General features: G+C 51.9%; 211 protein-coding genes and 3 pseudogenes (1 of these 214 cut by a window edge). 131 read left to right on the top strand and 83 right to left on the bottom strand.

What is annotated here, in order from left to right; genetic code table 11:
* From GN241_01070 to GN241_01060, 3 genes are all read left to right on the top strand, one after another.
* Positions 1 to 138, top strand: partial view of an EamA family transporter gene (locus GN241_01070; protein XAT56077.1) — the 3' portion only. 756 nt of this gene lie to the left of the window's left edge; 138 of the gene's 894 nt are visible here — the last part of the coding sequence; its start codon lies beyond the left edge, outside the window; its stop codon occupies positions 136 to 138.
* Positions 139 to 250: 112 nt separating this feature from the next.
* Positions 251 to 733, top strand: coding sequence for a hypothetical protein (locus GN241_01065; protein XAT56076.1), 483 nt, complete (start codon positions 251 to 253; stop codon positions 731 to 733).
* A gap of 28 nt (positions 734 to 761) precedes the next feature.
* The gene (locus GN241_01060; protein ID XAT56075.1) at positions 762 to 1,460 is read left to right on the top strand and encodes a DUF1194 domain-containing protein; all 699 of its coding nucleotides are present in this window, start codon (positions 762 to 764) and stop codon (positions 1,458 to 1,460) included.
* Between the two features lie 71 nt (positions 1,461 to 1,531).
* Here the strand turns inward: GN241_01060 and GN241_01055 are convergent, their stop codons facing one another.
* The gene (locus tag GN241_01055; GenBank protein XAT56074.1) at positions 1,532 to 2,926 is read right to left on the bottom strand and encodes an aminotransferase class III-fold pyridoxal phosphate-dependent enzyme; all 1,395 of its coding nucleotides are present in this window, start codon (positions 2,924 to 2,926) and stop codon (positions 1,532 to 1,534) included.
* Between the two features lie 104 nt (positions 2,927 to 3,030).
* Positions 3,031 to 3,693: an FCD domain-containing protein gene (locus GN241_01050; GenBank protein XAT56073.1), complete on the bottom strand. Its 663-nt coding sequence runs from the start codon at positions 3,691 to 3,693 to the stop codon at positions 3,031 to 3,033.
* Positions 3,694 to 3,862: 169 nt separating this feature from the next.
* Here GN241_01050 and GN241_01045 point away from each other — a divergent pair, with 169 nt between their 5' ends.
* From GN241_01045 to GN241_01025, 5 genes are all read left to right on the top strand, one after another.
* On the top strand, positions 3,863 to 4,948 hold the full coding sequence (locus GN241_01045) for an extracellular solute-binding protein (protein ID XAT56072.1): 1,086 nt from the start codon (positions 3,863 to 3,865) through the stop codon (positions 4,946 to 4,948).
* Positions 4,949 to 5,012: 64 nt separating this feature from the next.
* On the top strand, positions 5,013 to 6,149 hold the full coding sequence (potA, locus tag GN241_01040; GenBank protein ID XAT56071.1) for a polyamine ABC transporter ATP-binding protein: 1,137 nt from the start codon (positions 5,013 to 5,015) through the stop codon (positions 6,147 to 6,149).
* A gap of 4 nt (positions 6,150 to 6,153) precedes the next feature.
* Positions 6,154 to 7,044, top strand: a complete 891-nt coding sequence (locus GN241_01035) for an ABC transporter permease subunit (GenBank protein XAT56070.1) — start codon at positions 6,154 to 6,156, stop codon at positions 7,042 to 7,044.
* Positions 7,041 to 7,862: an ABC transporter permease subunit gene (locus GN241_01030; GenBank protein ID XAT56069.1), complete on the top strand. Its 822-nt coding sequence runs from the start codon at positions 7,041 to 7,043 to the stop codon at positions 7,860 to 7,862. The genes GN241_01035 and GN241_01030 overlap by 4 nt, the downstream gene beginning before the upstream one ends.
* Positions 7,859 to 9,187, top strand: coding sequence for an FAD-dependent oxidoreductase (locus GN241_01025; protein ID XAT56068.1), 1,329 nt, complete (start codon positions 7,859 to 7,861; stop codon positions 9,185 to 9,187). The genes GN241_01030 and GN241_01025 overlap by 4 nt, the downstream gene beginning before the upstream one ends.
* Here GN241_01025 and GN241_01020 read toward each other — a convergent pair.
* The 4 genes from GN241_01020 to serB all read right to left on the bottom strand — a co-directional run bounded on the left by GN241_01020 (position 9,184) and on the right by serB (position 12,037).
* Positions 9,184 to 10,062, bottom strand: a complete 879-nt coding sequence (locus GN241_01020; GenBank protein ID XAT59131.1) for an EamA family transporter — start codon at positions 10,060 to 10,062, stop codon at positions 9,184 to 9,186. The genes GN241_01025 and GN241_01020 overlap by 4 nt on opposite strands.
* Positions 10,063 to 10,154: 92 nt before the next feature.
* Positions 10,155 to 10,652 (bottom strand): peptide-methionine (S)-S-oxide reductase MsrA, encoded by a 498-nt coding sequence (msrA, locus tag GN241_01015; GenBank protein XAT56067.1) that lies wholly within the window; start codon positions 10,650 to 10,652, stop codon positions 10,155 to 10,157.
* Positions 10,649 to 11,098 (bottom strand): peptide-methionine (R)-S-oxide reductase MsrB, encoded by a 450-nt coding sequence (gene msrB / locus GN241_01010; protein XAT56066.1) that lies wholly within the window; start codon positions 11,096 to 11,098, stop codon positions 10,649 to 10,651. Before msrB ends, msrA begins: the two co-directional genes overlap by 4 nt.
* Before the next feature lie 63 nt (positions 11,099 to 11,161).
* Positions 11,162 to 12,037 (bottom strand): phosphoserine phosphatase SerB, encoded by an 876-nt coding sequence (gene serB / locus GN241_01005; GenBank protein ID XAT56065.1) that lies wholly within the window; start codon positions 12,035 to 12,037, stop codon positions 11,162 to 11,164.
* Between the two features lie 285 nt (positions 12,038 to 12,322).
* On the opposite strand from serB, the gene GN241_01000 reads away from it, so the two are divergent.
* The 5 genes and pseudogenes from GN241_01000 to glpK all read left to right on the top strand — a co-directional run bounded on the left by GN241_01000 (position 12,323) and on the right by glpK (position 18,577).
* Entirely contained in the window at positions 12,323 to 13,477 is a 1,155-nt protein-coding gene (locus tag GN241_01000) for a phosphoserine transaminase (GenBank protein ID XAT56064.1), read from the top strand.
* A gap of 77 nt (positions 13,478 to 13,554) precedes the next feature.
* Positions 13,555 to 15,156: a phosphoglycerate dehydrogenase gene (locus GN241_00995; GenBank protein XAT56063.1), complete on the top strand. Its 1,602-nt coding sequence runs from the start codon at positions 13,555 to 13,557 to the stop codon at positions 15,154 to 15,156.
* A 96-nt stretch (positions 15,157 to 15,252) separates the two neighbouring features.
* Positions 15,253 to 15,954 (top strand): serine/threonine protein phosphatase, encoded by a 702-nt coding sequence (locus tag GN241_00990; GenBank protein XAT56062.1) that lies wholly within the window; start codon positions 15,253 to 15,255, stop codon positions 15,952 to 15,954.
* A gap of 56 nt (positions 15,955 to 16,010) precedes the next feature.
* Positions 16,011 to 16,925 (top strand): rhodanese-related sulfurtransferase, encoded by a 915-nt coding sequence (locus GN241_00985; protein ID XAT56061.1) that lies wholly within the window; start codon positions 16,011 to 16,013, stop codon positions 16,923 to 16,925.
* 165 nt (positions 16,926 to 17,090) lie between these two features.
* Positions 17,091 to 18,577, top strand: a pseudogene (gene glpK / locus GN241_00980) (glycerol kinase GlpK).
* Between the two features lie 9 nt (positions 18,578 to 18,586).
* On the opposite strand, the gene GN241_00975 reads toward glpK, so the two are convergent.
* From GN241_00975 to smpB, 3 genes are all read right to left on the bottom strand, one after another.
* A complete protein-coding gene (locus tag GN241_00975) occupies positions 18,587 to 19,771 on the bottom strand; it encodes an aminotransferase class I/II-fold pyridoxal phosphate-dependent enzyme (protein ID XAT56060.1) in 1,185 nt (394 codons plus the stop codon).
* Entirely contained in the window at positions 19,771 to 20,628 is an 858-nt protein-coding gene (sseA, locus tag GN241_00970) for a 3-mercaptopyruvate sulfurtransferase (GenBank protein XAT56059.1), read from the bottom strand. The genes GN241_00975 and sseA overlap by 1 nt, the downstream gene beginning before the upstream one ends.
* A gap of 108 nt (positions 20,629 to 20,736) precedes the next feature.
* The gene (gene smpB / locus GN241_00965; protein XAT56058.1) at positions 20,737 to 21,213 is read right to left on the bottom strand and encodes an SsrA-binding protein SmpB; all 477 of its coding nucleotides are present in this window, start codon (positions 21,211 to 21,213) and stop codon (positions 20,737 to 20,739) included.
* Positions 21,214 to 21,406: 193 nt separating this feature from the next.
* Here smpB and GN241_00960 point away from each other — a divergent pair, with 193 nt between their 5' ends.
* Complete coding sequence (locus GN241_00960) at positions 21,407 to 22,759, top strand: aminotransferase class III-fold pyridoxal phosphate-dependent enzyme (GenBank protein XAT56057.1); 1,353 nt, start codon at positions 21,407 to 21,409, stop codon at positions 22,757 to 22,759.
* Between the two features lies 1 nt (position 22,760).
* On the opposite strand, the gene GN241_00955 is transcribed toward GN241_00960, so the two are convergent.
* Together GN241_00955 and GN241_00950 are read right to left on the bottom strand one after the other, a co-directional pair.
* The gene (locus GN241_00955; GenBank protein XAT56056.1) at positions 22,761 to 23,471 is read right to left on the bottom strand and encodes a pseudouridine synthase; all 711 of its coding nucleotides are present in this window, start codon (positions 23,469 to 23,471) and stop codon (positions 22,761 to 22,763) included.
* Positions 23,327 to 24,325: an asparaginase gene (locus GN241_00950; protein XAT56055.1), complete on the bottom strand. Its 999-nt coding sequence runs from the start codon at positions 24,323 to 24,325 to the stop codon at positions 23,327 to 23,329. The genes GN241_00955 and GN241_00950 overlap by 145 nt, the downstream gene beginning before the upstream one ends.
* A gap of 175 nt (positions 24,326 to 24,500) precedes the next feature.
* Between GN241_00950 and GN241_00945 the strand changes: the two genes are divergently transcribed.
* Together GN241_00945 and rlmN are read left to right on the top strand one after the other, a co-directional pair.
* On the top strand, positions 24,501 to 25,034 hold the full coding sequence (locus GN241_00945; GenBank protein ID XAT56054.1) for a hypothetical protein: 534 nt from the start codon (positions 24,501 to 24,503) through the stop codon (positions 25,032 to 25,034).
* A 76-nt stretch (positions 25,035 to 25,110) separates the two neighbouring features.
* Entirely contained in the window at positions 25,111 to 26,286 is a 1,176-nt protein-coding gene (gene rlmN / locus GN241_00940) for a 23S rRNA (adenine(2503)-C(2))-methyltransferase RlmN (protein XAT56053.1), read from the top strand.
* 90 nt (positions 26,287 to 26,376) lie between these two features.
* Here rlmN and GN241_00935 read toward each other — a convergent pair whose 3' ends face one another.
* Positions 26,377 to 26,766: a hypothetical protein gene (locus GN241_00935; GenBank protein XAT56052.1), complete on the bottom strand. Its 390-nt coding sequence runs from the start codon at positions 26,764 to 26,766 to the stop codon at positions 26,377 to 26,379.
* Positions 26,767 to 27,197: 431 nt separating this feature from the next.
* The gene (locus tag GN241_00930; GenBank protein XAT56051.1) at positions 27,198 to 28,421 is read right to left on the bottom strand and encodes an argininosuccinate synthase; all 1,224 of its coding nucleotides are present in this window, start codon (positions 28,419 to 28,421) and stop codon (positions 27,198 to 27,200) included.
* 105 nt (positions 28,422 to 28,526) lie between these two features.
* Between GN241_00930 and ilvA the strand changes: the two genes are divergently transcribed.
* A complete protein-coding gene (ilvA, locus tag GN241_00925) occupies positions 28,527 to 29,753 on the top strand; it encodes a threonine ammonia-lyase IlvA (protein XAT56050.1) in 1,227 nt (408 codons plus the stop codon).
* An 8-nt stretch (positions 29,754 to 29,761) separates the two neighbouring features.
* On the opposite strand, the gene GN241_00920 is transcribed toward ilvA, so the two are convergent.
* Positions 29,762 to 30,091, bottom strand: a complete 330-nt coding sequence (locus tag GN241_00920) for a hypothetical protein (protein ID XAT56049.1) — start codon at positions 30,089 to 30,091, stop codon at positions 29,762 to 29,764.
* 145 nt (positions 30,092 to 30,236) lie between these two features.
* Here GN241_00920 and GN241_00915 point away from each other — a divergent pair, with 145 nt between their 5' ends.
* On the top strand, positions 30,237 to 31,535 hold the full coding sequence (locus GN241_00915; GenBank protein XAT56048.1) for a SpoIIE family protein phosphatase: 1,299 nt from the start codon (positions 30,237 to 30,239) through the stop codon (positions 31,533 to 31,535).
* Here the strand turns inward: GN241_00915 and GN241_00910 are convergent.
* The gene (locus GN241_00910; protein XAT56047.1) at positions 31,489 to 31,950 is read right to left on the bottom strand and encodes an NUDIX domain-containing protein; all 462 of its coding nucleotides are present in this window, start codon (positions 31,948 to 31,950) and stop codon (positions 31,489 to 31,491) included. The two genes, GN241_00915 and GN241_00910, sit on opposite strands and share 47 nt — an antisense overlap.
* An 87-nt stretch (positions 31,951 to 32,037) precedes the next feature.
* On the opposite strand from GN241_00910, the gene GN241_00905 reads away from it, so the two are divergent.
* The 7 genes from GN241_00905 (at position 32,038) to GN241_00875 (ending at position 40,476) form a co-directional block, all read left to right on the top strand.
* Entirely contained in the window at positions 32,038 to 33,039 is a 1,002-nt protein-coding gene (locus GN241_00905; GenBank protein XAT56046.1) for an Hsp33 family molecular chaperone HslO, read from the top strand.
* Positions 33,020 to 33,628 (top strand): CoA pyrophosphatase, encoded by a 609-nt coding sequence (locus GN241_00900; GenBank protein ID XAT56045.1) that lies wholly within the window; start codon positions 33,020 to 33,022, stop codon positions 33,626 to 33,628. Before GN241_00905 ends, GN241_00900 begins: the two co-directional genes overlap by 20 nt.
* Complete coding sequence (locus GN241_00895) at positions 33,625 to 34,791, top strand: CCA tRNA nucleotidyltransferase (protein XAT56044.1); 1,167 nt, start codon at positions 33,625 to 33,627, stop codon at positions 34,789 to 34,791. The genes GN241_00900 and GN241_00895 overlap by 4 nt, the downstream gene beginning before the upstream one ends.
* A 164-nt stretch (positions 34,792 to 34,955) precedes the next feature.
* Positions 34,956 to 36,794, top strand: coding sequence for an ATP-binding cassette domain-containing protein (locus tag GN241_00890; GenBank protein XAT56043.1), 1,839 nt, complete (start codon positions 34,956 to 34,958; stop codon positions 36,792 to 36,794).
* On the top strand, positions 36,791 to 38,626 hold the full coding sequence (locus tag GN241_00885) for an ATP-binding cassette domain-containing protein (protein XAT56042.1): 1,836 nt from the start codon (positions 36,791 to 36,793) through the stop codon (positions 38,624 to 38,626). Before GN241_00890 ends, GN241_00885 begins: the two co-directional genes overlap by 4 nt.
* Positions 38,627 to 38,677: 51 nt before the next feature.
* Positions 38,678 to 39,901 carry a class I SAM-dependent RNA methyltransferase gene (locus GN241_00880; protein ID XAT56041.1) on the top strand — a complete coding sequence of 408 codons (1,224 nt, stop codon included), beginning with the start codon at positions 38,678 to 38,680 and terminating at the stop codon, positions 39,899 to 39,901.
* Positions 39,902 to 40,035: 134 nt separating this feature from the next.
* Positions 40,036 to 40,476 carry a L,D-transpeptidase family protein gene (locus tag GN241_00875; GenBank protein XAT56040.1) on the top strand — a complete coding sequence of 147 codons (441 nt, stop codon included), beginning with the start codon at positions 40,036 to 40,038 and terminating at the stop codon, positions 40,474 to 40,476.
* Here the strand turns inward: GN241_00875 and GN241_00870 are convergent.
* A complete protein-coding gene (locus GN241_00870) occupies positions 40,466 to 41,005 on the bottom strand; it encodes a CAP domain-containing protein (protein ID XAT56039.1) in 540 nt (179 codons plus the stop codon). The two genes, GN241_00875 and GN241_00870, sit on opposite strands and share 11 nt — an antisense overlap.
* A gap of 173 nt (positions 41,006 to 41,178) precedes the next feature.
* Here GN241_00870 and GN241_00865 point away from each other — a divergent pair, with 173 nt between their 5' ends.
* The 4 genes from GN241_00865 (at position 41,179) to GN241_00850 (ending at position 43,889) form a co-directional block, all read left to right on the top strand.
* The gene (locus tag GN241_00865; GenBank protein ID XAT56038.1) at positions 41,179 to 41,763 is read left to right on the top strand and encodes a L,D-transpeptidase family protein; all 585 of its coding nucleotides are present in this window, start codon (positions 41,179 to 41,181) and stop codon (positions 41,761 to 41,763) included.
* Positions 41,764 to 41,953: 190 nt separating this feature from the next.
* A complete protein-coding gene (locus GN241_00860; GenBank protein ID XAT56037.1) occupies positions 41,954 to 42,655 on the top strand; it encodes an ATP-binding cassette domain-containing protein in 702 nt (233 codons plus the stop codon).
* Positions 42,655 to 43,260: an energy-coupling factor transporter transmembrane protein EcfT gene (locus GN241_00855; protein XAT56036.1), complete on the top strand. Its 606-nt coding sequence runs from the start codon at positions 42,655 to 42,657 to the stop codon at positions 43,258 to 43,260. The genes GN241_00860 and GN241_00855 overlap by 1 nt, the downstream gene beginning before the upstream one ends.
* Positions 43,261 to 43,271: 11 nt before the next feature.
* Entirely contained in the window at positions 43,272 to 43,889 is a 618-nt protein-coding gene (locus GN241_00850; protein ID XAT56035.1) for a BioY family transporter, read from the top strand.
* Here the strand turns inward: GN241_00850 and GN241_00845 are convergent.
* Genes GN241_00845 through GN241_00835 form a run of 3 tightly spaced genes read right to left on the bottom strand, consistent with a single transcriptional unit; the run spans position 43,886 to position 46,928 of the window.
* Positions 43,886 to 45,010 carry an acetyl-CoA C-acyltransferase gene (locus GN241_00845; GenBank protein XAT56034.1) on the bottom strand — a complete coding sequence of 375 codons (1,125 nt, stop codon included), beginning with the start codon at positions 45,008 to 45,010 and terminating at the stop codon, positions 43,886 to 43,888. The two genes, GN241_00850 and GN241_00845, sit on opposite strands and share 4 nt — an antisense overlap.
* Positions 45,010 to 46,272 (bottom strand): AMP-binding protein, encoded by a 1,263-nt coding sequence (locus tag GN241_00840; GenBank protein XAT56033.1) that lies wholly within the window; start codon positions 46,270 to 46,272, stop codon positions 45,010 to 45,012. The genes GN241_00845 and GN241_00840 overlap by 1 nt, the downstream gene beginning before the upstream one ends.
* 38 nt (positions 46,273 to 46,310) lie before the next feature.
* A complete protein-coding gene (locus GN241_00835) occupies positions 46,311 to 46,928 on the bottom strand; it encodes a response regulator (GenBank protein ID XAT56032.1) in 618 nt (205 codons plus the stop codon).
* Between the two features lie 711 nt (positions 46,929 to 47,639).
* Between GN241_00835 and GN241_00830 the strand changes: the two genes are divergently transcribed.
* The 4 genes from GN241_00830 to GN241_00815 all read left to right on the top strand — a co-directional run bounded on the left by GN241_00830 (position 47,640) and on the right by GN241_00815 (position 53,878).
* Positions 47,640 to 50,240 carry a response regulator gene (locus GN241_00830; GenBank protein XAT56031.1) on the top strand — a complete coding sequence of 867 codons (2,601 nt, stop codon included), beginning with the start codon at positions 47,640 to 47,642 and terminating at the stop codon, positions 50,238 to 50,240.
* Between the two features lie 99 nt (positions 50,241 to 50,339).
* Positions 50,340 to 52,040 carry a hypothetical protein gene (locus GN241_00825; GenBank protein XAT56030.1) on the top strand — a complete coding sequence of 567 codons (1,701 nt, stop codon included), beginning with the start codon at positions 50,340 to 50,342 and terminating at the stop codon, positions 52,038 to 52,040.
* The gene (locus GN241_00820; GenBank protein ID XAT56029.1) at positions 52,037 to 52,615 is read left to right on the top strand and encodes a DUF3726 domain-containing protein; all 579 of its coding nucleotides are present in this window, start codon (positions 52,037 to 52,039) and stop codon (positions 52,613 to 52,615) included. Before GN241_00825 ends, GN241_00820 begins: the two co-directional genes overlap by 4 nt.
* A 45-nt stretch (positions 52,616 to 52,660) precedes the next feature.
* Entirely contained in the window at positions 52,661 to 53,878 is a 1,218-nt protein-coding gene (locus GN241_00815) for an MFS transporter (GenBank protein XAT56028.1), read from the top strand.
* A gap of 127 nt (positions 53,879 to 54,005) precedes the next feature.
* Here the strand turns inward: GN241_00815 and GN241_00810 are convergent, their stop codons facing one another.
* The 4 genes from GN241_00810 to GN241_00795 all read right to left on the bottom strand — a co-directional run bounded on the left by GN241_00810 (position 54,006) and on the right by GN241_00795 (position 58,011).
* A complete protein-coding gene (locus GN241_00810; GenBank protein XAT56027.1) occupies positions 54,006 to 54,794 on the bottom strand; it encodes a cytochrome c1 in 789 nt (262 codons plus the stop codon).
* Positions 54,795 to 54,812: 18 nt separating this feature from the next.
* Positions 54,813 to 56,138: a cytochrome b gene (locus tag GN241_00805; GenBank protein XAT56026.1), complete on the bottom strand. Its 1,326-nt coding sequence runs from the start codon at positions 56,136 to 56,138 to the stop codon at positions 54,813 to 54,815.
* 12 nt (positions 56,139 to 56,150) lie between these two features.
* On the bottom strand, positions 56,151 to 56,711 hold the full coding sequence (gene petA / locus GN241_00800; protein ID XAT56025.1) for a ubiquinol-cytochrome c reductase iron-sulfur subunit: 561 nt from the start codon (positions 56,709 to 56,711) through the stop codon (positions 56,151 to 56,153).
* A gap of 430 nt (positions 56,712 to 57,141) precedes the next feature.
* Entirely contained in the window at positions 57,142 to 58,011 is an 870-nt protein-coding gene (locus tag GN241_00795; GenBank protein ID XAT56024.1) for a branched-chain amino acid aminotransferase, read from the bottom strand.
* 208 nt (positions 58,012 to 58,219) lie between these two features.
* On the opposite strand from GN241_00795, the gene GN241_00790 reads away from it, so the two are divergent.
* Positions 58,220 to 58,702, top strand: a complete 483-nt coding sequence (locus GN241_00790; GenBank protein XAT59130.1) for a MarR family transcriptional regulator — start codon at positions 58,220 to 58,222, stop codon at positions 58,700 to 58,702.
* Positions 58,703 to 59,398: a response regulator gene (locus GN241_00785; GenBank protein XAT56023.1), complete on the top strand. Its 696-nt coding sequence runs from the start codon at positions 58,703 to 58,705 to the stop codon at positions 59,396 to 59,398.
* Here the strand turns inward: GN241_00785 and ubiG are convergent.
* The gene (gene ubiG, locus GN241_00780) at positions 59,395 to 60,138 is read right to left on the bottom strand and encodes a bifunctional 2-polyprenyl-6-hydroxyphenol methylase/3-demethylubiquinol 3-O-methyltransferase UbiG (protein ID XAT56022.1); all 744 of its coding nucleotides are present in this window, start codon (positions 60,136 to 60,138) and stop codon (positions 59,395 to 59,397) included. The two genes, GN241_00785 and ubiG, sit on opposite strands and share 4 nt — an antisense overlap.
* 49 nt (positions 60,139 to 60,187) lie before the next feature.
* On the opposite strand from ubiG, the gene pip reads away from it, so the two are divergent.
* Entirely contained in the window at positions 60,188 to 61,165 is a 978-nt protein-coding gene (gene pip, locus GN241_00775; protein XAT56021.1) for a prolyl aminopeptidase, read from the top strand.
* Between the two features lie 75 nt (positions 61,166 to 61,240).
* Complete coding sequence (locus GN241_00770) at positions 61,241 to 61,813, top strand: nitroreductase (GenBank protein ID XAT56020.1); 573 nt, start codon at positions 61,241 to 61,243, stop codon at positions 61,811 to 61,813.
* Positions 61,814 to 61,817: 4 nt separating this feature from the next.
* Here GN241_00770 and GN241_00765 read toward each other — a convergent pair whose 3' ends face one another.
* The 3 genes from GN241_00765 to GN241_00755 are packed head-to-tail and all read right to left on the bottom strand — an operon-like array spanning position 61,818 to position 65,987.
* Positions 61,818 to 62,861 carry a response regulator gene (locus GN241_00765; GenBank protein XAT56019.1) on the bottom strand — a complete coding sequence of 348 codons (1,044 nt, stop codon included), beginning with the start codon at positions 62,859 to 62,861 and terminating at the stop codon, positions 61,818 to 61,820.
* A gap of 1 nt (position 62,862) precedes the next feature.
* Complete coding sequence (locus GN241_00760; protein ID XAT56018.1) at positions 62,863 to 63,228, bottom strand: response regulator; 366 nt, start codon at positions 63,226 to 63,228, stop codon at positions 62,863 to 62,865.
* Complete coding sequence (locus GN241_00755) at positions 63,228 to 65,987, bottom strand: response regulator (GenBank protein ID XAT56017.1); 2,760 nt, start codon at positions 65,985 to 65,987, stop codon at positions 63,228 to 63,230. Before GN241_00755 ends, GN241_00760 begins: the two co-directional genes overlap by 1 nt.
* A gap of 626 nt (positions 65,988 to 66,613) precedes the next feature.
* Here GN241_00755 and GN241_00750 point away from each other — a divergent pair.
* From GN241_00750 to GN241_00730, 5 genes are all read left to right on the top strand, one after another.
* Positions 66,614 to 67,423, top strand: a complete 810-nt coding sequence (locus tag GN241_00750; protein XAT59129.1) for an adenylate/guanylate cyclase domain-containing protein — start codon at positions 66,614 to 66,616, stop codon at positions 67,421 to 67,423.
* Positions 67,424 to 67,515: 92 nt separating this feature from the next.
* The gene (locus tag GN241_00745) at positions 67,516 to 68,907 is read left to right on the top strand and encodes an alpha/beta fold hydrolase (GenBank protein ID XAT56016.1); all 1,392 of its coding nucleotides are present in this window, start codon (positions 67,516 to 67,518) and stop codon (positions 68,905 to 68,907) included.
* Positions 68,908 to 69,086: 179 nt separating this feature from the next.
* Complete coding sequence (locus GN241_00740) at positions 69,087 to 70,022, top strand: carbohydrate kinase (GenBank protein ID XAT56015.1); 936 nt, start codon at positions 69,087 to 69,089, stop codon at positions 70,020 to 70,022.
* A 158-nt stretch (positions 70,023 to 70,180) separates the two neighbouring features.
* Positions 70,181 to 71,233 carry a methyltransferase domain-containing protein gene (locus tag GN241_00735; GenBank protein XAT56014.1) on the top strand — a complete coding sequence of 351 codons (1,053 nt, stop codon included), beginning with the start codon at positions 70,181 to 70,183 and terminating at the stop codon, positions 71,231 to 71,233.
* A 507-nt stretch (positions 71,234 to 71,740) separates the two neighbouring features.
* Positions 71,741 to 72,637: an NAD-binding protein gene (locus GN241_00730; GenBank protein ID XAT56013.1), complete on the top strand. Its 897-nt coding sequence runs from the start codon at positions 71,741 to 71,743 to the stop codon at positions 72,635 to 72,637.
* Positions 72,638 to 72,671: 34 nt separating this feature from the next.
* On the opposite strand, the gene GN241_00725 is transcribed toward GN241_00730, so the two are convergent.
* From GN241_00725 to GN241_00705, 5 genes are all read right to left on the bottom strand, one after another.
* A complete protein-coding gene (locus GN241_00725; GenBank protein XAT56012.1) occupies positions 72,672 to 73,640 on the bottom strand; it encodes an EamA family transporter in 969 nt (322 codons plus the stop codon).
* Between the two features lie 108 nt (positions 73,641 to 73,748).
* A complete protein-coding gene (locus tag GN241_00720) occupies positions 73,749 to 74,906 on the bottom strand; it encodes an MFS transporter (GenBank protein XAT56011.1) in 1,158 nt (385 codons plus the stop codon).
* A 177-nt stretch (positions 74,907 to 75,083) separates the two neighbouring features.
* On the bottom strand, positions 75,084 to 75,428 hold the full coding sequence (locus GN241_00715) for a hypothetical protein (GenBank protein ID XAT56010.1): 345 nt from the start codon (positions 75,426 to 75,428) through the stop codon (positions 75,084 to 75,086).
* Positions 75,429 to 75,593: 165 nt separating this feature from the next.
* Positions 75,594 to 77,357, bottom strand: coding sequence for an ATP-binding cassette domain-containing protein (locus GN241_00710; protein XAT56009.1), 1,764 nt, complete (start codon positions 77,355 to 77,357; stop codon positions 75,594 to 75,596).
* Between the two features lie 185 nt (positions 77,358 to 77,542).
* A complete protein-coding gene (locus tag GN241_00705) occupies positions 77,543 to 78,325 on the bottom strand; it encodes a 2OG-Fe(II) oxygenase (GenBank protein XAT56008.1) in 783 nt (260 codons plus the stop codon).
* A gap of 256 nt (positions 78,326 to 78,581) precedes the next feature.
* On the opposite strand from GN241_00705, the gene GN241_00700 reads away from it, so the two are divergent.
* The 8 genes from GN241_00700 to GN241_00665 all read left to right on the top strand — a co-directional run bounded on the left by GN241_00700 (position 78,582) and on the right by GN241_00665 (position 87,212).
* Positions 78,582 to 79,751 carry a carbon monoxide dehydrogenase gene (locus GN241_00700; protein XAT56007.1) on the top strand — a complete coding sequence of 390 codons (1,170 nt, stop codon included), beginning with the start codon at positions 78,582 to 78,584 and terminating at the stop codon, positions 79,749 to 79,751.
* A gap of 132 nt (positions 79,752 to 79,883) precedes the next feature.
* Positions 79,884 to 80,738, top strand: coding sequence for a xanthine dehydrogenase family protein subunit M (locus tag GN241_00695; GenBank protein XAT56006.1), 855 nt, complete (start codon positions 79,884 to 79,886; stop codon positions 80,736 to 80,738).
* A gap of 12 nt (positions 80,739 to 80,750) precedes the next feature.
* On the top strand, positions 80,751 to 81,245 hold the full coding sequence (locus tag GN241_00690; protein XAT56005.1) for a 2Fe-2S iron-sulfur cluster binding domain-containing protein: 495 nt from the start codon (positions 80,751 to 80,753) through the stop codon (positions 81,243 to 81,245).
* A complete protein-coding gene (locus GN241_00685; GenBank protein ID XAT56004.1) occupies positions 81,242 to 83,659 on the top strand; it encodes a carbon-monoxide dehydrogenase large subunit in 2,418 nt (805 codons plus the stop codon). Before GN241_00690 ends, GN241_00685 begins: the two co-directional genes overlap by 4 nt.
* Before the next feature lie 47 nt (positions 83,660 to 83,706).
* Positions 83,707 to 84,582 (top strand): AAA domain-containing protein, encoded by an 876-nt coding sequence (locus GN241_00680; protein ID XAT56003.1) that lies wholly within the window; start codon positions 83,707 to 83,709, stop codon positions 84,580 to 84,582.
* Positions 84,579 to 85,760 (top strand): VWA domain-containing protein, encoded by a 1,182-nt coding sequence (locus GN241_00675; protein ID XAT56002.1) that lies wholly within the window; start codon positions 84,579 to 84,581, stop codon positions 85,758 to 85,760. The genes GN241_00680 and GN241_00675 overlap by 4 nt, the downstream gene beginning before the upstream one ends.
* Positions 85,757 to 86,557, top strand: a complete 801-nt coding sequence (locus tag GN241_00670; protein ID XAT56001.1) for an XdhC /CoxI family-like protein — start codon at positions 85,757 to 85,759, stop codon at positions 86,555 to 86,557. Before GN241_00675 ends, GN241_00670 begins: the two co-directional genes overlap by 4 nt.
* A gap of 202 nt (positions 86,558 to 86,759) precedes the next feature.
* The gene (locus GN241_00665; protein XAT56000.1) at positions 86,760 to 87,212 is read left to right on the top strand and encodes a carbon monoxide dehydrogenase; all 453 of its coding nucleotides are present in this window, start codon (positions 86,760 to 86,762) and stop codon (positions 87,210 to 87,212) included.
* A gap of 216 nt (positions 87,213 to 87,428) precedes the next feature.
* Here the strand turns inward: GN241_00665 and GN241_00660 are convergent, their stop codons facing one another.
* A complete protein-coding gene (locus GN241_00660) occupies positions 87,429 to 88,928 on the bottom strand; it encodes a trimethylamine methyltransferase (protein ID XAT55999.1) in 1,500 nt (499 codons plus the stop codon).
* Between the two features lie 876 nt (positions 88,929 to 89,804).
* On the opposite strand from GN241_00660, the pseudogene GN241_00655 reads away from it, so the two are divergent.
* The 6 genes and pseudogenes from GN241_00655 to GN241_00630 all read left to right on the top strand — a co-directional run bounded on the left by GN241_00655 (position 89,805) and on the right by GN241_00630 (position 96,685).
* Positions 89,805 to 90,755 (top strand): annotated as a pseudogene (locus GN241_00655) (tripartite tricarboxylate transporter substrate binding protein).
* A gap of 72 nt (positions 90,756 to 90,827) precedes the next feature.
* Complete coding sequence (locus GN241_00650) at positions 90,828 to 91,385, top strand: tripartite tricarboxylate transporter TctB family protein (protein XAT55998.1); 558 nt, start codon at positions 90,828 to 90,830, stop codon at positions 91,383 to 91,385.
* 9 nt (positions 91,386 to 91,394) lie between these two features.
* Positions 91,395 to 92,891 carry a hypothetical protein gene (locus tag GN241_00645; protein XAT55997.1) on the top strand — a complete coding sequence of 499 codons (1,497 nt, stop codon included), beginning with the start codon at positions 91,395 to 91,397 and terminating at the stop codon, positions 92,889 to 92,891.
* An 11-nt stretch (positions 92,892 to 92,902) separates the two neighbouring features.
* Entirely contained in the window at positions 92,903 to 94,312 is a 1,410-nt protein-coding gene (locus tag GN241_00640) for an aldehyde dehydrogenase family protein (GenBank protein XAT59128.1), read from the top strand.
* Entirely contained in the window at positions 94,309 to 95,850 is a 1,542-nt protein-coding gene (locus tag GN241_00635) for an AMP-binding protein (protein ID XAT55996.1), read from the top strand. The genes GN241_00640 and GN241_00635 overlap by 4 nt, the downstream gene beginning before the upstream one ends.
* Positions 95,851 to 95,914: 64 nt before the next feature.
* Positions 95,915 to 96,685 carry a TSUP family transporter gene (locus GN241_00630; protein ID XAT55995.1) on the top strand — a complete coding sequence of 257 codons (771 nt, stop codon included), beginning with the start codon at positions 95,915 to 95,917 and terminating at the stop codon, positions 96,683 to 96,685.
* Here the strand turns inward: GN241_00630 and GN241_00625 are convergent.
* Positions 96,682 to 99,621 carry an FAD-binding protein gene (locus GN241_00625; protein ID XAT55994.1) on the bottom strand — a complete coding sequence of 980 codons (2,940 nt, stop codon included), beginning with the start codon at positions 99,619 to 99,621 and terminating at the stop codon, positions 96,682 to 96,684. The two genes, GN241_00630 and GN241_00625, sit on opposite strands and share 4 nt — an antisense overlap.
* 129 nt (positions 99,622 to 99,750) lie before the next feature.
* On the opposite strand from GN241_00625, the gene GN241_00620 reads away from it, so the two are divergent.
* On the top strand, positions 99,751 to 100,938 hold the full coding sequence (locus GN241_00620) for an aminotransferase class V-fold PLP-dependent enzyme (protein ID XAT55993.1): 1,188 nt from the start codon (positions 99,751 to 99,753) through the stop codon (positions 100,936 to 100,938).
* 299 nt (positions 100,939 to 101,237) lie between these two features.
* Here GN241_00620 and iolD read toward each other — a convergent pair whose 3' ends face one another.
* Positions 101,238 to 103,133, bottom strand: a complete 1,896-nt coding sequence (gene iolD, locus GN241_00615; GenBank protein XAT55992.1) for a 3D-(3,5/4)-trihydroxycyclohexane-1,2-dione acylhydrolase (decyclizing) — start codon at positions 103,131 to 103,133, stop codon at positions 101,238 to 101,240.
* 99 nt (positions 103,134 to 103,232) lie between these two features.
* Complete coding sequence (locus GN241_00610) at positions 103,233 to 104,372, bottom strand: gfo/Idh/MocA family oxidoreductase (protein XAT55991.1); 1,140 nt, start codon at positions 104,370 to 104,372, stop codon at positions 103,233 to 103,235.
* Positions 104,373 to 104,526: 154 nt separating this feature from the next.
* On the opposite strand from GN241_00610, the gene GN241_00605 reads away from it, so the two are divergent.
* The 6 genes from GN241_00605 (at position 104,527) to aroC (ending at position 110,889) form a co-directional block, all read left to right on the top strand.
* Positions 104,527 to 105,120, top strand: a complete 594-nt coding sequence (locus GN241_00605; GenBank protein XAT55990.1) for a 5'-methylthioadenosine nucleosidase — start codon at positions 104,527 to 104,529, stop codon at positions 105,118 to 105,120.
* A 204-nt stretch (positions 105,121 to 105,324) separates the two neighbouring features.
* Entirely contained in the window at positions 105,325 to 107,406 is a 2,082-nt protein-coding gene (locus tag GN241_00600; protein ID XAT55989.1) for a hypothetical protein, read from the top strand.
* Positions 107,397 to 108,083 (top strand): hypothetical protein, encoded by a 687-nt coding sequence (locus GN241_00595; GenBank protein XAT55988.1) that lies wholly within the window; start codon positions 107,397 to 107,399, stop codon positions 108,081 to 108,083. Before GN241_00600 ends, GN241_00595 begins: the two co-directional genes overlap by 10 nt.
* 41 nt (positions 108,084 to 108,124) lie before the next feature.
* Positions 108,125 to 108,505 carry a hypothetical protein gene (locus GN241_00590; GenBank protein ID XAT55987.1) on the top strand — a complete coding sequence of 127 codons (381 nt, stop codon included), beginning with the start codon at positions 108,125 to 108,127 and terminating at the stop codon, positions 108,503 to 108,505.
* A gap of 837 nt (positions 108,506 to 109,342) precedes the next feature.
* Complete coding sequence (locus tag GN241_00585; GenBank protein XAT55986.1) at positions 109,343 to 109,570, top strand: hypothetical protein; 228 nt, start codon at positions 109,343 to 109,345, stop codon at positions 109,568 to 109,570.
* 206 nt (positions 109,571 to 109,776) lie between these two features.
* Positions 109,777 to 110,889: a chorismate synthase gene (aroC, locus tag GN241_00580; protein XAT55985.1), complete on the top strand. Its 1,113-nt coding sequence runs from the start codon at positions 109,777 to 109,779 to the stop codon at positions 110,887 to 110,889.
* 18 nt (positions 110,890 to 110,907) lie between these two features.
* Here aroC and GN241_00575 read toward each other — a convergent pair whose 3' ends face one another.
* The 3 genes from GN241_00575 to GN241_00565 form a co-directional block, all read right to left on the bottom strand.
* Positions 110,908 to 111,780, bottom strand: coding sequence for an EamA family transporter (locus tag GN241_00575; GenBank protein ID XAT55984.1), 873 nt, complete (start codon positions 111,778 to 111,780; stop codon positions 110,908 to 110,910).
* Between the two features lie 98 nt (positions 111,781 to 111,878).
* Entirely contained in the window at positions 111,879 to 112,166 is a 288-nt protein-coding gene (locus GN241_00570) for an HU family DNA-binding protein (protein XAT55983.1), read from the bottom strand.
* A gap of 125 nt (positions 112,167 to 112,291) precedes the next feature.
* Positions 112,292 to 113,767 (bottom strand): AMP nucleosidase, encoded by a 1,476-nt coding sequence (locus GN241_00565; protein XAT55982.1) that lies wholly within the window; start codon positions 113,765 to 113,767, stop codon positions 112,292 to 112,294.
* Between the two features lie 151 nt (positions 113,768 to 113,918).
* Here GN241_00565 and GN241_00560 point away from each other — a divergent pair, with 151 nt between their 5' ends.
* The 4 genes from GN241_00560 (at position 113,919) to GN241_00545 (ending at position 118,789) form a co-directional block, all read left to right on the top strand.
* On the top strand, positions 113,919 to 114,341 hold the full coding sequence (locus tag GN241_00560) for a glyoxalase (GenBank protein XAT55981.1): 423 nt from the start codon (positions 113,919 to 113,921) through the stop codon (positions 114,339 to 114,341).
* Positions 114,342 to 114,443: 102 nt separating this feature from the next.
* Positions 114,444 to 115,199: a hypothetical protein gene (locus tag GN241_00555; GenBank protein ID XAT55980.1), complete on the top strand. Its 756-nt coding sequence runs from the start codon at positions 114,444 to 114,446 to the stop codon at positions 115,197 to 115,199.
* Between the two features lie 224 nt (positions 115,200 to 115,423).
* Entirely contained in the window at positions 115,424 to 116,413 is a 990-nt protein-coding gene (deoC, locus tag GN241_00550; protein ID XAT55979.1) for a deoxyribose-phosphate aldolase, read from the top strand.
* A gap of 21 nt (positions 116,414 to 116,434) precedes the next feature.
* Positions 116,435 to 118,789 carry an aldehyde dehydrogenase family protein gene (locus GN241_00545; GenBank protein ID XAT55978.1) on the top strand — a complete coding sequence of 785 codons (2,355 nt, stop codon included), beginning with the start codon at positions 116,435 to 116,437 and terminating at the stop codon, positions 118,787 to 118,789.
* 19 nt (positions 118,790 to 118,808) lie between these two features.
* On the opposite strand, the gene GN241_00540 is transcribed toward GN241_00545, so the two are convergent.
* From GN241_00540 to GN241_00485, 12 genes are all read right to left on the bottom strand, one after another.
* The gene (locus tag GN241_00540) at positions 118,809 to 119,924 is read right to left on the bottom strand and encodes a lytic murein transglycosylase (protein ID XAT55977.1); all 1,116 of its coding nucleotides are present in this window, start codon (positions 119,922 to 119,924) and stop codon (positions 118,809 to 118,811) included.
* Between the two features lie 6 nt (positions 119,925 to 119,930).
* Positions 119,931 to 122,180, bottom strand: a complete 2,250-nt coding sequence (gene rnr, locus GN241_00535) for a ribonuclease R (protein ID XAT55976.1) — start codon at positions 122,178 to 122,180, stop codon at positions 119,931 to 119,933.
* Between the two features lie 80 nt (positions 122,181 to 122,260).
* Entirely contained in the window at positions 122,261 to 122,683 is a 423-nt protein-coding gene (locus tag GN241_00530; protein XAT55975.1) for a GNAT family N-acetyltransferase, read from the bottom strand.
* Positions 122,680 to 123,825 (bottom strand): succinyl-diaminopimelate desuccinylase, encoded by a 1,146-nt coding sequence (dapE, locus tag GN241_00525; GenBank protein XAT55974.1) that lies wholly within the window; start codon positions 123,823 to 123,825, stop codon positions 122,680 to 122,682. Before dapE ends, GN241_00530 begins: the two co-directional genes overlap by 4 nt.
* A 9-nt stretch (positions 123,826 to 123,834) precedes the next feature.
* On the bottom strand, positions 123,835 to 124,482 hold the full coding sequence (locus GN241_00520) for an HAD hydrolase-like protein (GenBank protein XAT55973.1): 648 nt from the start codon (positions 124,480 to 124,482) through the stop codon (positions 123,835 to 123,837).
* On the bottom strand, positions 124,482 to 124,829 hold the full coding sequence (locus GN241_00515) for a hypothetical protein (protein ID XAT55972.1): 348 nt from the start codon (positions 124,827 to 124,829) through the stop codon (positions 124,482 to 124,484). Before GN241_00515 ends, GN241_00520 begins: the two co-directional genes overlap by 1 nt.
* Positions 124,830 to 125,072: 243 nt before the next feature.
* Positions 125,073 to 125,900, bottom strand: coding sequence for a 2,3,4,5-tetrahydropyridine-2,6-dicarboxylate N-succinyltransferase (dapD, locus tag GN241_00510; GenBank protein ID XAT55971.1), 828 nt, complete (start codon positions 125,898 to 125,900; stop codon positions 125,073 to 125,075).
* 189 nt (positions 125,901 to 126,089) lie between these two features.
* On the bottom strand, positions 126,090 to 126,875 hold the full coding sequence (locus GN241_00505) for a carbon monoxide dehydrogenase (protein XAT55970.1): 786 nt from the start codon (positions 126,873 to 126,875) through the stop codon (positions 126,090 to 126,092).
* Positions 126,876 to 126,886: 11 nt separating this feature from the next.
* Positions 126,887 to 129,259 carry a molybdopterin-dependent oxidoreductase gene (locus GN241_00500; protein ID XAT55969.1) on the bottom strand — a complete coding sequence of 791 codons (2,373 nt, stop codon included), beginning with the start codon at positions 129,257 to 129,259 and terminating at the stop codon, positions 126,887 to 126,889.
* Between the two features lie 51 nt (positions 129,260 to 129,310).
* The gene (locus GN241_00495) at positions 129,311 to 129,793 is read right to left on the bottom strand and encodes a 2Fe-2S iron-sulfur cluster binding domain-containing protein (GenBank protein ID XAT55968.1); all 483 of its coding nucleotides are present in this window, start codon (positions 129,791 to 129,793) and stop codon (positions 129,311 to 129,313) included.
* A gap of 349 nt (positions 129,794 to 130,142) precedes the next feature.
* Positions 130,143 to 130,754 carry a DNA mismatch repair protein MutS gene (locus tag GN241_00490; GenBank protein XAT55967.1) on the bottom strand — a complete coding sequence of 204 codons (612 nt, stop codon included), beginning with the start codon at positions 130,752 to 130,754 and terminating at the stop codon, positions 130,143 to 130,145.
* 58 nt (positions 130,755 to 130,812) lie between these two features.
* On the bottom strand, positions 130,813 to 131,466 hold the full coding sequence (locus GN241_00485; protein XAT55966.1) for a Tim44/TimA family putative adaptor protein: 654 nt from the start codon (positions 131,464 to 131,466) through the stop codon (positions 130,813 to 130,815).
* Between the two features lie 103 nt (positions 131,467 to 131,569).
* On the opposite strand from GN241_00485, the gene GN241_00480 reads away from it, so the two are divergent.
* Positions 131,570 to 132,052 carry an FxsA family protein gene (locus GN241_00480; protein XAT55965.1) on the top strand — a complete coding sequence of 161 codons (483 nt, stop codon included), beginning with the start codon at positions 131,570 to 131,572 and terminating at the stop codon, positions 132,050 to 132,052.
* Between the two features lie 82 nt (positions 132,053 to 132,134).
* Positions 132,135 to 132,617: a protein-export chaperone SecB gene (secB, locus tag GN241_00475; protein XAT55964.1), complete on the top strand. Its 483-nt coding sequence runs from the start codon at positions 132,135 to 132,137 to the stop codon at positions 132,615 to 132,617.
* 88 nt (positions 132,618 to 132,705) lie between these two features.
* Here secB and dnaQ read toward each other — a convergent pair whose 3' ends face one another.
* Genes dnaQ through maf form a run of 4 tightly spaced genes read right to left on the bottom strand, consistent with a single transcriptional unit; the run spans position 132,706 to position 135,335 of the window.
* Positions 132,706 to 133,326, bottom strand: a complete 621-nt coding sequence (dnaQ, locus tag GN241_00470) for a DNA polymerase III subunit epsilon (protein XAT55963.1) — start codon at positions 133,324 to 133,326, stop codon at positions 132,706 to 132,708.
* Entirely contained in the window at positions 133,319 to 133,909 is a 591-nt protein-coding gene (gene coaE / locus GN241_00465; GenBank protein XAT55962.1) for a dephospho-CoA kinase, read from the bottom strand. The genes dnaQ and coaE overlap by 8 nt, the downstream gene beginning before the upstream one ends.
* Positions 133,906 to 134,739, bottom strand: coding sequence for a shikimate dehydrogenase (locus GN241_00460; protein ID XAT55961.1), 834 nt, complete (start codon positions 134,737 to 134,739; stop codon positions 133,906 to 133,908). Before GN241_00460 ends, coaE begins: the two co-directional genes overlap by 4 nt.
* A complete protein-coding gene (gene maf, locus GN241_00455) occupies positions 134,736 to 135,335 on the bottom strand; it encodes a septum formation protein Maf (GenBank protein ID XAT55960.1) in 600 nt (199 codons plus the stop codon). The genes GN241_00460 and maf overlap by 4 nt, the downstream gene beginning before the upstream one ends.
* Before the next feature lie 368 nt (positions 135,336 to 135,703).
* Here maf and hemJ point away from each other — a divergent pair, with 368 nt between their 5' ends.
* The 7 genes from hemJ (at position 135,704) to GN241_00420 (ending at position 143,085) form a co-directional block, all read left to right on the top strand.
* Complete coding sequence (gene hemJ / locus GN241_00450) at positions 135,704 to 136,153, top strand: protoporphyrinogen oxidase HemJ (protein XAT55959.1); 450 nt, start codon at positions 135,704 to 135,706, stop codon at positions 136,151 to 136,153.
* A 105-nt stretch (positions 136,154 to 136,258) separates the two neighbouring features.
* Positions 136,259 to 137,530: a transcription termination factor Rho gene (gene rho, locus GN241_00445; protein ID XAT55958.1), complete on the top strand. Its 1,272-nt coding sequence runs from the start codon at positions 136,259 to 136,261 to the stop codon at positions 137,528 to 137,530.
* 22 nt (positions 137,531 to 137,552) lie between these two features.
* Positions 137,553 to 138,839 (top strand): tRNA uridine-5-carboxymethylaminomethyl(34) synthesis GTPase MnmE, encoded by a 1,287-nt coding sequence (gene mnmE / locus GN241_00440; GenBank protein ID XAT55957.1) that lies wholly within the window; start codon positions 137,553 to 137,555, stop codon positions 138,837 to 138,839.
* A 13-nt stretch (positions 138,840 to 138,852) separates the two neighbouring features.
* The gene (gene mnmG, locus GN241_00435) at positions 138,853 to 140,715 is read left to right on the top strand and encodes a tRNA uridine-5-carboxymethylaminomethyl(34) synthesis enzyme MnmG (protein XAT55956.1); all 1,863 of its coding nucleotides are present in this window, start codon (positions 138,853 to 138,855) and stop codon (positions 140,713 to 140,715) included.
* Positions 140,712 to 141,347: a 16S rRNA (guanine(527)-N(7))-methyltransferase RsmG gene (gene rsmG, locus GN241_00430; protein XAT55955.1), complete on the top strand. Its 636-nt coding sequence runs from the start codon at positions 140,712 to 140,714 to the stop codon at positions 141,345 to 141,347. The genes mnmG and rsmG overlap by 4 nt, the downstream gene beginning before the upstream one ends.
* Positions 141,348 to 141,351: 4 nt before the next feature.
* Positions 141,352 to 142,149 (top strand): AAA family ATPase, encoded by a 798-nt coding sequence (locus GN241_00425; GenBank protein XAT55954.1) that lies wholly within the window; start codon positions 141,352 to 141,354, stop codon positions 142,147 to 142,149.
* A complete protein-coding gene (locus GN241_00420; protein ID XAT55953.1) occupies positions 142,150 to 143,085 on the top strand; it encodes a ParB/RepB/Spo0J family partition protein in 936 nt (311 codons plus the stop codon).
* On the opposite strand, the gene GN241_00415 is transcribed toward GN241_00420, so the two are convergent.
* The 4 genes from GN241_00415 to GN241_00400 are packed head-to-tail and all read right to left on the bottom strand — an operon-like array spanning position 143,060 to position 145,886.
* Positions 143,060 to 143,413, bottom strand: a complete 354-nt coding sequence (locus GN241_00415; protein XAT55952.1) for a DUF454 family protein — start codon at positions 143,411 to 143,413, stop codon at positions 143,060 to 143,062. The genes GN241_00420 and GN241_00415 overlap by 26 nt on opposite strands.
* Before the next feature lies 1 nt (position 143,414).
* A complete protein-coding gene (locus tag GN241_00410) occupies positions 143,415 to 144,572 on the bottom strand; it encodes a coproporphyrinogen III oxidase (protein XAT55951.1) in 1,158 nt (385 codons plus the stop codon).
* Complete coding sequence (gene rdgB / locus GN241_00405; protein ID XAT55950.1) at positions 144,562 to 145,176, bottom strand: RdgB/HAM1 family non-canonical purine NTP pyrophosphatase; 615 nt, start codon at positions 145,174 to 145,176, stop codon at positions 144,562 to 144,564. The genes GN241_00410 and rdgB overlap by 11 nt, the downstream gene beginning before the upstream one ends.
* Positions 145,173 to 145,886, bottom strand: a complete 714-nt coding sequence (locus tag GN241_00400) for a ribonuclease PH (protein ID XAT55949.1) — start codon at positions 145,884 to 145,886, stop codon at positions 145,173 to 145,175. Before GN241_00400 ends, rdgB begins: the two co-directional genes overlap by 4 nt.
* Positions 145,887 to 146,025: 139 nt before the next feature.
* Here GN241_00400 and hrcA point away from each other — a divergent pair, with 139 nt between their 5' ends.
* Entirely contained in the window at positions 146,026 to 147,066 is a 1,041-nt protein-coding gene (hrcA, locus tag GN241_00395; GenBank protein ID XAT59127.1) for a heat-inducible transcriptional repressor HrcA, read from the top strand.
* Positions 147,067 to 147,069: 3 nt separating this feature from the next.
* A complete protein-coding gene (gene grpE / locus GN241_00390; GenBank protein ID XAT55948.1) occupies positions 147,070 to 147,657 on the top strand; it encodes a nucleotide exchange factor GrpE in 588 nt (195 codons plus the stop codon).
* Positions 147,658 to 147,681: 24 nt separating this feature from the next.
* Here grpE and mutS read toward each other — a convergent pair whose 3' ends face one another.
* Entirely contained in the window at positions 147,682 to 150,300 is a 2,619-nt protein-coding gene (mutS, locus tag GN241_00385) for a DNA mismatch repair protein MutS (protein ID XAT59126.1), read from the bottom strand.
* A gap of 141 nt (positions 150,301 to 150,441) precedes the next feature.
* On the opposite strand from mutS, the gene GN241_00380 reads away from it, so the two are divergent.
* From GN241_00380 to GN241_00370, 3 genes are read left to right on the top strand one after another with little or no spacing between them, the layout of a single operon-like run.
* The gene (locus GN241_00380; protein ID XAT55947.1) at positions 150,442 to 152,718 is read left to right on the top strand and encodes an NADP-dependent malic enzyme; all 2,277 of its coding nucleotides are present in this window, start codon (positions 150,442 to 150,444) and stop codon (positions 152,716 to 152,718) included.
* A complete protein-coding gene (locus GN241_00375) occupies positions 152,711 to 153,619 on the top strand; it encodes an aminotransferase class IV (protein XAT55946.1) in 909 nt (302 codons plus the stop codon). Before GN241_00380 ends, GN241_00375 begins: the two co-directional genes overlap by 8 nt.
* Entirely contained in the window at positions 153,619 to 154,341 is a 723-nt protein-coding gene (locus tag GN241_00370; protein ID XAT55945.1) for an HAD family hydrolase, read from the top strand. Before GN241_00375 ends, GN241_00370 begins: the two co-directional genes overlap by 1 nt.
* Here the strand turns inward: GN241_00370 and GN241_00365 are convergent.
* From GN241_00365 to GN241_00340, 6 genes are all read right to left on the bottom strand, one after another.
* A complete protein-coding gene (locus GN241_00365) occupies positions 154,331 to 154,870 on the bottom strand; it encodes an isopentenyl-diphosphate Delta-isomerase (protein XAT55944.1) in 540 nt (179 codons plus the stop codon). The two genes, GN241_00370 and GN241_00365, sit on opposite strands and share 11 nt — an antisense overlap.
* Positions 154,867 to 156,048, bottom strand: coding sequence for a geranylgeranyl diphosphate reductase (locus GN241_00360; protein ID XAT55943.1), 1,182 nt, complete (start codon positions 156,046 to 156,048; stop codon positions 154,867 to 154,869). Before GN241_00360 ends, GN241_00365 begins: the two co-directional genes overlap by 4 nt.
* On the bottom strand, positions 156,048 to 157,328 hold the full coding sequence (locus tag GN241_00355; GenBank protein XAT55942.1) for an MFS transporter: 1,281 nt from the start codon (positions 157,326 to 157,328) through the stop codon (positions 156,048 to 156,050). The genes GN241_00360 and GN241_00355 overlap by 1 nt, the downstream gene beginning before the upstream one ends.
* Positions 157,328 to 158,239 (bottom strand): chlorophyll synthase ChlG, encoded by a 912-nt coding sequence (chlG, locus tag GN241_00350; GenBank protein XAT55941.1) that lies wholly within the window; start codon positions 158,237 to 158,239, stop codon positions 157,328 to 157,330. Before chlG ends, GN241_00355 begins: the two co-directional genes overlap by 1 nt.
* A gap of 88 nt (positions 158,240 to 158,327) precedes the next feature.
* Positions 158,328 to 159,746, bottom strand: coding sequence for a transcriptional regulator PpsR (ppsR, locus tag GN241_00345; GenBank protein ID XAT55940.1), 1,419 nt, complete (start codon positions 159,744 to 159,746; stop codon positions 158,328 to 158,330).
* A complete protein-coding gene (locus tag GN241_00340) occupies positions 159,743 to 160,531 on the bottom strand; it encodes a hypothetical protein (protein ID XAT55939.1) in 789 nt (262 codons plus the stop codon). Before GN241_00340 ends, ppsR begins: the two co-directional genes overlap by 4 nt.
* A 333-nt stretch (positions 160,532 to 160,864) precedes the next feature.
* Between GN241_00340 and bchF the strand changes: the two genes are divergently transcribed.
* The 15 genes from bchF to GN241_00265 all read left to right on the top strand — a co-directional run bounded on the left by bchF (position 160,865) and on the right by GN241_00265 (position 176,646).
* Positions 160,865 to 161,359 carry a 2-vinyl bacteriochlorophyllide hydratase gene (gene bchF / locus GN241_00335; GenBank protein ID XAT55938.1) on the top strand — a complete coding sequence of 165 codons (495 nt, stop codon included), beginning with the start codon at positions 160,865 to 160,867 and terminating at the stop codon, positions 161,357 to 161,359.
* Positions 161,352 to 162,626 carry a ferredoxin:protochlorophyllide reductase (ATP-dependent) subunit N gene (locus tag GN241_00330; GenBank protein ID XAT55937.1) on the top strand — a complete coding sequence of 425 codons (1,275 nt, stop codon included), beginning with the start codon at positions 161,352 to 161,354 and terminating at the stop codon, positions 162,624 to 162,626. The genes bchF and GN241_00330 overlap by 8 nt, the downstream gene beginning before the upstream one ends.
* Positions 162,623 to 164,185 (top strand): ferredoxin:protochlorophyllide reductase (ATP-dependent) subunit B, encoded by a 1,563-nt coding sequence (locus GN241_00325; protein ID XAT55936.1) that lies wholly within the window; start codon positions 162,623 to 162,625, stop codon positions 164,183 to 164,185. The genes GN241_00330 and GN241_00325 overlap by 4 nt, the downstream gene beginning before the upstream one ends.
* Positions 164,175 to 167,744 (top strand): magnesium chelatase subunit H, encoded by a 3,570-nt coding sequence (locus GN241_00320; GenBank protein XAT55935.1) that lies wholly within the window; start codon positions 164,175 to 164,177, stop codon positions 167,742 to 167,744. Before GN241_00325 ends, GN241_00320 begins: the two co-directional genes overlap by 11 nt.
* Before the next feature lie 34 nt (positions 167,745 to 167,778).
* Positions 167,779 to 168,678, top strand: a complete 900-nt coding sequence (locus GN241_00315; protein XAT55934.1) for a ferredoxin:protochlorophyllide reductase (ATP-dependent) iron-sulfur ATP-binding protein — start codon at positions 167,779 to 167,781, stop codon at positions 168,676 to 168,678.
* Complete coding sequence (locus GN241_00310) at positions 168,678 to 169,349, top strand: magnesium protoporphyrin IX methyltransferase (GenBank protein XAT55933.1); 672 nt, start codon at positions 168,678 to 168,680, stop codon at positions 169,347 to 169,349. The genes GN241_00315 and GN241_00310 overlap by 1 nt, the downstream gene beginning before the upstream one ends.
* Entirely contained in the window at positions 169,346 to 170,788 is a 1,443-nt protein-coding gene (locus tag GN241_00305; GenBank protein ID XAT55932.1) for an MFS transporter, read from the top strand. Before GN241_00310 ends, GN241_00305 begins: the two co-directional genes overlap by 4 nt.
* Before the next feature lie 28 nt (positions 170,789 to 170,816).
* Positions 170,817 to 171,584 (top strand): photosynthetic reaction center subunit H, encoded by a 768-nt coding sequence (puhA, locus tag GN241_00300; protein ID XAT55931.1) that lies wholly within the window; start codon positions 170,817 to 170,819, stop codon positions 171,582 to 171,584.
* 20 nt (positions 171,585 to 171,604) lie between these two features.
* Positions 171,605 to 172,240 carry a PH domain-containing protein gene (locus tag GN241_00295; GenBank protein XAT55930.1) on the top strand — a complete coding sequence of 212 codons (636 nt, stop codon included), beginning with the start codon at positions 171,605 to 171,607 and terminating at the stop codon, positions 172,238 to 172,240.
* A 17-nt stretch (positions 172,241 to 172,257) separates the two neighbouring features.
* A complete protein-coding gene (locus GN241_00290; GenBank protein ID XAT55929.1) occupies positions 172,258 to 172,734 on the top strand; it encodes a pullulanase in 477 nt (158 codons plus the stop codon).
* A gap of 2 nt (positions 172,735 to 172,736) precedes the next feature.
* Positions 172,737 to 173,033 (top strand): hypothetical protein, encoded by a 297-nt coding sequence (locus GN241_00285; protein XAT55928.1) that lies wholly within the window; start codon positions 172,737 to 172,739, stop codon positions 173,031 to 173,033.
* A complete protein-coding gene (acsF, locus tag GN241_00280; GenBank protein XAT55927.1) occupies positions 173,030 to 174,136 on the top strand; it encodes a magnesium-protoporphyrin IX monomethyl ester (oxidative) cyclase in 1,107 nt (368 codons plus the stop codon). Before GN241_00285 ends, acsF begins: the two co-directional genes overlap by 4 nt.
* The gene (locus GN241_00275; GenBank protein ID XAT55926.1) at positions 174,133 to 174,948 is read left to right on the top strand and encodes a DUF3623 family protein; all 816 of its coding nucleotides are present in this window, start codon (positions 174,133 to 174,135) and stop codon (positions 174,946 to 174,948) included. The genes acsF and GN241_00275 overlap by 4 nt, the downstream gene beginning before the upstream one ends.
* Positions 174,938 to 176,152, top strand: a complete 1,215-nt coding sequence (hemA, locus tag GN241_00270) for a 5-aminolevulinate synthase (protein XAT55925.1) — start codon at positions 174,938 to 174,940, stop codon at positions 176,150 to 176,152. The genes GN241_00275 and hemA overlap by 11 nt, the downstream gene beginning before the upstream one ends.
* Positions 176,153 to 176,220: 68 nt before the next feature.
* Positions 176,221 to 176,646 carry a c-type cytochrome gene (locus tag GN241_00265; protein XAT55924.1) on the top strand — a complete coding sequence of 142 codons (426 nt, stop codon included), beginning with the start codon at positions 176,221 to 176,223 and terminating at the stop codon, positions 176,644 to 176,646.
* A 42-nt stretch (positions 176,647 to 176,688) separates the two neighbouring features.
* On the opposite strand, the gene GN241_00260 is transcribed toward GN241_00265, so the two are convergent.
* From GN241_00260 to GN241_00245, 4 genes are read right to left on the bottom strand one after another with little or no spacing between them, the layout of a single operon-like run.
* Positions 176,689 to 177,561: an alpha/beta fold hydrolase gene (locus tag GN241_00260; GenBank protein ID XAT55923.1), complete on the bottom strand. Its 873-nt coding sequence runs from the start codon at positions 177,559 to 177,561 to the stop codon at positions 176,689 to 176,691.
* On the bottom strand, positions 177,558 to 179,228 hold the full coding sequence (locus tag GN241_00255; GenBank protein XAT55922.1) for a magnesium chelatase subunit D: 1,671 nt from the start codon (positions 179,226 to 179,228) through the stop codon (positions 177,558 to 177,560). The genes GN241_00260 and GN241_00255 overlap by 4 nt, the downstream gene beginning before the upstream one ends.
* Positions 179,225 to 180,229 (bottom strand): magnesium chelatase ATPase subunit I, encoded by a 1,005-nt coding sequence (gene bchI, locus GN241_00250; protein ID XAT55921.1) that lies wholly within the window; start codon positions 180,227 to 180,229, stop codon positions 179,225 to 179,227. Before bchI ends, GN241_00255 begins: the two co-directional genes overlap by 4 nt.
* A complete protein-coding gene (locus tag GN241_00245) occupies positions 180,226 to 180,930 on the bottom strand; it encodes a spheroidene monooxygenase (GenBank protein ID XAT55920.1) in 705 nt (234 codons plus the stop codon). The genes bchI and GN241_00245 overlap by 4 nt, the downstream gene beginning before the upstream one ends.
* A gap of 99 nt (positions 180,931 to 181,029) precedes the next feature.
* Between GN241_00245 and crtI (GN241_00240) the strand changes: the two genes are divergently transcribed.
* From crtI (GN241_00240) to GN241_00230, 3 genes are read left to right on the top strand one after another with little or no spacing between them, the layout of a single operon-like run.
* Positions 181,030 to 182,589, top strand: coding sequence for a phytoene desaturase (crtI, locus tag GN241_00240; protein XAT55919.1), 1,560 nt, complete (start codon positions 181,030 to 181,032; stop codon positions 182,587 to 182,589).
* A complete protein-coding gene (locus tag GN241_00235; protein XAT55918.1) occupies positions 182,582 to 183,604 on the top strand; it encodes a phytoene synthase in 1,023 nt (340 codons plus the stop codon). The genes crtI (GN241_00240) and GN241_00235 overlap by 8 nt, the downstream gene beginning before the upstream one ends.
* A 24-nt stretch (positions 183,605 to 183,628) precedes the next feature.
* The gene (locus GN241_00230) at positions 183,629 to 184,114 is read left to right on the top strand and encodes a sensory protein TspO (GenBank protein XAT55917.1); all 486 of its coding nucleotides are present in this window, start codon (positions 183,629 to 183,631) and stop codon (positions 184,112 to 184,114) included.
* On the opposite strand, the pseudogene GN241_00225 reads toward GN241_00230, so the two are convergent.
* Positions 184,095 to 184,975 (bottom strand): annotated as a pseudogene (locus GN241_00225) (carotenoid 1,2-hydratase). The gene GN241_00230 and the pseudogene GN241_00225 sit on opposite strands and share 20 nt — an antisense overlap.
* Positions 184,921 to 186,513 carry a phytoene desaturase gene (crtI, locus tag GN241_00220; GenBank protein ID XAT55916.1) on the bottom strand — a complete coding sequence of 531 codons (1,593 nt, stop codon included), beginning with the start codon at positions 186,511 to 186,513 and terminating at the stop codon, positions 184,921 to 184,923. The pseudogene GN241_00225 and the gene crtI (GN241_00220) overlap by 55 nt, the downstream one beginning before the upstream one ends.
* A gap of 92 nt (positions 186,514 to 186,605) precedes the next feature.
* Between crtI (GN241_00220) and GN241_00215 the strand changes: the two genes are divergently transcribed.
* From GN241_00215 to dxs, 13 genes are all read left to right on the top strand, one after another.
* On the top strand, positions 186,606 to 187,475 hold the full coding sequence (locus GN241_00215; GenBank protein ID XAT55915.1) for a geranylgeranyl pyrophosphate synthase: 870 nt from the start codon (positions 186,606 to 186,608) through the stop codon (positions 187,473 to 187,475).
* A gap of 3 nt (positions 187,476 to 187,478) precedes the next feature.
* Complete coding sequence (locus tag GN241_00210; protein XAT55914.1) at positions 187,479 to 188,618, top strand: methyltransferase domain-containing protein; 1,140 nt, start codon at positions 187,479 to 187,481, stop codon at positions 188,616 to 188,618.
* 125 nt (positions 188,619 to 188,743) lie between these two features.
* The gene (gene bchC, locus GN241_00205) at positions 188,744 to 189,685 is read left to right on the top strand and encodes a chlorophyll synthesis pathway protein BchC (GenBank protein ID XAT55913.1); all 942 of its coding nucleotides are present in this window, start codon (positions 188,744 to 188,746) and stop codon (positions 189,683 to 189,685) included.
* Positions 189,682 to 190,695, top strand: a complete 1,014-nt coding sequence (locus GN241_00200; GenBank protein ID XAT55912.1) for a chlorophyllide a reductase iron protein subunit X — start codon at positions 189,682 to 189,684, stop codon at positions 190,693 to 190,695. Before bchC ends, GN241_00200 begins: the two co-directional genes overlap by 4 nt.
* Positions 190,696 to 190,698: 3 nt before the next feature.
* Entirely contained in the window at positions 190,699 to 192,267 is a 1,569-nt protein-coding gene (gene bchY, locus GN241_00195) for a chlorophyllide a reductase subunit Y (GenBank protein XAT55911.1), read from the top strand.
* Positions 192,267 to 193,730, top strand: coding sequence for a chlorophyllide a reductase subunit Z (gene bchZ, locus GN241_00190; GenBank protein ID XAT55910.1), 1,464 nt, complete (start codon positions 192,267 to 192,269; stop codon positions 193,728 to 193,730). The genes bchY and bchZ overlap by 1 nt, the downstream gene beginning before the upstream one ends.
* A gap of 13 nt (positions 193,731 to 193,743) precedes the next feature.
* Positions 193,744 to 193,965, top strand: coding sequence for a protein pufQ (locus GN241_00185; GenBank protein ID XAT55909.1), 222 nt, complete (start codon positions 193,744 to 193,746; stop codon positions 193,963 to 193,965).
* 122 nt (positions 193,966 to 194,087) lie between these two features.
* Positions 194,088 to 194,237: a light-harvesting protein gene (locus GN241_00180; GenBank protein XAT55908.1), complete on the top strand. Its 150-nt coding sequence runs from the start codon at positions 194,088 to 194,090 to the stop codon at positions 194,235 to 194,237.
* Between the two features lie 13 nt (positions 194,238 to 194,250).
* Entirely contained in the window at positions 194,251 to 194,406 is a 156-nt protein-coding gene (locus GN241_00175; GenBank protein XAT55907.1) for a light-harvesting protein, read from the top strand.
* A 150-nt stretch (positions 194,407 to 194,556) separates the two neighbouring features.
* Positions 194,557 to 195,396 carry a photosynthetic reaction center subunit L gene (locus GN241_00170; protein ID XAT55906.1) on the top strand — a complete coding sequence of 280 codons (840 nt, stop codon included), beginning with the start codon at positions 194,557 to 194,559 and terminating at the stop codon, positions 195,394 to 195,396.
* Positions 195,397 to 195,398: 2 nt separating this feature from the next.
* Positions 195,399 to 196,385 carry a photosynthetic reaction center subunit M gene (locus GN241_00165; GenBank protein XAT55905.1) on the top strand — a complete coding sequence of 329 codons (987 nt, stop codon included), beginning with the start codon at positions 195,399 to 195,401 and terminating at the stop codon, positions 196,383 to 196,385.
* 4 nt (positions 196,386 to 196,389) lie between these two features.
* Positions 196,390 to 197,505 carry a photosynthetic reaction center cytochrome c subunit gene (locus GN241_00160; protein XAT55904.1) on the top strand — a complete coding sequence of 372 codons (1,116 nt, stop codon included), beginning with the start codon at positions 196,390 to 196,392 and terminating at the stop codon, positions 197,503 to 197,505.
* Positions 197,506 to 197,679: 174 nt separating this feature from the next.
* Positions 197,680 to 199,599: a 1-deoxy-D-xylulose-5-phosphate synthase gene (dxs, locus tag GN241_00155; protein XAT55903.1), complete on the top strand. Its 1,920-nt coding sequence runs from the start codon at positions 197,680 to 197,682 to the stop codon at positions 199,597 to 199,599.
* 180 nt (positions 199,600 to 199,779) lie between these two features.
* On the opposite strand, the gene GN241_00150 is transcribed toward dxs, so the two are convergent.
* From GN241_00150 to rsfS, 6 genes are all read right to left on the bottom strand, one after another.
* On the bottom strand, positions 199,780 to 200,268 hold the full coding sequence (locus GN241_00150) for an RNA pyrophosphohydrolase (GenBank protein XAT55902.1): 489 nt from the start codon (positions 200,266 to 200,268) through the stop codon (positions 199,780 to 199,782).
* A gap of 4 nt (positions 200,269 to 200,272) precedes the next feature.
* Positions 200,273 to 201,610 carry a PDZ domain-containing protein gene (locus tag GN241_00145; protein ID XAT55901.1) on the bottom strand — a complete coding sequence of 446 codons (1,338 nt, stop codon included), beginning with the start codon at positions 201,608 to 201,610 and terminating at the stop codon, positions 200,273 to 200,275.
* Complete coding sequence (locus GN241_00140) at positions 201,607 to 202,767, bottom strand: peptidoglycan DD-metalloendopeptidase family protein (GenBank protein XAT55900.1); 1,161 nt, start codon at positions 202,765 to 202,767, stop codon at positions 201,607 to 201,609. Before GN241_00140 ends, GN241_00145 begins: the two co-directional genes overlap by 4 nt.
* Positions 202,764 to 204,287, bottom strand: coding sequence for a 2,3-bisphosphoglycerate-independent phosphoglycerate mutase (locus tag GN241_00135; protein ID XAT55899.1), 1,524 nt, complete (start codon positions 204,285 to 204,287; stop codon positions 202,764 to 202,766). Before GN241_00135 ends, GN241_00140 begins: the two co-directional genes overlap by 4 nt.
* A 129-nt stretch (positions 204,288 to 204,416) precedes the next feature.
* The gene (gene rlmH / locus GN241_00130; protein XAT55898.1) at positions 204,417 to 204,887 is read right to left on the bottom strand and encodes a 23S rRNA (pseudouridine(1915)-N(3))-methyltransferase RlmH; all 471 of its coding nucleotides are present in this window, start codon (positions 204,885 to 204,887) and stop codon (positions 204,417 to 204,419) included.
* A gap of 12 nt (positions 204,888 to 204,899) precedes the next feature.
* Positions 204,900 to 205,325 carry a ribosome silencing factor gene (rsfS, locus tag GN241_00125; protein XAT55897.1) on the bottom strand — a complete coding sequence of 142 codons (426 nt, stop codon included), beginning with the start codon at positions 205,323 to 205,325 and terminating at the stop codon, positions 204,900 to 204,902.
* Between the two features lie 295 nt (positions 205,326 to 205,620).
* On the opposite strand from rsfS, the gene GN241_00120 reads away from it, so the two are divergent.
* From GN241_00120 to GN241_00030, 19 genes are all read left to right on the top strand, one after another.
* The gene (locus GN241_00120) at positions 205,621 to 205,707 is read left to right on the top strand and encodes a hypothetical protein (GenBank protein ID XAT59125.1); all 87 of its coding nucleotides are present in this window, start codon (positions 205,621 to 205,623) and stop codon (positions 205,705 to 205,707) included.
* Positions 205,708 to 205,762: 55 nt separating this feature from the next.
* Positions 205,763 to 207,169, top strand: a complete 1,407-nt coding sequence (gene leuC / locus GN241_00115) for a 3-isopropylmalate dehydratase large subunit (protein XAT55896.1) — start codon at positions 205,763 to 205,765, stop codon at positions 207,167 to 207,169.
* Positions 207,169 to 207,774: a 3-isopropylmalate dehydratase small subunit gene (gene leuD / locus GN241_00110; protein ID XAT55895.1), complete on the top strand. Its 606-nt coding sequence runs from the start codon at positions 207,169 to 207,171 to the stop codon at positions 207,772 to 207,774. The genes leuC and leuD overlap by 1 nt, the downstream gene beginning before the upstream one ends.
* 108 nt (positions 207,775 to 207,882) lie before the next feature.
* Complete coding sequence (gene leuB / locus GN241_00105; GenBank protein XAT55894.1) at positions 207,883 to 208,989, top strand: 3-isopropylmalate dehydrogenase; 1,107 nt, start codon at positions 207,883 to 207,885, stop codon at positions 208,987 to 208,989.
* An 82-nt stretch (positions 208,990 to 209,071) separates the two neighbouring features.
* Positions 209,072 to 210,025, top strand: coding sequence for an EamA family transporter (locus GN241_00100; protein ID XAT55893.1), 954 nt, complete (start codon positions 209,072 to 209,074; stop codon positions 210,023 to 210,025).
* A gap of 118 nt (positions 210,026 to 210,143) precedes the next feature.
* Entirely contained in the window at positions 210,144 to 210,752 is a 609-nt protein-coding gene (pncA, locus tag GN241_00095) for a bifunctional nicotinamidase/pyrazinamidase (GenBank protein ID XAT55892.1), read from the top strand.
* Positions 210,745 to 212,037, top strand: coding sequence for a nicotinate phosphoribosyltransferase (gene pncB / locus GN241_00090; protein ID XAT55891.1), 1,293 nt, complete (start codon positions 210,745 to 210,747; stop codon positions 212,035 to 212,037). Before pncA ends, pncB begins: the two co-directional genes overlap by 8 nt.
* 117 nt (positions 212,038 to 212,154) lie before the next feature.
* Positions 212,155 to 213,531: an MFS transporter gene (locus tag GN241_00085; GenBank protein XAT55890.1), complete on the top strand. Its 1,377-nt coding sequence runs from the start codon at positions 212,155 to 212,157 to the stop codon at positions 213,529 to 213,531.
* 12 nt (positions 213,532 to 213,543) lie between these two features.
* Positions 213,544 to 214,464: a penicillin-insensitive murein endopeptidase gene (mepA, locus tag GN241_00080; protein XAT55889.1), complete on the top strand. Its 921-nt coding sequence runs from the start codon at positions 213,544 to 213,546 to the stop codon at positions 214,462 to 214,464.
* 338 nt (positions 214,465 to 214,802) lie between these two features.
* The gene (locus GN241_00075; protein ID XAT55888.1) at positions 214,803 to 215,237 is read left to right on the top strand and encodes an aminoacyl-tRNA hydrolase; all 435 of its coding nucleotides are present in this window, start codon (positions 214,803 to 214,805) and stop codon (positions 215,235 to 215,237) included.
* An 83-nt stretch (positions 215,238 to 215,320) separates the two neighbouring features.
* Positions 215,321 to 215,605 (top strand): YggT family protein, encoded by a 285-nt coding sequence (locus GN241_00070; GenBank protein XAT55887.1) that lies wholly within the window; start codon positions 215,321 to 215,323, stop codon positions 215,603 to 215,605.
* Positions 215,606 to 215,676: 71 nt separating this feature from the next.
* On the top strand, positions 215,677 to 217,716 hold the full coding sequence (recQ, locus tag GN241_00065; protein ID XAT55886.1) for a DNA helicase RecQ: 2,040 nt from the start codon (positions 215,677 to 215,679) through the stop codon (positions 217,714 to 217,716).
* A 30-nt stretch (positions 217,717 to 217,746) separates the two neighbouring features.
* Entirely contained in the window at positions 217,747 to 218,499 is a 753-nt protein-coding gene (gene yaaA / locus GN241_00060; GenBank protein ID XAT55885.1) for a peroxide stress protein YaaA, read from the top strand.
* An 83-nt stretch (positions 218,500 to 218,582) separates the two neighbouring features.
* Positions 218,583 to 219,503: a manganese-dependent inorganic pyrophosphatase gene (locus GN241_00055; protein XAT55884.1), complete on the top strand. Its 921-nt coding sequence runs from the start codon at positions 218,583 to 218,585 to the stop codon at positions 219,501 to 219,503.
* 49 nt (positions 219,504 to 219,552) lie between these two features.
* Entirely contained in the window at positions 219,553 to 220,425 is an 873-nt protein-coding gene (locus GN241_00050) for a TIGR01459 family HAD-type hydrolase (GenBank protein ID XAT55883.1), read from the top strand.
* Positions 220,426 to 220,519: 94 nt separating this feature from the next.
* A complete protein-coding gene (locus GN241_00045) occupies positions 220,520 to 220,963 on the top strand; it encodes a (R)-hydratase (protein XAT55882.1) in 444 nt (147 codons plus the stop codon).
* Positions 220,964 to 221,011: 48 nt separating this feature from the next.
* A complete protein-coding gene (locus GN241_00040) occupies positions 221,012 to 221,950 on the top strand; it encodes a bifunctional riboflavin kinase/FAD synthetase (GenBank protein ID XAT55881.1) in 939 nt (312 codons plus the stop codon).
* A complete protein-coding gene (locus GN241_00035) occupies positions 221,947 to 222,423 on the top strand; it encodes a YcgN family cysteine cluster protein (protein XAT55880.1) in 477 nt (158 codons plus the stop codon). The genes GN241_00040 and GN241_00035 overlap by 4 nt, the downstream gene beginning before the upstream one ends.
* A complete protein-coding gene (locus tag GN241_00030; GenBank protein ID XAT55879.1) occupies positions 222,424 to 223,473 on the top strand; it encodes a low specificity L-threonine aldolase in 1,050 nt (349 codons plus the stop codon).
* 31 nt (positions 223,474 to 223,504) lie between these two features.
* Here GN241_00030 and gyrB read toward each other — a convergent pair whose 3' ends face one another.
* From gyrB to dnaA, 5 genes are all read right to left on the bottom strand, one after another.
* Positions 223,505 to 225,922, bottom strand: a complete 2,418-nt coding sequence (gene gyrB, locus GN241_00025) for a DNA topoisomerase (ATP-hydrolyzing) subunit B (protein XAT55878.1) — start codon at positions 225,920 to 225,922, stop codon at positions 223,505 to 223,507.
* Positions 225,923 to 226,001: 79 nt separating this feature from the next.
* Positions 226,002 to 226,622 (bottom strand): LysE family transporter, encoded by a 621-nt coding sequence (locus GN241_00020; GenBank protein XAT55877.1) that lies wholly within the window; start codon positions 226,620 to 226,622, stop codon positions 226,002 to 226,004.
* Positions 226,623 to 226,652: 30 nt separating this feature from the next.
* A complete protein-coding gene (gene recF, locus GN241_00015; GenBank protein ID XAT55876.1) occupies positions 226,653 to 227,753 on the bottom strand; it encodes a DNA replication/repair protein RecF in 1,101 nt (366 codons plus the stop codon).
* A gap of 72 nt (positions 227,754 to 227,825) precedes the next feature.
* Complete coding sequence (locus GN241_00010; protein ID XAT55875.1) at positions 227,826 to 228,944, bottom strand: DNA polymerase III subunit beta; 1,119 nt, start codon at positions 228,942 to 228,944, stop codon at positions 227,826 to 227,828.
* 157 nt (positions 228,945 to 229,101) lie between these two features.
* Positions 229,102 to 230,475, bottom strand: coding sequence for a chromosomal replication initiator protein DnaA (gene dnaA / locus GN241_00005; protein XAT55874.1), 1,374 nt, complete (start codon positions 230,473 to 230,475; stop codon positions 229,102 to 229,104).
* Positions 230,476 to 230,686 lie beyond the last annotated feature (211 nt).

Genomic DNA, 230,686 nt, shown 5'->3' with positions numbered 1-230,686 from the left:
CCGTGGATTTTCTTGGGCGAAGCGATGAGCCCTACCGAACTGGCTGGAGGTCTTACAATTTTGGCATCGGTCGCCCTATTTGCCCGAGTCAGCGCCAAACCCGAAACAAAGAGAAACGCGCAAAACAGCGCGCTTTAACGCCTAAACCCGCCCTTTGGCACCCAAACTTGACAAAGACGAGCGAGGTTTATTTATGTCATGACAGAAGGGAAAGCGGCGTGATGCGCATCGAATGGAAACAGAGAACACGATGAGGGTGCGGTCTATTTTCAAACGGGCCGTGATGAGCGCCGTACTGATTGCGGGGCAGATCGCAGCGCAGGGCGCGCAAGCCGGATCATCGATCAAGATCGTTCCACAGGCCAAGGGTTCTGCTTTGAAAACCGATGATGCGGCGGGCGGTACGGATGATTATTCCACAGATGCGCGGCTGGTAAGCTATGTTGTGGATCGGGTGATCTTGCGCAATGGCTTGATTGTGCGCAGATGGCGCTGGACGCCAGAGGCCAAAGCCCTTGGCATGGCCGATCTGCCTAGTTTCGGGATTATCGCGCAGGATGTTAAAGCCCTTCATCCTGAAATGGTGTTTACCAATGAACAGGGGCATCTGGTGATAAAGCGCCAAAAACTGATGCAAAAGGATGCCTCCGTTGCGGAATTGGTAGAGGTGTGCGGCGCGATCTATGGATGTTCGCAATATCGCCAACATATGCTGCAAACAGGGTTAAAATAACCGCCCTCTTGCGTTAGATTAGGCCAGAATGAAGATGCGTTTCACACCATTAAAAAGCTTCATCTGCAGCCTGTTTCTTGGGTTTCACCCAGCCCTTGCCTGCGAGATCGAATTGGTGATCGCGATGGATGTATCGCGCTCGGTGGATCAATATGAATTTGACCTGATGCGCAGCGGCACGGCCAATGCGTTCCGGCATCCCGAAATTATCGACATGATCAATTGGATGGACGGGGGCATTGCGGTCAGCCTCACCCAATGGAGCGGTCTAGACAAACAACGCGTCATGCTACCTTGGCGGCATTTACAAGATAAATCTTCAATCGCGCGCTTTGCAACTGAGATCGATCAGATGAAACGCGCCTTTCGCTTTGAATTTACTGCCCCCGCGCAGGGCCTGAGCCACGCGTTTTCAATGTTTGCCCAAAACCCCACGCCATGTGAGCGCAAAGTGATCGATCTTTCCGGCGATGGCAGGGCCAATCAAGGCGAAAGCACGGGTCAAATGGCCAGTCTGATTGCTGGCTTGGGCGTCACGATTAACGGGCTGGTCATCCGCGGAGATCACCCAGACCCGCTTGAGTTTTATGTAAATGATATCCAACGCGGGCCGCTATCCTTCGTGGAAATAGCCGATGGCTATGATGATTTCCCGCGCGCAATTTTCCAAAAAATCCAGCGTGAAATTGCACCGCTTTACTCGGAAAATTCGCCTAGGATGCGTTAAGAAACCCGATCCGAAAGCTCGCAGGCAAACCTGCGTTTTAAAAATCAAATGCGCAGCATAGAAACGCGCAGCTAAGCCGCTTTCCAAAGGCCTTTTTCAATCAGCGCCGCGTGGGTTTCATCCAAGGCTTTGCGCGCCCGGCTGATCAATATATCAATCTCATCGGTGGAAATAATCAAGGGCGGCGAAATAATCATCCGATCGCCGACATGACGCATCACCAAATTATTGGCAAAGCAGAGCTCGCGGCAGATATAGCCCGCAGTTCCCGCATCGGCTTCAAATTTTGCCCGGCTCTGTTTATCCGGCGTCAAAGCGATTGAACCCATCATTCCCACAATCTTGGCTTCCCCCACCATTGGATGATCGCTCAGGCTTTCCCATTGGGTTTTTAAATAGGGGGCCGTATGCATGCGCACATTCGTAACGATATTTTCTTCATCAAGAATCCGGATATTTTCCAAAGCCACCGCCGCGGCCACCGGATGGCTGGAATAAGTATAGCCATGAGTGAACTCCGCGGTTGCCATAACAGCGGCAATTTCGTCGCTGACGATTGAGCCCCCAATCGGCTGATAGCCCGAACTAAGGCCTTTTGCGATGGTCATGATATCGGGCTGAATATCCAAGGTTTGGCTACCAAACCAATTACCCGTGCGCCCAAAGCCGCAGATCACCTCGTCAGCGATCAGCAAGATACCATATTTACGGCAAATGCGTTGAATTTCGGGCCAATAACTCTGCGGCGGCACGATCACACCACCAGCGCCTTGCACGGGTTCACCGATAAAGGCCGCAACGTGCTCTTGACCAATATCTAAAATCGCTTGTTCAAGCTCGCGGGCGCGGGCCAACCCAAATTCTTCAGGGTCCAAATCGCCCCCTTCTGACCACCAATTGGGCTGGTTGATATGATGAATATCGGGAATTGGCATGCCACCTTGGGCGTGCATCGCGCTCATTCCACCCAGCGAGGCGCTGCCCAGACTTGACCCGTGATAGGCGTTGTTCCGGCTGATGATAACCTTGCGCTCAGGATGGCCTTTGAGCGCCCAATATTGCCTCACCATCCGAATATTGGTGTCATTGGCCTCGGATCCTGAGCCGGCATAAAATACGTGGTTCAAATTGTCTGGGGCCAATTGGGCCAAGCGCTCTGACAATTCGATCACTGGCACATGTGTGGTTTGAAAAAATGTGTTATAATAGGGCAATTCGCGCATCTGACGCGCCGCCACATCGGCCAATTCGCTGCGCCCATAACCGATATTCACGCACCATAACCCCGCCATTGCATCCAGATACTGGTTGCCGTCTGAATCAGTGATATAGACACCTTTGGCGCTGGTTATCACCCGCGCGCCTTGAGCCGACAGCTCATCTTGCGCAGAAAATGGTTGCATATGATGGGCCGCGTTGCGCCTCTGCAATTCATCTGTAGGCAAATAATTGGTCAATTGATTCATCGTGGTACCTTTGACTTTGCGGGGGCAGAATGTGCGCAATATCGCGCGCCTTTGCAGAATATGATCAAATTATTTATTGTCAATCGAATCACCACCCACGGCCTTTACGCAATGCCGAGGCGAATTTGCTCCATCCCCTGCAAAACATCTTGTAAAATCGCATCCGAGGCCGCCTGCGGATCACCCGCTTTCAGCGCAAGCAATGTTTCTTTATGTTGATCCACGAGATGAAGCGTTCCAAGCCGCCCACAGACGATGCGCAATGACGGCCCGAAGCGCAGCCATAAACCATCGGTTAAGGCGCTCAAAATTGGAGCCCGCGCCAATTGGTAAAGCTGGTGATGAAATTGATAATTTAACCGCAGATACATCGGCGCATCGCCGCGGAAAATGGCCTGATCAAGCGCGCTATCTAGCGTGATAAGCGCAGTGATATCCTGCGCCGTAACCTGCTGCGCCGCCATAAAAATAAGCTTTGGCTCAAGAAATTGACGCGCAAAAGATACATCTTCTAGATCTTTGAGGCTTAAGGTTGGCACGCAGACCCGCCGATTGTCATTAAAGTTCAACGCCCCTTCAGCGGTCAGCCTTCTGATCGCTTCGCGCACGGGCGTGCGACCCGCGGAAAGCCGCGTGGCCAACCCTTGTATGGTCACCGCTTCACCGGGAATAAATTCACCGAATAAAATCAGCGCGCGCAAATCCTGATAGACAATTTCATGAACCGGCAAAACGGCAGCAGAAAGGTTTTTATCTAGGTTCGTCATCGATATAGTCCAAAACGATCGCCAAAAAAATACAAATGAAACGACAGAGCTTGTCAGTTCATTGCACGCGTGAAATCATAAACATATTGCCAAGTCTGGCAATATTTGATCAGATTAGCTATGCAGAGCGATCGCTCTTATCCCATTCCTTATACAGGAGAAACACAGAATGAAACTCAACCTTATCGCGGCCGCTGCCGGCCTGACGCTAACAGCCAGCGCAGCTTTTGCAGACGAAGTGCGCGTCTATAACTGGTCGGATTATATCGACGAGAACCTGCTTAGTAAATTTGAGGCCGAAACAGGCTTGAAACTGGTTTACGATGTGTTTGACAGCAATGAAGTGCTCGAAACCAAAATGCTGGCCGGCGGCTCGGGATATGATGTGGTTGTGCCCTCTGGAACATTTTTGCAGCGCCAGATCGTGGCCGGTGCCTTCCAGAAGCTGGATATGTCAAAACTGTCAAACCACAGCAATATGTGGAATGTGGTCTCTTCGCGCACCGAACAGTATGATCCCGATAACGCCTATTCAATCAACTACATGTGGGGCACCACGGGGCTTGGCGTGAATGTGGGCAAAGTGCAGGAAATTTTAGGCGCGGATGCACCACTTGATTCTTTAGAACTGGTGTTCAACGCCGATAATATGGCCAAATTGGCGGCCTGCGGGGTATATTTCTTGGATGCTCCCTCCGAAATGATCCCAGCGGCGCTGCAATATTTGGGCGAAAACCCTGACAGCCATGATCCGGATGTCATCGCGCAGGCCGAAGCGGTGTTTATGGCCGTGCGCCCGCATATCAAAAAATTCCACAGCTCTGAATATATCAACGCGCTGGCAAATGGTGATATCTGCGTGGCCGTCGGCTGGTCTGGCGATATTTTGCAGGCCCGAGATCGTGCAGATGAGGCCGAAAATGGCGTAGAGATCGCGTATAATGCGGCCAAAGAAGGCGCGCAAATGTGGTTCGATCAAATGGCCATTCCAGTCGATGCCCCCAATGTAGAGGGCGCGCATTTATTCCTAAACTTTATCATGGATGCGCAGAATATGGCGGATGCGTCTAACTATGTATATTACGCGAATGGCAATCTCGCCTCACAGCCCATGTTGGAAGAAGATGTGATCGGTGATCCCGCGATTTACCCTGATGCAGCCACTTTGGAAAACCTCTTCACAACGCGGCCCTATCCGCCAAAAATACAGCGCCAAGTGACGCGGATGTGGACCAAAATTAAATCAGGCACCTAAGACCACGCCGATTTGGCCCGCGCTGATCTGCGCGCGGGCCAAACCAAACCAAAAGGGTTTTTAAATGGCGCCAAATGGCCAAACGCAAATATTTGCACCCTGGGCAGATCCAACTGCAAAGCCGCTGATCGAGTTTCGAAACGTCAGCAAGCGCTTTGGCAATTTTACCGCCATCGACAATTTGAACCTCAGCATTTATGAGCGAGAGTTTTTTGCGCTTTTGGGCCCGTCAGGATGCGGAAAAACAACATTGATGCGGCTGCTTGCGGGCTTTGAACCGCTCAGCGCCGGCACCATTCTTCTGGATGGTCAAGATATCTCACCGATTCCGCCAAATTTACGCGCTGTAAATATGATGTTCCAATCCTATGCGCTGTTTCCGCATCTGTCGGTTTGGGAGAATATTGCGTTTGGCTTGCGGCGCGAGACGCGCGATAAAGAGGTGATATCGCAGCGGGTTGCGGAAATGCTGAGGCTGACGCGCCTGGCCAAATTTGCCAATCGGAAACCGCATCAAATTTCGGGTGGCCAGCGCCAGAGGGTGGCCTTGGCTCGCGCTTTGGCAAAAGCGCCAAAATTGCTTTTGCTCGATGAACCGCTCGGCGCGCTGGATAAAAAGCTGCGCAGCGAAACGCAATTTGAATTGATGGATATTCAAGAGCGCACCGGTACGACCTTTGTGATCGTCACCCATGATCAAGAAGAAGCCATGACCGTCTCGTCGCGCGTGGCGCTGATGGATGAAGGCAAAATGGTTCAAGTGGCCACGCCTTCGCAAATATACGAAGCGCCAAATTCGATTTATACCGCTGATTTTATTGGCGATGTGAATATCATTAGCGGCACAGCCAAGCCTGAAAACCGCCAGATTTCAATTGTTTGGGATGCCGAGCACGCACCGATCATCGCCCCCTCAGATGCCAGCTTCGGCACAGATGATACCATTCATTTTGCAATCCGGCCCGAAAAAGTGGGAATTTCAGCAGAAAAACCCGCCGCTTCTGAAAACAGCTACCAGGGTAAAATTCTGGATATTGCCTATTTGGGTAATATTTCCACCTATCATGTCGAGCTGCCCTCTGGCCATATTATCAAGGCCCAAACCGCGAATACCCAGCGCCTGTCTGAGCGCGGGCTGACCTGGGAGGATAGGGTCTGGGTGTATTTTCAAGGCAGTGCTGGCGTGCTGCTGAAAAGGTAGAGAGATGCGCCGCTTCGCGATGATTTGCCTGCCGTATTTATGGCTGGTGGCGCTGTTCTTGGTGCCATTTTTGATCGTTTTCAAAATATCACTATCAGATATAGATCTGGCCATCCCCCCCTATACACCGCGCCTAGATTTCAACGCCGGCTGGCAGGGTTTTCTACGCTTTTGGGCGGCGCTAGATTTTGAAAACTATGTGTTTTTAACCTCGGATGATCTCTATTGGAAAGCCTATCTGTCAAGCCTGCGCATCGCTTTCATATCAACCACGCTGACGCTGTTGATCGGATATCCAATCGCCTATGGAATCGCCCGCGCCAACACCGAATGGCGCGCCACTTTACTAATGCTGGTTATCCTGCCTTTCTGGACCAGCTTTTTGATCCGCGTTTATGCGTGGATGGGCATTTTGGGCACCGAAGGCCTGCTCAACCAGCTGTTATTGGCGCTCGGATTTATCGAAACCCCGCTGACCATTCTGAATACCAATTGGGCGGTATATATCGGGATTGTCTATACCTACTTGCCCTTCATGATCCTGCCCATTTACGCCAGTTTGGAAAAATTAGACAATTCTTTGCTCGAGGCGGCGATTGATTTGGGATGTTCACGCCTGCGCGCCTTCTGGCTGATCACGCTGCCGCTATCTAAAAACGGCGTTGTTGCGGGGTGTTTTTTGGTGTTTATCCCCGCGCTTGGTGAATTTGTTATCCCCTCATTACTTGGCGGCTCGCGCACTTTGATGATTGGCAAGGTCTTATGGGAAGAATTTTTCTCAAATCGGGATTGGCCCGTGGCCTCGGCTGTGGCGATCATCCTGCTGCTGATCTTAATCATCCCGATTATTCTGTTTCAACGCAATGAGCAGAAACAACGCGAGGGTGAACAATGAAAAGGTTCACTTGGTTCAACGCCACAGCTTTAACCTTCGGCTTTGCATTTTTATATTTGCCGATGGTGATTTTGGTGATTTATTCCTTCAACGCCTCAAAGCTGGTCACGGTTTGGGCGGGGTTTTCCACCAAATGGTATGGGCGGTTGCTTAAAAATGAAGCGTTTTTAGACGCGGCCTGGGTCACGCTGAAAGTGGGTTTAATTTCTTCAACTTTGGCGACTATTCTTGGCACTTTGGCCGCCTATGTGTTGATCCGCGCCGGCCGGTTTTTGGGCCGCACGTTATTTTCCGGGATGATTTACGCACCTTTGGTGATGCCAGAAGTGATCACCGGCCTCTCGCTTTTATTGCTGTTTATCGGGATCGGGCTGGATCGCGGCGTGTTCACAATTATCTTGGCGCATACCACGTTTTCCATGTGCTATGTCTCGGTGGTGGTCTCCTCGCGCCTTGCCAGTTTTGATCGCGCGCTCGAGGAAGCCGCGCTTGATCTGGGGTGCAGCCCGCTTCAAGCCTTCCGTTTGGTCACTTTGCCAATCATTGCACCTGCGGTGATTTCGGGGTGGTTATTGGCCTTCACCCTGTCATTGGATGATCTGGTGATTGCCTCCTTCACTGCCGGCCCTTCGGCCACCACATTGCCGATTAAAATATTTTCTGCAGTCAGGCTTGGCGTGAGCCCAGAGATCAACGCCTTATCCACGATTATGATCACAATCGTCACCATTGGCGTGATCAGCGCCTCGTTGATTTCAAAGCGCGCCGCCCGCAAGCTCCAAGATGATAGCGCGATTGCCAAACGCAATCAGGGATGAAGCGCCTATGTGAATCCCGCGCCTATGGCAAAAAACCCATTGCCGCCTGCTATTGGGCCAGTACAACCGATACGCCAGAGCTGGCGAACCTGACGCAAGATATCAACACAGAGATTGCCATTATAGGCGCCGGCTTTACCGGCCTATCGGCTGCCCACCATCTGGCAAAGCGCGGCGCCGATGTAACGGTGGTCGAAGCAGAATTTCCCGCTTTTGGGGCAACCGGGCGCAATGGCGGGTTTTGCTGCCTGGGCGGCGCGCGGGCTGAAAACGTCCAGCTGGATAAGAGCTATGGCAAGGCGCAACGCCTCGCCTATCGGCGCAGCGAAGCTGCCGCGGTGGGCTTGGTCAAAACCTTACTGGACGAGTTTGACCTTCAGGCCGATACGCATTCAAGCGGGGAAACCCTATTGGCCCATCGCGCCTCAGACTGCGACAGATTAAAAAACAGCCGCGCTCAGATCAAAGAAGATTATGGCGTTGAGGCGCTGTTTCACAGCAAAAGCGAGCTGCGTCAATTGGGGATGCAAGGGCCGTTTCACGGCGCCTTAACGATCCCCATCGGCTTTGGTTTAAACCCGCGTAAATATGCCTATGGTTTGCTGAGCTCTGCCGTGAAAAACGGCGGCAAGGTGTTTGCAAACAGCCCGGTGATTAACCTCAAAAAAATAGGCGGGACATTTCGATTGACCACGCCGCAAGGCTCGATAACGGCCGATCGGGTTATTATTGCAACCAACGCATATGCCGCTGAAGACCTGCCAGATTGGATGGCAGGGCGCTTTATGCCGCTGAATTCTTCCGTGATTGTCACCGATCCGCTAACGCCCAAGCAGATAGAGGTGCAAGGCTGGAGCAGCGCGCAAATGGCCTATGACACCCGCCAGCTTTTGCATTATTTCCGCCTGATGCCAAACCGGCAATTTTTATTCGGAATGCGCGGCGGTCTGTTCTCAACCGACCGTTCAGAGGCTGCGATACAAAAGCTGATTATGCGCGATTTTCACGCGATGTTTCCAGCCTGGAAAAGCGTCAAAATTCAACATTTTTGGACGGGGATGGTCTGCATGACTCGGCATCAAATTCCCTTTATCGGGGCCATTCCCAACCTCAGTGGAGCCTATGCAGGGTTTGGCTATCATGGCAATGGCGTGGCGATGGCCAGCTATGCAGGAGCGGTGCTCAGCGATTTGGTGATTGGCGGCGCACCGAATTTTGAGCGTCCAAAACTGCTGGAAACGCAGCCGCCAAAATTCCCCTTGGGGCGGTATCGGCGCCACCTTTTGGCCCCGGCCTATGCTTTGAAATATTTACAAGACCTTTAAGCGGGCGGTTTGACAGCTTTGGCCGCTCCGCGCTTTAATCCCAATTGCGCCTCGCGCAAAATGATCACCAAACCAGCCATTATGATGATCCCAGCGCCAATCAGCATTTGCAATGTCGGCAATTCATTGAAAAACACATATCCGATCAGCAGCGAAAACAACATGGCGGTATATTCGAACGGTGCCACCACCGAGGCAGGCGCAAAGCGATAAGACAGGGTTAAAAATATTTGTGCAACGCCGCCAATCAGCCCGATCAAAACCAACAAAACCGTTTGCATCATACTGGGCAGCACCCAGCCAAAGGGCAGCGTACACAGTGCCACGCTGGTCGAGGTTAAACTGAAATAAAATACAATCGCGGCGGGGTGTTCGCTCAGGGTCAGCTTGCGAATATGTACATGTGCAAGCGCGATGAACCCCGCGCCCAAAAGCACCAAACCCACCCCAAAAGCGGCGCGTGGTTCAAATGGACCACTGGAAAAGACGGTCAAACGCGGCTCGATCACAACCAACACGCCGATCAACCCCAGCGCCACCGCGCAAAGGCGAAACATGCGCACTGTCTCGCCCAGCAACAGCGCCGCCAGCAGGACGGTGAGCAGCGGAGCTGTAAAGCTAATCGCGGTCACTTCGGGCAGGGGCAAAAACCCAACCGCCGCAAAGTTCAACCCCATTGCTATGGTGCCAATAACGCCGCGCCAAAAATGCCCCATCCGCGAGCGCACGCGCAAGCCGATAGATAATTCCCCCCGCAAGAGCAACCAAACCACGATCACCGGAATCGCAAAGAACGAGCGGAAAAACACCGATTGACCGGCAGGAACATCCGCCGATACCGCTTTCACCAGCGAGAGCATAATAATGAAAAGCATCACCGCGCAAAGTTTAAGGGCAATACCTCGCAGAGGTTGCACGGCACGCCTCCTTCTTTAGCAATGATGCATAGCCAAGCCTCTCTGCGGCTTTATGCTGAGTTTGGCAAGACCCAATCGGCGCGCGGAAAATGGCAGGTATAGCCATTGGGAACGCGCATTAAATAATCCTGATGTTCTGGTTCTGCCTCCCAAAACGGGCCAACCGGTTCCAGCTCGGTCACCACCGGGGCCGGCCAAATACCGCTGGTGTTGATTGCAGCTATCATGCGCTCTGATTCCAGTTTTTGAGCCTCATCCACATAATAAATGGCAGACCGATAAGATAATCCGCGATCATTTCCCTGTCGATTAAGGGTTGTGGGATCATGAATTTGAAAAAACACTTCCAGAAGCCGCTTAAAACTAAGCGCTTGCGGGTCATAAATGACTTCGAGCGCCTCGGCATGGGTGCCATGATTGCGATAGGTGGCATTGGGCACATCGCCCCCGGAATATCCGCAACGCGTCGAGATTACGCCCGGCAGGCGGCGGATTAAATCCTGCATGCCCCAAAAACATCCCCCCGCTAGAACCGCCCGGGCGCTCATACCACATCCTCCACTCGATCGCGATAGGCGCCATAGCCCTCAGCCTCCAAATCATCACGATGAATAAACCGTAACGAAGCCGAGTTGATGCAATAGCGCAGCCCCCCACGTGCTTGCGGCCCGTCCGGAAACACATGGCCCAAATGGCTATCGCCGTGCAAGCTGCGCACTTCTACACGCACCATGCCAAGGCTGTTATCACGCAATTCTTTCACATTCTGGGTTTCCACCGGCTTGGTGAAACTGGGCCAACCGCAACCGCTGTCAAATTTTGCACCCGAGGTGAAAAGCGGCTCACCCGAGACGATATCAACATAAAGCCCGGGCTGTTTGTTGTTCAATAAAGCGCCCGTGCCCGGACGCTCGGTGCCATTTTCCTGCGTGACCCAATATTGCTCTTCACTTAAAGCGGCGATCACATCCGGATTTCGCTGATACTCTGCCATCTCATCCCCATTTTTTCTAAATCATAATATGGGATCAAATTTCCAAAAATAAAGGCTTGCGGGTTAAACCGCTGTGCGAAATGCGCTGCGCGGGTACCCCTGAAGAAACAACAGCGCCGTCAGATCGCCGTGATTGATCCTTATATCGCATTGCGCGGCAACGCTGGGCTTAGCATGCAGCGCCACACCGCTGCCAGCGCGTTGCAACATGCCAAGATCATTGGCGCCATCGCCAACCGCCAAAACATCCTGCGCGGTGATTGAAAGCTGCGCGATTAAACGCTCTAATGCCTCAACTTTGGCTTGCTGGCCCAAAATCGGATCGCTGACCTGCCCTGTTACCACGCCCTGATCCACCAAAAGCTGGTTGGCATGATGCTCATGAAAGCCCAAATGCTGCGAAACTGGCTGCGTAAAAGCGGTAAAGCCACCCGATACCAGCGCTGTGTAAGCGCCGTTGGATTTCATCGTGGCCAGCAACTCAGCCCCACCTGCTGTAAAGAAAATGCGGGTTTTGAGCGCCTGATCAATGATAGATGCTGGCTGTCCCTCGAGCAACGCAACGCGCGCGCGCAAAGCCTGTTCAAAATCCAGCTCACCATTCATCGCTTTTGCCGTTATGCCTTTAACCTGCGTGCCTACACCCGCCAAATCGGCCAGCTCATCAATACATTCCTGCTGGATCATCGTGCTGTCCATATCGGCCAAAAGCAGCTTTTTGCGCCGGCCCGCCTTTGGTTGCACAACCAGATCAACGCGCATCTCCTGAAGATCTTGCCAAACCTGCCACCGGTTTTCAGGCATGGCAGCAATTTCAAATTCCGCCGCTTCACGCGGGTGCAGCCATGTGAGCTCTCGCCCGCCCCAAGCGCTGAATAAATTTCCAGCCATATCAACGCTTAAGCCAGCGGGGGGGGCGATCAAACTACAGATCAACATTTGCTCTCCTTTTTTAAGCGCCGGGCCACCAGCCTTGACGCTGCCGTTTCGTCTTTGCGCCCCTCATGCCCGAATGGCGCCGGCTTGTCACCCCGCGGCCACACTGTCACGCGCCCCAAAGGATGCAGTTTCAGGGATGCTGTTGCGGCCAGCATGCACGCCCCGCATGTGACACGCAGCAGCAAAAATACCTTTTCGCCCTTGTGAGCGCTTAGCCAGCGTTATAGAGACGTCGGTGGGACACCCCTCCCCAACGAGGGGCGATTATCTGAAAGGGTAGCATTAATGGCTATTAAACAACCGGCATCGCGGCCGGCCAATCCGCGTTTTTCATCTGGCCCTTGCGCCAAAATCCCCACATTTGACTTAAAAAACCTAGCTGATGCGCCTTTGGGGCGCAGCCATCGCGCCGCAATTGGCAAGGCAAAGTTAAAAGCCGCGATTGACGGCACACGCGAAATTCTTGGCATTCCGGATGAGTATCGCATTGGCATCGTACCAGCCTCGGATACGGGCGCTTACGAAATGGCAATGTGGTCTTTACTGGGCGAACGCGCGGTTGAAATGCTGGCTTGGGAAAGCTTTGGGGCCGGTTGGGTCACCGATGCGGTGAAACAGCTGAAGCTGGACGCTCGCGTGTGCATCGCCGATTACGGCGATATCGTTGATTTCAGCGCAGTCGATTTTGACAAAGACGTTTGCTTTACTTGGAATGGCACCACATCCGGCGTTTGCTTGCCCAATGGAGATATGATCCCGGCAAGGCGCGAAGGTCTAACCCTATGCGATGCCACTTCAGCCGCTTTTGCCATGGATCTGCCTTGGGATAAACTGGATGTCACAACCTTTAGCTGGCAAAAAGTAATGGGCGGGGAAGCCGCGCATGGCATGCTGATCCTAAGCCCGCGCGCGGTGGCGCGCCTGGAAAGCTATACGCCCCCTTGGCCGCTGCCAAAGATTTTTCGCCTGACCAAAGCCGGCAAGCTGAATGAAGGAATTTTCAACGGCGCAACCATCAATACGCCGTCCATGTTGGCGGTTGAAGATTATCTGGTGGCCTTGGATTGGGCACGCTCGGTTGGAGGATTGACCGGGTTGATCGCCCGTTCGAATAACAATGCAAATGCCATTTCTGAATTTGTTGCGCAGCACGATTGGATCGATTTTCTAGCGCAGGATCCATCCACCCGCTCAACCACTTCTGTCTGTTTGAAATTCACCGATGCGCGCATTCAAGATGGCAGCGCTTTCGCCAAAGCAATTGCCAAACGCTTGACGGATGAGGCGGTCGCTTTTGACATTGGCGCCTATCGCGATGCCCCTGCTGGGCTGCGCATATGGTGCGGGGCAACGGTGGAAACCGATGATATTAAGGCGATGCTGCCTTGGTTAAACTGGGCCTTCCAGATGGAAATCACCGCTCTCATGCAAGCCGCATAAACCGGTTTAAACCCTCTTTTTTTAGCGCAGGTTCTGATCTGCCGCTGCTCCAATTTTATATATAAAGGACTGCCACAATGGCCCCTAAAGTACTTGTTTCTGACAAACTCTCCGAAACCGCCGTTCAAATTTTCCGTGACCGCGGCATTGATGTGGATTTTCAACCCGATTTGGGCAAGGATAAAGATCGCCTGCTTGCGGTGATCGATCAATATGATGGGCTTGCCATCCGCTCGGCCACCAAAGTCACCGAAAAAATCATCAAGGCAGCCAAAAACCTAAAAGTGGTTGGCCGTGCCGGGATTGGCGTTGACAATGTGGATAAAGAAGCGGCCAGCAAAAAAGGCATAATCGTGATGAATACGCCCTTTGGCAATATGATCACCACCGCCGAACACGCTATGGCGATGATGTTCGCTGTCGCCCGACAAATCCCCGAAGCCAATGCTTCGACGCAGGTTGGCAAATGGGAAAAGTCGAAATTTATGGGGGTCGAATTAACCGGCAAAACGCTTGGCGTGATTGGTGCCGGCAATATTGGGGGCATCGTCTGCGATCGTGCGCTGGGCCTGAAGATGAAAGTGATCGCCTATGATCCGTATTTGGGCCAAGAAAAAGCCGATAAAATGGGCGTTGAAAAAGTTGATCTAGAGGCGCTGTTAACCCGGTCCGACTTTATCACATTGCACGTGCCCCTCACGGATCAAACCCGCAATATTCTCAGCCGGGAAAATCTGTTGAAAACCAAGAAAGGCGTGCGCATTATCAATTGTGCGCGGGGCGGTTTGGTGGATGAAACCGCGCTCTCTGAGCTGTTGCAATCGGGCCATATCGGGGGCGCCGCCTTTGATGTTTTTGCGGTAGAGCCGGCGATTGAAAACCCGCTCTTTAATCTGCCAAATGTGGTTTGTACGCCGCATCTGGGCGCCGCCACCACCGAAGCGCAAGAAAACGTGGCGCTGCAAGTGGCCGAGCAAATGTCAGATTACCTTTTAACGGGCGCGGTCAGCAACGCGCTCAACATGCCATCGGTGACCGCAGAAGAGGCCAAAGTGATGGGGCCTTGGCTGCTTTTGGCGGGGCATCTTGGCAATTTCATCGGCCAATTGACGGATGAGCCGATCAAAGCGGTGAATATTCTTTATGACGGCTCTGTGTCAAAAATGAACCTAGACGCGTTAAATTGCGCAGCGATTTCGGGAATCATGAAAAAGGTCAATCCTGATGTGAATATGGTCAGCGCGCCAGTGATTGCCAAAGAGCGGGGCATACAAATCAGCACGACCAATCAGGATAAATCGGGCGCTTTTGAGGGATATATCAAAGTCACCGCGGTGACGGATACGCGCGAGCGCTCGATTGCGGGCACCGTTTTCAGCGATAAGAAACCACGGTTTATCCAAATCAAAGGCATCAATATTGATGCCGAGATTGCGTCTAATATGCTCTACACCACCAATAAGGACGTGCCCGGCATTATCGGGGCTTTGGGCCTGACCTTGGGGACCAATGGCGTGAATATTGCCAACTTTACGCTGGGGCGTGCTGCATCGGGCGGTGAAGCCATCGCGCTTTTATCGGTGGATAGCGGCGTGCCCGCACCCGTGGTCAAGCAGCTGAAGGAAACAGGTTTGTTCCAACAGGTCAGACCTCTGAGCTTTGAGGTTATTAAAAGCTGATCCACTATATGACAGGCGCGGCAAATCTGCGCCTGTCATGGCGCGGCAAACCTCTCGCTTTAGGCTGTGAAATGCTGAAATCAAAAGGAGCAAATGATGAGTGATATGCTTTATGCCATCGGCGATGTGCACGGCCAATTGGCGCAGCTTGAAACGGCCTTGTCGCTTATTGAAAAAGACGGCGGCGCTAAGGCAAAAACGGTGTTTGTCGGGGATCTTGTGGATCGCGGCCAAGACAGCCGCCGCGTGATCGAGTTGATCATGGACGGGGTGGCAGCGGGCCGCAATTGGACAGTTCTAAAAGGCAATCATGACCGCATGTTCGACTGGTTTATGCAAACGCCTTTGCGACAGGATCCGCATTTGCAAATTGGCCATTCTTGGCTTCACCCCAGATTGGGCGGCGATAAAACACTCGCCTCTTATGGCATAGATGCAAGCGAGGGGCGGCGGTTATACGAAGTGCAGCGCGAAGCGTTTGACGCAATTCCCCCAGCGCAAATCGCGTTTTTGCGCGCTTTACCCCTTACCTACCAGCATGCCAATTGGTTTTTTGTGCATGCAGGTATACGCCCCAATATTCCCTTATTCGAACAGCTCGAAGATGATCTTTTATGGATCCGTGAACCCTTTTTAAGCTATCAAGATCGCCATCCTTTGATGGTGGTGCATGGGCATACGGCCCTGGATGCCCCGGCGCATTTCGGCAATCGCATCAATCTTGATGGCGGCGCCGGATACGGGCGGCCGCTGGTGCCGGTGGCCCTCAACGAGAAGACGATGCGCCCGCTCTGTTAGGCCCGCCATGTCAAAATGCTTGCACTGCCTCGGTCTTTTATCGTAGGGCAACGGCCATGTTTACTATTGCGGCCCTTTATCATTTTACCCGTTTTGACGATCCGGCCAGCTTACGCGCGCCGCTGCAATCGACCTGCGAATCCCTGCAGATCACCGGCTCGCTTTTGCTAGCTGCAGAGGGGATTAATGGCACGGTTGCCGGAAGCGCGTCCAACATAGCAGCGCTCTTAAAAACCTTGCGCGCACTGCCCGGTTGCGCAGCCTTAGAGCATAAGGAAAGCACCGCAACTCTGCCACCCTTTCCCCGTATGAAGGTAAAGCTTAAAAAAGAGATCGTCACCATGGGCCAACCAAATGTGAACCCTCGGGCGCTGGTTGGCCATTACGTAGATCCGGCGCAGTGGAATGAAATAATCAGCGCCCCCGATGTAGCGGTGATTGATACGCGCAATGATTATGAAGTTGCGATCGGTAGCTTTGAAGGGGCTATTGATCCGCAAACACACTCGTTTCGCGACTTCCCCGACTGGTGGGAGGCCAATAAAGAGCGGTTTCACAACAAACGCATCGCGATGTTTTGTACCGGCGGTATCCGCTGCGAAAAGTCAACCAATTACCTGCTCGGGCAAGGCGTTGAGAATGTCTATCACCTCAAAGGTGGCATCCTGAAATATCTTGAAGACGTGCCAGAAGAAAATAGCAAATGGCAGGGCGATTGCTTTGTGTTTGATGCCCGCGTATCGGTGCAGCACGGGCTGGCCGAGGGTCCCCATCAGCTGTGCTATGCCTGCCGGCGGCCGATCTTGCCCGATGATAAAAAGCGCCCAGAATATGAGCATGGGGTTGCGTGCCACCACTGCTCAGTTCAAACCAGCGAGAGCGATAAAGACCGTTTTCGCGAGCGTCAAAAGCAAATTCACCTCGCCCGCGCGCGCGGTGAAACGCATATGCTGGGATATGATGGCAGCTAAAGCTGCAACGCCGATTTCGCTCTAACTCGCATACTATTGGCAGCCGCGCGCGGCTCAGGCGAAGACCCCCGACCAATAAGGTAGAAAAAACCGCCGTAAAAGCCGTTGCCTTTCTGTGCAAATCAGCCGAAATTAGTGGCTAAATTAGGCAAAGGAACCGTTTTCATGGGTAATATATTGGCAATTGATCAAGGCACCACCTCCAGCAGGGCGATCGTGTTTGATCAGGCAATGACGCCCATTTCTGACGCACAAGAAGAATTTAAGCAGCATTTTCCGCAAAGTGGCTGGGTAGAGCACGCGCCGCAAGATCTCTGGGATACGACAATGCGCACCTGCCGCGCCGCGCTGTCAAATGCCGATCTTAATGCGCGCGATATCGCGGCTATTGGGATTACAAACCAACGTGAAACCACCGTGGTGTGGGACCGCCATACTGGCGAGGCCATTCACAAAGCCATCGTCTGGCAGGATCGGCGCACTGCAGCGCTCTGCGCAACGTTGCGCGCTGAGGGTCATGAAGCCATGGTCACCGCACAAACCGGCTTGCTGCTGGATCCTTATTTTTCGGGCACCAAGCTGAAATGGATTTTAGAAAATGTTGAGGGTGCAAAAGCAAAAGCCAAGGCCGGTGATTTGCTGTTTGGCACGGTAGACAGCTATTTGATCTGGCGCTTAACGGGCGGCGCAGCGCATGTGACTGATGCCACAAATGCGGCGCGTACGATGCTCTATGATATCCATAAAGGGGCCTGGAGCACAGAGATTTGCGCCCTCTTAGATATTCCGTGCAGATGTTGCCAGAGGTGCTAAACAGCGCCGATCATTTTGGCGAGACTACGCCGGATTTGTTTGGCAGCGCGATTCCCATTTTAGGCGTGGCGGGCGATCAGCAAGCGGCCACGGTTGGGCAGGCATGCTTTCAGCCCGGGATGCTGAAGTCAACCTATGGAACAGGGTGTTTTGCGCTTTTGAACACGGGCGATACGCCTGTAACATCCAGCAACCGTTTGCTAACAACGATTGCCTATCAGTTAAACGGCAAACCCACTTATGCACTTGAAGGATCTATTTTTATCGCCGGCGCCGTGGTGCAATGGCTGCGCGATGGGCTGAAAATAATAACCGATGCTCCGCAAACGCAAACGCTGGCAGAGGCGGCTGATCCTGGCCAAGATTTGGTTTTGGTCCCTGCTTTTACAGGGCTTGGCGCGCCTTATTGGAATGCCGAATGCCGCGGCGCAATCTATGGGTTAAGCCGCAATTCCGGCTCCGCAGAATTCGCCAAAGCCGCCCTAGAAAGCGTTGGGTTTCAAACCCGGGATTTGCTAGAGGCGATGCAGGCGGATTGGCCCGGCGATGCTGCAACGGCCGTGTTGCGCGTGGATGGAGGAATGTCTGCCAGCAATTGGACCATGCAGTTTTTAGCCGATATTATCGGCGCTGCAGTGGATCGGCCAGAGGTTTTGGAGACGACCGCGCTGGGCGCCGCTTGGCTTGCCGGCATGCAGGCCGGAACTTATCCATCCCAAGAGGCGTTTTCAAAAACATGGGCCCTGCAACGCCGCTTTGAACCGGCTATGGACGCAGAAGCGCAAAGCGCCAAATATAACCGTTGGAAAACCGCGGTTCAAGCGACGCTCAGCGTTTAAGCCTGCCGCTTAAATACCACAATCAACGATCGCCTTGGCCAAGATGGGTACGGTTTTTTGATTGAGGCCGGCGATATTCAAACGGCTGTCACCCACCATGTAAATCGCATGTTCCTCGCGCAGCCGGGCCACTTTATCCGGGGTGGTTCCCAAACGCGAAAACATCCCACGATGCTGGGCTAAAAACCCAAACCGATCAGAACCAGACAGGCGCTGAAGCTCTTCGGATAACTGTTCGCGCAGCCCCAACATCGACAAGCGCACCTCTTCCAATTCGGCGGCCCAATCTGCGCGCAGATCAGGATCGCTCAGAACCATGGTCACCAACCTTGCGCCATGATCCGGCGGGAATGAAAAATTTTGCCGGTTTAAATAGGCGAGCGTGCCCTGATTGAGCCCCCGCGCCGCTTGATCATGTGAAACCACCATCAACAGGCCCGTGCGCTCGCGATAAATCCCGAAGTTTTTTGAGCAGCTGGCCGCAATGATCGTTTCGGGCACCGATTGCGCCAAAAGGCGCGTGCCAGCGGCATCCTCTTCCAGACCATCACCAAAGCCTTGATAGGCGATATCCACCATTGGCGTGGCACCGGTTTTGTGCAGCAGATCGATCACCGCCTGCCATTGCACCGCGTTCAGATTTGCCCCTGTCGGGTTGTGGCAACAACCATGCAGCAAAATCACATCCCCTGGTTTGGCCGCCGAAAGATCCTGTAGCATAGCCTCAAAATCTACACCGCGCGTCTCGCCATCAAAATACCGGTAAGGCATCACCGGCATGCCAAGGAATTTTAGAATAGACAAATGGTTTGGCCAGGTCGGGTCTGACACAAAAATGCGCGCCTTAGGATGCGCCATTTTGATCAGTTCAAAAGCCTGTCTGACAGCGCCTGTGCCCCCCGGGGTTGCGGCCGCCGCCACGCTGGCTCTTGGCACCGCATCGCCCAGCACCAGATCAACCATCACGTCGGAAAAGCGTGGATCCCCCAAAAGGCCAACATAGGATTTCGTTGTTTCTTGCTGCCACAGCTGATGCTCTGCGGTTTTAACCGCCCGCATCACCGGCGTGATCCCCTCGGCATTTTTATAAACCCCAACCCCAAGATCAATTTTTTGATCGCGCGGATCTTCTTTATACGCTTGCACCAAGGCCAGAATTTTATCTGCCGGTTGTTCTACGAGGTCTTGAAACATTATGTCTTTCCTGTGGCTATGGGCAAGGTTGGAAACATGCCCCATTCGGTCCAGCTGCCGTCATATAGGGAATGGTCTGTTTTGCCCATACGGGTTAATCCTAAACTGAGAATTGCGGCCGTCACGCCCGAACCGCAGCTGGTAATCACTGGTTTGTCCAAATCGACACCGGCTTCCACAAAAACCTGCCGCATCTCATCCGGTGATTTCATCGTATCATCTGCCTTCAGCAAATCTTTGTAGAACACATTTTTTGACCCCGGAATATGACCGGCGCGCAAACCTTGGCGCGGCTCAGGGTCTGTGCCGTAAAAGCGACCCGGCGAGCGCGCATCCACGATCTCAGACTCTCCCAGTTTTGAGGCCGCCGAAACTTGCGTGACATCCTTAACCATATGGTTTTGGCGCCGTACCATCATATGGCGGTCGCGCAAAATAGGCGGCAAATCTTCTACGGGATAGCCCTCTGCCTGCCATTTGGGAAAACCGCCATCAAGAACGGCAATATCCATTTGACCCATCAATTTGAACAACCACCACACACGCGGCGCGGAAAACAATCCAGAACCGTCATAAACAACTATTTGATGCCCATCACCCACGCCCATGGCACGCATACGCGACATAAATTTTTCTACCGGAGGAACCATATGCGGCAAATCTGAGCGGTGGTCGCTGACATCATCAAGATCAAAGAAGCGCGCGCCCGGAATATGCGCGCGCTGATACTCGGCAAAAGGGTCGCGCTTAGAGCCGGGCAAATACCACGACGCATCCAAAACCCTTAAATCAGGATCTTTTAAATGCGCGGCCAGCCATTGCGTTGAGACAAGGGTTTTGGGGTCATCGCGGGTCATAATAAACCTCACTTATTGCTTTTGTTTTTGCCTACTACTGTCTCTATACAGGGGCAAGAGCGGGTTCGGCAATTGTCCCTTTTATAATAAACCGATTGCTCCGCGACGCTACTCGCTGTGGCGCAGCAAACGCTGTTTTTGTCGCCCCCAATCCCGTTTGGCCTGATCGGCGCGCTTGTCATGATTCTTTTTGCCTTTGGCGATACCAATTTTCAGCTTCACTTTGCCGCGATGGTTAAAATACATCACCAAAGGCACCAAAGTCAGGCCTTTGCGCTGGGTATCGGCCCATAGCCGTGCCAGCTCTTTGCGGCTGACCAGCAATTTGCGCCGCCGCCGTTCTTCATGTCCAAAGGTCTTGGCCTGCTCATAAGGGGCAATATAAGAATTCACCAACCACAACTCGCCAGCATCCACGCCTGCATAGCTTTCGGCAATATTGGCGCTGTTTACCCGCAGTGATTTCACCTCAGAGCCCAGAAGCATCACACCACATTCCAAATCACCCTCGATCGCATAATCAAAACGCGCGCGGCGGTTTTCAGCGATCACTTTATAATTCGGGTCAGATTTGGAATTTGCCATGGCATGGCCAGATACACGGCCACAGCTTCTGTGTCTATGGGCTGGTGCCCAAACTGTCTAAAATTATGGCGCCCAATCGCGCATGCGCTGTTTGCGCCAGTAGAAAAAACTAGACCTTGAACCGTTTATCAGCAAGATGGATCTACGCAGCGGTCACCCGCCAGCCCCTCTTCAAACCAGAAAGATACGCAGCATGAAAGATGATAATTTTCTGAAAGAAAATAACGCCCGCCATTTATGGCACCCGATGGGCCATCCGGGCGACTCGCTGGAAACGCCGCCGCGTATCATCACCGGGGCGCAGGGCGTTTATGTGAATGATATTGACGGGCATTCCGCGATTGATGCCGTTGGAGGCCTATGGTGCGTTAATCTAGGTTATTCCAACAACCCGATCAAAGACGCGATCGCCAAACAGCTTTACGATCTGCCCTATTCCTCAAATTTTGCCGGCTCAACCAACCCATGCGCGATTGAGGCCTCACTGGCGGTGCGCAATATGTTTGCCGAAGATGGGATGGCGCGGGTCTTTTTCACCTCGGGCGGCTCTGACTCAGTAGAAACCGCGCTGCGCCTATCGCGCCAATATCACCGACTGCGCAACGAACCCACCCGCACCAAATTTCTCTCGTTGAAAAAAGGGTATCACGGCACGCATTTCGGGGGCGCCTCGGTCAATGGCAATAACCGCTTTCGGATCAATTACGAACCGCTGATGCCGGGCTGCTTTCATCTGCCCAGCCCTTATACTTATCGCAATCCCTTTGATGAAAAGGATCCAGCAGCTTTGGCGCAGAAAATCGCCGCCAGTTTTGAAGATGAAGTCCTTTTCCAAGGCGCGCAAACCATCGCCGCCTTCATTATGGAGCCAATCCAAGGCGCTGGCGGTGTGATTGTGCCGGATGCCTCATTCATGAAGCTGATGCGCGACATTTGTGACAAATATGGAATTTTGATGATTTCAGATGAGGTGATTACCGGCTTTGGCCGTACCGGCGATTGGTCGGGTGCGCGCCATTGGGGCGTAAAGCCTGATATGATGTGTTTGGCCAAAGGCATTACCAGCGCCTATTTTCCCGTCGGCGCTGCATTGATGAGCGAGAAGGTCGCCGAGGTGTTCGAAAAGGACAGAACGGGCGAGGCAGGTATTTATCATGGCTATACCTATTCAGCGCATCCGGTCGGAGCCGCAGCCGTGGTGGCCTGCCTGCAGGAAACCCTGCGTCTCGATACAAAAACCAACGCGGCAGCGCGCGGCACTCAATTGTTTGAGGGGGTGAAAAAGCTCGCCGATAAATACGATATTATTGGCGATATACGCGGCGGCGAAGGGTTGATGGTCGGCATTGAAATTGTTAGCGATAAAGCCAAGAAAACGCCGATGGATGGCGCAACGATGACGCGGCTGCATCAAGCCACGTTTGAGGCCGGCGCATTGGTGCGTTTGGGCATGCATAATGTGCTGATGTCTCCCCCTTTGGTGATTACAAAGGCAGAGGTGGATGGCATTATCAAGGCACTAGACCAAGGCTTTGCCAATTTATAACTCAATCGCGCGGGCTTGCGGTCAGGTTCAGGATTTTTTCAAACCGACCCGGTTGCAACCCCCCCAACTGCCAAGGTCCAATTTGCGCCCGGATTAAGCGCAGCGTCGGAAAGCCCAGCGCAGCAGTCATCCGGCGTACCTGACGGTTGCGCCCTTCGCGCAGACTTACCTCCAACCACGCCTCCGGCACCGTTTTGCGAAACCGAACCGGCGGGGTTCTTGGCCAAAGATCGGCCGGCGGGTCGATCAAGCGCGCCTGCGCAGGCAAGGTCTTTCCATCTTTCAGCAGGATGCCTTGTTCAAACCGCTCAAGATCTGATTGCCGCGGCGCCCCTTCCACTTGCACCCAATAGGTTTTGGTCATTTTATGTTTCGGGTTGGAAATCCGCGCCTGCAGCTTGCCATCATCGGTCAAAATCAACAAACCTTCGCTGTCCCGATCAAGCCGCCCCGCAGGATAGACAAACGGGATATCGATAAAGGCTGACAGCGTCTTTCGATCACTGCCCGCGTTGCCCTTATCGGTAAATTGCGACAGCACATTATAAGGTTTGTTGAATAAAACGATCACAGGGTCAATCCTGGCGCGGGGCGGATCTCGCCAGTGTGCAGCCCGCTCCAATTGACGATGGGCGCATGCATACGTTTCAGCGTTGCAGGATGCGCGGGCGGCAAGGCCCCCAAAGCGCAGAGCAGAGCCGCAATCGCGCATTCACTGGCGCGGGTGCTGCCATCCAATATTTTTACCGCGATGCCAAAGCGCTTTTGGGGGATAATGGCGACGAAAACGCCTTCGGCGCCCGTTTTGACCACCGTGCCGCCCTGCATGGCTTGCATCAATTCAGTGCAGGCGCGGCCCTCACCCGCCACCAAATCCGGATACTGCGCCATCGCGCCGCGCAATCGTAAAGCCGCCTGTGAAGCAACATCAATGCGCGCCTCAGCGCTGGCGAACCAAGCCATTGCCCGCGCCAATCCAAGCAATGAAGTGGCAAAATTGGGCGCAGAACATCCATCAATCGCGTGCCCCGGGCTGGCGGCATCTGTCACCTGCTCAAAAGCTTCTAAGCAGGCGCGCTGCACCGGATGCGCAATGTCAGTATAGGCATCATCGCCTTTTAAAAACCGACCCAGCGTTAAAAACCCGGTATGCTTTCCCGAGCAATTATTATGAATTTGACAGGGTGCTTCCTGCGCCGCTTGCACGCGCCGCTTTTCATCCCGGTCCCGGGGTGGCTGGGCGCCGCATCGCAAAGCTGTTTGGTCATATCCCAATGCCTGTAACCAGGCGCTGACCCGGCTGGTATGAATCTGTCCGCCTTGATGCGACGCGCAAGCCAGCGCAAAATCTTGCTCTGCAAGCCCATAGTGATCGCCCGCGCCTGAGCTGAGCAAAGGCAAGGCTTGAATCATTTTGGCAGAAGAGCGCGGCAAAATAACCGCGTCAGGATCCCCCCATGATTTTACAATTTGTCCGGTTTCATCACAGATCACAGCGTGGCCCAGATGTAGGCTTTCCAAAAATGATCCGCGCCAGATTTCACATAAAGCTTCAGGGGCTTGCATTCTTCTCTCCAGATAGTGATTTTTTCAGCAAAATCTTGCCAAGAGGGCTTTCGCTAAAACACAGTTTAAGGCTAATGTGGTTTTGTCGAGAATGTAATGGGATTTTCCCGTAAATGGTCATTAAGCACCATAGAACCTATAGGTCGGCGCTACCGGCTTATGACGGAGGCAAGAAATGAAGAGCCTGTTAAGAACCGCAGTGTTGGCCACCAGCCTTTTGGGCTTTGCTGGTGCAGGTTGGACAGCCGAGGGTAAGGCAACCCGCGTCTCAGAACATGGAGATTGGGCTGTGTTTGTGGATAAAAGCCCAAAAGAATGTTGGAGCGTGTCGCTGCCCAAGAAAAGCGTCAACACGCGCGGCGGTCGGACCGTTTCGGTAAAACGCAGTGATATTTTATTATTTGTATTCTTCAGCCCAGCAGGAAAAGTATCCGAACAGGTGACCTTCACCGGGGGATATCCTTTCGCAGAGGACAAAGCGATCAAGCTGAAAGTGGATGATAAGTCGTTCAAATTGTCACTGATCCAAGGCGAATGGGCCTGGGCCGGCTCTTCTGAAGAGGATGCACAACTGGTCAAAGCCATGAAAGCGGGGGGCACGGCAACGTTAACAGCAATCTCCAAACGCGGCACCCAGACCGTTGATACGTTTTCGCTAAAAGGCTTTACCGCCGCCAGCGACGCGGCAAAAAAGAACTGTAGCGAATAATTTCCAAAACCCCGGCCTTTGCCTAACCGTATAAATAGGCTATGCGGGCCGGGAAACTGTTGGAAAGTTATAGCTGATGTCGGTCAACGCTCCGATCACCCAAGACGTATTGACCCTGCCCCGCAAGCTGCCAGAGGGCCCGATAAATTTGATCGGGCTCACCCGGGCCGCCTTGCGCGAGGCATTGATTGCGCAGGGCACGCCCGATAAACAGGCCAAAATGCGCGCCGGGCAGATTTGGCAATGGATTTACGCCAAAGGCTGCCGTGATTTTTCGCAGATGACCAATCTGTCAAAAGACTATCGCGCCAAACTCGCCGAAACCTTCGCTCTTGAAGTGCCCAAAGTGATCACGCGACAAATCTCCAGCGATGGCACGCGCAAATATCTGGTGCGCATAGCTGGCGGGCATGAGGTAGAGATCGTTTATATTCCCGAAGAAGATCGCGGCACTTTGTGCATTAGCAGCCAAGTGGGCTGTACGCTCACCTGCTCTTTTTGCCATACTGGTACGCAAAAGCTGGTGCGCAATCTATCCGCCGGAGAAATCATTGGCCAAGTCTTGGTGGCCCGCGATGATCTAGGCGAGTGGCCGGAACCGGGAAATCCGCCCAACCCGGTGCGCCTGCTTTCCAATATCGTACTGATGGGCATGGGCGAGCCGCTGTATAATTTTGACAATGTGCGCGATGCGATGAAGATCGCGATGGACCCCGAGGGCATTTGCCTGTCGCGGCGCCGGATCACGCTGTCAACATCCGGTGTGGTACCCGAAATTGCCAAAACCGCCGAGGAAATCGGCTGTCTGCTGGCAGTGTCCTTTCACGCCACGACCGATGAGGTGCGCGATAAATTGGTGCCAATCAACAAGAAATGGAATATCGAAACATTGCTCAGCGAATTGCGCGCCTATCCGAAACTGTCCAATTCAGAGCGCATCACTTTTGAATACGTGATGTTGAAAGGTGTGAATGACAGCGATGCTGATGCCCGCCGATTGCTAAAGCTGATCAAAGGAATTCCGGCGAAGATCAACCTGATCCCGTTCAACGAATGGCCCGGCGCGCCCTATCAACGCTCGGACCGCGCGCGGATCAAAGCGTTTTCGGATATTATTTTCAATGCTGGCTATGCCAGCCCGATCCGGCGCCCGCGCGGCGAGGATATTATGGCGGCCTGTGGGCAGTTAAAATCGGCGACCGAGCGGGCCCGCAAAAGCCGCAAAGAGATCGCCGCAGAAACCGGGTTATGAGTGGCTTGCGCCCTGCAAAGTCCGTTTTTCAATAAGATATCCGTAAAGCGTGCTCAGACCGCTAGCGCCATATAGGGTGAGGGTCCAAATTTACAGCAAACCAAGGATCATCGCGGGGACTACAGCGCCATTCAAAGCTGAAACCCAGGAATCTGCGGCAGAAATGCCGAAATGCACCAGCACTTCAACCCCGGCTAACAGCAATATCTGGCCCTTTATCTCGCTGGTTTTCCGCCAACTTTCGCGCAGGCTCATATTTTTGCCAATAGCCGCGGCAGGCAGGCACAGGCTGATCCGACGCCCAAGCCATATAAAAGAAACAGATTTTGTAAACCAAACAAGCCATAAAAGGGCGTTAAGCGCCGTGATCGCAATGGGATCTTGAAGCGCCATAAAAACAAGCGCTAGTAATTTATGGAAACCATCCAAGCCTTGCGGATCGATAAAATTTCGGATGAAAATCAATAAAATAATTGTCACGGCGATAAAGATAAGCGTAATTTTTATAACTTTGATAATTTAAAGCCAAATGACTGACCGATTGAAAATCGGCCCTTCAACGCCGAGCATAATATAGCTGTGCCAGAGAACCTCAATCACTGCCAATAAAAAAGCGGCAACTAAAATGAAGCCCAAGATCAGACCAAAGGCCCTATATTACCCATCAGATTTAGAGAATTTGCGCGTTCCTCTTGCAATACTGTTCCAATGATTTTCCAAATCATCACGATTTGTAACAGCGCATAAACGGCAAAGACCGCCGCGGTAAGCCGCAAATAGCGCCTCAATTACCCAAAAGTAGTAAAATTGAAAAAGTAAATAACCGAAGCCCCAACATACCAAATACACCTTTGAACAATAGACAAAAGCCTAGCAGTGCTGCCCCAAAAAACAACTTTAAAAATAGACTTTTAGCCCAAACGACGCTTGCGGGCAGCAAGTAGCTTCAAGCGCAGCGCATTCAGCTGAATAAATCCGGCCGCGTCGCTTTGATCATAGGCGCCAGCATCCTCTTCAAAGGTCACATGCGCCTCGGAATAAAGCGAGTGTTCTGACCAACGGCCAACCGTGCGCACCGAGCCTTTGTAAAGCTTTAGACGCACCGTGCCGGTGACATGTTCTTGGCTTTTATCAATCAAAGCCTGCAGCATTTCACGCTCGGGGCTGTACCAAAACCCATTATAAATCAGCTCGGCATATTTGGGCATCAGCTCATCTTTCAAATGCGCCGCGCCACGATCCAAGGTGATTTGCTCGATACCGCGATGCGCTTCCAGCAAAATTGTACCGCCCGGGGTTTCGTAAATGCCGCGCGATTTCATGCCAACAAAGCGCCCCTCGACCAGATCCAACCTACCAATGCCATGCGCGCCGCCCAGAGCATTCAGCCGAGTGAGCAGCTGCGCTGGCGACAGCGTTTCGCCATTTATCGAAACCGCATCTCCCCCCGTAAAACCGATTTCAACAAATTCGGGTTTATCGGGTGCATCTTCAGGATTAACCGTCCGCTGATATACGTAATCCGGCGCATCCAAGGCGGGATCTTCCAAAACCTTGCCCTCCGATGAGGTATGTAGCAGGTTGGCATCGACGCTAAATGGTGCCTCGCCGCGCTTGTCTTTAGCGATGGGGATTTGGTTCTCTTCGGCAAACGCGATCAGTTTTGTGCGGCTTGATAAATCCCATTCGCGCCAAGGCGCAATCACTTTGATATCAGGGTTCAGCGCATAAGCCGCCAATTCAAAGCGCACCTGGTCATTGCCCTTGCCGGTTGCGCCATGCGACACCGCATCGGCGCCCGTCGCGGCGGCAATTTCAACCAAGCGTTTGGAAATCAACGGGCGCGCAATGGACGTGCCCAGCAAATACAGCCCCTCATACAGCGCATTGGCGCGAAACATCGGAAACACAAAATCGCGTACAAATTCTTCGCGCAGATCCTCGATAAAAATATTTTCCGGAGCGATCCCCAAAAGCTCGGCCTTTTTACGCGCCGGATCCAGCTCTTCACCTTGCCCCAAATCAGCCGTGAACGTCACCACTTCACAGCCATATTCAACCTGCAACCATTTCAAAATGATCGAGGTGTCGAGGCCACCGGAATAGGCCAATACAACTTTTTTGGGCGCACTCATAGCATAGTCCTTTGCGGTTTTGATCGGGGCGATATCGGGTTTTGACGAAAGGAGCAAGGGAGCCTTGGGCTTGCGCACGCGCAAAATCTGCCGCAAGACTAACAAATGACCGATTTTCAATCTCTTGCCCGCGCCGCCGAAGCCGAAATGCGCCACGTATTTGCCGAAACACCGCTGCAAAAAAACGAGCATCTCTCGGCTATATTTGACGCCGATATTTGGCTGAAACGCGAAGACCTTTCTCCGGTGCGCTCCTACAAGCTGCGCGGCGCATTTAATGCGATGCGCAAACGCCCAGATCAACGCAGTTTTGTTTGCGCCAGCGCAGGGAATCATGCGCAGGGCGTGGCCTATATGTGCCGGCATTTTGATGTGACCGGCACGATTTTCATGCCAGTCACAACGCCGCAGCAAAAAATTCAGAAAACAAAGATTTTTGGCGGCGAAAATGTGTCAATTCAATTGGTGGGTGATTATTTTGACGATTGTTTGAAAGCCGCGCAAAATTTCTGTCAAGAACAAGGTGCGCATTTTCTATCACCCTTTGATGATGCGGATGTGATCGAAGGCCAAGCCTCTGTGGCCGTAGAGATCGAACGGCAATTGGGCAGCACCCCGGATCATATTATTCTGCCTGTGGGCGGGGGCGGCTTGTCCTCAGGTCTGCTCAGCTATTTTGGCACCACAAGCCAATTTACTTTGGTCGAGCCGTTGGGTGGAGCCTGCCTTTGGGCCGCTTTGATCGCGGGCAAACCGGTCAAGCTGGATAAGGTGGATACGTTTGCCGATGGCGCTGCGGTGGGCCAAATCGGCCAGCGTACGTTCGAATGCTTAAAAAGTATCGGATTGGCCAATGTGCTGCGGATTCCCGAAGATCGGATCTGTATCACCATGCTTGAAATGCTGAATATCGAAGGCATTGTATTGGAGCCAGCTGGCGCCTTGGCCATCGATGCGCTGAAAGATCTCGGTCAAATGATCCGTGGTCGCAAAGTGATTTGCGTCTCTTCGGGGGGAAATTTTGACTTTGAACGGCTGCCAGAGGTGAAAGAGCGCGCGCAGCGCTTTGCCGGCGTTAAAAAATACTTGATTTTAAGAATGCCGCAGCGCCCCGGTGCGTTGAAGGAGTTTTTGAATTTATTGGGCCCCGATGATGATATCACGCGTTTTGAATATCTGAAAAAATCTGCGCGAAACTTTGGATCAATCTTGATCGGATTGGAAACCAAAAACACCGATGGTTTTGAAGCTTTTTTTGCCAGCCTCGAGGCCGCCGGCTACACTTATTCTGACATAACAAATGATGAAACGCTGGCACAATTTGTCATTTAAACTTGAACCTACAATGCGATATTCTGAAAAAAGACCGCCTTGGCCCGTTCATAAGAGCGCTGCAAACGTTCGAAATAGGACCGAATTTTTTCGGCAGATAAGCCCGTTTCCAACGTAAAAAAATCGGGCTCACACAGCCGAGCCAGTTCAAAAAACCCCAAATTCAACGCACTACCGCGAATGAAATGTAACAGATCGCGGATCTCATCCAGCTCTGTAAGCTCAAATACTTCTGGTAAACTGCAGTCAATTTCTTCAAAAAACAACCCTACCACATCGGCAAAATCTTTTTGTCCCACCTCTCGGCGCAGATCTTCAATACGCTCCCAATCTATCATGCTCTCACTCCCATCCCAGCGTTATGATTGAGCAAAAGATTAAACCAGGAGTGAATATCTAAAATTTTAAAAGGCCAAATTTTAGTCTTTCACAGCCGATTAAGAGCTTAGGGTTTACAACCGCCCAACATAAGGGGCGCTTGCAATGTGTCAGCCATATCCGAAGCTTAAGGCCAGCAGACCACCACCGGTTCTGCGCGCGATCAAAACGGTGCTGATCGTTGATGACAGCGCTGCGCAAAGGCGCATCGTAGCAGGTTTTCTGACCGGCTGGGGGCTTCACAGCCTACAAGCCAGCAGCGCCAAAGCGGCAATTCGCTTATTTAAAAAACATCGTCCCAACATCATTCTAAGCGATTGGATGATGCCAGAAATGAACGGGCTCGATTTATGTGACACGCTGCGCCAAATTACCCCAGACCTGTATATTTATTTTATTTTGCTTACCTCGCGCTCGACCAAAGCCGAGATGCTGTACGCCTTTCAAAAGGGCGCTGATGATTTTCTCAGCAAGCCGATCGCAGTGATCGAACTTCACGCCCGCGTCACAGCAGCGGCGCGGCTTCTTTACACCCAGCGGAAGTTGAAACTCAAAAACCGACAGATCAAAGCGGCGCTGCGCAAAACCCAAGCTTTGAATGCCGCAATGGATAAAGATCTGCTTGCCGCGCAGCAGCTTCAAACCGCGCTTATCCATAACAAGCATCGCCGCTTTGGTCGGTTCGACTTCACAGCCCTGGTGGAAAATGCAGGCCCTGTTGGAGGGGATTTGGCGGGGTTTTTTACCATAGGGGCAACGCATATAGGGTTTTATATTGCCGATGTTTCGGGGCATGATATCAGCGCAGCAATGCTGACGGTGCGCATTGCAAATTTTTTTTCGACCGAGGCTTTTGGCCAAAATATCGCCGTACAGCGCCTTAAAACGGGCCAAATATGCCCGCGCCAACCGCATGATATTTTACAAAGCATAAATCAAATCATACTCAAGGAGGTTACAACCGACCATTACCTGACCATGATATCGGGACTGCTAGATTTAACCTCGGGGCGCCTTTGTTTTGCCCAGGCTGGTCACCCTTACCCAATTCTGCAGGCAAAAAAGGGCATGTTTCACCATATTGGCCGTGACAGCCTGCCAATCGGCATTTCGCAAACGGTACGCTATCAAGATCATCACTTGCAGTTGGCTGCGGGCGAGCGTCTGATTCTTTATTCGGACGGGTTTAGCGATGGTGTCTATGACCAAAATACCGCGCTTGGAAAAGAAGGGTTGCAGCCGCTTTTTGCCCGCGTTCAACATCTGCATGGGCCCGCTCTCACCCATAATATTTTAGAAAATATACATGCCATCCGCGATCAAACACCCCTGGTCGATGACCTGTCGGCGCTGATCATCACGCATCGCGCCGCTGGCGCATCTGGGCCTGAAACATCTGAATAAAAGCCCGATCTCCAGGATTCACCAAAAGCTCAAACGCCGCCTCGATTGGTATTAAGTGATCTTCATGGCCAGCCTCGGTTGGATCGCCAAGGCGCAACACAGGATCTGCGCGATAGACCAAACATAGCTTTTCAGCCCAGAGGTCATATTCAGGCATGAAAACAAACCGTCGAAAGGCGCCAATATGGCGCGGCCGGGCGATTTTCCAACCAGTTTCCTCCATCACTTCACGGTGCAGCGCGGTGATCGGATGCTCACCTGAGTCAATACCGCCGCCCGGCAATTGAAATTCGGGCTCAGGTTCCGCCTGATGAGTCAGTAAAAGCGCATCACCATAAGGCAAAATCGCATAAACGCCACGCCGAATCTGATAGCGGCGATCGGTTTGCGGGGTTTCTCCATAGCGTCTTATCATTCCAAGCTCCTTTTGATCCAACTCCGCGGCTGCTTGCCCAGTCTTACGAGACAGGATATGGCTCCGCAAGAAAGATAAGGAATGCCTATGAAAAGCGGATCGCAAATTGCGTGGGACGACACTGTCCTACCCTTTCAACTTGATGCCTGTGACATGCGGGGCCGGATAGCGCGTCTTGATGGCGTTTTGGATGGCGTCCTACAGCAACATAATTATCCGCCCGTGGTCGAGGCTTTGGTGTCTGAAATGGCGCTACTGACAGCTTTAATCGGGGAAAGTATAAAGCTGCGCTGGAAGCTTTCATTGCAAGTGCAATCCAAAGGCGCTGTGCGCATGATCGCAACCGATTATTACGGCCCTGAAACTGAAGGCGCGCCAGCGCGCATTCGCGCCTATGCCAGCTTTGATGAAGCGCGACTGACCGACGGGCCGATTTTCGACCAAATTGGCGAAGGCTATTTTGCGATTTTGATCGATCAAGGCGCAGATATGACGCCCTATCAAGGCATAACTCCGCTTGTGGGTGGCTCGCTTTCCGCCTGTGCAGAGGCCTATTTTGCGCAATCAGAACAGCTGCCAACCACGTTTAAGCTCTGCTATGGAAAATCGCAGGCCCCCGATCAGCCCGCGCAGTGGCGAGCAGGGGGTATTATGATACAACATATGCCTAAATCCAGCCTTGAGCCTGCGATGGATGAGGGCGGATCGGGCGATGGCGGTGTATTAATGGCCAATGATATTATAGATGCCGATGACAGCGATAACTGGAACCGCGTGAACATCCTGTTAGACACTGTCGAAGAGCTGGAAATGATTGGGCCAGTGATCCAACCCTCGCAATTGCTGCTGCGGTTGTTCCATGAAGATCGGCCAAGAGTGTTCAACGCCCAAGCCGTACGCTTTGGATGCACGTGCTCGCAAGAGCGGGTGCGCCAATCCCTATCGATTTATTCGGCAAAAGATATTGCCAGCATGACCACAGAAGACGGTCTGGTAACCGCAGATTGTCAATTTTGCGGCGCACATTATCAGTTAGACCCAACCAGTGTAGGGTTTCAGGCGGGGCAAGATGACAGTGCCCCCGCATGAGCTGCGCGCGCACTTACTGACAGCACTAGGGCGTTCGCAGGCCGCCTCTTCGGATTTTGATCTGATGAACCCTGTCTCAAGGGGACAGCGCGCAGCACCCCTGCGCGACGCGGCCGTGTTGATCGGTGTGTATAGTAGCGTTGATGGACCCTATGTTTTGCTGACTCGCCGCGCCGCACATTTAAAGCATCATCCGAATCAAGTCGCTTTTCCAGGTGGTAAAGTCGAAACAAAAGATGCCCATATTCACGCAGCCGCACTGCGCGAAGCGCAAGAAGAGGTTGGGCTCAATCCTGAAAATATCGAGATATTGGGCAGCTTGGCACAGCATAAAACCGTTACCGGCTTTTCCGTCACGCCCGTAATCGGGCTTATTTCCAACCCGTTTACGCCGCAGATTGATCCCTGCGAAGTGGCCGAGGCCTTTTGGGTTCCGCTGGCGCATCTGACGCGGGTGGAAAATTTTTCGATCCATCAACGGCGCTGGCAATCGCAAACGCGAAAATACTATGCTATTCCTTTCGGTCCGTATTATATATGGGGTGCAACGGCGCGCATTCTTCGGGGGTTGGCAGACCGGCTGGTATGAACATCATTCAGGCAGACTGGCTCAAAAAGCCTGGCGTGGAAAAAATTACACGGCTGTTAAGCGACGCTGGGTTCGAAATTTATTTTGTCGGTGGTTGCGTGCGCAACAGCCTGCTCAACAGGCCCGTCGATGATATCGATCTGGCCAGCAACGCCCGGCCAGAACAAATTCAAACTTTGGCGCGCGCCGCCAAGCTAAAAACCATTCCAACCGGTATTGAACATGGCACTCTCACGGTGATCAGCGAGGGTACGCCCTATGAAATCACCACGTTTCGTCAAGATATTGAAACCGATGGCCGCCGCGCCACAATTCAATATGCCGATAGCCTTAAAAGTGATGCAAAGCGGCGCGATTTTACGATGAATGCGCTTTACGCTGATGCAAACGGCAAGATCTACGATCCGCTGGATGGGCTTGCCGATCTGAAAGCAGGGCATCTGCGTTTTATCGAGAATGCCGAGCGGCGGATTACCGAAGATTACCTGCGCATTTTGCGGTTTTTTAGGTTCTCGGCCTGGTATGCCAATCCAGATTTGGGCTTTGATCCTGATGCTCTGGCCGCGATTGCAACCAAAGGCGAAGGCTTATTGGGGCTTTCTAAAGAACGCATAACCAAAGAATTGTTGAAATTGCTGGCAGCCCCAAGCCCCGCCCCCGCGGTGGCAGCGATGCGCATCACCGGAGTGCTGCAGAATGTTTTGCCCGGATCTGATGATAGAGCCCTTGCGCCATTGGTTTACTTTGAAAGCCTCTATGAAGCTCCGATTGACCCGCTTCGGCGGCTTGCCGTGCTGGGCGGGGGGCAGGTTGAAGCACATCTGCGCTTGAGCAAAGCCCAAAGCAAAACCCTGGCTCTGTTGAAAACCCATATAGAGGCGATGACAGAAGCGGGCGAATTGGCCTATCGGTGCAGCGCGCCGATTGCTTTGGATGTTTTACTGCTGCGCGCCGCGCTTTTTGAAACGCCGGTCTCAGAGCCTGACTTGGCCGCAGTGCAAACCGGTGCCAGCGCGCAATTTCCAATAACCACAGATGATCTGATGCCCCTTTATACTGGCTCAGCGCTCGGCAAAAAACTGCGCGCCTTGGAACATATCTGGATCACCTCTGGGTTCCGGCTGGATAAGGCGGCATTGCTGCGCGCCTTGGATCCTAAATAGTGGGCCTGCCAGTTTAGGGCTATTTTCGCCGATAGATTTGTATTGACCCTCCTGATAAACAGCTTAGCTCAGAAAAACGGAGGTGCCTTTGACAATTTTGACGCTTGGTTCGAACGAAATAGGCGCATATTCTAGAAGGCTTTGATATCTACGAAGGGGGAATCATGTTTCGGTTTTTTGAAGATTTGATCGATCCTTTCGCCGATTACAGTGAAATTGATCACCCACCGCAACGGCTTTGGCCGTTTTTACAGGCCTATTGTCAACCGTTTAAATGGGTCTTCCTGCTGGCTTTCACCGCCTCGGTTTTGGTGGCTGGCAGCGAAATCGGATTGATCTATGCGCTGGGGTGGCTGGTGGACCAGTTGCAGGGCGATCGCGCGGAAACGCTGCAGCGCCTTGGACCGGTTTTAATCGCCTTGGCGGTGTTTATATTGCTGATCAGGCCAATACTTGCCTTTCTCGATACCGCATTGGTGAATAATACGATCCTCACCAATATGGCCACATTGGTGCGCTGGCGCGGGCATCGCCACGTAATGCGCCAATCTGTGGGCTGGTTTGAGGGCGATTTTGCCGGCCGCATCGCCAACCGCGTGATGCAAACCCCCCCTGCTGCGGGCGAAGTGGCGTTTCACGTGTTTGACGCAATGAGCTATGCGCTGGCCTATGTGATCGGCGCTTTCTTCTTACTAATGCAGGCAGATATTCGCCTTACCCTGCCTTTGGTGCTTTGGTTCGGGCTTTATTTGTTATTGCTGCGCTACACAGTAAAACGCGTTGCCCCTGCCTCTAAAGCGTCATCAGACGCGCGATCCGAGTTGAACGGGCGGGTCGTGGATGCTTATACCAACATCCATTCGGTAAAATTATTTGCCCATGAAGGCGAAGAAATCGCCTTTGCCAAAGCGGGCATCACGCAAACCCGCAACACTTTCATTACTGAAATGCGGATTTATACCCGCATGGATATTTTATTAAATCTGATAAATGGCTTTTTGATCGTGGCGGTGATCGGGTGGGGGATTGCGCTTTGGGCGCAGGGCAGCGCCAGTGCTGGGGTTGTGGCGGCAGCCTCAGCCTTGGTTTTAAGGCTGAACGGCATGAGCAATTGGATCATCTGGGCCGTCGCCTCATTTTTTCGCGAATTGGGCGTGGTGGCCGAAGGCATGCAGACCTTGTCGCAACCCGTCACCTTAATTGATCACCCGAACGCGCAGGTCTTACAACCGCAAGAAGCAAGGATTGAAATAACCGAGCTGTCGCACCATTACGGCCGGGCTCTTGGTGGATTGGAAGGCATTAATCTGAGTATTCCAGCGGGTCAGAAGCTGGGCCTTGTGGGGCGCTCTGGCGCAGGAAAATCAACTTTGTTCAAGCTTTTGCTCCGGTTTTATGACGCTGAATCTGGCCAGATTTATATTGACGGGCAGCGCATAGACCTGGTGACGCAAGACAGTTTGCGCCGTCATATCGGCATGGTCCAGCAAGAGAGCAGTCTGATGCACCGCTCGGTGCGCGATAATATCCGCTATGGGAATAACGCCGCGAGCGAGGCGCAAGTGATCGCGGCGGCCAAACAGGCCGAAGCGCATGACTTTATTCTGGATCTGGAAGATCCAGAAGGGCGGCGCGGTTATGAGGCGCATGTAGGAGAGCGCGGCGTAAAGCTTTCCGGTGGGCAGCGCCAACGTATTGCATTGGCCCGGGTGATTCTGAAAGACGCCCCCATATTATTGCTCGATGAAGCCACCAGCGCGCTGGACAGCGAAGTAGAGGCGGCCATTCAGACCACGCTTTACAGCATGATGGACGGCAAAACGGTGATTGCGATCGCGCATCGATTGTCTACCATTGCGCATATGGATCGAATTCTTGTGATGGATCAGGGGCGGATCGTTGAAGAGGGCAGCCATGAGCAGCTGCTGGCAAAAGGCGGGCTTTATGCCGGGTTTTGGGCCCATCAATCGGGTGGGTTCCTCGATGTGGATGCCGCGCAATGACACCTTTGGCCAATTGGATCTCGCATCACGCCAAAAGTGATCACGCGCCGCCGAAAACATTGCTCGCCTTCCTGCGCTGGGCGTTGCGGGGCAGCGAGCCGGTTTTGCTGTTATCAGCCGCCGCCTCGATCACCGCCGGCATCGTCGAAATGTTAAGCGGCTTGGTTTTAGGCTTGGTGATTGATGCCAGCATGGCCAGCCCGCGTGAGGCGTTGTTTTCAGAAAATTTTTGGATGCTAGGCGCCGCCATCGCGTTTTTCTTATTGATCAGGCCGCTGGCCTTTGGCGCCAGCTCGATCATGCAAAGCTATGTGGTGGCGCCGAATGTGCATAATCTGGTGCTCTCGCGTTTGCATCGCTGGGTTTTGGGGCATTCGGTCAGCTTTTTTGAAAATGATTTTGCCGGGAGGATTGCGCAAAAAGAAATGCAAACCGCGCGCGCAGTAACCGATGTGGTGATCGAAATCCTACACACGGTTTTATTTGCGCTAGCCTCTGTTCTGGGGGCCTTGGCGGTTTTGGGCGCCATAAATCTGTTTATGGGCTCGGCGCTTTTGCTGTGGATTTTAAGCTATGTATTGGTAATCCGGCATTTCATGCCCCTGATCCGAGCCCGATCTGCGGCGCGGGCTGGAGCCCGAGCCAATGTAACGGGCCAAGTGGTGGACACAGTCACAAATATCAAAACGGTCAAGCTATTTTCCCATGATGGGCACGAGGATAAAGCCGCCTTAACGGCCATGGAAGGTTTTCGCGGCGCCGCGCTTGACCATGCGCGGGTTTCTGTTGTGTTTCGCTTTTGGCTTATGGGCCTGGCCGGTATTTTGCCAATCGTGCTGGTTGGCAGCACGCTGGTCAGCTGGTCGCAAGGCAGTGGATCGGTCGGGATGATCGCGACGGCCGGTGCCGTGTCTTTGCGGCTGGCGCAGATGACGGGTTGGGTCAGCTTCACGCTGATGGCGCTTTATGGCAATTTGGGCGAGGTGGAGAACGGGATGAAAACCTTCACCTCCGCGCATGATTTAACCGATGATCCTGCGGCGCAACCATTAAAAGTGACCCAAGGCGCAATCACTTTTGATCAAACCTCTTTTGCCTATGGTCGCGAAAAAGGTGGAATTGAAAATATCTCTCTGACCATTCAACCCGGCGAAAAGCTGGGGATTATCGGCGCCTCTGGCGCGGGGAAATCCACTTTGATTTCTTTGCTTTTGCGGCTTCACGATCCCGAAAGCGGCCAGATCCTGATTGATGGTCAAAACATCCAGCAGGTCACCCAAGAAAGCCTTCGCCGCGCAATCGCCACGGTGACGCAGGAAACCGCGATGTTTAACCGCGCGGCCCGCGATAATATTCTTTACGGTCAGCCAAGCGCCAGCGAAGCGCAAATGCGCGCAGCCGCTCAAAAGGCCGAAGCGGATGCTTTCATTCAGGATCTTGAAGATTTTAAAGGCCGGCGCGGCTATGAGGCCCATTTGGGCGAGCGCGGGGTGAAATTATCCGGTGGGCAGCGCCAGCGCATCGCCTTGGCGCGCGCAATTTTGAAGGATGCACCCATCTTGGTTCTAGATGAAGCAACCAGCGCCTTAGACAGCGAAGTCGAGGCATATATCCAAGACGCGCTCGATACGGTGATGGAAGGCAAAACCGTGCTGGCAATTGCCCATCGCCTCTCAACCATTGCGCGGATGGATCGCATCATCGTTCTGGATCAAGGGAAAATCATCGAAGCCGGCAGCCATGACAGCCTTCTGGCGCAAGGCGGGCTTTATGCGCGGTATTGGAACCGCCAATCCGGCGGCTTTATTGGGTTGCAACCGGCGGCCGAATAAAAGGCGCAATTGGTCCTTTTAACGGGGCCGCCCATCCTCTAAAGCAACACCATGCAAGAGTTTATAATTAAACGCATGGGTCATCTGGGCGATGGCATCACCGAAACGGGCCTTTTCGCGCCGCGCACGCTGCCGGGCGAACTTGTGCAGGCCAAGCAACAGGGCCAAACCCTGATTGACAGGCGAATCCTAACGCCCAGCTCAGATCGTGTATCGCCGCCCTGCCCGCATTTTAAAACCTGTGGTGGCTGCCAAGTTCAGCACGCATCTGACGCCTTTGTAGCCCGGTGGAAAACCGAAATTATCGTGCAAGCTTTGGCCGCGCATGGACTAAAAACGCGGATGAACCCCATCCTCACCTCACCGCCCAACACTCGCCGCAGGGCAAGCTTTGCTGTGCGGCGGACCAAAAAAGGCGCATTGATCGGATTTCACGCACAGGCGTCGGATCAAATCGTTGAGATTCCAAATTGCGCGCTTTTACACCCGGATTTGTTAAAAGCGCGCCCCGTTCTGGAAACGCTTGCCCAACTTGGGGGCAGCCGCAAATCGACGTTGAAGATACAGGCAACCCAAGCCGCCGCTGGCTTAGATCTTTTGGCCATTGGAGGCAAACCATTGGATGACGCATTGCGCGTTAGTTTGGCTGCCGCCGCACTGCAACACCGGCTGGCCCGGCTAAGCTGGAACAACGAAGTCGTTGCCACCCTTTCGCCGCCCGAACAACCCATTGGACCAGCCAAAATCACACCGCCCCCGGGCAGTTTTTTACAGGCTACCCAACATGGGGAAACCAGCCTGATCGAAACGGTAGGGGACATCCTGAAAAGCGCAAGCCCTGTGCTTGACCTATTCAGCGGATGCGGCACGTTCAGTCTGCCCTTAGCACAAATGGCTGAAATTCACGCGGTTGAGGGCGAGGCAGATATGTTGGCAGCGCTTGATAAAGCTTGGCGCAAGACGCCAGGCTTGAAGAAAATCAGCCATGAGAAACGCGATCTATTCCGCCGCCCCCTTTTGCCAGATGAACTGAATAAATTTGAGGCCGCTGTCATCGATCCGCCGCGCGCGGGCGCGCAAGCGCAGGTGACGATGCTGGCCCAAACTACTATTAAGACCCTGGCTTATGTATCCTGCAACCCGGTGAGCTTTGCTCGCGATGCGAAAATATTAACAGATGCCGGCTATAGTTTAGAGGCCGTGACCCCCGTAGATCAGTTCCGCTGGTCTTATCACGCAGAACTGGTAGGGGCATTCCACAAACGGGCAGCATGAATTTACTTTCAAACCTTTGAAATTGTGGTAAAAGGTGTCAAAAAACAGGCATATTTATGGTTTCAAAACGGTTTTTCCTTCCCCTATGCGGGGTGCTTCTGCTGAGTGGGTGCTTGGATTTTTCTGGGTTCACGATGTCTGGAAAATCGTCCCTCACCAAAGATGTACAAATCACCAGCATCAGCGTGGATAAATCGGCCCGCCGGATGTATCTGCTATCCGAGAACGCAATCATCCGCAGCTATCGGATTGGTCTGGGGTTCACCCCAAATGGTCACAAATCATTGAGAGGGGATGGAAAGACCCCGGAGGGTCTATATTACATCGATCGCAAAAACCCGAACAGCAAATTTTATATGTCTTTAGGGATTTCATACCCGAATGCGCAGGATCGCGCCTATGCCCAAAGCATGGGTGCTTCGGCAGGTGGCGATATCTTTATCCATGGACAAAACAAAAAGCCGCGCTTTTGGAAACGCGATTGGACCGAAGGCTGTATCGCCGTAAAAGATCACGAAATTCAAGAAATTTACGCTTTGGTGCCTATCGGCACCCCAATCTTAATCACTCCGTGACGGGGGCTTGTGGCGCGGGGCTGGCCCCTAAAACCATTGCCCACCAGATCTTTCCATCCGCTTCTTGATGCCAAGCCAAACCCAACTCATCGGCTTTGACATCTAAAATAATGCGACGCGCACCTTCATCTGTCATCCAAGCGGCCAGCGTTTCCAGCTCAGTCTCGTAGGTTTCCGATATCACCTCGCCAACCAACTGCCCAGAATAGCCAACCCTCACCAGCCGGTCGATGGGCGATGATGCATCCGACCCAAAATGCCATGGGCGGTCTTGCACAGACATATCGCGGGCATGCGTGGCCGCGGCAGCCGTTAAGCTGGCATTTAAATTTACCACATCGGCGCCGCGCGACTGACGCAGCGCGTTTACCCCGTCTAGCATACGAAATTTTATAATTGCGGGCTCAACTTGAGATAAAAAATAAGGTTTGGGTACGGGCTTACCATCTGAGGCCATCTGGGGCACATCACTGACACAGCCCGCCATAATCATAATAACGATTAACGCGGCAAAGTTTAATCGAGCCATCTATCCCTCGGATAATTTAGTAACAGTTGGGTGTCCTTACTATGTCTGCCGTTGCCAATCAAACCCAGTTTTGCTTTATCTTCACAAATGCTTGCTCAGATGTTGAAAAACCAGCACAAGCTGCATATTTCACAAAAAGCCTGTATAAGGCTGGAAATTTTAAGGATCTCGGCATGACAAATTTAACCAGACGCCATTTTATCCATTGCAGCGCAGCCTTGCTGGCCACCCCCGCGCTTGCTCAAGAGGCTGATGATAGCTCAACTGAAATTGAACAGGAAATTTCTCAAGGCGTGCGCCATAATGTCTCCAGCTTCCGAACATTAGAGTGGCAACCTTATTTCTCAAATTTAAAAAACGGGGCGGTGCTGGTTGATATCACATCGCGCGCGCTGCATTTTTGGTCTGAAGATGAGAATACGTATAAATTATACCCCTCTAGCGTTCCCATGACAGACGATCTGACGCGTCGCGGCCGCACCTCGATCACGCGAAAGGTGACTGGGCCCAGTTGGCGCCCCACCCCTGCAATGAAAAAACGCAATCCGGAATGGCCAGATTTTATTGGCCCGGGCCCAGATAATCCGCTCGGATCGCATGCTTTATATTTAAGCTGGCAATATTTTCGAATTCACGGAACCCATGATACGCGCAAAATCGGGCGACGCTCATCTAATGGGTGCATTGGGCTTTATAATGAGCATATCGAAGACTTATTTCAGCTCACCAAAATAGGAACACAGGTCTTGCTAATCTGAAAACAGCGCTCTTTCTGCCTTGCGCTTATTTCCTTCAGCCCAAAACTCACGAAGGCCCGTCTGCCAACGCCCTTTGCATTGATCAATCGCCCATTTAGATTTTTAAAGCGCATGCCAGCAGGGCGCACATTGACAAGCGCATAGCCACAGACTTAAAGCGGGCAAGCAATTGAAACCTTGGATCTGCGCGATGGCCGACTGCACCATTCAATTTGAAAATGTCAGCCTAAGCTTGAATGCGCGTGAATTGCTAAAAGGGGTTTCGCTTGATATTCAAGAACAGCGCGTGGGCGTGATCGGGCGTAACGGATCGGGCAAAACCTCTTTTGCACGCCTGCTCTGTGGGCTGTTGGCTCCTTCATCAGGGCGGGTGCAGGTCAACGGGAATGATCTGTTTAAACACCGCGCTGCGGCGCTGAAAACCGTCGGCATTCTGTTTCAAAACCCGGATCATCAAATCATTTTTCCCACGGTTCTTGAAGAACTCAGCTTCGGTCTGACGCAACAGGGGCAGCGCAAAGCCGAGGCGATGCAAAATGCCACCAAAATCTTGCAGCAGTTTGACCGGCTGGACTGGGCTGAGCGCACGATTGCAACACTTTCTCAGGGCCAACGTCACTTGGTATGCTTGCTGTCGGTTTTGGCCATGGCACCCCCGCTGTTGGTTTTAGACGAGCCTTTTGCTGGGTTGGATTTGCCCACAAAAACCTATTTACAAAACCTTCTCTACGGGCTGGATCAATCGGTGCTGCACATCACGCATGATTTACAAGCCCTTGCGGAATATGAACGCGTGATTTGGCTTGAAAAAGGACAGGTTGCGGGCGATGGGTTGCCCAAGAATATTATTCCAGCCTTTGAAAACGCAATGGCGCAGGTAGAACAGATCTGATGCTGGCGCTCACAACCCCCTATCAAACGATTTTTCACCGCTGGCCCGCCAGCCTGAAAGTGGTCATGCTGCTGACCTTTACCACCGGATTGATGTTGATCCAGTCTCAAATGCTTTTGCTATGCGCCGTGGGTCTCCCCTTTTGTCTTATTGCCAGTCAAGGTAGGAGATATCTTTGGTTCAGTTTAAAACTGCTTCGCCCGCTTTGGCCGTTCGTTGCGATTATTCTCATCTGGCATTTCTACACGGCTGATTTGCAATCTGGCCTCTTTATTATTTTTAAACTGGCAGCGGCCTTCACCTTCGCCAATCTTGTTACCACCACCACCTCTCTTGCTGATTTCAGCGCGTTGATCGAGAAAGCCATGGCACCTTTTGACAAAAACGGAGCGCAGGGTAAAAAGCTTGGTTTGATGATTGCTCTGACATTGCGCTTCATTCCCGTTTTCATCGAGCGGGCCAACCTGCTGCGCCTTGCCCATCGCGCGCGCAGCAGCAAACACGGCACTTGGCGGATTATTTTTCCGCTTGCCCTTAGCGCGCTTGATGATGCAGAGCATGTTTCAGAGGCTTTGAACGCCCGCGGCGGCGCGGCACCCAGATGATTGAAAAAAATATGGATAAGACTGTTGTTTTGGTGGCGCTGTTTGCGGCGGTGATTGCGGCTTTGGGCTTAATTCCCAAAATCACCCTTATTAGCGGCGTGCCCATCACGGCGCAAAGCTTGGGGATCATGCTCTGCGGTACCATTTTGGGCGCGCGCGCGGGCGCGCAAGCGGCCTTGTTGTTCCTTGGCTTAACAGCGCTGGGCTTACCTCTTTTGGCCGGCGGGCGCGGCGGTTTGGCCGTGTTTGCCTCGCCCAGCGTTGGGTTCCTAATCGGATTTCCGATCGCCGCCTTTGTCACCGGATGGAGCATGCAACGCTTGGCGCGGCTCTCCATTGGCCCAGCCAGCGCCCTGGCCGCCCTGCTTGGCGGTATTATCGCGCTGTATATCCCGGGCGTTGTTGGCCTATCCGTAATGATCGATAAGCCGCTTTTGGCTTCATTGGCTTTGGTGGCGCCGTTTTTACCCGGCGATGTGATCAAAGTGATCCTCTGCGCCGTGATTACGCGCGCGATCTATAGCGCACGCCCGCAGATGGTCTTGGCAAAATCACCCCAGCCGACGCCGGATCCGGATGCGGCTGCACAAGCGGCAGATAATCCGCCCCAAAAGGACGAAGCGCATTAATCGCCGCTTTGCAAAAGCAAGGCGCTGCCCAAGCCGCCCGCAGCGGCAATGGCAGCCAGCCCGATTTGCCCAGCGCTTTGGCACAAATCATGAAACAAGCGCACGGCCAGAATCGCCCCCGATGCGCCAATCGGATGGCCCCGCGCAAGCGCGCCGCCTTTGATATTGCACCGCGCCGGATCTAATCCAGTATCTTGAATGCAAGCCAGCGCTTGGGCGGCATAGGCCTCCATCATTTCAACCTGAGCAAGATCGCGCGCGTCCACCCCGCCCTTTTGAAGGACCTCGCGAATGGCGGGAACCGGTGCCAGCGCGGGAAAAGCCGGATTGCTGGCCAAAGCCGCGCTTTGTAAAATTGCAACCGATGGCGCAGCGATCTGCGCTGCAATCTGATCAGAGACCACCAAACAAAACGCCGCGGCATCGGCCGCAACAGCGCTATTGGCATGCGTAATGCTACCCGATAAAATCGGCGCTCTGGCGCATAATTCCGGGCTTAACCTGCGGGTATAACTGTCGTGATCTAGGTTTTTAGGGCCCAGCGCTACGATCTCAGCAGCCAAAGCCTTTTGCGCTGCTTGGGCCTTTTGATGGCTTAGCCTAGCCCAAGCATCCTGCGCCGCGCGATCGATCCCCATCTGCTGCGCAACCTGATCCGCCGCAATATCCATATCCGGATCTTGATCCGCAACCGGCGCAAAAGCGGGGCGATCATAGGGCAATGCCAAAGCGGCGCCATGCCGGCTGCGCAGCCGAATCGGGCGCTGCGAATAGGTTTCAACGCCGCCCGCCAAAACGATCTCAGCTTGCCCCGATACAATCATCGCGCGGGCCAGCGCCAACGCATCCAACCCACCACAACATTGACGATCGATGCTATAACCGCCAATGCGTTGTGGCAAATCAGCCGCTAGCGCCACCAATCTGGCAGGATTGCCGCCAGCGCCCAGCGCATTTGATACGATAATCTCATCCACCTGCGCCGCGCCAATGCCAGCATCCCCTAGAACAGCACGGATCACCGGCGCCGCAAGCGCATGCAGCTCAAGCGTTGCCAAATCACCGCCCCGCGGTGCAACCGGACTGCGGCGCGCGGCCACAATATGCGCCAAACGCTGCATTACTCGGCCTCTCTACATAAGCGTTTCAACGCTTGAAGATCCGGTTTTCCTGAATTTAAGATCGGCCATTGCGCCAAAGGTTTCAAAACATATTTTGCCGGGCGCGCCCGCAGCGGCAAATGATGTGAGGCCCAGGCTTGAAGATCCTTTGGCAGGGCGCCCGATCGAGCGGCAACCACCGCAACGATCACCGCGCCGCGTTTGGCGTCGGGGCAATCAAACACCACAGCAGCCTCAATGCCAGAATGTTGAGACAATTTGGCCTCAATAGCCTCTGGATAGACGGTTTGATCCGCCACTTGAAACGCCCGCGCGCGCCGCCCCTTTAAATACAGATACCCCTGCGGGTCTAGATATCCGATTTCGCCTATCGACAACCAATCATCGCGCCAGATGATATCAGGATCCGCGCCAGACCTATATTTGGAAAACACATAAGGAGAGCGCAGCCAAATATTTCCCGCGCTTGCGCTCTGGCAGGGTGCACCTTGGGCATCGCGTATTGCAAGCTCCACTCCAGGATAGGGCCTGCCCACAGAGCCCAACGGCGTATCGCGATCCGATGCGCAAATAAAGCTGGCTTCACTGGTGCCAAAAAATTCAGTGATCTCAGCCGCAGGCGCCCAGCGTTTTAACTGCGCGCGCGTTTCCTGATCCAGCGCGCCGCCACCCAGCATCACATGCCGCAATGCCTCCAAACCGCTTTTTTGGCGCTTCACATTTAAGAGCAGGCGTATTTGCGTGGGGGTTGCATAGAGCACGTTAACACGCGCGCTTTGTAACTTTGATAATTGCCGGCGCGGGCTTATACCCCCCAAAGGGTGGTAAATTGCACCAATATGCAATGCCTCAATGGCCCCATATAAGGTTAAGGAATGCTGCAAATCACCCAGCGTGGCATAGCGCAGCGGCCCTTGTTTCGCGAATCGACGAGCATGCAGATGAAAGGTTTCAATCCAGCTGGCGCAGCTGCGCTGGATCACTTTTGGGGGCCCCGTTGTTCCGCCGCTCATCGCGCAAAACCCAGAATTGGCGTTTGCAACAAGCACCGCCTCAACCCGCTCAGCGGCGCCAATCAGCGGCGTGGACTGGCGGTTTAAAAGATCAAAAAACCTACAGATAGGATGCATCATAGCCGCGGTTGGGAGGTGATGCTGCGGCTCATCAAGGCATGTTCCATCTGGCAAAATAAGCTGCGCGTTTATATGCCATCGGAACCGCGCTTCCGGCAAAGAATTCTTCGAGGCATGCGCGTTCAGCAAATTATCATCCCCCGCAGATGGTCATATCTGACGCCAGATCAGAATAGGCCTTCTTCTTTGGCAATCAAAGCGGCCTGCGTACGATTGGCCGCACCAATTTTGCGGTATAATGTTTTCACATGCAATTTAATCGTTGGTTCTTGCAAATCCAAATCGCGCGCGATCTCTTTATTTGATTTGCCTTTCGATAAGCCCTCAAGAACTTGTAATTCGCGTCTTGAAAGTTTTTGGGCCAAAGGGTTGGGCGCCACGGTTGGATCATCCGCGGTCATAAAATCAATCGGAGCGTATTTTTCCCCCATCGCCATAAATCGTACCGCGTTGACCAACGTTTTCGCCGCCAGCGTTTTGGGCACAAAACCCGCGGCTCCAAAAGCCAGCGCTTCTTCAGCCACAGAGCGCGATGCTATGCCCGACATCAATGCAACCGGACTTCCACCGCTGGCTTCCATCGCGCGTTTCAAACCATTCAAACCGGCCATACCCGGCATGTTGTAATCCAACATGATCAAATCGAATTTCTCTTCGCTATGTATAAAATCCAACGCCGCATCAAGCGTTGAAGCAAGCGCAGTATCAATACTCCCCTCTGAGGCTAAGAACATCGATAAGGTTTCCCGCAGGAGATCGTGATCATCCGCTATTAGAATTCGCATTTAGTTTCTCTCGCAATTTACAGTTCTTTTTCTCTATCAGCACTTAATACTAAGAACGCATTTCCAACCCAGAGACAGATTTACTTGGATTTTCTATTGGACCACCCATAAGGCTTTTTATATATATTACAAAGTATATCACAATTCACAATTGGTCTTTTAAAGCGCATATAGGGGAAACTATTTAAAAAGTGCGACCCTTATCCCCCGAGACCTCGGACAAGATCAGATAAATCTGACTCAAATATGTAATATGAAAGACAATATACTGTCAAAATTCCCAGTCTGTATATATTTTATTATTTATATATACCACAAAGTATAAAAAGTGTAGTTTTTCTTTACGTTTATATGCTTTAGTTGCTATGTTTTGATAATTATTGATAGTTTTAACACGGAAGCTTTTTTAAGTCACAAATCGTGCTCAAAGTAAAAAGAGAACGGTGGATCACACAAATAAGGACCTAAACCGTAGAATGGTTCATTTTTTTGAACAAAACGAAGCCAAAAAATGGGCCAATGATAATTGGCTTTTTTATATCGCTTGGGGAAAAAAGTCTGAATCTTGTGCGGCGAATGCATATTTCACACGACCAACCCAATGATAATGGCCGGGCATCATAAAACAAAGCAGGGGCAAGGTTTATTTAAATGCCACCCAGTTTTGTGGCACCGCTGCGCCAGATCAAGCCTTATGCCGGTTGATGCGTAATGGGTGGTCAGACAGCATCTTTGGATCGGAATCCATCCCTCAAAAAACAGCGGGTTGGTATCGTGGCTTTACTGGCTTTGGCGCTAGCTGTTATCGGATATTTAACGTTTGAAATAAATCATAAGGCGCAGCTTTTTGGACAGCCCGCCGCAGAAGAACATTTAGGGGCCTTCCGGCAGCTCAGCGTACAATATGCATTTCTTGTCTTAAGCGCGCATCAAGCATCAAGCGACCCTGTCGATGAGTTTGAAAAATTGCGAAATGAATTTAAAGCATTTCACTCCAAATCGGAATTGCTTAGCGCATCGCAATATTATCAAGACCTTCCACGAACACACCGGCTGAAACTGAATATAAATAAAGTTCAAAAGTTCCTATCCGAAAATGCGCCTCTTATCGAGCAGCCAAATGCAAAGCTTGAAACGACGCTTCCAAATTTGGTAAAAGACTTACGAAACCTTCAAACCCCCATTAAAATTATCTCTGAAGCGGCTACAAACAGCTTGATCGCATCACCACAGGCAGAGAATGGCCTAACGCTATGGGTCTATATGCGATTGGCCCTTTTAACCACCTTGGCAGGGTTTTCGATAAGTCTTGCCGCTATTTTAATAGCACGGCAAAGGGCCGCGCGCGCAACGCCAAGCGTTGAAAAAGACGCTCAAATTCTGCGCCCAGAAAGCCTTGCGGCCAACGCCCATGACGCCGTACTGAACCTCTCAAAAGACGGTATTATCATCGAATATAAAAACAATGCCGAAGCCCTGTTCGGATATACCAAAGAGGAAGCATTTGGGCGTAATATCGAAGATCTCTTTATACCGCCAAAATTGTTAAACCGGTATCGCAAAGAACTGAAAAACTTTACCCTAAGCGCTATCGCATCGCCAGAGCATGCCCAACGGATCAAAGCGTGGCTGCAGCGCAAATCGGGCGAAACCTTTCCAGCAGAAATCTCCTTTCAGCCAATCGCCCCAAAGGAGCGTTCGCGCATCTCTTTGGTTATTCGCGATCTTACCAAAGAAAAAACAAAACAAAAAAATATCATCAATGCGTTGAATATTGCGCGGCAAAGCGAGCAGCAAAAAACCGCCTTCATCGCCACTAACAGTCATGAAATGCGCAACCCGCTGCAAGGGCTTTTGGGGGCATTGAAACTGTTAAACGACACGGATCTTTACCCTGTACAAAAACGCTATGTCGAGACGATGGACGCGTCGGGGCGAATGCTTTTGGCACAAATTGAAAATGCACTCGACGTTTCAAAAGTAAATGAAGCACGAGCCGAGCTTAGGGCAGATCCTATTCAATTGGACCAACTGATTGCCGAAGTGATCACCAGCCATGCCGCTTTAAGCGATGAAAAAGGCAATGAAATCCGGCACCAATGGGTGCATTCTCCAGCACCGGATATCCTTGGGGATAAAGTGAAATTACAGCAGATTCTACTCAATCTGCTTAGCAATGCCACGCAATTCACCCGCGATGGAAAAATCTTAATCGAAACCGAGATTATGACGCAAAGCCCGGATGCGATCATCGTCGAGTTTCGCGTGCGTGATACCGGCATCGGTATCACCCCTGATCGGCTTGGTCGTATTTATGATGATTTTGAAACCTCGAACCAAGCCAATGCGGATTTTTCTGCCAGTACCGGCCTTGGGCTTGGCATCGTGCGCCGACTTGTTGATTTAATGGGGGGCCAACTGAGCGCGGAAAGCGCCTTTGGAGAGGGCTCAACATTTTTGTTCCGTATCGCTTTCAAACCGCATCTGCCAGCTTTGGAAACGCCGTTGAATCTGGCAAGGTTCGCCAATCATCTCAGCCCAATCAACATCTTGATGGTGGAAGATAATGAGATTAATCGCTTTATCCTGCAGGAAATGCTTAAGCTTGAAGGGCATCATGTCACCGAAGCAAAAAACGGCAAACGCGGCGTAGAAGCGGCAGCGAAACAAAAATTTGACCTCATTCTTATCGATATCAGCATGCCGGTCATGGATGGGATAGAAGCCTCACGGCGTATCCGTTCGAGCGGGTGCGCCTCTGCAGATACGCCAATTATTGCCGTGACAGCGCATGCTATGCCCGACGAAATCGATGAATTCTTGGCGGCCGGAATCAATGATAAAATCATCAAACCGATCGACAGACGCACATTACTCGAAAAAATTCGGCTCTATTGCCCACAATCTGCACCGAAACAGGATCCCCTGCCAGAGCGCGACGCAAGCGGGAAAATTGAAATTTTAGACCAGCCTCATATCCAAGATATCCTGACTCAACTGGGCTCTAATAAATTACAAAATTTGATGCAGCAATTTGTCCATGAAACCGATGAAATGTTGAAATTGCTCGAACCAACCGATGCAGGTTCAAAAGGCAAGCTGACCAAGGAAACGATTGAATTGGTCCATCGAGCGGCCGGATCAGCGGCCGTGCTAGGGGCTGTTGCGCTGCATCAAAAGCTTAATATGATCGAGCTGGCTGCACGATCTGATAGGGCCGATCAAGTGTCACATCTCATCAAAAACATCGGGGTAATTTGGAACAAAACCCAATCAGAATTGGCCGCTTCGATCGCCCAAAAGGCGCGTTGAAATCACGCAGGCCGCAACGAGAATTATTCTTTATTATCGTTTTGTTTTTGCGTAAGCTGCTTCAGTTCATATTTTTCTGTATAGAGCAAGTCAATCGCCATGCAAAACCAAGATATATCGCTTGAAACGATAGCTCCGCGCCCTGCCTCAGAGGTAATGCGCCTTACCCGCATGGGCTGTTTTCATCAACATCGCCTATCATTTATGCGGGTGTTGTTGAGGCGCTTGAAGTCACAGAATTGGCGCTTTGAGACAGCTTTATTCGATATTGATAAACGGGGCGTTGGCGTTGCGGTTTATAGCGCCCATGGGCCAAAAAACACCTATTCATTGGTGGCCTTTGCAAATGATTTGGCGCCTGAAAAACGTTCAGACCGGGTGATTGCAACAGAATGGGACGCCACGTTTACGCTGTTTGACGGTGTGCCCTCCACGCAAGACATAGCGCGCTTGCGCCAAAATATTCCACTGCAAGAGGCAGGCCGCGCGCAAGAAAGCGAATTGACCATCTCACGCGCCAACCGATCCGTCCGGCTTTGGGATCATGTGGTTCAGCGCTTGGCGACCGGCCGACAACCCGATCCGACTTTGGTCGATCAAGTGGGATATTTAATGCGCACCACTGCGGTGTATGGATCGGGAAAATTTGGTGCGGCGGATCGGGAAACGCTGAAAGAGCGCGACGAATGTCAGGGTGCGTTTCAAATAGAGATGCTGACGGTCTTTCTGATACGCGCATTCGCATTGGATCTTGTCGAACATATGGCCCGCGCACAAGGTGGCCAACGCGCCGTTATGCTTGATCCAAGCTTGCGTAGAAAATTTGGAATTGGAAATTCCACAGGGCTTGGCATGGCCCCGTTCTTAATCAACCACCCGATGCTTTTAAACAATTGGATTGCGGCCAAAGAAGAAGCTTTGGCGCGGGTGCGGCGCGTAGAATGGGCCAGCCAAGACGCCATAGATAGGTTTCAAGAGCTGCTGCCACGCGCGTTGCAAAATATCAAAGATTGGCACTCAGAACACCCGTTACAAGTTCAAAAATTGGCTCAGCTTGAACCTGATATAGAACAATTGATCGCGTATATTCCTGATTTCAAGTTCAATACGCCAGCGCCTTGGAACCAGCTTTTCTTATGGGGTCAAAAGAATTTGGGCCAAGATGGCCAAGAATTGCTGATCAGCCTGATGATGGAGCCTTATGGAGATCTGATCGATGGGCTTAGCAGCTGCATGACTGCAGATGAGCTCACAGGGTTTCGGATTGATGGCACCATGTCAATTGGGCGTCTAAAAACACTTTGCGAAATGATTTATGACTGGGCGCTGGAAATTGACTGGGCGCAAAAACAGCCCAATTCACGCGCCTGGTATGTCTCTTGTGAAAAACTCGAGCCGCGTCTGGGCGAACGTTTCGATGAAGATATCGCCGAATTTGAGCAACCGCTGCAACCGGGCCGAGATGCCGCGCGGCTTTATAAAGATCTGGATAGCATGCCAGACACCGCACAGGTGGCAGAGTTCTTAATGGCGCATCCCGAGCATCGCCATAGCGTGAGGCGGTGCCAGCTGGCGGCGCGCTGTGACTATGCGGAAATCCGCGACAATACGATCGATGCCGAAATGCTGCCCATTGACCTGTTGCGGGCAAAGCTGTCATTTTTCGGCGCAACGCATTTTGACCCGCGTTCCGATCGGTGGGTGCGGATCAATATGTTCCGGATGGCCCCGTTTCCACACGAGCTGGCACAATCAGACCCGGATAATTGGACCTACCCGCCGCTCAGCGCCGCCGAATGAGCTATTCGTTAAATGAGTTTCAAGCCTTAGCACGCAAAGCGGCCCGCGGCAGCGGAGTGCCCTGGGGGATCGCAGAAGAAGCTGGTATGGCCGCCCGGTATTTATGCGAGCACGGGTTAAACGGAGCAGAATCGCTATGCCAAGCTTTGGGCCAGCCGCCCAAAACCAACCCGCTTTATATCGGGCCCGCTTTAAGCGATGGGGCGTGGGCGCAGAAAAATTGGCAGTCTTTGCAGCCGATGCACGCCCCAGCGCTTTTAATTCCCTTCGCGGCTTTATCGCTGGCCGATACCGATATTTGGCTGCATATCGCTTGGGATGGCGTCAGTTTATATCTTTCAAAATCAGATTTGATCTATACGAAAATAGACCAAATTCACGCCGCGGGCCCAATAGAGGTAAGGATAGAAACGGGTGAAGCCGGCTTGGGAAAGACTTTCCAAAAATCCTCACGCGCGCAGATTTCAAAAGAATGTTATCGCGCCCTAGAGCGACTGGCAGAAAAAACCTATGCACCAGCAACCGAAGCCAGCAGATTGGCCGGCGCAGGTGCCGGGCTGAATGACAATGATTAGGCCAACTGACCGGCTTTGGCCAAATGCACCGGCCAAAGCCTTTACATGATACAGCATGATAGCAAATATTCTTGGTTCCGTCTGAGCGTCACATTGGCGATCGCAACGATTGGAAATGTAGGAATGTGGCTTATTATTGTGGTGATGCCCGCGATACAAAGCGAATTTCACATTGATCGTGCGGATGCCGCGCTTCCCTATACGCTTACCATGATCGGGTTTGCCTTTGGCAATTTCATTATCGGTGGATTTGTGGATCGTTATGGGATCGTTCGGGTTCTTATAGCGGCCGCTGTGCTCAATGCGATCGGGCTTGCGGGGGCGGCCTCAGCGCCCTCTATCGCCGTGATAAGCGGCTGTCAATTTTTGATTGGGCTCGGCAATGCTGCGACATTCGGACCATTGATTGCCGATGTGTCACACTGGTTTTTAAAGCGGCGAGGCATCGCAGTGGCGCTGGCCGCAAGTGGCAATTATTTTTCGGGGGCGCTTTGGCCATGGGTGCTCAAAGATGTCATCGAACTGCAGGGCTGGCGAAGCACTTACGTGGTTTTGGCAGGCCTTTCTTTGGCGATCATGATGCCTTTGGCGCTGTGGTTGAAAGCCAAGCTCAACGCGGAAAGCAGCGCCCATGCGGATCATATTTCGCGCGAAAGATTGGCGATGACCACAATGTCCTCGAACCGCGTCACTGCGTTATTGGGGATTGCGGGTATTGCGTGTTGTGTGGCGATGTCGATGCCGCAGGTCCATATCGTGGCCTATTGCGTGGATCTGGGATTTGGCGCCGTGGTCGGCGCTGAAATGTTATCCTTAATGCTTTTGGGCGGCGTGGTGTCGCGGGTGATCTCGGGGGTTCTGGCGGATCGTTTGGGCGGAGTTAAAACGCTTTTAATCGGCTCGGTTTTACAATGTTTGGGACTGATCTTCTATCTGCCATCAAATTCGATGATGTCGCTTTATGCCGTGTCTTTGATGTTTGGTCTGGCGCAGGGCGGTATTGTGCCCAGTTACGCCTTGATTGTGCGCGAATATTTACCCGGCCGTGAAGCTGGTAGCCGGGTTGGGTTTGTGTTGATGACAACAATCTTGGGGATGGCTCTGGGCGGTTGGATGTCAGGCTGGATCTATGTTGAAACCGGCTCATATGAGCTGGCCTTTATAAATGGAATCGTTTGGAACCTGCTGAATATGGCAATCGCAGGGTTTTTCTTATGGTGGTCTAAACCGTCACGACCCGCCCCCATCCTGCCAATCGGCTAGGGGATCCAAAGCCCCAACGGGCCCTGATCAGAAACCCAAAGCAACCGGGCGCAGCAGAATATAAAAAGCCCGCCAAAAGTGGCGGGCCTATTACTTTGCAGCGTAAGGTTTAATTTAACGGTTACGCCTATGCGCTTTTCTTTTTAATAGGCGCCCAAATGCGCTTATTGGTTAGATAGAGAAGCGCCGCCAAAAGGCTGAGCATCAAGACACCCACGAAGCCAGCATGCTGACGCGCCATCATCTTTGGCTCGGCTGTCCACATCAGGAAGGCTGCAACATCCATCGCTTCGTGCTCAATATCATTGGCATGCCCGTCATCATATTCAACATCTTCGCCATATAAAGGCGGGGCCATACTGATCCAGCCACCTGGAAATGCGGTATTTTCATACAGCGTTACGCCCGCTTCTTCCTTTTCTTCACCTGTATATCCGGTGAGCAATGACGCGATATATTCCGGGCCACCCATACCGTTGATCAGCTGGCTGATACCTGTTCCATATGGGCCATGAAATCCCGCCCGCGCTTTCGCCATCAAAGAAAGATCGGGTGCACCTGCGCCATCATTTGCAGGAAAATGATCGGTTGGCTTGGCCTCGCGGTAATCTTCAAGATCCGCATCATAAACTTCGAAATTAGTCGCATAGGCGCGCACTTGATCCGACGTGAAATGCGGCCCACCCTCATCCGCCAAGGTGCGAATAGGCACATAGCGCAGGCCATGACAGGCCGCACAGACTTCTGTGTAGACCTTTAAACCGCGTTGCAGCTGGTTTTGGTCAAACTTGCCGAACGGTCCTTCAAAAGAAAACGCATAATCTTCGATATGCTGTTCACTACCGCCGGCTGCAAACGCAGCGGATGCGGTAAAGGCAAGGGCAGTGACGGCCGTGATCGTCAGGTTTCTTAACATTGTTTTCTGTCCCTTTACTTATTCAGCCGGAGTGGCGTTTTTCGAGCCGTAATGCGCGTCAAAATCATCTTCAATGGTTTCGGGCACAGGCAATGGTTTTTCTAACACACCAAGCAGCGGCAGAATGACCAAGAAATAGGCAAACCAATAGGCAGACGCAATCAGTGAGAAGGTTGCATAGGGCTCTTCTGCAGGCATTGCCCCCAGCCACATTAGCACGAAGAAATCCACCACTAAAATTGCAAACCACCATTTCAAAATGGGGCGGTAGCGCGCAGAGCGTACCGATGATGTATCAAGCCAAGGCGCCAAGGCCATAACAGCAATCGCCCCAAACATCGCCAAGACGCCGAAGAATTTCGCGTCGATGATCCCGCCCGTTACGAAGCTGGTCAATTGAACAACCCAGACTTCCGATGTGAAGGCGCGCAAAATAGCGTAGAAGGGCAAGAAATACCATTCTGGTACAATATGTGCCGGAGTCGCCAATGCGTTTGCTTCAATATAATTATCCGGATGGCCCAGATAATTTGGCATGAACCCTACGATTGCAAAGAACACGGCCAGTAAAACCGCTAAGGCGAACAAATCTTTGATCACAAAATAGGGCCAGAAGGGCACGGTGTCTTTCTCGGCTTCGGCTTTTGAGCCGCGGCGCACTTCCACCCCCGTTGGGTTGTTATTCCCGGTCGTGTGGAATGCCCAAATATGCACGATCACCAAACCTGCAATCAAGAAGGGAAATAGATAATGCAGGCTGAAAAACCGGTTCAGTGTCGCGTTATCGACCGCTGGGCCACCAAGCAGCAATGTTTGGATGGGCTCTCCGATAAATGGGATAGCGCCGAACAGACCTGTAATAACGGTTGCGCCCCAGAACGACATTTGGCCCCAAGGCAAAACATAGCCCATGAACGCTGTGCCCATCATTAACAGATAGATCAACATGCCGATGATCCACGTGACTTCGCGCGGCGCTTTGTAAGAGCCATAATAAAGGCCACGGAAAATATGCGCGTAAACCGCAATAAAGAACAGAGATGCACCGTTCATGTGCAGATACCGGATCATATGCCCACCATTCACATTGCGCATAATATGTTCGATAGAAGCAAAAGCCATATCTACATGCGGGGTGTAATGCATTACCAAAACGATACCGGTGATAATTTGCAGCGCCAAACAAAAGGTCAGCACAATGCCCCAGATCCACATCCAGTTGAGGTTTTTCGGCGTTGGAAGCATCAATGTATCATAGAGCAAGCCAACAACTGGCAAGCGGCTGTGAAGCCATTTCTGGCCAGATGTTTTCGGTTCAAAATGGTCGTGAGGGATTCCAGCCATTACAATAACTCCTTAACCCAATTTGATTGTAGTATCGTCGACAAAAGCGGCCACGGGCACCGGTAAATTCTCCGGAGCTGGGCCTTTGCGAATGCGACCAGATGTATCGTAATGCGATCCATGACAGGGGCAGAACCAGCCGTGGAAATCGCCAGCGCCATCGCCCAAAGGCACACAGCCCAGATGCGTGCACACGCCCATCATCACCAACCATTCGCCAGTCTCGTCAAGCGCACGGTTTTCATCGGCTGCATCTAACTCAGGCGCGTTGTTGTTGCGCGCTGACAAATCGATTAAATCATCCATGGCAACGCCGCGCGCTTCTGAAATTTCATCTTCCGTCCGACGGCGGATAAAGACCGGCTTACCTAGCCATTTTACAGTCAGCTGCGTGCCCGGTTCGATCTCTGAAATATCCACACGAATCGAAGACAGGGCCTTCACATCGGCCGAGGGGTTCATCTGGTTGACCAAAGGCCAAACCGCTGCGCCTGCTGTTATGGCGCCGGCGCCTGCTGTGGCATAGTAGAGAAAATCTCTCCGGGTGCCTTCGTGATCTTCTGCATGTGACACGAGGTAAACTCCATTCTTCGTCTAAATGATCGTTCTAACAACGCGAGACCAATACGAGGTCTCTCTTCTTTTCATGGGGCTATTTAGCCCCGCTTATGGACTTCGTCCAGCACACTCTTGAAACCGCGCCGTTTTGGCGCGGCTCTAGACCCAGTTTTTACCAATTTTTTTGGCTTTTTTTTCAAAAGACCCTGAAAATATTCTCTCTCTCGCAGGTTTCACGGGCGCATCAGAGCGCCCAATGTTGTTTGAACGGCAAAAACGAATCTTTTATCTTTAAACTTTGACGTCAAAAGCAGCCCTTTTGCGGATCCTTTAAAACGCGTGAGCATGACCGCTTCGATCCGCGTTTGATAGCCCCGCCTGATCCAAAAATAGTCACAGATTGAAGGTATAGGCATCAAGGCCCATCCACGCGCTGGCTCTTAAATCATTGCCGAACCAATATTTCATAACTTTCAGCAATATCACGCGTCAAAGCGCCCACGTCAAAATGAAAGTCGCCAATCTGGCCAACCGGCGTGACCTCGGCCGCTGTGCCCGTCAGCCAGCATTGCTCAAACCCTTCCAGCTCTTCTGGCATGATATGCCGCTCAATCACACGAATACCTTTTTCTTTCAGCATTTCGATAACCGTTTGACGGGTGATCCCGTTCAAAAATGCATCCGCTGTCGGCGTATGCACTTCGCCATCTTTGACAAAGAATATATTGGCGCCCGTGGCCTCGGCCACATAGCCGCGATAATCAAACATCATTGCATCGCTGCAGCCTTTGGCTTCGGCAGCATGTTTTGACATTGTTGCGATCATATAAAGCCCCGCAGCTTTGGCTTGCGAAGGCGCCGTGGCCGGATCGGGCCGGCGCCATTTTGCGATATCCAACTTGGCGCCTTTCATCTTGGCATCGCCATAATAATTGCCCCAAGACCACACAGCCACCGCCATGCGTACCGGATTGCGCGAGGAGGCAACCCCCATATCCAGCCCCGCGCCGCGCCATGCAAACGCGCGCACATAGGCATCGCTCAAGCCATTCGCCTGCAAAGCCGCCTCTTTGGCGGCTTCGATGTCATCCACAGAATAAGGAATTTCGAAATCGATCAATTTTCCCGAAGCCAATAAGCGCTCTGAATGGGCCCGGCTTTTGAAAATCTTGCCAGCATAGGCGCGCTCGCCTTCAAACACCGAGCTGGCATAATGCATCGCATGGCTCAGCACATGAACTTGCGCGCTCCGCCAATCAACCAATTGGCCGTCAAGCCAAATCTTTCCATCGCGATCATCGTATCCTAATTCCACAGCGCGCCCTTTCTCAGATTCTCACAGCAATTTATTCATATTATTTCAAAAATTGCGTCAATTGTGGTATAAAATTGCCAATAAACCAGATTTGGCTAGCAGTTGACGCTTGGAATGTCAACAAGACTGACATAAACTGTCAGACGAAATCAGTCGGAGATTTGGCATGGATAGCCCTTCCTTATCGCACCCCCTCGGGCATCGCGCTATGGGTGAAACGCTACTTTACCTGACGGATGATCAATTAAGGCAGGGCATTGAGGCAATGTTTTTCGCCTATCGTGGTTTTACCGCCGATCCAGACAGGATACTTGAATTACACGGCTATGGGCGGGCCCATCACAGAGCCTTGCATTTTATCAACGGCGCTCCAGGCACGAATGTGAATAACCTGCTACAAATTTTGGGCGTGACCAAACAATCACTCAACCGCGTCTTGCGCAAATTGATCGCAGATGGATTGGTCACCAGCCAAGTCGGGCAGCGCGATAAGCGAGAACGGCACTTGGCATTGACAGAAGCCGGCCATGCCCTCGAACAAAAGCTGTCCGATGCGCAGCGCAGCCGTATGCGTAGCGCGTTCCGGCAAGTCGGCCCGGAAGCGGTTGCCGGGTTTCGCAAAGTGTTAGAAGCGATGATGGATCCAGATATGATGACAGCCTATTCCCAACTGCGAGAGGATGGGGCTTAAATGTTGATCCCGCATGTTTTGATCATTGATGATGATGAGCGCATTCGCGATCTACTCAAGAAATATTTGCAGCGTAATGATTTCAACGTGACCACCGCCGATGATAGCCACCATGCCCGCAACTTGCTAGAGGGGCTGGCCTTTGATTTGATCATCTGTGACGTGATGATGCCCGGACAGGATGGCATTTCACTGACCAAGGATCTTCGCCGCAAAATTGATACACCGATTTTGCTTTTAACCGCGAAGGGCGAGATCGAGGATCGCATTGGCGGCCTTGAGGCAGGCGCTGATGATTATCTTTCAAAACCTTTCGAGCCCAAAGAATTGCTATTGCGTCTACATGCAATTTTACGCCGCGTTCCAACCGATCTGGATCAAGCCACGGGACCTAAATTAATCACGCTTGGGCAGATCAGATATGACATGCAGCGCAATGAGCTTTGGAAAGCCGATGAGCAAATCCGCCTGACTGCCACTGAAAGCGCGTTAATGGGCATTTTGGCGCAAAGCGCGGGCAGGCCCATCCGCCGCGAGGATCTGATGAGCAAACTTGGACGCGATCACAGCCAGGGCCAAGACCGCGCAATCGATGTTCAGATCACCCGGTTGCGCCGAAAAATTGAGCCGGATTCAAAACAACCACGCTATCTGCAAACAGTTCGCGGCGAAGGTTATATGCTGAACCCGGATTAGGGTTTTACGCTGGCGGTTACGTAATTTACGCTCAGATCCCTGCCAGACAATCGCCATTGCCAGCTCAGCGGATTGAAAACAAAGCCTTTGCGATCCACAACCGAAAGGCCCGCAGTTTCGATAAACACAGACAATTCATCCGGGGTAATGAATTTTGACCATTCATGCGTGCCTTTGGGCAACCATCGCATCACATATTCCGCGCCCACAATCGCCATGGCAAAGCTTTTGGCGTTGCGGTTGATCGTAGAGCACACCATCAGCCCCCCCGGTCTCAGAAGCTCTTGGCAGGCCTTTAAATATCCCTGCGGATCAGCGACATGCTCGACCACCTCCATATTTAATACCGCATCGAACACGCGGCCCTGTGCGACAAGGCTTTCGGCCGTGCCAGCGATGTACTCTATCTGCAGGTTTGATTGATCGGCATGGGCTTGCGCCACAGGAATATTGCGCGCTGCTGCATCCACCCCAGTAACCGTTGCGCCCAATCTGACCATCGGCTCGCAGAGCAAACCGCCCCCACATCCAATATCCAGAATGCGCAATCCCTCAAAGGGGTTGTCTTGCTCAAGATCGCGGTCAAATTCTGCCGCTATCTGCGCGATGATATAATCCAATCGGCAAGGGTTAAGCATGTGAAGCGGTTTAAACTTACCATTGGGATCCCACCACTCTGCGGCCATCGCCTCAAATTTGGCAATCTCTTTCGCATCTACGGTAAATTCTGCGCCGCTCATAGGGTTCTCCGTCTGGTCTTTTGCTCTGTAAATCACATATAGTGCGTTCATGGATAAATTCTCAGATCAAAAACGCGCATATCAGCATTTATATCCTACCGTCGATCCATTTTCTGCAGAGATTATCGATACGGGAGATGGCCACCATATTTATATCGAGCAATGTGGAAATCCACAGGGGCGCCCGGTTGTGGTTCTTCATGGCGGGCCCGGCGGAGGCTGTAGCCCGATCATGCGGCGCTATTTCAATCCAGAACAATACCATATTATCCTTTTTGATCAGCGCGGTTGCGGGCGCAGTAAGCCACAGGCCAGCGTGACCAACAATACTACCTGGCATCTGCTACAAGATATGGAAGCGATACGACAGCGACTGGGCCTTGACACATGGGCGTTATTCGGAGGCAGTTGGGGCGCCACATTGGCGTTGATCTATGCTCAAGCCCATCCAGAACGGGTGAGCCATCTCATTCTGCGCGGCGTATTCACAATGACACAGAAGGAATTGGCCTGGTTTTATGGCGGCGGGGCCAGCCAGTTTTGGCCCGATGCCTGGGAAAAATTTATCGAAAAAATCCCAGAAGACGAACGAGATGATTTGATTGCAGCCTTTCACCGCCGTTTGTTCAGCGGGGATCTGCGCGTAGAAATACAGTTTGGCCGGATATGGTCAGCTTGGGAAACCGCATTGGCCTCGGTTTATTCGGATGGCCGCGGAGGCGAAGCGCCGAGCGATTATGCGCGCACCTTTGCAAGATTAGAGAACCATTATTTCATTAATAACGGGTTCTTGGATCATGATGGACAAATCTTAAACGCCATGGAGCGGATCGCCCATATCCCCGGGTGGATCGTGCAAGGCAGATATGATATGATTTGCCCGCCCAAAACTGCGATCGAGCTGTCCAAAGCTTGGCCCAAATGCAATTTAAAAATGATCAAAAACGCAGGCCATGCGATGTCTGAACCCGGCATCAGCGTCGAGCTTGTTAAAATCATGGATCGGATCGCACTGTCTGATTATTAAACCTATACATCGCGCTAACGCCCTATTTTCAAATAAAGAGGGGCCCATGGCGCCTTTAAAATGGACCACGAGTAAATGCCCAAGCGCAACCAAGCCGCTTTAGATTTCTTATTAACGCGACGCTCAAGGCCGGCAAAAACCTTAAGCCTGCCCGCGCCAGATCACGAACAATTGCGTGATATTTTAACGGCGGCGCTGCGCACGCCCGACCATGGTAAATTAGAACCTTGGCGCCTGATCGTTTTAACGTCAGAGAGTTTGGATGAATTGGCAGGCTTTGCCGAAACCTGCGCGCTCGAGGCGCAATTAGACGCCTGTGCGGTTGAAAAAGCCCGCCAACCTTTTGACCAAGGTCATGTGGCAGTGGCCGTGATCGAGGTCCAAAAGCCATCAGAGAAAATTCCTACAATTGAACAAACCTATTCGGCTGGCGCAGTCTGCCTGGCTTTGCTGAATGCCGCCCTTGCCGCCGGTTGGGGAGCAAATTGGCTATCGGGATGGGCCAGCCATAATCGCAACTTCGTCGAAAACGGCCTTGGATTAAGCGCCCATGAGCGCGTGGCTGGTTTGATTTATTTAGGCTCCGAAACTACAACGCCTCCAGAGCGCCCGCGGCCCAATCTTGAGCAGAGCGTGACCTGGCGGTAAACCTTTACGTGCCGCACTCAAAAAGTTCGATATCTTGGCCACTTTTCAACCGCGCCAAACCCGCAGATTTTGCCACCACCTCATTGCGCACATGCATCCATGCATCGCTTGACAATAAAATCTGATCGCTCTCGGACAAATCACAAATATTGAAAGCGATATTCACATCTTTGCCCAAAATATCAAATTGGATGGTTGATTTGCCCACGGTGCCAGCAACCAATGAGCCGCTATGGATGCCCACATGCAACCCAAAAGAAGGCTCAAAGGCATTGGCAATATCGCGCAGCATCAAGCTGGCAGAGACGCAGGATTTAACCGCTTCGGGTGTTGGCCGCGCTAAGCCTCCTACGGCAACGATCGCATCGCCCACCGTTTTCACCTTGTCTAAAGCAAATTTGGCGAACACCTGTTCAAACGCTTCCACCAGCGTTTGCAAAGTTTCAACCACAATTTCAGGATCATTCTGCTCACAAAACGCGGTAAATCCCACCAGATCACAGATCAAAATAGCAACGTCATCATAGCGCCGAGAATGCACGCGCCCAGTGGATTGAAGCTCTACGGCGACATCGTTCGGCAGCACTGTTTTCAATACATCTTGAGAGCGCTGCTTGTCGCTTTCCACTCGGCTAAGATACAGATCTTCGCTATCTTGCAAACGCTTCTTTTCAAGGCAGGCGCCAACCCGCGCCTTTAGCAATGTGGCGTTAAACGGCTTGGTAATGAAATCATCAGCGCCGCTTAAAATACACTCAGCCGCCGTCTCAACCTCATCAGAAGCCGTGACCATAACAACTGGAATTTTGCGATAATGTGGATCAGATTTTAAGATTTTAAGCACCTCGAGACCGCTCATATCAGGCATCATAAGGTCCAAAAGCACCAAATCAAATTCGGTGCTTTCAACAGAGCTTAGCGCGGCTTTACCGCAATCTGCTAAAACAACATTGGCATATCCATCGCGCTTCAACCGGCGCTCTAACGTGAAGCGATTTGCTTCAATATCATCGACAACAAGTATCTTTGCCTGTTCTTTATTAATCATTTCACCGCCCCAATGCTGCGTTAATTTTGGCCAGCAATCGGGGCAGGTCCACCGGCTTTGTATCATAATCATCACAACCTGCCTGCAGGGCGCTTTGCTTATGCTCTTCCATCGCATGCGCGGATAAAGCAATCACCGGAATCCCTTGCGTGGCGGGATCTGCCTTGATCGCCCGCGTTGCAGCCCACCCATCCATTTTGGGCAAACTCAAATCCATAAGAATTAAATCGGGGGTTTCACTATGCGCCATAGCCACTCCGGCAAGCCCATCACCCGCGATCACCACGCCAAAGCCTTTGCGCGTTAAGCGCCGCTTCAGCATGTAAACGTTATCTTCATTATCCTCGACATATAATATTTTTACCATCAGCGCATCGCCCCGCTGATCGTTCCAATCGCTTGCGCAATATCATCGGCAATAAGCGCCACGCTTTCAGTATTTTTTTCAATCACGCGCAAGGTTTCCTGCGATAAAATATTGCGCTCTTCCGAGCTTAGATCCGCACCTGTCAACACCAAAACCGGGATTGATTTAAACTTGGTTGCCTGCAGCTTTTGCAGAAACTCAAACCCGTTCATCACGGGCATCAACAGATCAAGCAAAATCAAATCGGGCAGTGCATTGTGGTTTTCCAAGACAGAAAACGCCTCTTTCCCATGGCCCGCCTCAAGCACTGTCGCGCCGGTTTTTTCTAGGATTTCTTTCACGGTAAAGCGCAGTTCTTGATCATCTTCGATCACGCAGATGGTCGCGGCTTTTTTCTGGCCGATAAGCCGTTGCACCGAAGAAATAAGATAATCCCGCTCGATCGGCTTGGATAGAAAATCTGCCGCACCCAAGGCAAAGCCTTTGTTTTTTTCATCCAAAATCGACGCCATAATCACTGGGATATGGCGACTTTCGGGATCGGCCTTCAACGCTCGAAGCGTTGACCATCCGTCAATCTCTGGCATCAAAATATCCAAGGTGATCACATCGGGCTGGTGGGTTTTGGCCAAAGACAGGCCTTCCTTGCCCGATCTGGCGATAAGCACCGCATAGCCGTTTTTGACCAGTTGCCGCTGCATCAACGCACTGATCGTTGGATCATCATCGATGATAAGCACTTTCTGACCCGTTGGTTCACCGCCGGAGATCACCCGCGTTATCAAAGGTTCAGCGCTGGCGTTTTCGGTACGCATATGCCCAGCATTGTTCAACGCGAAACTTGCGGTAAATACCGTGCCTTTGCCCTTTTCGCTCTGCACGATGACATCCCCACCCATCAGCTGCGCAAGCTGCTTTGAAATGGTGAGCCCCAAGCCGGTTCCGCCATATTTGCGGGTGGTCGAACTGTCGGCTTGTACAAAAGCATTGAACAAACGGCCCACCTGTTCTTCATCCATGCCAATGCCGGTATCGGCAACATCCACTTTGACCAAATCGCCTTGCGGCGTGGATTGCCGGCTGACGGTCAAAGATATTTGGCCATTTTCGGTAAATTTGGTGGCGTTGGAAATCAAATTCAGAAAAATCTGCTTTATCCGCGTTTGATCATTTGTCACCTCATCGATCGGCTCCAAGAAAGTTAAAGCAATTTCATTATTATTTTGTTCGACCAGCGTTTGGGTGGTTTGAATTACGCCTTGCAGCAAAGGCTCTAATTCGAATGTCTCATTATATAACTCGACTTTGCCCGCCTCAATTTTTGATAGGTCTAGAACATCATTGATCAGCGTCAGCAAATGCTTGCCGGCGCTAAAGACACGGTCAAGCGGCTCGATAAAATCCTCCAACCCATCATCAACACAATCTTCCTTCAACATTTCAGTAAGGCCAATAATGGCGTTTAATGGGGTGCGCAATTCATGGCTCATATTGGCCAAAAACTGACTTTTCGTTTGGTTGGCCGCATCCGCTGCTTGTTTGGCTGTGTTGAGCTCTTCCACCAAATTATTCAGCTCTTCCTCACGGTTGGTCAATTCACTCACATCTACGAACACTTGCACCATGCCGCCATCTTCCAGGCGTTTACTGGTGATTTGAAGATGCGACCCATCTGCCATGCGTGGCAGCAAATTTATAGCCGTTCCGGTCAACGCCTGGCGTTGCGCCACTCGGTCTTTTAAAAATTCTTGCTTATCAACCCCTTCATCCAAAGAAAAAATGCCCCCATCAACAAGCTTTCCAGTTTCGTGAACATAGGGTTGCCCAGGTTCGAGCGGCACGCCGAAGCGATCAAAAAACTTATTCACCCAGACCAAATGATCCTTGGCATCCCAGACCATGATCCCGGCTGAAATACTGTTCAAAACATCCTGCGAGCGTTTTTCAATATCTGCCATGCGCAGCTGTATTTTCTTTTGATCATCGATATTTTCAACCAACCCATAGAATTTGACCGCGCGCCCCTGTTCATTCCAAAGGGCTTTGCCGCGCGTGCGGTACCAATTCAATTGGCCTGTATCCGAGCGAGTTCGGTGATCGCATGAAAATAGCGGGGTTTGCTTTTTAAAATGCGCGATCATCGCGGATTTATACGCCGCACGATCTTCTTCAAACACAGCATCCAAACGATCCATTTGCAGCCTGCTCATATTTTTTTCAGCCGCCGGCCCAACGCCTTCGGGGATTGAAAAGCTGGTCTGGCCAGTTTCAATATTCCATTCGAAGACAAATGCATTCAGCGCATGCGTTACCCCGACATAACGCCGCTCTTTATCTTCCAGCTCGGCCTCATGCTTTTTAAGCGTGGTGATATCGGTATAGAGCTGCAGGTAATTGCCCGAGCTCAAAGGCTTATTGGTCAATAGCAGCACCCCGCCATCGCGCAGAGGCAGCTCGATCCGCGAGCCCCCATCTTGGGCATACATATCGGCCTTACTCTGCCGCAGATAGGCCTCAATATCCAAATCGGGAGGTAACTTTAAAAATCCACAATCAATATTTTGTCGCACAACTTCTACGCGTGAGATGCCCGGTTCGAGAGACACCCCAACCTCTTTTTGAAGTTCGTTGAAAAATCGATTTACGAAAACCAGGCGATCATCTTCTGTCCAAACGCATACGCCGCTTGGAAGAGTGTCCAAACTTTCAATTAAAACTGCGTTCAAATCTGATTTTTCTAGAGAGTCCATCTTATCCATCCCGCCCGTTTTCACATTACAAACGTCACCCACGTTTTAAGATCTAGATTAACGAAGATTATTTTAACCTGTCTATGGGGAAACCAAATTCCCTTGGGTCATATCCAATCAAAGAAAACCAAAACTCAGCAAAAGATTTTTCAAAATTGGTTTAATTGTAAAAAATTCTTCCTATGAGAAAAGAGTAAGGATAGGTGGTTTCTCTAGGGTTGAATAATTCCCCCTGATCTTGTGCAAGATATCAGCAAAATTGCTGAATTATTATTCGAAACAGCTGATTTAACTTGGTCTTTGTTTCAATATTCTTGTCTGTTTATCAAATCGAACAATTAGAATGTTGTCACAACCTGCGACTTGCTGAATACTGTTGTGAAACCAAAGTCGTAAAGCGGCAAAACCAATTTATATAACCATTCCAGCTTTGGCCCAATTTAAAACCATGGTGCGAGGAAAAATCTGTGACTGAAACGCCTAAAGACCAAGAAACAGAATTGAAAGACCTGAAGAAGGAACTTTCACGGCTACGCTTAGAAGCCAATTTGCGTAAGTCACTGGCAACCCAGTTGGAAAAACAAAAAAAGGTTGCCGAAGACGCAAAGGCTGAGGCGCAGTTAAAAACCCAGCAAATGGAAGACGTATCGGGGCAATTGGCAAAATACCTGTCGCCCCAAATTTATGAATCGATCTTTAGCGGCAAACAGAATGTTGAGGTAAAAAGCTACCGTAAAAAAATCACTGTATTTTTCTCTGATATTGTAAATTTTACGGCCATTTCTGACAAATTGGAATCCGAAGAGCTTACCGCGTTATTAAATTTCTATTTAAACGAAATGTCGCAGATCGCGCTAAAACATGGCGCAACAATTGATAAATATATCGGTGATGCGATCATGATTTTCTTTGGCGATCCGGAAAGCTTCGGAATTGAGGAAGATGCCCGAAGATGTGTAGCGATGGCGGTTGAAATGCAACAACGAATGGCCGAATTATGGGGTTATTGGAGCAAACATTTCGGCTTAAAAAAAGATTTAGAAATCCGCGTTGGGATCAATACCGGATATTGCACCGTGGGCAATTTCGGCAGTGAAGACCGGCTTGATTATACCGTGGTGGGCGCTGCAGTTAATTTGGCCTCGCGTTTGGAAAGCGCTGCAACGCCATCAGGAATATTGGTCTCTGAGGAAACCTATTTTCAAGTGAAAGACTATTTTAGCTTTGACGCCCCCCAACAGCTTGAATTGAAAGGGTTAGAGCGCGGTGTGATCGCCTATGAGGTTGATATTAGTGATATGTCCCGTGCTGAAACAAAGAATTTTGAAGGTGAGAATTTTCAGTTAAAGCTTACAAAACATCCGCTGGATCTGGAAGAATTGGAAGCCCTTAAAAAGATCATTGATGAACTTTCAGAACCGCAACCGGAAGAAAATATTGCCTAAATTTTCACGATAGCGGGCATATGTCGCAAAGGCTGGTGACAAACAGCCAAATGCACCGGCGCTTGCCCCATAACATAACTCTGTAGGGTGATATGGACACGCAGGAAAAAACCGTTTTATTTTCGGATATTGTTGGCTTCTCGCGGCTGGTTGAGAGGGATGAACACCGCGTCATCACGCGCCAACAAACCCTACATACCAAGCTGCTTCATCCGCTTTTAACCCGCCATAACGGACGCTTGATTAAAACCACCGGGGATGGGTTTTTATGCCTTTTTGAGGCTGCTCAGGATGGGTTTGATTTTGCAACCGCGTTGTTAAGCGGCGTGAAAGCCTTTTGCGATGAAGATCCCAATAGCGATATTTTCGTGTATCGGATTGGCCTGCATCATGGGCCAGTTATAGAATTGGAAGGGGATGTTTTCGGATCGACCGTCAATATCGCCTCGCGGTTAGAAAGTATTTCAAAACCGGGATCTATCTGCACCTCTGAGCATTGCCTGAGCAAAATGTCAGCGCAGGCGCAACAGGCCTTTGATGCCCAAGGTCTTCAACGGCTTAAAAATATAGACCGTCCGATCGCATGCTTCATGAGCGCGCCAGATTTTAATCCCAGCCATCCGAGCATCGCAATTTTGGGAAAACAGCTCCATCAGCAAATCAGCTATTGTACAAGTGCCGATGGCTGCGCAATTGCCATGGCCAGTTTGGGGCAGGGCCCGGTGCTTTTAAAATCGCCAAATTTTGTAACGCATCTGGATGCAGATTGGCGCAGCCCGTTATGGCGCCATATTTTCGAAAACCTCTCTTCTGAGCATCAATTGCTGCGCTTTGATCAACGCGGTAATGGGCTGTCAGAGCGCCACCCGGAAACAATATCATTTGACGCGTTTGTGGATGATATCATGGCCGTCTCAAACACCATTCAAGATGAAAAATGCGTGCTCTTTGGCGTTTCGCAAGGCTGCGCCTCGGCGATTGAATTTGCCTATCGCCATCCCGAGCGCGTCAAGGGTTTAATTTTCTTAGGCGGGTTCGCGCAAGGCGCCAATAAGCGATCATCCGCCAATCCGTCGCAAACTGACTTGGAAATTCAAATGATTCAAACCGGGTGGGACTCTGATATCCCAGCCTTCCGGCAGTTTTTTGCAAATACTATGATTCCCGATTCGAACCAGGCAGAAAAAGATTCGTTTGATCAATTGATGCAACTGAGCACCAGCGCAGAAAAAGCGGCCGCAATCTCGCGCGTGAATGCAGAAATTGATGTGACCAACCGCTTAGGCCAGATCACCCTGCCAACATTGATCATGCATAGCCGCGGCGATCAACGCGTGCCGATGGATCAATCCCAGATAATGGCAGATAAAATGCCCAATGCCCGCTTTGTGCCGCTTGATTCAAAAAACCATCTTATTTTGGAACAAGATGCGGGGTGGCCAGTGTTTCAACAAGAAGTGTCCAAGTTTTTAGCGGCTTTGTAACGGGGTTTGACAGCCAGCTGGCTCGGGTGGCAAAGATCCAAGCTCAATGCTGCAGATCATAAATCCGCTCTGGCGTTGCTCATTTGGAAGGCTTATTAAGCCAGTACGATTATAATGCCCCTAAGGCCGCAAGCGTTTCCAATGATACGGGCTGACGACTAGAAAGAAGGAAAGTTCATATGATTCTTGTGGGTGGAGAGAACCTGATTGACTTTGTACAAACCGACGCGCCGGATGGGGCGGCTTTGTACCAGGCCATTCCAGGCGGTTCCTGTTACAACTGCGCGATAGCGACAGCCCGCCAAGGCCAAGATGTAACCTATATGACGCCCGTTTCAGAAGATGCTTTAGGGGCAATGCTGGCAGCGCGCCTGGCACAGGATAATATTGCCTTGGCCGCACAGCGCGTGTCGCAACCAACATCGCTGGCGGTGGTATCGCTTGCAGATGGCATTCCAAGCTATCAATTCTACCGCGAGGGCACAGCGGAACGCCAGATATCTTATCAGCAATTGATCGAGACTTGCCCCGCCAAGGCAACGGCGTTTCATATTGGCTCTTTGGCCTTGATCACCGGTGCGGACGCCCAAGCCTGGGAGGCGTTTTTTGAAAGCTGCGCTGAAAAAGGCATGATGACCTGCCTAGATCCCAATGCGAGGCCGGGATTGATTGCCAATAAAGCGGAATATGTAGAGCGCGTGTTGCGGCTATTGGGCTCGGCAACACTGGTCAAGCTGAGCGATGAAGATCTGGCCTATCTGCTTCCAGAGCTGCCTTTGCTTGAGGCATTTGAAAAAATCCGCGCGCTGAGCAATGCCGCATTGCTGGTGCTGACAATGGGCCAAGAGGGCGCGATCGGCGCCACCGCGCAGCACAAAATTACGGTGCCTGCGCGCCTAGCATCCCCACTGGCCGATACGGTGGGGGCGGGCGACACTTTTATGGGCACTTTAATCGCGCAGATCACCAAAAATGGCTGGGACACGCATAAGGCGCTTTCGTCCTTAAGCTCTGAGAATGTGCAAAGCCTGTTAGAAATCGCCGCAACAGCGGCGGCGCTGAACTGCGAACGCGCGGGATGTAACCCACCCTATCTAGAAGAGCTTCACCTCTAAAGCTGCGCAAAAAACGCTGCGGAATTTTGCAAATATATTCTTAACACAATACCCAAAATTGATAATATGGCATGGCAGATGTAACGGCGCGTCGGCGGCTCAACCCCTCCCCATGCCTTTAGCCAGAGCAGACCCGCAAAACCCGAGGAAACAAGCTGATGAGCGATACAAAACCCAAAGCCCTGTTGGAACAAGCCGGAAGGGATATGGCGGGGGCCGTCTCAGTGCGGCTGTGCAGTCTTGGCATTGAACTGGGGCTTTTTAAAGATTTGCACGAACACGGGCGCTCTACCTCAGCGCAACTGGCAACGCGCCTGCAGTTAAACGAACGTTATGTTCGCGAATGGCTGCACGGGATCGTGCTCAGCGGCTATGTGATGTTCGATAAAACCACGCGCGAAGCTTGGCTAAGCCCAGATCAAGCACAGCTATTGGTGGAAGAAGGCGGCCGCTTTGCCCAATATGGCGCCTTTAAATTGCTGAACAGCGCGTTATTGCCCTATGAGAAGCTGCGCGAGGCCTTCAAATCTGGTGGCGGCGTCGGGTTTGAAGATTATCCGCCAGCGCTTTGGCAGGCGCTGGATCACACGGGCTGCGCGCGCTATCGTAATTTCTTGGTAAAAGATTGGTTGCCCCATATCCCAGCGTTGACGCAGCGCTTAAAAAAAGGCGCCAGATTTGCCGATTTTGGCTGCGGTACGGGCAGGTCCACGATTGAGTTGGCGAAGCTATTTCCCGAGTCAGAGTTTATTGGCTATGATGCATTCTTGCCAAATATAGAACAGGCCAGCCTCAACGCAAAAGAGGCTGGCGTTGACAGTAATATCACGTTTCAACATTGGAACATGGAAGAAGGCAGCCCGGGCCAATATGATATTGTGGCCACATTTGATTTAATTCACGATCTGCCCAACCCTGCGCTTGGCTTGAAAACCCTCAAACAGTCTATGGCCAAGGATGGAATGTTTTTGCTGATGGATATCGAAGCCACAGAAGATCCGGTTGATAATTCAGGCCCGTATGGCGTGTTTAAATTGGGCATCAGTCTGCATTTTTGTATGACCACTTCGATGTGGCAGGGCGGCGAGGGTATGGGAACGGTAGGTCTATCCGATTCTGTGTTGCGCAATCTCTGCGCCGAGGCCGGATTTTCTGAAGTGCGGAAAATTGATATCAAGCATCCACTCAATTCTTTATACCTCATCACTTAAAAAACAAGGGGCTGAGCCAGTACTCCGCATAGGCTACTAAAGCACAATTCTGCACCCCAGCGACGACCCGCGCAGCAGATCCAGCCGAAAGCTTGCGCGCCAAAACCGCCCATACCCAGATAAAAGCTTGCGCTGCATAAAATTAAGGCATTTCTTCCCATATCTGCACAAAACCGCAGATGATCATGCATGAGCCATGATTTTTCTGCATAGCAGCAATTCAAAATAAACATTTCTGCAGTGCAGAAAAATATGTTAGAAAATAGTCACGGTCTACCTCCTCCCAGATCGTAAAAACCGAAAATATATCCTCCCAGATTATTCGGTATATCGAGACGCTAGAAATAGCGTCTCTTTTTTTTGGCGAGGCGCTATATATCAAGGATATGCTGTGCGTTAACCCCATATACGAGGGCACAGGCAATCGCCTCTAGGCGCAAGAAACCCTTGCGATGCCACCTGATTTAACGATTAATGCTCAGAGAAAATTTCAGGTAAGAGGTTGACATGCAGCAAAACGAAAAAGTTGGATTTATCGGCGTGGGCCTGATGGGCCATGGCATGGCCAAAAATATTTTACGCGCGGGATATCCTTTAACCGTAATAGCGCATAAAAACCGCGCGCCGGTTGAAAATCTAATGTCGCTGGGCGCGCATGAAGCCGGCAGCTTAAAAGAGCTGGCCAAAAGCTCAACACTGGTGTTCATCTGTGCCCCAGGCTCGCCTCAGGTCGAACAAATTATCGCCGAACTCACCCCTTATCTTTCACAAAACGCCGTTATCATCGATTGCTCAACATCCGACCCCACCTCCACCCAAAAACTGGCGGAAAATTTGAAATCAAAGCGCATTCATATGGTGGATGCCCCGTTAGGGGGCACGCCAGTGCAAGCAGAAGAGGGCGCGCTGTCTGCGATGGTGGGCGCGGATAAGTCGGTTTTTGCGCGGATCAAACCAGTCATCGAAAGCTGGGCCGCAACGCTCGTACATATCGGCGTGGTTGGCGATGGCCACCGTATGAAATTGCTGAATAATTTTCTATCGCTGGGCTATGCCGCCATGTATTCTGAAGCTCTGGCCTTAGGGGCTAAAGTGGGAATTGATGCCAAGCGCTTTGACAGCGTGATCCGCGGCAGCCGGATGGATTGTGGGTTTTATCAAACCTTTATGGGCTACGCGCTGGATGGCAATCGCGAGGCCCATAAATTCACCATGACCAACGCGCTCAAAGATCTGCGCTATCTCGAAAGCATGGCCAATCAGGCGGGCATTGCAAATCCAATTGGAAATGCCGCGAAAAGCAGTTTTGCGCGCGCCATGGCCGCGGGTGGCGATGGCCCAGAGGATTACGTGCCCCATTTGGTAGATTTTGTAGCGCGGGAAAACGGGCTAAAAACGCGCTAAATGCACCATCATTTCGGCGCAGCCATTGCCTGGCTCAGCGGCGCGCCGATAGCTTTTGCGAGGCAGGCGGCACTTGTCGTTTAAATTCACGTATCGCCACAAAAACCCCCGAGGCAATGATTAAAAAGATCCCGAAAGCCGAACTTAAGCCCGGCACTTCCTGCCAAAATATATAACCCCATAAAACGGCCAAAATAATCGTAGAATATTCAAAAGGGGCCACCAAACCAGCGCTGCTGCTGCGATAGGCTTGGCTGATAAGATAGCCACCAGACGCGCTGAAAAACCCCGCAGCTACGAATAATACAACATCTCTGCCGCTAGGCCATGCCCATGCGCGCAAAATAAACTCAGCCGAAGGATGGCCCAACCCCTCAAATCTTCCATCTCCAAACATCACCCCCATCCCAAGGCACACGACAATAAAGACCAATTGGATATAAAGCGACATGGTTATGGGCGATTCTGCCAGCCCCATCGATCGGGTGATCGTGTGCAAGGTGGCATAGGCAACAGCGGATAAAAGCGGCAAAATCACTGCCCATTGAAACGCTGCACTGCCGGGCTTTACGATGATCAAAACACCGAGCAAGCCGACCAAAAGTGCCGTCCAGCGCCAGACACCTACATATTCTCCCAAAAAAAATGCCGAAAATCCGGTAATTAACAGCGGTGCGATAAAGAAAATCGCAGAGGCCTCCGCCAATGGCAAGGCAGCCAAGCCTGCAAAAAATGCAAAATTTGCCACCACCACGCTTAGCCCGCGCAAGATATGGCGCAACAGGCGGCGGGTTGAAAACATGGTTTTTAAGGGCACTCCTCGCCCGAAAAGGAACAGAATGAATGCCATTCCAAAAAGCGAACGGAATAAAATAACTTCATGAAGCGGTAAGCTATCGGTAAAATATTTTACCGTAATATCGTTTAAGGAAAACGCCAAAGACGCACCCATCACGCATAGAATGCTTAACTTTGCCTGATCTGACACCAGTGCTTGCGACATAACGGGCCTTCCTCTTCATATCCCTAGCCTTGCACTATCCGAGCAAGGCCCCCCGCTGCAGCTTCATTTGCGACAAGAGATGACGGGCCAAGCGGATCAACGCAGGTTTTACGGCTTCCGGCCCGCATGGTTCAGCGCCCCCACGGTTAGCCAACTGGCCAAGATCAAAGGCAGCGCCAAACCAAAGGAATAGCGAATGCCGAAATTTTCCGCCACAAAGCCCAATAAAGGCGGCGCCAAAAGAAACGTTACAAACGAGAATTGCGCCAAAGCCGCTACATTTTCTGAGGATGGGCGATCGCCTCTTTGCGCCGCCGCCGAGATCGCCAGAGGGAAAATGACTGCGGTTCCCGCACCCAAAAATACAAACCCGATCAGGGCCAAAGTGGAATTGGGCGTAAACGACACCACGCCGGCGCCCAAAGCCAGCGCAATCAAAGACACCCGCGCCACCCGCTCGGCGCCATGGCGATCCACAACGGGATCAGCAAAAAAACGGATGATAAATTGCCCCAAAGCTCCCAATGTCAGCGCTAGGCCGTTTACAAACGCGCTTTCCTCAAAAACATCGCGCATATAAATGACCGACCAATCAATCAAAGCCCCTTCGAGCAGCATGGCGGATAATGTAAAAGCAACCAAAATCATGATCCCACGGGTTGGACGGGCCAATTTTGGCGGGCCATCATGATCGGCGCCGCGGATCGGCGCTGGCTGATACCCTGCCAAAAACAACAGCGTTAACGCAACCGAAACAAGCCCCGTCAAGCTTAAATGCAGGGCCGCAGGCACGCCCAGCTGCGCTACGAACGCGCCCAGCAAACCCGTGGCAAAAAACCCTAAACTCCAAAAAGCATGCGACCGGTTCATGATCCGCCGACCCGCCAGCGCCTCGACTCGGTCGGCTTCGACATTCACCGCAACCTCCACAACGCCAATCGCCAAACCCGCCATAAAAAACCATCCGAAGAAAACATAAGGGTTGGTGGCCAAACCGGCCAGAGCTTCGCCAATGCCCATCAACAGCATGCCAAAGAACATTACTTTTCGAAATCCCAGCCGCGACAACACTGAACTGGCCATCAATAATGAGACTTGCACCCCTAGCGCGGCGCCGGTAACCGAAAGCCCAAGCGCCGCCGGGCCAATGCCCATTTGTAATTGCAAATCCCCAAGCCGCGGGAAAATAGCCCCTAAACTAAACGCATAGATAAAAAACGAAAAATAGACATTCCATACCAAAGGCAGGCGGAATTTTATTCCCATAAGACATCCTGTTTATGAAAAACCCAATTTGGGCGCGACGTCACAGCAGTTGAGCGATTTTTTCTGAGTTTACAAGCCTTAAACTTATTTTCCCCAGTCGTGATGCGTTGCGTATACCGGCTTTCCCAACCTTAAAACCTGCAGCAGGAAAACTACAGGAAACAATCGCTCCAAACGCTAATGCCCGATGCCCGACCAGATTTTATTGCGGGTACATTCTGTGTGAAACTGATCACCAAAATAATTCACAGCTGTCATTTGCCTTAAATCGCTATTGGCAATTTTTCGACTCATTTTGAGTGATTGACGCAGCATAGCCCCGCGCAAAGCGGGCGTATGCATATGCCCATGTGCCTGCATTTGGGCCACAATCATCTCGTCAATTGCGGTTTCTTCTTGACCCTCTATCAGCATTTCAGCCCCACGCACCACCACAGCGCGGATATCCGTGCAAAGATGAAACGCCTGCGCCGAAGACGCCCAAAGAAACAGATTGAACATAATCAAGATAGGTTTGAGCATGCTGGCCCCCAATACGTCACCAGACAGTGTTGGCGCGTTGTGCGGGATTAATCAAGCCTCTCGGCCCGTTTCATGGCATTTCGCGAAAGGTTTCAACGCCTTTTGCAAAGATCTGCGCAAAATATCGACCGCCTCAACCAGAGTTTTTTAGGCACGCAAAAACCATCATCCAGATATTAAAATATCATCCTGCGCAGAAAACATACTGGCATATAGCCCCGCTTTGGCCATCAAATCGGCATGAGTGCCTTGTTCAACCAATTTGCCGGCCTCAAGCACGTAAATATGGTCTGCATCAACCACGCTCGAAAATTTATGCGCCACAACAATGGTGGTTTTACCGGCCTGAAGATCCTTGAAACTGGCATTAACTTTTTGTTCTGTCAGCGCGTCAAGCGCCGATGTTGCCTCATCCAAAAGCAGGATCGGCGCCGGTTTTAAAAAGGCCCGCGCGATCGCGATCCGCTGCTTTTGACCCCCCGAAAGCAGGCTGCCTTTCGGGCCCACGGGCTGATCGCCGCGTTCAACCATCAAATCATCAATGCGCGCCAGCTTTGCCGCCGCACGCACCGCCTCTGGGCTGGCTGTAGGATCTGCGTAGTGAATGTTTTCTGCGATGCTTTTGTTAAAAATAACCACATCCTGCGCCACGATTGAAAATTTCTCGCGCACCGATTTTAACGTGAATTGTTTAATGTCCTGTCCATTAAACAGAACCGCACCGCTATTCAAATCATAGAGCCGCGCCATCAAACTGAGCAACGTGGTTTTTCCCGAACCGGTCGAGCCGACAATGGCGGTTTTTTGCCCCGCTTTAAACTGCAGGCTAATACCATCAAATAATTTATGATCAGCCTCATAAGAAAACCCGATATCATCCAAAGTGATATCGATCCGCATATCGGTAAAATCTGATACAGTGCCTTCGTCTGAAACATCGGGCTGCGTTTGCAACACCCCGCGCACCGAGGCAAGCAAGATCAAACTGGTTTGCAATTTTGTGAAAAATTGCGACAGGCGCCGTGCGGGATCAAAAACGATCACCAAACCCAACAGGAAGGCGATAATCGACGCCCCGTCTAAGGCCGAGGCCTCTGAAAGCGCCAGATAGCCGCCACCGCCAATCACCACCATATATACAATTGCTGAGGATAAATCGATCGAAGGCAGAACAAGCGCCTGCGCCATATGAAGGTTGACCGCTAATTTTTTGATATTGCCCGATTCAGAAATCATCCGATCAACCTCAGCCGCTTCTTGCCCAGTCATTTTAATCGTGCGCATACCCCCAGACATTTCTTCAATTGTATTCATGTAACTGCCCAGCGCCTGCTCAGATTGCGCCTGAATGCGTTTGATGGTTTCAGACACCATCCGCATCAGCAAAAAAATGATCGGCAAAAGAAGCAGCGCAACGCCAAAAAGCAACGCCGATTTATAAATCAAATACCCTGAAATGATCACAATCGTGGCCACATCGCGTACCGCTTCCACCGTGGTGCGGCCAACGAATTGGCTCAACGCTTCCACTTGATTGACAAAGCGAAGAATAAGATCCGAAGAATTGGTGCGATCAAAAAACCTTTGATCCATATAAAGAACATGGCGGATCAGATCTGAACGCAGCTCTAAAACAGCGCCACTGGCCAGACGCACGGATAAAGTGGGCACCACAAAAGAAACCAAGGCGCGAACCGTAAAAATCAAAAACACCATCAAGCAAATCCACAGCAGATCTATGATGTCGCCCTGCTCAAAAATCACCCGTAATCCGGTTTCGGTGATGGCCAAAAACTTTTGCAGCACGAAGCCTTCCAAAAGCACCAACGCCAATATCAAGCCCAGCCATGGGGTTTTTCTTTTAAGATATCGGCGCCAAAACCAAGCAATATTTGATTTGTCTTTTTCCGAAAAAAATTTCGAAGCCATAAGGTTTCTGCCCATTCCCTGCGCCAGTGTCCCAGAAGATATGGAGAGCATGGCCCTTTTTTGCAACATAGATGCCGCGCATCAAACGATGCGCCGCTTATATGTGAAACATGATAAAAAACAATCGCCTTTCCATATAGCGCGGGCCGCTTGCAACATGGCGCAGCTTAGAACTGCACCATAATCTACCCTAAACGGCCGAAAAACGTCATCCGCGCGGCTTCAGACAGCGCAATTCCCGGCTTGGAATTATACGCCAAAACCACCAAAATGCGATCCCGCGCGCCTTGCGTTGGGGTAACCCGGTGCATCGCGTTGCGTCCACGAAACAGCACCAACGTGCCAGGCTCAACTGAAAGCGCCTCAGGTTGGCGCTTACCCTCAACAACCGCTTGCACGCCAGAAAAATTCATATCGCCTTTTTCTGCATCGCGCAGATCGCGCAGATATTCAAATTCACCGCCTGCCAAAGGGGCCTGCAACAGCAGGGTGATGGCAAATTCAGAATTGTCAAAATGCCAATTCAATTCTTGGCCTTCGCCCGCGTAATGCACATTGATCGAAGATAACGGATCGGCATATTCAAACAGCGCCTGCTCTCCCACCAATTGGGCGATAAAGCTGCGAAACATGTCCGAATTGTAAAGGCAATGCAGGCCCGACCCTGCAGGCACTTGATCCGTGGTGATGCAGCCTTTTGACGAGCTAACTTGACGGTTAAAAATATGATCTGTGGGCAGGCTAGGATCTTTGGGCGTTAAGTAAACATTATGCGTTGATGCGGTGAAAAATGCATGCTTGCGCTCCTGCTGCGCTTCTTTCACCAAATCTATCACCGCTTCGGGGCGCAAAAAGCCTTTCAAGGTTAGCACCCCCTCGCGATCAAAAGCAGCCCGACAGCGTTCAAGCAAAGCATGATCGCGCAAAGGATAGGCGCTCAGGTCAACAACATCAGACAGGGTGGGCATCAACAATCTCTCTGCAAAGGATTTTGCGCGAAACCCTAGGAGCTTGCGCAAAATCTGACAAGCCCTGAACCGGCAGCGCCGAAAACGATACGTGGTTTGAACCTACAAAAGCGGCCTTGCCTTTCACGCCTGCGCCATGAATTTACGCTGTAGATTTGCCCAAATAGGTTAGGAATTTATCGGCAGACTCGCAGAAGTTGGCTGTTATAAACGCCTTCAAGATTGCTTTTTGCGTTGGTAAATGCATGTGTGAAGCATGACAACGTTAGAGTTTAGCCATAATAGCGGCCTTGTCGTCGTGTCTTTTCTGATTGCTTTGGTTGCGGGTTTCACCGGCCTAACGCTTACCAAAGACCTGTCTCAAAAGTCTTTTTCGCAGCGTAAAATTGCGGTATCGCTCGCCTCCGTGGCTTTGGGAGGCGGAATTTGGTCGATGCATTTTGTGGCCATGTTGGGCCTGCAAATGCCCATTTTATTTTACTATGATGCCGCAATCACGCTGGCATCTGCGCTTTTGGCAATTTTGATAGTGGGCGTTGCTTTGGGGCTTTTGCATTTTTTCGAACGCCGCCCAAAAATTCTTATTCTTTCTGGCAGCCTTGTTGGATTTGGCATTTTAACCATGCATTATCTGGGCATGGCCGGTCTGCAATTATGCCGCCCCGTTTATACGGTTCAAGGTATCTCACTTGCATTTTTATCCGCCATAAGCCTTTGCGTTACGGCGATCTGGATCGCCTATGAACAGCGCTCGAACCGAAATATATTGCTGGGGACGGTTTGTTTCGGTTTGGCGGTTTTTGCGGTTCATTTCGTGGCCATCTGGGGCACGCGCTTTGTCGAAGCTCCGGCTTTTAATGAGCTAGGCCCAAGCATTACAAACGAGGTGCTGGCGTTGATCGTAATCTGCTCAAGTTTCCTCATTTTAGGAGCGTTTCTATGGACAGGTGTGACGTTTCTGTTGCCACAACCTACCCAAATGCCAAACCCAAGCGCAGCAAGCGCGGCGCCCGTCTCGTCGGGGGCGCCGGATCCAACGCCAGCGCCCAGCCCCAAGCCGGCTTTGGGCCCTGCCGCATCCGCCGCGTCGCGGGCACAACGAATCCCCTGCGAGAGCAACGGCACCACCTTGTTTATCGCGCCCGCTGACGTGGCCTTTATCCGGGCTGAAGGGCATTATACGCATGTGTATAAAAACAATGGAGAGCGGCATTTTTGCGTTTGGCCTATCACCGAAGCCACCAAACGCTTAGCCCAATACAGTTTTCTCACAACCCATCGCAGCTATCTGATCAACAGCGCCAAAGTGCAGCATTTTGAACGCCTCAAAGACACAGGCCTGTGCCGGTTTGAAAACCCTAAACTGCCGCCCGTCCCCGTCAGCCGATCGAATCTCAAACGGGTTAAAGAAACCCTCGGGCTTTAGCAAAAAAGCGCAATTCGTGCAGATCATTCGCAACTGGTGAAAAATTCCGCGGCGTTAATGTATTAGAGCATGTGCGAAAAACCACTTTCACTGACGCTTTTCGCAATGAATGCTTTTAGGGGAGAAAAAGCAGTGATACCAGCACCATTCAGCTATCATCGGCCCAGCGCTTTGACAGATGCCATCGCCATTCTATCAGAGCACGGCGACGATGCGCGGGTTATGGCCGGCGGCCACAGCCTAATTCCGATGATGAAACTGCGCATGGCGGATATTCCGCACCTGATCGATTTACAAGACATCCCTAATTTGTCTGACATCTCCGTTGAGGGACCGCGGGTCAGAATGGGGGCGATGGTCACCCAAGCGCAAGTGATTGCGGATCAAGGCTTGGCAAGTGCAGCGCCTCTGCTGAAAGAAGCCGCGCTTCAAATCGCAGATCCACAAGTGCGCTACATGGGCACGGTCGGGGGTAATGTGGCCAATGGCGATCCGGCAAATGATATGCCCGGTCTTATGCAATGCCTTGATGCCTCATTCACTTTGGCTGGGCCCAATGGCACGCGCTCGGTGACGGCCCGCACGTTTTACGAAGCGGCCTATATGACGGCCCGCGAAGATGATGAAGTTTTGATAGAAATCTCATTTGACGCGCATGCGGCAGGATATGCCTATGAAAAGCAAAAGCGCAAAATCGGTGATTACGCCACGGCCGCCTCGGCGGTATTGCTTTCCAAAGACGGGGGCAACTGCAGCAGCGCTTCGATCGCAATGACCAATCTCAGCGATACGCCGATCTTCTCAGAGGCGGCCGGTGCTGCCTTAATCGGAACCCAACTCGATGACGCGGCGATTAAGCAAGCTGTTACCGCGGCGCTGGGTGATATCGATCCAACCGAAGATAACCGTGGCCCCGTTGCGTTTAAAATGCACGTGGCTGGCGTTATCCTGACCCGCGCGATCCAGCGCGCTTGGTCCCGGGCTTGAAAGGAATAAAACATGACAGATAAACTACATATCAAACTAACCGTGAACGGCCAGGAAGAAGAGTTTCTCGCCGAGCCGCGCGAATTGCTGATTTATACATTGCGCGAACGGTTGAACATCACGGGCCCACATATCGGTTGTGAAACATCGCATTGCGGCGCGTGCACCATTACCATGGATGGCAAATCGGTCAAAGCCTGTACGGTTTTTATCGGCCAAGCCAATGGCGCAGACGTGACCACGATCGAAGGTATGGGCGGCCCCGATGCGCTTCACCCGCTGCAAAGCGCGTTCAAAGAGCATCATGGTTTGCAATGTGGCTATTGCACGCCGGGAATGATCACCCGTGCGGCAAAACTGCTTGAGGAAAACCCATCCCCAACCGAAGAAGAGATACGCTTTGGAATGTCGGGAAACCTGTGCCGCTGCACCGGTTATCAAAATATCGTCAAATCCATTCTCGCCGCTGCGGCTGAGATGAACGCCACGAAGGAGGCTGCAGAATGAATGATATGACTCCAGACCGCGAAGAGCGCAAATCAAGCCTCAAAGGCATGGGATCCTCGCGTAAACGCGTTGAAGATGCGCGCTTCACCCAAGGCAAAGGCAATTATGTCGATGACATCAAACTTGACGGGATGCTGTCGGGAGATTTTGTACGCTCACCCTATGCGCATGCCCGCGTGGTGGATATAAACACCGAAGCCGCTTTGAAAGTGCCCGGCGTGTTGGCGGTGCTGACAGCCAAAGATCTTGAACCTTTGGGCCTGCATTGGATGCCCACTTTGGCCGGCGATAAGCAAATGGTCCTGGCCGATGGTAAAGTGTTGTTTCAAGGCCAGGAAGTGGCGTTTGTCATCGCCAAAGACCGTTTTGCAGCCGCGGATGGAATCGAAGCGGTCGAGGTTGAATATGAAGAACTGCCGGTTCTGACAGATCCGTTTGAAGCGCTGAAGTCAGACGTTGTTTTGCGCGAAGATCTTGATCCAAAAGCCGATGGCGCGCATGGACCGCGCAAGCATCACAACCATATCTTCACATGGGAAGCTGGTGAAAAAGACGCAACCGAACAGGTGCTGGCCGAAGCCGATGTGGTGGCTGAGGAAATGATCTATTATCATCGTACCCATCCTTGCCCCTTGGAAACCTGCGGCTGCGTGGCCTCAATGGATAAGGTCAATGGCAAGCTGACGCTTTGGGGCACGTTTCAAGCGCCGCATGCGATCCGCACCGTAGTCTCGCTGATTTCGGGCATTGAAGAGCATAATATTCGCGTGATCTCGCCCGATATCGGAGGCGGGTTTGGCAATAAAGTTGGTGCTTATGCTGGCTATGTCTGCTCAGTTGTGGCCTCCATCGTCACTGGCCAGCCAGTGAAATGGATCGAAGATCGGATGGACAATCTGATGACCACGGCTTTTGCCCGTGATTATTGGATGCAAGGGAAGATTTCGGCCACCAAAGACGGCAAGATCACCGGGCTCTGGTGTCATACAACAGCCGATCACGGAGGGTTTGACGCCTGCGCAGATCCCACCAAATTTCCAGCCGGCTTCATGAATATTTGCACAGGGTCTTACGATATCCCCACCGCCTATCTGGTAGTCGATGGTGTCTACACGAACAAAGCCCCTGGCGGCGTGGCCTATCGCTGTTCCTTCCGCGTCACGGAAGCGGCTTATTTCATCGAACGCATGGTCGAGGTTTTGGCAATTGAGCTGAACATGGATGCAGCCGAATTGCGCCGGATCAACTTTATCAAAAAGGATCAATTTCCGTATAATTCAGCGCTGGGCTGGGAATATGATTCCGGCGATTATCACACGGCTTGGGACAAAGCGTTGAAAGCCGTGAACTATGACGATCTGCGCAAAGAGCAAAGCGAGCGCGTGGCCGCGTTCCAGCGCGGTGAAACCCGCAAATTATTGGGAATTGGCTTGACCCATTTCACCGAGATTGTCGGGGCCGGACCCGTCAAAAACTGCGATATTTTGGGGCTGGGCATGTTTGACAGCTGCGAAATTCGCATTCATCCCACGGGATCCGCCATCGCGCGGCTTGGCACCATCAGTCAGGGGCAGGGCCATGCTACAACATTTGCCCAAATTCTGGCCACAGAAATCGGCCTACCGGCAGACTCGATCACCATCGAAGAGGGCGATACCGATACGGCCCCCTACGGGCTTGGCACCTATGGCTCGCGCTCAACGCCGGTGGCCGGCGCCGCCACCGCAATGGCGGGGCGTAAGATTCGCGCCAAAGCGCAGATGATTGCAGCCTATCTGCTGGAAGTGCATGATGATGACGTTGAATTTGACGTGGATCGCTTTGTGGTTAAGGGCGCGCCTGAGCGTTTCAAAACCATGAAAGACATTGCGTTTGCCAGCTATAATCAGGCGATACCGGGGCTTGAACCGGGCCTAGAGGCGGTCAGCTACTATGATCCGCCCAATATGACCTACCCGTTTGGCGCCTATATCTGCGTGATGGAATTAGATGTGGATACAGGCGAGCATGAAATCCGGCAATTTTATGCGCTGGATGATTGCGGCACGCGGATCAACCCGATGATTATTGAGGGCCAAGTGCATGGCGGTTTAACCGAAGCGCTGGCGATCGCGATGGGCCAAGAAATCGCCTATGATGAGATGGGCAATGTGAAAACTGGAACCTTGATGGATTTCTTCCTGCCAACGGCTTGGGAAACGCCCCATTACACCACCGATCATACAACCACGCCCTCGCCACATCATCCGATCGGAGCCAAAGGTGTCGGTGAAAGCCCGAATGTGGGGGGCGTTCCGGCCTTTTCAAACGCTGTGCATGATGCCTTCCGCGCCTTTGGATTGCGGCAGGCGCATATGCCCCACGATCATTGGCGGGTTTGGAAGATCGCAAACGATTTAGGCTTGCATGACTAAGCAAAGCACGGGCGGATCTTTTCCGCCCGCTTTCGAGGATGGCAGAAATGAGCTTTAGCGCAGTGCAAACCGCGATGGCCGAGGTAGGCTATATGGCATCGGATGATTTGGCTGTCGCCTTGCATTTGGCGATCTCGCTGCAACGGCCGATCCTGTTAGAAGGGGCCGCTGGCGTTGGCAAAACCGAAGTGGCGCGGGTGTTGGCAACGGTGCAAAATACTAAACTCATCCGCTTACAATGCTATGAAGGTCTGGATGCTGCGCAGGCTATTTACGAATGGAATTACCAACGCCAACTTTTGGCGATCCGCAGCAGCGCCGAAGCAGGCGAAACCGGATCCACGGTTGAAAAGCGCATTTTTTCAGAAGAGTTCTTACTCGAACGCCCGCTTTTGGCCGCCATTCGCCAACCCCAAGCGCCGGTATTGCTGATCGATGAGATCGACCGCGCAGATGAAGAATTTGAAGCCTATCTTTTAGAAATTTTGGCGGATTTTCAAATCACCGTGCCAGAGCTCGGCACATTAAAAGCGGTGAGTAAACCCATTGTGGTTCTGACTGCAAATGGCACGCGCGATTTATCAGATGCGCTGCGCAGGCGTTGCCTTTACACCTATGTTGACTATCCAGATCGGGAAACCGAATTGGCCATTTTAAACAGCCGATGCCCCGATATACAAGCCAAGCTCGCGGAGCAAATCATCGGATTTGTGCAAAAACTGCGGGCAGAGGACTTGGAAAAAATCCCTGGAATTGCCGAAACGCTGGATTTTGCAGCAGCGCTGATGGGGCTGGGCATCGCCGATCTCACCGCGAACCCCGCGGCCTTGCAGGCCAGCTTGACCACGCTTTTAAAAACCCAAAGCGATCAAGCCCATATCACGCGTGAAGTGGCACAGCGGCTTGCCGGGCGCGCAGCATGAGCCGCGTAACCCGATTTGCTGGGCGCGATCCGGGCCCTGCCGCCAGAATGAGCGGATTTTTGGCCCATCTGCGGGAAAATGGCCTGCGCCTTGGCGTGGCGGAAACCGATTTGGCACTGGTCGGTCTCAGCCATGTCTCGGCGGCGCATATCCAAGAAACCCGCGCTGCCCTAAAGGCGATCTGCACCGGATGCAAAGAAGATGCAGCGCGGTTTGACGATCTTTTCGCCGCCTATTGGTTGAATACTGGGCGGGTTAAACCAAAAGTTATCTCCGCTCAGAAACCTTCGCACGCTGATCAAATGTCATCTTCGCGCCGCGCCGCGGGCACCGATCAAGGGGCATCTGGCGCCCCCGACACCCCAGAGACCGGCGAAAACGAGGCAGAAAGCGATGGGGTGGGGCGTTTAATCGCCAGCAAAACCAATAATCTAAAACGCGCCGATTTACGCGCTTTGATCCAACCAAGCGATCTTGCAAAGGCCCAAGAACTGGCCGAGAAACTGGGCACCGCCTTGAAAGACCGCCGCGCGCGCCGCCGCCGCGCGGCGCAAAAAGGGGCTCAATTGCATTTTCGCAAAATTATCCGTCAAAGCCTTGCAACGGGCGGCGAGCCAATCCGGCTTGCCCGAAAAAACCGCCCCGAACGCAGCTTAAAAATATCTGCACTCTGCGATGTCTCTGGCTCGATGACGGTATATGCAAAAGTGTTTCTTGCGTTTTTACTAGGTTTGATGCGCAACGACCCCACCACCGATGCCTATTTATTTCACACCCGCTTGATCCGGATCAGCGAAGCCATGCGCGACAAAGACGCGTTTCGCGCCTTAACGCGGATGTCGCTGATGGCAGACGGGTTTGGAGGCGGCTCAAAAATCGGCGAAAGTTTGGATTATTATGCCCGTAATTATGCAAAAAAATTCGTCAACGGGCGCACCGTGGTGCTTATTTTATCCGATGGGTACGATACGGGCCCAGCGCATCAATTGGCGGGTGCGCTGGCGCAGCTCAAAAAGCGTGGCTGTAAAATCATTTGGTTGAATCCGCTGAAAAGCTGGCAAGATTATCAGCCAATTGCCAAGGGCATGGCGGCCGCAATGCCTTATCTTGATGGATTCAAATCTGCCGGATCACTGGCTGAGCTTGCCACTTTAGAACCGGAGCTGGCCCGCCTATGATGCCCAAAGAATTGCTCGATGATGATATGTCCGAGGCGATTGACGGGTTGCGTACGCGCCAAGAAGCCTTTGCGCTGGCCACGATTATCCGCACCGCCGGAGCCACAGCGGCCAAGCCGGGTGCCAAAGCTATACTGGATGCGCAGGGTCAGATTGTTTTTGGTTGGATCGGGGGGGGCTGCGCCCGCAGCGCGGTTACAAAAGGCGTCTTGCGCGCCATTCACGAAAACACTCCGCAGCTGGTTTCGATCACCCCCGAAGACCTGCTGTCAGAAAAGGGATTGAGCAATGGAGACGAAAGCGAGGGCATTCGCTTTGCGCGCAATGGCTGCCCTTCAAAAGGCACGATTGATATTTTTATCGAGCCCTGCTTGCCGCGCCCAGAGCTTATTGTTTTTGGCGCCTCGCCGGTGGCGATGGCCCTTACCGCGCTGGCCCCTCAATTTGATTGGTCGGTTTCAGGCAACGCGCGATCTGATGGGTTCGCCATATCGCCATCGACAAAACGCCATGCGATTGTGATCGCCACGCAAGGTCAAGGCGATTTGCAAGCGCTGCGCGCCTCATTACGCGCAAGCAAAGGGTTCGTAGCCTTTGTTGGCAGCCGCAAAAAATACCAGACGCTCGCGATAAAACTGATCGAAAGCGGATTGCCAGAAGAGCGGGTGCGCGCCGTGCAAGCACCGGCGGGCTTGGATATTGGCGCGGTTACCCCCGAAGAAATTGCGTTGTCCATCTTGGCCGGATTGACGAAATTGCGGCGCAAAACCTTCCGAGGAGAGGCCCAAAATGCCTAGTGGCAAAACGTTGCGTTTGAGATGTCTTGTTTATGCGCAAGATCTCTGCCAGACATCTGCGCATCATATCTGGAAAGTGCGGTTCATATGAAAATCATTTTAAAGTTTATGCGGCGGCGCATACAGCGCCTATCGCTGACAGCGAAGCAAGCTGACGCATTGGCGCGCCTCAAATTCCCCTGCTGCTAACGAAGGAACCCCCATGGAACTGAACGACGAAATCGAAATCAATGCCCCGATAAGCACTGTTTATGCGGCGCTGAATGATCCTGAAATTTTGCAGCAATGTATTCCGGGCTGCGAAGAGCTGATCAAACATTCCGACACCAATTTAGAGGCCAAAGTGGTTTTGAAAGTTGGCCCGGTAAAGGCGCGCTTCAGCGGTGAGGTTGTTCTTGACCAAACCGGGGCACCGGACAAGTTTTCGTTAAGCGGCAAAGGCAATGGCGGTGCAGCCGGGCATGCCAAAGGCAGCGCCGATGTGACTTTGCGCGCCGAGGGGGATAAAACCATCCTTGCTTACGCGGCCAAAGCCGATATCGGCGGCAAACTGGCGCAATTGGGCAACCGGTTGGTGCAAAGCACAGCGAAAAAACTGGCGGGTAAATTTTTCACCAGGTTTTCCGAAATTTTAGATGCGCCAGAGCAAACGTAATCCCACGTATCACCCGGTGAGACCCTGAATTGCGAAACTGGCGGGCCGAGCCCTTTTGGAACGCGTAAGCCAAAATCGTTGCCCTTATGGAAATTACGCTATTTCTCAAGCGTCAGCAGACCGAGAAGGGCAGAGCGATACGCTTTTGGCCGCGCAGCAAAACGGTTGAGGCAATGGCTTGTTTAAAGGCCTTTATTTCCTTTTGAAACCGCCATCTCAACCCGGGCCGAGCGGCAATCCAAAGCGCTTAAGATAGCGCTCTCGCAAGGCTTGAGAGGTATGTTTTGGCCAATGGTTTTGCAACAGAATGCGCGCCTGCCGGGCCGCGCGGCTGCCCATATCCAGCTTATCGCTGGCGTGCCACTCTTCAATCAATCCACGATCCGCAACGTCAGGATATAAGAAATCACTGCGCATGCGCGCATAGGTTTCGGGCCGGCCCAAGAAATGCCCTTCGCCGGCGACAACATCCGCGATCGCGGCTAAGGCAAGGGTCTCCTCTGAAATTTCGGGCAGAATATTGGCGCGCAAAATAGCGCCAAGCATATCATTATCCGCAACCATGGCAGCAAAGCTCACGCCCATCAAGGCGGCTTGCGCCCCCGCTGCCTGCGTGATCAAATTGGCCCCGCTTTGCATCGCAGATTGAATCGTCATGGCTTTTTCATATCCGGATTGAAAATCAGCCAGCTTGCTATCGGTTGCCCCCGCAATCACCGAGCATGGGATCTGCCACGCGCGCAAGGCTTGCGCGGCCATCGCGGTTGCCATTGATTGTTCCCCCGCCCCGCCAGCCATGCCGCCGCTGCGCAAATCGATAATCATCGGGCGCGGCCCCGCGATTCTAGGCGCTTGTGGGTCTAACGCATGCACAAAGGCCAAACCCGCCAACACTTCTGCCAAGGTCTGCGCAACCGATCCCGCCAATGTGACCGCGCTAGACGCGCCCAATTGACCAAAAACATTACAATGCACCGGAATGCCCGCCTTCACTGCCGCATGCATAACGGCGATGCTTTGCGCATGCATGCGCAATGGGGGTACCGCATGATTTATATTCAAGGACAAAAACGGCCTCTCCCGGAACGCGGCTTCCCCTCCGGCAATCTCATAACACAGCTCGGCAATTTTGGGCACATGCGCGGCCTCACTGGCTGCAACCATCACATGCTTCGAGGTGCCAAAAACCGAAGCAACCGCGGTTCCTAGATCAAATTCCAGCGGATCTTCAATATCGCGCGCCACCACTGAGCGTGAAAAGAAATGGATATGATTGAGCGTATCGGACAATCGGGCGGCAGAAAATAAATCTGCCAATGTAGACGGGTGGTAGGTTTTGCTCTGATCATCCAAAACCGTCGGGGCTGCCCCCCCGGTTCCTGTATAAGACGCGCTTGCGCCCAGCCTAAGATCGTGCAGGGGGTTTTGTCCGGCCAGCAAGACCTGTTTTGGGCCCTCTTGCACAGCGGCCTCCAACAAATCGCGCGGATAAAAGAGCCGGTCGTTTTCACACCGTCCCCCTGCCTCGATGATAACATCGCAGAGCGTATCGGGCGCTTCAGACACGCCTATATCGGTTAAAATTTTAAAAACAGTTTGTTGAATTTTACTAAGGCTCTGATCTGAGAAAGGCGCCCAGGTTCCCCCCTGTGCAACCGTATTCGGTGCAGCAGCTGCCTGGTTAAAGGCCGCTGATGAGCGAGAGCGGCGGACCATCAGGCTGGCGCAGCCGGAGCATTAAACGAGCGATCCTTCGCCCATACAAAGATTTGAGGAAGATCCAACCAGCGCAGCAAAACACCATTAAAGTTTCGTGGCATCGGGCCCATCTTTTTGCCCAGAATAGCGCGGCAAAAGCCCCTTGCAGCTTTTATCCATTGTAAACAATTTTGTCTCTGTGGCCGCCGAACGTTGCAGATAGTTTTCATCTGCAGCCGGCGCTTTAACCTGCACCGCCCAAGAAAATATCGGTCATTTTCAAGGCTGAATTCTGCACGCATATGGACTCTCCTATGACGCGGCTTGAGACTTTACCAGACCCACTATCTTAACGCCAAATCGGTCCCGCGCTGCAAGCAGTATTTTTTCAAGCTCCGCCATTGCGCTAGCATGGCTCAAAAATATTGATTTCTGTATGATCATTTGACGCGCCCAAAATCGGTTTCAAAGCATTTGCTAGAAGCGCAAACATATCTAAGGTTGAATGAAAAAAGCCTCAAAACATGAATATGCGTCAGTCTATCTTGGCAAAATGGCGGCCCTGCACGGACAGTACGCAAGCTTGAAAAGGTCCAAAGGCAGCTGCGCAGATGACCGCCTTGAAGGATTTAAACCATAAAATGATATGACGATAAAGTATCACAACAGTATAGAAATGCATTTATTTAAAAAACTTCTTTCATTTTGCATAACGTATAAAGAGGCTTTTTTGTTGACATATAGGGCCCCAGAGGCACCATTGTTTTCATGATCGACAATAAAAAAATACGATCAAATCAATAGGAGGAGGAAATAATGAAGATAACACTCAAAAAAACGCTGTCTATTGCCCTCACCGCGTCTGCCTTAACCGGTATGGCAAGTTTGGGCTTTGCCGGTGAATGCCGGGTCAGCGAGGCCAGCATGGCCAAGCCCGGTGGCTTTCCCGAGCGGGCTTTAACCATGGTGGTTCCCTATGGTCCTGGTGGTGGATCGGGCCAAGTTGCAGCTGCAATGGCCGAAGCGGTCACCGGTTTGACATCAGTCAATATCAACCGCGATCACAAACCAGGCGGATCCGGCACGGTTGGTATGACCGCCTATATGTCAGCGCCTGCTGATGGTTACACGGTTCTTGAACATATTGATGATGCATCCTCAGCCCATGCGCTGGATTCGAGCAAACCAAATCCAGCAGTTGATCTGATTCCATTGGTGATTTCACAAGTTACCTTCTCGCAAGTATATATTCGAAGCAATGAAACACGCTTCACCGATTGGCCCAGCTTTGTGGCATGGGTTCAGGCTCAGGATGGCAAAGCAACCATCGCCAACGTGTCAAAAGAAGGCTCGATGGAACGGGTGATCATGAAATTTATCACCGATGCCTCAGACATGCAGATCCAGCAGATCTCATTTGACAAAGGAGCCCCGCGCTATGGCGCGCTTTTGGGTGGCCAAGTGGATGCTTTGTTCGAACAACCAGGCGATGTGCGCAACTTTCTGGATGCGGGCAATTTCAAGCCAATCCTAACCGTGTTCAACGAACGCCCCGCCGCATTTGCTGATGTGCCAACGCATGTCGAAATGGGTATGGATTTTGAACCTCTTTTGCGTTTTCGCGGCTTTTACGTGCATAAAGATGCACCTGCCGATCGCGTTGACTGGTTGAAATGGGCCTTTCAGCGCGCCTATTGTGAAGACAGCTATCAAGCCTATAACGAGAGCAAGTTCATGACTGTGATTGACAGCTATCGCGATACAGATGGGGCGATTGAAATGATCAATGCAGCGATCGGGCAATATCGTGACGTCTATAAATCAATGGGCTTAGACGTAAAATAATCAACAACGTAAGCTAGGCGCCTGCTTGGAGCCGCAGCTCCAAGCAGGCTCTGGCCAAAAAAGACAAAAAATATGGGCAATCTTAAAAAATCAGACTTGATCGAAGCCGTTTTTTGGCTGGCGCTTGCGGGCATTTTTTTCGCCGTCACCTATGACTTCAATCAACCAATTGAAATTTACAAATTCGGGGCGACGGGCTGGCCGCGCACCATCCTTTTATTGATGGTTTTGGTGGCTTTGGGGAATGTATTTTATACCCTGCGCCATGGTGGAAAAGCCCTGAAAAGCCGCGTTGGGGCCAGCGAAGAGCCAGATCAGATCGAGTATCACGGATTGCGCGATTATTTGAAAACCGGCTTTATCCTATTGCTACCTTTTGCCTATGCGGTCTCGCTGAAGCCCGTGGGGTTTTACGCCGGAACGCCAGTTTTCATTGCGCTGATTATGCTGGCCTGGGGCGAACGCAGACTCGGCTTTATTCTAGGCAGTACAGTGGTGATCTATGCCTTATTGATCCTGCTATTCATGGTGGTGTTAAACGCACCCCTGCCGCAAGGCAACGTTTCCCCGTTTTACGATATCAGCGCGTTTATGCTGAAAACTAAAACCCAACTCGATCAACTGTTTTAAGGGTGGCCCATGCTTGAGAATTTTCTAGCCGGAACGGCTACGCTATTTGGCGATCCTGTCACGATTGGAATTTTTATCTTCGGCGTTGTTGGCGGTATGCTATTTGGGGCCATCCCCGGTGTTAGCATGCTGACATTGGCAGCGATTTTGCTGCCCTTTACTGCCGATCTCAACCCTGCACAGGGGGTGATGCTGTTCGCGGTGATTTATTGCACGGGCACCTATGGCGGGGCGATCACGGCAATCTTATTCAACATACCAGGCGCGCCTGAAAACGCCCCAACGGCCTTTGACGGCTATCCTATGACACAAAAAGGCATGGCCGGGAAAGCCGTTGGCGCCGCCGTTTTATGTTCAGCAATCGGCGGCATCGCCTCCGCCTTGGTGATGATGAGCGCAACAGAGCCGCTTGCCAAATGGGCGATTATGAATATTGGACCACCAGAAATTTTTGCGTTGGTATTTTTTGGCCTTGCGGTTGCCTCCTCGGTTGGCGGGCGCACAATCTGGAAAGGCTGGCTGTCGGTGCTTTTGGGGCTTTTGGTGGCAACGATCGGGCAAGACCCCGTGGGCGGCATCAACCGCTTCAATTTCGGCTTTACGGATTTGGCCGCCGGCATCGCTTTTGTGCCGGCCATTCTGGGCTTTTTCGCAGTATCCGAAGTGTTCGTACAAGCCGAGCGCAACATCAGCGGCAAATACGTTGCACCGAAATTCAGCGTTGATTTTCCAAGCCTTGTCGAGCTTTGGGCGCATAAAATTGCCGTAGTGCGGTCAATCTTTGTTGGCTTCTTTTGCGGTATTTTACCGGGCATCGGCGCAACCTTGGCCGCCTTTATGGGCTATGGCGAGGCAGTGCGCTGGTCAAAAGATAAAAAAGAATTTGGCAAAGGCAAATTGGAAGGCGTGATTTCATCCGAAACCGCCAATAACGCGGCCACTGGCGCCGCAATGATCCCACTTTTGGCGCTGGGTCTTCCAGGCGGCGCGTTAACCGCGATGATGGTCGCCGTGTTCCAAATGCACGATCTCGAGCCAGGGCCATTGGTGTTTTACAACTCGCCAGACTTGATCTGGATCGTTTTTGCCGCGATGTTCTATGCTAACCTATCGATCCTTTTCATCGGATTGCTCGAAACCAAAACCATCCTTTATTTGTTGAAAATTCCGTTTCAGTTTTTAGCTCCGATGATTTTAATGCTGGCCAGTATCGGCGCTTATATCGGGCGTGGGCTGGTGCTGGATGTGATGGTGATGTTTGGCGCGGGGATTATCGGCTTTATGCTACGCCGGTCGGGATATTCTATTCCGGGCATCGTGCTGGGCCTGATCCTTGGTAAAATTGGCGAGCAAAACTTTGCGCAGGGCATGCAAATGGTTCATTATGATTTGGTCACGTATTTTTCGCGCCCGATTTGCACGATCCTTATCATAGCGGGGGCTTTAACTTTATTGAAAAGCCTTCACTCAGCCTTCTCCTCACATGAGGAAAAGGCAAATGTTTGAAAGGCATCATGATGGATATTGAGGGCGATATCTTAGAAATCGACGCGCTGGTTGAAAAAGCTCGGCAGGCGCAGGCGGTTTATGAAGCCCAAGGCTCCCAAAAAACCTTTGATCTGGCCTGCCAGGCGGTGGCCTGGGCGTTGATGAAACCAGAGCATAATAGCAGCCTGTCAAAGCTGGCGGTTCAAAAAACCGGTTTGGGCAATGCAGCGGATAAAATGAGAAAGAACCATAATAAAACGCTTGGCTTATTGCGCGATTTAAAATCGGTTACCGCCTTTGGTCATGTTGAAGATAATGCTGAAACCGGCCTCTCAACCTATTTGCGTCCAAAAGGCGTGATTGCCGCCATTGTTCCCTCAACAAACCCTTTGGCAACGCCGGTGAATAACATCATCAACGCATTAAAAAGCGGCAATGCAATTATTATCGCCCCCTCGCCAAAAGGCGCAGAGCCTTTTGCAACTCTTCTAACCTTTATTCATCAAAATCTGCGCAGCATCGGCCTTAATCCAGATCTGGTGCAAATGGTGCCAATGCCCCCCTCAAAAGCCAAAACCCAACGCTTGATGGAGCTGGCCGATCTTTTGGTCGTCACAGGTTCGCAAAACAACGTGCGCGCCGGATATTCTTCGGGCACGCCAGCCTTGGGTGTTGGGCAGGGCAACGTGGTCACAATCATTGACGAAAGCGCCAATATTGCAGATGCTGCGGAAAAAATTGCTGCTTCAAAAACCTTTGACAACGCCACGTCCTGTTCTTCGGAAAACGCCATCATTGCCCTAGAAGAGGTGTATGATGAGGCCGTTGCCGCGCTCGAAGCGGAGGGCGGGCTGGTGCTGAGCGAAGAAGAAACGCAACGCTTGATGAGCATACATTGGCATAATGGCAAATTAACAAGCGCGTTGCTGGCCAAAGATATTGATGTGGTTTTAGAACGTTTAGAGCTGACGCATCGGGCCAGTGAAAACACGCGTTTCTTGGTGGTTCCCTCCGCGAAGGCGGGTGCAGATGCCCCCATAAGCGGCGAAAAAATGGCGCAGTTTTTCGCTTTGTATAAAGCCAAAGATTTTCAAGAGGCGGTGACGCTTGCCCTGACCATTCAAGATTATCAGGGCGCCGGGCATTCTTTGGGGCTGCATTCCACAAATGATGCCCGCGCGCATGAATTGGCGATGGCAGCCCGCACCTGCCGAGTGATTGTGAATCAAGCGCATTGTTTTGCAACCGGGGGCTTTTTCAACAATGGATTGCCTTTCTCTTTATCGATGGGTTGCGGCTCTTGGGGGGGCAATTCGATCGATGGCAACCTCAACTGGGAGCATTTTGTCAACCGGGTACGGATTGTGCGTGTGATCGAAGAAAATAAACCCGATTTGGAAGATGTCTTATCTGAGTTTTGGAGCGCCAGCGCCAAATGAGCCCCTTGCCGAAAAGCAAAACGCTGATACAGCAAATTGACGCGAACGCAGCCGAGCATGGCGATAGAATCTGGCTGGCCTCACCGGAGACTGGACGACAAGTCAGCTTTGCAGACGGCGCTGCACAAATCCGCGATATCGCGCAGCATATCGCCAATATGGGTCTTCCAAAGGGCAGCAGTATTGCCATTGCCTCACCCAATAGTATCAGTGCCTGCCTCACATTTATGGGTATCGTCTACGGCGGCTATGTGGCGCTGCCCTTGAACTTGGTCGCGGGTGCAAAGGTATTGGGATATATCTTGGCCCATTCAAACGCCGCGCTGATCTTCGTGCAAAACGACTGCGGGGATATGATCAAAGAGGCGATGCAAGAGGCCAAAAGCACCGCAAAAACCTGCCCATTGGATCTGAATGGAGGGCCGCAATGGCCTGAAAGTAACCCTGCCAAATCCAAGCCAAATGCGCCGATCGAAAGCCCCAAAGCAGACAGTATCGGCGTGCTCATGTATACTTCAGGTACCACAGGAAACCCCAAAGGGGTGATGCTCAGCCATCATAATTTGCTGGCTGCTGGGCATTTTATTTCAACTGGCCACGGCATCACAAAACAAGATAGGGCCTTATGTGTGCTGCCGATTTATCACATTAACGGCCTATGCGTGACGGTGATGGGCACAACTGTCTCTGCCAGCATGTTGGTGCTTCCGCATAAGTTTTCAGTCTCGTCCTTTTGGTCTCATATCGCCGCGTATAAATGCAGCTGGTTTTCCGCTGTTCCTACGCAATTTGCCTATATTTTAAACCATCCCGAAAGCACCGAAGATCTGTCATATCTGCGCTTTGCGCGCTCGGCCTCTGCGCCGCTCTCCCCCGAAATTCATCGCCGCTTTGAAAAGCGTTTCAATATCCCCATAATCGAGACAATGGGGCTGACCGAAACCGGATCGCAAATCACCACCAACCCCATGCCCCCCGCAATCCGTAAAATCGGCTCTCCCGGTACCGCGTTTGGCAATGAAATTATGATCGCAGATGACACCCTAGCCGCCGTGCCCACTGGGACAATCGGTGAAATTCTGGTGCGCGGCGCCAATGTGATGCAAGGCTATTTGAACCAACCCGAGGAGACCGCGAAAACCATTTCACCCGATGGATGGCTTAGAACCGGCGATCTGGGATATCTGGACCAAGATGGATACGTGTTTGTATCGGGCCGCATCAAAGAATTGATCATAAAAGGCGGTGAGAATATTGCGCCACGCGAAATTGATGAGGCGCTGCTCGAACATGAGGCGGTTTTGGAGGCTGCGGCCTTTGCGGTGCCCTGCGAAAATTACGGCGAACGGGTCGAAGCCTGCATTCGCCTGAAAGAACAGATGCATGCAAGCGCACCCGACTTGCTGGCGCATTGTCAAACCCGTCTGGGAAAATTCAAATCACCAGATACAATCCATATCCTAGAGGATTTGCCCAAAGGGCCCTCGGGTAAGGTACAGCGATTAAAGCTGTTCGGATTGGTGTACCCAACCGAATAATGCAGGCAGCCAGCGCTGTTTTTACGTTCGCAAGAAAGCGCTGACACATTTTTTGGAGCCGCTTATGCAAGAGCACCTATTTGACACTTTATTTGCCAATCAGACACCCAGCATTCTGATTTTGATATCTGCAACATTGTTCATTGCGGGCATCGTCAAAGGGTTTTTGGGCATCGGCCTACCGGCTGCTGCGATGGGGCTTTTAACGCTGGTGCTCAGCCCCACCCACGCGGTTGCCCTGCTTGCCATACCGATTCTGTTAACCAATTTTACCCAATTTATAAAATCGCAGCATCGGGCTGATTCTATGAAAACCTATTGGCCGATGGCGCTCACGATCTTACTCAGCATTTTTATCACCTCTTTTTTCTTATCACGTTATCCCACCAGCTTACTAACAATCACAATCGGTGCGGCAATGGTCATTGTGGCGCTAAATGGATTGATAGGATGGAAATTACGCCTTGGCCCGAGCTATTCCATTCAAATCGGGGTTGGATTGGTCGCCGGAATATTGGGGGGGCTCAGTTCAATCTGGTCGCCGCCGGTGGCCACCTATATGATCGCGCGGGGGCTCGAAAAAGAACGGTTTATCGCCGCCACCGGTTTTGTTTTCTTGGTGGGGGCCGCACCGCTGTCATTGGGGCTTTATTTGGGCGGCGTTCTGACAAACGCGATCCTCCAGCAATCGCTTTTGGGGCTTTTATTCGTGATGGGCGGCTTTCGGATTGGCGAAATATTGCGGGGTAAAATTTCTCAGGTTTATTTTCAAAAAGCCGTGTTAATCGCCTTTTTTCTAATCGGCCTGCGGCTAATTGCTGTGGGTATTTTTTAATCTTTGATCAATTGCTGATCGAGCAATCTGGCCACATGCACTGCTTCGCGCGCAGCACCATCTTTGATTTGGCTGCGGCAGGATGTGCCATCCGCAATCACATATGTTTGCGCATCCGCGCCGCGAATGGCAGGCAGTAAATTCGCTTCTGCCATTTGCAGTGATATGTCAAACGTCTCAGTACCATAGCCAAAAGCGCCGGCCATGCCGCAGCAACTGGTCTCGATCGTTTCAACCTCAAGCCCTTCAATCATGCCAAGCACCTCTTGCACGGGGCGCATCACGCCAAAGGCTTTTTGATGGCAATGCCCGTGCAGCAGCGCCTTTGCCTGCAAGGGCTTCAAACGTAATGCAGTTTTTTCGGTGAGTAATAATTCTTCAAAAGTCAGCACCATCTTGGCCACTTGTTGCGCATCTTGCGTGTTTAAAAGCGCAGGGATTTCATCCTTTAAAGCCAGCAGGCAGGACGGCTCCAACCCAACAATCGGAATGCCGGCCGCCGCATAAGGAGCGTAGGTTTCAACAAGGCGCTGCGCGGTATCGCGCGCCCGCGCCACGTTGCCAACCGACAGATGCGTGCGCCCGCAACATAAGGGTTTTGTGCTGCGCTGATCTGGCAAGGGCGCGAAAGGGGTGAATCCAGCTGCGCTTAAAACCCGCTGCGAACTGCGCAGATTTTCAGGCTCAAAATACCGGCTAAACGTATCGACAAATAAGAGGACGGGCCTCTCTCCGATTGGCGTAACCGCCAGTTCGGTAGATTGAAACCACCTGCGTTGCCAAAGAGGCAGGGGCCGTTTGGCAGAAAACCCCGTTAAAATTTGGCTCAGCCATGCCAGTCCGGGAAGCTTATCGCGCAGGTTAAACAGCGGCGCCAGCGACGCTGCAATGGGGGCATAATCAGGCAAATAGGCAATCAACCGGTCGCGCCTGGATAATCCATTTTCTGCGCTGTGCAACGCAGAGATTTCAATTTTCATCGCCGCCATGTCAACACCGGTCGGACATTCATGCTTGCAAGCTTTGCACGAGACGCACAGCTTCATCGTATCGGCCATATCCGGTGAGGCCAGCGCCTTTGCCCCCAATTGTCCCGACATTGCAAGCCGCAAGCTGTTGGCCCGCCCGCGGGTGCTGTCTTTTTCCGCGCCTGTAACGCGAAAAGACGGGCACATCACCCCGCCGTCGCGTTTCCGGCAGGCGCCGTTATTGTTGCACATTTCAACCGCGCCCTGAAACCCGCCCGCCGCGCCCGGCCAAGCCGACCAATTCAACTGGGTTGGAAAATCCGCAACATGATAGCCTGGTGCGAAGCGAAACAGCGCCCGCGTATCCATATCTGGCGCATCTATGATTTTGCCGGGGTTGAAAACGCCCGCCGGGTCAAAAAGCGCTTTCAGCTTGCGAAACGCCGCCGTCAATTGCGGGCCAAACATCACCGGATTGAATTCAGAACGTGACAAGCCATCGCCATGTTCACCCGAATGCGATCCACCATATTTCTGTACCAATTCAAACGCTTCGGTGGCGATAGATTTCATCTTTTGCACGTCTGCAGATAATTTCATATTCAACACCGGCCTCACGTGCAGACAGCCCACAGAGGCATGCGCATACCAAGTGCCGCTGGTGCCATATTTTTCAAAAATCTCCTTCAGCCCTTGCGTATATTCGGCCAAGTCTTGCAACGGCACGGCGCAATCTTCCACAAAAGAAACCGGCTTGGCCTCAGATTTCATCGACATCATGATATTCAGGCCAGATTTGCGCATTTCTGAAATCCGCGCTTGCTGATCAGGCGGGGTGATCACCACAACCGCCTCCTCTGCGCGAATTATCTGGCGAGGCTTGTCGGCTTGCGCGTCAGAAAGCTCGGCCATCACCGCTTGCAATTGATCTATTTTTGCAAGGTTTTTGGCCCAATCTTCCTCGGCAAACTCAACCACCAGCACCGCTTCTGGATCGTTTCGGATATAATCATCAACAGTGCTTTTAAACAGCGGGATCGAGCGGGCCAAGGAGATCATTGTTTGATCGATCAATTCCACCGTAATCGGATCCAAGGCAACCAAATACTGGGCTGCATCCATCGCGGCATAAAAGCTTGTAAAATGGCATAGCGCCATAATTTTTGGCGCCGGCAAGGGGGATAATTTCAGCTCGATCGCCGCGGAATAGGCCAGCGTGCCTTCTGAGCCAACCAATAAATGCGACAGGTTGATATCATTTTCATGCCCTGTGCTGCCCGGGCGTTTCACCAGCGTATCGGGCAAAAGCGCATCCAAATTATACCCCCCAACGCGCCGCAGCACTTTGGGAAAACGCGCCTCTATTTCCTCGCTATTATCTTGTCCAAGCGCCAATAAACCCGGCAACAGGCTTTCAAGCCCGGCGCTGCCCTCGTTTAAAAGCCCAAACCGAGCCGTGCGGCCTGTGCTGAGGATCGCATCAATCGCCCCAACATTATCGCGCATAATCCCGTAGCGGATGGATCTGCCCCCAGCAGAATTATTGCCAACCATACCGCCAATCGTGGCCCGGCTTGAGGTTGAAACATCCACCGGAAACCAAAGCCCATGCGGCTTGAGCAGCCGGTTCAGCGTATCCAGCACCATTCCTGGCTCAACAATGCAGCGCATATTCGCAACATCTAAATCCAACAAACGGTTAAAATAAACGCTGTTATCTAACACCAGAGCCTTGTTCACGGTTTGCCCATTTTGCGAGGTTCCAGCCCCGCGCGGTAGGATCGACAGTTTACGCGCTTGCGCAAATTCGATGCTGGTTTTGATATCGCTTACAGAGCGGGGCGTAATCACAGCCAAGGGCATCATTTGGTAAATCGAAGCATCCGTCGCATAGCGCCCCCGATCAAAAGCACTGTCTAAAACATCGCCCTCAAGCGCGCGCTTTAAACGGGTTATATCCTTTATCATTTGCGGTCTTCTTCATGGCTCATGCTGCGGCACCGAGCACCATAATAACCAGTCACAGAAGGATCACAATGCTTGCTATTTTAAACTGAGCTTGACTATAATTCATTGGTAAAAATGAGATAAAAAGGTATCTTGCATATGCCCCATTCAAAACCGTCAGGCCGCCATTTTCTGCAGATACCCGGGCCTTCAAACGTACCGGATCGAATTTTACGGGCAATGGATTTTCCCACCATCGATCATCGTGGCCCAGAATTTGCCGAGCTTGGCAAAAAATGCCTTTCAGGTTTGCAAAATATTTTTAAAACCCGGGCGCCTGTGATCATCTATCCTGCCTCGGGCACAGGGGCTTGGGAGGCCGCATTGGTCAACACGCTAAGTGCCGGCGATACCGTTTTAATGATCGAAACCGGGCATTTTGCCAGCCTTTGGTGCAAATTGGCAGCGCGTTTGGGGCTACATACCGAATTGCTAAAAACCGATTGGCGCCGCGGCGCCGATCCCGAAGCGATTGAGGCGCGGCTTGCGGCCGATAAAGAGGGCAAGATCAAAGCCGTCTGCGTGGTGCATAACGAAACATCAACCGGTGCGATGTCACGAATTTCGGACATCCGCGCCGCGATCGATGCCGCGCAACATGATGCGTTATTGATGGTCGATACTATTTCGTCTTTGGGCTCATCTGACTATTACCATGAGGCTTGGGGCGTTGATGTCACCGTTGCCGGCTCTCAAAAAGGACTGATGCTACCACCCGGCTTATCGTTCAATGCCGTGTCGGAAAAAGCCAGACAGGCCGCCAAAACCGCTGATTTGCCCAGATCCTATTGGGATTGGGAGGATCAAATCGCGGCAAATGCCTCTGGAGCTTTTCCCTATACACCGGCCACGAACCTGCTTTACGGATTATCCGAAGCAATTGATATGCTGCTAGAAGAAGGGTTGGAAAACGTTTTTGCCCGCCATAAGCGCCACGCGCAGGCAACCCGCATCGCGGTGCAAGCCTGGGGCCTAGAGGTTTTATGCCAAGAGCCTTTGGATTTTTCCAATACGCTGACGGCGGTTTTATTGCCTGATGGCCATAATGCAGATGCGTTTCGCAGCACCGTGCTGAAAAACTTTAATATGTCGCTGGGCAACGGCCTGTCACACCTGGCTGGAAAAGTGTTTCGAATTGGCCATTTGGGGGATTTCAACGATCTGATGATGATTGGCACTTTGGGCGGCGTGGAAATGGGGCTTGCCCTTTGCGACGTGCCGCATCAATCCGGTGGCACAGATGCCGCAATGCAATTTTTGAAAAACAATTTGACATAAAACAGGCAAGAGGTCTGCGGCCGGCTTGGCTAGGATTTGATCGTTTCAAAAATGGGAAAAACCCTGCGCCGGATCGATTAAACCCAGAAAAGGCGCCGGCCTTTTCAACGCAGCGGGCTGCTTCGCTTTGGTAAAAAACCCCCTCGCTTGACCGCGGCTTTCACACCAAGAGCAAACGCCGGTGATCTGTTCGCCTGCAAGCAAAAGCAAGCTGTGGCTTGCACGGGCCGCCCGGCGCAAAATGCCCTGCTAAGCGCGCGAAACCCAACTCGAGCAGCCCGGCGGCAGCCTGATCACGCTTAATAGTAAAACCGTTGCTTTGCACGGCCAATTTCGCGCGCATCGACCAATGCTTTGGTGTCAGGATCATTGGTAACCTCAGCGCCAACAACCTCCCACCAAACTTCGGATCCAGGGGGGGAACGATAGCGTTCAGTTGGTACAACGATCATACAGGGGCCAGCTTCATCGCGGGCATTTGAAAGCGCTTGTTTAAACGCAGACTCGTCATCTGCAAGCCACGCTTTTACCCCGACGCTTTCTGCATTTTTAACGTAATCGATCTGAATAAACTCACCCTTATCAAGCAGGCCAGATTGCCCATCACGGATTTTGAATTCATTGCCCAAAGATTGCCCGACCAAAGCTTTTTGATGGCCATGTATGGATTGATACCCGTCATTCACGTTCAAAATAATAGTGATCTTGGCGCGCTCTTGCATCGCCGTAACCAGTTCCATAGGGTGCATTTGGTAATTTCCATCGCCCATTAGAACAAAGATTTCATCATCCGTGCCGGTTAAACGCACACCAATAGCAGCGGGAATATCATAGCCCATGCAGGAATTGCCAAATTCAATATGTAGGTTCTTGCCATCTTTTACATCGAATAATTTGGTTAGATCAGCTGGCACGGTGCCAGCGGCGGCCAATAATGTATCGCCCGTTTGCATCTGATCGGAGATCAACCCGATCAATTGGCCCTGACTCATTTTTTCACCTTTATGCTGAATAAAAACCTGTTCCCGTTTGGTTTTATCCCATGCCAAACGCGCCGCATTGGCGGTTTCAACCCAAGCCTCATTCGCGCCGATACCCGCTGCGGCCGCGGCCTCAGTTAGGGCTGCAAGTGCCAGCTTGGCATCCGATGCCAAAGGCAGGGCCCCCAATTTATAAGCATCCCGGCCATTCACGTTGATCGAAACAAATTTAACATCCGGGTTTTGAAACGCCGAATTAGACCCGGTAACGAAATCGTGCAAACGCGTGCCAATACAGATCACCAAATCAGCTTCTTCAGCGATTTTTGCAGCGGCGGGCGTGCCCAAATGGCCCGTGCCCCCCATCAATAGAGGCGAACCGTTTTTCAGCGCGCCGCGCCCTGCATGGGTTTCTCCGACGGGAATGCCAAACCGCGTTGCAAAAGCCTCTAACTCTTGCCAAGCTTCGGAATAATGAATGCCGCCACCCGCAATAATATAGGGTTTTTTTGCGGCTTTGAGCAGTGCAATGGTTTCTGCAATGCGTTTCGGATGTGGCACCTGCCGTTCAATGCGCCAGACGCGTTTTTCAAAAAAGCTTTCTGGATAATCAAACGCGTAGCCCTGAATATCTTGCGGCAACGCAATCGTAACCGCCCCAGTTTCTGACGGGCTGGTCAGAATCCGCATGGCTTCGGGCATTGCGGTTAAAATCTGTTCGGGGCGGGTCAGGCGGTCGTAAAAACGGCTGACTACGCGAAACGTATCCGTCACCGACATATCATCCGAACTAAGATGATCAATATCTTGCAAAACTTTGCCTTGAAACCGCGTGGCATAATAATCTGAGGGCAGCAACAGCACTGGGATTCGGCAAATGGTTGCCGTGGCCGCCCCAGTAATCATATTGGTGGCCCCCGGACCAATCGACGTGGTGCAAGCCATGGTCGCCTTGCGCCGCATCGTGCGCGCAAATCCGGTTGCCGCATGCACCATTGATTGCTCATTGGTGGGCTGATGATAAGGAAGATCATCGCCATATTCGACCAAGGCCTGGCTCAGGCCCGAAACATTTCCATGCCCAAAAATACCCCAGATTCCTTGAAAAAACCTATGTTCAACCCCATCATATTCGCTATATTGCGCTTGTAGAAACTTCACCATCGCCTGTGACAGGGTGAGGCGCTGCTTTTTCTCTGAGCTATAAAATTTCATACCAAATGCATTCCTTTTTCTTTTCTGCAACAAAGCCTGCGCTTAAGCTTAACCGCTGCACTGCTCGCATACACATTTTCGATGACCAGGCTGGGGCGGTTATACGGCCATCCATTCTCCGTCATTTTTGGCCGATTTAACCATCGCCTCAACCACTTCGATCGAATGGCACCCCTCTTCTGCGGTGGGATAGGTCAGCGCCAAAGGATCGGGAGACGTGCCAGAATTTTGCGCGGCGATCACTTCGCTTAGATCGCGATAAACATTTGCAAAGGCCAGAACCATGCCCTCTGGATGCCCCACCGTTATTCTATTGGCGCGCGCCGCAGCCTCGGAAAGGCCAACTGCGCCGCGCTCTAAAATTTGGGTTGGTGCATTAAGAGGCGTCCAGCGCAATTGGTTGGGATGCTCTTGTTGCCAGCTTAAACCACCGATCTCGCCAAACACTTGCAGTGTCAGCCCATGCGTGCGCCCAATCGCCAAACCGCTTGTCCAAAGCCGGCCAATGGCGCCACCGCTCATCCGGAACGCCGTTAGGTTATCATCTTCCAATTCCCGGCTTTTGATCCCATGGGCAAAATCACTCGATACTTTGGTCACATTTTGCCCTGTAACATAGCAGGCCATATGCAAGGCGTGGATGCCACAATCCACCGTTACAGCCGCCATGCCCGCTTGCTTTGGATCAAACCGCCAGCGCACGCGGGGATTTTCAGCATCTGCGGCATCCGCCATAAAGCCACCGGCAAATTCTGCAACCACGCAGCGGATCGCACCCAATTGCCCAGCCTCAACCATCGCTTTCATCTGGCGCACCAGTGGATAACCCGAATAGCCATAATTCACCGCGCAAACCCGGTTGGCCTTTTTTGCAATCTGCACCAACGCTTGCGCTTCGGGCACCGTCATCGTCATCGGTTTTTCGCATAAGACGTGAAAACCGGCTTCCAGAAAGGCTTTTGAAATCTCAAAATGGGTGGCATTGGGCGTTGCAACCGTCACCAAATCGATACGGTCATCGCGTGATTGCTCACCCTGCAGCATCTCTTGCCACGTGCCATAAGCGCGGCTTGGATCAAGCCCAAGCGACGCGCCATAACTTTTGGCCACATTGGGATCCACATCCATGGCGCCCGCCATCAGTTTAAAGCGGCCATCAATTTCTGCGCCGGACCGATGCGCAAACCCGATTTGACTGCCTTGTCCCCCGCCAATAAGGCCCCATGAAAGTGGTTTCAAAATATATACCCCACGCTTTAAACTAAGTGATGCCCGTTTTCTCTGCGCGAACCTATGAAGGCAAACGCCCATGGTCAAACGAATAACGCATGTTGCAGCGCGAAAATATTGGATCTTTTAAAGCGGCTTTCGCAAGGCTTTCAGGGTCGATAAGATGCGCTTGAATTGGAATTTACAACTAGGGGAAAGCGTGGTGCGGTTTGATCCGAAAAACACCTTGATATTGGTTGCTTTGGAAGCAGAGCTGCCAAGAGAGATGATACCCAGCTGGAAGGTGGCCTATACAGGGGTTGGTAAAGTGAATGCTGCGTTGAAAGGCAGCGAATATGTGGCGCGCTATAAACCAGTGAATTTAATTAACTTTGGCACGGCAGGAGCGTTAAACCCTGAATTAAGCGGCTTGCTAGAGGTAACACAATTCTTCCAACGCGATATGGATGCCCGCGATATGGGATTTGCCTTGGGGCAAACCCCTTTCGAAGAGGCGCCCTACTTTTCTGCGCAGGGGCATGGCCTGTCTTGCGGAACTGGCGATAGTTTTGTGACGGCACCGCCTGAACTGCAAACAGATCTTGTGGATATGGAGGCGTTCGCCTTAGCAAAGCTGGCACAGATGGCAGGTATCCATTTTTCTTGCTTTAAATATGTATCGGACCAGGCAGATGAAAACTCGCCCAGCGCCTGGAAGGATAATTTGGCCCATGCAAGCCATGTTTTTATAAATGAAATCTTAGAAAATCACGTTTGATATCAGAGCTTTGATGGGATCCAGTAGCTTAAAAATATGAATATTTTCAAACGAAGTGATCTAATAAAAAACGATTGTAAAAAATTGAGCCCAATTTACGTCACACCATTGGATTGAGTATCGGTTTGTGATCAAAAAGCAAAAAGGATTATTGTAGAGCAAGTAAATTAATGGTAGCGGTCTTCGCATAATGTTGAGGTGGTGATGGTTAATTTAAGACGCATTTTTAAACTCTCCAACACCATTTTAGCAATTGGCTTATTGCCCAATTTGCTTTTAGCAGACACGCAATCCTATACCAGCTACGGCACAATTGGATTGATCGATATGCCAACAGCTGCTTCAGATTCTGACGGGCGGCTTGTCCTTAGCCAAAGCGGTTTTGATGGAGACAGACGCACCAGTTTAACCGCGCAAATCCTACCAAGAATATCAGCCAGCTTTCGCTATTCAGCCCATGGAAGAAATGGGAATGAAGCCGGTGGTTACTCTAATTATGATCGTAGTTTTGATCTGCGGTTTCGCGCCGTTGATGAAGGTCAATATATGCCGGCTTTGGCCATTGGCTTAAATGATTTTATCGGAACCGGTTGGTATACGAGCGAATATGTTGTGGGCACAAAAAATATTGGCCCTGTTGAAGTCACGACCGGTTTGGGCTTCGGGCGGCTGGCCACTTTTGGCGGGTTCGACTCGCCGCTGGGGCAAATTGACGAAAGGTTTAAAACCCGCGCTGGACGAGATTTTGGAGTGGGCGGAGAGCTGGAAGCAACCGAATGGTTTCAAGGTGACACGGCCGCTTTTGGGGGTTTGGCTTGGCATCTGGGCAAAGGGTTCACAGCAAAATTTGAATATTCATCTGACCGATATAATCGAGAAACGTCCTATCTTGAACATCAAACGCCGTGGAATTACGGGTTAACCTGGAATTCTGGCAAGGGATATTTCCTACAATCCAGCTTTTTGCATGGAGATAAAATTACTCTATCTGCGCATCTTGTGATGGATCCCAAAGATCCGCCAAACGGGCCGGGTCGGGAACTGGCGCCTATTCCCTTACGGCAAAAAGTCTTAAAAGGTTCGCCATTTTATCTTGAATCGACCAATGAAACTGTGCTGAAAACTGTGCTCAAGGCCGACGGTTTTAAATTAACAAGCTTAGATTTGGAACAAAATCCCCCTCGATTACAGCTTGTTAATCAAAAATATCGATCCACCGCCCAGGCGTTAGGCCGCGCTGCACGAACAGCATCGCGATATTTAAGCGATAATTTTGATAGTTTCTATATAGAATTTATAGAGGATGACCTTGTTATATTATCGGCAGAAATCAACCGAAATCAATTGATTGATTCGGTGGTTTCAGCCGAACCCTCAGAAAACTTTCTGGATACAGTTAAATTCCAAGACACTACTGCTTTAGGGTTCGATCAATCTGACTCGAAGAAATTTAGCTGGGCCATAGGGCCATATGTTGAATATTCGCTTTTTGATCCACTCGCTCCTATCCGAGGGGAAGTGGGCGCAGAACTTTTTACTCAATACACTCTGGGATCTGGATTTTATATTGATGGCAGAGTTCGTAAGTCGCTCGTTGGTAACTTTGATAAAGTATTAAGACAATCGGATTCGGTTTTACCTCACGTCCGCAGTGATCACGATATTTATGGGCGCGATGGTGATCCTGGCATTGATCAATTAACGATTACCAAAGTAAATAAGATAATGCCAAGCGTCTATGGAAAATTGACTGCTGGCTATTTAGAAAAAATGTTTGCTGGTGTTTCGGGCGAAATATTGTGGAAGCCAATATCAAGCTCGCTTGGTATCGGTATCGAACTTAGCCAAGTGCAACAGCGAAATTTTGACATGCTCTGGGGTCTACAAAATTATCAAGTCACAACAGGTCACTTGTCAGCCTATTACTTTTTCAAAAACGGGTTTATGACCCAATTAGATGCCGGGCAATATTTGGCCGGTGATCGAGGCTATACTTTACGGGTAGGGCGAAAATTTGGAAATGGTTGGAATATGGGCGCCTATGCGACGGTTACAAATGTGCCGTTTGCGAAATTTGGAGAAGGCTCATATGACAAAGGTATATTCGCAGAGATACCTTTAGATTGGAGTATTGGATCACCATACAGAACGACATCCAAAATTGAATTTAACGTCATGACCCGCGATGGAGGTGCGAAATTGCACACCCCCTATAAGCTCCACAAATATCTGTTTAAAAATGATAAAAATGCAATTTATCATGAGGCTGGAAGATTATGGAAATGAAGCTTAGGACAAGATTTTGTTTAGGTTTCATTTTGCTTCTGCTAGCTGCCTGCAGTTCAAAAACGGAATCATCACAAGAATTGTTACTAGTGGAACAATTCAAGTCGATTTTTAACAAGAGTGAAGTGGGTGAGCAGGTTAATCCAAGAAAAGTCATCACGCGCTCAATGATTGATGAGTCAAATATCCCTCTTATATTAATAGAAATCTTAAATGGAGATCAAATTGCAACACTTTCAGCTTTTCCTGGAAGCACTTTGAACGAAGTATGGTTAAGCGCAGATGGGAGAACAGTGACCACCCAAAACGGAATGCTTATTGCCACCCGTGGCATGAATTATGATTTAATGGGTGCGGATGTTGGCGCTGCGGGTTACTCACTTAAAAAAACTATTGCTGGGAACATAGAACCACAGCATCGCAGGTTATACAAATACCTTGCCGCAGACAATCAAGACAAAATCATAGAATTTTCCTGTGTTTTCTCAAAAGAGAGTCAGGAAACCATCTTCATCTTCGAAAAACCCTATAAAACGCTTCGTGTGAGTGAGAATTGTGAGAGTGGTGGTTTACAATTTAAAAACACATACTGGGTTGAAAAAAACGGCATGATTAGAAAATCTCAACAATGGCATGGAAAAAATATCGGTTTGATATTGATTGAACGCGTGATTTGATCTAAAGATTAATCAAAACTGCCATGAGAAAGGGATTCTCTATGAAAAACGTTTTGATTAGTTCGCTTATATCAGTGTTCATTGCGAGTGGCGCATGGGCGCAAGCTGGATCTGAAGCAGCCGGTAGTGGCGGCGCAAGCGGTGGTGCTTCTGCAGGCGCAAGCGGTGGTGCCTCTGCCGGTGCTGGTGCTTCTGCCGGTGCTGGTGCTTCTGCCGGGGCGGCGGCTGGTGGAGCTGCAGCAGGAGGTGCTGCGGCGGCTGGCGCGGCAGCTGCGGGTGCCGCCACAGCCGGTTTGGCTGTAGGTGCCGTAGCAGCTACAGTAGCTGTATCAGTGGCAGTTGTAGCGGCGGCGGTTGTTGCTGCCGCAGATAACAAAAAGTCAAGCTCAAGCTCAAGCTCAAGCTCAAGTTCAGGCACGTAAGCGCTCAACTGAATAAAAATATAAAAACGGGTATTCGAAAGGTAGCTTTTTAGCTGCCTTTTTTATATAATATTTTAGAAGTGCTGATCCGCTTAAATTTACCTATGCAAGTTAAGGTCATCTGCAAAAATGCTCTCATTTATTTGAAACTCAATAGATTCGACCGTTTTAGACCTCAATTACGCAGCAATACCAGAACTCGGAGGTTCATCGGCATCACTTTTGGTAAGTAGTTTTCCCATATCAAGGTTTCAAAAATGAACCTTACAAAAATAAACGTTAAATTTTAAGAAACGCGGTTTTTTACGTCCTGTTCCGGTCAGATCATTAATTTATAGCCCTATTTATATTTTAATCCTTGCAGATAGTTTGTTTATAAATTTTTTATCGCAAACCCTACCATTAAAGGCGCAGTTACTTCTATAGGATCGGATGAAAAATCGGATCGGAAACGATGGAAGAGAAAGCTATAATGGTTGCAGAAGAGACGATGGCTAAAAAAATTTGGGGTCTAATACCGATTATGAAGGGTTAGCACATTTATTTTAGCGCCGTCGGCCTCAGACCATAATTCATCTGGCTCCACGACCCCAAATAAAATACAAAATCCGTATCTCAGCCTATTTCTGCGCAAAGCTGAGGCCAACTTTCGATCATTGTAAAATTATTCTTGGCTAAGCGCAGAATCGGATGCGGCGTCAAATGCCAGTATCAACCCCAACCAGATACAGTTTCCAAGGCCCCCGCAAACACCATAAACTTAATATAAAATTCCACTTGCCCAAAAGAATATTGTGTAATACCAATGGATATATTTTTAAACTTAAGGGGAATTTTATGTATAAATTAATAAGCACAAGTCTCGCAATCGCCGTAACGTCTGTTTCTATCGGATGGGCTGGAAATCTCGACTCAGAAGCGATGGAGGAAGAAACCGTAATGGTTGCAGAAGAACCAATGGCCACAGGATTTTTGGGCTCTAATAACGGTTTATGGGTGTTTGGCGCCTTTATCTTGGCGTTGGTGCTGGCCTCAGAAAATAGTGCATCCGGCAGCGGCACCTAATTAAATTCAAAAACCGGGCCGACACGGGCGGCTCGGCACAACGCAGCATCCGAATGTTGCCTTTTAGGTTATGTCAAATACAGCATACGGGCCTATAAGCGCGGCAAAAGCTTGGTAATGGATAAAGTTTCCGACATCTGCGCATTTGAATCACGCTTGTCACCGGAGCAATGTGCTTATATCCAGCATCTTAAAGGAGCGCTGATATGAGCATGAATACATTCGGCCATTTATTTCAGGTCACCACATGGGGGGAAAGCCATGGCCCCGCGATTGGCGCAACCATTGATGGCTGCCCTCCGGGCATTGTGCTTGATGAAACCATTATTCAGCCCTGGTTAGACAAACGCAAACCTGGCCAAAGTAAATTTACCACGCAGCGACGCGAATCAGATAACGTTGAAATCCTGTCCGGCGTGTTTGAGGGAAAATCAACGGGAACCCCGATTCAGTTGACCATCCGCAACACCGATCAACGTTCAAAAGATTATGGCGATATTGCCAATACGTTCCGCCCCGGCCATGCGGATATCACTTATTTTCAAAAATACGGCATTCGCGATTATCGCGGAGGCGGTCGCTCTTCTGCGCGCGAAACCGCGGCGCGCGTCGCAGCGGGGGCGGTGGCAAGGGCGGCGCTGGCTGAGTTAGCACCAGAGGTAAAAATCATCGGCTTCATGTGCCAAATGGGCCCGCATAAAATAGACCGTACGCATTTTGACTGGTCAGAAATTGATCAAAACCCCTTTTGGGTGCCCGATGCAAATGCCGCAAAAGACTGGGCGCAATATTTAGACGAGGTGCGCAAATCGCACAGCTCAGTTGGCGCGGTGATTGAAATCGTTGCACAAGGTCTTCCCGCTGGGCTTGGCGCACCTATTTACAGCAAGCTTGATGGTGATCTTGCGGCGGCAATGATGTCAATCAACGCGGTAAAAGGCGTTGAAATTGGGGAAGGCATGCAAGCCGCTGCGTTGAGAGGCGCGGAAAATGCCGATGAAATAACGCTTGGGCCGGATGGCTTACCCCAATATTCGAGCAACCATGCCGGTGGCATTCTTGGTGGAATTTCAACGGGTCAAGATGTGGTGCTGCGCTTCGCAGTCAAGCCGACATCCTCCATTTTAACAGCGCGCAAATCAATCACCAAAGACGGGCAAGAGATCGATGTGGTCACCAAAGGGCGGCATGATCCCTGCGTTGGCATTCGCGCTGTGCCTGTCGGCGAAGCCATGATGGCCTGCGTTCTTCTAGACCATTTGCTGTTGCATCGCGGGCAGGTTGGCGACCAGGGTGGTAAAATCGGCCCTGATGCGTAAAGATCAGCGCGCGGGCCTCTATTTGGTGTGATGTTGCTTTGATAGCTGAACCGCCAGAATGCCCAGCGCAATGATTACCACACCAACATAATCCAAAAGCCCTATCTTTTCGCCCAACAGTGCGGCGGCGATCAATACCCCGAAAAACGGATTCAAAAAATGAAAAGTTGCGGCTTTCACAGCGCCAACCCTGTCAACCAATTTAAACCAGATAAAAGTGGCCGCAAGGCCGGGAATAAGCGTGGTATAGGTAAACGCCCCCAGCAACCGCCAAGTTGGATTGATCTGTAATGGCTCCCAAATAAGGGCGATCACAGCCAAACTGACGCCGCCGACGATCATCTGCAACCCAACAATCATCATCACATTACCACCCGCAACTGCCCCGCGTACGGATAAGGTGGCAATAGTTAAAGCCATCGCGGCAATAAGGCACAAAACCAGACCTTGCAGCTCTACCCCTGCCTCGATGCGCAAGCCCATAATGACACTGACGCCCAAAACGCCAAACACCAGCCCAACGATCCCCAAAAATGGCAGAGTTTCCCGAAACACCAGCCAGCCAGCCAGCGCCACCATCAAAGGCATTGAAGATGCAATAATGGAAGCAACTGACGCTTCGATGGTTTGCATGGCTACAAAATTTAACCCAAGATAAATCGCATTTTGAAAAATACCGAAAATAATTGTCGCCCGCCATTGCGCCTGCGTTAAGCGCATGGTTTGGCCCAAAAACCGCGCGATCAAAATGCCCAATAAACCAGAAATTAAAAACCGAACCGACAAGGCGGCCAAAGGCGAAGCCTCTGCAACGATCATCCGCGCCGACGTAAAAGCCGAAGACCACATCAGCGCAAAAACCAACCCGAGCATCAAAGATCTTAGATCCATTTTAATCTCGCTATAAAACCAATCTCAGACGCCATTCAAACGGGCCAATAAAAAGGGCCGCTCAAAAGCGACCCTTTCTTAAAACAGTTCAACGGGGCTTAACCGTTTACGCTATCTTTCAGCGCTTTTGCAATTGTCATCTTAACAACTTTATCCGCTTCTTTTTTGAATTGCTCGCCCGTGGCTGGGTTACGCACCATACGCTCTGGACGCTCACGGCACATGATTTTGCCAATACCTGGCAACGTGACCGCACCACCACCAGAAACTTCGCGCGTGATCAGGTTACAGATCGCGTCCAAAGAGGCAGCCGCCGCCTTTTTATCTGAGCCCATATCTTCGGCCAGCGCAGCAATCAGTTGTGTTTTCGTCATTGGTTTCGACATTTTTTTCTCCTTCACTGCCCAACTGTTAGGGCCTCATGGAACGTTTCTAACTGAATGTTGTTTATAAACACAACAAATAGTGGGTGTTTTGGTCGAAAAAAGATACTTTTTTTCAATTTACACCCCTATAAAAACGCAGTTTCGTCAAAACTGCGCAATTTTCGGCTGTGCAAGCGCTCAAGCGGCATGTTTTGTAAGCTTTCCATCGCCTTTATTCCAATTTCCAAATGCCGTGAAACCTGCGTTTTATAAAAGTCAGATGCCATTCCCGGCAGCTTCAACTCGCCGTGCAAGGGCTTATCCGACACGCAGAGCAAAGTTCCGTAAGGCACCCGAAACCGATACCCGTTCGCCGCGATTGTGGCGCTTTCCATATCCAGTGCCACGGCCCGAGATTGACTTAAACGCTGAACCGGGCCAGATTGATCGCGCAGCTCCCAATTTCGATTATCAACTGTGGCCACGGTGCCGGTGCGCATAATTTTCTTAAGCTCATAGCCCTGCAGCTTTGTGACATCGGCCACCGCGGTTTCAAGCGCGATCTGAATTTCAGCTAAAGCTGGGATCGGAACCCAAGCCGGAAGATCTGCGTCTAAAACCTTATCATCACGCAAATAGGCATGCGCCAACACAAAATCGCCCAAGCTTTGCGAATTGCGCAAGCCAGCGCAATGCCCAACCATAATCCAGGCATGCGGGCGCAGCACCGCTATGTGATCGGTTGCTGTTTTCGCGTTTGAGGGGCCAACACCGATATTAACCAAAGTGATGCCGCTGCCGTCGGCGCGTTTTAAATGATAGCTTGGCATTTGTGGCAGTTTTGAAACCGGCTCAATCACTGCATCAGACTGCGTGATCTCAACATTCCCCGTGCTGACAAAACTGCTATAGCCGCTTTTCTCATCAGCCAAAGCGCGGCGCGCATAGGCTTCAAATTCTGCCACATAAAATTGATAATTTGTGAAAAGCACATAATTTTGAAAATGGCTTGGATCCGTTGCGGTATAATGCGCCAAGCGCGCCAAAGAATAATCAACGCGCTGCGCTGTGAATGGCGCCAAAGGCATCGGCTCTTGGGTCGAGCGCGCGCCATCGCCATTGACGATATCATCATTTGTTGTGGCCAAATCCGGAACATCAAACAGATCTCTCAGCAAAAAGGGCTGCGATTGGGCCTCAGCATTATTCGCCGAGATCTCATCGGAAAGCGCAAAATGCAACGGAATCGGCGTTTCAGACGGACCAACGAGGATGGGGGAATCATGGTTCTCAACCAATAATTCGATTTGCTGGCGCAGGTACCCGGCAAATAAATCTGGGCGGGTGATCGTGGTTGTGTGACTACCAGGGCTTGTTACATGGCCAAAACTTAACCGGCTATCGATGCTTCTGAAACTATCGACCTGCAAGCTAATCTGCGGGTAAAACGCTCGATAGCGATGCCCCGTGCTGCCCGAACGCCGCACATCATCAAACCGGCTTTGCAAAAATCCTATCGCGTCTTGATACAAAACATTTAAATAGGCCACGGCCTTATCCGGATCATAAAACGCTGTTTCAGGACGCGCATCAGGGGTGCATATTTTAGAACCTTCAATCATAAATAAACCTTAATTTTAAACCATAACAAACCATATTAATTTTAAAGTATATGTCAGACTTTAGAAACACTACCACAAAGACCGCGCTGTATTACGTAAACCGGCTCATCCATAGGCAGGAGGGTCAAAGCCTTTTAGAGGGGAAAGCTCAATGGATTACAACACGGTGTCAGCAGAGGAATTTGGTAAATCACTCACCGGCCTTGGAGTGAACATCATTGTGAAAAACCCTGAACAAACAGCCCAATTCTTAGATGCCGTTTTTGAATTATACCCAAGCCAGTTAAGCGCTGATTTTGCCCTCATACGCTATCAAGACGATATATTTCAGCTGCATAGCGATAAAAGCTTCGCAGCGCATCCAAGCTATCCGCATTTGCCCGAAAATCCGCCGCGCGGCGCTGGCATTGAAATTCGCCTCTATAACAGTGATCCGGATCAAGCCTGCGCAAAGGCGCAGGCCTATGGCTGCATGGTTTTACAGCCCGCAACCGATAAACCGCACGGATTGCGCGAAGCAACAATTCTTTGCCCCGATGGCTATATGTGGGTGCCGTCTCGCCCTTTGGCCTAAGCAGAGCAAAGCAACACCCAGCATAGGCTGCAAGCGCGGTCGATCAAAATCTTGATTCTCACCCATATCGGGTGGATGATGGGTCAAAATTTGGAGATTGATATGACAGTCGAACCCCTACTTAAAAATATGGACTTTTGGCAAGAACGGGTTGATCTGGCGGCCGCGTTTCGCTGGTGCGTCCAGCTTAATTATCACGAAGCGGTGGCAAATCATTTTTCTTTGGCGATCAATGAAGAGGGCAGCCAATTTTTAATGAACCCCAACCAAATGCATTTTTCACGTATCAAAGCCAGCGATCTGCTGCTGATCGACGCAAATGATCCCAACACACTTGAGGGCCCGAATGCGCCAGATCCAACCGCTTGGGGGCTTCATGGCGCCGTGCATCGTCATTGCCCGCACGCAAAATGCGCCATGCATGTGCATTCAGTTCACGCCACGGTCTTGGCCAGTTTACAAGACAGCCGCCTGCTTCCGATTGATCAAAACTCTGCGATGTTTTTCAACCGCTATGTGATTGATGATCATTATGGCGGGCTGGCCTTTGAAGAAGAGGGTACGCGTTGCGCAAGCTTGCTGAAAGATCCGAAACAAAAAGTGTTGATCATGGGCAATCACGGCATTCTGGTTTTGGGCAATAGCGTGGCGGACACGTTTAATCGTTTATATTATTTTGAACGGGCCGCAGAAACCTATATTCGCGCCTTGCAAACAGGCCAAAATCTACGCGTTTTACCCGATGAAATTGCCGAAAAAACAGCGCAAGAAGTTGAGGAATATCCCGAACAGGGAATACGACATTTCGACGAGCTAAAGCGCATTCTTCAGGATGAGGGCGCAAATTACGCAACATAGGGCGGCACGATTTCTTGCGATCCAAGCGCAGACCTTCTTATAAATCAAAAGCTGCGGGGCCACCGCACCGTCAAATTCGGGCCCTGACCTTTAAACTCTTGTTGCCCCTCGGCGCAAAGAAGCGCGGGGTCGCAACGGCGTTCAAACCCTCTTTGGCGGCGCAGATGCTTGCCAAGAAGCTGGGCGCATGACAGGATCAGCCCTGCAGAATTTGAGAAACACCCATGTCAGAACAAAACATATCAGCCTTTCCACAATCAAGCGCATCCCCTTCAGCAAGAAATCCAGGGATGGCGCTGGATCTTGATTGGGTGGGTGCTGCGCAAGCAAATACGTCCGCGATCGAACGCCGCGCCGCAAGCTTGGGCGCGCGGCGCACCGTCAAAAAAGACTATCAAGCCGCTTGGTTGCTTCGCGCAATCACCTGTATCGATCTGACCACCCTATCGGGTGATGACACGAAGGCGCGTGTCAAACGGCTTTGCGATAAGGCGCGCCGACCGCTCAGGGATGATCTTCTCAAAGCGCTGGATATCACGTCTTTGCAAACCGGCGCAATCTGCGTTTACCACGACATGGTGGAAACCGCTGTTACGGCCTTAAAGGGCAGCGGCATTCCCGTGGCGGCGGTCTCGACCGGCTTTCCTGCCGGATTGTCACCCTTAGAGCTGCGCATCGCTGAAATCAAAGCCAGCGTCGCGGCCGGTGCGCGCGAAATCGATATCGTGATTTCGCGCCGGCATGTGTTAACCCAAAACTGGCAGGCGCTATATGACGAAATGCAAGCCTTTCGCGCGGCCTGCGGCGAGGCCCATGTAAAAGCGATTTTAGCTACGGGCGAGCTTGGCAGCCTGCGCAACGTGGCGCGGGCGTCATTGATTTGCATGATGGGCGGCGCCGATTTCATCAAAACTTCAACAGGCAAAGAAAGCGTCAACGCTACCTTGCCCGTCTCATTGGTGATGGTGCGCGCTATTCGCGACTATCATGACCGCACCGGATATGCGGTCGGCTACAAACCCGCCGGTGGCATTTCAAAAGCCAAAGATGCCCTAGTCTATCTTAGCATGATCAAAGAAGAACTGGGTGATCAATGGCTGCGGGCGGATCTGTTCCGTTTTGGAGCCTCGTCGCTTTTGGGCGATATTGAACGGCAATTGGAACATCATGTCACCGGCGCCTATTCGGCAGGGCACCGGCATGCGTTGGCTTAAGCTTAAATTTGGACATCCCCTATGAGCGTAAAAGAAATATTTGAAACGATGGAATACGGCCCCGCCCTTGAAGCCACGCAGGAGGCAATGCAATGGCTGCAAAACCACGATCGCAGATTTGGGCATTTCATAAATGGCGCAAACTGCGAAGGTTCTGATCATTTTCAAAGCCGCAATCCCGCCACCGGCGAGGCTTTGGCAAAAATCGCCCAAGCCAGCGAGCAAGATGTGCATAACGCCGTGGCCAGTGCCCGCGCTGCACAAGCGGATTGGGGCGCGCAAAGCGGGCATCAACGCGCGCGTGTTTTATACGCCATCGCCCGGCTTGTTCAAAAGCACAGCCGGCTTTTTGCCACATTAGAAACGCTGGATAACGGCAAACCCATTCGTGAATCGCGCGATATTGATATCCCGCTTGTACACCGGCATTTTTATTATCACGCCGGCATGGCCCAGTTGATGGCCAGCGAACTTCCCAACCGGCAAGCGCTGGGCGTGTGCGGCCAGATCATCCCTTGGAATTTTCCACTTCTGATGCTGGCATGGAAAATTGCGCCGGCCTTGGCGATGGGCAATTGCGTGGTTTTGAAACCGGCTGAATACACATCACTCACAGCGCTTTTATTTGCCGAAATCTGCAGGCAGGCCGGCGTGCCAAATGGCGTTGTAAACATCATCACCGGCGATGGCACCGTGGGCGAGCATCTGGTGAACCACCCTGATATCGATAAAATTGCCTTTACCGGATCCACAGATGTGGGGCGCAAAATTCGCCAAGCCACCGCAGGCAGCGGCAAAAAGCTCACTCTTGAATTGGGGGGAAAATCCCCCTTCATCGTGTTTGATGATGCCGATCTTGACAGCGCGGTAGAAGGCTTGGTTGATGCAATTTGGTTCAATCAAGGGCAAGTATGCTGCGCAGGATCGCGGCTTTTGGTGCAAGAGGCGGTGGCGGATCGCTTGCATGATAAAATCCGCGCCCGGATGGCAAAACTGCGGCTGGGCAATCCACTGGATAAATCTGTCGATATGGGGCCGTTGGTTGATCCGGCGCAAGTTGCACGGGTAAACAGCTTGGTTGATGCAAACACAAACGGCACCTGCTTTCAGCCCAATATTGATCTGCCCAAACAGGGCTGCTTTTATCCCCCAACGCTGCTGACCGGGCTCAGCCCATCTGACCCGTTGATGCAGGAAGAAATTTTCGGGCCGGTGCTTGTTTCAACCAGTTTTCGCACGCCGCAAGAAGCCGTGCAGCTTGCCAATAACACCCGCTACGGGCTGGCCGCATCGATCTGGAGTGAAAACGTAAATCTTTGCCTTGGTTTGGCGCCAGCTTTAAAAGCCGGGGTCATTTGGGTAAATGGCACCAATATGTTCGATGCCGCGGCCGGCTTTGGCGGCATTCGCGAAAGCGGCTTTGGCCGCGAGGGTGGCTGGGAAGGCTTAACCGCTTATACCAAACCCAAAGCCCAGACCACCGCCAGATCCTTAAAACCTATTTTGGCAAAAACAGGCACGAAATCTGCGGCTTTCGGCCTTGATCGCACCGCCAAACTGTATATTGGCGGCAAACAAACGCGGCCCGATAGCGGATATTCTACGGCTGTGTTTGATGCCGCCGGAGATTTCATCAGCGATGTTCCAAGCGCCAATCGCAAAGATATCCGCAACGCCGTTGAAGCGGCACAGGCGGCGGAAAAATGGTCTGGATCAACCGGGCATTTACGCGCCCAAATTCTATATTTCATTGCCGAAAACCTCTCGGCCCGCGCCGCTGAATTTGCCGAAAAAATCAACCGCTATACGGGTGAAACAAATGGTACGGCAGAGGTTGAGGCCAGCCTAGAGCGCCTGTTCACCTATGCAGCCTGGGCGGATAAATATGACGGCGCGGTGCGCGATGTGCCCTTGCGCGGCGTGGCGCTGGCTCTGAACGAACCGGTTGGCGTGATCGGCGCTTTTTGCCCGGATGACACGCCACTGCTTGGGCTGGTCTCGCTGCTTGGACCGGCTTTGGCGATGGGCAATCGCGTTGTTTTGGTGGCCTCTGAGCCTTACCCCTTGATTGCCACCGAGTTTTATCAGGTTTTAGAAACCTCGGATGTCCCTGCGGGCGTTGTTAATCTGTTAACCGGCGCCCATTCAGAGCTGGTCACACCTCTGGCCAGTCATTTGAATATCGACGCCATATGGAGCTTTTCCTCCAGCGATTTATCTACGGAAATTGAAACGCAAAGCGCACTGGGTTTAAAACGCAGCTGGGTAAATTACGGACAGGATCGAGATTGGTTTTCAACAGACGGTGAAGGGAAAGGTTTTCTGGCAGAAGCCAGCCAATCAAAAACCGTTTGGATCCCCTTCGGCGAAGGATAGCCCGGGTTCTAGAAAGACCCTAACCGGCAAGCTCGGCCCATAAAGCCCGGCTTAGATAGGCATCGGCAACATGTCCCTGGTCGCGTTGATACCTCCAGAGCGCCGCTGCGGTGTTCGGACCCATAAGCCCATCTGCGCCAAACGTGTCATAGCCAAGCGCGCTAAGGGCGATTTGCACGCTGCGCTTTTCATTGCGGGTCAGCGCGGCCTCGCCAATAGGCCAAGGCTGAACAAGGCCAGACCCGCCCGCAATCGCATCACCCAGCGCGCAGACTGACAGCGCATAAGCCTGCGCAGGATTATAAGCCAATAAAGCGGCATAATTTTCCAAAACCAAAAATTTTGGGCCCCGTATACCGGCGGGCAGGATCAGCTTAGCAAGACCATTTTCGGGTAAATCTTGATAAGGTGTCAAACCTCTCATCGCCCAATCTGACAGGTTCAGAGCCGTGTCAGGGGCAGGTAAATCCAAGGCCGCTGCCGGTGCCAGAAAAACCTCTGCGCCCCAGATCTGCCCGGCGCGCCAGCCCTGCGCCTGCAAATACGCTGCCGTTGAAGCCAAAGCGTCAACCGGGCTGTCCGACCAAATATCGCTAAACCCATCGCCGTCAAAATCAACCGCATGCTGAAGATAAGAGCGCGGCATAAATTGCGTATGGCCCATAGCGCCGGCCCAGCTGCCCAAGAAACACTGCGCTGAGACGTCTCCGGCTTGTAAAATTTCCAGGGCGGCGATCAATTCCTGTTCAAAAAACGCCGCGCGGCGCCCCTCAAACGCGAGGCTGGCCAAAGCATTCAAAACCAAAAAGCCCCCGCGATTTGATCCATAAGCGGTTTCACAACCCCAAACGGCCAGTAAAATCTGCGCCGGCACGCCATAAACATGCGCAATTTCATTTAAAGAGGTTTGAAATTTTGTTAACAACTCTTGGCCCTGCGCAACCCGCTTGGATGAGCATGTTTTTTGAAGATAGGCCCAGATTGGCATTTCCGTTTCGGGCTGAAACCGGTCTTTTTCAATCACCTCGGGAAGAAATTGAAAACTGAGCACTGTTTTATGCAGAAAATCTGCATCAAACCGCCCCGCAACGCGCTCTGCAAACCCCGTTGCCCATGCCCGAAACCCCTGATCCATCACATCCTAACGCTTTCGTTTAACGCTCCGCTTTACCTTATCAGATTTTTTCCGCGCTTTGCCCAATTTGCGCTTTACCGGGCGCGCATTTTTACGCCCAGATTTGGGTAATGCATTGCCTTCGACGCTTAACAATTCAAACGCAACGCTGCCAGATTCGGTGATAACTTCGCTTAATCTTACCTCAACAACCTGCCCCAAACTGAGCAAAAGCCCCGTCTCAGAACCAAGCAAGCTATTGGTTTGTTTATCGTAATGAAAATACTCGCGGCCTAAAGTTCGGATAGGAATCAACCCCTCAGAGCCGCTTTCATCCAACCGCGCAAACACGCCAAATTTCGCAATACCGCTGATCCGGGCGGTAAATTCTGAGCCTTTGCGCTCATTCAAATAGGCGGCAAGATACCGATCCGTCGTATCACGCTCTGCCACCATTGAGCGCCGTTCTGTATCGGAAATTTTCTGCGCAGTCTCATCCAACAGGGCCTCTTCTTCTGCACTCAACCCATCCTTGCCCCATCCATGCGCCCGAATAAGTGCCCGATGCACGATTAAATCGGCATAGCGGCGAATGGGCGAGGTAAAATGCGCATAAGAGCGCAAAGCCAACCCAAAATGGCCGAAATTCTGTGGGCTATAATAGGCCTGCGTCATTGAACGCAACGTTGACATATTAATTAATTCAGCTTCATCCTTGCCCTCGGCTTGCCTAAGCAGCGCGTTTAAATGCCGCGTTTGCAACACTTGGCCTTTGGCCAAGCTAAGCCCGGCAGCCTGCGCTGTTTCGCGCAGCGCATCAAGCTTTTCGGGCGAAGGTTCTTCATGCACGCGAAACAATAGCGGCACCTGTTTGGCTTGCAGAGCCTCCGCAGCGGCCACATTCGCTAAGACCATAAATTCTTCAATCAAACGATGCGCATCCAACCGATCGCGAAAATTTACCGAGGCCACTTGCCCGTCTTCATCCAAGATGATTTTGCGTTCGGGCAAATCCAGCTCAAGAGGTTGGCGAAGTTCACGCGCCCGAACCAAGGCCGCGTAAGCCTCATATAATGGCTTAATAACAGGCTCTAACAAAGGCGTTGCGCGCTTGCTGATCGACACACCCTCATAGGCCGACTGCACTTCTTCATAGGTGAGTGATGCAGCAGATTTCATTAAACCACGGTGAAAACTTTGCCCGAGCTTCACGCCCGCTGCGCTAATTTGCATCCGCACCGCCAAACAGGCCCGCGGCACATCTTCGTGCAAACTGCACAAATCACCCGAGAGATGGTCAGGCAGCATCGGCACCACCCGGTCTGGAAAATAAGTGGAATTGCCACGTTTGCGGGCTTCACGATCCAAGTTTGAATTGGGCCGCACGTAATGCGCCACATCCGCGATCGCCACCCAAATGATATGCCCGCCCGGATTATCAGCCGCGTCATCCGCATGCGCATAACAAGCATCATCATGATCCCGCGCATCCGCCGGATCTATGGTGACCAAGGGCATATCGCGCAAATCTTCGCGGCCCTTTACCCCCGCCGCGCGTTGCGCTTCAGCCTCATGTACCACCTCTTCAGGGAAATGATCAGGGATATCATGTTGGTGAATTGCAATCAGGGAAACCGCTTTTGGCGCAGAGGGATCCCCCAAACGCGACATCACCCTTGCGCGCGGCAATCCCATGCGCGATTTTGGGCCCGCTTGCTCTGCCTCAACCAATTCACCATCTTTTGCACCGAAGGCATCATTGGGCCCAACCTGCCATTCTCTGCCCGACCGCTCAACGGGCACGATGCGACCCCCTTCCGCAGATTGCCTGAAAACCCCCAAAATCTGGCTTGGATTGGCGGCGATTCGGCGGATCAAGCGACCTTCATATTGGTAGCCTTCTCCCGCAATTTCGGTGAGTCGCGCCAAAATGCGATCGCCCGCGCCCAAGGCAGGGTCAGAAGATTTCATAACCAATAAAATGGCAGGTTCTATACCATCACCTTGCCATTCCAGCGCTTTGGCAAACAAATCACCCATGCTGGTGGCCGGCAAAACCTGCACCACGCTGACAGGGGGCAGCTTCTCCGGATCGCGATAGGTTTTCTTGCGCTTTTGCAGATGCCCCTCAGCCTCCAAGCTGCGTAAAAGCTTTTTTAAATCAATCCGCGCTGCGCCTTTTATGCCAAATGCTTTGGCAATATCGCGCTTTGCAGTTTGCGTCGGATTGGCCGCAATCCAATCTAGAATTTGGCGTTTGCTAGGAATGTCATTCATTCGGCCCGCCTATCACGCTTTTTAAGCGCCGTCATGGCGGTTTTTAAACCCCGCGCTGAAACCACGGTTAAAAGCCTGATTTATAAGGTCAGGACCATATCGCGATGTAAGATACCAGCATCCATATAATCAGCACCATAAGCTTGAAAGCCAAGGCTTTCATACAGCCCCAAAGCAGAGATCTGCGCGCCCAATTTGGCCGTAGTTACCCGCTCATCTGCCTTTAAATGACGGAGGCATGCCCCCATCAAGGCTTTCGCATGACCACGACCGCGATAAGGTGCCAGCACGCAGACGCGGCCAATTTTTCCAATCTCATCCAAGATCAAAATCCGCGCTGTCCCAACCGGCACCGTATTATCCCTAACAAGAAAATGCAGCGCTTTAGAATCGTGTCCATCCACTTCATCTTCGACAGAAACGCCTTGTTCTTCAATAAAAACTGCGCGACGAATTTCCAAACATTGGATCAAATCATCGCTGCGCCCCACCCACCGGCTCATTCGAAATAGGCCTGCAGAATGCGCCGATAAATCGCTTTCAACTGGTGTATTTGTTCCACTGGAACGCATTCATCCACACCATGCATACCCTTTCCCACCAAACCAAATTCCGTTACCGGGCAAATATCTTTCACAAAACGCGCATCGGATGTACCACCCGTGGTAGAAAGCGCGGGGCGGCATCCCAATTCGGCTTCGGCCGCGTCACCAATAAGCCGTGACAAAAGCCCTGGCGGGGTGAGAAAACTTTCACCAGAAACTTTTACATCGACTTCAAATTCAACTTCGCTATTCGTGCTTTGCTGCAGGGCTTGTTTTTCCAACCAAGCGATCAGATCCTGCGAGCTATGCATATCATTAAAGCGGATGTTCACCGTGGCCTTGGCGGTAGCAGGAATAACATTGGTGGCAGTGTTGCCCGTATCAATCGTGGTAATCGCCAAAGTCGAAGCATCAAAATGCGCAGTTCCCTGATCGAGCGGGTGCGTAGCCAACCGGTCCAACAACGCCACAAGCGCGGTTAACGGGTTTTTCGCGCGATGCGGATAAGCAGAATGCCCTTGTACACCTTTTGCCGTTACAAACGCGGTTAAAGAGCCGCGGCGGCCGATTTTCATCATTTCACCCATATGGTTGGGGCTAGTAGGTTCACCCACAAGACAATGATCTATGCTTTCGCCCGCCTCGCGCATCCAATCCAAAATTGCCGTGGTTCCATGATGGGCATCGCCCTCTTCATCGCCTGTGATCATCAGAACCACAGATCCATCAGGGGGTGTTTCGTTTACAAACTCAATCGCAGCGGCGGCAAAAGCCGCCACGCCTGATTTCATATCAACCGCGCCGCGCCCATAAAGCACGCCCTCTTTTATATCGCCGCCAAACGGATCACTTTGCCATTGCGAAAGATCGCCAACCGGCACAACATCCGTATGACCGTTAAAAGCGAAGCTTTTTCCATTTTTACCAACGCCCCAGCGGGCAAATAAATTGTCGATGCCACCACGCTTGATCCGCGTACAGGCAAACCCATGCCCGGCCAATAAAGTTTCAAGCAAAGATAAAGCCCCAGCTTCAGCTGGCGTAACCGAAGGGCAACGGATCAGATCTGCACTCAGCGCAACGGGGTCAATACCAGTCATTAGGTTTCCTTACAGTGGCAAAAGGCCAGAAACGGTTTCTGCCAATTTTTGCGGATCACTGATAATTGCATCTGCGCCGGCCTCTTGCAATTCCGCAAGGCCTCCGTAACCATAAGATACCCCCAGCGCTTTTATCCCATTGGCCTGGGCACCCTGAATATCATAGACTCGGTCGCCCACCATAATCGCCCGCTCACCCTCGGCGCCAACAACGGCCAACCCATGGGCTAAAAGGGCCGGTTTATCTGAATTTCTGCCATCAAGTTCAGAGCCAAATTCAAAGCTCATGAAATTTGAAATACCAAAATAAGCGGTGATTTTGCGCGCATAACTATGCGGCTTCGACGTGGCAAGGCATAATGTATAGCCCGCCTCTTTCAACTTTGCCAATTGGTCTAAAATACCATCGTACAGTTTATTTTCTTTCCAGCCCATTTCGATATAGCGCTCGCGGTAAAACCCAACCGCTCGGTCCAGATCCTCGTTTTGAACCCCAAGCTGGGCAAAACTTGGCCAGAGCGGCGGGCCTACGATCCAACGATTATCACCGCTTAAACCGGGCAGGCTAAGCTTGCGCAAAGCATAATCTACCGAATTCAAAATGCCTTCCCCGGCATCGGTTAAGGTTCCATCAAGATCAAGAAATACTATGGTCATTATCCATCCGCCTGCTCTTCATAAAGCGCGTTCATCTGCGCAACGATGACAGAATTTTCATCTAATGCACGTTGCATCAAGACATCTTCTTCTGAGTCAATTTCATGCCCTTGCGCGATCCGCTCTTCGCGCGTTCCATAACCGGTCACATCTAAAGGAGAAAGCGCCGCCTGTTTCAAAATCGCCACGGTTTCGCGCACGGCTTCCGCCTCATCCACGCCGCTGGCATAACAGAGCAAAGCCGCGCCGGTTGCGCTTTTTGGCAAATCATCCTCAGGGCTGCGGCCAACTTGCACCAACAACGTATAAACTTTCTGACGATTTGATTTTTTAGACGTGTCGCTCATCACTCTGCCTCATTGCAAGCGCTTCTAAAGATTAGACGAAAAAAATGCAAATCTAGCGCATGGGCTTTTTATTTTTATCAAAATGAAGAGAGTATAAATATTGTTCAAGCATTTTACAAAACCGAAATGACAGATTTCAAAACGCCAAAATAAGCGCAAGATAGACACGTTATACATCGAAGCAAATCAAAAAGCCCGCGCATTTGTCGGGCTTTTTATTCGCGATTCGAATGCCTTAAAATATCAGTCGCGCAATAAATCGTTAATTGCAGTTTTGCTGCGCGTTTGAGCATCAACGCGTTTCACGATAACCGCACAATACAGGCTAACGCCATTTTTAGACGGCATCGACCCTGACACCACAACCGAATAGGGCGGCACTTCACCATAACTCACCTCGCCCGTTTCACGATCAACAATTTTGGTGGATTTACCAATATAAACCCCCATACCCAAAACAGACCCTTCGCGTACAATGCAACCTTCCACCACTTCTGAGCGCGCGCCGATAAAACAATTGTCTTCAATGATTGTTGGGCCGGCTTGCATCGGCTCTAACACGCCGCCAATTCCAACGCCGCCCGATAAATGCACATTCTTACCTATTTGCGCGCAAGAGCCCACAGTAGCCCATGTATCTACCATCGTGCCAGTATCCACATAGGCCCCCAAATTAACAAAAGAGGGCATCAACACCACCCCTGGCGCAATAAAAGCGGATTTACGAACAATGCAATTTGGAACCGCGCGAAACCCGGCTTCTTGCCATTGGTCATCACCCCAGCCTTTGAATTTACTATCGACCTTATCCCACCAGCCACCGCCTTGGGGGCCGCCCTCTTGAATCGCCATATCTTGAATCCGAAACCCCAGCAGAACGGCTTTTTTAGCCCATTGATTCACATGCCAATCGCCGCTTGCCTGCTTTTCAGCAACGCGAAGCGTGCCCCCATCAAGCGCGTTCAGCGTCTCTTCAATCGCCTCGCGCATTTCGCCCGTTGTTGCGGGTGATAATGTATCGCGCGCCTCCCATGCGGCTTCGATGGCTTGTTCAAGCTGACTGTTGGACATGATCGCTTCTCCTATATAAATTTTCTGCTCTATATCTTTCCTACCTCTATCGCACAAGATGGCGGATAAAAGAGCAACCCATAGCGGATTGAACGAATAACACCAGTGCAAACACCTGTCGATTTATGTGCGGTTCCAAATAAAAAAGCCCAGCCATATGGCCGGGCTTTTCATAGTATATAAAGGCTTTTAATTTGCCGCTTTTACCGCGCGACCCGTAAGCACTTTCACCAAATTTGCGCGATAAGCTTTGCTGCCATGCAAATCTTCAATCATGTCTTGCGCAGAGACAGTGAGATTTGCCAGCGCATCAGCTGAAAAATTAGAGTCCAAAGCCGCTTCAGCTTCGCTCCAACGAAACACGCCATCTTCAGACGCACCCGTTACCGCCACGCGCACACCATCGGCATATTTGGCCACAAAAACGCCCACCAATGCAAAACGAGACGCCGGTTGCTCAAACTTTTGATAGTTCGACACTTGCGGCACCGGAAAGCGCACTGCGGTCACGATTTCACCTTCGCCCAGCGCTGTACTGAACATACCCTGAAAGTAATCATCCGCCGCAATCTCGCGCGAATCTGTGACAATCGTGGCATTTGACGCCAAAGCCGCCGCCGGATAGCAGGCTGCAGGGTCGTTATTGGCCAAAGATCCGCCAATCGTGCCGCGGTTGCGCACGGCAGGATCACCGATATGCGCCGCAAGCTTTGCCAATCCGGGATAAGACTGGGCTTTCGTTGCAACCGTGGCATGCGTGGTTGCAGCCCCGATATGAACCATGCCATCAGCCTCGGTTACGCCTTGCATTTCGGCAATCCCCGTCAGACTGACCAGCTTTTCAGGATTGGCCAATCGCTGTTTCATCGTTGGCAAAAGCGTTTGGCCCCCGCTCAGCGGCGTTGCCTCTTCATCCGCCAAAGCGTTGACGGCTTCTGAGATTGAGGATGGTTTCACAAATTCAAAATTATACATTTCTAATCCTCCTATTGCGCGTTGATCGCGGCCCAAACACGGGCTGGCGAGACAGGCATATCAATATGCGTTACATGGGTATGGCCAGCAGAATGCAAGGCATTGATAACCGCATTCACAATCGTTGGTGGGGATCCAATCGCCCCCGCTTCACCGCAGCCCTTCACCCCCAATGGATTATGAGTGCAGGGCGTGTTGCAAGAATGATCCACCGTGTAAAATGGCAGATCAGAAGCGCGCGGCATCGCATAATCCATGTAAGACGCGCTTAACAACTGGCCATTATCATCATAAGAGCAATTTTCCAAAAGCGCTTGGCCTATCCCTTGTCCAATGCCCCCATGTACCTGACCGGTTACGATCATCGGGTTAACCACATTGCCAAAATCATCCACTGCGGTAAAGTTTTCCACGGTCACTTTGCCCGTTTCAGGATCAACCTCAACCTCGCAAGCATACGCACCCGCTGGGTACGTAAAGTTCCCTGGATCATAAAACGCAGTTTCTTCCAAACCCGGCTCGAGATCTTCAACCGGATAATTTTGAGGGACATAGGCTTTAAAGGCCACTTCGCCGAAGGAAACCGATTTATCGGTTCCCGCAACACTGAATTGACCATCCTTGAATTCAATATCTGCCTCTGCTGTTTCCAGCATATGCGCAGCGATTTTGGTGGCTTTATTGATGATCTTCTCGGTTGCGCGCACCACAGCTGGACCACAAACCGCAATACTGCGCGACCCATAGGAGCCCATACCAAACGGTATTTTCGCCGTATCTCCATGTACGATATCGATCGAAGATTGATCAATACCCAGCATTTCCGAAACCACTTGCGCAAAGGCTGTTTCATGGCCTTGCCCAGTGCTTTGGGCGCCAACCATCACCGAAAGATTGCCCGTTGCATTCACCCGCACGGTCGCCGCATCATAATAACCCACACGGCTGCCCAAGACCCCAGTCAGGTTTGAAGGCGCAAGCCCGCACGCTTCAATATACGTATTGATCCCTAAGCCGCGCAATTTGCCATCCGCTTCTGATAATCTGCGCCGGGCCTCAAAGCCTTTGAAATCTGCCAGCTCGTTCAGCTTATCAACCAGCGCATCGTAATTGCCCGTGTCATATTCCAATCCAGCGGCGCTGACATAAGGGAACTGTTCAGGTTTGATAAAGTTTTTACGACGCATCTCCATCGCATCAAGCCCTAATTCATGCGCGCATTTGTCGATCACCCGCTCGAGTGAAAACGTAGCTTCAGGACGGCCTGCGCCCCGATACGCATCCACTGGAGCCGTATTTGTAAACACAGTTTTTACGTTCACATAGACATGTGGCACCGTGTAATTGCCCGCCATCAACGTGCCGTGCAAAAAGGTTGGCGTGGCGGTTGAGAAGTTTGACAGATAAGCCCCAACATTGGCCATCGTATCCGTGCGAAACGCGATAAATGTTCCGTCTTTTTCGCAGGCCAACTCAATTTTGGTGACATGATCGCGGCCATGCGCATCAGTCAAAAAGCTTTCCGAGCGCGTGGCTGTCCATTTCACTGGGCGGCATAGCTTCTTTGACGCAGCAAGAACCAGGGCTTCTTCGCCATAATGGTAGATTTTTGATCCAAAACCACCGCCAACATCGGGCGAAACCACGCGCAATTTATTTTCCGCAATGCCCATCACAAAGGCGCTGATCAACAGCCGGGTCAAATGCGGATTTTGCGAGGTTGTGTAAAGCGTATATTCTCCGGTGCCCGGATCATAATCCGCAGTTGACGCGCGGGTTTCAATCGCGTTTGGCACAAGGCGGTTATTGATCAATTCTAGCGTGGTGACATGGGGCGCATTTTTGATCGCCGCATCCGTTGCTGCACGATTATCTTCTATCCAACCCCAATCAAAACATTGGTTGGTTTCGATCTCATCATGCACAAAGGGACCACCCGCCAACGCTGCCGACATGTCCACAACCGCTGGAAGCTCTTCAATCTCTGCCACAATCGCATCGGCAGCATCGCAGGCCTGTTCAACGGTTTCTGCAATCACCGCAGCATAGGCATCCCCCACATGGCGCACCTTGCCATGCGCCAAAACCGGGCGCTTGGGCTCTTTCATAGGTTCGCCGTCGCGGCTGGTAATCGCCCATCCTGCAGGGTTCCCACCCACTTCAGCAAAATCTTCACCCGTAAAAATCGCCAGAACCCCTGGCATAGCTGCGGCTGCGGTTGTATCGATCGATTTGATCCTGCCATGCGCAACATCGCTGCGCAAAAACACAGCATGCGTTTGATTAACCAGGTTAATATCTGATGTGTAGCGGCCTTTACCCGTTAAAAACCGCTGATCTTCGACCCGTTTGGTGCTTGCACCAATGCCTGAATCCTTTGGCATGTTAATTCCTCCCCCTGTGGTGGTATGACCACCCAGCTTTTCTAATTATACTTATTCCGCTGCGATCGAAGACACATCTTGACCAGACGCTGCCATGATCGATTTAACGATGTTATGATATCCCGTGCAGCGGCAAATATTGCCGTCTAAGTGATGACGAATTTCTGCAACCGTTGGCTTTTTATTATGTTTAAGCAATTCCGTTGCCGCCATCACCATGCCAGGCGTACAAAACCCGCATTGCAACCCATGATGATCTTGAAACGCCTGTTGGATGACATTTAACGAACCATCCTCATTGGCTTGGCCTTCAATCGTGGCCACATAAGCGCCATCTGCTTCCGCAGCCAATATGCTGCAAGATTTCACCGACATACCGTTTACATGCACCGTACACGCGCCGCATTGGCTGGTGTCGCAGCCGATATGCGTTCCCGTCATCTTCAAATCATTTCGAAGAAAATCCACAAGAAGCGTGCGGCCTTCTACCTCGCCCGAAACCGCTTCTCCGTTTACCGTCATTGAAATTTTCATAAATTCCTCCCAGTTGGTCTTCTGTTCTTATTGGTTTTTGCCAATTTATAATTTTTAATCTGCATTTATTCGGCAGATTTTAGTGATAGATTAACGTCTTAACTTCAATTTCCCCCTAGATATTTTGACGCAGGTCCAAAATACATAATCTTGGGGCTGCTCGCGCAGTCGCAGGAGTCAACCCAACGCGTACTTCGCAATGATGAATTTGAACCCAACCGCAGAGTCGGATTTCAAAAATCAGTCAGGTTGATTAAAAAAGGATAAGGCTTTTTTTTCACCAGTCAAATGACAAGATGAAAAACCAGTGCTTTACTCGCCATTCAAATGTAACAAAACCTATATGAAACTAGCGTCTTTTTTTAAGATAAACATAATATGCCCCCTCGCCACCATGCGATATATGGGCTTGATCTACCTGCAAAATTGCGTGTCTGAGCGAAGGGGCATGCAGCCATTGAGGCACTTGCCGACGCAGAACCCCACGCTCGCGCGATGCAGAAGGATGCGGGCCGCCGCCCTCGCCTTTTCCCGTGATCACCAAAACCAACCGACGCCCCGCGCGTTGTGCAGATAAAATAAATTGCGTTAAGGCGGGGTGGGCCTGATTCAACGTCATCCCATGTAAGTCGATCCGCGCCTCGGGTGCTAATTTTCCCCGCCGCATTTTAAAGAAAGACTTCTGATCCATTTGCAATATTGGTTTGGATGCTGGCGCTTTTGAACCGGTGCGGCTCATCGCAAGGCTTTGGCCAAGCGCCGTTTGTGATTTTGAACCGATTTCAAAAATCTTCAAATCAAATAGGCCTAAGCTGGAGGTTGGTTTTGGTTTTGAAGAAACCAATCTTGGTTTTTTTGTCTCTGATAGTTTCGCCGCTTTGGGCGGTCGAAGAGGCTGCATGGTCTTGGCAACTTGGTCCCAAAGCGCCGCTTCTTCTTTGTTTAATCGCCGCTTTTTCATCCGCCCTCTTCACCCACCTCATCAATCTTGAAGTTATAAAAGGCTTTTAAAATAAAATTTATTCGCCTGTCGCGACCAAAAACCAAACCGGATCTTGGCTTGTAAGATCTTTTGAGAATGTCCAAACATCCTTTTGCCGTTTGGATTTCTTTTCATCACCTTCAATAATCTCGCCATCGCTGTTTTTCACAACCGAAATTAATTCGGAAATAAAAGACACGGTTATTTCGGCCATATCCGTTGCTTTATCGAATATAACATCGTTGATTTTCATCTCACGTATGCCCAAAAACTCGGCTTCAATCTGCAACCCTTGTGAACTGCGTTGCGCGATCACTTCATCAAACGTATTGGCCACTTCATCCGACAAGAACGAGCGCACCGCACTCAAATCGCCGCGCTCAAACCCCATTAAAATCATTTCATACGCAGCGCGCGAACCTGACAAAAATTCAGAGACCAAAAACCCCGAATCAACCGCCTTTATCGAAGTGAACGTTTGCGCAAGCTCGGATCCGGCGGGCACATGATCCGTAATATCTGCATCTGGACCACCTTCAATCACTTTCAAATCAGGGCTGCGCAAAGTGGCGGGCGATTGCGCTTTAGGCTTTTCAAAGCCTTCACGTGTTCCCAAAACTTTTTTTAAGCGCATGATTAAGAAAATGGCTATACCAGCCAAGACTAAGATTTCGATCGCAATCGCATTCATAAGAAGCTCATTCCCAAAGGTGGTAAAAACAAAAGTTAGTTCTTATTTAGGTGAGGTGGGCTCACAAGTCCACAACTTGGCAGATATTTAGGAGCGCTTTGTAATGTGGCTATTCGTCCTTTTCGTAACCGTACCCATTATTGAAATTGCCCTGTTCATACAGATCGGCGGTGAGATCGGCTTACTGTCAACATTGGGTATTGTGATTGCAACTGCATTTCTGGGCACTTATTTGGTGCGCAAACAAGGTCTCAGCGCTTTATCACAGCTCAAAAACAACGTTGAAACTCTCGAAAACCCAATCGCGCCTTTGGCGCATGGCGTTATGATTCTTTTGGCGGGTGCTTTGCTGTTAACGCCGGGCTTCTTCACCGACGCATTTGGCTTTTCACTTTTGGTACCAAATATCCGCATTTGGCTGTTTGAGCGCGTTAAACAACGCATCCTAAATTCGCAAAATGGGTTTTCATTCACCTATGCAAACACTATGGACGCGAACCGCAGCTCTCAAAATGGCGAAGGCCATGCGTCAGACACCACGATCGAAGGCGTTTACGAAGAGCTTTCCCCTAAAAAGGATCCATAACCCAGCAACAACGCAATGCACCATTGAGGCCGCTGCTGCAAACTGCTAGGCAATCGCGACATAATTTTTCAAGGAACCCGACATGGCCGAAGAGACATCACAACCAGCGCAACCCTCTGTAAACGTGCTGGCGCAATATATTCGAGACTTATCTTTCGAAAACATTCTCGCTCAAAAAGGCGTCTCCGGCGATGTTACACCTGATATTCAAATACAAGTTAAATTAGACGCACGGAAACGCTCAATTGCCAATCAATATGAAACAATCATCAAATTAAATATTGATTCAAAGTCCAAAGATACAAATGATCAGCTTTTTTTATTAGAGATCGAATATGCAGGCGTGTTTACCGTGACCGGCGTTCCGGATGAACAATTGCACCCGTTTCTTATGATTGAATGCCCTCGGATGATCTTCCCATTCTTGCGACGCGTGGTTAGTGATCTTACTCAAGATGGCGGATTCCCAGCCCTTAACTTAGAAACAATTGATTTCATGCAACTTTATAGAAGCGAAGCGCTGCGCCGCCAAACCGAAGCCGCGTCTGAAGAAATCAAAAACTAAATCTATTCTTCCCAAATATGATCACGCCAGACCGCTTGATCTCCTAGGGTTGCAACCATTTCAAGATGCGCTTTTTTCTCCCCTTCGCTCACCCGGGGGTAAGGGGCCTTGGGCGCTGTTTTGATCCTGAAACGTTCCGGTCCGCGCCTACTCGATCAGTTGAGGTTTTCACTTGAGCAGAAAGCATAAAATCTGGCTGTCTGCCGCCAATAAGCTCAAGGTAAACCTCAGCCAATATTTCAGAATCGAGCAAAGCGCCATGCAGCGTGCGAGCATTGTTATCTATCCCAAAACGGCGGCACAACGCATCTAATGACGCGGGCGATCCGGGGAATTTTTTACGTGCAATGGCCAATGTGTCTAAGGCGCGTTCTAATGGGATTTGCGGCCGCTTCACCCATGAAAGTTCAGCATTTAAAAACCGCATATCAAAACTGGCATTGTGAATAACCAATTTGGAATCGGCAATAAATTCGACAAAATCGGCCGCGATACTCGCAAATACAGGCTTATCGCGTAAAAAATCATCCCCCAAACCATGCACTTGAAAGGCCTCATTGGGCATATTGCGCTCGGGATTGATATATTGATGATAGGTTTTCCCGGTTGGAATGTGATTCCACAATTCAACGGCGCCTATTTCAACGATTCGATCTCCTTGATTGGGATCCAAGCCCGTGGTTTCAGTATCCAAAACAATTTCACGCATCCTTCACCGCCCTTAAATTTGCCAATATATTGTCCACTTGCGCATGCACATGATCCAGCGTGTCTGTTAAAATCACAAAATCAGCTTTTTCACATTTTTGAGAATTTGACCATTGGCGCGATTTAATCTGCTCAAACATCTCCTCGTTCATCGTTCCGCGTTCCAGCACGCGTTTCTTTTGCTCTTCTTCATCTATAGTTACGCAAATTACGGCGTTCATATGGGCATCTGCGCCGGTTTCAAAAAGCAGTGGAATATCAAAGACCAATATATCTGATTGGGCTGAGTCTATAAAGGTTTGTCGATCCTGCGCCACGAGCGGATGGATGATTGCTTCCAGCTGCCCAATCAAATCAGGGTTTTTTTGTAATTCATGCTTTAACACTTGCCTTGAGATTGCACCCTCAATCAATGCCTTTGGGAATAGGTTTGACAAAGGTGCGACCGCGGCGCCTTGTTCTGCATAAAGTCGATGTACGGCTGCATCGGCATCCCACACATCACAGCCTGCATCTTTGAAAAACCCTGCGGTTGTGGATTTTCCCATTCCTATAGATCCTGTAAGACCTAATAAAAAACTCATGATAACAATAAGTTACGCGTTTCTTGATCAGCGGTTGGCTTTTTACCAAACCACCGCTCAAAACCCGGTACTGCTTGATGTATTAACATTCCCAAACCATCTACCACGGGGCATCCAATTGCGCTGGCTTGCTTTAAGAGATCGGTTTCGAGCGGTGTGTAGACCAGATCTGTTACCAATGTTTTAGCGGTAAGATTTTTCAAGCTTAATGATAAATCTGGCTTTCCCACCATGCCCAAAGATGTCGTATTCACCATTAAATCAATGCCATCCAAAATATTTGAGACTTTTGACCAGTCCAGAACTTGAATCCTTGCCCCAAGATCGGTTTTCAACTGATCCGCTCTGGCGCGCGTTCTATTCGCTAAATATATTTCGGGAACCCCGGCCTCTATCAATGCCGATAATACAGCACGCGAGGCTCCACCGGCCCCCAAAACCAGTGCTGGTCCTGAGGCTGCATTCCAATCAGGCTGATGATCTTTAATATTTTCAATGAATCCATACCCATCGGTATTATCAGCATAGATTTTTCCATCCTCGCTGAACGATAATGTATTCGCAGCTCCGATTAATGCCGCTCGATCGGATACGTGATCAGCATGCGTTAAAGCAAGATGTTTGTGCGGAATTGTGACATTAGCGCCCACAAAACCCATTTTCGGCATGGTTTTAAGCACATTTCCAAAATCAACAGGTTCAACATCGACGGGTATATAATGACCCGGAAGCCCCAGTTTTTTCAACCAATTGCCGTGCAACAGTGGTGATTTTGAATGAAAAATTGGATGACCAATCACAGCTACCAGAGGTATTTTTGACACAGTCATATTGAAAAATCCCCTCTAAGCGATAAGAAATTAAGCACTTCTAATAACGGTAACCCTAAAACACTGAAATAGTCACCATTGATTCTACGGATAAGTTGCACGCCTTCAGCTTCAAGCCTGTATCCCCCAACGCAATATTGAATATGATCCCAAAATTGATCAATATATGCGGTGAGAACCGTATCGGGTAACGATCTAAAAGACACATCTACCTTTGAAATATGCCGCCAAATTGGGCGGTTTTCATGGTAGATGACAGCGGACGTAAACAATCTGTGGGTCTTGTTTTGAAACGCTTGCAATTGCGCAAAAAGCTCTGCTTTGCTCTGGGGTTTCGAAATAACCCGTCCCTGAAATTCCAAAATTTGATCAGATCCGATGATAAATGAATCTGGAAATTTTAAAGCAACCTTAGATGCTTTCATTTCTGCCAAATGATCCGCCATATCGCGGCGTGATAGATTTTCAGAAATCATGCTTTCTTTTATCATTTGTTCATCAATTTTTGGGGGGTATATTTCAAACACAATACCCGCATTACGCAACAATGTTGCACGCGCAGTGGATGAAGAAGCCAAAATCAGAGAAGGTCGCATGTGGATAACTTGTCCAAAAACTGGGTGGATAGATAGGCAAAATTACCGCATACACAGCGAGAAACGCAAATATTTATAAATTGACGTATAAAATTAGCAAAACCATATAAATATACAATGTGGAAAAGGATAAGTTTGTCCTTGCTTAAACTGTGGATAGTCAATTTAACACATAATTTAATTCAGAAATTTTTTTAAGTATCTAATTTAAATATAAAATATATTGAAATATTTTTTTACTCAGTTTTTTTATTGTGGATAAATAGCTGGAAAAAATTTGATCCACAGAAACTTGTTTGTCTACATATACTACTTCCTTTCTATCTATATTACTTTATTAAATAGACTTGCTCGGATTTGGGGAAAGCATGATTGATGTTCTAAGCAATTTCTATCTTTGGATAAAATCACTTCATATTTTAGCGGTCATCTCATGGATGGCCGGTTTATTCTATTTACCAAGAATATTTGTGTATCACAGCGAACGCGCAAAAAAAGGCGATATCCTTGATACAACGTTCCAAATTATGGAACGAAAACTGCTTAGGTTTATTATGCGACCTGCAATGATTCTAACTTGGATCTGCGGTCTTTTGATGGTCTTTATTCCGGGCATTATTGATTGGTCAATGGTTTGGGTATGGGTAAAATTTGTAAGCATTTTTGGGATGACCTGGTTTCACAAATGGTGCGCTGACCATTGTGAATTGTTTAGATCTGGAAATTTTACAAAAACAGGTCGGTATTATCGAATGATGAACGAAGTTCCAACCGTTCTGATGATTGCGATAGTGGTTTCAGTGATCGTAAAATTTTAATGGTTTAACTTTAGAAAAATTTATCGTAAGTAGACTTGAGCCTATTCTGGCGATTTTTCCTATTAACAGACATAACGCGGTGAATGCTGCAACCAGAGGTATATCATGGTGGTCGAACGGCTGAACCTTTCTGATTTGAAACGCAAAAGTCCAAAAGATTTAGTGGATTTGGCCGAAGAATTGGAAATCGAAAACGCATCAACGATGCGCAAAGGCGAAATGATGTTCCAAATTTTGAGCGTGCGCGCGGATGAGGGGTGGGAAGTTGCGGGCGATGGCGTGCTTGAAGTTTTGCAGGATGGTTTTGGGTTTTTGCGTTCACCTGAGGCGAATTACTTGCCTGGTCCAGATGATATTTACGTATCGCCGGAAATGATTCGAAAATTTGCATTGCGCACGGGTGACACGATCGAAGGAGTGATCAAAGCACCAGAAGAAAATGAACGTTATTTTGCATTGGTGAATCCGTTTAAAATTAACTTCGAAGAGCCTGAAAAAGCCCGTCATAAAATTGCTTTTGACAATCTTACACCGCTTTACCCGGATGAGCGCCTGACGATGGAGTTGGCAGATCCAACGGCGAAGGATAAATCTGCGCGCATAATTGATTTGGTTGCGCCGATCGGCAAAGGCCAAAGATCTTTGATCGTCGCGCCTCCGCGCACAGGTAAAACGGTATTATTGCAAAATATAGCGACCAGTATCGAACAAAATCATCCTGAATGTTATTTGATCGTTTTGTTGATTGATGAACGTCCAGAAGAAGTTACGGATATGCAACGGTCTGTGAAGGGTGAAGTTGTTTCTTCCACTTTTGATGAGCCAGCGACGCGGCATGTTGCAGTGTCTGAAATGGTGATTGAGAAAGCCAAGCGCTTAGTTGAACATAAGCGGGACGTGGTGATTTTGCTCGATTCGATTACACGTTTAGGCCGGGCATTCAATACGGTTATTCCATCCTCGGGCAAGGTACTGACCGGCGGTGTTGACGCAAACGCTTTGCAACGCCCGAAACGATTCTTTGGCGCGGCGCGCAATATCGAAGAGGGGGGATCATTAACGATCATTTCAACCGCTTTGATCGATACTGGAAGTCGGATGGACGAGGTGATTTTCGAAGAATTTAAAGGGACGGGCAATTCTGAAATCGTTCTTGATCGCAAAGTTGCCGATAAGCGCGTTTTCCCGGCGTTGGATATTTTGAAATCTGGTACGCGAAAAGAAGATTTGCTGGTTGATAAGGTAGATCTTCAGAAAACTTTTGTGCTGCGGCGTATTTTGAATCCTATGGGAACAACGGATGCAGTGGAGTTTTTAATTTCGAAACTTAAGCAAACAAAATCCAATTCTGACTTCTTTGACTCAATGAATTCTTAACATTTTTCGGGGTGTAGGCCCAATGGACACGATCGTTGCCTTGGCATCTGGTCACGGGAAAGCTGGTATATCTGTAATTAGATTATCAGGTCCGCAAGCTTGTGCTTGCGCTGGTGCGTTGGTCGGAAAACTAGGAGAGCCGCGGCTATCGGTTTTGCGGCGGATTACCGATGGCGAGGGTGTAGCGCTTGATAGCGGACTGGTCACGTGGTTTGCGGCGCCAAAAAGCTTCACCGGCGAGGATATCGTTGAATTGGCTTGTCACGGTAGCTTAGCAGTTGTTTCGGCAGTTCTGGCTGAATGCTGTAAGCATTCGAGCGTAAGGATGGCTGAGCCGGGTGAGTATACGCGGCGCGCGCTGGAAAATGGCCGTTTGGATATGACGCAGGTCGAAGGTCTGGCGGATTTGATTGATGCTGAAACTGAGGCGCAGCGGCGTCAGGCATTAAGGGTTTTGTCAGGGGAATTGGGCCAGCGTGCCGTGCAGTGGCGGTTGGATCTGTTACGCGCCTGTGCGTTGCTGGAAGCAACAATTGATTTCGCGGATGAGGAGGTACCCGTAGATGTTACCCCGGAAGTGCGCAATCTGGTGAAGAGTACACGCGCCACATTGATCCTTGAGGCGGGGGGCGTTGCGATGGCAGAGCGGGTAAGGGCCGGTTTCGAAGTGGCGATCGTCGGAAAGCCCAATGTTGGAAAATCAACTTTGCTGAACGCATTGGCCGGGCGTGAGGCGGCATTGACGTCGGATGTGGCTGGGACGACGCGCGATATCATAGAAGTACGGATGGACTTGGATGGGTTCGCGGTGACGTTATTGGACACGGCGGGATTACGTAATACGTCGGACCATATTGAAGAATTGGGTGTTGAGCGGGCGTTGGCGCGCGCAAATGCTGCAGATATTCGTGCTGTATTGTCATTGGATGGCGCTGTGCCCGTAGGGATTGAGATGACACCGGATGACATAGTGCTGTTGGCGAAATGCGATGAAGGTGACGAAAAATTTGGCATTTCAGGGCGGACGGGGGCGGGGATTGACCGTTTTGTTGATCATCTAAAAAGTGTATTGAAAGAAAGGACTTCTACTTTAGGTGTTGCAACGCGTGAGCGTCATAGACACGCTCTGCAAGAAGCAGTTGTGGCTATGGATCAAGCTCTTTTGCTCTTAGAGAGTGGGCCGGATGTTTATGAGTTGGCAGCAGAAGAGCTGCATCGGGCCTGTCGTGCGATGGATGGTCTTATTGGGCGAATTGGGATAGAATCCATTTTGGACGAAATTTTTAGCAGTTTTTGTTTGGGTAAATGATGGAGTGTTTCACGTGAAACATTTTGATGTGATCGTTGTTGGTGGTGGGCATGCGGGCTGTGAAGCGGCGGCTGCGGCGGCGCGTATGGGTGCGCAAACCGCTTTAATAACTTTATCTGCGTATGATTTGGGCGCGATGTCTTGTAATCCGGCGATCGGGGGATTGGGTAAAGGCCATCTAGTGCGCGAAGTGGATGCGCTTGATGGAATCATGGGCAGGGCCGCAGACCAGGCGGGTATTCAGTTTCGTTTGCTCAACCGCCGCAAAGGGCCTGCCGTGCAGGGCCCTCGCGCGCAGGCGGATCGAAAATTATATCGCGCGGCGATAGAGGCGCAATTAAAGGCAACGAAAAACCTTACCTTATTAAACGGTGAGGTTGTGGATCTATTGGGCGCACCGTCGAAGATATCTGGTGTTGTATTGGCGGACGCATCGGAAATATGGTCGAATTCGGTGATCTTAACCACCGGTACGTTTTTACGTGGAATTATTCATATTGGGGATGTCTCGCGGCCAGGCGGTAGGATGGGCGATAAGCCATCGGTAAAACTCGCGCAGCGAATTGATGAATTTGGATTGTCTTTAGGGCGTTTGAAAACGGGCACTCCTCCGCGTTTGGATGGGACGACGATCGATTGGCAGGGGCTGGAAACCCAGCCTGGTGATGACGTGCCGACGCTGTTTTCGTTTTTGTCTAAAGAACCGGCAGCACGGCAAATCGCTTGCGGTATAACGCATACAAATGAAAAAACTCATGCGATTATTCGGAAGAACCTAGACCGTTCTGCGATGTATGGCGGCCATATAGATGGGGTAGGTCCGCGTTATTGCCCATCGATTGAAGATAAGATTGTCAGGTTTTCTGACAAGACATCGCATCAAATTTTTCTGGAGCCCGAGGGTTTGGATGTGACTACGATATATCCAAATGGAATTTCCACTTCGCTTCCACAAGATGTACAGGAAGCGTATGTGCGCTCGATCGCGGGATTAGAAAACGCGCTTATCACGCAGCCAGGTTATGCGATTGAATACGATTATGTTGATCCGCGAGCGTTGGATATGTCTTTGGCTTTGCGAAACGTGCCAGGTTTGTTTTTGGCGGGGCAAATTAATGGCACCACCGGTTATGAAGAGGCGTCAGCGCAAGGCATGGTGGCAGGTTTATCAGCCGCTGCGCAGTCTTTGGGCCGCGAGGGTCCCAGTTTTTCGCGAAGTGACAGCTATATTGGCGTGATGCTTGATGATCTTATTTCGCGTGGGGTAAGCGAGCCTTATCGTATGTTTACCTCACGGGCGGAATTTCGGCTTTCGCTGCGGGCGGATAATGCGGATCAACGGCTAACGCCTCAGGGGATTGTGCTAGGTTGCGTGGGCGCAGAGCGGTATGCGGCTTTCTCGTTAAAACAAGAAAAATTGGTCAAGGCCACGGCGCAATTGCATGCAGATAGCTTTACCCCAACTCAATTACAGGCCAGTGGTATCGAGGTAACTCAAGATGGTTCTCGCCGCTCGTTATATCAGGTTCTGTCTTTCCCCAAGGTAACGTTTGAAGATCTTCTCGCTCTATCTCCCGATTTACGCGATATTGAGCCGGATATCGCAGCACAATTAAGTTGCGATGCTTTATATTCAAATTATATCGCGCGGCAGAAAAAAGATATTGAAGCAGTGCAGCGCGATGAGGCGTTAAAAATACCACAAGGGTTTTCATACGCAGATATTGATGGCCTTTCATCAGAGCTTCGCGGAAAACTTACGGATCGCCAGCCCGAAAATTTGCGCCAAGCACAAAAGGTTGAAGGAATGACCCCTGCGGCCACCATGTTATTATTGGCGAAACTGCGCCAGTTTAACCGCCTTAAAACCGGATGACTGGGCACTATACCCTTTTTTCTGATTTAAATGTTTCACGTGAAACATATGACGCGTTGAAAGCATATCAGCGGTTACTGGAAAAATGGACCACGCGGATAAATCTTATTTCAAAATCGACGCGCGAGGATGTGTGGGTCCGCCATATTTGCGATTCTGCTCAGGTGATGGGGCTTGCGTCAAAGCATGCCGCGCATTGGATTGATATAGGCAGTGGGGGTGGCTTACCAGGGTTGGTTGTTGCGATTTTGGCCAAAGAGCTTAACCCACAGTTGCGTGTGACTTTGATTGAAAGTGATCAGCGAAAGGCGGTATTCTTACGCACCGTCATGCGGGAGCTGAAATTAAACGCAATGGTTCAGGCCAAGCGTATCGAGGCCGTAGGCCCTTTAAAAGCCGACGTTATTTCTGCCCGCGCCTTGGCTGATTTGAACGATTTGTTAAGGCTCACGCATCCCTTTATGTGTCAAAATACGCAATGTTTGTTCATGAAAGGCAAAAATTGGTCAAAAGAAGTAAAAGAGGCTGAAAAAAGTTGGCAATTTCAAGCAGAGCGCTTTATCAGTAAAACCAACCATGAGGCAGTGATATTAAGCGTAAGGAACGTGACAGGTGCGCCACGCAGCAAATAAAAAAATGGCTAAGATTATTTCGATTACCAATCAAAAGGGAGGTGTTGGCAAAACAACCACCTCAATAAATTTGGCGGCTGGGCTAGCGGAATCGGGTTTGAAAGTATTGATCGTTGATTTAGATCCACAGGGCAATGCGTCAACCGGATTGGGAATTGATGTAAGTGCGCGCGACACTACTATATTTGATCTTTTGCTCGATCCTTCTCACCTCAAAAATGCTATCATAGACACTAATATTAAGGGCCTAAGCGTTATCCCATCCACCGTTGATCTGAGCTCAGCCGAGTTTGAATTGGTCTCAAATGAAAAGCGCAGTTCGCTCTTGTTGGATGCTTTGCGGCAAGACAGCATGAAAGCGTATGAATTTGATTACATCTTAATCGATTGCCCGCCATCGTTATCGCTTTTAACGGTGAACGCGATGGTGGCTTCGGATTCGGTTCTTATTCCTTTGCAAAGCGAGTTTTTTGCTTTGGAAGGCCTGTCCCAGTTGATGTTAACGGTGCGTGAAGTGCGTAAAACCGCCAATACAGACTTGCGTATCGAGGGAATTGTTTTAACGATGTTTGATCAGCGCAATAATTTGTCGCTGCAAGTCGAACAGGATGCGCGCGATAATCTTGGCGAATTGGTGTTCCAGGTCAAAATTCCGCGGAATGTGCGGTTAAGCGAAGCGCCGTCCTTTTCAATGCCGGTTTTACAATATGACAGCCTGTCAAAAGGGGCTATGGCCTATCGGGCCTTAACGCAGGAGTTTTTGAAAAATAATCTGGCGACAGCATCGGTGAAAGAGGTCTAAATGGTTGATAAAAAAGGAAAAGTTAGGGGTCTTGGACGGGGCTTATCGGCGTTAATGTCCGATGTTGGATCCATATCAAAAGAACAAGGGCAACCCGCGGATACTATTCCTGTTAAAAGCGATATGAATGTTCCGATTGAAAAGATATTTCCCAATCCAAATCAGCCGCGTCGCAATTTTACCGAAGAAAACCTAAATGATCTTGCGAATTCTATCCGCGCAAAAGGCATTATTCAGCCGTTGATTGTGCGTGAGCGCCCCGAGCATGAGGATGAGTTTGAGATTGTAGCGGGTGAGCGTCGATGGCGTGCGGCGCAGATTGCGCAATTGCATATGCTACCCGTCGTGCTGCGCAGATTTTCAGATACTGAAGTGCTAGAAGTGGCAATTATCGAAAACATCCAGCGTGCCGATTTGAATCCGGTGGAAGAGGCGCAAGGCTATAAAAATTTGATGGAGCGTTTTGGGCGCACGCAAGAGCAAATGTCAGAGGCGCTTGGAAAAAGCCGCAGTCATATTGCCAATCTTTTACGGTTGTTAAACCTTCCGGATGAGATTTTAACCTATCTGCGGGAAGGGCAATTGACCACGGGCCACGCGCGGGCGCTGATTACGTCAGATGATCAATTAGACCTTGCGCGTCTGGTCGTGAAAAAAGGGCTTTCGGTGCGCGAGACCGAGCGGCTTGTAAAGCGGGCAGCGCAAGCTGATGGGCCAAAAGACAAGCCGAAGTCCAAGGCGAAAAACTCGGCGGAAAAAGATGCAGATACGCGCGCTTTGGAAGCTGATTTATCCGCAGGATTGGGCATGAAAGTCCTAGTTTCACATGTAGCTGGAACAGAAAAAGGAACAATATCAATTACTTATAGTGATCTTGATCAATTGGATGATCTGTGTCGGATTTTAAGTGCTACGCAGCAGGTCGAGTCCAAATAAACACTAAAACGCAGCCCAAGACGGCTGCTTGTATTGTTAAAATTAGCGGTTTCACGCCGGTGATCATTGAAATTGCAAAAACCAAAGCAATCGATATGGTAGCCATTTTTTTGGCCTTTGTGGAAATCGCGCCTGATTGACGCCAATCTTGGATCATTTTGCCAAAAATCGGATGGGTTAATAACCAGCCATGCAATCGATTTGAGCTTTTTGCAAAGCAAAATGCTGCAAGCAAGATGAAGGGTACGGTTGGCAGAAGCGGCAAAACCACCCCCAAACATCCCAACCCCAATGCAATTAAACCCAAGATTAACCAAATAATCCGCATGTCACGCCTCTAATAAGGAATTGATAACAGAGTTTAACACGGCGGTGCCGGCTCGCGTGGCTTTCAGGCTTTTATCGCTACGTATTAGCAAACCCATATCTTCAAGAGAGGTTTGAGCCTCGATATTCAGTGGTGCCCCTGCCAGATTCTCAAAGCGCTCTAAATCAATACCGTCTTTGATCCGTAAGCCCATCAGCAAATATTCTGTGGCTTGTGCGGTTCGATCAATCTGCTGCGCAGACTTTTCTCCAGTACCCTGTTCAACCGCGGCAAGCCACTTATCTGGGTTGTAAAATGCCTCAGTGGCAAATTTTTGACCCTTTAGCGTTAATCGCCCATGGGCCCCTGGGCCAATACCGGCGTAATCGCCATAGCGCCAATATATCAAATTATGCAGGCATTCTGCCCCTTTTTTTGCATGATTTGAAACCTCATAGGCAGGCATATTATGCGCATCGCATAAAGATTGAGTAAGCTCATAAAGATCTGCGCCAAGATCATTGTTTGGCAGGCCTGGTAGCTTGCCGATTTTGTAACGATCGCCAAAGGCGGTTCCGGCCTCGACGGTTAATTGATAAAGAGAGAAGTGATCGACCGCCATTGCAAGTGCCTCGCTCAACTCTGCCTGCCATTGCGCAAGGGTTTGATATTGCCGCGCATAAATTAAATCGAAACTGACGCGGGCAAAAATATTGCGCGCGGTTTCAAACGCCAACCGGGCTTCTTGCGCAGTATGCAATCGGCCAAGTCTGCGCAAATCTGGATCATTTAACGCCTGTATTCCCATTGAAATTCGGTTCACGCCTGCGTTTTGATAGGCCGCAAAGCGGCCTGCTTCAACCGAGGTTGGGTTGGCCTCAAGCGTCACTTCCAATTGATTGCTGATAGGAAAGCTGGATTTAATGGTGCCAATGACCGCCTCAACAATCTCGGGATCCATCAGGCTAGGCGTGCCACCGCCGAAAAAAATGCTATTGACCAGGCGCGGGCCAACCGTATTTCTTACCCGCTGGATTTCGGATAAATATCCTTTAAGCCATTGCTTTGTATTAATTTTTTTAGAGACATGGCTGTTAAAGTCGCAATAGGGGCATTTTGCAGAACAAAAGGGCCAATGGATGTATATTCCAAAGCCCCCATATGTCCAATCATCCACCAAAGCATTCCCGTATCAGTTTTTCAAAGGCTCTGGCGCGGTGGCTGATGCGGTTCTTTTCCCAACGGTCCATCTCAGCGAAGGTGACCTTATAGCCGTCAGGTTGAAAAATTGGATCATAGCCATGGCCTTGGTCTCCGCGCATTGGCCATATCACTTGGCCAGGCATAATCCCTTCAAACACCGCATCGGCCCCATCGGGCCAGGCCAGTACCAACGTACAACAAAACTGGGCGATGCGCGGAGCAGGCGCGTTTATTTTTTCAAGCTCGAAATGTACTTTTTCCATTGCCATTATAAAATCACGCCCTTTGGGGGTTTCCGCCCAATCGGCGGTGTAAACCCCGGGAGCACCGTTTAGCGCTGCGATTTCAATGCCGCTATCATCGGCTAGCGCGGGTGAGCCCGTCGCTTTTGCCGCAGCATGGGCTTTTATGCGGGCATTGCCGACAAAGCTGGATTCGGTTTCCTCTGGTTCAGGCAGGTTTAAACTGCCGGCCCCAACCACGTTTACATCAAATGGCGTAAGCAAAGCGGCGATTTCTTCAAGTTTGCCTTGGTTATGGGTGGCCAATACCAGGCGATCTTCTTGAAGTAAACGGCTCATCCAACGGCCTTTAGCTGCGCTTGCACCAATGCGGCCACGCCGGCTTCTGCCAAATCCAACAATTGGTTCATTTGCGCGCGCGAGTAAGTAGCGCCCTCAGCGCTCATCTGAGTTTCGATCATTTGACCATTTGCCAACATGATGAAATTTCCATCCACGCCGGCTTCACTGTCTTCAGGATAATCCAAATCAAGCACGGCTTGGCCTGCATATATGCCGCAACTGACCGCGGCCACGGGTGAAATCAGCGGGTTAGAAAGCACCGCGCCAGTTTTTAGCAATTTATTGACCGCCAGCTGTAACGCCACCCAGCCACCGGTGATTGAGGCGCATCTGGTGCCTCCATCAGCCTGAATCACATCGCAATCCACGGTAATTTGGCGCTCGCCCAGCGCTAAACGATCCACGCCCGCCCGCAGGGAGCGCCCGATTAGGCGTTGAATCTCTACCGTCCGTCCGCCTTGTTTGCCAGCCGTTGATTCGCGGCGCATGCGCGAACTGGTTGATCTTGGCAGCATGCCATATTCCGCTGTTATCCAGCCAAGCCCGGATCCCTTGATGAAGGAGGGCACCCGATCTTCAATGGTGGCGGTGCACAGTACATGCGTGTCGCCCATTTTGATCAGACATGACCCTTCGGCGTGTTTGGTCACCTCGGTTTCAATTTCTACCGAACGCATTTCATTTAATTTTCTTCCTGAGGGACGCATGTTATAAACCTTTCTATGTTGCACTGATGCATACAAGCGGCTGATATAGAGACGCAACCCCGATAGTTTTGAACCGGGCGGTGCTTTTCGGTTTTAAAAAGGATTAGGCGATATGGGTAGCCCAGATCTTTTAAACAATATGAATGAACGGTCGCGGGAAATTTTTCGCAGGTTGGTTGAGGGCTATTTAGAAAGTGGTGGCCCCGTTGGGTCGCGCACGCTTACCCGTACCTTAAATGAAAAGGTCAGCGCGGCCACTGTGCGCAATGTGATGCAGGATCTTGAATTTTTAGGCTTGCTTGACAGCCCGCATATCAGTGCGGGGCGGGTGCCCACGCAATTGGGGTTGCGCATGTTTGTGGATGGGTTTTTGGAAGTGGATCAGCTTAGCAAGGAAGATCAACTTAAGCTGGATCAAACCGTGGATCGCAGCAGCCAAGATGTCAACAGCGTGTTGGATCGCGTGGGATCAATGCTTTCGGCGTTAACCCATGGCGCCTCTTTGGTGTTAACGCCAAAGCAAGAACAACCAATAAAGCATATTGAGTTCGTATCGTTATCCCCTGACCGGGCGTTGGTTGTTCTTGTTTATTCCAATGGCGATGTTGAAAACCGTCTGTTTACGCCGCCGGTCGGGCAAACGCCCAGCGCTATGCGCGAAGCGGCAAATTTTTTAAATGCAGTGCTTGAAGGGCGCACGTTAAGCGAATTGCTTTCGACCATTCAAAATGATGTTGATTTAAGGCGGCAAGAAATTGACAGTTTGGCGCAAGAATTGGTGACGCAAGGTTTGGCGGTTTGGCAAACCCAAGGCGATGATAATGAACGCTTGATCGTGCGTGGCCGTGGCAATTTGCTAGAATCAGAGGCGCATGAAGAGGATTTGGAGCGCATCCGAAACCTGTTTGATGACTTGGAACGCAAGCGCGATATCGCAGAATTTCTTGAACTGACCGAGCAAGGCGATGGTGTGCGCATTTTTATTGGCTCAGAGAACAAACTTTTTTCACTTACGGGTTCCTCTTTGGTTGTTTCTCCCTATATGAACTCAGAACGTAAAATCGTTGGGGCCATCGGAGTGATCGGTCCAACGCGGTTGAATTATGGTCGGATTGTGCCGCTGGTTGATTATACCGCGCAATTGGTGGGCAAGCTTATTTCCGACCGCATTGAAAGGTAAGTTATGGAAGAGCCAAAAGCAGAAGAATTTTTGGATGATATTGATCAAATGCAAGAGGCAGAAGAGGCCCTTGAGGAAGAGCTAATCGATATCACTCAAGAGGATGCGCAAACCGATGAGGTTGATGAATTGGCTGCTGTAACCGCTGAGCGGGATGAATATCGCGACCGGTTCATGCGCGCCTTGGCGGATGCCGAAAATTCGCGCAAACGGGCTGATAAAGATCGCCGCGAGGCCGAAAATTACGGTGGTTCGAAAATGGCGCGCGATTTACTGCCTGTGTATGACAATATGAAACGGGCGGTTGAAGCGGCGGGTGACGAGCAAAAAGAAGCTGCGGCGGCGCTGATCGAAGGCGTCGAGTTAACGATGCGGGAATTGTTGAACGTGTTTAAAAAGCACGGCATTCAACCTATTTCACCGCAAGTTGGTGATCGTTTTGATCCGCAGCTGCACCAAGCGATGTTTGAAGCCCCGCTTCCAGGCACAAAAGCCGGTGATATTATTCAGGTATCCGCTGAAGGTTTCATGTTGCACGATCGGTTGCTGCGTCCCTCTCAGGTTGGCGTGTCCTCGACCCCTGCATCTTAAAGCGGTTTTTCAGCGGCAAAACCATTATCTTGTTGGTTTTGCCGCGGCTTTTAACTCATATAATTTTTGCAGCGCTTCTTTTGGTGTCAGCTCATCTGGATGCAGTGCTTCGAGAATTTCCAAAGCGGGTGATGCGGCGGCTTGCGGGCGGGGCGGCGCTGCAGGACTGCACGAAAACAGCGGTAAATCATCGATAACGGCCTGCCGGCCGGTGCTTCCCGCCTCGCGCTCGCCTTTTTCCAAAGCGTCCAAAACCACCCGCGCGCGCTCAACCACCATTAAGGGAAGGCCTGCCAATTGTGCCACTTGCACCCCGTAAGAGCGATCTGCAGCCCCTTGGCGCACCTCGTGTAAAAAGATTACGTCGCCGTGCCATTCTTTTACCGCAACGGTGGCATTTTCAACCCGGTCTAATTTGCCGGACAGGGCTGTGAGCTCATGATAATGGGTGGCGAATAGCGCCCGCGATTGATTCACATCATGCAGATGCTCGAGCGTTGCCCACGCGATGGAAAGCCCGTCATAGGTTGCCGTGCCACGGCCAATTTCATCCAAGATCACCAGCGCTTTTGCATCGGCTTGATTCAAAATCGCAGCGGTTTCGACCATTTCCACCATAAAAGTGGATCGCCCGCGCGCCAAATCATCAGATGCGCCGACGCGGCTGAACAATTGACTGACCACCCCAATATGGGCGCTGCTGGCGGGCACAAAACTGCCCATCTGTGCCAATACCGCAATCAGTGCATTTTGTCTTAGAAACGTTGATTTACCGGCCATATTTGGGCCGGTTAACAGGCGAACTGCGCCTTCAGATAGATCGCAATCATTGGCGATAAAATGCTGGCCATTGGAACTTAACGCGCGTTCCACAACCGGATGCCGCCCGCCTTCAATGGCAAAGGCCCGGCTGTTATCCACCACCGGGCGCACCCAATTTTGTTGCTGCGCAAGATGTGCGAGCGCTGCCGCGACATCAAGTTCGGCTAAAGCTGTGGCCAATCCATAAAGGCTTTCCGAGTGGTCAAGAATCTTCGCGCAGAGCTGCGCGAAGATTTCGCTTTCAATTTCGCTTGCCCGCCCGCCGGCATTTAAAATCTTGGTTTCAATCTCTGACAGATTGACTGTAGTAAAGCGCACTTGATTGGCTGTGGTCTGTCGGTGAATGAAAGTTTCTGATAAAGGCGGCCGCAGCATTTTATCTGCATGGGTCGCGGTGGTTTCGATGAAATAGCCCAAAACGTTATTATGTTTGATTTTTAACGAAGCGATTTCGGCCAAGGCGCTGTACTCGGCTTGCATCTGCGCGATCACCCCGCGGCCCTCATCGCGCAAATGCCGGGCATGGTCCAAATCGGGCTCAAAGCCTGCGGCCACAAATCCCCCATCACGTAACAGCAAGGGCAGATCTTCGTTCAATGCTTTTAACAACAGATCGATTAAATCGGTATGCCCTATCAGTTTCTCGTAAACCGTCTCTAATTCGGTGCATAAAGGGGTTGCTTGCATTACATCAGCGATCGCTTCGGCTTGGCGCAGCGCGCTGCGGATGCTTCCTAGATCTCTTGGTCCACCGCGGTTCAAGGCCAGCCGCGAGAGTGCCCGCGCGACATCGGGAATATGGCGCAAATGCCCGCGTAATTTATCCAGTACTGCGCTTTGCGCGATCAACGCGGAAATGGCGTTTTGTCGATTGTTCAAAACCTCGATATCAAGCGAAGGAGAGCCGATGCGGTGCTCAAGTAATCTGCCGCCCGCAGCGGTTAATGTTTGATCAATCGTTGCCAATAAAGAGCCATTTCGCGTTCCTGAAAGCGCATGCGTAAGTTCAAGATTGCGCCGGGTGGCGGCATCTATTTGCATGGTTTTTGCGCTGATATGGCGTTTTGGCGGTTGCAACAGCGGCAGGCTGCCTTTTTGTGTGATGTCCAGATAATCAACAATTGCACCCAGGGCTGATAACTCCGCCCTTGAAAACCCTCCATGCGAGTCAAGCGTGGCCAGTTTAAAGGTTTTGAGCAGCCGGTTTTCTGCCGATGTGCTGTCAAAACTACTAGCGCTGATCGGTGTCGACGCCGCGCCGCTTTCCACAATGATAGTGTCTAAATCTTGGAAAGACTTTTCCGATACAAGCACTTCTGAAGGTGCTAGCCGGGCCAATTCGGGCCCTAGCAATACCAAAGGCAGGGTGCTGACGCTAAAATCGCCGGTAGAAATATCCACCCAAGCCAGGGCTGAGGCATCGCGTATCTGCGCAAATGCGGCCAGAAAATTATGCCGCCGCGCCTCAAGTAAGCTGTCTTCGGTCAGTGTTCCGGGTGTTACAAGGCGCACCACATCGCGTTTTACAACCGATTTACTGCCCCGCTTTTTTGCCTCGGCAGGGCTTTCCATCTGCTCGCAAACTGCCACGCGAAAGCCTTTTCGGATCAGCGTTAGCAAATACCCTTCCGAGGCGTGATGCGGCACCCCGCACATTGGGATATCCGCTTTGAGATGTTTGCCGCGTTTGGTGAGCGCAATATCCAGCGCTTCCGCAGCGGCCACTGCATCTTCAAAAAACAACTCATAAAAATCACCCATGCGATAAAAAAGCAGGGCCTCAGGATATTGTGCCTTGATGTCAAGATATTGGGCCATCATCGGCGTCACGGGTTTGTCTCCTCAGGGTTTTATCTTGCCCTCCAGCGTATCTTTAGGCAGCGCGAGGGGAAAGCTGAAAACGATCTTGATGTGTGCTAAAAAACGCATGATAACAGTGGTTCATACGCAAAAGGGTTCAAAATGGCGAAAATGAAAATCACGCGGGAAGAGGCCTTGGCCTTTCATCTCGAACCGGCTCCGGGAAAATGGGAGGTATCTGCCACGGTTCCGATGATGACCCAACGTGATTTATCACTTGCCTATTCGCCCGGCGTGGCAGTGCCCTGTGAAGCCATCGCCGAGAACCCCGAGCTTGCCTATGACTATACAAATAAAGGCAATTTGGTCGCGGTTATTTCAAATGGTACGGCGGTTTTGGGGTTGGGTAATCTTGGTGCGCTGGGCAGCAAACCGGTGATGGAAGGTAAATCGGTTCTGTTCAAACGATTCGCCGATGTGAACAGTATTGATATTGAGCTGGATACAGAAGATCCCGATGCGTTTTGCAAAGCGGTTAAGTTAATGGGCCCCAGTTTTGGCGGTATCAATCTTGAAGATATCAAGGCGCCCGAATGTTTTATCATTGAACAGCGCTTGAAAGAGGAAATGGATATCCCGGTTTTTCATGATGACCAGCATGGAACCGCGGTGATTTGTGCGGCAGGCCTGATCAACGCCCTGCATATCAGCAAGAAGAAGATTGAAGATGTCAAAATTGTTTTAAACGGCGCTGGTGCGGCTGGAATTGCCTGTATTGAGTTGCTTAAATCGATGGGTGCAAAGCACCAAAATTGTTTTGTCTGCGATTCCAAAGGCGTGATTTATCAAGGCCGCACCGAGGGGATGAACCAGTGGAAATCGGCCCATGCGGTGAAAACAGAAAGCCGCAGCCTTGATCAGGTGATGCAAAATGCGGATGTGTTTCTGGGGGTTTCGGTGAAAGGCGCAGTCACCCCGCAAATGTTGGCATCAATGGCGCCAAATCCGGTGATTTTCGCGATGGCCAATCCGGATCCGGAAATCACACCGGAAGAGGCTCATGCCGTGCGCAAAGACGCGATCGTTGCCACAGGGCGCAGCGATTACCCCAATCAGGTGAATAATGTTTTAGGGTTTCCGTATTTATTTCGCGGGGCTTTAGACATCCACGCGCGCGCGATCAATGATGAAATGAAAATAGCCTGCGCGCAGGCTTTGGCAGCGCTGGCACGCGAGGATGTACCCGATGAAGTGGCCATGGCCTATGGGCAAAAATTAACCTTTGGCCGAGATTATATCATTCCAACCCCGTTTGATCCGCGGCTTATTTATCGCATTCCGCCGGCAGTGGCGAAAGCGGGTATTGATACCGGGGCCGCGCGGCGCCCGATTATTGATATGGAAGGCTATGAGCTGTCGCTGAAAACCCGGATGGATCCAACCGCAAGCATTTTGCGCGGAATAACCGAGCGCGCGCGCGCCGCACAGGCTCGGATGATCTTTGCCGAGGGTGATGATCCGCGGGTGTTGCGCGCTGCGGTGATGTATCAGCGCTCGGGCTTTGGTAATGCGTTGGTGGTGGGCCGCCAGCATGATGTTGCGGCGAAGCTTGAGGCGGCTGGGATGGGCGATGCAGTGCAAGAGCTTGAGGTTGTGAATGCCGCCAATACCGATCATCTTGATGCGTATAAATCCTTCTTGTTTGAGCGTTTGCAACGCAAAGGTTTTGACAATGCCGATATTCACCGTATGGCAACCCGTGACCGGCATGTTTTCTCTGCTTTGATGCTGGCGCATGGCCATGGTGATGGTTTGGTGACGGGGGTCACGCGCAAATCAGCGCATGTGATGGGGTTGCTCAACCATGTGTTTGATGCAGATGCCGAACATGGGGCGGCTGGGGTGACGGCGCTGTTGCATAAGGGGCGGATCGTGCTGATCGCAGATACTTTGGTCCATGAATGGCCCGAAGCCGAGGATCTGGCAAATATTGCCGAACGCGCCGCCGATGTGGCCCGCGATTTCGGTCTAGAGCCACGCGTGGCATTTGTGAGTTTTTCCACATTTGGCTATCCCGTATCAGAGCGGGCTGAAAAGCTTGCTTTAGCCCCGAAAGTGCTGGATGCGCGCGGTGTTGATTTCGAATATGAGGGCGAGATGACCGTTGATGTGGCGCTGAATACGCAAGCGCAGGCGCATTATCCGTTTTCGCGGCTGACTGGGCCGGCCAATATCTTGGTTGTGCCTGCACGCCATTCGGCAAGCATATCGGTCAAACTGATGCAGGAAATGGCTGGTGCCACGGTGATCGGGCCTATTCTTTCGGGCGTGGATCAATCCATACAAATATGCGCGTCGGTCTCTACAGCAACGGATATTTTGAACATGGCTGTTTTGGCAGCGTGCAAAGCCGGTGAGGGGACATCGCGCCATGGATGACGCCCAAACCACGCATCAGGCCGAAGAGGATGCGCGCAATGATCACATTTTGATTTATGTCGACGGCGCGCTTGTGCCCAAAGCGCAGGCGGTGGTCAGCGTCTATGATAGCGGATTTATGTTGGGGGATGGTATCTGGGAAGGCTTGCGGCTTTACAATGGCCATTGGGCTTATTTGGATCTGCATCTTGATCGGTTATTTGAAGCGGCCAAAGCCATTGATCTTGACATTGGATTAGATCGCCAAGGCGTTAAAACTGCCTTGTTAGAGACACAATCAGCCAATCACATGCAGTCGGATGCCCATGCGCGGTTGATGGTCACGCGCGGGGTGAAACACCGCCCCTTTCAACATCCGTCTTTGTCGCGCTCGGGGCCGACTTTCGTGATTATTATGGAGCATTCGCGGCCAAAATTGGCGCGCCCCGTGCGCCTTGCCACGGTGCCCCATCAACGCGGCTTGCCGATGACGCAGGATCCAAAATTAAACTCGCATTCTAAGTTAAATTGCATCCTTGCTTGTATTGCAGCGGAAAAAGCCGGGGCGGATGAAGCGCTGATGTTGGATGTGCATGGATTCGTAAACACCACCAATGCCTGCAATTTCTTTATCGTGCGCAAGGGCGAAGTTTGGACCAGCACGGGTGATTACTGCATGAATGGTATCACGCGGCAAAAGGTGATCGAGATTTGTCAGCAGCACAATATTCCAGTCTATCAGCGTAATTTTTCATTGGTGGATGTTTACGGGGCGGATGAGGCGTTTCTGACGGGCACGTTTGGAGCCCAAACACCGGTGGGCGAAGTGGATAAACGCCAGATAGGAACTGGCAATATCGGGCCGGTCACGCAGAAAATACGAAGCCTTTACAAAGATTTAATATTGAAAGAGGTTGGCTGATGCGGCTTGCTGTCTGGTCGGGGCCGCGCAACCTATCAACGGCGCTGATGTATGCGTTTGCCAATAGAGTAGATTTTTCGGCGGTGGATGAACCGTTTTACGCCGCTTATTTGAAGCTGTCGGGTTTAAAGCATCCGATGGTTCAGGAAATTTTGGCCAGCCAGACGCAAGATCCGGCAGAGGTGGTCAAAGCCTTGTTGGCGCCGATTGGCGCGTCGCATCGCCATATGTATCATAAGCATATGACCCAGCATATGATTCCGGGAATTCCCCGCGATTGGATGCGCGAGGTTGAGAATGTGTTTTTGATCCGGCATCCAATGCGCGTGGTGGCCAGCTTTGCGCGTAAATATGAAAATCCAACGCTGGCGGATCTTGGTTTTTTGCAACAAGAATCGTTGTTTGAGGGGCTTCGGGCGCAGGGTCAAACCCCTTTGGTTATCGACAGCGCTGATATTTTATTAAACCCAGAGCGCGCCTTGCGTCGCCTTTGCGCCGCCTTGGGGCTTGGTTTTGACCCCGCCATGCTAAGCTGGCCGGCGGGTGGTATGTCCTGTGATGGGATTTGGGCAGCGCATTGGTATGGGGCCGTGCATAGGTCCACTGGGTTTAGCGCCGTAGAAGCAGAGCCTCTTCCGGATTTACCGGATCATTTGAAGGCGTTGGCCGATCAGGCCATGCCGGCCTATGATGCGTTGGCACAATTTTGCCTTAGGCCATAGCCCGAACCATATCGGGGCTGAAAATTCGATCCGAATGCTGATCCAGATAGATCCGCAACCAAGGCGTAAACCGACTGGGCCAGCGCTGAACCTCTGCCAAAAGATCGTGATATTCGACCCAGCGCAGATCCATCACCTCCTCTGGGTTTGCGGCCATCGGAGGCGGCGCATCCACATGCGTTATAAATAAATCCACAACCTCATGCTCGATCAAGCCATTGCCCACATCTGCACGATATTCGATGCGATCCCGATAGATCAGTTGAATATTCTCAATGGCCAGTTCTTCTTTCATGCGCCGCTCTGCGCAATCTTCTGGGGCTTCATTCCACAAAGGATGCGTGCAGCACGTATTGGCCCATAACCCGGGGGTATGATATTTTTCCAAAGCCCGCCTTTGGATAAGGATCTTGCCATTGCAGATCATAAATATCGAAATCGCTTTGTGTTTAAGCCCTTTTTCATGGGCTTCTAGCTTTTCCACGGGGGTTAATACGCCGTTTACCCAGGCCGGGATCATTAAGCTCATACGTGATTTGCTCCTACAAGCCCGGTTAAATGGGCAAGGTTTTTTAGGCCTATTTTCACATGTGCCAGCGGGCGCGCCTGCACAAGCTTCTTATTCATATAGGCTTCAAATGTCAGTTTTTGAACATCAACATCATGGCAAAGCGATACGAATCTTTCGCGACGGTCATCCGAGCGATAATAGGCGTTTTGCATCGAGGCCAGCACGCGAAACACCGTTTTATGTTCGCGCATGAATAAAGACCGGGCCAGTTTTAAATCTTTTACCCGCCCGGTTTTTAAAAAGGCGCTGGCGGCGGTGGCGGCCACTTGCCCCCCGACCATGGCATAATAAATCCCTTCTCCAGAACTGGGTGCCACAACGCCGGCCGCGTCTCCGGCCAGCACCACATCGCGGCCATTATCCCATCGATCAAGTGGCTTTAAAGGGATGGGCGCCCCTTCTTTTCGAATCGTTTTGCAGCCTTCTAAACCGGCAGCCCGGCGCAATTTAGCGGTGGCATCTTTCAGATCAAACCCGTCAAGCCCGGTGCCCATCCCGACGCTGGCAGAGCCGCCATGGGGAAACACCCAGCCGTAAAAATCGGGTGATATATCGCCATCATAAATGACATCGCAGCGCATAGGATCATAGGTGGCGTTGGGTTTGGGGGCTTCGATAATTTCGTGATAGGCAATGACATAAGGAATTTTTTCGCCATCGGGCACTTCTGCGCGGGCCACCGAAGAGCGTGCGCCATCCGCGCCAATAACCAGTTTTGTTTCTAAAAGCGTTTCGGCGCCAGTGTCGCGATCACGATATTGAACTTGGGTTTTCCCGCCATCGCGGATGATTTTTTGAAAGACGCCGGTCAGACGCTGCGCGCCCGCCTTTGCCGCACGTTTTCGAAGAAATTCATCAAAAAACTCGCGGTCGACCATACCAACATAGCCGTTTTCTATCGGAATATCGACGGATCTTTGCGTGGGTGACACCATCCGTGCGGTGGTGATTTTAGCCACGATTTGCGAGTCAGGAATGCGAAAATCGCTGATCAGGCGCGGGGGTACAGCGCCGCCACAGGGCTTGATCCGGCCCGCGCGATCTAGCAGGGCAACCTTTCGGCCGCTGCGCGCTAAATCCTCTGCGGCTGTTGCACCCGAAGGTCCGCCTCCAATTACCACGACGTCAAACATGATTATTCTCCCGGTACTAAATTCTGTGCGATTGGTTTGTGTTCGATGGTTTTTGCCGCCATAGCTGCCGCCAGAACGAACAGCGCGGCCTCAAATAGAAACACGCTGCCAAATGCGCTGGCGGGTGAGGCCATCCATAACCGCATCGCATCTGCTGCTGCGGCGCCAAACAGCCCGCCAAATCCTGCGGCGATGGCTTGCGCGGCGCCCCAAAGCCCCATCCGCGTGCCTTCGCGCGCCCCGCGCCCTGCGCCGGCAAGCGACATCATCGAGCCGATTGCCGCAACGGCAAACATACCGTTGAAGACGCCAAGCGCGATAACCGCCGCGGTCAATTGCGCGGCACTGCCCTCAAGTCCAAGCGCTGCGATCGCGCTTAAGCTTAACGCTGATCCGAGGCAACCGCCGATCACCCAGCTGCGCAGACTGCCAAGCTTCAAACCCGTACAGGCCAGTCCAACGCAGAGCATGCCCAAGAAGACGCCCCCATTTTGGGCGCCTGATAAGCTGGTAGATTGGCCTGGGCTAAAGCCGAATACCAGCCCAGCATAGGGTTCAAGAATCAGCTCCTGCATGAAATAGGCGGTCATTGATAAGAACACAAAAACCGTGAATCTGCGGGCTTTATCTTCGGCCCAAACTTCCTTCAGCCCTTCCAAAAATGGCGTGTGAGAAGCTTCAGCCTGGCGGGTCAATCCGCGCTCAATGCGCCAAATTCCGATCAGCGTTAACAGAACCGCGCCCGCGCTGACGGTTGCAACGATTTTGAGCAAAAGCAAATGCGAATATGGGTCTAACAGGCTGCCGGCAATGCCGGCTGTGATTGCAATACCGGCGATCATCATCAGCCATGTGATCGTGGCGGCGGCAGCGCGGCGGCGTGGTGCTGTGGCCGTTGCCAATAAAGCCAATAGCGAGGTTCCAGACGCGCCAACACCCAATCCGATAGCGCTATAGGCAATGATCGATAGAACCAAGCCCCATCGAAAATTATACTCAAGCAGAGGTATGGCGGCCGCTGCCGCAAGCCCGCCGCAAGCCAAAATAACCATGCCGCCGATAATCCAAGTGCTGCGCCGGCCGCCCCTATCTGAACGAAACCCCCAATTTGGCCGGGTAAGTTGAACGCCATAATGCAGCGCAACCAAGAAACCCGGTAAAAGCGCCGGCAGCGCCAGCTCGACCACCATCAACCGGTTCAAGGTCGAGGTCATCAGCACCACGATCGCTCCAAGGCACATTTGCACCAATCCCAAACGTAAGATCGATAGCCAACTGAGCATTACAAGGCCTCCCCAAGGAAGCGCAGAGCAAAAGCGGTGATCAACATGCCGCTGACATACATCATCACTCCGGTGCCATTATACCAAGGCGCTTTTGCTTTAGGATCGCGCAGCATCACCCGCATCGCCCAAAGCTGGCCCAAGATTAAGGCTGTGATCGCCGCCGGATAGGGATTGGGCACCGCCCAAAGCATCAGCAGCATCACCACCGCCAGCTGCGGAATTAACATGATCCAACAGGCGATATGCGCCGCGCGCTTTGGCCCCAGCGTAACGGGCAAAGAGCGCAAACCGGTTTGACGATCGCCTTCAAGCGCTTTGAAATCGTTTAAGGTCATAATGCCATGCGCACCCAGCGCATAAAGCATGGCCACAAGAATGATTTTTGGATCTGGCAGCGCGGTCGACATCACCGCCGCCCCGGTGAACCAAGGCAGGCCCTCATAGCACAGGCCAACCAAGCCCGGCCCCCACCAGCCCGATTTTTTAAGGCGGATAGGTTCGGCCGAATAAGCCCAAGCCGCCAAAACGCCAAGAATTGTGGCGACAAAGCCCCAGATTCCCAAACACCAGCCAACAAAGAGCGAAAGCGCCGACATTGCCAGCGCAATCCACAAGCCCCATGCGCCCGGAATCCGCCCCGAGGGAATTGGCCGATAGGGCTCATTAATCGCATCGACATGCCGGTCGCACCAATCATTGGCGGCTTGGCTCATCCCGCAGACAATTGGTCCGGATAAAACGATTCCTAAAAGGATAAGCCAGATATTCTGTAGCAGCGGCATTCCCGAAGAGATCACACCGCAGCCAAAGGCCCACATAGGTGGAAACCATGTGATGGGTTTGATCAATTCCAGAGCCGCCAGCGGATGTGGTTTTTTCGCCAGCTGTAAACTTTGCGCAACAGTCATATGTCTAGTTTGACTTACAACTTGGCGCAACGCAAGAAAAACCCGCCCTCAGAGGCAGGTTCGTATCGGCGAGGGGCGCGTTTTTAGATTATGATAGGCGGTCTTTGGATAAAAGATCAAACTTACGCAGTTTTACATAGAGGCTTTGCCGCGATAATCCCAACATTTCAGCCGCAGCTGCGCGGTTGTTTTGAGTCAGCTCTATCGCTGTTTCAATACAGATTTTTTCGATCATATCGGTTGTTTCACCCACGATTTCGCGCAGGGTGGACGAGCCGACCAATTCTGCCACATTGGATTGGCTGAAATCCTCAGAGGGAATCGCCGGCGCTGGGCTTTCTTCAAAACGGTTGGTGTCTCTGATCACAAACGCCATCGTTTCGCGCGCGTCACTTGGTAATCTTACCACCGACACTTCAACGCCAAGCTTGCTGCCAATCGCATTTTGTAACTTGGTGGCGTAAACGCGCACCTGACCAGAGCGCGTGACATTTTCGAGCATAACCGCCAAATCAATTTGACCGCGGGCCAAAAATTCGCTCAGGCTACGGCCTTTGATATCGCCCAGATTGGCGGTGTTTATCAAATCAAGAAAGCCTTCATTGGCCGCTTCGATAAATCCATTTGCCGAGGTGAATACGATGCCATCGGTTCCCAGGTTATAAAGCGATAAAAGATTTTGAGTTGTTATGTCATCCTTTAAAGACGTGTCATTTTCGCTGATCAGGCGGCAAATCAAAAGCCGCTCGCCCGAGGCTCGGAACAACGAGGCTCTAATTTTGAAGCGCCGGCCCAGCTTCACATCTTCGACGGTCATATCAGAATTTTGATCTTTTGATGAAATGGCCAGCAGGGCGTCTTGGAATTCACCGCGGCGGCGGTTCTTGAACAATTGCGAGAAAACGCTGCCTTCCAGATCATTGGTGTTTTGGCCAAATAAGTTAATCGCGGCTACGTTTATATCCTTGATCCGCCCATCATTTGCAGAAACAAACACCACTGGTTCTTGCATCGTCGCCAACAGCATGCGGTAGCGGGCATCGAAATCGCGGCGTTCTTCATACCCGCGCTCGATCGCCAATTGGGCCTTAACCAATTGCTGTTGCGTCTCTGCGGTAGAACTAAGGTCGCGGCCCAGCATAAGCAATGTATCAGCATCTCCTAGCCGGTGAATGCTGTAGGAAACGGGAAATTGCCAAATCGCGTTGTCGCGATGGTTAAGCTCGACAGGATGCAAAACATTCTGTCCGCTCGCGAATTGGGCAAAAACGGCTTCAAGCTTCGGAATGCTTTCAGTGGTAAGGAAATCGTGGATTTTTCGCTGTTCCCAATGCGAGAGATTTCCCAAGCTTCGATCATTGTCATTGACAAGCACCGACAATACTTTGCCCTTAAGGGTTACCACCAAAGCAATATCCGAGGCAGCGGCTAAAATACTGCCCAGATATTCCGGCTCGATCATTGGAATAGAGCCAAAATCCCAGAGTTTTGTGCCGCTGTTTTTCATCCAGACACCTTAGCTTTAGTTTTGCCGGCTTTTACGACTTGCCCGCTTTCGAGCTGTTCCAACGCATCTGTTAAACCTGAAGCAATCACATCTACCGCCACTAATTTTTCAATTTCGGGCGCGTGGCCCAAAACGGCTCCGCCCAGTAATAGTATGGGTGGATCGCTTATCTCTTGGCGTAATGACTTAACAACTTTCGCCACATTATCAAGGGAGACGACGCTTGAACACGAAAACATCACCATGTCGAAAAAGCCAATTTCGATATTATCATGCACGTCTTTCTCGGTTGCGCCGAGCAGCAGCTTGACCGAATACCCAAGCCGCCGTAGCTGATCGCTTAGAACCAGCGGGCCCAATATATGATCCTCATCGCCACAAATTGCCACCAAAACGCTTGGTTGGTCATGGATAACGGGGGTAAATTTCCACTGTGCACTCAACTCTTGCACCAACCCTTGCAGACGGACTGTACCCAGCGAAACCTGACCAAAGCTGCGCGTGTTGTCATTCCAGCCCGCTCCCAGCGTACGGGCAGCCTCTGGGATACATACATCGATTAATAATTCGTTCGAAACACCTTTTTGCATTAAAGCCTTTAGCATTGCCTCATGCGAATAAGATCCAGGCGTGCTGCAAGTAACCGCCAGCCAATGCGCAGTTTTCTGGATTTGCTCACGCGCTTCTGCGGGGGCTTTTTGTCCGAGTTCGCGCAAAACGCGTTGCGCCAAATCGGATACCAGAGCGGATCCTTTTCTTGATCCTGCCTCTTCATGTTTGGACATTTTCGTACCCCCCAGCGCCGCATTTATGGCAGCAAAGGTTTGCTCACTGCATGCGACACACTGCTAGTTTTTTCTAAAACGAAGCAAATGTCAAAGAAAATGGATGTTTGGGATCAACTTGGAAGATGAACACCAGCCGGCTTCACCGGTGTTATGCAGTTTTTGGCTATGTTTAATGTATGTTTGGCGGCATGCAGGCTTATGCATGAATTATATCATTATGATGAACTGTAACAAAGATTTGTCACCCGGCCCTCTACTTGTAAGTTTTAATTGACACTTTTCACAATAAAAACGTAAATTAGGGGGGAGAGAGCCTATAAGGAGATCCAAATGTCCCTCATGTCGGGGCCAAATACACGCCAGCCGCTTTATACCGCGGCGCAGCGTGCAAGACGCGATGCGACCAAATGGACTTTGGTGCAAGGTGTTCTTGCGCCGATTCAATTCGTGGTGTTTTTGATCTCTTTGGCTTTGGTGCTGCGCTATCTTTCAACCGGTGAAGGCTATGGGGTGGCTAATGCTTCGATTCTGCTAAAAACAGCCATTTTATACCTTATAATGGTCACTGGAGCGATTTGGGAAAAAGTGGTGTTTGGCCAGTATTTACTGGCTCCGGCTTTTTTCTGGGAAGATATGGTTAGCTTTGCCGTTATTTTTCTTCATACGTTATATTTATATGGTCTTTTCACCGGGATGATGGGGCCTGAAAGCCTGATGTGGTTGGCGATTGCAGCGTATTTTATTTATGTGCTGAACGCCGCGCAATTCTTACTAAAATTGCGCGCTGCGCGGCTTGATATGACGCCGGAGGTGCAACATGCCTGATGGGCCCATTCAAAGCTGTCGGGACGCACCGATTCTTAAAGAGCGTGGCCAGCGCGAGGTGTTTTGCGGGTTGACCTCGATCATTTGGCTGCATCGCAAAATGCAGGATGCCTTCTTTTTGGTGGTTGGCTCGCGCACCTGCGCACATTTGCTGCAAAGCGCGGCGGGCGTGATGATTTTTGCCGAACCCAGATTTGGCACGGCGATTCTTGAAGAAACCGATCTGGCAGGCATGGCGGATGCGCAGGATGAGCTGGATCGCGAGGTCAACCGCTTGCTCTCACGCCGCCCCGATATCAAGCAATTGTTTTTGGTCGGCTCATGTCCCTCCGAGGTGATCAAGCTGGATCTTGCTAAAGCGGCAGAGCGTTTGACGCAAAAATTCGCGCCATCCGTGCGGGTGATAAATTTCTCTGGTTCGGGTATTGAAACCACCTTCACGCAGGGCGAGGACGCATGCCTTGCGGCGATGGTACCGGTTTTAGACAAAACCGATCAGCGCGAATTATTGGTGGTGGGTGCGTTGCCGGATGTGGTCGAAGATCAAATGCGAGGCTTGCTTTCTGCGCTGGGCATTCAAAATGTCTCGGTTTTACCGGCAAGCACGGTAAATCAACAGGTTTGCGTCGGGGAAAATACGGTATTTGCGCTCACGCAACCCTTTTTGGGGGATACGCATGCAGAATTAGAGCGTCGCGGCGCCCGGCATTTGCCAGCGCCTTTTCCATTTGGTGCAGAAGGTACAACCGCTTGGCTGCGCGTGATCGCAACCGAATTTAGCGTTGATCCAGCTTTGTTTGAGCAAGTGATCGCCGCGCCAAAAGCCCGCGCCGAAAAGGCGGTATCGCAAGCGGCGTCGCAATTGGCTGGCAAAACGGTGTTCTTCTTTCCCGATAGCCAGCTTGAAATACCTTTGGCTCGTTTTCTTACCCGCGAATGCGGCATGAGGGCGCTTGAGGTTGGGGCGCCTTATATTCATAAATCACTGGTCGGTCCTGATCTTGATTTGATGGAGGCGGGGCCAATTTTGTCTGAGGGTCAAGATGTGGATCTGCAGCTTGATCGCGCGCTTGAGGCGCGCGCGGATTTGACCGTTTGCGGGCTTGGGCTGGCCAATCCGTTGGAGGCCGAGGGCTTGACCACCAAATGGGCGATCGAGCTGGTGTTTACGCCGGTGCATTTTTACGAACAAGCGGGCGATTTGGCGGGCTTATTTTCACGGCCGCTGCGCCGCCGCGCCATTTTGCGCCGTGAGGCCGCCGAATGAAGCTGACGGTTTGGACATATGAAGGCCCGCCCCATGTTGGCGCGATGCGCGTTGCTACGGGGATGAAGGGCTTGCATTACGTGTTGCATGCCCCGCAGGGCGATACTTATGCCGATTTGCTGTTCACGATGATCGAGCGCCGTGATCACCGCCCACCGGTGACCTATACCACCTTTCAAGCGCGCGATTTGGGCGCTGATACGGCCAATCTGTTTAAAACAGCCTGTCAGGATGCTTATGACCGTTTTCAGCCCGAGGCCTTGATCGTTGGTGCCTCTTGCACGGCCGAATTGATCCAGGATGATCCGGGTGGAATGGCGGAAACCATGGGTCTGCCTGTGCCGGTTATTCCGCTTGAATTGCCCAGCTATCAGCGCAAAGAAAATTTTGGTGCAGATGAAACGTTTTTTCAGATCGTTAAGGCTTTGACCAAGCCAATTGATCGCAGTGCGCAGATCAGTTGTAATCTGATTGGAGTCACCGGGCTCGGTTTTCGCCACCGCGATGATATTGCCGAAATCAGCGGGTTGCTTTCTGATATGGGCATCAGCGTTAATGTTGTGGCGCCCATGGGCTCAAGCCCGTCTGATATTAAGCGCCTTGGTGCGGCGCATTTCAACGTGTTGATGTATCCTGAAACGGGCGAAATGGCAGCGCGCTGGCTTGAGCGTGAATTGGGCCAGCCCTATACCAAAATTGTCCCTATCGGCGTGGGTGCTACGCGTGATTTTATCGCGGAAGTTGCGCAGATCACCGGGCTGGATCCGGTGGTAGATGACAGCCGCTTGCGTCTGCCCTGGTATTCCGCCTCGGTTGACAGCACCTATCTGACTGGCAAGCGGGTGTTTATTTTTGGCGATGGCACGCATGCGATGGCTGCGGCGCGAATCGCCCGCGATGAAATGGGTTTCGAGGTGGTTGGCATGGGCTGTTACAACCGCGAGATGGCGCGCCCCATGCGGGCTTTGGCCAAGTCTTTCGGGTTGGATGCGTTGATCACGGATGATTATCTGGAAGTCGAACAGCAGATCGAAGCATTGGCGCCTGAAATGATTTTGGGCACCCAGATGGAGCGCCATATTGGCAAGCGTCTGGGCATTCCTTGCGCGGTCATTTCGGCGCCCGTGCATGTGCAGGATTTTCCTGCCCGTTATTCCCCGCAAATGGGGTTTGAAGGTGCGAATGTGATCTTTGATACATGGGTGCATCCGCTTGTAATGGGCCTTGAAGAACATTTGCTGCATATGTTCCGCGATGATTTTGAATTCAATGACGCGGCGGGGGCCAGCCATCACGGCGGCCATGGCGTTGCAAATAAGCCCCAGCCGGCCTCGCGCGCAGTCGGTGATCCTCAGCCAGCGGCGGTTGAAGCGGGCGCTGTGCACGCGGCAGACACGCAAACCATTTGGCTGATAGAGGCCGAAAAAGAGTTGAAAAAAATTCCGTTTTTTGTCCGCGGCAAAGCCCGCCGCAATACAGAAACTTATGCGGCGTCGCGCGGGGTTCAAGAAATCTCGATTGACACACTATACGAGGCAAAAGCCCATTATGCGCAATGAAACTGGCATAAGTGGCCTCCCGGTTGGGTATCGTGTGGTTGTTATCACGCTGGATGCGCATTCTGCGGGCCCTTGTGATCGCGCCGCGGCGCGGCTTTTGGCGGATTTTCCCGGCTTAAGCGTTGACGTGCACGCAGCGGCGGAATGGGGTGAAAACCCGCAGGCCTTGGTTGAGGCAAAAGCCGCCATCGCGACGGCCGATATCATTCTGGTTAATTTGTTGTTTCTGGAAGAGCATGTTCAGGCTATTTTACCCAGCCTAGAGGCGCGGCGCGCTGGCTGTGATGCGTTGGCTGGGGTGATTTCAGATGCTGCGATTGTCAAGCTGACGCGGATGGGCGCGCTGGATATGTTGGCGCCTGCCTCGGGCACGATGGCGTTGTTAAAAAGGCTGCGCGGGTCCAGCAAGCCGTCTTCGCAAAATGGCGAAAGCAAAATGCGGATGCTGCGGCGTTTGCCAAAGATCTTGAAATATATTCCCGGCAAAGCTCAAGATTTGCGGGCCTGGTTCATGGTGATGCAATATTGGTTGGGCGGGTCCGACACCAATATCGAATCGATGCTGCGGTTTTTGATTTCGCGTTATTGCCGTATCGAGGCGTGGCAGAACTGCGCTGCAGCGCCGCCGGAGGATTATCCCGAGGTGGGGCTGTATCACCCCGATCTGCCCGGCAAAATGACCACGGATATAACGGCTCTTCCGGTGCCCCAAAAGCCCGTGGCCACGGTTGGTTTGCTGTTGATGCGTTCTTACGTACTAAGCGATGATACGGCACATTATGATGCAGTTATTCGAAACTTTGAAGCCAATGGTTTAAAGGTGATACCGGCCTTTGCGGGGGGGTTGGATGCGCGCCCGGCGATTGAAGGTTATTTTCAGGGCACTGCAGGCGTACAGATTGATGCGATGGTCTCGTTAACCGGGTTTTCGCTTGTCGGTGGGCCTGCCTATAATAACTCACAAGCCGCGATTGCTTTGCTGGAAAATTTGGATGTGCCTTATATTGCGGCGCATCCGCTTGAGTTTCAAACATTGGGGCAATGGGCCAATGCCGAGCAGGGCCTTGGCCCGATTGAAACCACAATGCTGATCGCCCTGCCCGAGCTTGATGGAGCTACTTGTCCGACCGTTTTTGCAGGCCGGCATGGGCCCGAAGGCTGTCAGGGCTGTTTGCACAAATGTCAGGCTGTGCCGCAATCGCGCGCCATGGCCCCCTGCCACGAGCGTATTGACAGTTTGGCCGAGAAAACCCTGCGCGCTGCGCGGCTGCGCCAAAAGCGCAATCACGATAAAAATGTTGCGATTGTGCTGTTCGGGTTTCCGCCCAATGCGGGCGCCACCGGCACCGCGGCCTATTTGGATGTTTTTGAATCCTTGCAAAATACGTTGACGCAAATGAAAGCGGACGGGTATGATGTTGCGCTTCCCGAAACGGTTGCCCATCTGCGCACAGCAGTGTTGGAGGGCAATTCCAAACAATATGGCCAAGACGCCAATGTTGAGGCGATTGTCAGCGCCGAAGAGATTGTGCGCTCAACGCCGCCTTTGAAAGCTATTGAGGCGGTTTGGGGCCCCGCACCGGGGCGCATACAATCGGATGGGCGCGGCGTTTTCGTGCTGGGTGTGCAGCTTGGAAAAGTGTTTGTCGGTGTGCAGCCCGCCTTTGGCTATGAGGGCGATCCGATGCGGCTTTTATTCGAAAAAGGCTTCGCACCAACTCACGCGTTTGCAACTTTTTATCTTTGGATGCGCAACACTTTTAAAGCCGATGTGGTGCTGCATTTTGGCATGCATGGCGCGCTTGAATTCATGCCGGGCAAACAGGCGGGTTTGGGTGCGCAGGATTGGCCGGATCGCCTGATTGGCGAAATGCCCAACGTTTATCTTTATGCGTCAAACAATCCCTCTGAGGCGTCGCTGGCCAAACGGCGCTCGGGGGCTGTGACGGTAACGCATCTCACCCCACCTTTGGCGCAAAGCGGGCTTTATAAGGGCTTGTCCGAACTTAAAGACAGCTTAACCCGCTGGCGTGAAATGGATCCAGATGATGCGCAAGCTGGCGACCTTGAAGCCTTGATCAACGAGCAGGCTGCGGCTGTGGATATGGCCGGTAGAAAAGCGGAAGAATTATGGCTGAACTTGCTTGAAACCGAAGATGCGCTGATCCCCGAAGGTTTGCATATCGTTGGAAAACCGTTTTCGGATGCCGCGCGGGCGGGGTATTTAGACCTGCTGGACGGCGTTGATCCGGCCCGCCGCGCGCAGGTCGATCAAATGCTGCAAGAAGATCACGAATTGCCGGCCCTGATGCGGGCCCTATCGGGGCGGTTTATCGCGCCTGTGCCCGGGGGTGATTTGATCCGTTCAACCGATATTTTGCCCACAGGGCGCAATATTCATGCGTTTGATCCATTCCGAATGCCGACCGAATTCGCCTGTCGTGACGGTTTCAAGCAAGCGCAGATTCTGCTCGAAACGCATCCTGAATTGCCGCGCAGCGTGGCTCTGGTGCTGTGGGGTTCTGATAATATTAAATCTGACGGCGCGCCGCTCGCTCAGGCCTTGGCCCTCATGGGTGCGCAGCCGCGATTTGACAGTTTTGGCCGCCTATCTGGGGCGGATCTCATTCCGTTGAGTGAGTTGGGGCGCCCGCGGATTGACGTGATTATGACGCTGTCGGGGATTTTCCGGGATCTGTTGCCTTTGCAAACCAAATTGCTGGCCGAGGCGGCGTTTAAGGCCGCGCAGGCAGATGAGCCGTTAGAGATGAATTTCATCCGAGCGCATGCGTTGAAATATGCCGCCGACATGGAGGTTGATTTGGAAACCGCCGCCTTGCGGGTGTTTTCAAATGCTGAAGGCGCCTATGGCTCGAATGTGAATCAGCTGGTCGATAGCTCGGCTTTTGGCGATGAAGATGAGTTGGCCGATGCGTATGAGGCGCGCAAAAGCTTCGCTTATGGGGTGAATGGCAAAGCGCATAAAAACCATGGCTTGCTGCAAAAGGCCCTGAAAGACGTTGATCTAGCCTATCAAAACTTGGAAAGTGTTGAGCTTGGCGTGACCACGGTGGATCATTATTTTGACACTTTGGGTGGTATTTCGCGGGCGGTTAAGCGCGCGCGTGGTCAAGAAGTTGCGGTCTATATAAGCGATCAAACCCGCGGATCTGGAAAGGTCCGCACCTTGTCGGATCAAGTGGCTTTGGAAACCCGTTCGCGCTCGCTCAACCCGAAATTTTACGAAGCGCTGTTAAGCCATGGCTCAGAAGGCGTGCGCCAGATTGAAGCGCATGTGACCAATACATTGGGTTGGTCGGCAACCACGGGCCAAGTGGACCCTTGGGTGTATCAGCGCATTAGTGAAACTTTTGTGCTCGATGAAGCGATGCGCAATCGTTTGGCAGAGCTGAATCCCACGGCCAGCTCGCGCATGGCCAATCGATTGCTTGAAGCCAGCGATCGCGCCTATTGGCAGCCCGATGCTGAAACATTGGCGGCGTTGCAATCCGCAGCGGATGCTTTGGAAGATCACATGGAAGGGATCGCAGCAGAATGATGCCTTTCGCAACCCCTCAAAAAAGGAGCCTCACATGAGCCCACTTGACAGACAGCCCCCGGCCTTGCGGGGTATGGATGGCGAAGGATCGGTGCAGGTGCATCAAGATTCGTCGATGAAAATCGAAGGTGCGAAAGTGTTTTCGGTTTATGGTAAGGGCGGGATTGGCAAATCCACCACCAGCTCAAACCTGTCTGCGGCGTTTTCCAAGCTGGGCAAGCGCGTGCTGCAGATCGGCTGTGATCCAAAGCATGACAGCACCTTCACATTGACTGGAACCCTGGTCCCGACGGTGATCGATATTCTCAAAGAGGTCGATTTTCATTCTGAGGAATTGCGTCCCGAAGATTTCGTGTTTGAAGGCTTTAATGGTGTGAAATGCGTGGAAGCGGGCGGCCCGCCTGCCGGCACCGGCTGTGGCGGTTATGTCGTGGGTCAAACCGTGAAGCTGCTAAAGCAACACCATCTTCTGGATGATACGGATGTGGTGATTTTTGACGTACTGGGGGATGTGGTCTGCGGCGGCTTTGCCGCGCCTTTGCAACATGCGGATCGGGCCTTGATCGTTACTGCGAATGATTTTGACAGTATTTATGCGATGAACCGGATCATTGCCGCGGTTCAAGCCAAATCCAGTAATTATAAAGTGCGCCTGGCGGGCTGCGTGGCCAATCGTTCGCGTGAAACCGATGAGGTGGATCGCTATTGTAAAACAGTTGGCTTCAACCGAATCGCGCATATGCCAGATTTGGACGCCATTCGCCGCTCGCGCCTGAAGAAAAAGACGCTGTTCGAAATGGATTCGGATGAGGATATCGTTGCGGTTCAGGCAGAATATATCAAACTGGCAGAAACCCTATGGAACGGCACCGAGCCTTTGGCGCCGGCGCCGCTGCCCGATCGTGAAATTTTTGAGCTGTTGGGGTTTGATTGATGTCTTATGATCAGACCCTGACACGGGTTGAAACGTATTTTGACAAAACCGCGACCAAAACTTGGGAGAGGCTGACATCGGATGCCCCGGTGTCAAAAATACGTGAAACCGTGCGTCAGGGTCGTGATCAGATGCGGGCTCGGCTTTTGGCTGAAATGCCCGAAGATTTGCACGGGGCGCGGGTTTTGGATGCGGGCTGCGGCGCGGGGCCCACAACGGTAGAGCTGGCTGCGCGCGGGGCGCATGTGGTGGCGATCGATATCAGCCCAGCTTTAATCGATATCGCCCGCCAGCGCTTGCCGCGTGCCCTGTCCAAACAGGTTGAATTTTGTTCGGGCGATATGTTGGCCGCGTCTTTGGGATCTTTTGATTACGTGGTGGCGATGGACAGCCTGATTTATTACAGCGCGGATGATATCAAAACAGCGCTGACCGGTTTGGCCAAACGCACCAGCGGGTCGGTTTTGTTCACCGTGGCACCACGCACGCGGATGCTGATGGCCATGTGGTATGCCGGCAAATTATTTCCACGTTCAGACCGCTCGCCGGTGATGGTGCCGCATGCGCCCGCAGCCTTGGCCGCCCTGTTGCAGGGTGAGGGCCGTTTGCGCGATTTAGGCCGGATAAAATCTGGGTTTTATATTTCTCAAGCATTGGGGTTTGTGGCATGAGCCAGAAAAAGCCCCATCCGCTTACTCAGCTGACGGCGCGTATGCTGCCTTTCGCAGATGCTGCGTCAGAGGGGTTGCCGCTGGGCAAATTGCTGCGCTTGTCGTTGTTTCAAGTTTCGGTTGGCATGGCCAGCGTGATGCTTTTGGGCACGCTCAACCGGGTGATGATCGTCGAATTAAGCGTTCCGGCGATGATCGTGGCCTTTATGATTGCCTTACCGGTGTTGATCGCGCCGTTTCGCGCCTTGCTTGGCTTTCGCTCTGACACGTATAAATCGGCGATTGGCTGGAAGCGCGTGCCGTATCTTTGGTTTGGATCTTTGTGGCAAATGGGGGGATTGGCGGTGATGCCTTTCGCGCTGATTGCCTTGTCAGGGGTGCAACAGGTTGGCCCCAGTTGGGCGGGAGAGGTGCTGGCCGCTTTGGCGTTTTTGATGACCGGGCTGGGTTTGCATATGACGCAAACGGCTGGTTTGGCGTTGGCCAGCGATTTGGCGGATGATGAAACCCGCCCGCGGGTGGTTGCGTTGCTCTATGTGATGTTTCTGATCGGGATGGCTGCCTCGGCATTGATCATCGGCTGGTTGCTGGTTGATTTCTCGCCCTTGCGGTTGATCCGTGTGGTGCAAGGGGCGGCGCTGGCTGGTATTTTGTTGAATTTAATCGCGCTTTGGCAGCAAGAGCGCCCGCGCCCGATGTCGCAAGCAGAGCGCGCTGCGCCGCGGCCCTTGTTCCGCGATGCTTGGGCTGATTTGCTGGCCGGTGGGCGCGCGGGCCGTTTGCTGGTGGTCGTGTTTATCGGCACGATGGCCTTCAATATGCAAGATGTTCTGCTTGAACCCTTTGGCGGCGAAGTCTTGGGTCTATCGGTGTCGGCCACCACGCTCTTAACCGCTATTTGGGCCGCAGGGGCGCTGTTTGGCTTCGCGCTGGCCGCTTGGAGGTTGCGCCTGCAGAGCGATCCTTATCGTTTGGCCGCGCTTGGCCTTTTGGCCGGGCTTTTGGCCTTTGCCATTGTTATTATTTCAGCCCCTATGGGCTCGGCTGTGCTGTTTTTTACCGGCGCAGGTTTGATCGGATTTGGAGGGGGTTTGTTCGCTGTTTCAACGCTGACCTCCGCCATGACTATGCCCGCCGAAGGTTTGGCGGGTCGTGGGCTTGCCTTGGGCGCTTGGGGCGCCGCGCAAGCAACCGCTGCCGGCGTGTCAATCGCCATCGGTGGAACGCTGCGGGACTATGTAAATGGTCACGCGCTCAGCGGAAATTTGGGAGAGGCGCTCGCCACGCCTGCGACGGGATATTCGTTCGTTTACCACAGCGAGATTTTCTTGCTGTTCGTGACGCTTGCCATTCTGGGGCCATTGGTCCGATCAGCGCGGCAAACGTCTCCCACACAACAGGGAGCGGCACGTATCGGCCTTGCCGATTTCCCAACATGATCCGCCGTACCACTGAAAGGAACCTGAAATGACCGGTACATTCTTTGCAGAATTTGATCTGGCCAGCTTGGCAATATGGCTCTTCTGGGCGTTTTTCGCTTTGTTGATCTTTTATATCCAGCGCGAGAATATGCGCGAAGGCTATCCAATGGAAAACGATGATGGCACAGAAGCAGCCAATCAAGGGCCTTTTCCTTTGCCAGAGCCAAAAACGTTTAAATTGCCGCATGGCCGCGGTGAGGTGAGTTTGCCCGATGGTGCGCGCGAAGCGCGCGATGTGGCGTTGCGCCAAACCAATGTGGCTAATGGCTATCCGCTAGAGCCCACAGGCGATCCGATGGTGGATGGGGTTGGCCCTGCCGCTTGGGCGCCGCGCCGCGATGTGCCCGAATTAGATGGCAAAGGCCATCCTAAAATCGTGCCAATGGCGGGCACAGAGCATTTTCACGTGGCCGCAGGGCGCGATCCGCGTGGTTTGCCCGTGATGGCTGGCGATGAAGCAATTGTGGGTAAAATCATCGATATGTGGATTGATGAGCCCGAGCAATTGGTGCGTTATCTGGAGGTTGAACTGGATCCACAACATGGCGAAGGCACGCGTTTGCTGCCGATGACCATGGCACGCATTCATTCTGACCGCGTGGCGGTAAGATCAATCTTCGGCACTCATTTCAACGGCGTGCCGCGCAATGCCTCTGGGCGCCAAGTCACCATGTTGGAAGAAGAAAAAATCTCGGCCTATTACGCCGGGGGTTTGCTTTACGCCAGCAAAGAGCGGCAGGAACCGCTGCTGTAAACCCGAAAAAGGAACGCCTTATGCCCCATGATGATTTTGCAGTAGAACCGATTAAAGGTTTGCCGGAAATGCCTCCGGAGGGTGAAGTCATCCTGTGGCAGGGGCGGCCCAATTGGTGGGCCCTCAGCAAAGAGTCTTTAAACCTGTATTGGGTTTTGGGGTATTTTGTTTTACTGGCGGCTTGGCGGTTTCTCAGCCTGTCCGATCTGATGCCGCTGGGGCGGGCCTTTGCGGCTTCGGTGCCCTTTTTATTCCTAGGGGCTTTGGTGGCAGGTCTGCTTATGCTGACCGCTTTTATTCAAGCAAAAGCCACGGTTTACACGGTCACAAACCGACGGGTGGCGATGCGGATCGGCGCTGCATTAACCGTGACGCTGAATTTGCCATATACGCAAATCGCCAATGCCACGCTTGCGCAGCGCAAAGATGGTGCTGGCAGCATTGCTTTGGAATTAATGGCCGAGTCAAAGCTGTCTTATCTGGTGTGTTGGCCGCATGTGCGCGCTTGGTATATCGCCAAACCGCAACCCTGTTTGCGGTGTATTTCCAATCCTCAGGAGGTGGCAGATATTTTGGCCAAAGCTGCAAAATCGCGCGTCAGCTCGGTGCAATCGCAGGATCGTTCGCTGGCCTCAAACGCGCTGCCGGCTGAATAGAGGGGATCGGAAACATCATGGCACAAGTTGATCAACCTGCATTAAAATATGACACCGCTGTCGTTCCTCGGATGATGGTGCGGGCGATGTTTGCTTTGGTTGCCGTGATCTTGCTGCTTGTCAGCTTGGCGCGCCTGACGGATCAACCGCTCAGCGCGATCCCGCCGGAAAGTGAGGCGGTGCTTAGCCGCACGGTGTTTCTATCCGGGCAATTAAGCGGCGCCGCCAAGGTGATGGATGCCAATGGCAATCTGATCGCGGATTTTTCGGCCGATGAGGGTGGGTTTATCGCCGGCGTTGCCCGTGTTTTGGACCGTGAGCGCGCGAAACATAAGAAACCGCTGGATGGGGCGGTCATTGTGACCCTTGGGGCCAATGGAAGACTGTCAATCACTGACCCCAGCACCGGCTGGAGCGCTGATCTTATGGGATTTGGCGCTGATAATGCCAAGGCTTTCGCCAAGCTCTTGGCCCAAAATCCGAAAGGGAACTGAAGATGGGATTGTTTAGAAAAGAAATCGAGCGGGCGCCCTGCACCGTCGAGATCAGCCATAAATTTGAAAGCCTGCATGCGCATGTGCGTTTCAACAACGGGGCAGTTGTGCAACCCGGAGATGAAGTGCAGGTTCAGGGCCCCGAAATCATGGCGCCATTTGGCGAGATCGTGCGCGAGGATCGCGAAGCCATTATTTTGCGGGCCAGCGCCGTCGAGCGGCTATGGACGCGTCTTTTCGGAGATCTGGAAGTGATGGAGCTGTGCGAGTTTTCTTTTTCTGAGGAGGTGAAGCTATGAATATGCATTCCGCTGACGCCACCACGGCAGAAGAAGCGCTGGCCGTTCAAGAAAAACTGGACAGCGAAATGGCCACGGCCGTTGCCATGCAAGATACGCTGCTGACGCCGCGGTTTTATACGACTGATTTTAACGAAATGGATGCCATCGACGTATCGCCCGTACGCGGTGATTGGGACAAACTGATCGATCAGATGGTCAGTGATCCCAATAAGGGGCATTTCAAAAAGAATGAAGATTGGGAGGATGTCGATTGGGAGGGGATGGAGCCGGAACTGAAAAAAGAATTTATCGATTTTCTGATTTCCTCATGCACCTCTGAGTTTTCGGGCTGCGTTCTTTATAAGGAAATGAAGCGCCGGGGCAGCAATAAAGATATCACGCAATTGTTTCAACTGATGGCGCGCGATGAGGCCCGCCATGCCGGCTTTATCAATGATGCGTTGCGCGAGGCGGGCGTGGCGGTGAATTTGGGATTTTTAACGCAGAAAAAGAAATACACCTATTTTCGCCCGAAATTCATTTATTATGCTACGTACCTGTCGGAAAAGATCGGCTATGCGCGGTATATTACCATTTATCGGCATCTAGAAGAACATCCAGAGCTGCGCTTTCACCCGATTTTCAAATGGTTCCGAGAATGGTGCAATGATGAGTTTTCGCATGGTGAGGCGTTTGCGCTGCTGATGAAAACCGACCCTAAATTAACCAGTGGTATCAACGTCTATTGGATCAAGTTCTTCCTCACGGCGGTCTATGCCACGATGTATGTGCGCGACCATCAGCGCCCGGCCTTTCATGCCGCGCTTGGGGTGGATGTGGATTGGTATGGCCAAGAGGTGTTCCGCAAAACATCTGAATTGAGCAAACAGATTTTCCCCATCACGCTGGATATTGATCACCCGCGTTGGATGGCCAATTTAAAGCGGTTGCGCGCCGCCAATGTGACCTTGGCCGACGCCGCAGGTCAAAAGGGCCTTGGCGGTATGATCACCCGCACAGGCGCGAGGTTGCAAGCCGCACTGGCTTTTGTATCGCTTTACACCATTCCCAGCAAATCGCATGCGGTGCCAGTTTCAACGCGCCTTGAGCCGGCATATTGATTGGCCCGGTTGGCATAGCTGCGCTGGTTGCGCTGTTTAGCTGGTGGTTTTTCACTGGCGCGATCCTGTTGATTGTGCGGGGGGCGGATCAGCGCGGCCCAAATGCGCATCGGATCGCGACGCTGCTGGCTTTGCCAATCCTGCTCTTGGGTGCATTTGGGTTTTGGATGACGCTTGAGGGCAGCAGCCCAGCGCAGATTTATCTTGGGTTTTTGTCAGCTTTGGCGGTATGGGGCTGGATCGAGCTGGCTTTTTTGACTGGTGTGATCGCAGGGCCCAATCGCAATGATGCCCCCAAAGACATTCCCGAATGGGAGCGGTTTATCCGCGCCTGGGGCACCATTGCCTATCATGAAATGTTGCTTTTGGCAGCCTTGCTGGCGGTGCTGTATTTTGGCTGGGGGGCTGAAAACACCACCGGTTTATGGACCTTTGTGATTTTGTATTTTGCGCGAATTTCGGCGAAATTGAATTTGTTCTTTGGGGTTCCCAGAATCAATATTGAGTTTTTGCCAAAGCCGCTTGGGCATTTGCCCAGCCATTTTAAGATTGCCCAGTTAAACTGGGTATTTCCAATCTCAATCACCGCGCTTAGCTTTGCCACTGCCTGCTGGTTGGAGCGGCTTTATGCGACGGGTGATTTAACCGCTCAGATTGGATTTTCGCTTTTGGCCAGCCTGTCGGCTTTGGCCCTTCTTGAACATTGGCTGATGGTCTTACCACTGCCCGATGCAAAACTCTGGCGCTGGATGCTTCCGGCGCCCAATAACAAAACGCCTGAGTTAAGACCGGAGGATGCCCATGGACTTTGACGCCTTGTTTAACGCGCAATTGCAAACATTAAAGGATGAGGGCAATTATCGCATTTTTGCGGAACTTGAGCGCCAGCGCGGTCAGTTTCCACGCGCCATAAGCCATGATTCTGATGCGCCAGACGAAGTTACAGTTTGGTGCTCGAATGATTATTTGGGCATGGGCCAAAACCCTATGGTGGTAGAGGCGATGAAAAACGCAATTGACAATAGCGGCTGCGGTGCGGGCGGCACGCGCAATATCTCTGGAACCAACCACGAGCATCTTTTACTCGAGCGTGAATTGGCGGATTTGCATGGTAAAGAAAACGCGCTGCTCTTCACATCGGGCTATGTGTCAAACTGGGCGGCTCTCAGCACATTGGGCGGGCGTTTGCCGGATGCAGTGATCCTGTCGGATGAGCTTAATCACGCCAGCATGATCGAGGGCATTCGCCATTCGCGGGCCAAAAAGATGATCTGGAAGCATAATGATCCGGAAGATTTGGATCGCAAACTGGCAAGCTTGCCGGCCAATGCGCCAAAGATCGTTGCCTTTGAATCGGTTTATTCCATGGATGGTGATATCTGCCCCATGCGTGAAATCGTTGAAGTGGCCGAAAAGCATGGCGCGATGACCTATTTGGACGAGGTGCACGCGGTGGGGCTTTATGGCCCGCGCGGTGGCGGTGTTTCCGAACAAGAAGGGTTGGCTGATCGGATTACCTTGATTGAAGGCACTTTGGGTAAGGCTTATGGTGTGATGGGCGGTTATGTAACCGGCTCGGTGGCGCTGTGTGATTTTATCCGTTCATTTGCCAGCGGCTTTATCTTTACCACGGCGATTCCTCCGGCGGTGGCTGCGGCCGCGCGCACCAGTATTGCGCATCTGAAGCGATCACAAAGCGAGCGCGATCAGCAGCGGCACCAAGTGGCAAAGCTGCGCGCTGGCTTGGATGCGGCTGGTATTCCGCATTTGGAAAATCCCAGCCATATCATTCCGGTGATGATCAAAGATCCAGTGAAATGTCGGCAATTGGCGGATATTCTGATGCAGGATTTTGGAATTTACGTGCAACCGATCAATTACCCAACGGTGCCCAAGGGCACCGAGCGGTTGCGCTTCACGCCATCGCCATTGCATTCAGACGCTGATATCGAGCATTTGGTGCATGCGTTAACGGTGCTTTGGAAGCGTTGCGCAATCTCACATGCCGTTGCATGAACAGCTTTCGTGTATTGACAATTTTTAATCCGTGCTACCTGTTCAGGCGACGGAAAGAGGAGGCATAAATGACCGGAGTTTTCAAGGCGATAACAATTGCATCATTGGCACTTGCCGCACCCGCTTTTGCAGGCGGGGATGCGGATAAGGGCGCAAAAGTTTTTTCGAAATGCAAATCCTGCCACATGATTCAGGATGACGCGGGTAACAATATCGTCAAGGGTGGTAAAACCGGCCCCAACCTTTATGGGATTTCTGGCCGTGTAGCAGGAAGCCTTGATGGGTTTCGCTATGGCAAGTCGCTGAAATCTGTAGCTGATTCAGGCCTGGCTTGGAGCGAAGAAGAATTTGTATCTTACGTGGCCGATCCAAAAAAATGGCTGCAAGAAACGCTGGATGACAAAAAAGCGAAATCAAAAATGTCATTCAAATTGAAAAAAGATAAAGACGCGGCCAATGTATGGGCCTATCTGGTTTCTGTGGGACCGTCTTAAGAAAGACACCTAAATAATTAAATATTGTTACGCGCTGGTCTGTTATGGAGCAGCGCGTTTTTCTTGGAAGAAAGCGCTTAAAAGCCCTGCGATCTTTTGTGGATTTTCCTCATGCGCCAAATGCCCCAGACCGTTCAGTTCATGATATGCGGTGTTGTTCATTCGCTCGGCCGTTGCTTTTACATCGGCGCAGGCAACCGTGCGGTCACGCGTACTGGCGATCAACAGGCAGGGCGCGTCAACCGCGTTAAGCTGCGCCAAAAGCCGATCTAAATTCCATTGTGACATCATCAAAATAGTGCCCTTCACATGCGCCTTATCGCTAAAAAGCTTTTGATACAGGTTGATTTGATCTTCCGTCAAATCAGAGCCGGTACCTGATAAAATCTGTCGTACACGCGATTTGCTTTTTGCCAACCCTGCCAGATAGCGCGGCGTAAGCGGGTTTAAGGCCATCATTTTTGCCATCATTGGAAACATCACCCCGGCCAATCCGGGAAATTTGCTCAAGGCGGGGTTCAGACCCACGACGCCTTTGAGAGCAAGAGATTTTGACATTTCGAGCGCCAAAGCCGCCCCCGCCGAATGCCCAACGATAAAATCCGGCTGAAGCTGCAGGGTTTGGCAGAGTGTCAGCAGGTCTTGCGCCATATAGGTTAGGCTGCTGCGCTGGCCCGTGCTGATCTTGGTCAAGCCATGGCCAGGTAGATCAACCAATGTTGCCGCGATATTATGTTGTAAAAGCGGCATTAACGGCGCCCAACTATGGGTTGAGGCACCGGTGCCATGCAAAAACAGCACCTTTGGCCCTTTGGCTCCAAGCCTTTGGATATGCCAGTGATGCGGCCCTGCGCGCAGCTGCTCTGAGGCCTGGGCGAAAGGCCAGTTTGCTTTGTTGCGCCCCCCCTCGATCAATTGTCCAAAACCCGATGCACAGTCTGGCTTAGGCCATGGGCGTCGGCGCGGGGCATGGGATAATACTCGGCGCGTAAGGTTTGCGCCAGGTCTGCAAGGGCTGGGTTCGGGCTTCGCGCGACATCCATCACCACTGATTTGATCCCCAAACCAGAGATCCATCCGGCCATTAAGGCAGCATCTTCCGCCGCTTTCTTGCGGTCTGCAGAACCGTCCAAGCTGATATTTGCCCGGCCATCGGTGAGCAGAGCCAAGACGGGTGTTTTGCCTTGGCTGAGTGATTTCTGCGCCAAAATACCAGCAGCTTGCAAGCCGCCGGCCAATGGCGTCCCCCCCCCACCGGGCAGCGCTGATAAACGCCGTTTGGTTTGCACAAGCGAGCGAGTCGGGGGCAACATCAAATCCCCTGAGGCGCCGCGAAAAGCAATCAGGGCAACGTAATCGCGCCGCGCATAGGCTTCTGCCAGCAGCAGCTCAACGGCGCCTTTGGCCTCTGCCAAGCGCGCCATCGCCGCAGAGCCAGAGGCATCCACGATAAAAATAACCAATCGCTCTGCACGTTGTTCATAGCGCTTAAGGTGAATATCACTTGGAAATATCGTGATTGTCGATCGCCGCGGTTTGCGCGCTGCGCGCAGCTTTTGCCAAGGGGCTGCGCTGCGCAAAGTCGCGATTACATCCACGCGGCTTTGTCCGTCTAAGCGCCCTGGTCGCGAGGGCGCGGGCCGCCCTCTGGCTTTTGATTTACGGCTCTGTCCAGCGCCGGTGCCAGCTGCGCTGCGCTGCGCCCCCGTGGAGGCAAGCCTGCTTAGAAAATCTGAAGGAAGTAGGGCTTTGACAGCCTCGATTAAAAGCTCTTGGGGCAGCTCGGACAGGTCGGTATCCTGCGCGCTCTCGGCCTGTTCTTGCGCGCTGTCTTGCTCAGGCTCTGGGGTCTGTTCGGGCGGGGTCTCTGGCGCTTCTGGCATCAGTGTTGCGCGGCTGGGATAGATCAAAGTAGCAGCGATTTCGATATCTTCCGCGCTGAGCGCGCCGCGCCCAGCAAGCGCCGCATGGGTGCGCGCGCATGTCAAAGCAAATTGCGCAGCGCGGGCTGAATGAATTCCAAACCGTGCCGCCAAATCCACCAAAGCGGCAATATCCTCGGGGCGGGCGCTCACTACGGCCAATTGCTCCTCTGGCGCGGGCTCAAACTTGACCACCTCAAGATCAGCCAGCGAGACATCTTCCAGATCCACCCAAAACCCCACCCGGTCTTGCAGCCCTTGCGGGGTGGTTTCCTCATCTGTACCCTCATCGAAGACGATCAGCGGAGCGATGCGGCCATCATCCAAGGCTTGCCCAAGCTTTGCCGCTAACGCGCCATCGCAGCGCTCGGCCATGCAGAGCTGCGCCCAAGCTGACCGCGCCAAAAGCCCTTGTGCATAAACCAATTTTTGTTGCTGTAGCGTTTGCACAAGATCCAAGCCGCCGAACAATTGCTCATCGCTCATATTGGGATAGATTTTGTATAATGCGGGGGCTGCATTTTGGATAATCTCGATCAGCCGGTCGCGTATGGGCCCGCTGCGGGCGCGAATAACAAGGCCTTTCAAGCCGGTTGGATTGGCGCTAAGAAGCCGCAATGCCAAAAGGGTTTTCACCCAGCTATCAAACCCCTGGGTCACCCCAGAACATCCTCGACAACGCGCGCAACGCGGGCGCTCGAACCGGCTTCATCCAACGGATCACGGCGCAAGCGGTGGCTTAGGGCCAAAGGCGCTACGGCTTTTAAATGCGCGCGCTGGATGCTGGTTTGCCCCTCATAAGCTGCCAAGGCACGGCTGGCGCGCAGCAAGGTTAATTCTCCGCGCAGGCCATCAGCACCAAGCGCCAAACATAATTCGGCACAATCGCGCAGCACAGCTTTGGTTTTTTTGATTTTTGCCAAAGCGGCGCGCGCGTCGATAATCGCTGTGCGCACGTTCAGCTCTTGGGGTTTCCATTTGCTGAGAAAGCGTTTTTGATTTTGATCAAACGCGTCTCTGCGCTCGATTACGGCAATGCGTTCTTCGATGGTTTTTGGCGACGTCACTTCGACCGACAAGCCAAAGCGATCAAGCAGTTGTGGGCGCAATTCGCCCTCTTCTGGATTGCCCGATCCCACCAGAACGAACCGCGCTGGATGCCGGATTGAAAGCCCTTCCCGCTCAACCAGATTCTCGCCCGATTGTGCGACATCAAGCAACAAATCGACGATGTGGTCTTCCAGCAAATTAACCTCATCAATATATAAATACCCGCGGTTGGCTTGCGCCAAAAGCCCGGGTTGAAAGGCTTTTTCGCCCTGCGTGAGAGCGCGTTCGATATCCAGCGCGCCGGTAACCCGATCTTCTGAAACGCCAAGCGGCAGATCGATCACGGGGGTTGCGCGTTGATGCGGCTCAAAGCGGGTTAATTCGGCCCATTCTGGGACATCTTTTTTGGTTTCTGCGTTGATCGGGCAACCCTTAATGGCGGTGATTTGCGGCAAAAGGGCTGCTAGCGCGCGCACGGCGGTGGATTTTCCGGTGCCACGATCCCCAAAGACCAGAACGCCGCCGATTTTGGGATCGACCGCGGTCAGAATCATTGCCAGTTTCATATTGTCCTGCCCGACAATCGCGGCAAATGGGAAGGCGTCAGTCATTGTGTGTCTTTCATTCTAAGGGGGTCTTGGCCCATCCAGCAGCCTTGGCTGTCTAAAATTGCGAAACGGGCATAAAGCTCTTCTTTGAACCACAGCCCTTTGCGCACTGCAGAGATCGCTTTGGCATGCGGGCCATCATGGCGCGCAAATTGCGCCATGCTTTGCGTTGAGGGCCAAATTGAAAAAGTAATTTGATGCAAAAATGGCACTTCACCAATGCCAATTTTGAACAAAACATCGTTATTTTGGCCGATGACATTGCTGATATCGGGCACCCGATCCCAAAATTGCAGCGCAACGCGGGGTTTGATCGTGGCGCGCGTCAAGGCCGCTATAGGCCCGTCTTGGCCGGTATGATCTGCGGAAAATGGTGTTTTGCCCGACCAAGCGCCGCGCGCAGATGACGGGCCCAGATAAACCGTCCAGCTTTCGCTAGAGCGTTTGCGATAGCGTTGAAAAATGCTGGCCCGCGCAATATTGGCTTGCGCCGTTTGCAAATCGGGCCAAACGCATAGAATCGCATAAACCGCGGTATTGGGTTTCGGGGTAAACCCTTCGCCCGTGCCCGACCCGCAAAGTTTCCAAAAACTGGCATCGCGCAAGCGCCGCATCGATAGCCGTGCGAGGCCCATCATCGCGAACGCCCAGAGGCGCGCAGGCGTTGATTGGAATCTGAAGAAGCTGAGCGTAACGGCTTGAATGTTCTTCCCTTTCTGCGGCTAAGTCAGAATGCTTATTCGGATATAAAATCATATCAAGCTTTAGTTGTAAATCAAACTAGACAGTTGTACTGTACGAAAATGATGACAACTGTTGATCCTAAGCTTCTGGTTGCGGCCGATCAAAGCACCGCCCCGCGCGCCGTTGTTATCGGCGCTGGGCTGGGCGGGTTAAGCGCGGCTATGCGCCTGGGGGCCAAAGGCTATCGGGTAACCGTTTTGGACAGGCTGGATCGGCTGGGGGGGCGCGGATCTTCGATCGCGCAAAATGGCCATCGCTTTGATCTAGGGCCAACCATCGTGACCGTCCCAAATGTGTTTCGTGATCTTTGGGCTGATTGCGGGCGGGTTTTTGAGGATGAGGTCGATCTGCGCCCTGTCGACCCATTTTATGAGATACGCTGGCCCGATGGCAGCAGCTTCCAAGTGCGTCAAGATGAAGCTAAAATGCTGGCTGAAGTTACGCGGTTATTTCCCAATGAAGTGAAGGGCTATCAAAAGTTTTTGAAAGACAGTGAAGCCCGCTATCACTTTGGCTTTGAGGGGATGGGCCGCAAGCCGATGAACCGGCTATGGGATTTGATCAAGGAATTGCCAGGCTTTGCCGCCCTTCGGGCCGATCAATCCGTCTATGCCCATGCCGCCAAGCGGGTTCGGGATCCAAAATTGCGCATGGCCTTATCCTTCCACCCTTTGTTTATCGGCGGTGATCCGGTGAATGTGACCTCGATGTATATTCTTGTGTCATATTTGGAAAAAGCCTTCGGGGTTCACTACGCGATGGGTGGGGTGCAGGCGATCGCTGATGCGATGGGGCAAGTGATTGAAGATCAGGGTGGGTGTATTCGGCTGGGCGAAGAGATTGAAGAGATTCTTTGCAAGCAGAAGGTTGTGCGGGCTGTGCGCACCAAATCTGGCGATGTCATCACAGCGGATATTGTGGTGTCAAATGCGGATCCGGGCCACACTTATGATCACTTGTTGCGCGGCATAGAAAAGCGCCGCTGGACGCCTGTGCGGCTGCGCCGCGCGCGCTGGTCGATGGGGCTGTTTGTTTGGTATTTCGGCACCAAGGGCACCGCGGATAAATGGGCTGATGTGGGGCATCATACGATATTAAATGGCCCTCGATATCGCGGTTTGCTGAAGGATATTTTTCAAAAGCGGCATTTGGCTGATGATATGTCGATCTATTTGCACCGTCCCTCCGTCACAGATCCAAGCGTTGCGCCGCCCGGTGATGATACGTTTTACGCCTTATCGCCTGTGCCCAATCTGGTGGGCTCGGATCCGGTGGATTGGCAAAAGGCCTGCGCGCCGTATCGGCAGAAAGTGGAAGATGTGTTGCATAGCCAGCTATTGCCAGGCTTTGCCGATGATCTCTCAGCTTCTGAAATTTTTACCCCTGAAACCTTTCAAAGCCGCTATCTCAGCCCGCATGGCGCAGGGTTTTCGCTAGAGCCGCGGATTTTTCAATCGGCTTGGTTCCGACCGCATAATATCAGCGAAGAAATCCACGGATTGTTTTTGGTGGGGGCCGGCACGCATCCGGGTGCGGGGCTTCCCAGCGTGGTTACCTCATCAGAAGTACTAAATCATTTGGTTCCAGAGGCGCAGCATTGGAAGGCTTATCATGATTGATCCCAAAGATCTTGCATATTGCGAAGAAGCGATTCGGCATGGCTCGTTATCCTTTCACGCAGCCTCTAAAGTTTTGCCCAAAAAGGTCCGCGACCCGGCTTTGGCGCTTTATGCGTTTTGCCGCCTTGCTGATGATGAGGTGGATTTGCAGGCCGATAAAGCACCGGCGGTTTTGGCTTTGGAAGAGCGGATGGATGCCGCCTATGCGGGGCGGCCCCGAAACACGCCAATGGACCGTGCTTTTGCCCAAATGGTAGAAGATTTTAACATGCCGCGTGCCTTGCCCGAAGCCCTGCTGGAAGGGTTGGCTTGGGATGCAATGGATAAGCGCTATCACAGTCTGTCGGATGTGATTTCTTATTCGGCCCGCGTGGCGTCAGCGGTTGGCGCAATGATGTGCGTTTTGATGAAAATACGCGAACCAAACGCGTTGGCGCGGGCGTGTGATCTGGGGGTTGCCATGCAGCTGACCAACATCGCCCGTGACGTGGGCGAAGATGCGTTAGAGCGGCGGATTTACCTGCCGCTGGATTGGATGCAAGAGGCCGGTCTTGAGGTTGATGCGTTTTTTGACAATCCGCGCCCTACCAAAGCGGTGCGGCAAATGGTGCGGCGCCTTTTAATGGAAAGCAATCGGCTTTATTACCGTTCGGAGGCGGGCATCAGCAAATTACCCTTGGGATCACGGACGGGTATCTATGCTGCACGTTATATTTACGCGGGAATTGGCAGTGAAGTTCAAGCGCTTGGCTATGAAACAATCACGCAGCGCGCGCATACGAATAAGCTGCAGAAACTGGGGTGGTTGGCGCGTTCAATTTTAAGCACTGGGGTCAGCATTGCGATGCCGCAATCGGCGGTGCTTTACGCCAAACCCTTACCAGAAGTGCAATTTTTGGTCGATGCTGCGGCAGAGCAAGCGTCTGGCAAGCGCGATTGGAGCGATAAAATCGTGCTGGCAATGCAGCAATTGCGCGAAGGCGATATCGCCAAAAACAGCAGTTTGATCCGTTAAACCCTTTACACGAGAGACCCAGAGATGGATTGGATAATGTTTTTAATCTTTTTGGTCGCGTGTTTTGCGGCTGGCGCAACCGGGGGCTTGTTTCCCCCCGGTGCTTGGTACCAACAATTGAACAAACCCAGCTGGACGCCCCCCAATTGGCTGTTCCCGGTGGCATGGACGAGCTTGTATTTATGCATGTCGATGGCCGGTGCGCGCGTTGCGGGCTTGCCAGAAAACGGATTAGCCATGGCATTTTGGAGCTTGCAGATTGCCTTGAATGCGCTGTGGACGCCCGTGTTCTTTGGTCTAAGGAATTTGCGCTTGGGGTTGATCGTGTTGATCGGCCTTTGGCTTTCAGTGGCGGCCTGTTTGATATCACTTTGGCAGGTTGATACGCTCTCGGGGCTGTTGTTCCTTCCCTATTTGCTTTGGGTTAGCGTGGCTGGAGCGCTGAATGCAAGCGTTTTAAACCTGAATCCGAAGCAACGCCCGATCAGTCTTAATCAAATTTCCAATTAGCGCGGCGGGGAACCCGCACCGCCAACATAGGTTTGATCAGCGGACTTCGGAAGCGAACCAAATCCAAAGCCTCATGCACGCCCACCGTTTCCATGCCGTTGATTTTGGTTTTCACCGCTGAGCGGCTGTAAAATGGAGCATCCAGCATGTTTTTGACTTGTTTGGGCTGGTATCCTGCATCTGCACGGGTTTCGCGGGCAACCGCCCAAAGGCTGCGCGGCAAGCGCGCTTTGGGGGCATCGGCGTGTCGACCAGCGCGCCCTCGCGGTTAAACGTGACCGCTTGCTCTAACACGCTGCCATCCAAACGGGTGGCATCGTAAAAGCAGGTGCTGCCTTGCTGGGTTGGAAACCGGCCCCATGTCCAATATGAAAAATCTTCTTCCAAGGCGCGCGTGCCGAAATTGGCATCGAAATATCCATGGCCATCCCATTGCCAACCCTCTCCGTTCAGGTCGACTTTAATATGCGCGGTGGGCGCAAATGGCCGCCATATATGCGCGCCATCGCGTGTGAGCGCCAATTCTTGATCGGTGATCGCGCTGGGCGTGAGCGTGATGCGTCCGCGCACGCGTGAAATAATCGGTGGACCACTGATTTCATCAATCTCGATGATTAATTTGCCCGCTTCCCAGCGCAGGCTTGAAGGTCCCACTTCGAAACGATCTTCGCTTTGCCGCAAAGCACTGCGCCCTCGGTCGGTCATCGTGAAGCGCCCGCCTGGGCCATAGGTCGCGACATTGATGCAGACGTTGTTTTCAGGGTCTTTACGACCCGACCAACGATACCAAGGCGAAAAAACCGAGCCTATGAATCCGATGACTGAAACCGCGCGCTGCGCAGTTCGATCGACTCCGTCGATATACCACCATGCATATCCGTTTGGGGGGACGATGATGTTGAAGTTAGGTCTTTGATGATCGCCTCGGCCGCGTGCCGCGCGGAGAGGGTTGCCATCGGCACCCCCGCCCCCGGATGGGCTCCGCCCCCGGCCAGATACAGACCCTGAATCTGCGTTCGTGCTCTTGGCCTCCGGAAGGCTGCCGTCAGACCATGTGGGCTCTGCCCGTAAAGCGAACCGTCCGAGGCTGGGAACATGCTGGCGAAATCCGCTGGTGTTGTCAGCGCCTCTTCTTTTGGAAGCGGCGAGAAGGCCAGCCCGAACCTGCCCAGCGTGTCGAAAGTGCGTGTCCGACATGTTTCAAACTCCTTCTCCAGCGTTTGTGCCCCGTAAACAGGGGCCGCATTTAGAATGATCTCAAAGCGCTCTATTTTGGGATAGGGGGCGTTTTGGCCACGATCTTGGGCGCAGATGTAGATCGTTGGATCAACGGGCATTTGACCTTCGGCAAGATCGTCAAATTCAGATTTTGAATTCTGCCCAAAGAATACGTTGTGATGAATCAGATCAGGGCCGGTTACCTGCGCCGCAAAGCTCCAGACGCGGGCCGAAAAGCTGCGCTTGTCTTTCAGCGTTTGAGGGGCAATTTTCTGGCAGTCTGGGCCCATCGCGCCCGTGGCCAATGCGCGGGGATCGCCATTAAACACAACCGCATCCGCGCTGATGTTTTCGCCATTCTCCAACGTCACGCCGATCACTTTTTCATTCTCTGTCAAAATCCGGCTGACATGGCTGTTATAATGAAAAATGGCGCTGCGGTTTTCGCTCAGCTCTACCAGCTTCTTGGCCAGTTTATGCATGCCGCCCTTAACCGCCCAAACGCCATTTGCTTCGGCCTGCCAAATCAAAGATAGCAAGCTGGGGGCGGCATAAGGCGATCCGCCAACATAGGTCGCATAGCGGCCAAATAATTGCGCCAAGCGCGGATCGCTGAATTGCTTCTCAAGCATTTTTGATAGGCTGTGCCAAGGGGCCATATCGCTTATCAAAGAGGGCCTTTTCATAACCGATTTTATAATTTCGGCTTGGTTGGGCTGCGCCGCGCGCATCATTGGGGCGTCAAAAGCCGTAAAGAGCCGTTGCGTGCGCTTAAAAAATTCTTGAAATTCGCCAAAAGCTTTCAGCCCCGCAAATTCATAGATGGCCTCTTGAGAGGCTTCATAATCATCAAATAAATCGAGCGAACTGCCATCTGGCCACCAATGTCGCGCCAGAATTTTTTGTCGAACCAATGTCAGATGATCTTCAATTTGCTCTCCGACAGAGCGAAACAGATCTTCGAAGACTGGCCGCATGGTCAAAACGGTAGGGCCGGCATCTATCGGCCCTGCCACGCTTGATAAACCACGCATTTTACCACCCGGGCCCGCATGGCGTTCAAGGACAGTGACCGAAAATCCCTGATGCGCCAAGCGCAGCGAAGCGGCCAAACCGGCAATGCCAGCGCCAATTACGATCACTTCGCCTTTGGTCCGTTTTGAAATCACTGACAGGTTCATAAAGCAATTGTTGACTCTGAATGCCAAACTGTCCAGTATCATTTACACCAATATGTCAACTAAATGAGACAATATGGCAAAAAGGAACCATAATGGGCCCTAAAACGCGTATAGAGGCGGCACTGACGGCGGCGGTGAAGCTTAGCCAGGCAAGCTCTGCCCCGCGTAAGCTCGCGCATGCGCTTGATTTTGCGTTATTCCCAGGGGGGGCTCGAATCAGGCCAACGATCCTACTTTCGGTCGCTATGGCCTGTGGAGATGATCGCCCCGAGATAAGCGATGCCGCGGCTGCGGGGCTTGAATTGATCCATTGTGCAAGTTTGATCCACGATGATCTGCCCTGTTTTGATGATGCGGATTTGCGTCGTGGAAAGCCGACGGTTCATAAAGAGTTTTCAGAGCCTTTAGCGGTATTAGCCGGCGATAGTTTGATCGTACTGGCCTTCGAAATTTTGGCCCGGCAAAAACATAACGATCCGCTGCGGGCGATCAATTTGGTGGAAATTTTGGCCAAGCAAACGGGCATGCCCAATGGCATTTGTGCCGGGCAAGGCTGGGAAAGCGAAAGCCGGATTGATCTGGCCGCTTATCACCGAAGCAAAACTGGTGCATTATTCGTTGCAGCGACGCAAATGGGCGCAGTGGCTGCGGGCCAAGAGGCCGAGCCTTGGTATGAGCTTGGCGCGCGGATTGGCGAAGCCTTCCAGGTTGCCGATGATTTGCGCGATGTGCTTTGCGACACCGAGGCATTGGGCAAACCCGCAGGCCAAGATGATCTGCATGGCCGCCCGAACGCGGTTGCAGAGTTGGGTGTTGAGGGCGCTTCAAAACGCCTGAAAGACATATTGGGCGGGGCAATTTCGTCGATACCCTCTTGTCCGGGTGAGGCACAATTGGCGCAGATGGTCAGCCTGCAGGCTGAGCGCTTGATCCCTGCGTCACGGTCAGCTTTTTCGGTGTAACGGATGACAGTGGCCGATCCGATTTTGGCAAAATCCAGCGGTAGAATTGTATTTGGGGGCCTGCCCAATAAGATCTTTGCAAGCCCGAATTTTCAAAGATTTATCAGTAAGGTACCGATTCTTCGGCGGGTTGCACGCCAAGAAGGAGAGGCCCTTTTTGATTTGGTGATGGGGTTTGTTCAATCGCAGGCCCTTTATGCGTTGGTTAAGTTGAACACTTTAGAGCATTTGCTCGATGGTCCGTTGTCGCTGGAAGCGCTGGCGGATCGAGCTCGCGTGCCCGTCGCGCGTATGGAAATTTTATTGCAAGCAGGCGTTGCGTTGAAGTTACTGCGCCGCCATCGGCGCGGGCGCTATGGTTTGGCGCGGCGCGGCGCGGCGCTTTTGGGGGTGCCGGGCTTGGCGCAGATGATCTTACACCATGATCATTTTTATCAAGATATGGCGGATCCCGTCGCATTGTTGCGCGATCAGGTTGATACAAAGCTGGCGCAATTTTGGCCCTATGTGTTCGGCGCAACTGGCGCTGCTCCGCAATCTGTAACGGATGAATATTCGCGTTTGATGGAGCAGTCGCAGGCATTGGTGGCGGCGGATACGTTGAAAATGGTGCCGCTGAAGGGGGCGGAAACACTGCTTGATATCGGGGGTGGTACGGGGGCGTTCTTGGTCCATGTGGCGCATCAATATCCCACGCTTAACTTGAATATTTTTGATCTGACACAAGTTGGACCAGTGGCGCAAAACCGGTTGGAGGAGCAAGGGTTAAGCGATCGAATTTCATTTCACGCAGGCTCTTTTCGTAGTGATCCTTTGCCTTTAGAGGCAGATGTAATCAGTTTAATTCGGGTTTTGTACGATCATTCCGATGAGACCGTGCAGGCGCTTTTGAAAAAAACGTATGAGGCTTTGCCGGTTGGCGGGCAGCTGATCATTTCAGAGCCGATGGCCGGTGGCGCGGCTCCAACCCGCCCGGGTGATGTGTATTTCGCCTTTTACACCTTGGCTATGAATACCGGCAAGGCGCGCTCGGTCGCGCAAATATCGGCGCTTTGTAAGGAAGCAGGGTTTGTGGATATCAAAGCTCCAAAAGCGCCACGTCCGTTTATTACCTCTGCAGTAACGGCGCGAAAGCCGGGGTGATTTGTGAATAACTGTCTATTTTAGTTGACACAAAACAATGTAAGTTTAAAATGACAGAAAGGCATATTATATCGGATATGATTTCTGCTTGAGATGCTGGCTTGAAACAAAAGGATTGAAACGGTTTGGAAACCTCTGCCGTAATAATGGATGGCCCCCGCTCTATCGGGCTCGATGCGCTGGCGCTTAAAGCGCCTGTTGCGGGTGATGTAGTCGTAGATATATCGCATTCTGGAATTTCAACCGGAACTGAGAAATTGTTCTGGTCGGGTGAGATGCCGCCCTTTCCAGGCATGGGCTACCCGTTGGTCCCCGGTTATGAGGCAATGGGTGAAATTGTTGAGGCCACCCCCGAATCGGGTTTAAAGGTTGGCGATTTCGCCTTTGTTCCAGGGGCCAATTGTTATCACGAGGCGTTTGGGCTTTTTGGAGGATCGGCGCGGCGGGTCGTTACTTCGGCAGATCGACTCACCAAGATTGATCCCGGGTTTGGGGCCGAAGGCGCCTTATTGGCGCTTGCTGCCACCGCGCGCCACGCGATGGCGGGTTTGGATAAAAAAGTTCCGGATTTGATCGTTGGCCATGGCGTTCTGGGCCGTTTATTGGCCCGCCTGACGCTCGCAGCTGGCGCCCCCGCCCCGACGGTTTGGGAAATAGACCCGTTACGTCAATCTGGCGCAGAGGGTTATCAGGTTCTGGCGCCGGAAGACGATTCGCGCCGCGATTATCAGGCGATTTATGATGCATCAGGCAATGGCGGCTTGTTGAATGAATTGGTCAGCCGGATCGCAAGGGGCGGCGAGATTGTTTTGGCCGGATTTTACACCGATCCGCTAAGCTTTGCCTTTCCGCCGGCCTTTATGAAAGAGGCCCGGCTGCGGATTGCCGCGGAATGGGCCAAAGAAGATATGTTGGCCACCCGGGCCTTGGTGGAGGGTGGCGCGCTGTCTTTGGCCGGCCTTATCACCCATACCGCGGGCGCCGCACGCGCCGATAAAGCCTATCCAACAGCCTTTAACGATCCCGGCTGTTTAAAAATGATATTAGATTGGAAGGATATCGCGTGAAAGACGACGTACCAAATCTGAAGGATTTCGACCGCCGCTTGCGTGAAGAGGCGCATGAGGATCTGGCTGATCTGCAAGCTGCTGAAGAGCAGGGTGAACCCACATCAAAAACCCAGATCATCGCGATCTATGGCAAAGGTGGCATCGGCAAATCTTTCACCCTAGCTAATCTCAGCCATATGATGGCCGAGCAGGGCAAACGTGTTTTGCTGATTGGCTGTGATCCCAAATCAGACACAACCAGCCTGCTTTTTGGGGGCAAAGCCTGCCCGACGATTATTGAAACATCGACCAAAAAGAAATTGGCCGGGGAAGAAGTTCAGATTGGGGATGTCTGTTTCAAGCGTGGCGGGGTGTTCGCGATGGAGTTGGGCGGCCCCGAAGTTGGGCGCGGTTGCGGTGGACGCGGGATTATCCACGGCTTCGAGCTTCTGGAAAAGCTGGGCTTTCATGATTGGGATTTCGATTATGTTCTGCTTGATTTTCTGGGCGATGTGGTCTGCGGTGGCTTTGGTCTGCCAATCGCGCGGGATATGGCACAAAAAGTTATTCTGGTTGGATCCAACGATCTACAATCGCTTTATGTGGCCAATAATGTCTGCTCGGCAGTGGAATATTTCCGTAAGCTAGGCGGTAATGTTGGCGTGGCCGGTTTGGTAATTAACAAGGATGATGGCACCGGTGAAGCCGCTGCCTTTGCCAAATCAGTCGATATTCCGGTCCTTGCGGCGATTCCTCAAGATGATGATTTGCGCAAGAAATCCGCCAATTACCAAATCGTTGGTACGGCGCAAAGCCCGTGGGGCGCCTTGTTTGCTGAATTGGCAGATGCCGTCTCGATCGCGCCGCCGGTACGCCCTGCCCCGTTGGATCAAGATGGGCTTTTGAACTTGTTCGACAGCAAGGATACGGGCGGCGATTACGTTCTGGTGCCCGCCACAGATATCGATATGCGCGGTAAAAATGCCGAGCCTAAAGAATCGCTTGAAGTTGTCTATGATGAGGCATGATGGATGAGTGACGAAGTCACATATGATGCGGCTTCACAGGTTGAAGTGATCAAAGGTCATCTGCGCGATGAGGCGGCTGAAGCCTCTGTTATGCCAGCTGATGGTCTTGGATGTCATTCTGGATCTGAAATGAAAAAGGCGGCTAAATTGTCGGGGAATTCTGAATTGCTCGCGCAATTCGCCAAGGATTATCCCCAAGGTCCGCATGATAAACCGCAATCCATGTGTCCGGCTTTTGGCTCCTTGCGCGTTGGCCTGCGGATGCGCCGCGTGGCCACTGTGCTCTCTGGTTCGGCTTGCTGCGTCTATGGCTTGACCTTTGTTAGCCATTTCTATGGGGCGCGACGTTCGGTTGGCTATGTGCCGTTTAATTCGGAAACCTTGGTTACGGGCAAGCTGTTTGAGGATATCCGCGATTCGGTTCATGAATTGGCCGACCCCGATCTTTACGATGCAATCGTTGTCACAAATCTTTGCGTGCCGACCGCCAGCGGCGTGCCGTTGCGCTTGTTGCCCGATGAAATAAATGGCGTGCGGATCGTGGGTATCGATGTGCCCGGCTTTGGGATCCCAACGCATGCCGAGGCGAAAGACGTTTTGGCCGGTGCGATGTTGAATTATGCGCGCAAAGAAATTGAAGCGGGGCCTGTGGCGGCGCCGCTGGGTGGCAAATCGGATCGCCCTACGGTGAGTTTGCTCGGAGAAATGTTCCCCGCTGATCCGGTGATGATTGGTGCGATGCTGGCTCCGATGGGGCTTGCAGCCGGGCCCGTGGTGCCCACCCGTGAATGGCGCGAGCTCTATTCGGCGCTGGATTGTGGCGCTGTTGCGGCGATCCATCCGTTTTACACCGCGGCGATACGCGAATTTGAAGCTGCCGGCCGCCCTATTCTGGGCAGCGCCCCCGTGGGTTATGATGGCACAGCGGCTTGGATGGCGGGTATTGGTGATATTTTTGGTCTGGCGGCAGATCAAGTGGCCGCGGCCCAAAATGCCTTTCTGCCTGCGATCAAAGGCGCGCTTGCCGCCAAGCCAATCACCGGACGGATTACCCTATCGGGTTATGAGGGCAGCGAATTGCTGGTCGCGCGCTTGTTGATCGAAAGCGGCGCTGAAATTCCATATGTCGGCACCGCTTGCCCCAAAACGCCGTGGTCGGCCGAAGATGCGGCTTGGCTTGAGGCAAAAGGGGTTCAGGTAAAATTCCGTGCATCGCTGGAAGATGATTGCGCGGCGATGGAGGCGTTCCAACCCAATTTGGCGATCGGCACCACCCCGGTGGTTCAAAAGGCCAAAGAGCTGGCTATCCCGGGGCTTTACTTCACCAATTTGATCTCTGCGCGCCCTTTGATGGGCCCTGCTGGGGCTGGATCGCTGGCAGAAGTGGTGAACGCGGCGATCGCCGGAAAAGCGCGTATGGATAAGATGCGTGACTTTTTTGAAGGCGTTGGCGCGGGGGATACCGCGGGCGTTTGGGAAGGGGCCCCAAATCTGCGCCCCGATTTTCGCGCCGCGCATCAGAAAAAGCTTGATAAAATGGCGCGCGCCGCCAAAGCGCAGGAGATGATCTGATGCTGATTCAAGATCATGACAGAGCGGGTGGATATTGGGGCGCAATCTATGCATTTTGCGCCGTCAAAGGCCTGCAATGCGTGATCGATGGGCCTGTGGGCTGTGAAAATCTGCCCGTGACCTCAGTGCTGCATTACACAGATGCGTTGCCGCCGCATGAATTGCCCATCGTGGTGACGGGTTTGGGCGAAGAAGAACTGGGCCGCGATGGCACGGAAGGTGCGATGAAGCGCGCTTGGGGAACGCTTGATCCAGCTTTGCCCGCAGTGGTGGTGACAGGGTCAATTGCCGAAATGATCGGCGGTGGTGTCACCCCAATGGGCACCAATATTCAGCGGTTTTTGCCACGTACAATTGATGAAGATCAATGGGAAGCGGCAGATCGAGCCATGACATGGATTTTCACCGAATTTGGCATGACCAAAGGCCGTATGCCGCGTGAGAAAAAGCGCGAAGATGGCGCCAAGCCGCGGATCAATATTTTGGGCCCGATGTATGGCACGTTTAACATGCCAAGTGATTTGGCCGAGATCCGCCGTTTGGCGGAGGGTATCGGCGCCGAAGTGAATATGGTGATGCCGCTTGGCGCGCATGTGGCTGAAATGCGCGATTTGGTGAATGCGGATGTGAATATTTGTATGTATCGCGAATTTGGCCGCGGCTTATGCGAAGTGCTTGGGAAGCCCTATTTGCAAGCGCCGATTGGGGTAGAAAGCACCACGCTGTTCCTGCGCAAATTGGGCGAGCTTTTGGAATTGGATCCCGAGCCGTTTATCGAGCAGGAAAAGCATTCCACGATCAAGCCGGTTTGGGATTTATGGCGCTCGGTGACGCAGGATTTCTTTGCCACAGCTGGGTTCGCAATCGTGGCCAATGAAACCTATGCACGCGGAATTCGCAATTATTTAGAGGGTGATTTAGGATTGCCCTGCGCCTTTGCCGTGGCCCGCTCGCGGGGCAGCAAGACCAATAATAACGAGGTGCGCGCGTTGATGGCGCAAAAACGCCCCTTGATTGTTTTGGGCAGCATCAATGAAAAAATGTATTTGGCAGAATTAAAAGGCGGCCATGGGCCCAGCCCGGCCTTTATTCCCGCCTCTTTTCCAGGCGCGGCGATCCGGCGCGCTACCGGCACGCCGATGATGGGCTATGCCGGTGCGACCTATTTGCTGCAAGAAGTGTGCAACGGGTTGTTTGACGCGCTGTTTCATATTCTGCCTCTGGGCAGTGAAATGGATAGCGCGGAGGCCACCCCCACCACCTTACGCCGCGATTTCCCTTGGGATGCAGATGCGCAGAACGCGCTGGATCGCATCGTTGAGCAACACCCGATTTTAACCCGTATTTCCGCGGCAAAAACATTGCGAGATGCCGCCGAAAAAGCCGCACTTGCGCAAGGCGCTGAGCGGGTTGTGATCGAAACTGTTTTGGCACTCGACCCCTCTGGGTCGGCTGTAACTTAGAAAGGACCGACAGATGACGGACTTTACTTCAAACGTTCCCAAAGCGCGCAGCACCACGCGACGCAGCTCGGAATTCATGATTTACTTCAGCCTCATTTTTGTTTTGGCAATCCCCTTTGCCACGGCAGCTTGGGTGCTGGATGTGATCCGCAAACAGACATTGATGCTGCATGGGCCGCTTGCGCGCGCCTGGGCCGAGGCTGATCGGATCACGCCACTAATTTTCTCGGCCTGAAAGGGTTGGGAAGACGAAACTGACCCCTCTTTTGAGGGGGCAGGACCCGGCGGGGTGAAAGCCCCAAAGGACCCGGCCGCAGGGGCACTGCGGCGTCGGCTTAACATTCCGGAGGAAAGTTCATGGCTGATAGAAGTGACCTGTCGTTTACAGGTTTAACAGACGAGCAAGCTCAAGAGCTTCACTCAGTATATCTGAGTGGTATGTGGTTATTCGTTGCCGTAGCTGTGGTTGCCCACATTGCTACGTTCATCGTGTTTCCGTGGTTTTGAGGAGGATTGAATAATGGCTAAGTTTTACAAAATCTGGCTCGTTTTTGATCCGCGTCGTGTCTTTGTAGCGCAGGGTGTTTTCCTGTTCCTACTGGCCGCGATGATCCATTTGGTGCTGCTCAGCACGGATGGCTTCAACTGGTTCGAAATAGCAGCTGCTGCAAATTAATTGGCTGATGGCTCTTTATTAAAAGGGCCATCGGACAGTTTTCACAAAAGACAGTGGCGGGCGATCCCTTTTGGGATCGGCCGCGGCTAGTCACATTCACAGAAGGCGGCCATCGCAGATGCGAAAGGCCGGTAAGAGCGGAGATATTAGATGGCATTGCTCAGCTTCGAAAGAAAGTATCGCGTCCGAGGAGGGACGTTGATCGGGGGCGATCTGTTCGACTTTTGGGTGGGGCCTTTTTATGTAGGCTTCTTCGGAGTCACGACAGCATTTTTTGCCCTGTTGGGAACCGTGCTGATCTTCTGGGGGGCCTCACAGCAAGGCACGTTTAACCCTTGGTTGATCAATATTGCACCTCCTGACTTGAAATATGGATTGGGTCTGGCCCCGCTGCTTGAGGGCGGCTTGTGGCAGATTATCACAATGTGTGCAGTCTGTGCCTTTATCAGTTGGGCGCTGCGCGAGGTCGAGATTTGTCGAAAGCTCGGCATGGGGTATCATGTGCCCTTTGCGTTTAGCTTTGCAATTCTTGCCTATATGACTTTGGTCGTATTTCGGCCCTTATTAATGGGCGCCTGGGGGCATGGATTTCCCTATGGGATTTTCAGCCACCTCGATTGGGTCAGCAATACGGGTTATGCATATTTACACTTCCATTATAATCCAGCCCATATGCTGGCGGTAACCTTATTCTTTACCACCACGCTGGCGTTGGCATTGCATGGCGGTTTGATCCTGAGCGCGGCCAATCCCGAAAAAGGCCAAGAAGCGATGGGCCCTGATCACGAAGATACGTTCTTTCGCGATCTTATTGGGTATTCGATCGGCACGTTGGGGATCCACCGCCTTGGATTTTTACTGGCGATTAACGCGGTTTTCTTTTCCGCCGTTTGTATCATTATTTCCGGCCCGGTCTGGACAAAAGGCTGGCCTGAATGGTGGAACTGGTGGCTTGAATTGCCGATTTGGCCATCACAGGTGGGGATGTAATCATGATTGAATATCAGAACATATTCACCCAAGTGCAAGTTCGCGGTCCTGCGGAGATGGGCTTGGATAATGAAGCGGGCACGATGGCGGCCGAGCGGATGGGAACCCCTTGGTTTTCCAATCTGGCCGGTTGGGTCGGAAACGCACAGCTTGGCCCAGTTTATTTGGGCTGGACGGGTATGATCGGTCTGGCAACCGGCTTGGCCTGGTTCTTTATCGTTGGCATCAGCATGTTGGCGCAGGTGGGCTGGTCTTTGCCAGAGTTCCTGCGGCAGGGTTTCTGGCTGGCGCTAGAACCTCCGGGCCCCGAGCACGGGCTCAGCATGCCACCCTTGAATGATGGAGGGCTTTATATCATCGCCTCTTTCTTCTTGCTGGTCTCGGTGTGCACTTGGTGGTTGCGGACCTATCTTTTGGCGCAAGAGCAAAAGATGGGCAAACATGTGGCCTGGGCCTTCGCCAGCGCGATTTGGTTGTTCTTGGTGCTCGGCTTGTTCCGGCCCGTCCTGATGGGCAGCTGGTCTGAGGCTGTGCCTTATGGCATTTTCCCGCATCTCGATTGGACCACCGCGTTCTCAATTCGTTATGGCAACCTCTATTATAACCCCTTCCATGCTCTGTCGATTGTCTTCCTCTATGGCTCGGTTCTGCTGTTCGCCATGCATGGGGCGACCATTCTGGCGGTGACCCGTTTCGGCGGTGATCGCGAACTTGAGCAGATTTATGATCGCGGCACCGCCTCTGAGCGTGCAGCCCTTTTCTGGCGCTGGACGATGGGCTTTAACGCGACTATGGAGGGTATTCACCGCTGGGCATGGTGGTTCGCAGTGCTCACCCCGATCACGGGTGGTATTGGGATCCTTCTCACCGGCACGGTTGTCGATAACTGGTTCATCTGGGCACAAGAACATAACTTTGCGCCTATGTATGACGGCTCGTATGGCTATGACAGCTATGGCTCATACGAAGCCTTTATAGGCAAGGAGTGATAGCATGCTTCCGAATTGGTTTAACAAATGGAATCGCGAGAACCCGAAAGATGTGTTCGGGCCTGGCATTCTGGTTGGCGTCGTAGGCGGGGCTGTTTTTGTGGCGATCATGATCGTGGCCTGGGGGCAACCCTATGCCACGGACAGTCTGCAAACCGGGCCGCGCGGTACGGGTATGTCAGTGCCGGAATTTAAAGCCGAACTGGCTATTCCGGATCCTGATATTGCTGAGCTGATCGAGGATGAGCCTTATATCCCCGAGGCTGGCGATGCGCTGGCCAAAGACATCTATGAAAACGTGCAAGTGTTGGGTGATGTTACGGAGGATAACTTCAACCGGGTGATGGCGGCGATGACCCGCTGGGTAGCGCCCGAAGAAGGCTGCGCTTATTGTCACGGGGATGGCGATGTCGAAACCTATGGTGAAGATACACTCTACACCAAAGTTGTGGCCCGCCGGATGATCCAAATGACCCAGAATATCAATGAAAACTGGGATGGTCATGTCAACGCTAATAAAGAGGTTGGGGTGACCTGCATGACCTGTCACCGGGGACAAAATGTGCCCAGCGACATTTGGTTCAAAGTGACGCCGGTCAACGCGTCTACCGCGGGATGGTCGTCGAACCAGAACCGGGTCACGCCGCTCAGCCAATACAGCTCTTTGCCCTCTGATGCGCTTGAGAAGTATTTGGTAGATGGTGAAGTGATTGGGGTGCACAGTTTGGAAAGCCGGACCGATGAAGACATCACCGATCCGGATGTGGCGGGCATTCAGAATGCAGAACGCACCTATGCGCTGATGAATTATGTCAGCAATTCTTTGGGTGTGAACTGTGTCTTCTGCCACAATACGCGGGCATTCTATGATCCCGAGCAAGTGACGCCTCAATGGGGCACAGAATCGCTGGGTATCGGAATGGTTCAGGAAATGAACACCGAGTATCTGATCCCATTGGGTGATACTTATCCTGAGAACCGCCTTGGTCCTTTGCATGGGGATGCGCCAAAAGCGGCGTGTAAAACCTGTCACAAAGGCTATCAACAGCCGCTGCAGGGCACCAATGTGATCCAATACTGGCCCGAGCTCGCGACCACGGGCACGCCGGTTTACGAATAGGATTGCGGGCGGTAATGCCGCCCCTGATCCCCGCCAGATTTGACCCATTTTCCCGTGGGTCAAATACGGGGTCTCCACACCCCGGTTCCCATCCTGTTGGCTACAGGAGACTGGCGTCACATTCAGGGTCTCCTTGAATGTGACGCTTTTTCCCTCGCTTAGGAGGCGCGTCTGATGCAACATTCTGATCTTCCCATGCTCGAGCGAATTGCAGGCCCTGCAGATTTGAAAGGCCTAAAAGATTCAGAACTTATCCAATTGGCGCATGAGTTGCGCAGCGAGGTTGTTTCGGCCGTGTCCGAAACTGGCGGGCATTTGGGCTCTTCGCTGGGGGTTGTCGAATTGAGTGTGGCGATCCACGCAGTGTTTAACACGCCGCATGATAAATTGATCTGGGATGTTGGGCACCAATGTTACCCGCATAAGATTCTTACGGGCCGGCGTGACCGCATCCGCAGTTTGCGGCAAAAAGATGGGTTAAGCGGCTTTACCAAACGCAGCGAAAGCGAATTTGATCCCTTTGGCGCTGCGCATAGCTCAACCTCTATTTCTGCGGCGCTGGGCTTTGCCGTGGGGCGCGATATGGGGCGCCCGACGGGGGATGCAATCGCTGTGATCGGCGATGGCTCGATCAGCGCGGGTATGGCTTATGAAGCCTTAAACAACGCTGGCAGCGAAGGCCGGCGCTTATTTGTTATTTTGAACGATAATGAAATGTCGATCGCACCCCCGGTGGGCGCGATGTCCTCTTATCTGTCTAAGCTTTATTCGAACGAACCTTTGGCGAAAATGAAGGCGCTGGCGGAAGGGTTTGAATCGGCCCTGCCCTCACCCTTGCGCGACAGCGCTAAGCGTGCGCGCCAATTGGTAACAGGTTTGCACGGCTCTGGCACTTTGTTCGAAGAATTGGGATTTGAGTATATTGGCCCGATAGATGGCCATGATATGAACCAGTTGTTGCCGATATTGCGCGCGGCGCGCACGCGGGCAACGGGCCCGGTGTTGATCCATGCATGCACGGTGAAAGGCAAAGGCTACGCGCCTGCAGAACAGGCTGCGGATAAATATCACGGCGTATCAAAATTCAACGTTGCAACCGGCGCCCAGGCAAAATCGCAACCCAACGCGCCGGCTTATACAAAAGTATTCGGGCAAGCGCTGTGCGATGAAGCGGCACGCGATCCCAATATTGTTGCGGTAACCGCGGCGATGCCATCGGGCACAGGTCTCAATATTTTGGCGGACCGCTTTCCAAAGCGCGTGTTTGACGTCGGGATTGCGGAGCAGCATGGGGTGACATTTGCCGCAGGAATGGCGGCCAGCGGCCTGAAACCCTTTTGTGCGATTTATTCAACCTTTTTGCAGCGCGGCTATGATCAAGTGGTTCATGATGTGGCGCTGCAAGGTTTGCCGGTACGTTTTGCAATTGACCGCGCGGGTTTGGTTGGGGCCGATGGGGCCACGCATGCGGGGGCGTTTGATATCGCCTATCTGAGCAATCTGCCGGGGTTTACCGTGATGGCTGCCTCGGATGAGGCGGAGTTGATGCATATGGTGGCCACGGCAGCGGCGCATGATGCTGGCCCGATCGCCTTTCGCTATCCGCGTGGAAACGGCACAGGGGTTGCCATGCCCCCGCGCGGCGACGTGCTCGAGATCGGCAAAGGCCGTATTGTGCAAGAGGGCGAGGATGTCGCCATCCTTTCTTTTGGGGCACATTTGGACGAAATTGAGCAAGCCTCAATCACGTTGGCGCAGCAGGGTATTCGCGTGACGATTGCCGATGCGCGCTTTGCCAAGCCGCTTGATACAGATTTAATCACGCAATTGATGCGCCACCATAAGGCGGTGGTAACGGTTGAGCAGGGCTCGGTTGGTGGGTTTGGGGCTATGGTGCTGCATTATTTGGCGCAATCAGGTCAGTTGGAGCAGGGGGTGAAATTGCGCACCTTAACCTTACCAGATCGCTTTATTGACCACGGATCGCCGCAAGAAATGTACAAAGATGCTGGTTTGACCGCGCAGGATATTCACAAAACCATCTTTGAATTGGTGCATCCATCCCAGAATATTCTCCAGTTTTCCGCCAGCTGATAAAACCTCTTTTCAAGGCAAAATTTTTGCGGCGCCCCAGTTGGATCATGCGCCGCGCTGCGTGCGTAAGCCCGCGATTTGGGCTGCGTCATTTGTAGGATTTGAAAGCAAGTGCGCGCCCGGATTTACAGTTTTGGCCATGAAGCCTGCGCCCGTAAGGCAGGCCTGTTTGGGCGTGGCTTATTCGGGCAAGTAATTTGCGAATTCGTTTAAAACGGCGTCATAAACTGAGCGTTTAAACGGCACAATATTCTCGATCAGATCTGCCGGGCGCATCCAAGCCCATGCGGAAAATTCGGGATGCTCTGTTTGAATATTCACATCCTGATTCGCGCCCTCAAATCGCATCAGATACCATTTCTGCTCTTGCCCCCGATATTTGCCTTGCCAGAGTTTGGGTACCAGATCGGTAGGCAAGTCATAGCTCACCCAGCCCTTTGACACGGCAATTAACGTGGCGCAGGCAGGCGCAACCCCGGTTTCTTCTTCCAATTCCCGCCAAGCCGCCGCTTCTGGCGTTTCTCCTGGATCTATTCCGCCTTGCGGCATTTGCCAAGCATCGGAATGGTTATCGCGCCGCTGTCCCACAAATACGTATCCGCGTTTGTCGATCAGCATAATCCCGACATTGCGTCGATAAGGTAGCGCGGCAATCTGCTCTGGCGTCATTGGCTTAATCTTGCCCCGCCAGCGCCGTCATGCCTTTGAGAAGATCAATCGCGTAAGACAGTTGAAAATCGTCATTGCGCAGTTTAGCAGCCATTTCAGCTTCGGCTTGGTCTGCTTCAATCTGCTCAATTTCTTCATCGCTGAGGCTGTCATTCAGCAAGGATCCGCGCAGATCCGCTTCTGAACGGCGCTGGCTTGTACCGTCTTCATCTTCGGCCTCTTCGTTATCTTCTCGGCGCGGTTGCTCAACGATAATATCAGGCGAGACACCCAAAGCCTGGATCGAGCGCCCTGATGGCGTGTAATAGCGGGCGGTTGTCAGTCGCATCGCACCATCACCGCCCAAGGGCATGACCGTTTGTACCGAGCCTTTGCCAAAGCTGCGCGTGCCCACAACCACGGCGCGGCGATGATCTTGCAGCGCGCCGGCCACAATTTCCGAGGCCGAGGCAGACCCACCATTGATCAGCACCACAATGGGTTTGCCCTCGGCCAGATCATCGGGCGAGGCATTATAGCGATCTCCGTCCTGCGGATCGCGGCCGCGGGTTGAGACGATTTCGCCCTTCTCTAAAAACGCGTCGGACACGCGGATCGCTTGCGAGAGCAAGCCACCCGGATTGTTGCGCAAATCCAACACAAATCCGTTTACGTTGTCGATGCCGCCCAATTCTTCAACTTGCTTGGCAATCCCGTCAGAAAGGTTGGGATAGGTTTGATCGTTGAACGTGGTGATGCGCAGCACCACCGAGCTGCCTTCAACGCGCGATCTCACTGCCGTAAGCTTGATCGTATCGCGGATGATTGACACATCGAAAGGTTCATCTTCGCCCTCGCGCACCACCGTGATGATAATTTCAGAGCCAACCGGCCCGCGCATCATTTCCACAGCTTGATTGAGCGTTAAGCCAAGCACCGTTTCGCCATCAACATGGGTGATAAAATCGCCCGCTTCAATGCCCGCAGCATCTGCGGGCGTGCCATCAATGGGCGAGACAACTTTCACAAACCCATCTTGTTGGGTAACTTCGATGCCCAGCCCGCCAAATTCACCACGGGTTTGCACACGCATATCCGCAGCGGCTTTTGGCGACATATAGCTGGAATGTGGATCCAGTGAGGTCAGCATACCATTGATTGCGGCTTCGATCAGTTCAGCCTCGTCCACCTCTTCCACATATTGCGAGCGGATGCGTTCGAAAATATCACCGAAAAGATCAAGCTGTTCATAGACGCTGCTGCGCTCATTGCTGGATTGCGCCAAAACCGGTGCCGCAAATTGCAACGCTGTCATCACCCCAAGGCTCAGGCCAAACCCTGCGGCCAAAATCAACCTACTCATTTCTTAAGATCCTTTCCTTGGCCGAACCAAAGCAGTGGGTCCTGCGGAATATTGTCGTTTCGAACCTCTATATAGAGCGTTTCTGGTCGCTCGCTACCATTGCCAATCACAGTTTGTTCAATTATTTTTTCAAAGCTTTGTGATTGACCGCCCATAATGCCGATCGGGCTGCCCGCCGGCAGCACTTCGCCAATATTGCCATAGACTGTTTCCATGCCCGCAACGATGATCAGCACCCCTATCTGAGGTTCGATAATCGACACTTGCCCATAATCGAGCAGGGGCCCGCGATAGCGTATCGTAGCGGCTGTGGGCGTTGTAACGATGGCTTGTGAGGCCGTTGCAACAACCAAACCTGGGCGAACGATCCCCGCCGCGTCAGTTTCATTGAATTGGCGGATGATCCGCCCCGCTACGGGAAAGGGCAGCGCGCCTTTGCGATTCCCGATATAGGGTAGCGATCCGGGCACTTCATCGGCAGCGATGATCGCAACGCCGTCTGCGAAAGCGTCTAAACTATCGGCAGCGGTCAGTAAGATTTCGGTTTTTGATGGATCTTCGGTAAAGCGGCGGGGAAGGTCTTTGCGATCGGCAAGCGCTCTGGCCAATGCAGCGCGAGCGTGCTGCACTTCGCCCAGCCCCAGCTTTAACGCATCGCGGATTTCGGTTTGAAATGCGATCAACGCGTTTTGATCCTCTAATTCGCGTTGCAGCGCCGTGACCCGATTTTGTAATGCCGGCACGATATCTGAAAGCATCATGCCCGCCCGCGCCGTTGCCAAGGGGCCAGAGGGGTGGATTAGGCTGCTGTAAACCGCGTCTTTATCGATGCTGTGCAGCACTCCAAGCAAACGTCCGATTTCATCCTCTTGGCGGGTGAGATGGGCATCAATCGCTGCCGTTTCCATCGCCATTTCGCGCAGGCCTTGGCGCACTAAAGCTAAGGCGTGTTCGATGCTTCTGATTGATTGCGTCAAGGCCCGCACGCGATCTGATGCGGTTTCTGCGCGCACCAGACTTGCGGTGGCTTGATCCAGCGTGTTTGCAGCTTTTTGGGCGGCCTCTACCAGGTTGTGAGGGCTGCGGGCCAAATCACGGGCATTGCCTTGGCCCGCAAATAAGGTCAGCAAAGCGAGAAGGGCGAAAAGCTGCTTCATGGCAGCAACAGGCTGCGGCCTGTCATTTCGGAGGGGTAGTCCAGCCCCATCAGCTGCAGGAGCGTTGGCGCCAGATCTGCCAGCCGCCCCCCCGACCTTAACGCGCTGCCATCGGGGCCATTGATCAGCGCCACCGGCACTGGATTAAGCGTATGCGCGGTATGGGGTTGCCCCGTTTCCGGATCTACCATCATTTCACAATTTCCATGATCCGCTGTTAGGATCATTTGCCCATTGGTTTCTTCTAACGCATTCAACACCCGCGCAAGGCCACGGTCAACAGCTTCGCAGGCTTTGATGGCGGCGTTCAAATCCCCCGTATGGCCAACCATATCGGGATTTGCATAGTTCACAATGATAAGATCATAGGCGTCAGTGATCGCGCCGATCAGATGATCTGTAACAGCCTCAGAGGCCATTTCGGGCTGCAAATCATAGGTTGCCACTTTCGGAGAATGCGGCATGAACCGCTCTTCCAAAGGTTCTGCTTGTTCTGTGCCACCATTCAGAAAAAACGTGACATGGGGATATTTTTCGGTTTCGGCAACGCGAAACTGGCGCTTGCCATGCCGTGCCACCCACGCCCCCAAAGTGTTTACCACGGGTGTTTTGGGGAAGCAGGCTTGCATGTAACCGGCATGCGCTTCGGAATAATCCACCATGCCCAATGCGCCCGCCCAGGCGGGTTGGGCATGGCTTTGAAAATGATCAAAATGCGGATCGGCCAGAGAGCTTAGGATTTCGCGCGCCCGATCGGCGCGAAAGTTTAAACAGAAGAGCCCATCGCCTGACGAAACGCCCTGATAGCCGGTCACAACCGTTGCGGGGATGAATTCATCGCTGATGCCGGCCAGATCTGCCGCGGTGATCGCTTGCGCGGCTGTTGCGGCGGTGTGGCTGCTTTGCGCCGCCACGATTGCATCATAAGCGGTTTGAACCCGCTCCCAGCGATTGTCGCGATCCATCGCAAAATATCTGCCCGTCACGGTGGCGATCTGCGCTTGCGCAGGCAGCGCGGCGCTGAGCTGTTCGATAAAGCCAAGCGCACTTCCCGGGGCCACATCGCGGCCATCGGTGATCGCATGGATACAGCTGGGCACGCCTGCCGCGCTCAGCACTTGCAGCGTTGCAAGCAGATGCGCGATATGGCCATGCACCCCGCCATCGGACACAAGAGCCATCACATGCGCAGTCCCGCCGCTGCGTTGAAGCTGTCCGATAAACGCTTGAAGCGCTGCGTTTTGGCCAAAAGAGCCATTTTCGATCGCTAGATCAATTTGGCCAAGATCCATAGCAACCACGCGCCCAGCGCCGATATTCATATGACCAACTTCTGAATTTCCCATTTGCCCCGAAGGCAGGCCGACATCTGGCCCGTATGTGATTAATTCTGCTGTCGGGCAGCTTTCCATAATGTGATCAAAGCAAGGTGTTTTTGCTAGTTTTGGGGCATTGCCGACCTCGTTGGTGCCACAGCCCCAGCCGTCTAAAATACACAGAACTATAGGTATTGCTGCCATGCTGATTTCCTTTTTTAACCGATTTAGGCTGCGCTGCATCGGGGTGCAAGCCTTGGCCTTGGCGCAATGTGGCTTTTAGGCTTGCCGATCGCTGTTCATCTCGGGGCGTCACCTTATAGGGTTAGCGCTTTATATTCGGTGATAGGGGGCGCCGGCAAGAATTGCGGCGGCGCGGTAAATTTGTTCGCAGAGCATCGCCCGCGCCAATAGATGCGGCCAGACCATTTTGCCAAAAGACAATTGCGCATGGGCAGCGTCGCGCAAGCTTGGATCAATTCCATCGGCGCCGCCGATTACGAAGGCCAAATCGCTGACCCGCTGATCGCGTAACGCGGCCATATAGCGCGAGAATTGTGGCGAGCTCATCACCGGGCCGCGCTCATCAAGCGCGCAGATACTGGCCGAATTGGGGATGGATTTGCGCAGCAATTCAGCTTCTGCTGACATGCCAATATTTTTCTTATCTTCAACTTCTTGAATTTTCAAAGGGCCCAATCCCAGCGACCTGCCCATGCGATTGAACCGGGTCGCATAATCGGTGATCAAAAGATGTTCGGGGCCGGATTTCAACCGGCCAACAGCACAAATGGTAAGACGCATTTTCAGGCTATATCAGGCGTTCTTTGCCTGCTGGCCAAGCGGCACCCACATTTTTTCCAGCTGATAAAATTCGCGCACTTCTGGGCGGAAGAGATGTATAATAATATCCCCCGTATCGACGAGTATCCAATCACCGGTGTTTTTGCCCTCGATTTTGGACAGGCGTCCAAATTCTTGCTTCAGCCGGTCTGTCAATTTTTCTGCCAGCGCCGCGACTTGCCGCGTAGAGCGCCCTGAGGCAATCACCATATAATCCCCGATCGCGGTTTTGCCGCGCAGGTCTATATCTACAATATCTTCGGCTTTGTCTTCGGCGAGGGAGTCAAGGATTCGGGTAAGAAGTGTTTCACTTGAGACCGGTTTATGCCCTTCTAAATAAGAGGGCTGAGCTGCAGCGCCTGCTGCATCAACTGATAGTGTCAGGACTGTGTCCTCCATGTTGTTACGCCGAAAGCTCCAGCGCTGAGCATATGAAAAGTGTAACATGGCTGATATGAAATCTCAATCAAACCTTTGCGCACGCCCGGATTGAGGTTTTCTGGCAACAGGCAAGCCGCAGAGCATATCATCGCTTTGCGCAGGCGGCTGCTGGCTTGGCCGCGTTTGACACGCTTTTTAACGCGGCGCACTGGCACTAGTTTGGATCTTAGGGCGCTGGTTTTGACATAACGTTTTTGGCGTGCCCGGGTGGCTTGAAGCGCCATAAATTTGGGCGTATGAACGGTTTATGACAATGACTCGTATTTTTGACATGGATGATCGCGCCCGTCTGCCTTGGCGGTTTTTTGGAGCGATGAAATCGGTTCGCGCGCCTTCCTAGGCCCGTCAAAACACGTTCGCCCTATCTTTTCATACCCTACGGGAGAGGATTAAAAATGACCGCCCCGAAAACACTATACGATAAAATCTGGGATGCGCATGTGGCGCATGAGGCCGAGGATGGCACTTGTTTGCTGTATATTGACCGTCATCTTGTTCATGAGGTGACCAGCCCGCAAGCTTTTGAAGGCCTTCGGATGAACGGGCGCAAAGTGCGCGCGCCGGAAAAAACCATTGCCGTGCCGGATCACAATGTGCCCACCACGCTGGATCGTGCCAAAGGAATCGACAATCCCGAAAGCCGCATTCAAGTAGAAGCGCTGGATAAGAACGCGGCTGATTTTGGCATTCACTATTATCCTGTTTCGGATGTCCGCCAGGGTATCGTGCATATTGTTGGCCCCGAGCAAGGTTGGACTTTACCCGGGATGACCGTTGTGTGCGGTGATAGCCATACCGCGACCCATGGCGCTTTTGGTGCCTTGGCGCATGGCATTGGCACCTCTGAGGTTGAGCATGTTCTCGCCACGCAGACGCTCATCCAGAAGAAATCAAAAAATATGAAAGTGGAAATCACCGGGAAATTGCGCCCTGGCGTGACGGCGAAAGACATCACCCTGTCGGTTATCGGCGCAACAGGAACCGCTGGTGGAACAGGGTATGTGATCGAATATTGCGGTGAGGCTATTCGCGATTTGTCGATTGAAGGCCGGATGACCGTCTGCAATATGGCGATCGAAGGTGGTGCCCGCGCTGGTTTGATCGCGCCGGATGAAAAAACCTTTGCGTATTGTCAGGGCCGCCCGCATGCGCCCAAAGGGGCCAGTTGGGAAACTGCACTGGCCTATTGGAAATCGCTATTTACGGATGAGGGCGCGCATTTTGACAAAGTTGTGACGCTGAAAGCCGAAGATATCGCCCCGGTGGTTACCTGGGGCACTTCGCCCGAAGATGTGTTGCCGATCACGGCTTCCGTGCCCGCATCGAGTGATTTTGAGGGCGGCAAAGTTGATGCTGCGGCCCGCTCTCTTGATTATATGGGGCTGACGTCAGGCACACCCCTTACCGAGATCGCCATCGACACTGTGTTCATCGGCTCATGCACGAATGGGCGGATTGAAGATTTGCGCGCGGCGGCCGAAATTCTAAAGGGAAAGAAAATCAAAGACGGTATCCGTGCGATGGTGGTTCCCGGCTCAGGTTTGGTGCGCGCGCAAGCCGAAGAAGAAGGTTTGGCCGATATCTTTAAAGAGGCGGGGTTTGAATGGCGGCTGGCCGGATGTTCGATGTGTTTGGCTATGAATCCAGACCAGCTGGCGCCGGGCGAGCGCTGCGCGGCCACATCAAATCGCAATTTTGAGGGCCGTCAGGGCCGCGGTGGACGCACGCATTTGATGTCTCCGGCGATGGCAGCCGCGGCGGCGATCACGGGTAAGCTGACAGATGTACGGGAGATTATGTAATGGATAAATTTGAAAAACTCAGTGGTATTGCCGCGCCCATGCCTTTGATCAATATCGATACGGATATGATCATCCCAAAAGTCTTTTTGAAAACCATCAAGCGCTCGGGCTTGGGTGTGAACCTGTTTGACGAAATGCGCTATCTGGATGATGGCAGCGAAAACCCCGATTTTGTGCTGAATAAGCCGCAATATCGTGAAGCTGAGATCTTGGTGGCGGGCGATAATTTTGGCTGCGGCTCGAGCCGCGAACATGCCCCATGGGCGATTAAAGATTTCGGGATCCGCTGCGTGATTTCCACAAGCTATGCCGATATCTTTTTCAACAATTGCTTCAAAAATGGCATTCTGCCGATTGTGCTGCCAAAAGCGCAGGTGGATGTGTTGATGAAAGACGCCGAAAAAGGCTCAAACGCGCGCATCGAGGTTGATCTTGAGGCGCAGACCGTCACAACCTCGGATGGGGAAACCTTTTCTTTCGAGGTGGATGCGTTCAAAAAGCATTGCCTGCTGAACGGTTTGGACGATATCGGCCTGACGATGGAAAAAGCTGCGTCCATCGATGCCTATGAAAGCAAATTACAAGTAAGCCACCCTTGGGTGTAAGCGGGCGGCTTTGATTTCATAAACCAAATGGGCGTGGCAGCTGGGGGTGCTCCTCTTTCCAACGCACCCGTTTTTGCAAAATGACATATTCCGAAGGAGTCTTTGAGAATGACAAACCCCTCCCTTCTTATTTTGGCCGGCGATGGTATTGGCCCAGAAGTGATGACCGAAGTGCGCAAAGTGATCGATTGGTATGGGGCCAAGCGCGCCCTGCCTTTTGACGTGTTTGAAGATTTGGTGGGCGGCTGCGCATATGATGCGCATGGCACGCCGCTGCATGATGACACGATGGCCAAAGCCCAAGAGGTCGATGCGGTTTTGCTGGGGGCGGTTGGCGGCCCGAAATATGACGATCTGGATTTCAGCGTGAAACCCGAGCGTGGTTTGTTGCGTTTGCGCAAAGAGATGGATCTTTTTGCCAATTTGCGACCCGCGCAATGTTTTGATGCTTTGGCCGATTTTTCATCATTGAAGAAAGATGTGGTCGCAGGCCTTGATATTATGATCATCCGCGAGCTGACCTCGGGGATTTATTTTGGCGAGCCGCGCGGCATTTTTGAAGAAGGCAATGAACGCGTGGGCATCAACACGCAGCGCTATACCGAAAGCGAGATTGACCGGGTGGCGCGCAGTGCGTTTGAATTGGCCCGAAAACGCGGCAATAAAGTCTGTTCGATGGAAAAAGCCAATGTCATGGAATCGGGCGTTTTATGGCGCGAGGTGGTTCAGAAAGTGCATGATGAGGATTATCCGGATGTGGAGCTTAGCCATATGTATGCCGATGCTGGCGCGATGCAACTGTGCCGCTGGCCCAAACAATTTGACGTGATTGTCACGGATAACTTGTTTGGGGATCTGCTGTCGGATGCCGCGGCGATGCTGACCGGCAGTTTGGGTATGTTGCCCTCGGCCAGCCTTGGCCTGCCGATGGCGAATGGACGTCCAAAAGCTTTATACGAGCCGGTTCATGGCTCAGCGCCGGATATTGCCGGTCAAGGCAAAGCCAATCCGATCGCTTGCATTCTAAGCTTTGCGATGGCGTTGCGCTATAGCTTTGATCAGGGCGGGGAGGCGACGCGGTTGGAACAAGCGATTGAAACCGTTTTGGCGCAAGGCGCGCGCACACCAGACCTGATGGGCCCCGAAGATGGCACGCCGATCACCACCGCAGAAATGGGTGATGCGATTATCGCAGCGTTGGACTCTAGCCTGTAAAGCACCTTGGCAAGGCGGATGCGCCTTGCCTATTTCCCGCATCTGAGATTTTACCCAATCGCCCACCAGAAATGAGAGCGCCATGTCAAAGACATCCGCCAATCGCGCCGGAGCGCTGTTCGCCTTGCTTGGCTTTGCGCTTTTCTCAGCCCATGACGTGATCGTGAAGATGCTGGGTGATACGTATTCGGTGTTCCAGATCATTTTCTTTTCGGTTTTGTTCAGTTTTCCGCTTGTGGTTTTGTTTCATCTGCCTGATCGCAATGAAGATAATCTAATGCCGCATCATCCGGTCTGGGTGTTCCTGCGCAGCTGTGCAACGGTGATTACGGCGGTGGCGGCGTTTTATGCTTTTTCCGTTTTGCCGCTGGCGCAAACCTATGCATTGATGTTTTGTATGCCCTTGCTGATCACCGTTTTGGCGATTCCGATTTTGGGAGAGCAAGTTGGTGCCCATCGCTGGGCAGCCGTTATCTTGGGGTTTGTTGGGGTGTTGATCGTGTTGCGTCCGGCAAGCACCGCGCTGACCCTTGGCCATGTTGCAGCCTTAACCGCCGCCTTATGCGGTGCGCTTTCATCTTTGATCGTGCGTAAAATCGGCAATGAGGAACGCACGATTGTTTTGATGCTTTATCCGATGTTTGCCAATTTGATTGTTCTGGGTCCATTGGCGGCCTATTCCTATACGCCAATTGCTTTGGAAGATATTGGCTTGTTGGGCTGTATGGCGGTGCTGGGTTTCTTGGCGATGCTTTGCATTATTAAAGCCTATCGCATTGGAGAGGCCGCGGTGGTGGCCCCGATGCATTATTCGCAAATGCTTTGGGCGGCGCTCTATGGAATTGTTTTTTTTCAAGAATTTCCCGACCGGATGACGATGCTTGGTTCAGCCGTGATTGTGCTGAGTGGTCTATATCTTTTGCTGCGCGAGCGGCGCCGAAAAGACAGCTCGCAAAAGCCAGTTTTAAGCACGCGCAGCCGGATGGATATTGGTATCACGCCACGGATCAGCCTGTTGCTCAAACGCCGATCTTAACGTCAAACGCGCTTTATTAGGGCTTTAGGATGCAAAACTTGCCGATGTTGGGTAGAAAACCTGTCGCTGCTGTTATAACCCTGTAGCAGTAATGTGACGCGACGAAAGGGCCTAAAGCATGTCAAAAACGCTTTTGGTGATTGATGTCCAGAATGATTTTTGCCCCGGTGGCGCTTTGGCCGTGTCGGAAGGTGATCAGATCATCCCTGCAATCAATCGTTTAATGGTCGGATATGATCGGGTGATTTTGACGCAAGATTGGCACCCAAAGGGGCATTCCAGCTTTGCCAGCAGCCATAATAGTAAGGCGCCTCTGGATATGGTTGAAATGCCATATGGCCCGCAAGTGCTGTGGCCAGATCATTGTATCCAAGGCAGCTTTGGCGCGCAGTTTCACGCGGATATCTATCAGGATGCGGCGGCGCTTATTCTGCGCAAAGGCGGTAATCCTTTGATCGATAGCTATTCAGCCTTTTTTGAAAACGACCATGTAACCGCCACTGGCTTGCATGGTTATTTGCAAAATTGCGGTGTTAGCGATTTGGACATGGTTGGGCTGGCGACCGATTTTTGTGTGAATTATTCGGCCGTTGATGCTGCAAAATTGGGATATTCCGTGCGGGTCTTATTGGGGGCCTGCCGCGAGATTGATGTAAATGGCTCATTGGCAGCAGCGCAACGCGATATGCGCGATGCCGGCGTGCGATTGGAGGCTGATTTTGGTTGATATCGCCACCCGCGTTTGGAATCACAAGTGGAAAATCGACCCGATCGTACGCTCATTGATCGATACTGATTTTTATAAACTTCTGATGTGCCAATCCGTGCTGCGCAACAAACCTCAAACCACGGTGGTGTTCAGCTTGATCAACCGTTCATCGCAGGTGCGCCTTGCTGATTTGATCGATGAGGGTGAATTGCGCGAGCAGTTGGACCATATTCGCGGGCTCTGCCTGACGCGTGGTGAAAGCACTTGGCTGCGCGGCAATACGTTTTATGGCAAACGCTATATGTTTCGATCAGGTTTTATGGAGTGGTTCGAGGGGCTGCGTTTGCCCCCGTATCATTTGGAAAAACGCGATGGCCAATATGAGCTGACATTTGAAGGCAGCTGGCCAGAAGTTATGCTGTGGGAAATACCCGCTTTGGCGACGCTGATGGAATTGCGTGGCCGCGCCATGTTGAAAAAAATGGGTCGGTTCGAGTTGGAGGTGCTCTACGCGCGCGCCAAAACAAAATTATGGGAAAAAATCGAAACTTTGCGCGAGATTGACAGCTTGCGGATTGCAGATTTTGGCACCCGCCGCCGGCATTCTTTTTTATGGCAGGATTGGTGCGTGCAAGCCATGCAGGAAGGTTTGGGTGAGAAATTCGTCGGCACCTCAAACTGTTTGATCGCCATGCGCCGTGATATTGAGGCGATCGGCACCAATGCCCATGAATTGCCGATGATCTATTCGGCCTTGGCGCATAATGATGCAGATTTGGCGCAGGCCCCCTATCAGGTTCTGTCGGATTGGCAGGATGAGCATGATGGGAATTTGAGAATTATCTTGCCCGATACCTATGGCACAGAAGGGTTTTTGCGCAACGCGCCTGATTATTTGGCGGGGTGGACGGGCATACGTATCGATAGTGGTGATCCGGCAAGCGGTGCAGAAATTGCGATCAAATGGTGGCAAGAGCGCGGCGAAGACCCCAGACAAAAGCTGGTTATTTTTTCGGATGGGCTGGATACTGGGATGATCCAGAAACTGCATCACCAGTTTAGCGGCCGGGTGAAAGTGTCCTTCGGATGGGGCACTCATTTTACAAATGACTTCAGAGGTTTGGTGCCTTCTGAAGGGTTGGATTCATTTTCTTTGGTGTGCAAAGCTGTTTCAGCCGACGGCAAGCCGACGGTCAAATTATCAGACAATCCACGCAAAGCGATGGGCCCTCAAAGCGAGATTAAGCGCTACAAACGTGTGTTTGGCGTGGGCGCCCAGAATCCGATTGAGGTGTTGGTTTAGGACGTTGCGCGCAATGGAACGATTTGCCTTTAAAGGCGCGAAACATATGCGTTTTTAAAAAGTCTGCTTGATGTTCATTGCGTTTGCCTGCCTTATGGGGATGAAGCCTGGGGAGGAATGATGAGCGCGCGCAAACGGATATGGGGCTGGTATTTTTTCGATTTGGCCACCCAACCTTATAATACGTTGCTGCTAACCTTTATTTTTGGGCCGTATTTCGCTTCGGTTGCGGCGGAATATTACCTTTCTATGGGGGTTTCCGGAACGCAGGCAGATGCGCAAGCGCAAAGCCTCTGGTCCCTGTGTTTGACCATAGCGGGTTTAATCATTGGCTTCGGGGCACCCGTTTTAGGGGCGATTGCCGATACCTCTGGCCGGCGCATCATCTGGATCGTTGGCTTTGCGCTTCTCTATGTTTTGGGCTCTTATAGCCTTTGGTGGACGCTGCCTGATGGCTCGAACATGCTTTGGATGTTGGGGGCGTTTGGGATCGGTTTCATAGGCGCCGAATTCGCCTATATTTTCACCAATGCGCAATTGCCCTCCTTGGGCAACCGCGATGAGATCGGTAAGATTTCTGGGGATGGGTTTGCCTTTGGATATTTCGGGGGCATTGTGTCGTTGATGATCATGTTGTTGCTCTTTGTCGAGCAAGAGAATGGCAAAACGATTTTCTTGGAATTAGACCCTTTATTTGGGTTGGATGCGGCGCAAAAAGAAGGCACACGCAGCGTTGGACCCTTCGTTACGCTTTGGTTTCTGATCTTCATCATTCCATATTTTTTGTGGGTGAAAGAGGATCCGGGTGAAAAATCGCCCATGCGCATTCGTGCTGGCTTAAGCCGTTTGTGGCACTCTATTCTCAGTTTGAAGACCCGCAAAAGCTTTTCGTTCTATTTACTCTCTTCGATGTTTTATCGCGATGCGTTGAACGGGCTTTACAGCTTCGGGGGTATTTACGCGGTGTTGGTTTTGGATTGGGGCATTAGCAGTTTGGGTGCCTTTGGTATTGTTGCAGGCCTTTCCGCGGCCGTTTTTTGCTGGCTGGGCGGTTTCGTAGATCGCAAATACGGGCCCAAGCCGGTAATTACGCTGGCAATTTTAATTTTGATTTTAGTCTGTATCACCGTGGTTAATATGAGCCGTGAGATGTTTTTTGGGGTGCCGCTGGCGGCTGGATCTGCGCTGCCCGATTTGGTGTTTATGAGCTGCGGCGTGGTGATTGGCGGCATTGGCGGGGTTTTGCAATCGGCCAGCCGCACGATGATGGTACGCCACACAAGCCCGGAACGCGCCACCGAAGGATTTGGGCTTTATGGGTTGATGGGGCGGGCCACCGCTTTTTTGGCGCCCGCGTTGATTGGCTTGGTCACTTGGTTGACCGAAAGCCCTCGGCTGGGGGTTTCGCCATTGATTTTTCTTTTCATCATTGGTCTTATTTTGCTACGATGGGTGAATAAGGATGGCGATCAAGAAAGCGGTGAGATGGCCTAACCAGCTGCGAACTTGAAAAAGGGGGTATCGGTGATCCGTTTCTGGCATAGTGCATCGCTTTTCTTGTTATTGTTTTGCGGTATTTTAACCGGATCAGCGCTTCAGGTCGGGGCGAAAGCCGCAAAAAACCTATTTGGAAGCGCGCAAACCGGATCAGATCAAACCCCGTCGGCGTTTGGCAGCTATGCCAAAGGCTGTTTGGCGGGCGCCGAACAATTGGCAGAATCTGGACCCACTTGGCAAGCGATGCGGTTGTCTCGAAATCGCAATTGGGGGCACCCTGAGACGATTGATTACATTCAAAAACTGTCGCAGCGCGCCAGTAATCTGCGCGGTTGGAACGGTCTTTATATTGGCGATATATCGCAACCGCGCGGCGGACCAATGCTAAGCGGGCATGCCAGCCATCAAAATGGTCTGGATGTGGATATATGGTTGCGCCGTGCGGATGATTTATCGCTTAGTCCTGCGCAACGAGAAGAAATCTTGTCAACATCGCTGCGCCGCGCGCAAGGTGCCTATATCAATGACAAATGGACCGGCCAGCATTCACAGCTTTTGAAATATGCCGCGCAAGACCCGCGCGTTACACGGATTTTTATATTTCCCGGCGCTAAGGTTAAAATGTGCAAACAGGCAAGCGGGGATCGCGCTTGGTTGCGTAAAATCCGCCCTTGGTGGGGCCATCATTCCCATTTTCATGTGCGTCTGAAATGCCCGGCGGGCTTGCAGGACTGCGTGAACCAGCCGCCACCCCCGAAAGGCGATGGTTGTAAAGAGGCAGAGAAATGGGTGGCTCGAATTCTCAATCCCCCCAAGGTCAAGCCAAAGCCGCCCGGCCCGCCGCGCCCAAAGGCCCGTCCAAAGCTGAAGCGGGCGTTGCAATTGGCTGATTTGCCCGGCCAATGCCGCACTGTGTTGAACGCAAAGTAATGTGCGGTGTCGGCCTATCTGCTGGATTTTTGACCGAGCCCTCGAAAAGCTTATTTCCTCTGCAAAGATTTGTTTGACAAAGCTGTAAACTCTGCCACGGTAGAGATGAGTTCAACAATGTGAAAGGAGGTGATCCAGTGTCTAGAGAGGTATTGGAGAGAGGTGTCGGAACAGTTCAGGAGAGCCGCGTCTGAAGGCAACCCTTGGTCGCAGGATCAACTGAATTGGTGGCTGCCTAACCGGCCCACCTCCGTAAGTCTCGAAGGGTCGCTTGGTTCAAGCGGCCCTTTTTGTTCTTAAAAAGGGATTGCGGTTCACTTCACTTCAAAAGGCAAATCATGCTGCGCGTATCGGATAAAATTATCATCGAGGAATGGGAGCTAAGCGAGCAGTTCATGCGCGCCTCTGGCCCGGGTGGTCAAAATGTGAATAAGGTGAGCTCGGCGGTTGAATTGCGCTTTGAAGCGGCGCGTTCTCCAGCCCTGAGCGATCCGATTAAAGCGCGCTTGCAGCGATTGGCTGGGCGGCGCTGGACCAAAGATGGTGCGCTTATCTTGCAATGTGATGAAACACGCCATCAGGCCCGGAATAGAGAAATTGTGCGCAACCGGTTGGTGACTTTGCTGCAGCAAGCTTTGCAGCGCCCCAAGCCGCGCGTGGCCACCAAACCCACTTTGGGCAGCCAACGTCGGCGTTTGGCGGCTAAAAAAATTCGAGGCGCGGTGAAAAGCAATCGTGGACGGCCCTCAAAAGCCGAATTTGACGGGGATTAATTTGTCAGAAACTTCTGGCCCACCTTGTTCTTTGGCATCCGCTTCACTAGGTAGTTTACTAAAAATAACGGGAACTCAAAATAATGATGGCAATATATGGACCGCTGCGGCTGATCTTGGATATCGCGTTTTTCATCATGATTGTGCATATTATCATGAGCTGGTTGATCAATTTTCAGGTTTTGAATTTGCACCAGCCAATGGTGGCGCAGATCTGGCAGGGGATAAACCGCCTATTAGAGCCAATTTATCAGCCTTTGCGCCGGGTTTTACCCAATACCAACCCGTTGGATCTGGCGCCTTTGGTGGCCTTTGTAATCATCATTTCTTTACGTGATTACATTCTTCCTGAGCTTTTACTGCGCTAATGGCTGCCTTTTAAACCGGCGCTCTGGCAGCGCTTCAAGCGCGCAGCTCCGCCCCAAATTTCAGGTGATGAATGGTCAACCCTCAAACGCTTTTACGCGATGTGTTTGGATTCGATGCGTTCCGCCCCGGGCAGGAAGACGTGGTTGAGGCGGTTGTTGAGGGGCATAATGTGTTGGCCATCATGCCCACGGGTGGCGGTAAATCCTTATGCTTTCAAATTCCCGCTTTGCTGCGTGAGGGCGTTACCTTGGTGGTCTCGCCGTTGATCGCTTTAATGCGCGACCAAGTGCGCGGATTGCAGGCGGCCGGCGTGGCTGCTGGCGCGTTAACATCGGGGCACACGCAAGAGGAAACCGATAGCGTATTTCAAGCTTTGGCTGCGGGTCAGCTAAAGCTGCTTTATCTGGCCCCCGAACGTTTGGCGTCCACGGCGATGCAAGCGGCTTTAAAGCGCTCTAATATCGCGCTGATCGCGGTAGATGAAGCGCATTGTGTAAGCCAATGGGGGCATGATTTTCGCCCCGATTACTTGCGAATTGGTGAATTGCGACGGGTGTTGAACGTGCCCGTTGCGGCCTTTACCGCAACCGCGGATCGTGACACGCAGCAAGAAATTATCGAACGATTATTTGCCGGATCGCAACCGCAAGTGTTCCTGCGCGGGTTCGACCGGCCGAATATTCATTTGGCCTTTACAGCAAAAGACAGCCCGCGGCGGCAAATTTTAGATTTCGTAGCCCCTCGCAAAGGCCAATCGGGTATCGTCTATTGCGGTACACGGGCCAAAACCCAAGCGTTATCTGCAGCATTAAATGAGGCAGGGCATCGGGCGTGTTACTATCATGGCGCAATGGAGGCAGAAGATCGGCGCATTGTTGAGGGACGCTTTGCAAATGAAGACGGGTTGATCGTGGTGGCGACGGTGGCGTTTGGCATGGGCGTGGATAAACCAGATATCCGCTGGGTGGCGCATGCGGATTTGCCCAAATCAATCGAAAGTTATTATCAAGAAATTGGCCGCGCCGGCCGCGATGGCGGACCGGCCGAAACGCTGACGCTCTATGGCCCTGAAGATATCCGTCTGCGTCGCGCGCAGATAGATGAGGGGCTGGCCCCGGTTGAGCGCCGCGCCGCCGATCATGGCCGATTGAACGCGCTATTGGGCCTGGCAGAGGCTTTGATCTGCCGCCGCCAAACATTGCTGGCATATTTTGATGAGACCACGCCGCCTTGCGGTCATTGCGATCTTTGTGATGCACCCCCGGATCGTTTTGAGGCCACCGAAGCGGTGCGCAAAGCGCTATCAGCAATATTGCGCAGCGATGAGCGCTTCGGGGGAGGCCATGTTATAGATATTTTATTGGGTAATAAGACAGATAAAATATGCGCCCATGGGCATGACTTCCTAAGCACGTTTGGCGTGGGCAAAGAGTTTTCAAAATCCCAATGGCAAGCCATATTTCGCCAGATGATGGGCCATGATTTGATCCGCCCCGATAGCAGCCGCCATGGCGCTTTACGGATGACCGATGCTGCTTTGCCGCTGTTGCGCGGCGCGGCCAGCCTAACCTTGCGGGCGGATACGGTGAAATCGGCGCCGCCCGCCCGGCGCGTCAAAGCTTTGGTCAGCGAAGATGATGCACCTTTGCTCTCGGCCTTAAAGGCCAAACGCCGCGCTTTGGCCGAGGCTGCGAATGTACCCGCCTATATTATTTTCAACGATAAAACGCTGATTGAAATGGCGGAAACCCGCCCCGCTTCGCTGGATGATATGGCGCGGATTAGTGGCATTGGCACCAAAAAACTGGATCGTTTTGGGCAAGATTTCTTGCAGGTCATTGCCGGAGAGGCGGCGCATATGCACCCTCAGAGGCGTAAATTGGCGGGGCGGCAGAATGGCGTTGTGTTTGATCGCCTTTTGGCAGTGCAAGCCAATCTGGCGCGTGGCGAAAGCGGGATTGAGAAACCGCTCAGTTGTTCTGCCGGATTATTGGCGAAGGTGGCCAAGCTGCCGGGGTCTAATCCAGAGGCGCTCAAACAGCTCTTGGGAGAAAAGCGTTATCAACGATTTGGCGAGGCTTTTCTGGAAGTTTTGCTAGAAAGCCCCTAAATAGAGAATAAGAGAAATTGGAGGCCTGCCATGTTGATCGTTGTTTCCCCTGCTAAAAAACTTGATATGACCCCGCGCGAGGATTTGGAGCAGTCGCAACCGATATTCCCCGAACAAGCGGCAGATTTGGCACAGGTTGCCGGCGCTTTATCGCAAGCTCAATTGCAAAAACTGATGGGCATCAGTGAAAAACTGGCGCAGCTTAATCAAGAGCGCTTTGCCAATTTTGGCCGGCAGGCGCGCAGTGCTGCGGCGTTTGCATTCGCCGGCGACACCTATCAAGGCCTTGAAGCCATGAGCCTTGATGCGGAGGAGCTACGCTGGGCGCAAGCGCATCTTCGGATTTTATCCGGCCTTTATGGTCTTTTGCGCCCTTTGGATGCCATCGAGCCCTACCGCCTAGAAATGGGCAGCCGTCTGAAAACGCCGCGCGGAAAATCATTGTATGAGTATTGGGGCGATCGTATTTCGCTGGCGCTGAACGCGCAGGCCGAAAAAACCAACGCCTCGGTTTTGGTGAATTGCGCCTCGCAAGAATATTTTAATGCTGTTGATCAGACGGCGTTGACTTTGGATGTTGTGACGCCGGTTTTTATGGAATCTACGGATAAGGGGCCCAAAATCGTAAGCTTTTATGCCAAAAAAGCCCGCGGTGCGATGGCGCGGTTCATTATCACCCGCCGCCTGAGCGCGCCGGAAAGCCTGCGTGATTTTGATCTGGGCGGCTATGCCTATCAAGCGCAGCTTTCCAGCCCAGAAAAACCCGTGTTTCTGCGCGGGTGAACGCGCAAAGATCGGCAAGGTGACAAGCGCAGCTTGGGCGCGTATAACCGCGCGAATCGGTCTTTTCGCGAAGGAAATACACTATGGTTTTGCAGGTTTTCGGCCATAAATCGCCCGACACAGATAGCACGGGATCGCCGATCATATGGGCTTGGTATCTCAATGAGATTCAGGGTATTCCGGCGCAAGCAAACCTGTTGGGAGAGCCCAATAATGAGGCGCTTTTTATGCTCGAGCATTGGCAGCTTGAGAAACCTAAAATTATCTCAGAGATTGCACCCGCAGCGCCTGTGATAATCGTCGATACCAATAACCCTGCAGAATTGCCCGATGCAATCAATCAAGCCGATATTCGCGCTGTGATTGACCATCATAAACTGGTGGGTGGCCTTGAAACCAAAGCGCCGATCGATATTACCATCCGCCCTTTGGCCTGCACAGCCACGATCATGTATGATTTGATGGGCGCTGATGCTGCAAAAATGCCGCGCGCTGTCAAAGGCGCGATGCTGTCGTGCATTCTCTCTGATACGCTGGCGTTTCGCAGCCCAACAACCACCGATCATGATCGCGCCTTAGCCGAGGCTTTGGCCAAAGAGCTTTCTGTCAATCTAAGCGATTATGCTGGTCAAATGTTTGCAGCAAAATCGGATGTGTCGGCTTTTTCAGATGCTGAATTGCTGCGCATGGATAGCAAATCCTTTCCGGTGGGCGATCAGACCTTTCGCATCTCGGTGTTGGAAACCACTGCACCGCATGTGGTGCTGGCGCGCAAAGCGGCCTTGATGGAGGCGATGGGCCGGGTGGCGCAAGAAGATAATGTGGATCAGGTGTTGTTGTTCGTTGTCGATATCTTGGCCGAAGAGGCCACGCTTTTGGTGCCGAATGAAGCTATTAAATCTGTTGCGGAAAAGTCTTTTGACGTTTGCGTCGATGGGGATAGCGTGGTGTTGCCCGGTGTGATGAGCCGCAAAAAACAGATCGTTCCCCAATTAACTTTATAAGATTGATTCTGGCGTTTTTACGCCCCGCTTAAAATGAAAGAGCGCAAAAATGTCTCAGATTATTCAAAACCTCAGCGAAATTTCTGATCAATATGAGGCGTTATTTGTCGACCTTTGGGGTTGCGTTCATAATGGGGTTGAAGCTTATCCTGCAGCCAATGAAGCGCTGATCGCTTATCGGCAACGCGGTGGAAAGGTTATTTTGGTCACAAATTCACCGCGCCCGCGCAGCTCGGTGGCGAAGCAAATCAAAGAATTTGGCGTGTCGGATCACGCGTGGGATAGCATTGCCACCTCTGGGGATAGCGCCCGCGCCGCGATGTTTCAGGGCGTGGTGGGCGAGGCGGTTTATTTCATTGGAGAGCCGCGCGATAAAGCCTTTTTTGAGCCGCTCAAACTGCTTGAAAACCCGATGCAGATCACCTGTGTCGCGCTAGATCAGGCCAGTGGCATCGTTTGTACAGGGCCCTTTGATTCGAACGCAGATCCTGAAGTGATATTGCCGCAGCTTGAGATCGCGCGTGACAAAGGCCTAAAGTTTTTATGCGCCAATCCGGATATTGTGGTGGATCGCGGCGCGCATCGCGAATGGTGCGCGGGCGCATTGGCGCAGCTTTATACGCAAATTGGAGGGGAAAGTCTGTATTTTGGCAAACCGTTTGCGCCGATTTACGATTTGGCGTTTCGCCGCTTAAAGGCGCTGGCAACGGATATTTCCCCCGCCTCTGTGTTGGCGATTGGCGATGGCGTGCAAACCGATACCAAAGGCGCCTCAGATGCAGGGTTGGATGCGCTGTTCATCTCAGGCGGGCTTGCGGCGCGCGAAACAAAAACCAGGCACGATCCTGATCCAGCTGCTCTAGCGCAGTTTTTGCAAGCCGAAAAGCAAAGCGCAAAATACACAATAGGGTTTTTGCGCTGATATAAAGGGTTGCATATCTGCCTCATTGAGTAATAAAGTTACTCAATTGCTGAATTTTTCAGTTTAATATTACTTTGCAATTATGAGGCGGCGGATGTTGGATAACCTTCCCAGGGGTACGATTTGTATCGAAGATATCGAAATGGGCATGTCGCGCCACCTGCATAAGGTGATAAGCGACGAAGATATCGCCTTATTTGCCCAAGTCTCGGCGGATCATAACCCTGTTCATCTGGATGAGAGCTATGCGCGGGATACAATTTTTCAGGGTCGAATTGCGCATGGGATGCTGACCGCGGGTTTGATTTCGGCGGTCATTGGCGAACAGCTGCCCGGTCATGGTAGCGTTTATTTGGGCCAAAGCCTGAAATTTTTAGCGCCCGTGCGGCCAGGAGATTTGGTTTACGCCGAAGTGACTGTGTCAGATATTGACCTTCCAAGGCGCCGCGTGACTCTTGATTGCCAATGTGAAGTAGATGGCAGGCGGGTCTTGGTGGGCGAGGCAACAGTGCTTGCGCCAAGCCGCAAGTTTGACTAACACGCGCAGTGGCTTGCTTCTGATCGTTTTGAACGCTACCTGACGGGTATGAAGATTATTCGTGATTATATTTATGTTGACCCCGAAGACAAAGGCGCCAGCGTGGCGGTTGGCAATTTTGACGGTGTGCATTTGGGCCATCAATCTGTGATTGATTTGGCCCGTCAGACTGCTGAAGCCCTATCAGCGCCTTTGGGTATTTTAACCTTTGAGCCACATCCACGCAGCTATTTTGCGCCCCAAAGCCCCGCTTTCCGCCTTATGAGCTCGGAGGCGCGCGCCACGCGCCTGGCAAAGCTTAACGTTGACCTGCTATATGAGCTGAATTTTAACACCAGCCTCTCTTCGCTGACGCCGCGCGAATTTGCACAAAACGTGATTGCGGATGGTCTTGGGCTGCGCCATTTGGTGGTGGGGGCGGATTTTTGTTTTGGAAAAGGTCGCGCGGGAACGGTTGATGACTTGCAACATTTTGGTGCAGAAATGGGCTTTGGGGTCACCGTCGCGCCATTGATTGAAGCTGGTGAAGGGCAAGTGTCTTCAACCTCGATCCGCAGCGCCTTGGCCGAGGGGCGACCGTGCAACGCCGCAACCCAGCTGGGCCATTGGCACCGGATTGAAGGGATTGTGATCGGCGGCGAGCAGCGTGGGCGTGAACTTGGTTATCCAACGGCAAATATGTCACTTGAGGGTCTGCATCTGCCAAAACTTGGCGTTTATGCGGTTTTGGTTGATGTTCTGGATGGGCCTTTTCAAGGTAGCTATCACGGGGCAGCCTCGCTGGGTGTGCGACCGATGTTTGGCGAAAACACCCCTAATTTAGAAACATTTATATTCGATTTTTTCGGCGATCTTTACGGTTCAAACCTTTCTGTGGCCTTGGTTGATTTCTTGCGCCCCGAATTGAAATTTGACGGGCTGGAGGCGTTGATCGAACAAATGCAGCGTGATTGTGATCAGGCCCGAAAAATCTTGGCCGCATTATGAGCGCAGCGGAAGGCATCAAGCGCAGCGGTCTTGCCCCCAAGTTTTGGGAGGAAAAACCGCTGTCAAAATTATCTCAGGCAGAATGGGAAGCGCTTTGCGATGGATGCGGAAAATGTTGCTTAAATAAATTAGAAGATGAAGACACTGGTGAGGTTGCGCTCACGCGGGTGGCCTGCCGTTTGCTGGATGATGAAAGCTGTGGCTGCGGACAATATAAAATTCGCCATCAATTTGTGCCCGAATGCATCGTCTTGCGCCCTGATAACTTGGCTGCTCATGCCTATTGGTTACCGCGCAGCTGTGCTTATCTTTTATTGTGGCAGGGCAAACCCTTATATGATTGGCATCCTTTGATATCCGGAGACCCCGAGACGGTGCATGCGGCCGGCGTGTCGGTGCGTGGAAAAACCCTTCCTGAATTTGAAGTGGATGAAGAGTTTTGGGAAGATCATTTGTTTGAGGAGCGCGCGTGAATGTTTTTTGCGTCAGATAATCAAGGGCCGGTGCCCGAGGCCGTTTTAGAGGCTTTGCGCGTTGCAAATCAAGGCTATGCCGCCTCTTATGGCGCTGATGCGATCACCTTGGATGTTGTATCAAAAATTCAAACTCTGTTTGAGGCCCCGGATGCGGCGGTATATTTGGCCGCCACTGGCACCGCGGCCAATACATTGGCCTTGGCCTGTTTATGCCCGCCCTGGGCAACAATTTATTGCAGCCCCGTTGCGCATATCCAAGAAGATGAATGCAATGCGCCCGAGTTTTTCACCGGCGGGGCGAAATTAAACCTCGTTGGCAGCGATGATAAGCTGACGCCTGATGCGCTTGAACAGGCTATTTTGGGAACCGCGCAAGGGGATGTCCACGGTCCGCAGCGCGGGCCCGTTTCATTGACCCAAATCACCGAAAAAGGCAGGATTTATACGCTTTCAGAGCTTTCAGAGCTATGTTCGGTGGCCAAAGCCTACGATCTTCCGGTTCATATGGATGGGGCCCGTTTTGCCAATGCGATTGTCGCCTTGGGGTGCAGCGCGGCTGAAATGACGTGGCGATGCGGGATCGATGCCTTGACGTTTGGTGGAACTAAAAACGGCTTGATGGGTGTAGAGGCGGTGATCTTTTTTGATCCCAAATACGCTTGGGAATTTGAGTTGCGGCGCAAACGCGGCGCGCATTTATTTTCAAAAAACCGCTTTCTTGCCGCGCAAATGCAGGCCTATCTTGAACAGGATCTTTGGCGCGACTTGGCGCAAAAAGCAAATGATAACAGCGCTTATCTGGCGCAGGGCCTGCGCAAATCAGACGCGGTTCGGTTTCAGTATGAACCCGCCGCCAATATGATTTTCGCCTATATGCCGCGGGCTGTGGTGCAACGCGCGCGTCAGGGTGGCGCAGTTTTTTCAGTATGGTCTGGCGATATTGCGCATGGCCCTGCAGAGGAAGAGCTGGTTACCCGCCTGGTCTGTGACTGGTCGCTTGAAACATCTCAAATCGACCAGTTTCTGCGGTTGATCGCACCCGCCTGATGCTGTGGCTGTTTGCGCAGCAGACCGCCGGTCAAAAATCCAAATTGGCAACGCTTAACGCGTTGGTTTGGATGAAATCGCGGCGGGGCTCGACAACATCGCCCATCAGCTTGGTGAACAGATCATCCGCCTCGGCTGCGTCTTCAACTTTCACCTGCAACAAGGTGCGCGCATCCGGATCGAGCGTGGTTTCCCAAAGCTGGTCGGGATTCATTTCGCCCAGGCCTTTATAGCGCTGCAGCGACAGGCCTTTTTCACCTTCTTTCAAAACCGAGTCGAGCAGATCGAGCGGTCCGAAAATCACTTGGCTGCGATCTTTGCGGATCAATGTCGCGGCGCTGCCATAAATTTCTTGCAGGCTTTCGGTAAAGCTGCCGGTTTTGCGCGCTTCACCCGATCGCAACATGGGCCCATCAAGGCGGCGCACTTCTTCAACGCCGCGCAAAATCCGCGCCAAACGGATGCCATGATCTTGGGTAATACGTCCGTTCCAACCGCGTTCATATTCTGCTGCGATTAAATCGAGGCGGGCGGCAATGTTATCTGCTGTGCCTTGCAGATCCGCATCAACTCGGCCCGGAACGAAGGCGCCGGCAATCGCGGCTTGTTCCAAGATATGCTGGGGATAGTGGTTTGGAAACGCATCCAGAACGCGCTTGAGCTGGCGGGCTTCATCGACCACGCGGGCCAGATCTTGGCCGGCCAATTCCGCGCCATCTTCCAAACGTAAAAGGGCCCCATCAATACCCTGCTGGATCAGATAATCTTCCATTTCAGCCTGATCTTTTAGATAGACTTCGGATTTGCCACGACTAACTTTGTACAGCGGTGGTTGGGCGATATACAGGAACCCGTTTTCAACCAATTCGCGCATCTGACGATAGAAAAACGTCAGCAGCAAGGTGCGGATATGCGCGCCATCAACATCGGCATCGGTCATGATAACGATTTTATGATAACGCAGCTTTGAAAGATCAAACTCATCCCGCCCGATACCAGTGCCCAGCGCCATCACAAGATTGCCAATCTCTTGGCTGTTGAGCATGCGGTCAAACCGCGCCCGCTCAACGTTTAGAATTTTCCCTTTAAGCGGCAAAATGGCTTGCGTGCGCCGGTCGCGGCCGGTTTGCGCCGAGCCACCGGCGCTGTCACCCTCGACCAGGAACACTTCGGTTTTTGACGGATCTTTTTCGGAACAATCTTTTAATTTTCCGGCCAGATAATTCACATCAAGCGCAGTTTTGCGGCGGGTCAGTTCGCGGGCTTTACGCGCCGCCTCGCGGGCCAGCGCGGCCTCGATTATTTTGCCGACGATTATTTTTGCAATCGCAGGGTTTTCTTCGAACCATTCGCCCAGTTTTTCATTCATCAGCCCTTCAACTGCGGGGCGCACTTCCGAGCTGACCAGCTTATCTTTGGTCTGGCTGGAAAACTTTGGATCGGGCACCTTGACCGATAACACGCATGTTAAGCCTTCGCGGGCATCATCGCCGGTGAAATTCACCTTTTCTTTTTTCGCGATACCGCTGGATTGGGCATACGTATTGATGGTGCGGGTCAACGCGCCGCGAAACCCTGCCAAATGGGAACCGCCATCGCGCTGGGGAATGTTGTTTGTAAAGGGCAAAACCGTTTCATGATAGCTGTCATTCCACCACATCGACACTTCGATGCCGATCTCATCCCGCTCGCCTGTGATAAAGATCGGCTCGGGCATGATCGCGTTCTTGGAGCGGTCAAGATATTTAACGAATTCTTTTACACCGCCTTCATAAAAGAGTTCGCTTTTCAACGGCTCGGCTGGGCGCTCATCTTCAAGGATAATCCGCACGCCCGAGTTTAAAAAGGCCAATTCCCGCATCCGCTTTTCTAGCGTATCAAAGGAATATTCAAGGTTTGAAAAAGTGTCTGTTGAGGCCAAAAACCGCACTTCTGTGCCATTGCGGCCATTCGCATCCCCGACGATTTTCAAATGCTCAACCGTATCGCCATGCTCAAAGCGTGCCACATGCTCTTTACCGTTGCGCCAGATCCGCAGCTCCAGCCAGACCGATAGCGCATTTACCACAGAAACGCCCACGCCGTGCAAACCGCCCGATACTTTATAAGAATTGCTGTCAAATTTCCCGCCAGCATGCAGCTGAGTCATAATCACCTCGGCGGCGGAAACCCCCTCTTCCTCATGGATATCCACGGGTATTCCCCGCCCATTATCAGACACAGATACGCTGTTATCGGCATGAATTTTTACATGCACATGGTCGGCATGTTTGGCCAAGGCTTCATCGATGCCGTTGTCAACAACCTCATAGACCATATGATGTAGCCCGCTGCCATCATCGGTATCGCCAATATACATGCCAGGGCGTTTGCGAACCGCCTCTAAGCCTTTGAGAACCTTGATAGAATCAGCACCATATTCATTGGCGGCTTGATCTGTGTTGGACATTGCTGTCATCCCTTAAATTACAATCACAATATACGAGGTCTGGTAGAGAATGTCACGCCTATAGACTATATTTTGTGGCTTAAGTGAAGGGAATCACCGTTCCTACCAGGATCAGCAAGCCACCGGAAATTTGCGCGATCCGTTGCCGCGATTTCGGCGATGTGAAAAACTGCCGGCTGCGGTTTACAAGCAGGGCAACGCAGAGATTTCCCGTGAAGGGAATGCTGGCAGATAGCAGAGCGATAAGCGCCATATCCAGCGCCGTGAGCGTGTTAAAATCGAAAAACCCCGGCAGAATAGCGATGTAGAATAACATTGCTTTCGGGTTGCCAATGATCACGGCTGCACCGGCGATAAAGCCGGCCCAAGCGCCGGGTTTTATCAGGCGCGATTCCTGCGCAATCGCTTGATCTGTGCTGCGCAGCAAGGCCAGTCCCATACCCCAAAAAACCACCACAGCCACGGCTTTGAGAAGGATCAAAATCATCGAAAATTGTGTTACCAGCCAGCTGAGGCCCAAAATCGCTATGGTTGGCCACAGCAAATCCCCCACCATCACGCCAAATGCCAAAGGCACAGCCGCCGCCAAACCGCCGCCCAGCGTGCGGGCAATCAGGGCCACCCAAACCGGGCCTGGGGTGAGGAACAGTACCAAAAGCCCGCCAGTATAGAGCAGCAAGTCAATGGCATTCACAGACATAGGCTGGCCTTCCTTTGATGCTCGGCTCTTTTAGGCGGGTTTTATAAATGAGCCTGAACCGCTATCGCCAAGCTCCAACATCAACGCGGCCTCGCCCAGATCTTCGAACAATTCGGGCCCCGTACCGGTCATCCAAGCTTGTGCTTTTAGGGTGTTAATTTCAGTATAAAGCGCAGCTCGGCGCTGGGCGTCAAGATGCGCGGCCACTTCATCCAATAATAAGATTGGCGGGGCGCCGATCTGCTCTGCTAAGGCGCGCGCATTGGCCAAAATAATTGAAATTAAAAGGGCTTTTTGTTCTCCGGTTGAACATTCTTTGGCAGGCATGCCCTTGCTGAGATAAAGCGCAGAGAGGTCTGTGCGATGCGGGCCCAGCAAGCTGCGACCGGCGGCCAGGTCGCGCGCCCGCGCGCTGGCGAATGCGGCGGATAGATCTTCAACCCTATCTGGAAGCGGGCCGTTCTCGGATTGCAGCAATGTTAATTTCGCTTTTGGAAACTGGGTGCTCGCCGCGATTTGCGCGTCATGAATATACGCAAGCGCCGCTTGGCGCGCTTGCATAATGGCCACCCCTGAAAGGGCCATTTGATGTTCGAGCGCCCGATACCAATGATCATCTGTCACTTGATCTTTTAACAAACGGTTTCTTTCACGCATGGCTTTTTCATAGCTCAGGCTGTGCTCGGCATGGCTTGGAAAAAAGCTCAGCGCAATGCGATCCCAAAAGCGCCGTCGCCCTTCTGCACCTTCGATCCACAACCTATCCATCGCCGGGACCAGCCAGAGCACGCGTGTGACGCCGCCCAGCGCGGTTTGCGAGGCGATTTTCCCGTCAATCTTGGTGCTGCGCGCCGCGCCGTTTCGCAAACTTAGCTCGATCTCATGTTGACGCCCTTGCGCGGTTAGCGCGCCGCGCAGCTTCCATCCGATTTGTTCAGGGCGTCGGGCCATATCTTCGGCGCTGGCGCGGCGCAAGCCGCGCCCCGGCGAAAACAGCGATACAGCTTCCAAAATATTTGTTTTGCCAGATCCATTGGCGCCAAACAGGGCGACCGGCCGCGCATCACATTCCAATTCTAACGATTTATGCGATCGAAAATGCGACAGATGGAGACTGGTTAGATACAGCATTGCCCGCGCATGATTTCAATGGCGATGTTATGCGTTGCCGCGGGGCATGGGCAGATGCGGATCATCTTGGCCTTAAACGCGCATGGGCATAACAACATAGACCGCGCTGGCATCATCGCCCTCGCGCATCAGCGTTGGATCTCCAGAGGAATTGAACATGAAAACTGCATTCTCACGATCAACTTGGCTGGCGATTTCGAGCAAGTATTTGGCGTTAAAGCCAATTTCAAGCATCTCATCCGAATAGGCCACCGCAAGCTCTTCTTCGGCAGCGCCGCTATCTGGCGCGTTCACCGAGAGCACCAAGCGATCTTCATCCAGCGATAGTTTAACGGCGCGCGAGCGTTCGGAAGATACGGTTGCCACCCGATCCACGGCCTTTGCGAATTCAGAAGCATCCACTTCAAGCCGCCGCGTGTTATTTTGCGGTATAACCCGGGTGTAATCTGGAAATGTTCCGTCAATCACCTTTGAGGTCATGGTGATTTCGGGTGTGGCAAAGCGGATTTTGGTTTCTGAAACTGAGACCGCGATTTGCATATCATCATCGTCAAGCAATTTGCGCAATTCACCCACGGTTTTACGCGGCACTATCACGCCGGGAAGATCGCTTGCGCCCTCTGGCAAAGCCGCATCAATGCGCGCCAGACGGTGCCCATCGGTTGCCACGCAGCGCAGCGTTTGCCCGCCCTCGCCATCGGCCACATGCAAGTAGACTCCATTAAGGTAATATCTTGTTTCTTCAGTAGAAATGGCAAATTTAGATTTATCAAACAAACGGCGCAGCATCGCGGCCGGGGCTGAAAAATTCGCCGTATATTCCGAACTCGCCATGATCGGAAAATCTTCTTTGGGCAATGTGGCCAAGGAAAAGTTTGACCGGCCAGCCTCTACGTATAAACGCCCCTTGGTGGCATCATCGGCTAGCGTGACCAACGCGCCATCTGGAAGTTTCCGCACGATCTCATGCAGGGTCACCGCAGAGACGGTTGTGGCGCCCGGGCGCTCGACTTGCGCAGGCGCTTTGTCAATCACCTCGATATCCAAATCGGTTGCTCGGAAATGGACGGTGCTTTCATCGCATTCGATCAGCACATTTGCCAAAATAGGAATGGTGTTGCGGCGTTCAACAACCGACTGAGCTTGCGACAGCGCTCTGAGCAATATGCTGCGTTCAATGCTCAATTTCATATCAATTGCTCCTGTTTTTTCGAACCGTTCAGCTGCCCAAGGCAGGGCCGTGCCCAATGATTACTTACTTATTGATGCTAAAGCCAAACCCGTCAAGTGCAACCCTGTGATCTTTGCCGCGGCCAGGCGATAAACCGGGGTAGGCGCCTGTGATGGTTTAGGCTTCTAAAGTTCTGCGCAGCATTTCAAGATCTTCCGCCACTTGCCCATCCTGTATCTTGAGCTCTTCGATGCGCTTCACGCCATGCATAACGGTTGTGTGGTCGCGGCCCCCAAACCGGCGGCCGATCTCGGGAAGGCTGCGGCTGGTCATTTGTTTGGCCAAATACATTGCCACCTGACGCGGGCGGGCATAGGTGCGCACGCGTTTGGGACCAATGATATCTGACAGACGAATGTTATAATGCTCAGAGACTTTGCGTTGGATTTCTTCCACCGTGATCTTGCGCTCGGAAGCGCGCAATACATCTGCCAAGCAATCTTGAGTCAGATCCAGATTGATTGGCCGTCCAACCAAAGAGGCAAAAGCAAATAACCGGGTAAGCGCGCCTTCCAAGACGCGTACATTTGTTGATATGCGCAACGCCAGAAATTCTAATACGTTGGGCTCAATCACCAGATCGGGATAATGACTTTGATGCCGTTCTACCTTCGATTGAAGGATCCCTAAACGCAATTCATAATCGGTTGGGTGCAAATCCACCACCAAGCCGCATTGCATCCTGCTTTTGATACGATCTTCCAGATCTTTAATTTCGCCCGGGGCGCGATCCGCCGAAATGATAATTTGCTTATTTTGATCGACCAAAGCATTGAACGTGTGAAAAAATTCTTCTTGGGTGCTGTCTTTTCCGGCTATGAATTGTACATCATCCACCATCAAAACATCCACCGATCGGAACAATTGTTTGAAATCCATCATTTTGCGTTCGCGCAGCGCTTGCACGAAACGATACATGAATTGTTCTGCCGAAAGATAAAGCACGTTTAGATCCGGGCGCCGGGCTTGCAATTCCCAGGCTGTGGCATGCATCAGGTGCGTTTTGCCCAAGCCCACACCTCCATATAAAAACAGAGGGTTAAACGTAACCTCTCCACCTTCTGCAACGCGTTTTGACGCCGCATATGCCAGCTCATTTGGTTTTCCAACGATAAATGTGTCAAACGTGAAGCGCGCATCAATTGGCGCGCTTGTAAACTCTGACGAGAAACCGCCATTCTTTGTAGCGCTGGATTTTGGCGTGTCTTGGCGTGTCGGTGTGTCCAGCGGCTTTTTGATATCGGTTTGGCGCGCGGCAACTTGAAACCGAATGCGGCGGATCTGCGCCTGCGCTTCGCTGAGCTTATGTAGAATCACATCGCCAAAATTTTGTTCGACATAATTTCCCAAAAACGTCGTGGGCACATCGAACACAGCAACGTCATCTTCCACATGTGAAAAATTCAGCGGGTCAATCCAGGTTCGATAATTATTATTACCAATTGTCAGTTTGATTGAGGATTGTAAGTCGCGCCATTTTTCCGGAGTCATTTAATTTGCTTCCCACATTCCCAAGCGCCGCTCGCCACCAACTAAACCGTGGGCCTACGACTAAAAATTCACCACATCTGCCCTTTCAAAGACAGAATATTGCGAAGTCACTTCGCTATATTTTGAGGCAGAGCTAGGCTGCCATATTTTGGTGGTGTACTGTTCACACAGCATATCACCCCAGCATGAAACCAAATGGTTCCACTCACAA

It is taken from the genome of Rhodobacteraceae bacterium IMCC1335 (genome assembly GCA_039640495.1).
Classification (GTDB): domain Bacteria; phylum Pseudomonadota; class Alphaproteobacteria; order Rhodobacterales; family Rhodobacteraceae; genus Thalassovivens.
This window is presented reverse-complemented; position numbering and strand designations above follow the sequence as displayed.

Excerpts from the sequence above, each read along its gene's own strand:
- rsfS (XAT55897.1), bottom strand. The coding sequence starts at position 205,325 with ATGGAGGACACAGTCCTGACACTATCAGTTGATGCAGCAGGCGCTGCA.
- GN241_01000 (XAT56064.1), top strand. The coding sequence starts at position 12,323 with ATGGCTATTAAACAACCGGCATCGCGGCCGGCCAATCCGCGTTTTTCA.
- coaE (XAT55962.1), bottom strand. The coding sequence starts at position 133,909 with ATGAGTTTTTTATTAGGTCTTACAGGATCTATAGGAATGGGAAAATCC.
- GN241_00690 (XAT56005.1), top strand. The coding sequence starts at position 80,751 with ATGACAGATAAACTACATATCAAACTAACCGTGAACGGCCAGGAAGAA.
- GN241_00375 (XAT55946.1), top strand. The coding sequence starts at position 152,711 with ATGGATGACGCCCAAACCACGCATCAGGCCGAAGAGGATGCGCGCAAT.
- rdgB (XAT55950.1), bottom strand. The coding sequence starts at position 145,176 with ATGAGCCGTTTACTTCAAGAAGATCGCCTGGTATTGGCCACCCATAAC.
- rlmH (XAT55898.1), bottom strand. The coding sequence starts at position 204,887 with ATGCGTCTTACCATTTGTGCTGTTGGCCGGTTGAAATCCGGCCCCGAA.
- hemJ (XAT55959.1), top strand. The coding sequence starts at position 135,704 with ATGATTGATGTTCTAAGCAATTTCTATCTTTGGATAAAATCACTTCAT.
- GN241_00370 (XAT55945.1), top strand. The coding sequence starts at position 153,619 with ATGCGGCTTGCTGTCTGGTCGGGGCCGCGCAACCTATCAACGGCGCTG.
- GN241_00685 (XAT56004.1), top strand. The coding sequence starts at position 81,242 with ATGAATGATATGACTCCAGACCGCGAAGAGCGCAAATCAAGCCTCAAA.
- GN241_00570 (XAT55983.1), bottom strand. The coding sequence starts at position 112,166 with ATGTCGAAACCAATGACGAAAACACAACTGATTGCTGCGCTGGCCGAA.
- GN241_00960 (XAT56057.1), top strand. The coding sequence starts at position 21,407 with ATGAAAGATGATAATTTTCTGAAAGAAAATAACGCCCGCCATTTATGG.
- GN241_00285 (XAT55928.1), top strand. The coding sequence starts at position 172,737 with ATGGGATTGTTTAGAAAAGAAATCGAGCGGGCGCCCTGCACCGTCGAG.
- GN241_00700 (XAT56007.1), top strand. The coding sequence starts at position 78,582 with ATGACAACGTTAGAGTTTAGCCATAATAGCGGCCTTGTCGTCGTGTCT.
- pncA (XAT55892.1), top strand. The coding sequence starts at position 210,144 with ATGTCAAAAACGCTTTTGGTGATTGATGTCCAGAATGATTTTTGCCCC.
- GN241_00160 (XAT55904.1), top strand. The coding sequence starts at position 196,390 with ATGCTTCCGAATTGGTTTAACAAATGGAATCGCGAGAACCCGAAAGAT.
- GN241_00930 (XAT56051.1), bottom strand. The coding sequence starts at position 28,421 with ATGAGTGCGCCCAAAAAAGTTGTATTGGCCTATTCCGGTGGCCTCGAC.
- GN241_00845 (XAT56034.1), bottom strand. The coding sequence starts at position 45,010 with ATGCAGCGTTTGGCGCATATTGTGGCCGCGCGCCGCAGTCCGGTTGCA.
- GN241_00315 (XAT55934.1), top strand. The coding sequence starts at position 167,779 with ATGAGCCCACTTGACAGACAGCCCCCGGCCTTGCGGGGTATGGATGGC.
- GN241_00140 (XAT55900.1), bottom strand. The coding sequence starts at position 202,767 with ATGAAGCAGCTTTTCGCCCTTCTCGCTTTGCTGACCTTATTTGCGGGC.
- crtI (XAT55919.1), top strand. The coding sequence starts at position 181,030 with ATGATGACAACTGTTGATCCTAAGCTTCTGGTTGCGGCCGATCAAAGC.
- GN241_00720 (XAT56011.1), bottom strand. The coding sequence starts at position 74,906 with ATGGGAATAAAATTCCGCCTGCCTTTGGTATGGAATGTCTATTTTTCG.
- recQ (XAT55886.1), top strand. The coding sequence starts at position 215,677 with ATGGTCAACCCTCAAACGCTTTTACGCGATGTGTTTGGATTCGATGCG.
- msrB (XAT56066.1), bottom strand. The coding sequence starts at position 11,098 with ATGGCAGAGTATCAGCGAAATCCGGATGTGATCGCCGCTTTAAGTGAA.
- puhA (XAT55931.1), top strand. The coding sequence starts at position 170,817 with ATGACCGGTACATTCTTTGCAGAATTTGATCTGGCCAGCTTGGCAATA.
- GN241_00120 (XAT59125.1), top strand. The coding sequence starts at position 205,621 with ATGACTCGTATTTTTGACATGGATGATCGCGCCCGTCTGCCTTGGCGG.
- mutS (XAT59126.1), bottom strand. The coding sequence starts at position 150,300 with ATGATGGCCCAATATCTTGACATCAAGGCACAATATCCTGAGGCCCTG.
- GN241_00975 (XAT56060.1), bottom strand. The coding sequence starts at position 19,771 with ATGTTTCAAGACCTCGTAGAACAACCGGCAGATAAAATTCTGGCCTTG.
- GN241_01060 (XAT56075.1), top strand. The coding sequence starts at position 762 with ATGAAGATGCGTTTCACACCATTAAAAAGCTTCATCTGCAGCCTGTTT.
- GN241_00900 (XAT56045.1), top strand. The coding sequence starts at position 33,020 with ATGACAGTGCCCCCGCATGAGCTGCGCGCGCACTTACTGACAGCACTA.
- GN241_00545 (XAT55978.1), top strand. The coding sequence starts at position 116,435 with ATGAGCGTAAAAGAAATATTTGAAACGATGGAATACGGCCCCGCCCTT.
- GN241_00860 (XAT56037.1), top strand. The coding sequence starts at position 41,954 with ATGGCCGACTGCACCATTCAATTTGAAAATGTCAGCCTAAGCTTGAAT.
- GN241_00875 (XAT56040.1), top strand. The coding sequence starts at position 40,036 with ATGTCTGGAAAATCGTCCCTCACCAAAGATGTACAAATCACCAGCATC.
- grpE (XAT55948.1), top strand. The coding sequence starts at position 147,070 with ATGGAAGAGCCAAAAGCAGAAGAATTTTTGGATGATATTGATCAAATG.
- potA (XAT56071.1), top strand. The coding sequence starts at position 5,013 with ATGGCGCCAAATGGCCAAACGCAAATATTTGCACCCTGGGCAGATCCA.
- GN241_01045 (XAT56072.1), top strand. The coding sequence starts at position 3,863 with ATGAAACTCAACCTTATCGCGGCCGCTGCCGGCCTGACGCTAACAGCC.
- GN241_00735 (XAT56014.1), top strand. The coding sequence starts at position 70,181 with ATGAGCGATACAAAACCCAAAGCCCTGTTGGAACAAGCCGGAAGGGAT.
- GN241_00680 (XAT56003.1), top strand. The coding sequence starts at position 83,707 with ATGAGCTTTAGCGCAGTGCAAACCGCGATGGCCGAGGTAGGCTATATG.
- GN241_00070 (XAT55887.1), top strand. The coding sequence starts at position 215,321 with ATGATGGCAATATATGGACCGCTGCGGCTGATCTTGGATATCGCGTTT.
- dnaA (XAT55874.1), bottom strand. The coding sequence starts at position 230,475 with ATGACTCCGGAAAAATGGCGCGACTTACAATCCTCAATCAAACTGACA.
- GN241_00600 (XAT55989.1), top strand. The coding sequence starts at position 105,325 with ATGGTTAATTTAAGACGCATTTTTAAACTCTCCAACACCATTTTAGCA.
- GN241_00770 (XAT56020.1), top strand. The coding sequence starts at position 61,241 with ATGCCCAAGCGCAACCAAGCCGCTTTAGATTTCTTATTAACGCGACGC.
- GN241_00825 (XAT56030.1), top strand. The coding sequence starts at position 50,340 with ATGCAAAACCAAGATATATCGCTTGAAACGATAGCTCCGCGCCCTGCC.
- GN241_00785 (XAT56023.1), top strand. The coding sequence starts at position 58,703 with ATGTTGATCCCGCATGTTTTGATCATTGATGATGATGAGCGCATTCGC.
- GN241_00870 (XAT56039.1), bottom strand. The coding sequence starts at position 41,005 with ATGGCTCGATTAAACTTTGCCGCGTTAATCGTTATTATGATTATGGCG.
- GN241_00665 (XAT56000.1), top strand. The coding sequence starts at position 86,760 with ATGGAACTGAACGACGAAATCGAAATCAATGCCCCGATAAGCACTGTT.
- GN241_00085 (XAT55890.1), top strand. The coding sequence starts at position 212,155 with ATGATGAGCGCGCGCAAACGGATATGGGGCTGGTATTTTTTCGATTTG.
- GN241_01025 (XAT56068.1), top strand. The coding sequence starts at position 7,859 with ATGAAGCGCCTATGTGAATCCCGCGCCTATGGCAAAAAACCCATTGCC.
- GN241_00500 (XAT55969.1), bottom strand. The coding sequence starts at position 129,259 with ATGCCAAAGGATTCAGGCATTGGTGCAAGCACCAAACGGGTCGAAGAT.
- GN241_00765 (XAT56019.1), bottom strand. The coding sequence starts at position 62,861 with ATGATTAATAAAGAACAGGCAAAGATACTTGTTGTCGATGATATTGAA.
- bchF (XAT55938.1), top strand. The coding sequence starts at position 160,865 with ATGTCCCTCATGTCGGGGCCAAATACACGCCAGCCGCTTTATACCGCG.
- pip (XAT56021.1), top strand. The coding sequence starts at position 60,188 with ATGGATAAATTCTCAGATCAAAAACGCGCATATCAGCATTTATATCCT.
- dapD (XAT55971.1), bottom strand. The coding sequence starts at position 125,900 with ATGTCCAACAGTCAGCTTGAACAAGCCATCGAAGCCGCATGGGAGGCG.
- GN241_00415 (XAT55952.1), bottom strand. The coding sequence starts at position 143,413 with ATGCGGATTATTTGGTTAATCTTGGGTTTAATTGCATTGGGGTTGGGA.
- ppsR (XAT55940.1), bottom strand. The coding sequence starts at position 159,746 with ATGAAAAACAGCGGCACAAAACTCTGGGATTTTGGCTCTATTCCAATG.
- dxs (XAT55903.1), top strand. The coding sequence starts at position 197,680 with ATGCAACATTCTGATCTTCCCATGCTCGAGCGAATTGCAGGCCCTGCA.
- rlmN (XAT56053.1), top strand. The coding sequence starts at position 25,111 with ATGTCGGTCAACGCTCCGATCACCCAAGACGTATTGACCCTGCCCCGC.
- leuB (XAT55894.1), top strand. The coding sequence starts at position 207,883 with ATGACAAACCCCTCCCTTCTTATTTTGGCCGGCGATGGTATTGGCCCA.
- GN241_01030 (XAT56069.1), top strand. The coding sequence starts at position 7,041 with ATGAAAAGGTTCACTTGGTTCAACGCCACAGCTTTAACCTTCGGCTTT.
- GN241_00640 (XAT59128.1), top strand. The coding sequence starts at position 92,903 with ATGGATATTGAGGGCGATATCTTAGAAATCGACGCGCTGGTTGAAAAA.
- GN241_00670 (XAT56001.1), top strand. The coding sequence starts at position 85,757 with ATGATGCCCAAAGAATTGCTCGATGATGATATGTCCGAGGCGATTGAC.
- GN241_00055 (XAT55884.1), top strand. The coding sequence starts at position 218,583 with ATGGTTTTGCAGGTTTTCGGCCATAAATCGCCCGACACAGATAGCACG.
- GN241_00310 (XAT55933.1), top strand. The coding sequence starts at position 168,678 with ATGTCTTATGATCAGACCCTGACACGGGTTGAAACGTATTTTGACAAA.
- GN241_00590 (XAT55987.1), top strand. The coding sequence starts at position 108,125 with ATGAAAAACGTTTTGATTAGTTCGCTTATATCAGTGTTCATTGCGAGT.
- GN241_00305 (XAT55932.1), top strand. The coding sequence starts at position 169,346 with ATGAGCCAGAAAAAGCCCCATCCGCTTACTCAGCTGACGGCGCGTATG.
- rho (XAT55958.1), top strand. The coding sequence starts at position 136,259 with ATGGTGGTCGAACGGCTGAACCTTTCTGATTTGAAACGCAAAAGTCCA.
- GN241_00995 (XAT56063.1), top strand. The coding sequence starts at position 13,555 with ATGGCCCCTAAAGTACTTGTTTCTGACAAACTCTCCGAAACCGCCGTT.
- sseA (XAT56059.1), bottom strand. The coding sequence starts at position 20,628 with ATGACCCGCGATGACCCCAAAACCCTTGTCTCAACGCAATGGCTGGCC.
- GN241_00905 (XAT56046.1), top strand. The coding sequence starts at position 32,038 with ATGAAAAGCGGATCGCAAATTGCGTGGGACGACACTGTCCTACCCTTT.
- GN241_00235 (XAT55918.1), top strand. The coding sequence starts at position 182,582 with ATGATTGATCCCAAAGATCTTGCATATTGCGAAGAAGCGATTCGGCAT.
- serB (XAT56065.1), bottom strand. The coding sequence starts at position 12,037 with ATGTTGATCTGTAGTTTGATCGCCCCCCCCGCTGGCTTAAGCGTTGAT.
- GN241_00635 (XAT55996.1), top strand. The coding sequence starts at position 94,309 with ATGAGCCCCTTGCCGAAAAGCAAAACGCTGATACAGCAAATTGACGCG.
- GN241_00165 (XAT55905.1), top strand. The coding sequence starts at position 195,399 with ATGATTGAATATCAGAACATATTCACCCAAGTGCAAGTTCGCGGTCCT.
- GN241_01035 (XAT56070.1), top strand. The coding sequence starts at position 6,154 with ATGCGCCGCTTCGCGATGATTTGCCTGCCGTATTTATGGCTGGTGGCG.
- chlG (XAT55941.1), bottom strand. The coding sequence starts at position 158,239 with ATGACTGTTGCGCAAAGTTTACAGCTGGCGAAAAAACCACATCCGCTG.
- GN241_00355 (XAT55942.1), bottom strand. The coding sequence starts at position 157,328 with ATGCTCAGTTGGCTATCGATCTTACGTTTGGGATTGGTGCAAATGTGC.
- GN241_00945 (XAT56054.1), top strand. The coding sequence starts at position 24,501 with ATGAAGAGCCTGTTAAGAACCGCAGTGTTGGCCACCAGCCTTTTGGGC.
- GN241_00675 (XAT56002.1), top strand. The coding sequence starts at position 84,579 with ATGAGCCGCGTAACCCGATTTGCTGGGCGCGATCCGGGCCCTGCCGCC.
- GN241_00915 (XAT56048.1), top strand. The coding sequence starts at position 30,237 with ATGTGTCAGCCATATCCGAAGCTTAAGGCCAGCAGACCACCACCGGTT.
- GN241_00815 (XAT56028.1), top strand. The coding sequence starts at position 52,661 with ATGATACAGCATGATAGCAAATATTCTTGGTTCCGTCTGAGCGTCACA.
- GN241_00890 (XAT56043.1), top strand. The coding sequence starts at position 34,956 with ATGTTTCGGTTTTTTGAAGATTTGATCGATCCTTTCGCCGATTACAGT.
- GN241_00920 (XAT56049.1), bottom strand. The coding sequence starts at position 30,091 with ATGATAGATTGGGAGCGTATTGAAGATCTGCGCCGAGAGGTGGGACAA.
- secB (XAT55964.1), top strand. The coding sequence starts at position 132,135 with ATGGCCGAAGAGACATCACAACCAGCGCAACCCTCTGTAAACGTGCTG.
- GN241_00950 (XAT56055.1), bottom strand. The coding sequence starts at position 24,325 with ATGCAAGCCCCTGAAGCTTTATGTGAAATCTGGCGCGGATCATTTTTG.
- gyrB (XAT55878.1), bottom strand. The coding sequence starts at position 225,922 with ATGTCCAACACAGATCAAGCCGCCAATGAATATGGTGCTGATTCTATC.
- GN241_00340 (XAT55939.1), bottom strand. The coding sequence starts at position 160,531 with ATGTCCAAACATGAAGAGGCAGGATCAAGAAAAGGATCCGCTCTGGTA.
- GN241_00630 (XAT55995.1), top strand. The coding sequence starts at position 95,915 with ATGCAAGAGCACCTATTTGACACTTTATTTGCCAATCAGACACCCAGC.
- recF (XAT55876.1), bottom strand. The coding sequence starts at position 227,753 with ATGCTGTATCTAACCAGTCTCCATCTGTCGCATTTTCGATCGCATAAA.
- GN241_00740 (XAT56015.1), top strand. The coding sequence starts at position 69,087 with ATGATTCTTGTGGGTGGAGAGAACCTGATTGACTTTGTACAAACCGAC.
- GN241_00725 (XAT56012.1), bottom strand. The coding sequence starts at position 73,640 with ATGTCGCAAGCACTGGTGTCAGATCAGGCAAAGTTAAGCATTCTATGC.
- GN241_00715 (XAT56010.1), bottom strand. The coding sequence starts at position 75,428 with ATGCTCAAACCTATCTTGATTATGTTCAATCTGTTTCTTTGGGCGTCT.
- acsF (XAT55927.1), top strand. The coding sequence starts at position 173,030 with ATGAATATGCATTCCGCTGACGCCACCACGGCAGAAGAAGCGCTGGCC.
- GN241_01055 (XAT56074.1), bottom strand. The coding sequence starts at position 2,926 with ATGAATCAATTGACCAATTATTTGCCTACAGATGAATTGCAGAGGCGC.
- GN241_00745 (XAT56016.1), top strand. The coding sequence starts at position 67,516 with ATGGACACGCAGGAAAAAACCGTTTTATTTTCGGATATTGTTGGCTTC.
- rnr (XAT55976.1), bottom strand. The coding sequence starts at position 122,180 with ATGAATGACATTCCTAGCAAACGCCAAATTCTAGATTGGATTGCGGCC.
- ubiG (XAT56022.1), bottom strand. The coding sequence starts at position 60,138 with ATGAGCGGCGCAGAATTTACCGTAGATGCGAAAGAGATTGCCAAATTT.
- msrA (XAT56067.1), bottom strand. The coding sequence starts at position 10,652 with ATGAGCGCCCGGGCGGTTCTAGCGGGGGGATGTTTTTGGGGCATGCAG.
- GN241_00495 (XAT55968.1), bottom strand. The coding sequence starts at position 129,793 with ATGAAAATTTCAATGACGGTAAACGGAGAAGCGGTTTCGGGCGAGGTA.
- GN241_00320 (XAT55935.1), top strand. The coding sequence starts at position 164,175 with ATGCGCAATGAAACTGGCATAAGTGGCCTCCCGGTTGGGTATCGTGTG.
- GN241_00730 (XAT56013.1), top strand. The coding sequence starts at position 71,741 with ATGCAGCAAAACGAAAAAGTTGGATTTATCGGCGTGGGCCTGATGGGC.
- GN241_00810 (XAT56027.1), bottom strand. The coding sequence starts at position 54,794 with ATGTTAAGAAACCTGACGATCACGGCCGTCACTGCCCTTGCCTTTACC.
- GN241_00265 (XAT55924.1), top strand. The coding sequence starts at position 176,221 with ATGACCGGAGTTTTCAAGGCGATAACAATTGCATCATTGGCACTTGCC.
- bchZ (XAT55910.1), top strand. The coding sequence starts at position 192,267 with ATGCTGATTCAAGATCATGACAGAGCGGGTGGATATTGGGGCGCAATC.
- GN241_00710 (XAT56009.1), bottom strand. The coding sequence starts at position 77,357 with ATGGCTTCGAAATTTTTTTCGGAAAAAGACAAATCAAATATTGCTTGG.
- bchY (XAT55911.1), top strand. The coding sequence starts at position 190,699 with ATGAGTGACGAAGTCACATATGATGCGGCTTCACAGGTTGAAGTGATC.
- GN241_00820 (XAT56029.1), top strand. The coding sequence starts at position 52,037 with ATGAGCTATTCGTTAAATGAGTTTCAAGCCTTAGCACGCAAAGCGGCC.
- GN241_00145 (XAT55901.1), bottom strand. The coding sequence starts at position 201,610 with ATGAGTAGGTTGATTTTGGCCGCAGGGTTTGGCCTGAGCCTTGGGGTG.
- GN241_00650 (XAT55998.1), top strand. The coding sequence starts at position 90,828 with ATGGGCAATCTTAAAAAATCAGACTTGATCGAAGCCGTTTTTTGGCTG.
- GN241_00520 (XAT55973.1), bottom strand. The coding sequence starts at position 124,482 with ATGACCATAGTATTTCTTGATCTTGATGGAACCTTAACCGATGCCGGG.
- dapE (XAT55974.1), bottom strand. The coding sequence starts at position 123,825 with ATGACTGGTATTGACCCCGTTGCGCTGAGTGCAGATCTGATCCGTTGC.
- dnaQ (XAT55963.1), bottom strand. The coding sequence starts at position 133,326 with ATGCGTGAAATTGTTTTGGATACTGAAACCACGGGCTTGGATCCCAAT.
- GN241_00020 (XAT55877.1), bottom strand. The coding sequence starts at position 226,622 with ATGTCTGTGAATGCCATTGACTTGCTGCTCTATACTGGCGGGCTTTTG.
- GN241_00460 (XAT55961.1), bottom strand. The coding sequence starts at position 134,739 with ATGACTGTGTCAAAAATACCTCTGGTAGCTGTGATTGGTCATCCAATT.
- GN241_01020 (XAT59131.1), bottom strand. The coding sequence starts at position 10,062 with ATGCTTTTCATTATTATGCTCTCGCTGGTGAAAGCGGTATCGGCGGAT.
- GN241_00485 (XAT55966.1), bottom strand. The coding sequence starts at position 131,466 with ATGAATGCGATTGCGATCGAAATCTTAGTCTTGGCTGGTATAGCCATT.
- GN241_00660 (XAT55999.1), bottom strand. The coding sequence starts at position 88,928 with ATGGTCCGCCGCTCTCGCTCATCAGCGGCCTTTAACCAGGCAGCTGCT.
- GN241_00330 (XAT55937.1), top strand. The coding sequence starts at position 161,352 with ATGCCTGATGGGCCCATTCAAAGCTGTCGGGACGCACCGATTCTTAAA.
- GN241_00760 (XAT56018.1), bottom strand. The coding sequence starts at position 63,228 with ATGGTAAAAATATTATATGTCGAGGATAATGAAGATAACGTTTACATG.
- rsmG (XAT55955.1), top strand. The coding sequence starts at position 140,712 with ATGACTGGGCACTATACCCTTTTTTCTGATTTAAATGTTTCACGTGAA.
- GN241_00135 (XAT55899.1), bottom strand. The coding sequence starts at position 204,287 with ATGGCAGCAATACCTATAGTTCTGTGTATTTTAGACGGCTGGGGCTGT.
- GN241_00985 (XAT56061.1), top strand. The coding sequence starts at position 16,011 with ATGTTTACTATTGCGGCCCTTTATCATTTTACCCGTTTTGACGATCCG.
- GN241_00555 (XAT55980.1), top strand. The coding sequence starts at position 114,444 with ATGACAGTCGAACCCCTACTTAAAAATATGGACTTTTGGCAAGAACGG.
- GN241_00955 (XAT56056.1), bottom strand. The coding sequence starts at position 23,471 with ATGCGCGATTGCGGCTCTGCTCTGCGCTTTGGGGGCCTTGCCGCCCGC.
- GN241_00595 (XAT55988.1), top strand. The coding sequence starts at position 107,397 with ATGGAAATGAAGCTTAGGACAAGATTTTGTTTAGGTTTCATTTTGCTT.
- GN241_00045 (XAT55882.1), top strand. The coding sequence starts at position 220,520 with ATGTTGGATAACCTTCCCAGGGGTACGATTTGTATCGAAGATATCGAA.
- GN241_01050 (XAT56073.1), bottom strand. The coding sequence starts at position 3,693 with ATGACGAACCTAGATAAAAACCTTTCTGCTGCCGTTTTGCCGGTTCAT.
- GN241_00150 (XAT55902.1), bottom strand. The coding sequence starts at position 200,268 with ATGACGCCAGAGCAGATTGCCGCGCTACCTTATCGACGCAATGTCGGG.
- GN241_00295 (XAT55930.1), top strand. The coding sequence starts at position 171,605 with ATGCCCCATGATGATTTTGCAGTAGAACCGATTAAAGGTTTGCCGGAA.
- GN241_00030 (XAT55879.1), top strand. The coding sequence starts at position 222,424 with ATGTTTTTTGCGTCAGATAATCAAGGGCCGGTGCCCGAGGCCGTTTTA.
- GN241_00855 (XAT56036.1), top strand. The coding sequence starts at position 42,655 with ATGCTGGCGCTCACAACCCCCTATCAAACGATTTTTCACCGCTGGCCC.
- GN241_00645 (XAT55997.1), top strand. The coding sequence starts at position 91,395 with ATGCTTGAGAATTTTCTAGCCGGAACGGCTACGCTATTTGGCGATCCT.
- GN241_00035 (XAT55880.1), top strand. The coding sequence starts at position 221,947 with ATGAGCGCAGCGGAAGGCATCAAGCGCAGCGGTCTTGCCCCCAAGTTT.
- smpB (XAT56058.1), bottom strand. The coding sequence starts at position 21,213 with ATGGCAAATTCCAAATCTGACCCGAATTATAAAGTGATCGCTGAAAAC.
- GN241_00490 (XAT55967.1), bottom strand. The coding sequence starts at position 130,754 with ATGAAAAAGCGGCGATTAAACAAAGAAGAAGCGGCGCTTTGGGACCAA.
- yaaA (XAT55885.1), top strand. The coding sequence starts at position 217,747 with ATGTTGATCGTTGTTTCCCCTGCTAAAAAACTTGATATGACCCCGCGC.
- GN241_00865 (XAT56038.1), top strand. The coding sequence starts at position 41,179 with ATGACAAATTTAACCAGACGCCATTTTATCCATTGCAGCGCAGCCTTG.
- GN241_00605 (XAT55990.1), top strand. The coding sequence starts at position 104,527 with ATGCGCTTGAATTGGAATTTACAACTAGGGGAAAGCGTGGTGCGGTTT.
- GN241_00575 (XAT55984.1), bottom strand. The coding sequence starts at position 111,780 with ATGGATCTAAGATCTTTGATGCTCGGGTTGGTTTTTGCGCTGATGTGG.
- hemA (XAT55925.1), top strand. The coding sequence starts at position 174,938 with ATGGACTTTGACGCCTTGTTTAACGCGCAATTGCAAACATTAAAGGAT.
- iolD (XAT55992.1), bottom strand. The coding sequence starts at position 103,133 with ATGAAATTTTATAGCTCAGAGAAAAAGCAGCGCCTCACCCTGTCACAG.
- GN241_00790 (XAT59130.1), top strand. The coding sequence starts at position 58,220 with ATGGGTGAAACGCTACTTTACCTGACGGATGATCAATTAAGGCAGGGC.
- leuC (XAT55896.1), top strand. The coding sequence starts at position 205,763 with ATGACCGCCCCGAAAACACTATACGATAAAATCTGGGATGCGCATGTG.
- GN241_00210 (XAT55914.1), top strand. The coding sequence starts at position 187,479 with ATGACAGTGGCCGATCCGATTTTGGCAAAATCCAGCGGTAGAATTGTA.
- GN241_00880 (XAT56041.1), top strand. The coding sequence starts at position 38,678 with ATGCAAGAGTTTATAATTAAACGCATGGGTCATCTGGGCGATGGCATC.
- GN241_00515 (XAT55972.1), bottom strand. The coding sequence starts at position 124,829 with ATGAGCGACACGTCTAAAAAATCAAATCGTCAGAAAGTTTATACGTTG.
- leuD (XAT55895.1), top strand. The coding sequence starts at position 207,169 with ATGGATAAATTTGAAAAACTCAGTGGTATTGCCGCGCCCATGCCTTTG.
- GN241_00540 (XAT55977.1), bottom strand. The coding sequence starts at position 119,924 with ATGGATCAGGGGTTTCGGGCATGGGCAACGGGGTTTGCAGAGCGCGTT.
- GN241_00835 (XAT56032.1), bottom strand. The coding sequence starts at position 46,928 with ATGCGAATTCTAATAGCGGATGATCACGATCTCCTGCGGGAAACCTTA.
- GN241_00990 (XAT56062.1), top strand. The coding sequence starts at position 15,253 with ATGAGTGATATGCTTTATGCCATCGGCGATGTGCACGGCCAATTGGCG.
- GN241_00885 (XAT56042.1), top strand. The coding sequence starts at position 36,791 with ATGACACCTTTGGCCAATTGGATCTCGCATCACGCCAAAAGTGATCAC.
- GN241_00365 (XAT55944.1), bottom strand. The coding sequence starts at position 154,870 with ATGAGCTTAATGATCCCGGCCTGGGTAAACGGCGTATTAACCCCCGTG.
- GN241_00185 (XAT55909.1), top strand. The coding sequence starts at position 193,744 with ATGACGGACTTTACTTCAAACGTTCCCAAAGCGCGCAGCACCACGCGA.
- hrcA (XAT59127.1), top strand. The coding sequence starts at position 146,026 with ATGAATGAACGGTCGCGGGAAATTTTTCGCAGGTTGGTTGAGGGCTAT.
- GN241_00040 (XAT55881.1), top strand. The coding sequence starts at position 221,012 with ATGAAGATTATTCGTGATTATATTTATGTTGACCCCGAAGACAAAGGC.
- GN241_00480 (XAT55965.1), top strand. The coding sequence starts at position 131,570 with ATGTGGCTATTCGTCCTTTTCGTAACCGTACCCATTATTGAAATTGCC.
- GN241_00530 (XAT55975.1), bottom strand. The coding sequence starts at position 122,683 with ATGAGCCGGTGGGTGGGGCGCAGCGATGATTTGATCCAATGTTTGGAA.
- aroC (XAT55985.1), top strand. The coding sequence starts at position 109,777 with ATGAGCATGAATACATTCGGCCATTTATTTCAGGTCACCACATGGGGG.
- GN241_00750 (XAT59129.1), top strand. The coding sequence starts at position 66,614 with ATGGAAGACGTATCGGGGCAATTGGCAAAATACCTGTCGCCCCAAATT.
- GN241_00100 (XAT55893.1), top strand. The coding sequence starts at position 209,072 with ATGTCAAAGACATCCGCCAATCGCGCCGGAGCGCTGTTCGCCTTGCTT.
- GN241_00425 (XAT55954.1), top strand. The coding sequence starts at position 141,352 with ATGGCTAAGATTATTTCGATTACCAATCAAAAGGGAGGTGTTGGCAAA.
- GN241_00175 (XAT55907.1), top strand. The coding sequence starts at position 194,251 with ATGGCTAAGTTTTACAAAATCTGGCTCGTTTTTGATCCGCGTCGTGTC.
- GN241_00170 (XAT55906.1), top strand. The coding sequence starts at position 194,557 with ATGGCATTGCTCAGCTTCGAAAGAAAGTATCGCGTCCGAGGAGGGACG.
- GN241_00830 (XAT56031.1), top strand. The coding sequence starts at position 47,640 with ATGGGTGGTCAGACAGCATCTTTGGATCGGAATCCATCCCTCAAAAAA.
- GN241_00625 (XAT55994.1), bottom strand. The coding sequence starts at position 99,621 with ATGATAAAGGATATAACCCGTTTAAAGCGCGCGCTTGAGGGCGATGTT.
- GN241_00180 (XAT55908.1), top strand. The coding sequence starts at position 194,088 with ATGGCTGATAGAAGTGACCTGTCGTTTACAGGTTTAACAGACGAGCAA.
- GN241_00050 (XAT55883.1), top strand. The coding sequence starts at position 219,553 with ATGTCTCAGATTATTCAAAACCTCAGCGAAATTTCTGATCAATATGAG.
- bchI (XAT55921.1), bottom strand. The coding sequence starts at position 180,229 with ATGACTGACGCCTTCCCATTTGCCGCGATTGTCGGGCAGGACAATATG.
- GN241_00290 (XAT55929.1), top strand. The coding sequence starts at position 172,258 with ATGGCACAAGTTGATCAACCTGCATTAAAATATGACACCGCTGTCGTT.
- GN241_00565 (XAT55982.1), bottom strand. The coding sequence starts at position 113,767 with ATGATTGAAGGTTCTAAAATATGCACCCCTGATGCGCGTCCTGAAACA.
- GN241_00380 (XAT55947.1), top strand. The coding sequence starts at position 150,442 with ATGGCGAAAATGAAAATCACGCGGGAAGAGGCCTTGGCCTTTCATCTC.
- GN241_00910 (XAT56047.1), bottom strand. The coding sequence starts at position 31,950 with ATGATAAGACGCTATGGAGAAACCCCGCAAACCGATCGCCGCTATCAG.
- ilvA (XAT56050.1), top strand. The coding sequence starts at position 28,527 with ATGACCGATTTTCAATCTCTTGCCCGCGCCGCCGAAGCCGAAATGCGC.
- GN241_00805 (XAT56026.1), bottom strand. The coding sequence starts at position 56,138 with ATGGCTGGAATCCCTCACGACCATTTTGAACCGAAAACATCTGGCCAG.
- GN241_00325 (XAT55936.1), top strand. The coding sequence starts at position 162,623 with ATGAAGCTGACGGTTTGGACATATGAAGGCCCGCCCCATGTTGGCGCG.
- GN241_00420 (XAT55953.1), top strand. The coding sequence starts at position 142,150 with ATGGTTGATAAAAAAGGAAAAGTTAGGGGTCTTGGACGGGGCTTATCG.
- GN241_00755 (XAT56017.1), bottom strand. The coding sequence starts at position 65,987 with ATGGATAAGATGGACTCTCTAGAAAAATCAGATTTGAACGCAGTTTTA.
- GN241_00400 (XAT55949.1), bottom strand. The coding sequence starts at position 145,886 with ATGCGTCCCTCAGGAAGAAAATTAAATGAAATGCGTTCGGTAGAAATT.
- GN241_00075 (XAT55888.1), top strand. The coding sequence starts at position 214,803 with ATGCTGCGCGTATCGGATAAAATTATCATCGAGGAATGGGAGCTAAGC.
- deoC (XAT55979.1), top strand. The coding sequence starts at position 115,424 with ATGTCAGAACAAAACATATCAGCCTTTCCACAATCAAGCGCATCCCCT.
- GN241_00585 (XAT55986.1), top strand. The coding sequence starts at position 109,343 with ATGTATAAATTAATAAGCACAAGTCTCGCAATCGCCGTAACGTCTGTT.
- GN241_00215 (XAT55915.1), top strand. The coding sequence starts at position 186,606 with ATGGGCCCTAAAACGCGTATAGAGGCGGCACTGACGGCGGCGGTGAAG.
- GN241_00850 (XAT56035.1), top strand. The coding sequence starts at position 43,272 with ATGGATAAGACTGTTGTTTTGGTGGCGCTGTTTGCGGCGGTGATTGCG.
- mnmE (XAT55957.1), top strand. The coding sequence starts at position 137,553 with ATGGACACGATCGTTGCCTTGGCATCTGGTCACGGGAAAGCTGGTATA.
- GN241_01065 (XAT56076.1), top strand. The coding sequence starts at position 251 with ATGAGGGTGCGGTCTATTTTCAAACGGGCCGTGATGAGCGCCGTACTG.
- GN241_00505 (XAT55970.1), bottom strand. The coding sequence starts at position 126,875 with ATGTATAATTTTGAATTTGTGAAACCATCCTCAATCTCAGAAGCCGTC.
- GN241_00895 (XAT56044.1), top strand. The coding sequence starts at position 33,625 with ATGAACATCATTCAGGCAGACTGGCTCAAAAAGCCTGGCGTGGAAAAA.
- GN241_00230 (XAT55917.1), top strand. The coding sequence starts at position 183,629 with ATGGATTGGATAATGTTTTTAATCTTTTTGGTCGCGTGTTTTGCGGCT.
- GN241_00560 (XAT55981.1), top strand. The coding sequence starts at position 113,919 with ATGGATTACAACACGGTGTCAGCAGAGGAATTTGGTAAATCACTCACC.
- GN241_00010 (XAT55875.1), bottom strand. The coding sequence starts at position 228,944 with ATGAAATTGAGCATTGAACGCAGCATATTGCTCAGAGCGCTGTCGCAA.
- GN241_00705 (XAT56008.1), bottom strand. The coding sequence starts at position 78,325 with ATGCCCACCCTGTCTGATGTTGTTGACCTGAGCGCCTATCCTTTGCGC.
- maf (XAT55960.1), bottom strand. The coding sequence starts at position 135,335 with ATGCGACCTTCTCTGATTTTGGCTTCTTCATCCACTGCGCGTGCAACA.
- crtI (XAT55916.1), bottom strand. The coding sequence starts at position 186,513 with ATGAACCTGTCAGTGATTTCAAAACGGACCAAAGGCGAAGTGATCGTA.